The sequence below is a fragment of the Marinobacter sp. LM1 genome (assembly GCF_042763285.1).
Classification (GTDB): Bacteria; Pseudomonadota; Gammaproteobacteria; order Pseudomonadales; family Oleiphilaceae; genus Marinobacter; species Marinobacter nauticus.
The window spans coordinates 3,325,848-3,555,586 of the sequence record NZ_CP114373.1 but is presented as its reverse complement, the minus strand read 5'-3'; the positions used below and the strand labels follow the sequence as shown (position 1 = coordinate 3,555,586).

Sequence of the window (229,739 nt, the reverse complement as noted above, 5' to 3'; positions counted from 1 at the left end):
GAAGACATCGGCACTGGCGGTCAGTGCGTAGCGGCTGATGAAATCGACCAGGAACAGGGACTCGGTCTCGTCCAGTTTCGTGGCGGTGTTGTTGCATCCCGCGCTGACACACATCTCATCGACGTAGGTGGCCACAAGGTAGTTGTCCCAGCCACTCGGGTGTTCCATGCCTGTCCGGAAGCTCATCTGGTTTTCAGGTACGTCCTTGAGCTGCTCGCCTTTTTTCAGGCCCGAAGCGGCATTGTCCTTGCTGATTTCCGCCTGGGTAAAGGTGTAGGTAAGGCTGACCGGAAGGTAGAACTCGCCTGCCCGGGTGCCGGTCTGGAGCTGGAACTCAACACCGGAAATTTCAGCCTCGCCGGTTACAAAGCTGCCAGAGGTGGCGCCATTGCTGCACGGCGAGCCCACGGAACAGTTTTCGGCCTTGTTGGAGAAGTCGCTGTAGAAGCCGATCATTTCCGCGAAGAACGCATTGCCAAAGTACCGGAGGCCGGCCTCCCAGTTCTTGCTGGTTTCCGGATCTTCGTTTGCCCTGGCACCACCTCCGAGAGGGGAGAAACCCCGGTGCACACCGCCCAGAACCTGCCAGCTTTGGGTCAGGTCGTAGGTAAAGGAAGCGCCGGGCAGGAGTTCAGCGCTGTCATTGGCGCGGGTGCTGTCGATGGTTGTGCGGCCGGGATCCGCGTATTGGGTGCGACTGGTCTGCACATCTTCGTAGCGCAGGGCCAGATTAATGCTGAGCTTGTCCGTCGCCTGCCATTTGTCGAGTGCCCAGAAGCTCAGGGCTTCGCCGGTCTCGAAGCGGTTGTTGCTGCCCGTTGGGGCCACGCTGTTCTGGAACACCAGGGAGCCATTGACCTGGTCGTACACATCCACCGGCTGGAAGCGATCCATTTCATCTTCGTGGGCGCGGGCGCCGAAGTCGAATTCGTGGTTGCCAATGTTTACATCGAAGTTTGTCTGCACGCCCTGGGAGACGTACTCTCTGGCGTTGTTCTTGTAATTCAGGCCGCTGGTGTCAACGGTACCGTCGAGAATACCCTGGGCATTGGCGTCACCGGCGTTTGCCTGGTCGATGATGTTTCCGGCGCCACTGAGCTTGTACCAATTGCGTTTGAAGTCGTTGCGATAGAGGGTTGTGGTGCTGCTTACATTGTCGCTCCACTCGAACTGATGAGTCAGGCTGACACCGGAGTGAGTATTATCCATCTGGTCGGGACTGGAAAGCCCGTAGCGCCGGTTGGGGTCCTGGTTGAAGTCCGCATCCGTCAGTCCGACATAGGTCGAGTTGGAGGTTTCCTCGGAATACTGCAGCTTGGCGGTCACGCTCTGGCGATCACCCTGCCAGCGTAGCTTGCCGACATAATCACTGATGTCGAAGCCACTGTTGCGGTTACTTCGGTCAATGTCCTTGAAGCCTTGCGCTGAGCGCTGGACCGTTTCAAACAGGTAACCCCAGTCACCGTTCGTGTCGCCATAGGTTGCATGAACGTCGGTGGAGCCGCGCTCGTTGGTGACGGCTTCGACGTAGCCCTTCTGCTCGTCGGGAATGGGTGTGGAAATCAGGTTGATCACGCCGCCGGTGGTTTGCGGACCATAGCGCAGCAGCGGGGCACCCTTGAGTACTTCCAGCGAGGACATGCGCTTGAACGTCGGGAAATAATAGGCGGCCGGATTGGAGTAGGGCGCCGGGGCGATCAGAACGCCATCTTCCATCAGTGTGACGTTGCTGCTGCGCTCGGCGGTGGCACCGCGAATGCCAATGTTAGGGCGCAGGCCCTGACCTTCCTCTTCCCGTACATACACGCCCGGGACGGTTTTCAATACCTGGTTGATGTCGGCCTCAACCTCGGTTTTCAACTGCTGATCGCCAACTACATAGCCTGACCCCGGCAGGGTCTGGGCTGCGGACGCATCGCCAATGATTTCCAGGGCTTCAAGGGTCTGGGGCTGGTCATCGCCAGCGGCAGAGCCCATGGCTGGGGCCAGGCTGATCGCCACAGCCAGTGATAGTTGGGAAGGTCTAAACATACGGTTGTTCTCCGTTATCATTGAATTTGCCGGATGCAGGTGATAATGATTAGCATTACATTTCGAAACTTTATGGTTTTGTAACTATTAAGTCAATAGCCAATTCTTATGGGGCGAAACGTGTCAACAGGCTGAAAACCGTCAACTCCCGCTTTTCCTTTATCGACCGAGAGGATTGTTCAGATAGCTTGCGGGTATGCCGATGCTAATGACGTCAACACCCTGCGCCATGGCCCGGTGTTCAAGCCGGACGCCGAGTGAAACCGCTTGAGGCAGAGTAGGGTCTGGCCAGCGCGCCGGCCTTCTCAGCCCTGGAGAATGCTGTGAGTGCCTAGGGTGTGCGGGTAATTCTATAAACTAGAGGCTGCCGGGGAGGGTCACGAGATTTACTCTAGGAGTCTGCGCGGCAGGAGCCACCTTCTGGCATAATACGTAAAAATTCTTCAGCACCGGAGAATCCGATGGGAACCACCTTCCGCCCCTATTCACCTGATCAGGAACTGCTTCTTCCCCCGAGCCTGAACGAGTGGCTGCCCGAAGGGCATCTGGCCTATTTCATCAGTGACGTGGTCGAGGAACTGGATCTGAGTGCCTTCTACGCCCGGTATGAAGGGAGCGGTCGGCGCAACTCGCCTTTCGATCCGCGGATGATGTTGAAGGTGTTGATCTATGCGTACGCGACCGGCGTGTTTTCATCACGAAAGATCGCCCGGAAGTTGGAAGAAGATGTCGCCCTTCGGGTCCTGGCGGCTGGCAATTTCCCCAGACACCGCACTATCTGCGATTTTCGCAAGCAACACCTGGCTGCGTTCAAGGCCGTATTTATTCAGGTGGTCCGGATCGCCCAGGAAGCGGAATTGGTTACTCTCGGTACGCTGGCGATTGATGGCACCAAGGTCCGGGCCAACGCCAGTAAGCACAAGGCCATGAGCTATGACCGCATGCGGGAGGAAGAAGCCCGTCTGTCAAAAGAGGTTGATGAGCTTTGTGGCCAGGCTCGCCGTGTGGATGAATCGGAAGACCAACAGTTTGGCCCGGATCAGCGGGGCGACGAGTTACCCGAAGAGCTTCAGCACCGTCAGGGGCGGCTGGACAAGATCCGGGCAGCGAAGGAGAAACTGGAAGCGGATCAAAAAACGCAAGATGAGGCCAAAGGCCGGCATCCAGACGATGATCGCCGCTCACCCAAGGGTGGCCGGAACTTCAAGAGAGATTATGGAGTTCCGGAGGACAAGGCTCAGAGTAACTTTACCGACCCCCAAAGCCGGATCATGAAAACGAATGATGGGTTCCAGCAATGCTATAACGGCCAACTGGCCGTGGATGGCGAGTTCCAGATCATCGTGGGCAACCGCCAGGGTAACAACCCCAGTGATAACGGCTGTCTGGTGCCGCTGCTGGGCGAGGTAAAAGAAACTCTGGGAAGTTACCCGGGCCAATGTCTGGCTGATGCGGGTTATCGCAAAGAGGAAGACTTGCAGGCATTGGAGACAAAAGGCATAGATGGCTACGTCTCGCTGCGCCGGGAAGGCAAAAAAACCGGAGATATAAACGCGAGCCGGTACCCGGCGACGGCCCGCATGGAGGAGAAGCTTACCACGGCGGAGGGGCGAGCAGTCTACGCTCAGCGCAAGCACATGGTTGAGGCGGTGAATGGCTGGATCAAGAATGTCCTGGGCTTCCGGCAGTTCGGCTTGCGGGGCCTTCAGGCGGTGCAGGGTGAATGGGATCTTGTCTGTCTGTCGCTCAATCTCAGGCGCATGAGTTCACTGATGAGGCTGGCATAAGTCGCTGAGGCAGCCTTTGGCTCACGGTAGGTACAGCTGGGGCCCTGCGATGCCCCTTTTAACCGGTTAACTGGCTGGATCGAAAGCGATGATGGAGCCGATCCGATATCGCGAACACTCCTTCCGGCCAGACAATGATCCGGTCTGGCGGAAACGAGGGCTCAAAACGTTTCTGCCGCGCAGACTCCTAGCCCGGATTTCTCATAGTGCTCCAACAACCTTCGCAGACCAAGCCTGGTAGTGCCAGATCCGAGTGGTCATGGTCGAAGTTGGCGATTATTTAGCCAGTTTCCGGCATTCAGGCACAACTCCCCCTTTCCCCCATTGGTATCGGGCCGGGGGAGCCCGATTATCTACTGGGGCACCAAGCGCTGAACCAGTGCTGAGAGATCGTTCTTGTGTGGATAGCTATCACTCATCAACACCCGTATTCGGCGGGTGTTGCGGATGATGACTGCGCCAACCTTGATCAGCTTCAAGCGCAAGGTGCCGGCACTCATACGTTCGAAGGGCGTGTTTTTCAGATGCACCCGCAAACGCTCGAACAGGGTGTAGGCGAAGCCGGATAAGATCAGCCGCCACTGGTTGGTCCACCAGTGTGTGCTGGAGGTGCGACCGGCAAACAGATCCAGTTGTTGATCCTTGATCCGGTTCTCCATATCACCCCGTGCGCAATACTGTTCGTAGTAGAGCTTGAATCCGTCATCGTAGCGGGAGCTGATAACGAACCGGGGGTTCGGGCCTTGAGGGCCATATTCCAGGCGCGCAACCACCCAGCGTGGCTTATGCCAGCTTCGGGCTTTGTAGCGGAAGCGGAAGGTGCTGGCGAGCTTATGGCCATGAGCCTCGTAGTAGGTCCGGACTTTGTCCATGGCTGGGGCGGCAAGCGCCTCCAGCCGCTGGTTGCGGGCCATGCCTACGATGTAATCCACCTGGTTGCGATCGCACCAGGCCAGCAGTCGGGGCTTGCTGAAGTGGGAGTCGCCCCGGAACACGATCCGGGTCTGTGGCCAATACTCGCGAATAAATCGCACCAGCAGCGCCAGAATGGCCCAGCTGTGCCGGGCATCACCTCGATTGCTGGTGCGCAGATAGCTCACCAGCAAGTGCCTACCGCAGAAGACGTAAAGCGGGAAGTAGCAGTGATGGTCGTAATACCGGTTAAAGAACTTACCCGGCTGGTCGCCGTGCACCGGAATATCGGTGCCGTCAAAATCCAGCACGATTTCCTTGGGCGGCTTCTCATGCTGCTCGATAAAGTGGTGCCAGAGCAACTCATGCGCTTTGACAATGGTTTGCCGATCCATCGCCTGCTCCATTCGACAAAGCGTGGACTTGCCGGCCAGAGTCGAGGCATTCCCCGTGGCGGTTTGTAGTGCCTGATCAAAGCGAAGCGCTTCATGATCATTCAGATCTTCGTAGCCACCGGCCACGCCGTAGACCCGTTGCCGGACCAGGGACTTGAGCTCATGACGAATCATCCGGGGATCCCGCTGGTCGGTCAGAGTCTCGGCCAGCCGTTGGGTTAACCGGTGTTGTTTGTCGACTTCGCGCAGTAACAGCAAGCCGGCATCGGAGGTGATATGGCCTCCGGAGAAGTCGGTTTCAATCTGGCGGCGGGAAAGTGGCGAGAAGGTCAGTTTTTGAGGTACCATTTTGGATAGCGGTTGTTGGTGTTGATTGATGGTGTAAGGTCCTGAAATTTTAACACTTTCAGCCGCTTTCTTTTATCCCCTCATGAGAAATTCGGGCGATGCGCCAGGTTAATCTGGCATGTTGGTGGCGCTGGAAATGCGCTACGAGGTAAGGCTGGCCAGCCGCCTTGGCCCCGAGTCATGGCCGCGACGGGTAACCGGAGTGGGCAAGCGTTGACAGGGGTTGTTGTGGGCCAGGTATTGAGCCCCGAAAATTCTCGCCCTTGGGGTGCCGACGGTATGCCCGTTCACGGAAGGCAACACTGGCCGAGGCGCAAATGGCAAGTCCCGGCCGGGCCCCACGGAGTCATAGACCCTGAGCACGCAGCTCTATACAGCATGCACGGAACCTGGGAGAGCCCAGCGCGTATCTGGTGGTGTGGGTAGTGCATCATCAGATCGGCAGGTGAAGGTGAAAGACCCGAACGACCTGCATGAACGCGGTTGGGCAGTCGGACGAGCCCATAGTAGTGGAGAAGCGGATGAACGAAGGCAATCAACGAGAGCAAGACCAAACTCGCCAAAAGCCGGAGGAATTCGTGGAGCGAAGGGGCTCGGCCAAGGGGAACACCGCTCAGGCGCCCACGACTGGGACACAGAGCCCAGGGGCCGTGGCGCGCGGTCTGATCGGTGTACGGGAAGCCGCAAGAAGGGACAAGACGTTGCAGTTTACTGCCTTGCTGCACCACCTAACGCCGGAGTGCCTGAGAGGAAGCTTTGCGCGCCTCAAGCGCAATGCGAGTCCAGGCGTGGACGGGGTGCGGTGGGAAGATTACGCACCGATTGCAGAGAAGCGGGTCGTGGACCTGCACCGGAGTGTACAAGAGGGCAGTTATCGGGCTCAGCCGGTCAAACGAGCACGCATCCTCAAAGAGGACGGCAGTGAGAGACTGCTGGGCGTCTCTGCCCTGGAGGACAAGGTTGTCCAGGGCGCACTGGTGGAGGTGCTCAATGCCATTTACGAGGTCGACTTTAAAGGCTTCAGCTACGGCTTCCGGCCGGGGCGAAGCCAACACGATGCGCTGGACGCGCTCTGGGTCGGCCTGACCAGTCAACCGGTCAACTGGGTTCTGGATATGGACATCCAGGGGTTTTTCGACCACATCCAGCACGACTGGCTCATGCGCTTTCTTGGCCACCGGATTGGCGACAAGCGCATTCTGCGACTGATCAAGAAATGGTTGCGAGTAGGCGCCTTCGATGAGGGGCAATGGCTCGATCTCGCCGAGGGCTCACCTCAAGGCGCAGCCATCTCGCCGTTGCTGGCCAACATTTACCTTCACTACGCGTTTGACCTATGGGCCGATTGGTGGCGCAGACACCACGCACGTGGACGGGTGGTCATTGTACGTTATGCCGACGATACCGTTATGGGGTTCCAAGGCCGCGACGATGCGGAGGCTTTCCGCACCGCCGTGGCGCAACGCCTCAATCGGTTCGGTCTGACGCTGCACCCGAAGAAGACGCGGCTACTGGAGTTTGGCCGCTATGCCAACATCAACCGTAAGCAGCGCGGCGCAGGCAAGCCGGAGACCTTTGACTTCCTGGGTATGACACATATTTGTTCGTGCACACGCCGAGGCAAGTACACCATCCGGCGCCAGACTGCCGCGAAGCGCTTACGGGCTAAACTGCAACAAGTGAAAAGGCAATTGCGTCGGCGCCTGCATCGACCGGTTCCAGAGACCGCTCGTTGGCTGTGCGCCGTGCTCCAGGGGTACTACAATTATCACGCGGTGCCATACAATCTGGCCTCGCTTCGAGCTTTCTGGCACCATCTCAGCCGCGCCTGGTTCAAGGCGTTGAGGCGCAGAAGCCAGAAAGCACGGGGCTTGACGTGGGAACGCTTCAAACGCTTTCGCGATGCCTGGCTCCCGCTACCGCGTATCCTCCACCCCTGGCCCAGCGAGCGGTTTCGCCGTCGTCACCCGAGGCAGGAGCCGTATGCGGTAATACCGCACGTACGGATCTGTGCGGGGGGTGCCTCGTGAGAGGCATTCCTACCGCAACTAGACTGCCCCTTGATTCACAACAGATAATAGATCACCTGCTCAATGGGGGCAGGGGGCTTCTGGGCACACCAATTAATCATGGTTGGTGCCGATAACATGCTGGAGAATATTTTGATTAGTTGCCCCAAGTGTGAAGGGGTGTGAGTATGGTGCTACTATGATTTCCCTGATGATTGACCTAAAGGAGAAGCTCATGAAATGTCCAGTATGCGAGAGTGTTGATCTGACGATGGCCGATCGACAAGGTGTGGAAATTGATTATTGCCCCAAATGCCGGGGCGTGTGGCTGGACCGGGGGGAGCTGGACAAGATCATCGAGCGTAGTGCCGTAGAACTGGCGCCGCCACCACGTCGCGAGCCAGAACCCCGAGGCTATGACAAGCACGGCGGTTACGGCAAGCATGGAGGCCATGGCAAACATGGGTATCGCCGCAAGTCCTGGTTGTCGGAAATTTTTGATTAGACAGGTTTGTTCAGGCGGCGCAACTCGGGTGGACATGGGCCTGCCTGGTGTCACCGCGGCGCAGGATCCTTACGTCTGGACTTTGACCTGGGGCCTTGACGCGCACCGCGGTCATCTGGTGGTCAAGGATGCGATACGTTGTGTTGGCGGAGGTGAACGTCACCCTTAGAGGAAGCAAATCATGGGACATCATCTTTTCCGGCGACCCAAACACAGACGGTATCGCGACATGGGTGGGTATTATGAGGGCGATGACCATTCCGGCTATCGCGAACGCAGAGCCCTGCCGGTGCTGAATATTCCGACCTCGGTCATCGTGGCCGGGCTGGTCATATGGTCTGCGCTTTCGCTCGGCGCTTGGTGGCTGGTCGATCCGGTCCTCTCCTGGATCTCCGGTGCAGCCGGGCCACTGGCCGATACCGGAGCGGGGCTTGCGAAGTGGTTTGGCCTTGGGGAGGAAGCCACGGCTTTACGTGATGCGGCCAATATTGAGGGGCTGCTCGGCTGGGCGGGTGGATCGATTCATTTTCTTGTCAAGACGGTCGTTCTGCTGGTTTGGGTTGCAGGGCTGATCGCGCTGATTGCAATACCCGCTGTCCTGCGACGAGGACAACGGCGACAGTAGTGCCCGAAGACTGATCGGAACCACCTTGCGCATGACATCCGAACCTCCGGTCATGACCGGACCGCTTCTCTTTCTCGACCATGTCGAGAAATATGTGTTACGGCTCTCTGTCCTTTTCATTGCGGACAATGGCGAGTGCCCGGAGCCAATCGAAACGGTCCACGGCGTACATACAGCGGAAATCCTCGCGGAATACGATCATATGACCGTTTGGCGAGCACGCTTCGACCTGCCCGCAAACCGCTCGTCCTGTTATGCCTGGAACGGCCAAAGTTACTCCTTGGCAAGTGATTTTCGAGGCGATATACGGATCGCCTATGTGTCCTGCAACGGCGAGCAAATCGGCGATCTGGAGCGCGAAGGGTCCGAGCGCAATGCGATGTGGGCACGCCTGACAGAAGATCACCGGAACGCGCCGTTTTCCCTGCTGCTGCACGGTGGCGATCAGGTCTATGCTGACCAAGTCACCGAGGGTCACCCCCTGAGCGAGGACTGGCCCGAACATATCCCCAAGGATCCTTCGCGCGCCGATCTTGCCGATTTGCGCCATTATTTGCGCGAACGCTTCCTGGAGCGCTACGTGGCGCTTTATCGTGCGCCGGAATTTGTCTGGATCGCCGCGCGCGTGCCGTCTCTCATGCAGTGGGACGACCACGATATTTGCGATGGCTGGGGATCGCTACCGGGGTCGAAGACCGACACACCGGTCGGCCAAATCCTGTTTGATGTTGCCCGCGAGAGTTTTTTGACCTTTCAGCATGCCGCAGTAGATGGTGATCTGCCTGAACGGTTCCACGATCCTGCCGGGCTGCATCTGGGCTGGAGTGTTCGCACAGCCGGTCTGCGCCTCCTTGCACCTGATATGAGGTCGGAGCGTACGCGCCACGAGGTAATGGGGGACGGCGGCTGGAAGATGATTCGAGCTGAGGCCTCGACCCCGGTGCAGGGTCACACGTTCCTGATGTCCAGCGTGCCGTTGCTGGGTCCACGCCTGTCGGTGCTTGAGGCTCTGATGGTCGCCATCCCCAAAATGCAGAAATACGAGGACGATCTGCGCGATCAGTGGCAAAGCCGCGCTCACCGTGACGAATGGTGCGATATGCTTCGGGTGATCCGGGACATGGCGCTTGCCAACGGCCATGATGTCACGGTGCTTTCGGGGGAAATCCACCTGGCGACGCGTGCCACGATGAAGCTCGGCGCCGGTCGCTGGTTACACCAGCTGGTTGCCTCGGGCATTGCGCATCGCGCCCCGCCAAGGGTGTGGGCACGAATTCTGGGGGCCCTTGCACAATTTGGTGAATCGCCGCTCAAGGCGTGTCCGATCCGAATCCCATGTATCCCCGGTCAGAAGTCGCGCTATATTGCGGAACGCAACTATCTGGTGCTTGAGCGGCGTTCAGATATATGGCGCGCCCGTTGGGCTCTGGAAGAGAGCGGGATAACACCGCCCCTTATTCTGTGATAATAATCTTCACACATGTATGTAAGGCCGCTAGCGCGGTCGTCGGAGTTTGCGCAGCCGATGATCCAGCACCAATGACCTGTAAATTGTGTGTTATTACCTGCCTTTTTCAATCCGTCATTCACGTCAAGCAGAAGCTCGAACAAATGAACACGCCTTGTATCCCCATCCAGGAAGAGTGGTCCGAGAGTTTGTTCGATCCACTTCATTGGGAGCTTCCTGCAACGGCTTCCTGTTGTCTGGTTGATTACACCGACATTTCCGCATTGGATACCCTACCCACGGGTGTAACAGGTGGAGCAAAACGAAATGCGAGCAAGCGCAGTGCGTTGAACACGACGACAATAGTCGACCCTTCGTGAACCGCCACCGCAGGTCCAATCCCAAGACCGAGAATCGTCGCGGGAACCAGCAAGGCAACAACGCCCAGGCTGAACCACAGGTTCTGTCGAATGATTGAGCTCGTCGACCGGCTCAACGCCACGGCGAAGGGCAAATGGTTCAGGTTATCCGCCATCAGAGCCACATCGGCGGTTTCCAGCGCGACATCCGAGCCCGCCGCGCCCATGGCAATGCCGACTGTGGCGTTCGCCATCGCGGGAGCGTCGTTGACGCCGTCGCCAACCATCGCTACTTTAGCCTCTGCGCGCAGTTTTTTGATCGTCTCCACCTTATCATCGGGCATCAGATCACCGCGTGCCTCGTCAAGGCCGACAGCCCGCGCGACAGCGTCCGCGACCTGCTGATTGTCGCCAGAGATCATGATCATCCGGCGAATGCCGATCGTGCGCAGCGTCTCTATCACCGCCGGTGCCGCTTCGCGCGGCGTATCCATCAGCCCAATCACGCCAAGATATCGGTCGCCTTGGCGAACAACCATCGTGGTGCGGCCGTTCGCTTCCAATGCTTCTATTTGGATCTTCAGAGAAGGAGGAATGGCAGGGCCGCCAATCTCCGCGAACAGGTCATCCTTACCGATGTAGGTTGTCTCGCCCTCGACGTCTGCCACGACCCCGCGGCCCGTAATGCTGCGCAGGTTCAATGACTCGGCGGCAGGCGTATCGCCCAGGCGTTCGCGTCCACCCCTGACAACGGCAGCGGCGAGGGGATGGTCGCTCAACATCTCGACCCCAACCGCCACCCGCAGAAGCTCCTCTTCCGCTACGTCATCGGCCGTCACCACATCGACGAGCTTCGGCTTGCCTTCTGTCAGTGTGCCGGTCTTGTCGAAGGCGATGGCCGTCAGCCGCCCCAGATTTTCGAGCGGGGCACCGCCTTTGATCAGAACACCGCCACGGGCGGCGCGTGCGACCCCGCTGAGAACCGCGCTTGGCGTCGCGATCGCAAGCGCACAGGGGCTTGCCGCTACCAGTACAGCCATGGCGCGATAGAAGGTGTCGCTGAAAGGTTCGTCGACGACGAAGCCCGCAAACAAAAGCGCAACGGCAAGAACCAGAACCGCCGGTACAAAGATGCGTTCGAACCGGTCGGTCAGGCGCTGGGTGGGCGATTGGTTGGTTTCGGCCTCGTTCACCATCTTGACGACGCGGGCGAGGGTCGAATCCGCCGATGTGCGCGTGACTTGAATTTCCAACGCACTGCCGCCGTTGATCGTACCGGCAAAGACACGGTTTTCGGCATCCACGAGGTCGGGTTTTTCCGCGGCAACGGTCGCATCCCCGACGGGTGATTTGTCCACCGGCACGCTCTCGCCTGTGATCGGTGCTTGATTGACGCTGCTTTCACCCTTGATGACGAACCCGTCCGCGGCCAGACGCTCGTTCGGCTTCACCAGCACGATGTCACCGACCCGCAAAGCATCGACGGCGATCTCTTCGACCTTGGCATCCCGGCGCACGGTGGCGGTTTTGGGCGCCAGGGCGCCAAGCGCTTCGATGGCCCGCTTGGCGCGACCCATGGCATAGCCTTCCAGCGCATGGCCAAGACTGAAGAGGAGCAGCAACAATGCGCCCTCGGCCCATTCACCAAGCGCTGCCGCGCCCGCCGCCGCCACCAGCATCAGAAAATCAATCTCGAACCGGCCAGTGCGCACACTGTCAATAGCCTCGCGCAGGGCGTAGTAGCCGCCGAAGAAATAGGCGGGCACGAGGACGAACAGGGGTGCCCATGGCGGCGTCGCCACGAACTTCGGCAAAAGCCAGCCAATCAGCAACAGCGCACCGCACAAGGCCACAAAAATAAGTTCCGTTTGCGCACCAAATATGCCGCCATGCTCATGATCGTGTGCTTCTCCAGTCGGCTCATGCGGTCTGGATTCGTCTTGTACCAGCGACAGTCTCATGTTCTGAAGGGCATTGCGCAGAGTGTTTTCATCAGTTTGCCTTCGATCAAATTCAATCCGCAGCGGCCCCTTGGCATTGGCCTCGGCCTCTACAACCCCCGGGAGACTGCGCAGCTGTGCGCTGACCGCTCTTGCCCGACGTTGATCCGGAATACCTTCAACCTGCCACACGAGGTGCCCGAACTGAGAGGTAATCTCTGCCCCGAACGCCTTGGCGACTTCGCGGACTCGTTCAAGCGAAAGCAATGCGGGGTCGTAATGAATACATAGCTCCATGCCCCCACCGCTTTCTGTATTGCGAACGTGGGCGATAGAGACACCTTCACGAGTTTCCAGGCTCTCGGCTAGCCGCTGTGCACAAGCCCCATGCGCATCCGGCGTGTCGGGAAGGAGGAGCGGGAGGTCAAGGCGAAGTGTTTTTTCCATGGTTGCACATCCTATCTTTTGTTGAAACCAAAACGCGACTGGGATCGGTACCTGGAATATGCTGCGAGACAAACGCAAAGCCGCAGGCACACAACGCTGCTGCCGCGTAGGCTATCATGCTGGCTTCGCGGCGGTGCCATAACCGATCCATTCCGGTCAGCCCGCCCAACACCGTGCTGGCGATTGTTTTGCTCGCAAGCTGCAACTGAAATTTCCAAGCCAACTTCTTTCTCCAGTGTTTTTGTCTTTATCCGTTCAAGTAGGCGTAGATGATATATTCTGCACCGAATTCACTGCTTGTCGCTTCTGCCCGGTGTGTGCGTCAGGTTGACAACACGCGACACCAATCGACATGGAGTACATGGGGCTTATTGCAAGCGCAATGCGAGCTGACGCGTTATTGCCTCCTCTACTGATTTTCTACATGATATCCCTGTGTGATGTGTTCTTGGGCCTCACGGGCATCCAGTTCCCTAGCCCGGATTTCTCATGAAGAAGGTAGCATGAGGAAGGAAGAAGCGGCTTAAAGTGTTAGAATTCAAGTTCCTACACAAAAACCCACACTAAAAGCCGCTATCCAAAATGGTACCTCAAAAACTGACCTTCTCGCCACTCTCCCGCCGCCAGATTGAAGCCGATTTCTCCGGAGGCCATATCACCTCGGATGCCGGTGTGTTGTTACTGCGCGAAGTCGATAAACAACACCGGCTAACCCAGCGACTGGCCGAGACGCTGACCGACCAGCGGGATGCCCGCATGATTCGTCATGGGCTCAACACCATGATCCGGCAGCGCGTCTACGGCGTGGCCAGCGGCTACGAAGATCTGAATGATCATGAAGCGCTTCGCTTTGATCAGGCACTACAAACCGCCACGGGGAATGCCTCGACTCTGGCCGGCAAGTCCACGCTTTGTCGAATGGAGCAGGCGATGGATCGGCAAACCATTGTCAAAGCGCATGAGTTGCTCTGGCACCACTTTATCGAGCAGCATGAGAAGCCGCCCAAGGAAATCGTGCTGGATTTTGACGGCACCGATATTCCGGTGCACGGCGACCAGCCGGGTAAGTTCTTTAACCGGTATTACGACCATCACTGCTACTTCCCGCTTTACGTCTTCTGCGGTAGGCACTTGCTGGTGAGCTATCTGCGCACCAGCAATCGAGGTGATGCCCGGCACAGCTGGGCCATTCTGGCGCTGCTGGTGCGATTTATTCGCGAGTATTGGCCACAGACCCGGATCGTGTTCCGGGGCGACTCCCACTTCAGCAAGCCCCGACTGCTGGCCTGGTGCGATCGCAACCAGGTGGATTACATCGTAGGCATGGCCCGCAACCAGCGGCTGGAGGCGCTTGCCGCCCCAGCCATGGACAAAGTCCGGACCTACTACGAGGCTCATGGCCATAAGCTCGCCAGCACCTTCCGCTTCCGCTACAAAGCCCGAAGCTGGCATAAGCCACGCTGGGTGGTTGCGCGCCTGGAATATGGCCCTCAAGGCCCGAACCCCCGGTTCGTTATCAGCTCCCGCTACGATGACGGATTCAAGCTCTACTACGAACAGTATTGCGCACGGGGTGATATGGAGAACCGGATCAAGGATCAACAACTGGATCTGTTTGCCGGTCGCACCTCCAGCACACACTGGTGGACCAACCAGTGGCGGCTGATCTTATCCGGCTTCGCCTACACCCTGTTCGAGCGTTTGCGGGTGCATCTGAAAAACACGCCCTTCGAACGTATGAGTGCCGGCACCTTGCGCTTGAAGCTGATCAAGGTTGGCGCAGTCATCATCCGCAACACCCGCCGAATACGGGTGTTGATGAGTGATAGCTATCCACACAAGAACGATCTCTCAGCACTGGTTCAGCGCTTGGTGCCCCAGTAGATAATCGGGCTCCCCCGGCCCGATACCAATGGGGGAAAGGGGGAGTTGTGCCTGAATGCCGGAAACTGGCTAAATAATCGCCAACTTCGACCATGACCACTCGGATCTGGCACTACCAGGCTTGGTCTGCGAAGGTTGTTGGAGCACTATGAGAAATCCGGGCTAGGCTGTGTATAGGGTCAGAGCTACGGCATCCTTCAGCGTCAAATCAAGTTGATTCTGAGAGGCGTCAAATTGTTTGTCGCATTATGCTGGTTTACTAAGCAGCCTCGCCGAACTGGAGCCGAGTCTGGGTTGTTCCTGCTGGTCTACTGGAGTTCTCGTTTTTCTGTCGAGTTTTCCGCCTCTCCGATCCGCATTTGGGGTTCATTGCCTTTGGCAGGCTGACTATGGGGCAGCTGTTAAATCTGCAAATGATCATTGGTGGCTTTTTCTAGGATTTGAGGAAATAAGCGCCGCACAGTCCTTCAAGCCCAGAGGTATCTCAATGGAATGAGCCGCAAACGAGGCCCGTAGGGACGGCTCTGTGAGACGGATGAGGTGATGGCACCTTGTCCTGCTCGTTTTGTCTGTGAGCTTTTGGAGGTACCCCTTGCGAGTCAGGCTCAAGCTGACCGATATCAAGGTTGCCGCGGACATAGGCGCCCTAAACTGAATTATCGACTCATGAATGAAACATTGACTCCACTCACCCCTTATACGGCCACAGAAGGTACCACTAGGATGAAAACGATGCTAACGCCGCTCCCTGCCAGGAAAGGCCAAAGAAACCAGAAGTCGTTGCTGGCCTTGGCCATTGGTTCACTTCTGGCCTCTTCCGCGACGCCTGTCCTGTCCCAGACCCTTACCGACGCCTTGACCGGGGGAGCGGTTTCGCTTGAAGTTCGCTACCGTTACGAATTTGTGGATCAGGACAACCCTCTCGATCAAGCCCATGCTTCCACCGTTCGAACCCGACTGGGGTACCGGACTGGTGATTTCCAGGGGTTTGAGGTGTTTGCCGAGGCGGAAGATGTGACCGCTGTGGGGAATGAGAACTACAATAGCACCATTAATGATACAACCGATCACTCAGTGGTCGCTGATCCGACGGAAACCGAAGTCAACCAAATTTACGTACGTTACAAAGGCCTTCCGGATACCACACTGACCTATGGTCGTCAGCGCTTTGCTCTGGACAATCACCGGTTTATAGGCACAGTTGGCTGGCGCCAGAATGAGCAGACCTTCGATGCCTTTATCGGCGCCAACGAGTCGCTTCCAGACACGACGATTACAGCGGGCTATCTTTACAATGCTAACCGGATATTCTCGGACGCCAGCCCGAATGGCAATTTCCCCATGCAGTCGCCGATTCTTAATGTTCAGTATCAGGGGTTGGCCGCCGGAACCCTTACCGCCTACGGATATCTGTTCGACTTTACCACCGCAGACGTCAACTCAACCCAGAATTTTGGTTTGCGGTTCGCAGGTGGCACCGATGTATCGGAAGACGCCAGGGTCCTGTACACCCTGGAGTACGCAATCCAGAAAGACTATGCAGACAACCCGCAAAGCTTTGAGGCCGCCTATTGGCTGGCGGAAGCGGGCCTCGCCGCGTATGGCGTTACGGTCAAGGTGGGCATGGAAACCCTGGAGTCGGACGACGGCCGATCATTTCAGACTCCTCTGGCTACGCTTCACGCAATGAACGGTTGGGCCGACCAGTTCTTGGTCACCCCGGACGATGGCCTGCAGGATCTTTACGTATCGGCGGGTGCCGCAGTAAAGGGAGTCAAGTTGCTGGCCATATTTCATGACTACAGCAGTGACATCAATAGCTTGAGCTATGGCTCTGAGCTGGGGCTGCTGGCTGCCTACCCAGTCAACAAACATTACACGGTGGGTGCCAAGTTCGCCAGCTATGCCGAGGATGGTCGCGGCGTGGATACGGACAAGGCCTGGTTGTGGGGGCAGGTCAAGTTCTGACTTTCTCACTGTTGCGTTAATCAGACATCCGCCTGAAAGAAAGCGGAGTCACCCCGACCGAGGGGAAGATAATCCGAATGGCAAGGGTCACTGGCTAACGGTGCGGTTGAGGAGGCCTCAGGAAGTTTTCTGCACACAATACGAACCGCGGTCAGCTCTGTTACGCAGGCGTGTGGCTGGCCGGCGATCATCCGCGACTTACGGGTCTTTAAGCCCTCCGCGAATGGTTTCAAGGACGGCGCTCGGTCCTTGGCAATGTCATAAATTTACAGAAATTGATGTGTTATCTATGCTTTATGCAGAAGCTAAACAACAAGGAGAAACAAGATGGGTAAAGCTATTAATGGTAAGTTCGAGAACATGGATCAGGCACACAATACGCGAGACGACCTTATTGGCAGCGAAATTCCACAGGATCTGATCTATATTGATAAGGATGAGCAGACGATCCGGGTGATGTTGCCGGCGGAGGAAGCAAGAGAAGTCTATGAAATATTTGACCGACACGGTGTCACTTATAAGTGAACGCTCGTTAACATAGATCCCTGATCTTCAAGCCGCCTTCTTTCGCCTTAGCTCCACTCGCATGACGTTAATACCGCCTGTGCGACCCAGCCGATCAACGTGGCGAGAGGCCCATAGGAGATGACGCCTTTATAATCCACGTCATAGGGAGCAAGCTCTTCCGCCAGATCGATATAGACCCTCGGGGTGACAAAATTGTTTTTGCTTTCAAAAGGTTCCTTTAAGCTGTCGCGAGTGGTTTACCCACCAACCATCAGATCTTTTAACCAACCCTGCTTCAGGCAGCGTTTGAACTCGCTGTGGCTCAGTTCCCTGTAGATGACGGTTATGCCCAGAAGCTCTGAAACAGCAACGCCCCCCCACACCGCGCCGCAAAAAGGTAGACTAAGTGTAGTTGATGCCTTTTCCCATGCTTTCTTGCTCAATGACAGTCACTGTTTTTGGTCAGGTGTGCGAGATTGTCGAGCTCACACTCCTCGCTGTAATGAATCAGCCCGCGTTTTACCTGTTCCGCCATACCTTTTGACAGCCGGGCTGCCGCCTGTTCGATGGTTTTTTCGATATCTTCCAGGGAAGCCTGCAGCAGATCGTAAGTCACATACAGCTCCTGATCCGTGAAGTCCACTGCATCAATACCCATCAGCGACTGCAGTGATGTTTTCAAATCAGCCTTGAGGTCATCGCTGATTATTTCGCGGAGTCGCATGCGGCGTTTTTTTAGAATCACTTGATTTTTCTGCTTGGGCGACAATCCGTGTTGAGGATCGCCCACAAACAGATGCGGGCGGGATTTAAATCGCTCTAGGCACTGACGCGAACAGAAATAGTGGTTGATACCCTGGTAATTCCATAGTAGCGAGCGATTGATTTTTTTCATATCACACACGGGGCAACGAATCGTGGACGCCAGCTTGTTCATCAAGCCCTCCTCAGGGGTTTTGGCCTATACCATTCAACAGTTGGTGTAGCTCGCTTTCAGTGGTTAATGCCAGCGTGGTGGAAGAGTCGATCACCCGGTTATAGGTCTCCAGGGTTTTGACAAAGTCATACAGATCACGGGATATTTCCGACTGGTTATACGCCGCTGCGTAAATTTCCGTGGCTTTCGCGTCCGCCACCCCCTGAATGGTTTGAGCTTCCCGATAGGCTTCAGACTCAATGCGCTGCAAATCCTTTTCCTTGTCGCCGATAATTAGCGGCTTCGCCGGCACCCTCGGAACGGAATCGCTCGGCAATCTGCTGGCGTTTGCTGATCATTCTGGCGAACGCTTTCATTGTAGTTGATCCGCTTAAAACGAATGTCGGGCAATTCAATGCCAAATTTAGCCATCTTTGCCGAAGCCGCGGCAGAGATGTCCGCTTCTATTAGCTGCCGCCCCCGTCGGACGGACCGCGGTTGGCCAATCACCGCTTTTGTGAGCGGCTGGTCGAAGGCGGGCTCCCTGCCTTTCTTGGTGTGTGCAAGTTCTATCAATTCGTGTTTGGCAACAGCTTTGCGGGTTTCACTACCGAGAATATCTTCCAGTCGCGACCGAACACTGTAATCGTCCCGCAACCGCAATGCCTATATACAGAGTGATCTGACGTGGTGAAACCGGTATATCCGACAAGGAGGGGCGGAATCGATCGTTCATGTGTCAATGGCCATTTATTTTGACCCACCTTTGGCCAATAAAATTGACCCACCTTTCATAGTCTAGCTTGTTGTCTTCTGCTTTAGCCGATAGCTTTCTCCTCCCAACATAAAGATGTGTGAATGGTGGATAACCCGGTCAATGATCGGCACCGCCACGTTGTCGTCGTGGAAGAACTCGCCCCAGCTGGTGAAGTCCTTATTGGTGGTCAGGATGATTGAACGGTATTCGTATAGGCTGTTGATCAACTGGAACAGGTTGTATCGGGCCTGCCGGGTCATCGGTAGATAGCCCAGTTCATCAATGATCAGCAGGTCGTACTTGGCCAGTTGGCTGACCCGCTTTTTCAACTCACCCTTCATCTCGGCCAGCTCTAGTTCTTCCACCAGATCGAGAGCGTTGCGGAACAGTACCCGGTAGCCGGCCTCCACAGCTTTGTGGCCAATGCCGATGGCCAGGTGGGTCTTGCCTACACCGGGCGGGCCGATGAACACCAGGTTGTTTCGCTCGTCGATGAACTGGAAGTCCAGCAAGGCATTGACCTGGCGTTTGGTAATGGTGGTCTGGTGCCGGTAGTCGAAGCCCTCCAGGCGCTTCTCCGCTGGGAACGCAGCCATTTTCCGGTTCCGGCGGATGCGTTTGTCCTGGCGCTGGGTCAGTTCGTGCTCGGCAAGCCGGTCCGCGAAGCTGAGATAGGACATCTCGTTGGCTTCAGCCTCGGCCAGCAGGTTGGTCAGTTCGTCGGCGGCCGCGCTCAGGCGCAGGCTGCGGTAACGGGCCTCGGTCTGTTCAAGCTGGCTCATGGGTCACCCCCTGGCCACTGGAGCGGCCAATATGGCGGTAAGCGCTCAGATCCAGTGTTTCTTTTGGTTCCGATAGCGGTTCCGGCTGTCGCTCCCGGAGAACGGCGGCCTGGGCTGCTTCCAGATAACTTTGCAGCCGTGTCGCGGTCATGCCGGGACGCTCTGCCAGCGTCGTAATTAATGCCGGATCCACGGGCGCATGGCGCTTGAGCAGGTCACGGGCAGCCACCAGCTGGTCCTTGTAGATCTTGGGCTCGGAACGCTTGAGCTGTTGGCACAACCGTGGCCCGATGTCACTGCCGATCAGGTCGTTGATCTTACCCTCAAGGGCGGCCACCCGCTGGGCATGATCCCGGTAGTGGTGGGTGTTCTTGATCACCTTGCCTTTATCGGCACACAGAGCATGGCTGGCAATGACTTCCCCTGTGTTCAGGTCGCTGATGTGGAGTTGGCCGCCGGACTCCAGAACGCCCACCCGGGCCTGTTGCCAGGCCATGGGCACAGAGTACTTGTTGGCCTTCCAGGCGATCAGGCCGGTCTTGTCGGCTCGACGTGTCTCGTGGGCCACAGATTGCACGCAAGCTGGTGACAGGTAAGCCTCCAGGTGTTCTCGCTCATCCCGTTCGAAGCGTTCCCGGGGTGGCTCTCCGGTGGTGCCGTGGATGCGGACATTGGCTACGCTCTCAAGCCAGTCCTGCACGTGCTGGCGCACGTGCTCCTGGTCCCGGAAGACCTCACCGTAAAGGCAATCCTGCTTGACGTACTTCACGCCAGCTTCCACCTTGCCCTTGCTCTCCGGGTCATAACCTTCGCAGGCATGGATCCGGAACCCGGCCGTGGTGGCATACTCGTGGAACCGTTGGTTGAGGGTCAGCTCCCGGTACTGTTCGTTGATGACCACCAGCTTGGTCTGATCGTAGACGCATTCCTCCGGCAGGCCACCGAAGTAACGCAGGGCTTCGTTATGGAGTTGGATAAAGGTCTGGGTATCCAGTGGGCGGAAGGCCAGACCCACGTACATCAACCGCGAGTAGGACAGCACGAACACCACGAAGTGCAGCGTGCGCTCTTCGCCACCAATCAGCACGCCGCGCAACTCACCCGGGTCCACCTGACACTGAACACCCGGCACATCGTCCAGAATGGGTTCGTAATAGCGCATCTGGGCTGAGGCCACTTCCCCCTTGAGCGTTCGCACATAGCGGCGAATGGAACGATCCGAAGCTGGCAATTCACCAACCTTCGCTTGCAGCTTGCGGGCAATTTTGACGGCGCTGAGCTTGGGGAATTCTTTGAGAAGATGAATCAGATAATCCCGGTGATCATCGAGGCGCTTGGTGCGTGAGGGATCTTCTATCTGTTCCGAAATCGCGTTCTCATCCATCCGCAGATACTTGCGAACGGTATTGCGGGACAACCCCAGTTCCTGACTGATGGCGCGGATCGACAACCCTTTGCCGTTATCGTGCAGTGCCTTGATCTTGTGTATCACAACCCACTCCTTCACTGACATGCCCCCGGCCATCGATAAAAGCTGGGGACAGTAGCTGGTTCTGTGGCCTGACGGCCACTCGGAGGTGGGTCAAAATTAATGGCCAGTAGTGGGTCATTTTAATTGGCCATTAACATCATGGTTGTTTCCTTTTATCGATTAATGATTCCTGCAATCGACGGACACGCGTTAACCGGTTGTGGCATCGGTGCCTATCTCCAACACATTGTTATCAAGATATTGATGTGGTGGAATAATCAGGTTGGTGGGTGCCCGCAAAAAGTCGTTGCCGGAGCGATACCGCTCAAATCGCTCCTCGGCAATGGTAATGGTTTGTATCAGTGCCTTGCCGCCGGGTCTCAGATAATCGTGTACATCCTTCATGTAAGTGGGCCAATAGGTCTCGCCCACGTGTTCAAACATCCCGATTGATACCACGAAATCAAACGGACCCGACAGTTCCCGGTAGTCCTGTAAACGCACCTCGGTATTTCCCTCCAGTCCGGCGGACCGGAGTCGTTGGCGGGCACAATCCGCCTGTTCGCTGGACAAGGTTGCCCCGGTTACATGGCACCCGTGTGCAGTTGCCACTTCCATAAAACCGCCCCAGCCACAGCCTATTTCCAGGATGCGGCTTCCCCGTTCCGGTGCCAGTCGCTGAAGGATCCGCTCATATTTCGCTTGCTGTGCCTCGTAAAGCGAGAGGGACTCGTTGCCACCAAACAGGGCGCAGGAGTAGGTCATGCTCTTATCCAGCCAGAGCTGATAAAAATCGTTGCCTAAGTCGTAGTGCTCATGGACGTTTTCGCGGCTGCGCTTAACCGTATTGGAAAACAACCGATGTTTGCACCAATGCCATAACCGGAGCCCCGCGCTGGAGCGTAAAGCGCGGTCAAAAACGACTATGTTCACCGTGACAAGGCGCATTAGGGCAAGCAAATTGGGCGTGGACCATTTGCCTGCCATGTAGTCTTCTCCCAGTCCCACATCACCGTGGGTGATCAGACGATCAATGACATGCCACTGCAGGATTGTCATTTCTGCATGTACACCGTCTTGCTTCCCTTCATGGCACGTCTTTTCTCCATCTGGCCATGTAAGTGATAACGAGCCGAACTGAAGAGATCTCAGCGCCTTTCGAAAAAGATTGAGCTGAATGATGCTGCTTTTCCCCGCAGGCCTTTTTTGAGGCTCAAGGTGCATGCTTGCCGAGAAAGATTCGTTGCTCATGCCTTTCTCTCCTCAGAGTGTTCCTAGAAAACATGTGTCCAGTAAATTCAGTAACCGGCAAGTGCATGCGTCATCAATTTTAGGACATTGTTTCTAATTTGATCGAGATCAAGGTGTGCTCTGTTTCGGTCCGGTAATTCAGTTTGAATTCAGGCAGATGTGGTTGACTTGCGTCAGGAAATGCCATGCCCGGGCCTGAAGTAATGCAAAGGCAGCTGGTACAGCAGCAGACTGGAGAGGTCTTTATGGAATGGTTGGCGGAAAACTGGTTCTCGGTGCTTATTGGCATCGTTTTCGTGGGCATGCATATGTTCGGTCACGGAGGACATGGTGGTCACGGCGGGGGCGGGCATGGTGGACATAGTGCGCGGGACAAGTCGGGAAACGACCCGGATAGGCGTTCTGGCCATCGGCATTAACGGAGGACGGAACATGCTTGACACAAGACTGGTTACCTGGGCGTTGGGCCTCTTTGCGGCGGTCACCTTCATCGTTTGCGTGATCTATGGACTGGTGACGCCGCAAAGCCTGCACATGCACACGTTTCTCGAGCAGGTGCTGCCGGCGTTCAAGTGGCTGACCTGGTGGGGATTTCTGCTCGGATTGATTGAGAGTTTTCTATATGGCGCTTATGTCGGGCTGGTGTTCTGCCCGATCTTCAATTGGCTTCATCGCCATCTCGGTGTCGGGCGCGCGTCGGGCTGACGAAAGCTCCGGTCTGCAAATAAGGAAAGGGAAACAAGGAATGAAAAATACCGTTGTGGAGATCCGCGGCTTGCTATCGGCACTGAGTGCCCGGGGCGTAGAGAAACAGCTATTGAGATTGCCCGGCGTCAAGAAGGCCGAGGTCAACTATGTGGCCGGCAGCGCGACCGTCACCTATGATGAGGCGACGGTGGACCTTGAGGCTATCAAGGCCCGGATACACGAGTGCGGCTATCACTGTTCCGGAGAACAGTTGCCCAGGCACGTTTGCGACCCGGGGGACCCGCCGACCGAAGCCGGGGCTGTGTCCACGCCCGTCCACGATGGCCATGCCTCCCACACCGGCCACGACGATACCGCGCATCCTGCTGAACACGGCGAACATACTGGCGCAAAGGACGAGATGGCTCACGAGATGGGCCACGGCGGCAGCATGGACATGCAGGCAATGGTGCGCGACATGCGCAACCGTTTCTGGGTCTGCCTGATCTTCAGCCTCCCGATTTTCATTTATTCGCCCATGGGTGGGCTGTTCGAACCGCCAGCACCGCCCTTCGGGCTGCGGCTAGACCTGTGGTTGCTATTACTGGCAAGCATCGCGGTGCTCTGGCCAAGCTGGCCGTTCTTTGTTGCCGCCTGGCGCGCGCTGAAAAACGGCGTGCTCAACATGGCTGTGCTGGTCGTTCTCTCGGTGGGTACTGGCTACCTGTTCAGCGTCGGTTCCACGCTCTTTTTCCCGGGGGTGCAGTTTTTCGAGGCGGTGGCGGTGCTGCTGGTGTTCATCCTGCTCGGCCATTGGCTGGAGATGCGCGCCCGTGCCGGTGCCTCGGACGCCATCCGCTCGCTGATGGATCTCGCGCCGCCCAAGGCCACTGTGTTGCGTGATGGCCAGGAACGGGAGGTACCCACCGCTGAGGTTCTGAAGGACGACATCGTCGTGATCCGCCCCGGCAATAAGATTCCGGTGGACGGTGAGGTCTTGGAGGGCGAGTCCCTGGTGGATGAGTCCATGCTCACTGGCGAGTCCATGCCGGTGGAAAAAAAGCCCGGCGATAAGGTGATCGGGGCCACCATTAACAAGAGCGGCAGCTTCAGGTATCGCGCCACCAAGGTAGGTTCCGACACCGCGTTAGCGCAGATCGTCAAGCTGGTGCAGGAGGCGCAGAACTCCAAGGCCCCGGCGCAGCTGCTGGCGGACAAAGCGTCACAGTGGCTGGTGGTGATTGCCATCGTAATCGGCCTGCTCACCTTCGCCGTCTGGTTCTGGTGGATTGGCCAAAGCCTGCTGCTTGCCGTGACCCTGACTATCACCGTGTTCGTGATCGCCTGTCCGGATGCCCTCGGCCTTGCAACGCCCATGGCGGTGATGGTGGGCACCGGCCTCGGTGCCAGGAACGGCATCTTGTTCAAGAATGCCTCTGCACTTGAGGATGCCACCCGGCTGGATATTGTGGTCTTCGACAAGACCGGCACCCTGACCATGGGCGAGCCGCAGGTGGTCGAGGTGGTCGTGGTGGCGGGCAGCACCGAGGAGGCGGTCCTCGCACTGGCGGGGACGGTGGAGCAGGGCTCGGACCATCCTCTGGCCCAGGCGATACAAAGTAAGGCCGAAGGCTTGCAGCTTGATCCGCTGACCGGCTTCACCAACATCGAGGGCAAGGGCGCGCGGGCGGAGATTGGCAGCAAGACCGTGCTGCTCGGCAACCGCCGGCTGATGGACGAAGAGAAGGTCGACATGGCGAGCCTGAAGGACGAGGCCGCGCGTCTGCAGAGTGCGGGCCAGACCGTGGTGCACGTCGCCCAGGACGGGAAGCTGGTCGGCCTTATCGCCATTGCCGATGCGCCGCGCCCCACCGCTACTGCCATGGTCAAAAAGATGCGTGAACGCGGGGTGGAGGTGGCGATGCTCACCGGCGACAACCAGGCCACCGCCGAGCGCATCGCCCGGGAACTCGGCATTGAGATGGTGATCGCCGATGTCCTTCCGGGGCAGAAAGCAGACAAGATCAAGGAGCTCCAGGCTCAGGGCAAGAAGGTTGGCATGGTGGGCGACGGTGTCAATGACGCCCCGGCACTGACCCAGGCGGAGGTGGGTTTCGCCATCGGTGCCGGCACTGATGTGGCCATTGAGAGCGCTGACGTGGTGCTGATGAAGAGCGACCCCTACGATGTGCTGGGAGCCATCGAGCTGTCGCGCGCTACCCTGCGCAAGATGCACCAGAACCTGTTCTGGGCGGTGGGCTATAACGTCATCGCCTTTCCCGCGGCGGCAGGCGTGTTCTATCCGTTGGTGATAAGCCCAGAAGTAGCGGCGCTCGCAATGTCTGGAAGCTCCGCTCTTGTTGCGGTAAATGCACTCCTGCTAAAGCGAACCCGACTGGACGGCTTAGGGTAGACGAACACTTCCAATTGGAAAAATTGATGTTCATCAAGCCCACGCTATTGAGCGACTCTTTTTGCATCTTTTGTTGGGGTTTTTCAGTGTGAATTCAGGCTTATGAGTTTAAGTGGTAGGTAATTGCTGTTTGCTGACATGATTAATGACAACAAGGGGGAACGGGTAAATGGACATCAAAACCTTTGGAGAACTTATTAGCTGGACACGGGATTTGCATGCTCACCTTGCAAGGTGTATGTCACATTGCGCTACGAAGAATGAAGAGGAGCGAGCACGGGCGCTGCTGGACTATCTGGCGACCCATGAATCGGAAATGGAACGTATTGTGAACGAGTTCAAGTCGCAGGGCGATTCCAAAGCGTTGGAGACAACGGTCTACGACTACCTGTCTCACCATCCCATTAAGACCCACAGAACCTGCGATGAGTCATACGCACAGCTGGATTTTGAGGGCATATGCAGAGAAGTATTCGATTTCCATGATCAGATAGAGGACCTTTATCGTACCATGGCCGACAAAGCCGAAATTCCCGAGGCGAAAGAATTACTGCAGTCGTTGCTAACCATGGAAGAGAACGAAGCTATGCGATTGGCCAGGCAGATAGGGCGTATGAACGACCTCTGATCAGAACACTGAAATTATTCTTCAACGCAGAAAAGGATGTTGATACATGGTGGCGTCTTCCAGTCAGTTACGGGTTTTCAAGATGGGTATCAATACTCATCAGGAGCCTGTCGTCTACATGCGTGATGATTGTGATGTGTGCCTTTCAGAAGGATTCGCCGCCAGTTCCAGGGTGGGAATTTCCTCGCAGGGACGTTCCATCATCGCAACTCTCAATATTTCGTCTGATGAAACGGTTCCCAAAGGGTATGCGGGGCTTTCAGATATCGCCATAGAGCGGCTCGGGGTGGCTCAGTCTGACCTGGTTTCAGTACATCATGCGCCCTATATCGAATCCTTGAGTCTGGTTCGTCGGAAAGTATTCGGACACAGCTTGCTTCCGGCTGAGATGGCCCGCATTGTCTCCGATATCTCCGCACACAAATACAGCGATGTCGAAATAGCCTGTTTCCTGAGCGCTTGTGCGGGTGGCAGATTAGGTTTCGATGAGATTGTTGCTTTGACCCAGGCGATGGTGAATTGCGGACAACAGCTCGATTGGCCAGGCGTGGATCGTGTGTTCGACAAACACTGTGTTGGAGGCCTGCCGGGCAACCGGACCACGCCGCTGGTTGTGTCGATCGTCAGCGCAGCAGGCTTAGTAATGCCTAAAACCTCCTCCCGTGCCATCACCTCACCGGCGGGAACAGCGGACACCATGGAAGCGCTGACCAATGTGAGGCTTGGGCTGAACGAGATTCGCCGTGTGGTCAGAGAAACCGGTGCCTGTCTCGCCTGGGGTGGGGCGATGAACCTCAGCCCGGCTGATGACCTGTTGATTCGCATCGAGAGAGCGCTGGACCTTGATGGTGAGGGCCAGCTCGTGGCCTCGGTGCTGTCCAAGAAGATTGCTGCCGGTTCCACCCATGCGGTGATTGACATTCCGGTGGGGGAGACGGCCAAGGTTCGAACGCCCGGCGATGCCGACCGGCTGGCCTCTCTTTTCACAAGCGTTGGGGCGGCCTGTGGGCTGAAGGTACGCTGCATCGCGACAGACGGCAGCAAGCCGGTTGGTGCAGGGATCGGGCCGACAGAGGAAGCCCGGGATGTTTTGGCCGTGCTGCAGGGAAAGCAAGGCGCGCCGAGGGATCTACGGGGCCGCGCCATCTTGCTGGCTGGCCATTTATTCGATCTGGCCGATGGTCTTGGCGTGAAAGAGGGGATGATCAAAGCAGAGCGATTACTTCAAAACGGCTCTGCCTGGGAGCAGTTCAAGCGCATAACAAAGGCTCAGGGGGGACTGAAGAGCTTAGGTGAAGCCCGTTTTCGGCGTCCAGTTCTGTCCTCGGAATCCGGAACAATCGTGTCTATCGACAACCGTCGGCTTGCCCGTGTCGCCAAGCTGGCAGGAGCGCCTGCCAGTTCTACCGCAGGACTACGGCTGCTGGTGAACGTCGGCGATATCGTCATTAAGGGAGAGCCTCTCTATGAGTTACTCAGTGACAGTCCGGGACAGCAGGATTATGCGCTGGCGTTTAACGATATGGGGCCGGCAATCTTCACTGTATCGCAAGAGGAATGACTGTGGGCATTATTGAAAAAAATGTGCTGTTTAGCCTCACCCCGCACCCATTACGGGAAAAACTTTGTGATCGGCTCAATCTGGAGCCGGGAAGTTTGGAGGTGCGGAGGTTCCCTGATGGTGAGTCCTACTTACGTGTGCTCACATCAGTCAAAGGTGCGAACTGCGTAATATTGGCCGACCTAACGCATCCAGACACCAAATACCTTGCTCTCCTGTTTCTCTTTGAAACTCTCCGGGAACTCGGTGCCAGGTCGATTGGGTTGGTGGCGCCCTATCTTTGCTATATGCGCCAGGATCGACGCTTCGAAGAAGGGGAGGCGGTCACTTCCAGGGTGTTTGCCCAGTCTTTGTCTTTACATATCGACTGGCTGATCACCGTTGATCCACATTTGCACAGGTACCAGTCTCTTGACGAAATCTACAGCATACCCACGCAAGTTGTTCAGGGAGCACCGGCGCTGGCGGATTGGCTACGGGGGCAAAACGGTCTGTTGCTGGTAGGTCCGGACGCGGAAAGTGAGCAATGGGTATCAAGTATCGCGCAGGCCAGTAACCATCCTTATGTCATTGGCACCAAGCAGCGTCTGGGTGACCGGCGCGTTGAAGTCACCTTGCCGGATATCTCGGCGTATAACGGCCGGAAAGCCGTCATCATTGATGACGTTATTTCCAGCGGACGCACCATTGGCGAGTGTGTCAGGGCACTTAAGGCGCAAGGCACGGAGGCCATCCTGTGTGCGGCGGTGCATGGCATTTTTGCGGAGGCCTCGGACACCTACCTTCTGGGTACCGGCCTGCAGACGCTGGTGACCACCAACACGGTTCCACACAGCAGCAATGAGATCGATGTCAGCGAGTTGCTGGTGCCGCCGGTCAGGCATTTTCTCAATCAGGTGGAGGGTGAGCGCCGATGAACATTACATTTCTGGGTGGCACGGAAACCGTGACCGGCTCCAAGTTCCTGGTTGAAACCGGCCAGACACGTGTATTGGTCGATTGCGGCCTGTTTCAGGGGTACAAGTGGCTGAGAAAGCGCAACCGGCAACCGTTGCCGCTCGATATTGCCTCGCTGGATGCCGTGCTTCTGACCCATGCCCATCTGGATCATTCAGGCTACATCCCCGTGTTGTACAAGCAGGGCTTCCGGGGGGCGGTTTATACCCATCATGCCACCCGAGAGCTATGCAGCATATTGCTGGCCGATAGCGGCCACCTTCAGGAAGAGGAGGCACATTACCTCGGCCGCCATAAGCTGAGCAGGCATGAGAATCCGGAGCCCCTGTATGATCAGGAGGATGCAGAAGCCTGCATGGAGCTGTTTCAGTCGGTGGACTTTCACCAAGTGATCCAGCTCGGTGATATACGCTTTCATCTGCGACCGGTCGGGCACATTCTCGGGGCGGCCTGTGTCATCATCGAGGCGGAAGGTAAATGCGTCGGTTTTTCCGGCGATGTGGGCCGCCTCAATGATATTTTCATGAGGCCACCTGCGCCTCTGCCAGCTCTGGACATGCTGATGCTGGAGTCAACGTATGGCAATCGTCGCCACGACGATGCGGACCCGTTGTCGCAGTTGGCGGACATCGTCAACGAAACGGTCGACAAAGGGGGCAATATACTGATTCCGGCCTTTGCCGTGGGCAGAGCGCAGGTCTTGCAGCATATGCTCACCGACCTGATGAAGGCGGGACGAATTCCAAGGTTGCCAGTTTATCTGGATAGCCCCATGGCGATTGATGTTTCTGAGATTTACTGCCGCTACGAAGATCAGCATCGGTTGAGCAGTTCAGAATGCCACGAAATGTGCAGCACCGTTCATTATAGCCGCAGCGTCCAGGACTCCAAGGCGCTGGCTGACCAGGCCTACCCGCACGTAATTATTGCAGGCAGCGGTATGGCAACGGGCGGTCGCATTCTTCATCACTTCAAACGTCTCCTCGGCCAGCACCGCACAACCGTTATCTTTGCCGGTTATCAGGCAGGGGGGACACGAGGCGCCAAAATGGTTGATGGAGCGGAAAGGATCAAGATCCACGGCGACTGGATTCCGGTCAAGGCCCGGCTGGAGGTGTTGAGTGGGCTTTCCGGGCACGGGGATTTCGCAGAGATTGAACAGTGGCTTGCTCAGAGTGACCTGGCCCCCGAAACGCCGATCAACCTGATCCACGGTGATCCGGAGGCGCTGGAGGCGCTGAGGGATCACTTGCGTCAGAACACCCGGTTTGAGGTGGATGTGGCAGGCTACCAATCCATTTTGCGTCTTTGACGATGCCCTGACGGCCATCTTCGAGGGCGACCTGAATGAGCCGCTTAAGATCCGGCAACGACCTTGGTCGCGGCGGCTGCCGAGTGCTAGAGTGGGCGATCTCATTGGCTGGAGTGAGAGGCAGTGGCCCTGATCCCGGCTCCAACCTGAACAGTAATGTCATAAGGAGTGTTTGGTGAAATCCCAATCCTGGCTCTGGTCTCTGATAGCGGTGTTGGTGCTCGCCGGCGGTTCTTATGGGGTTTTTGTTCTGTTTGGGGAAGAGCCCTTGCCGCAGGGAATCGTCTATGGCAATGGCCATATCGAGGGGCGGGAAGTGCGGATCGCGGCCGAAGTGGCCGGTCGGGTCATCGAGCACCATCTCGCGGAAGGCAGCAAGGTTTCGGCTGGCGACACGGTAGCCGTGATCGACCCCGCCGATGCCAGAGACCGCCTGCGCTCGGCACAGGCCGAGCTGGCCTCGGCGCGGGAAGTCCGTGACGGCTTCGACAGCCAAATCACCACCTGGCGTCATCATCTCAAGAATGCCGAGAAACAACGGCAGCGGATCCGGGACTTGCGGTCCCGCAATCTGGCCAGCTCGAGTGATCTGGATCAGGCGGAAAATGCCGTCAGTGAGGCCCGGGGCCGACTTGAGTCTCTCCAGCGGCAGAAGGATGCCGCCGAAGAACAGGTGGCTGCAAGGGCGGCGCAGGTGGCACTGGCTGAATCGCAACTGGACAAAGCGGAGGTTGCCGCGCCGCTCTCCGGAACCATCCTGATCCGGGCGGTGGAGACGGGAGAGGTTGTCGATACCGGCCAGCCGCTGGCCACGATGGTGAATCTGCAGCAGCTCGAACTCAAGGTCTATGTCCCCGGTGATATCCTCAACCGGATCAGCTTGGGGGATCCCGCCAGAATCCGCGTGGACGGTTTGCCCGGGGACTTTTCCGCCAAAGTCGGCAGGATTGACGATTTCGCCCAGTTCACCCCCCGCGATGTCCACATGCCCGACGAGAGAGTTCGGATGGTCTATGGCGTTACCCTGGTGCTGGATAATCCGGCCGATGCTCTGAAACCGGGTATGCCGGCAGATGCCTGGATTCGCTGGGATCCGGACGCCGAGTGGCCAGCGACCCTCTCGGTTCCGGCGCGCTGAGCCGTCATGTCTTCCCCGGAACCCATCGTCGCCAAAGGCCTTGGCCGCCAATTCGGAGACAATGTTGTCATCGAGCCACTGGATGTTTCCGTTGATCGCGGCCAACGAGTGGGCATTGTCGGTGCTGATGGCGCTGGCAAGACGACGCTGTTACAGATGTTGGCTGGCATCCTGGACCCCACTGTGGGGGAATGCCGGGTCCTGGGCTTCGATACCCGTCGTGAGGCCAAGCAGGTTGCTGCCCGGATTGGCTATATGTCCCAGGGATTTACGCTTTACGATCGACTCAGCGTCAAGGAAAACCTGAGCTTTGCCGCTCGCATCCGGGATGTGCCCGACGAACTCTATCGGGAGCGTTCAGAAAGGTTGCTATCCATGTCGGGGCTTGGCCGCTTTACTGACAGGCCCGCCGCCAAACTGTCCGGTGGCATGCAGAAAAAGTTGTCGCTATGTACCAATCTGGTCCATGAACCGGAGCTGCTGATCCTTGACGAACCGGGGCTCGGCGTCGACCCCCTGTCCCGGCGCCATCTCTGGACCATGCTCGACCGCTTCCGGTCGCAGGGCCTGACCATGGTTGTGGCTACCTCCTACATGGACGAGGCGGAGCGCTGCGACAGGATACTGCTGCTGGAACAGGGCCGCGTTCTTGCGGATGGGTCGCTGGAAGAGCTGCTGAGGCCCGCCGCCGGAAGGGTGTTCACTGTAAATGCTGGAGATACCGGACGAGGCTTGCGGGAGTTGTCCGGCATCCTGGCTCAAATTGACAGCGTCCATTCAGTGCAGTGGTTGCCGGATCACCTGCGACTGGTGATGAACGCGGACATCGCTGAAAACCAGCTCGCCGAGTTATTGCCCGAGGGAACCCACCTGGCGGCGGCCGAGCCCCGGCTCGAGGATCTGTTTGTGCTGCGGACGGACAGGAGGGCCGGCGAGCAGCAGTTTCCGGAATTGGCCCGGCAAGACAGGGGAAAAGAGGAAGGGCTGGTGGCCACCGGCCTGAGCGTCCGCTTCGGACATTTCAAGGCCGTTGACCGGGTGAGTTTCGAGGCGCCATCTGGCGAACTGCTTGCGTTGCTGGGGCCCAACGGGGCGGGCAAGACAACCCTGATCAGGGCCTTGTGCGGGCTGGTGGCCATCGATGAGGGCAACGCCCGGGTGGCCGGGGTGAGCTCCGGCGGGGGTAGCACCGCATTGCGCCGGCAAATTGGTTATATGTCACAACGGTTTTCACTCTATCTGGAACTGACCCCCTGGGAGAATCTCCGCTTCTTTGCCAATGCCTACGGCCTGGCCGGAGGCGCGGCGCGGGCTGCGATCGACTGGGCCAGGGAAGTAACGGGGCTGACAGATATTCCCGACAAGCTCACCGGTGATCTTTCAAGTGCCTTGCGCCAGCGTCTGGCGCTGGCCTGCAGCCTGCTTCACCGGCCCCGGGTCTTGTTCCTTGATGAGCCCACCTCGGGTGTCGATCCCGTCGCCCGGTACCGTTTCTGGCGGGTTATCCGTGAGCTGGCCGCCAGCGGTATGACCGTGCTGGTCACTACCCACTACCTGGAGGAAGCGGCCTATTGTGATCGTTTGGCGTTAATGCTGGACGGGCGGCTGCTTGCACACGGTAGCCGATCATCGCTGAATCATTCGCTCGGCCTCGAAGCCGACGCCACGGTGGAGATGCTCTTCACGGCGGCCATAGAACAGGCGGGAACGGCCAATTCCCGGGCGTTGGGACCATGAAGGCTCATCGGCTTGGAGCCCTCATCGTCAAGGAAAGTCGCGAGCTGATTCGCGACCCGGTTACCATTGCGTTGGCCGTGATCATGCCGCTGATCATGCTTTTTCTGTTCGGCTATGCGGTCAATCTGGATGTGGAACAGGTTGCCGTGGGCATTTACGATCTGGACAACACGCCGACAAGCCGCGACCTGTCAGCCCGTTTCGACAGCTCGCGGTATTTTCAATTAGAGCAGAAAACGACCGATCTCCGCGATCTGGAGTCGGCACTGCAAAGCTCGACCATCAGCATGGGCGTGGTGATTCCAGCCGGCTTGGCCCGGCAACTGCTCAGAGGCGACGAGGCGCCTGTCCAGGTGATCGTGGACGGCGGCTATCCTGTTCTGGGTCGATTGGCATCGGCCTATGCCGAGGCGGTAATCGCAAATTTCCCCGCCCCGCGTCAGAGCGCCGTCCGGGTCCAGGCCAGGGTCTGGTTCAATCCCTCCCTGCGCAGCGTCAATTTCGTCATCCCCGGGTTATTTGCCGTGATCCTGATGGCGTTCCCACCCCTGCTGACCGCCCTGGCGATCGTGCGTGAGAAAGAGACCGGTACGATTGAGCAGATCTATGCATCGCCGGTCACCTCAACCGAGTTTGTTGTCGGCAAGCTGGTGCCCTACGGTCTGGTGGCTTTCCTGGAGATTCTTATGGTCATGGTGGTGGGGTTTGCCTGGTTTCAGGTCCCCATTGCCGGCAGCCCGATACTGCTGCTGACGTCCGCTTTCGTTTATGTGCTGACCACGGTGGGTATCGGCCTGTTGGTCTCATCCCTGGTCCGTACCCAGTTGGCGGCCATGTTGATAACGCTGATTGTCACCTTGATGCCGTCGTTTTTGTTTTCCGGTTTTCTGTTCCCTCTGTTCACCATGCCTCTTGCCCTGCAACTGTATAGCTGGCTTTTCCCTGCCGGTTATTTTATGGAAATCTCCCGGGGCATCGTACTGAAATCAGCCGGCCTTGAAGCCGTTCTGCCAAATCTGATGATGTTGATCGTCTATACGGTCCTGGTATTTGTCTTCGCGGCCTGGCGAATGAAGCAGAAGGTGGCCTGATGGGAATTGCCTTATTTGGTTTGTTGCGCAAGGAGCTCGTGCAGTTCTTTCGTGACCGGTTGATACTGACCCTGATACTTTGGCTTTACACCATTGAAGTCGTCATTTGTGCCGTTGCGCTCAGTTTTGATGTAAGCCACCTGCCCCTGGCGGTGGTGGACGAGGATCGCAGCGCCTTGAGTCGCTCGTTGATCCAGAAATTTGCGGTGAGCGAAACCTTCGACCTGAAATTTCAGGAAACCCGTGTGGCAACCGCCACTGACCTCCTGGAGAAAGGCGATGCCACCATGGTGTTGGTCGTTCCCGCCGGGTTCGAAGGTGCTCTTCTCGCTGGCAAGAGTGCTCAGCTCCAGTTGCTCCAGGACGGCACCAATTCCAACATTGCCGCCAATGCCGTCAATGATGCTCTGCAGATCGTCCAGCGCCAGGAGCGCGAAGCGCTCCCTGCTGCCGGGAAGAAGGGGGTCGCGGTACCCCTGATCCGTATCTGGTATAACCCCGATCTGACAACATCGGGTTTTATCGTGTTATCGATGATTGCTCTGGCCGGTATGATGGTGGGCGTTATTCACCCGGCCGCCTCTATTGTCCGGGAAAAGGAGCGAGGCACTATCGAGCAGCTGCTGGTGACGCCCATTTCCACCCTGGAACTGTTCCTGGCCAAGGTCACACCCACGCTGATCATGGGCGTACTGTCCATCTTTCCGAGTTTGGTGATTGTCAGAGTCTTTGATGTGCCCCTTCAGGGCAGTCTGCTTTTATTTCTGGTGCTGACCGCCATCTTTTTGCTCAGTGCGATTGCGCTGGGCGTACTGATTGCCGCCTACAGCCGGACCCTTCAGCAGGCGTTGCTGCTCTCCTTTTTCGGACTTTTCCCGCTGATGTTCCTGTCGGGCAGTTTGACGCCGGTAGAAGCCATGCCGCCTTTCCTGCAAAGCCTCTCCCTGCTGAGTCCACTGCGTTATTACATGGATATCATCGTCGGTATTTTCCTCAAAGGCGCCGGCCTGGCGGTTCTCTGGGATGAGGCTCTCGCCTTGCTGGTAATCGGTGTCACGCTGTTTATTTTCTCCCTTTGGGTCTTTCGACGCCGGGTACAATGAGATCGGTTGGGTGAGTGCCTGACGTTTGTCGCTACCGAAACGCCGATCAACTTGATTCATGGAGACCCTGATGCGCTGGAGGCCATGAAGGATCACTTGCGTCAGAACACCCGGTTTGAGGTGGATGTGGCAGGCTACCAATCCATTTTGCGTCTTTGATGTGAGACCGGGCAAATACCCGGGGTAATCCGGATATTTACGGCGAGGATTTCTAGTAGGCCACCATTAACGTCAGTAGAGTTATCAGGGAGAGATCATGAACGGCTATTCCATTGAGGATTCACATCGAATCCAGCAGCGTGCTGCCCAATACCGGCAGCGTTACCCCCAGTTTGCCAACTGGGCAAAAGGGCGCGGGGTGATCGAACATACCGATTTGACCCAGGTGCGCGTGTTCGACCTGTGCCAGGAACTCGTTTGTGCCGGGCGTTATGACTCGCTCGACGATGCCCTGATTATTTTCGAGGCTGCAGACACCCTCACCAACGCGGCCATGTGGCTGGTAGCCCACATGACTTATGCCAGCAGAGTGGACCTGTCCGGACAGCCGCTGGCGGCGGATGACTTCAAGGAAAATCCTCAGGGGCATACCGGTGGTTCGCTGAACATGGTGCCTGCCTATCTTGGCTACACGGCCGCCAACGCGTTGGCGGGGCTGACCCGTAGCTGGCTGATGGGGCAGGGGCACTGTGTGGCGGCTATCGAAAGCGTCAACATACTGCTCGGCAATCTGCATCCAGAACAGCAGGCTCGGTACACGCTCGACGAGGTGGGGCTGTCCCGGCTGGTGAGTGACTTTTACAGCTACGCCGTCACTCCGGATGGCACACCGGGGGTTCCCCTGGGCAGTCACGTCAACCCCCACACTGCCGGCGGGCTGATCGAGGGCGGATATCTGGGCTTCGCTGAACTGCAATACACCCACATGCCGCTGCCGGGGGAGCGTCTGGTCGCGTTTCTCAGTGATGGGGCATTTGAGGAGCAGCGGGGCAGCGACTGGGCAAGCCGCTGGTGGCGAGCTGAGGACTGTGGCCTGGTGACCCCGGTGATGATTGCCAACGGCCGCCGCATCGATCAACGTTCAACGATTTTTCTGCAAGGGGGGGCGGACTGGTTCCGGCAACACCTGGAACTCAATGGCTTTTACCCCATACTCATTGATGGCCGCGATCCTGCGGCCTTTATCTGGGGCATCTTCGAGGCCGAATCGAGGCTTCAGGCGTGCAGCGAACAGGTCAGCGCCGGCCACATGAGGTACCCTGTAAAGCTCCCCTATCTGATTGCCGAGACGGTCAAAGGCTATGGTTTCTATGGTGCTGGCTCAAACGCGGCGCATGGTACCCCGCTTCCGGCAATACCGAGATTTGATGAGGTCTCGCGCAGGCACTTTAACGAATCCATTGCCCGTTTGTTTGTGCCCGAGATCGAGATTCACGGCGCCCGCGACGTGCTGGCAACTCACCGGGCAGACGATCGGCCTGCGGAAAAGGATCATCCGCTGAGCTGTCGTGACGTCAAGCTGCAAACTGTGCCCGAACCGGTCTGGTTGCAAACGGCGGTATCAGAGTCGCCCATGGTGGCGATTGATCGGCAGTTTGTTGCCCTTGTAAAGGCCAACCCGGCGCTTCGTATTCGCCTGGGGAACCCGGATGAATTGCGTAGTAATCAGATGAACCAGTCGCTTGACCTTCTGAAGCATCGCACCCTGACGCCCGAGCCCGGCCTTGCGGAATCCCTTCACGGCTCGGTAATCACAGCCCTGAATGAGGAGGCCGTTGTCAGCGCCGCTCTGGGTAATAAGGGAGGTATGAATCTGGTGGTGTCCTACGAAGCGTTTGCCATGAAAATGATTGGCGCTCTTCGGCAGGAAATTATTTTTGCGCGACACCAGAAAAGTCTCGGTCGGCCCGCCCGATGGTTATCCGTGCCGGTCATTGCGACGTCGCACCTCTGGGAAAACGGCAAGAACGAGCAGTCTCATCAGGACCCGGCCTTCGGCGAAGTCCTGATGGGAGAAATGAGTGACACTGCCCGCGTTGTCTATCCTCCCGACTGCAATAGTGCTGTGGCGTGCCTTAACGAGTGTTTTCGAACCCAGGGGCAGTTCTGGGCCATGACGGTTCCCAAGGCAAAACTGCCTGCCGTTTTTGACGGCCGTCAGGCTGTGCAATTGCTCCGGGATGGTGCCATCGCTCTTGGTGAAGCCGGTGATGTGCAGTTGATCGCTGTCGGCGCCTATCAACTCCGGGTTTGCCTTGAGGTTGCCGAAGCGCTGGCTCAGAGAGGGCTTTCGAGTGGTGTGGTCTGCCTTCTCGAGCCCGGTCGATTCCGGAGTCCCCGGGATCCAATCGAGTCAGGACATCAGTCTGGTACTTCTTACAGGGCCGAGCTGTTTCCCCACGATACAAAACTCAGAGTGTTCGTCTGCCATATGCGCCCAGAGGCCTTGCTGGGACTCTGCCGTCCTCTCGATCTCGGGCCCGACCGGACGCTGGCGTTTGGCTATGAAAACCATGGTGGCACCCTGGATACATCGGGGCTGCTGCAGGCCAACAAATGTGATGCCCATTCGATAGTGCAGGCGATCCTGTCAAAAAGTGGCTCCTCAGGCGCTGATAAGGCGACATTGTAGCGATGGAGCGCGAGGATCGACTTACAACAGTCTTTACGGGGAAAAGTAAAGCGTTGGTGATCACCGTACTGATTCTCACACTAAAACAATCCGGGCGGCAACCGATTCAGCTAGCCGCCCCACATACAGGTCAATCATGCTATGAATGAATCGTTCAATCACGCTGGGGCCTGGGGCATCACACTGATCGTTATCGTTCTGGTGTCCTGGTTCTTTTACCGTTATTTCGCGCCGAAAAACTGGCGGGAATGGGCCGGCGCCGGAGTGGTGCAGGCCTTCATCATTGCGCTTTATGCGGAAATGTACGGTTTTCCGCTCACTATTTATCTGTTGGTGCGTTTTTTTGGCCTCGACAGTGAGTATGTCAGCGCCAGCTTGTGGTCGACCCTGGTAGGGCTGGGCGAAACCGGGATGTTGGTCTCAATGTTGCTCGGCTATGCGCTCGCGTTCACCGGGATCGGCCTCTTTATTCAGGGGTGGCGTCAGGTCCACAAGGCGCGAGGTGAAAACCGTTTGGTGAAAGACGGCTTGTATGCGTATGTGCGGCATCCGCAGTATACGGGGCTATTCATCGCTCTGTTTGGAGAAGGTGTGGTGCACTGGCCGACGCTGTTCTCGGTCGGCCTTTTTCCGGTGATCGTGCTTGTCTACACATGGCTGGCTCGGCGTGAGGAACGGCAGGTGCTCAAGGAGTTCGGTGAGGAGTACCGTGCCTACCAGCGGCAGGTGCCGATGTTCATCCCCCGCTGGGGGCGGTGGCGGCAGCTCGCCGCTGCGTCACGAAATAGTAGTGAAAATGATACGGTGTGACGCAGGTATTGGTTTTGCCGGTCGACTGGTTCGCATCAGGCTCGATTCCGTTGAGACGGCGTACAGGAGCGATCATTCCCGGGTGTCTGACTATACTGCGTGGCGCCCCCACATACGGTGCTGGCTCAATCTCATGATATCCGGCCATTGTAAAAACTGACTTGCATCAAGATAAGGGCGGCACGACTGACAATTTCAGTTTCGTTTCAGGTCAAGGGTGTCTAATTGTTAATGTTTTGGATCGATGGCTTTATTCGAAAGCCTTTTCCGGAACAGCTATATACGTCTCTTCATCTAACCCAGAAGGGTGCACCTATGAAAAAACTCCATTTTATCAAGCTGTCGCTTGCGGCCTCCGTACTCGCCAGCGGGACTGCAATCGCAAACGAAGATACTTAGTCAAAAATTGCCAACCTTGAGTCGCAGATGGCGGCACTGCGGGAGGATGTAAAGAGCAACAACCTCGATACGCTGTCCAAGCTGCACATGGCCGGATACGCCAACGTTGATGCCATAGCGGGCTCTGATCGACAGGAAGACGGTTTTACGGCAGCACGATTTGCGCCGATCTTTCATTTTCAGTTTTCCGACAGGGTGCTGTTTGAAGGCGAACTTGAAATCGAGACGAATGCAGACGGTGAAACCGAAATCGCAACAGAATATGCGACCATCGATCTTATCCTGAACGATTACATGGCACTGGTGGCGGGCAAGTTCCTGAGCCCGATCGGCCAGTTCCGCCAGAATATCCACCCAAGCTGGATCAACAAGCTGCCGACCGCGCCCGTGGGCTTTGGTCACGGGGGCGCGGCCCCGCTCTCTGATCTGGGTGTTCAGTTGCGTGGCGGCATCCCGTTGAGCGGGTCGATGCGCGCCAACTATGCGCTTTTTACCTCTAACGGCCCGACGCTGCTTGTCGATGGGCATGGTGATGAGGTTGAGCTGGAAATGGAAACCGAAGCTGCTTCATCGAATGCCGATGGCAATTTTGTCTACGGTGGCCGCATAGGCTTCCTGCCAGTGCCCGCCCTGGAGCTGGGCCTGTCCGGCGCCCTGGGCAAGGTCGGCGTGGCCGAGGGGCACGCAGTGTCTGAGCTGGCGGCGGGAGAGCCGGACCGTGACTACACCGTTCTGGGTGCGGACGCCGTTTACAACCTTGACACCCTGCAGCTGCGCGGTGAATTCATCCAGCAGACCGTGGGAAGCGAAGCCGGCAGCACAATTGCTGATGGTGAGGTGACCGGGGAACTTGACTTTACAGCCTGGTATGCGCAGGCGGCCTACCGGCTGCCGGATACCAAGTGGGAAGGTGTTGCCCGCATAGGTGACCTGGACACCCCGAATGCCGATGGAAACCGCTCCCAGTGGTCCGTTGGGGTGAATTACCTGTTCGCAAACAACGTTATCATCAAGGCGGCCTACACCGTGGACGATTACGATGACAACGCTATCGACGATGACGAACGCTTCAACGTTCAGTTGGCTTACGGCTTTTAAGAGGGTATTAACATGAAACTAATGAACCGCAACCTCATCAGCAATGCTGCACTCATGGCCGCGCTTTTCATCGGTGGCGCAGGTTCAGCCGCTGCCCAGGACGCCGACGACCCCATGGCGTTCGTCCGGGGCGCCCAGTCATGGGCTGACAACTGCGCACGGTGCCATAACATGCGCGACTCGGCCGAGTTCCGTGACGATGTCTGGGAGCCAACCGTGCTTCACATGCGCATCCGAGCGGGCTTAACCGGGCAGGAAACAAGGGATATCCTGACCTTCCTCCAGAAAGCCAATGATCCGGCAGATAATAAGGGGGAGAATAAATGAAACGATCATCTTTTCTGGTCGCCAGCCTGGTCGCCGGGAGCTTTGCCTACTCAGGCGGAGCCGCGGCTCAGGCGGACAGCGTGGAAGCCGGCGAAAAGCTCTATAACTCCACCTGCGTTGCCTGCCATGGCGCAGACGGAAAGGGCAAGCTGCCCGGCGTTCCTGACTTCACAAAGAGCGATGGCCGGCTGACCAAGAGTGACGATGTATTGGTTACCAATATCATGGAGGGTTTCAAGAGCCCCGGCTCATCCATGGCGATGCCCGCCAAGGGTGGCATCAGCTCATTGACCAAGGAGCAGGCGGGAGCCATCGTTCAATACATGCGCCAGGCCTTTGCCAGCAATTAGTAGTTGAAGTAGGGCAACTCGAAACTCCTTGTTGCCCTACTTCTTAGCATGCGTCGTTATCGCAGAACAGCTCATACAGAACTTCTATGATCCGGCGCGCCTCCTCTCCCGCCAGGGAGTAGTGTATGGTCCGCGCTTCGCGGCGCGCAGATACCAGGCCGTCCTTGCGCAGCAGGGCGAGTTGCTGGGAGACGGCCGCCTGGCGCATCTCCAGTGCATCCGCAAGTTCGCTCACCGCCTGCTCGCCGTCGACCAGTTGGCAGAGGATCATCAGCCGGCTCCGCCCGGAGAGGGCCTTTAGCAGATTGGTGGCCTGATCCGCCGCTTCCGACATCTGATTTTTATTCATACATTCATAGCTCTGCAATCGTGAACATGTTAGGCTTGGTTCAGATGATCGGCTGCTCTTGGCCAGGTAGTCAAGTGTTGCCCGTCGTCGTCTGGCAGGCCCCGGCTCTCCATGGTCCGGCACGTGGCCATGCCAGGTATTGTGTACGGGTGCTTTCAGTGCAGCCAGCGCAGTGCGCAATCTGCTGAAAGTGCCGGAACGCGCTACTATAACAGGAGGGGCATATGTCTATCGACCGCCTTGTACTCGCCTTCGCAGGATCTTTCATTCTTGTAAGTCTGGCTCTCTCCCAGCTCCACTCACCTTACTGGTTGTGGTTCACCGCGTTTGTGGGCGCCAACATGCTGCAGGCTGCCTTCAGCGGATTCTGCCCTCTGGCGAAGATCCTCAAGGCCCTGGGCAAGAAGCCCGGCGCCGCCTTCGACTGACTTGCGGAGGCACTGTAAATGTCTGAAAACACCGAGAGTTCGTGGCTACAGTTCGCCACTGACCGTCCTCGACTGACCGTTTGGGCCATGGTGGTTGCCACGCTGGCGCTGGTGGCGCTGGCGGCGCTGCCAAGCGTCTGGCCCGAGCGGTTTGGTCTGCTTAATCCGCTGACCATCGATACCGACCCCGAGAACATGCTCTCTTCCGACGAACCCGTGCGCGTTTTCCACGACGACATGAAGGAGCAATTCTCGCTTTATGACATGGTCGTGGTGGGTGTGGTCAACGAAAGCAACCCTGACGGGGTATTCAATGTCGGTTCGCTGCGGCGCATCTATGAGCTGACGGAGTATGCCAGTACGCTCAGGTGGCCCGATCCGGACAACCCGGGCCGGCAGGAGGGCGTGGTTGAGGAGGATATGCTCGCGCTCTCGCGGGTCGACAACATTGAGCAAGAGGGGGTCGGCTCGGTTCGTTTCAGCTGGCTCATGCCAGAGCCGCCGGATACCCGCAACCAGGCGCTCGCTATTCTTGAGCGGGCGCAACGCATTCCGCTGTTCGACAATACCCTGGTCAGCGCCGATGGTAAGGCAGTCGCCCTTTACCTGCCGCTGACCAGCAAGGACATGAGTTACCGGGTCCGCGAAGCCCTGCTTGACAAAGTCGCTGGCTGGAAGGATACCGGCGATCAGGTCTACATCACCGGGCTGCCCGTGGCGGAGGACACGTTCGGTGTGCAGATGTTCTATCAGATGGCGATCTCGGCGCCACTGGCAATGCTGGTCATCTTCCTGGCGATGTGGTGGTTCTTCCGCCACATCCGGCTCATTACCTCGGCGATGATCGTGGCGATGGTGGCGGCCGCGAGCACCATGGCGCTGCTGGTGATCAGCGGCAGCACCGTCCACATCATGAGCTCGATGATCCCCGTATTCATCATGCCCATTGCGGTGCTGGACGCGGTGCATATCCTCTCGGAATTCTTCGACCGCTATCCCCTGCATCGTGACCGCCACCGGGCCATCCGGGAGGTTATGGGGATACTGTTCAAACCGATGCTGTTCACCACCCTGACGACGATGGCGGGGTTTGCCTCACTGGCACTCACCCCGATCCCGCCCGTTCAGGTGTTCGGCATCTTTATCGCGATTGGTGTGTTCCTGGCCTGGTTGTGCACGGTGACCTTCATTCCGGCTTACATCATGCTGATGCCGGAGCGGCGGCTCACCGGCTTCGGTCACGCCGCCGGGGACCCGGACCAGGATACGGTCATGGGGCGCTGGCTGCGTCGCCTCGGCGAGGGCGTGGTCAGCCACGCCAGGGCGGTGCTGGTGGTTACCATGGTCGTGGTGGTGGCCGCCGGTTATGGCATCAGCCTGATCCGCATCAACGATAACCCGGTCAAGTGGTTCGAGCCCGAGCACCCCATCCGGGTGGCAGACCGGGTGCTCAACGAACATTTCGGCGGCACCTACATGGCCTATCTGGCGCTGGTTCCGGAGGGGGATAACGCGGCCCAGGACAACCAGATCTTCAAACGCCCCGAAGTCCTGCGCTACATCGCCAGGTTGCAGCAGCGGCTGGGCGAGACCGGCGTGGTCGGCAAGTCCAACTCCGTCGCCGATCTGGTCAAAACCGTTCACCGCGAACTGCTGGGCGGCGATGACGGAGCCTTTCGCATTCCGGACAGTCCGGCGGCGGTTGCGCAGACCCTGCTCACCTACCAGAATGGCCACCGCCCCCAGGATCTCTGGCACTTCGTTACCCCCGACTACCGCCGTGCCAGCATCTGGGTTCAGCTTACCAGTGGCGACAACCGGGATATGAGCCGGGTGGTTCAGGCGCTCGACGACTTCATCGCGGCCAACCCTCCGCCTGCGTCGATCCGGGCACGCTGGTTTGGTCTTAACTACATCAATGTGGTCTGGCAGGACAAAATGGTCAGCGGCATGGCCATGGCCCTGTTCGGCAGTTTCGTGGTCGTGCTCCTGCTGATGGCCTTATTGTTCCGCTCTTTGCTCTGGGGACTGTTGTGCATGATTCCCCTGACTGTGACCATCGGGGCCATCTACGGTCTGATCGGTATCATCGGCAAGAACTACGATATGCCGGTCGCCGTGCTGAGCGCCCTGAGTCTGGGACTCGCCGTGGACTACGCCATCCACTTCCTGGCCCGCGCCCGCGCCACCCAGGCTGAGACAGGCTCCTGGCGTCGCTCGGTGGCGCCGATGTTCGGCGAGCCGGCACGGGCGATAACCCGCAACGCCATCGTGCTTGGCGTTGGTTTCCTGCCGCTGCTGGCCGCACCGCTCGTGCCCTACCAGACGGTGGGGGTATTTATCGCGGCCATTCTGTTGACCGCCGGCCTGAGCACACTGCTGATCCTGCCGGCACTGGTAACCCTGCTGCAACGATGGCTGTTTCCCGGTGCCCGCAGGGCCGCCCCGAATCCGCAAAACCAAGAGGAAGGCGTGCAATGAGTAGATACTGGCCTGTTACCCTGTTCCAAAAGCTGGCCCTGGTGGTGATCGCGCTGGGCATCACGCCCATTGCCCTGGCCCAGGATGCCGGCGCTGCGCCCTCGGTGGAGCGCATTGTCAACCGTGCCAATATGGTCTCCTACTTCCAGGGGCGTGATGGCCGCGCCAGGGTCGCCATGACCATCACCGACCGCCAGGGCCGTACCCGCAGTCGCGAGCTTACCATTTTGCGGCGGGACGGCCCGGAGACAGATGCCATTGAGGGGAGCGCCTATCGTGGCGAGCAGAAGTACTATGTCTATTTCCGGCGGCCGGCGGATGTGAGCCAGATGACGCTGCTGGTGTGGAAACACCAGGACCGGGACGACGACCGCTGGCTGTACCTGCCGGCGCTGGATCTGGTTAAGCGAATTGCCGCTTCCGACAAACGCACCAGCTTCGTTGGCTCGGATTTCTTTTACGAGGATATCTCCGGGCGCAGTATTGATGCCGACAGCCATGAGCTGATTGAAACCACGGACAACTACTACGTAGTGCGCAACAAACCCAAGAGGCCCGGGGAGGTTGAGTTCGCCTACTACGATGTCTATATTCACAAGCAGTCGTTCCTGCCGGTTCGCACCGAGTATGTCGACGACAGTGGCAACCTCTACCGGCGTTACACCGCGCTGGCGGTGGAGAAGGTGCAGGGTTACCCCACGGTCGTCAAGGCGAGGATGGAGAACCTGCGCAGCGGCGGCACCACGGAGCTGACCTACACTGGCATTGACTATGACCTGGGCCTGCCGGAAGACGTCTTCTCGGAGCGCTACCTGCGCCGGGCGCCAAAGGAGTACTTGCAGTGACCACCGGTGCACTGAGGGCAGGAGGGCGTGGATGAACACCAGAAGCCTGCTCTGGGGCATGTTGCTGGCGGGTATCGTTCTCGGTGCAGCGCCCGGGGCGCTATGGGCGGCCGCGCCCGAGCTGCCGGAGGGGCTGGGCGCGCCAGCCAGTGATACCGCAGAACCGGCCCTGCCAGCGGGCCTCGGGGGTGAGACCGGAGCAGAACAGACCACCGACCGACCGGCTGCGGCGGCGCTGCCATTTCGTCTGCGCGGCTTCTGGGAGGCCCGCGGCGGAACCCGGCTGGGCGATGATCCCCGCCAGCGCGATCTGTCCATCGCCGAAACCCGGTTGCAGCTCGAGGCGGAGAAGTATTTCCGGGGAGCAACGTTGCGCCTTACCGGCGATTTTCTCTATGACGACCTGGACGATGATCGGTCGGTGGACCTGGAATCGGGTGAGGGCGCCTTCGACCTGCGCGAGGCCAGCCTGGTGTTTTCGCCGAGCGCGGATACCGATGTCAAGCTGGGGCGCCAGATACTCACCTGGGGAACCGGCGACCTGGTGTTCATCAACGATCTGTTTCCCAAGGACTGGGTCTCGTTTTTTATCGGCCGCGATGTGGAGTACCTCAAGGCGCCCTCGGACGCGCTGAAGGTCTCGGCTTTTTCCAGCTGGGCCAATCTTGACCTTGTCTACACCCCCCGGTTTGACGCTGATCGCTTCATCGACGGCCGCCGTCTCTCTTTCTTCAACACAGGGCAAGGGCGGCTGACCGGGCGCAATGCGGTTGTACTGGCGGACCGCCCGGCGGACGCGTTCGAAGACGACGAATGGGCCGCCCGGCTGTACCGTAACCTTGGCGCCTACGAGGTCGCGCTCTACGGCTACGACGGCTTCTGGAAGAGCCCGGCCGGGGCCGAGCCGGCCAGCGGCAAGGCCACGTTTCCTCCGCTGTCGGTGCTCGGCGCCAGCCTGCGCGGGCCGGTGGGGCCGGGCATCGGCAACGTCGAGCTGGGCTATTACGATTCCCGCGCCGACCGCGATGGCGACGATCCCACGGTGCGCAACAGCGAGCTGCGCCTGCTGCTCGGCTATGAGCAGGAAATTGCCCGTAACCTGACCCTGGGCCTGCAATACTACCTTGAGCGCATGGGCGAGTTTGAGGCCTACCGGTGGGCCTTGCCCCCTGGTGCCCCGGTGCGGGACGAGAATCGCCACGTCCTCACCCAGCGGCTGACATGGCTGACACACAGCCAGAATCTGGCGTGGTCGTTGTTCCTGTTCTACTCGCCCTCGGACCGGGACGCGTACCTGCGCCCCCGGGTGGGCTATCAGGTTGATGATCATCTCTCTGTTGAAGCCGGCGGAAACCTGTTTTTCGGCGCCCGGGAGGAAACCTTCTTCGGTCAGTTTCAGGACAACAATAACCTGTATCTGGGGGTGCGCTATGGGTTCTGAAAAGGTTAGATGTTGATATCGAAGGGCTGGCTACTGTAGGCCTTACTCGGTTTACCCAAAGAAAAGGAGATGTATATGTCTTACACAATGAATCGCGTAATTCAGAATGTGGATTTCGAGACCGTGGATGAGCGAACCCGTAAGGCCCTGGCCGATCAGGGATTCGGGGTTTTGACGGAGATAGACGTCAAGGCCACCATGAAAAAGAAACTGGACAAGGACATGCCCGCCTACCGAATTCTCGGTGCCTGCAATCCGGCCATGGCCTGGGAAGCGATTGGCGTGGAACCCCGGGTAGGCGCTATGTTGCCGTGCAATGTCATCCTGCGCGAGACCCCGGAGGGCGTTGAAGTCAGTGCGGTTGATCCCGTGTTATCCATGACAGCGATCGATAATGAGCAACTCAAGCATATTGCGGGTGAGGTGAGAGATAGGCTGTCGGAGATTATCAAGGCGGTATGACTCGACTCGCACCAAAGCACTCGCTGCGTCCTTAATCATTGCCGCACCGGGTGGCTGGGCCCCTGGTTCGGCATACCAGGCAAGTTGAGCCCCGATCTAAGTCGGCCCACGTCAAAGCCACTTGCGTAGCAACAGGCCAAGCGTGTCATACACGGCTTTTATGAAGCCGCGGTGTTTCCAGGCGATGCCAGTGATTTCACTGGCATCCTGCAGGTCAGTTACGAACTCGTTTCTTAACTGGCCATTCAAGGCTTCGTTTGTGGAAATCAGCGTCAGTTCATAGTTAATAAACAAACTTCTGTAGTCGAAGTTCGCGGTCCCTATGCTGCCCCAGGCATCGTCAACGAGCAGTACTTTGGAATGCAACAGCCGGGGTGTGTACTCGAATATGCGAACGCCGTGTTCCAGCAGTTCCCCGTAAATGGCGCGGGCAGCCCATTGTGCGGGGGTCGAGTCGGTCTTTTCGGTGGTCAGGATCCGCACATCGACTCCCCGGCGGGCCGCGAGAGCAAGTTGTTTGCGTAATCCCCGGTCCGGTACGAAATAGGGCGTCGCCAGCCAGATTTTGTCGGATGCTCCGGCCAGTTGGTCTTTGATGGAGCACCGCAGCTGGATGCGGCAGGCGCGTGTGGTATTGGGAGTGATCCGGCTGTCACCGATGGTATGACTCTGTGGGCTCCAGTCAGGGTGACCGCACCAGAAGGCGTCAAACAGAGCGTCAGCCTCCGCCGCCAGAGGCCCCTCGAAGCACACATGCACGTCGCGCCAACGCTTTGGGCCGTAATAGCGCCTCGAGCCTTCGCGATGAATGTTGAAGCCGCCGAGATACGCTGTTTTGCCGTCAATGACCAGCAGCTTGCGATGGTCGCGACGGTTGTAACGCATCGGTTGCCGCCAACTCCAGCGGTGAAAGCGCTGTAGACGGACGCCGGCGGCCCTGAGCTGGCGCCGGTGCAGCCGCGTAAGGACGCCACTTGAGCCCAGCGCATCAACGTGAATGCGCACGTCGAGGCCGTGGCGGGACTGCTTCATCAGTTCATCAAGCAGTTCAGTCCCCACCTCGTCCGCCGCCAGGATATACGAAGCAAGAAAGATACGCTGGGTGGCAGCACGGACCGAGCGAATCATCTCCGCATAGAGTTCGTCTCCCTCACCGAACAGCCTGAACACACCCTTCACGGCCCCGCCCTCGGGTTCACAGGCGGCGTCGCCGGGGTTGCCGTCCATATCTATAACCCCAAAGAGCCGATACCCAGGCTGTCGTTGGTGTCTCTGATCGACGTTTCCGCATCGGGTTCGGCCCCGGTCAGTGCGCGTATGGCATCGATGGTTTCCGGAACAACAATCGCCTGGTTGTCGACCATATAGGCATAAAACAGCTCATTGCCCTGCACTTTGAGCATGTCTTCCCAAAGCGCGACTTCATACAGGCTGTCGTGAGGCCGGCCAAGGTCGGCCATCAACTCCTTGACGCTGTTGATCGCGCTGAGCCCGTCACTGATCCGGATAAGGGCGATGCGGGAGGAAGTGCGAAACGCGTCGAGCACTTCGTCCTTGCTCGCCTCACGTGTCAGTTGAACGGACCAGTAGTGTAGGTGGGCCAGTGTCTCCGGAACCTTGACCGCCATGGTTACCACATCCAGGTCCGGGTCGACACTTTGGGCATCCGGGCCCTGGTGACTGGGAATCTCCGGCTCTGGCACGAGGGTATTCATGATCCCGCCCTGATGGCTCTCCCAGGGATCGGTGGCCCGGCGCAGAAGGGTTCCCCGTGCCCGGTCCAGCAAGCCGTGGCGTTTGAGTGCTGACAGGGTACGAATGATCGACGTTGTGTTGCACGATACGACACGGCTGCAGTCACGGCCGACAGCGCTGGCGTAGTTGGCCTCGGCAACGAATGAATGGCCCGTGCTTTGATGTTTCTCGCCGCCATGAACGATGAACCTGATACCGAGCCGCCGGTAGGTTTCGATGTTCTTGCTGGCCAGGTGTTTCGGTGTACAGTCCACCACGATGTCCGCGGCTTCAAGTAAGTCATCCAGTGTGCCGGAAACATCAAGCCCGGCTGCGCCCATGGCAACGGCGTGCTCTTCAGTCGCGCCGTACAGGGCATACCCTCTACTCAGCGCGGCCCTCACTCGCCAGTCCTGCGCGACATCAGCTACGCCAGCCACAGCCATGTCTTTTTGTACCGCAACGGCTTGCGCTACCCGTTTGCCGATAACGCCATAACCGTTGACCGCGACGCGAATAATTCTCTGACCGACCATCTTTTGTATCTCCAGCTTCTGAAAAGGGGCGAGCGAACTGTTATGTTGCTTAAGTGACCAGATTATAGACAAAGACTGAATTTCAGCTGAAAGTCCGGTTTGACGTGTACCTCAGGGCAATGGCTTTACCGAAAAGTTGATGGTGATCAAAAAAATGCAAAGCGCAGAAGTGCTTTTCAGGTTCAGTTCAGCCGGGTGTAGTGGAATGGGGTGCAGTAGAGGGCAACTACATTGCTTATGACCAGGTCGAACCTTGAGAGGCTCGAATGGTATGAAACCATCGAAAGGATGATCGGAAGATGTCTGCCAAAGAAAATAGTTCTGCTATCAATGATAGTGCTGGGAAGGAGTCGGAGGGCCAGTATACCTGCCCGATGCATCCGGAGGTCATATCTGATGAGCCTGGGAATTGCCCGAAATGCGGGATGCACCTTGTGCCTCTGGAAAACAATAAAGTGAGTTCTCATTCAGATCACTCTCACCATTGTTCTGGAGATCATGAAAAACCGTCAGGCGACGATCGAACATATGACCGTGTACCACCCGGGTATTCGGGGGTGGTTTACACTTGTCCCATGCACCCTCAAGTCCGACAGACAAAGCCCGGGGCATGTCCTCTGTGCGGTATGGGACTGGAGCAGGAATCGGCCACCGCGGAAGATGAGGGGCCCAACCCGGAGTTGGTGGACTTTTCTCATCGGCTCTGGGTTGCCCTGGCATTTTCAGTGCCCTTGCTGATTTTGACCATGACTCCCTATATCGGTGTCATGGCGGTTCGCGACTTCTTCGGTGAGCGTTTGTCACTCTGGATTGAACTGGTGCTTGCTACTCCTGTAATCCTATGGTCCGGCTGGCCCTTCTTTGCTCGCGGTTACATCTCGTTTCGGACAATGAACCTGAATATGTTCAGCCTGATCGGCATGGGAGTTGGGGCGGCCTATATCTTCAGCATCGTAGCGGTCCTTGTGCCAGGGATCTTCCCGGAAGGCTTCCGGGATTCTGAAGGAAACGTCGGCGTTTATTTTGAGGCGGCAGCCGTTATCGTCACGCTGGTTCTGCTGGGCCAGGTGATGGAGCTGAGGGCCCGTGAGGGCACAGGTAAAGCCATACGTGCGTTGCTGGACATGGCCGCGAAATCGGCGCGCCTGATCCGGCCCGATGGAACCGAGGAAGAAGTCGCTCTGGAGGATGTGAAGGTCGGTGATCACCTGCGTGTTCGGCCCGGTGATAAGGTGCCCGTTGACGGCGTGGTTGTTGAAGGTCGCTCTTCCATTGATGAGTCGATGATTTCCGGGGAGCCAGTTCCGGTAGAGAAGGTGGAAGGAGACAAGGTCACCGGGGCCACCATCAACGGTACCGGAAGCCTGGTTATGGAGGCGACCCGGGTTGGTGCGGATACTACGCTCAGTCAGATTGTCGAAATGGTTGCCAACGCCCAGCGTAGCCGCGCGCCTATCCAGAAGTTTGCCGATATGGTGGCCGGCAAGTTCGTACCGGCGGTTATTGCCATAGCCGCCCTGTCCTTTGTGGCGTGGGCCATCTGGGGACCGGCGCCAGCTTTGTCGTATGCGCTCGTGTCTGCGGTAGCGGTGCTTATCATCGCTTGCCCTTGCGCATTGGGGTTGGCTACGCCCATGTCAATCATGACGGCGACAGGGCGAGGCGCCCAGTTGGGTGTGCTGATCAAGAACGCCGAAGCCCTGGAGCGTTTCGCCAAGGTGGACACCTTGATTGTGGATAAAACTGGTACCTTGACCGAAGGTAAGCCCAGACTAGTGGCGGTGCTGCCGGAATCGGATCATGACGAGACCGAGGTCCTCAGGCTTGCGGCCACACTGGAGAAAGGGTCAGAGCATCCGCTCGCTGAAGCCATCGTTTCAGGCGCCGAGGCACGTAACGTGATGCTTGGAAAGGCCGATGACTTTGAAGCCGTTACAGGCAAGGGGGTCAAGGGTGTTGTGGATGGCAAGTCAGTGGCTTTGGGCAATGCCAAACTACTGGAAGAGCTGGGCTTGGACGGTGGCCATCTGATGGAGGTTGCCAATAGCAGACGCGATGAAGGCGAAACGGTCATGTTTGTGGTGCTTAACGGCGCCGTTGCAGGCCTTGTCAGCGTAGCCGACCCGGTCAAGGAAACGACACCCGCTGCGCTCAAGGCCCTCCACGCCGCTGGCTTCCGCATAATTATGGCAACTGGCGACAATGAGCGCACGGCAAAGGCGGTGGCGGGTAAACTCGGTATCGATGAGATTCGTGCCGATGTGCTGCCAGAGGACAAGGCCAGCATCATTCGCGAACTTCAGAGCCAGGGGCGCAAGGTAGCGATGGCGGGGGACGGCGTGAATGACGCACCCGCCCTGGCCCAGGCCGATGTTGGTATTGCAATGGGAACCGGCGCGGATGTCGCCATTGAGAGCGCGGGCTTTACCTTGGTTAAGGGTAACCTCGATGGCATTGTCCGCGCCAGACGGTTGTCCCAGGCGACGATGCGAAATATCAAGCAGAACCTGTTTTTTGCCTTGGTCTACAACGGTGCGGGTGTGCCGGTGGCTGCTGGTGTGCTCTACCCATTCTTTGGCATCCTGATAGGACCTATCTTTGCCGCTTTTGCAATGAGCGCGTCCTCATTGTCGGTGGTAATGAACTCCCTGCGTTTGCGTCGAGAGAAAGTCTAGGCGCGAAACGACCATATCGATGACCTCTCACTGGTAGCCCTATCCTGTGGCTCTCAGTGCTGAGGTCGGAGTAAAAATGAGTTTGGCCAGGGAAAGCTAATGAAAATTGTGTTCTTTGAGGCAGAGAAGTGGGAGTGCGATATTTTGCAGCATGCCTGCTGCAATCATGAGGTTGTCTTCACGGACGAGGAACTCGGAATAGACAACGTTGGGTTATACAGGGACGCCGATATCATCTCACCCTTCGTTCATTCAGCCCTGGATCGTTCGGTACTTGAGTGCTTTGAGCATCTGAAATTTGTCGCTACCCGGTCGACGGGATACGACCATATCGATTTGGAGTATTGCACCAGAAATGCGATTCCAGTCAGCAATGTGCCCGTCTACGGTGACCAGACTGTTGCGGAGCATGTTTTTGCGCTGCTCCTTGCCATTAGCCACAAGATTCCAGAGGCGATCAATCGCACTCGCAAGGGGGATTTTTCGCAGAAAGGCCTGCAGGGATTCGATCTGCAAGGCAAAACCCTTGGAGTGATCGGTACCGGTGCTATCGGTAAGCGTGTTGTGGAAATCGCGCAAGGGTTTCGTCTGAACGTTCTTGCCTGCGATCCCAAGCCGGATTACGTATTCGCGGACCGATATAACGTGTCTTACGTCGATTTGGATGGTCTTCTTGAGCAGTCCGATGTTGTGACGCTGCACGTTCCTGGCAGCAAATCGGCCAAGCATCTTCTGTCGGACAGGGAGTTCGCCCGGATGAAGCGCGGGGTTGTCCTGATTAATACCGCTCGCGGCTCCATTGTTGATACCCAGGCTTTGCTGCACGCGCTGGCGGATGGGAAGGTGTCGGCTGCCGGTCTTGATGTACTGCCGGATGAGCCCTCCATCAGGGAAGAGGTGGAATTGATCCGCTCTTTTTTTGACAAGGAACATGATCTGGAAACGCTGTTTGCCAACCATGTTCTTCAGCACATGAGAAACGTCATCGTCACCCCCCACAGTGCGTTCAATACGAAAGAGGCTGTCGAAAGAATCCTCAAGACCACTGGCGAAAACATTGTTGGCTTCATCGAGGGTGCCCCCCGCAATCTTGTGAACAAACACTGAGCCAGGATGATTTTTTATGCCGATGCTCTATACCTATTTGATCTGGGGTGTGTTGTTGGTGCTGCTGTCGGGATTGGTTCTCGTTGTTACCTGCAATAAGGAGATGCTGAGGATGAGACTTGGTACCGCTCTCCTGGGGTCGTGAATTCAGATAATAACTGCAGCATTTTTCGTAATTTATACGAGCATCGCTATTGGCAGACCAGGGCATAATAAAAGGCTAATCATCATGTGGAACGAAAAAGGCAATAGCCATCTCCAACAACCCATCTTGCCGTCACTATTCAGCATTGGCGCCATTGGTTTGACCCTTGCTGGCGCGCTGATCTGGCAGTCTGAGTTTGCGTATGCGCTTGATTATGTTTCCTCGTACGTGGATGGTCTGCTGCGCTGGTGGTATGTGGCACTGGTTGCGTTTCTGACGGCATTTGTTATTTGGCTAGGGCTGGGGCGTTACAAGAACGTGCGCCTTGGTAAAGACTACGAACAACCGGAATACCGGCTTTTTCCCTGGTTGGCGATGCTGTTTGCGGCCGGCACGGGTGTGGGGCTGCTGTTCTGGAGCATCGCCGAGCCAATCATGCACTTTCAGGGTAACCCTTTTACTTCGGAGGGCTTTACTCCCTCCGCTGCGTCTACTGCAATTCAATTGTCGTTTTTCCACTGGGGGCTGAACGGATGGGCTATTTTTGCGTTGGTCGCGATTGCATTCGGATACTTCAGCTATCGCCATGATCTCCCGCTCGCGCCTCGATCAGCGCTGTACCCGTTTATTGGTGAAAGAATCTTTGGCTTTTGGGGGCACGTCGTTGACGCGCTCGCTGTTTTTGCGACTGTATTTGGTCTGGCGACGACGCTGGGGCTGGGAGCCCGTCAGACTGGCACGGGGCTCAAGTGGCTTTTCTCCGTGGAGGCGTCTCTTTGGGTGGAGCTGTCGGTGGTCGCCGTGGTTACTGTAATCGCGACGATTTCGGTGGTTTCTGGGGTCAGGCGGGGCGTGAAAATATTGAGTGAGGTAAATCTTTGGCTAACGCTGATTTTACTCGCCGCCTTTATGATTATTGGCCCCTTTGATTACATGGCAGGGTTGTTGGTGCAGGAAATTGGCGGTTACCTGGATAGTCTATTGATCATGACATTCTATGTTGGCGCCAATGAACCGGGAAATTGGCAATCGACCTGGACGGTGTTTTTCTGGGGCTGGTGGCTGGCCTGGTCACCTTTTGTCGGGTTGTTTATCGCCCGGATATCCCGCGGCCGCACCCTGAGAGAGTTTGTTTTCGGGGTTCTTCTCTTACCAACGCTGGTGACTTTTGTATGGATCTCGGTGATGGGGGGCGCTGCACTCCACAGCGAGCTATTCGGGGGTGGCGGAATTGTTGAGGCGGTCAATAAAGACATCGCCTATGCACTTTTCGCGACCATTGAGCACCTGCAGACGACTGACTCAATTAAATTTTTGATGGGTCTGGTGGCAACGCTCCTTATCAGCATCTACTTTATAACGTCTGCTGACTCGGGCGCATTGGTCGTCAATATCATTTTGTCGGGAGGGCAGCTTGAGCCTCCCAAGGCGTCGAGAGCAGGCTGGGCCATTGGCAACGGAGTATTGACCGCGGTATTGCTAGTGGCGGGAGGTATTGCCGTCCTCCAGGATGCGGTCATCCTCGCGGCCCTGCCATTCTCGCTGGTTATCGTTGCTATGACAGCTGGCCTGTTGAAGGCGCTGCATCATGAGCCCCTGGTAGCACCCAGAGAAGGTTGTAAGCAACTTCGGGCTGCTGAGCCATGGACAGGAGCAGATCAAGCATGAACATCACCTGGCAGTATCTGCCCGTAGTGTGAATAGTCACACTTGGAAGACCGGTGCAAACCCGCCTCCTGGCGTGCGAAAGTTGGTTGTCTGGCCCTGATATATCCTCGCGGCAACCAGCAGACTTTTGCCGGCGTAGGTATACAGGCGAATGTCGACCTTTCTGGTGGTCACCGCATCGTCAATTCGTAGAGTTCGTTCTCCAGCGGGGACGAGATCTTGTGCGATATAGCCGCCATCCAGAATGTTTTCGAAAACACGCCGGGTCATCTTGTCGCCCCGGTAGACACCCTTGCTGCCGTGACCTGCAACCGGCTTAAAAAACAATTGGCGCCGAGCGCTCCACAACGCCGCAGCATCTTCACTCGAAACCAGCCGGGTCTTCGGCACGGCGTCTTCCAGGCAGCCCGCATCCGCTAAGCTCAGTCCCCAGTCGAGTAGAGTCTGCGGGGCTGACAACAAGGTCAGGTTTCGCTTATCGGCCAGAATGGCATGAGCTCGGGGGTTGGGAGTTACAACCACGGCGCCGTCCAGATACGCACGTCTTAATGCCGCATGAGCCGTGGCGTCCAGTGAAAAGTCCACCAGCCTGTTGTAAACCATACAAATGGGCTTACCACGGGCTGTCAGTCGCCCATCGGCATACACAAGCTCTGAGGGATCGAGTATCAACGCCTCAATTCCTTTGGTCTGGAAAAGTTGTTGGGCCAACTGGAATTCGGGAAACATAAACTGGGTCTTCGGGGCATCATCAACTATCGCCAGGCAGTTGGGTACCGAAGTGGCATGCTGTCTTTGCCACTCCTGTTTGAACATCGTCAACACTGCATCCTCGAATCCGTCGAGCTCGCTACGGGTTACTGCGGTCTGTTGAGATGGGTTACAGCAGCGATGCTGGGCTCTCGCCAGCACAACGTTCAGGAAGGCACCTCCGGCATTGGTGTTGATCTCTATCAGCCGGGGGCCGTCGGGACCCAGGTGAAAGTCGTAACCCATGAATGCCCCAATGGGGCCCGGATTGAACTGTGCGATTTTTGGTGCCCAGGACAGAACTCGTTCACGAAACGACGGAAGTTCGGTGGCCGATTCGATCGCTTGGACGATCCTTTCCATCGCAGCTATGTCGGATCTGGGAACAAAAATCGGTGTGTTTGAAAAAAGCTGGTCGAACTCGGCGAACTCTGACGGTCCACTTCCAGCATCGATAAGAATGCTTCTGAGGCTCTTGTTGAGCGCTTTACGGTCGAGAGTGATGCAGTAGCAATGGCGATTGAGCTTGTAGGCTCGACTGTCGGCTAATCGTTGGTTTTTGTGGATAGGTTCGGGCATCAGGAGTCCGTTGGTCGAGAGTTTCACTGATTGTAATCGCATACTTGAAATTCAAAAAAACCTATCTCCCATGTGTGATCTACGTCAAATAGATTCATACTTCAGATCTGTTTTCAGGTCTGTTTCAGTTCCGCGTGTTGAACTATCGCTAGGTAAGTTGGCTCTCTCTACCCATCTTAGACTCTCCCGATAGGTAGCAGACTGGTACTGCACGATGATTCAGGCGGCGGAACTATGAAAAATAGATCGAAAAAAGGGTGGTTTACCGGATTCGCGATCATCGCTTTGATAGGTTTATCGACGATTGCAACTGCAGATAGCCGTCGAGCGTTTGTCCCGATGGGAGCTACCGATTCGGTGGGCATTATTGATCTGAACAGCCACCAGGCTTTGCCACCGATTACCGGGACAGTCAACACCCATGGCTCGGCCCTGACTCCGGATGGTCACTATCTGGTTGCCGGTAGTCTGACCGATCACGACAGCGAGGATCCAGTCAGTCGCCCGGAGGGCGTCACTGAAGAGGACCACGCAGCCCACCATGGGGGGGGCGCTGCTGCGGCGTCGGAAGGCGCCACTACCGGTAGGATTTACGTTGTGGATACCGCCAAGGGCGAGATTGCCCGCACTGTGAAGGTGCCAGGGCCGGTGCACCACGTAGTGGTGACACCGGATGGCCGATTCGCTGTCTCCACCCATCCCATGGGTGGTGGTATCAGCGTGGTTGATCTGGAATCGGGGGAGCTTGTAAAGACTGTGGCCACTGGCCCGGCGCCGAACTATGTGGTGGCGACTGACAACGGACAGTCCATTCTAGTCAGCAACACTGACAACGGTACCGTCAGCGAGGTGGATAACCGCCATTGGTTCGTCAAGCGTAATCATCGGGTTGGCGGTGGTCCGGAGCATATGGTGCTTTCTCCTGACAACGAAACCTTGTATGTGAATGATGGGAAGTCGGGGGACGTTGTTGTCCTGGGGCTTTCCAGAGGTGAGGTGCTGGAAAGATACGAAGTTGGACCGCAACCCCATGGCGTGGGTCTGAGTGCCGATGGCCAGATACTTTACGCCACCAGTAAGGGCGGCAACCAAGTTGTCCGTATCGAGCTGGCCAGCGGAACCCGCGACAGCATGCCTCTGGCGCCGGCCCCTTACCATCTGGCGATCTCTCCCGTCGATGGCAGCCTTTTGATCACCAGTCGGGCCGAAGCCAAGCTCTGGGTGCTTGATCCGGGCTCTCTGGAGATTATCGATGACGTTTCTTTGGACGGGATAGGTCACCAAATATCGCTAGAGGCATACTAGCCAGTAAGCCCCACTGACAAGCTTTTCCCAAAGGGAATCTATATGGATAAGCGTTTCAAGATTACGTTGGCAATTTTTGCGGTCATCGCTTTGGTTTTGCTCTGGGGCGAACATAAGGTTCACCTTCTGGGTGCTTTGCCGTGGTTAATCCTTCTGGCATGCCCGTTTATTCATATGTTTATGCATGGAGGGCATGGGAATCACGGTGGCCATAATCACCACGATCAACCGGAAGGCAAGAGTGGAGGCCAACGCGATGACTGATGCTTCGTCCGATTACGGTCTTTGGGGACTGGTGGTTCTAAACTCGGTGATCTTTATTTTCTTCGCTTTCAGTTTTTTTAAGCCACAGACCCAACGAGACTGGCGATCCTTCGGCGCGTTCAGCGCGTTTCTCGTGGCATTATTCACTGAGATGTATGGGTTCCCGTTGACACTCTATTTTCTATCCGGTTGGCTTCAGACTCAATACCCCGATGTAAATTGGCTTGCCCACGATAGCGGGCACCTGCTTGAAATGCTTTTTGGTTGGCAGGGTTCTCCCCATTTCGGCCCCTTCCACTTGTTGAGTACGGTGTTTATTGGTGGAGGTTTTTACTTGATTGCCGCCGGGTGGCGAACCTTGTACGCGGCGCAAAAAGAGCGAAAGCTGGCTACGACAGGTCTCTATTCGTATGTTCGGCATCCACAGTATGTCGGCTTTGTCTTGATAATGTTTGGCTTCCTGCTGCAGTGGCCGACTCTGTTAACCCTGGCGATGTTCCCGGTTTTGCTCTGGATGTATTCACGGTTATCGATCAGTGAGGAACGGGAAGCCGAAGAAACGTTCGGGGAAGCCTGGAGACACTATGCAGACAACACTCCCAGGTTTTTGCCGCGATTGCGCGGATTGGGGCGGCAAGCTTGAACAAAAGCTCTACTCATTTGATGGGTAGATAAAGGAGCCGTTGGTGAACCAATCACTTTCGATACGTGCAGTCGCTGGGATGGTTCTTGTCGCCTTTCTTTGGGCGATCTGCTTTCCTTTTATTGTGGTGGGGTTGCCGGACGCGCCACCTTTGCTTTTTGCCGCTTTACGCGCATTGTTGGCAGGGTTGTGTCTGATTCTGATCGCTTTTACAAAAGATGGTCGGCCCAGTTATTCGCTTCGCCAGCTTCTAATGCTGGCCGTAATTGGCCTCAGTTACACGGGTATGGGGCTTGGAGGGATGTTTCTCGGTGCTGGCAAGCTGGGACCGGGGCTTGCAACGGTTCTGGCCAATGCGCAACCACTGTTTGCGGCGGTTCTTTCGTTTTTTATCGTTCGAGAGGTGGTGACCGGGCGTGTGTTTGTGGGCCTTTTGATTGGTTTTATTGGTGTTGTGGTGCTAGCGATGCCAGAGATGGAGTTTGGTAACGCCAGATTTTCAGGGGCCGTCTATGTTCTTGGTGGAGCCATCGGAACCGCCATTGGAAATGTGCTGCTTAAATACCAGGCCGGCAGCGATGATATCTATTGGTCGATGGGCATTCAGCTTGTCATAGGTTCAGTGTTTCTGGGAATAGCATCCGTGAGCTTGGGCGAGGGCTTCGAGATTGATTGGACTTGGTCATTTACGACGGCCATGTTCGTTCTGGCCATTCCGGCAACGGCAATGATGGTTGTGCTCTGGTATGCCTTGCTCGCCAGCGCGCCCTTGAACAGCCTCAATTCGTTTACTTTTTTAACGCCTGTTTTCGGTCTCGCTATCGGAATGCTTTTGTTCGGCGAAACTTTCACATCACTGGAGATGATCGGGATAGGAATCACAATTGTCGGCTTGGTGATCGTTGTCAAAGCGCCTCGGAAAACAACAAGCGGTTCCGCTGTCGGGGAACAGGCAAAGGTGATCCGTAGCTCATAGTAGAAAAGGGAGTAGTCAATGAGAGTCTGGATTAGCGTTCTCCTTTTGTTTGCCGCATCAGGTCGGCTTATCGCGGGCCCTCCCTCGGCAGTTTCCTTGATTGAAGGCATGGAACAGACTCTGTGGTCCGACAGCAATCACGGGCGTTTCACTATGCGGATCGAGTCTGAGTATTGGACTCGCACACTGGAACTGGAAGCCTGGATGAATCGTCCGGAGCATACGTTGATTCGCATTCACGCGCCCAAAAAAGAGGCCGGCATCGGCTCGCTGCGCATCGGCGATGCCATGTGGAATTACTTGCCCAAAGTTGATCGCACCATCAAGATCCCACCGTCGATGATGCTCCAGCCATGGATGGGCTCCAACTTCAGCAACGACGACCTGGTCAAGGAAAGCTCGTTCGTCGAGGACTACACCCACGAATTGGTCGAAACCGACGATTCCGGTGAGGTGCCTGTGTATCGTGTTGTCTCGACGCCCCGACCTGATGCCCCGGTAGTGTGGAGCCGTCTTGAATTCAATGTTCGGGAGGACTCGATCCCGGTTTCGCTTGCCTACTACGACGAGCGCGATCAGATCGTCAAACGCATGACCTATGAGCAGATCGAAACCATGGATGGGCGGAGGATACCCGCCCGCTGGACGATGGTGGACGCCGATAACCCCGAGTCCCGCACGGTGATCACGATTGACTCTATTGAATTCGACCTGCCGATCGATGAAGAGGTGTTTTCATTGCGCCGGCTGCGCAACCCACAGTGAGGGCCCGGCATGAGCATCGTCAATGTGGAGAAAGTCTCGCGAATTTACCGTCAGGATTCCATCGCCGTCAAGGCCCTGGATGAGGTGTCGGTCGCGATCGAGGCCGGGGAGTTCACAACCTTGGTGGGCCCGTCTGGATCGGGTAAAACCACGCTATTGAATCAGATTGGAGCCCTGGACGAGCCGGATAGCGGGCGCATTCAGGTGGCGGGTGAGGAAATCACCGGGCTTAGCCGAAAGAAGCGGACCCTTCTGCGGCTGTGGAAGGTTGGCTTTGTATTTCAGGAATACAACCTGATTGGCGTGCTGTCGGCTCAGGAGAACGTCGAGTATGTGCTGATGCTGCGCGGAGTGCCGTTTCGGGAGCGCCGTGCCGAGGCCCGGCGTATTCTGGTGGAGGTCGGCCTGCAAGGGCTGGAGCGGCGCCTGCCCCATGAACTGTCTGGCGGCCAGCAACAGCGTGTTGCGGTGGCCCGGGCGATTGTCAGCAAGCCCGCGATTGTCCTGGCCGACGAGCCCACGGCCAATCTCGATTCCACGACCGGCGCGGCGCTACTGGACTTGATGCGTAAGCTCAATGCCGAGCATGGCATTACCTTTGTCTTCTCCACCCATGACCCGATGGTGATGGAACGCGCGCGGCGGGTAATCCATCTCCGCGATGGCCGCGTCGAGCGTGAGGAAATACGGTCGTGATGGCGTGGCTACGTCTGGCTTTTGGCAACCTTCGGGTCAATCGTCGGCGTACGGCCATCACACTGTTGTCGGTGGCCGTCGGTGTCGGTGGGCTAGTGTTTCTCTGGGCATTCATTGATGGCATCAACGCCCAGATGATCAACAACATGACGGGCTATGTGACCGGCGACCTGAAGGTACATCAGCGGGGCTTTCACGATGACAGGGAGATGAACATTGCCCTGGCCGAGCGCTGGAATCTCACAGAGGAGGTATCGGCCGTAGCCGGTGTGGCGGCAACCACCCCCCGGGTGACGGGCCATGCCCTGGCCAGCCGTGAAGACCAGTCACGGGCATTACAGGTGATGGGCGTCGACAGCGCGACGGAATCACGGGTCACCCGGCTTGACCGGTCGATTGTCCGTGGTCGCTACCTGGAACGCGGCAATGAAATTCTTGTTGGCGTCGATGCCGCCGGTGCCCTGGATGTCTCCCCGGGCGACGAGCTGGTACTGGTGGTGCAGGCGTCGGACGGCTCTATTGGCGCCGACCGGTTCGAAGTGGTGGGCGTATTCGAGACCGGTATCAAGCGTATTGATGGCTTCGTGGCCCAGATGCCCCTGGCGGCCGCTCAGTCGCTGTATGCCTTTCAGGGGCGGTTTACCGAGATCGCGGCCCGCGTGCAGGATGCTGACCGGCTCGACGAGGTGGTCGGTACTGTCGGGAATCAGTTGCGCGATCGAAACGTGGAAGTGCTGGGCTGGCCGGCGCTGATGCCATCGCTGGTGCAGATGGTTGCCTTTCACGACGCCGTCGCCTACATCGTGATCTTCGTGGTGTTTGTGGTGGTGGCGGCCGGTATCGTTAACACCATTCTGATGTCGGTACTGGAGCGTGGCCGCGAATTCGGTGTAATGATGGCGTTGGGCACACCCAGCAGTCGCATCGTCTGGCTGGTGCTTCTCGAAACAACGGTTCTGGCCGGTCTCGGCTACCTGTTGGGGTTGGTACTTGGGTTGTCGGTGACCGGCTATTTCAGTAGCAATGGGCTGGATTTCAGCGCCTACATCAAGGCCATGGATACCATGCCGGGGCTCAGTGGCATCGTTTATCCCACCATCGAAGCTCAGCGCCTGGTTGTGATTGGCATTGTGGTGGTGTCGGTAGCCCTGCTGGCGGCCGCCCTCCCGGCCTGGAACGCGGGTCGCAACAGCCCGCTGGAGGCGATGGGCGCACGGCGAACTATGATCAACCGTATCCGCCGGATCCACTGGCAGGTGACGTCTGATCATCGGCTGCTGATTTTTGCACAAATGGCACTCCGTTCGGTATTCCGAAACCCGCGACGGTCGATGATTACCGCCTCGGCCACTGCATTCGGGCTGGCGGCCTATCTATTCCTGTACGCCTTCGCCGATGGTTTCTTCGAGCAGATGATCCAGAACTCGACCCAGCAGCTCAGCGGGCATGTGCAGGTGATGGCAAAGGGTCACGACGTGGATCTGTCGCCAGATTTACGTATTGCCGACAATCGAACCTTGCAACAGCGATTGCAGGAGCATCCTGAGGTTGAGGCGGCCGCGCCCAGGGTATTGCTGCGTGCCATGGTGGCCAACCCCGGGAAGAGTCTGCCGGTAGAACTGGTGGGTATCGCTCCTGAACAGGAGCGGGCGGTTACCAAACTCGCCGGCTACATGGAGCAGGGCACCTACGTTCAATCCGGGGAGACGGGAATCGTGATTGGCCAGAAACTGGCCGAGGAGCTGGGTGCCCGATTGGGGGACAAGCTGGTCATTACGGTCCAGCAGGCTGGGGGAGATCTTGCCTCCAGTGCCCAGGCCATTCGCGGTATCTATCGCACTGGCAGTGACCTGTTCGACACCGAGTATGTCTTCACCGATATCAACGCCGCCCGCCGCCTGGGTGGCCTGCTGGAAGATGAAGTCTCGCGGATCGTGCTTAGGCTGTCAGACCGCGCAGAGAGTACCGGCCTGGCGCGAACCCTGAACCAGTCGCCGCAATTGACCAACGATGGACTGGTGGCCCAGGACTGGGAGACCTTGCTCCCGGTGGTGGTGCAGATGGTGGAAATGAGCCAGGTGGATTTCTATCTCATTCTGGCGGTGGTCTTCGTCGTGGTGGCCATCGGTGTCATGAACACCATGGTGATGTCAGTGATGGAGCGCACCCCGGAACTGGGCGTTATGCTGGCGCTGGGCACCCGGGGTGGTCAGCTGCTGCTGACGATTCTGTTCGAGGCGTTCTTTCTCGCAATACTGGGAATGGTGGCTGGAACGGTGGTTGGCGGACTGCTTGTCGTCTGGCTTGGCAATGCCGGCATCGATCTGTCCTCGATCAGTGGTGCACTGGAAGCCATCCCCGGTATTACCGATCGCATCCATCCGGTGATGATCTTCGATCACGTCTGGCTACCCAGCCTGTTGTTGTTCCTGTGCTCGGTGCTGGTGGCACTGTATCCGGCCTGGCGGGCCTCGCGACTGGATCCGGTGGAGGCCATCCGCCATGGTTAGGCGATCTCCATTGATGCTGGTCGCGATGGCCTGGCTGGTGCTGGCTTCAGGCGCTGAGGCGGAGTACAGCTATTCGGGATCGCTCAAGAACCTGAGCGTTGGCTCGCGCTCGTTGATTGACGACAATCCCTACTTCTCGAACCTGACCCGCCTGCGTATTGAGCCCCGTTACCGATATGAGGACTGGGTTGTGGATGCGGCCTACGATCTGGAACTGGTGGCTGGCAGTTTCCTGGACAGCCCGGAGTTTGCCCTGCTCAGGGATGCTCCTGATCCGCGCTACTGGGATCTTCAGGGGGACGTCCATGAATCGGGAGATATGTTGGCGCGCCATCAGCTCTATCGTGGCACGATACAGTGGCGCTCACCGGTCGGTGATTTCCGATTTGGTCGCCAGCAGGTGAATTGGTCAACCGCCCTGATCTGGAACCCCATGGACATTCTCAATCCTGTCAGCCCACTCCAACTGGAGCCGGACGAGCGCATTGGCGTGGACGCGCTGTTATGGGACAGATCCTGGGGTGCAACGGGCCGGGTAAGCGCCGTGCATGCGCCGCAACACGGGGGCCAGAATGCCAGCACGGCGGCACGGGCCAAGCGCTTCGTTGCCGGGGTCGATGCCGGCGTGATGATGGGCGAGTTCGCCGACGTCACCAAAGCGGGTGTCAGCGGCAGTGGCTCCGTGGCTGGCACCGGTTGGCGCACAGAACTCGTCTGGAGCAAGCCAGGCGCGGGAGACAGTTACTGGCAGGGAGTCGCGGATCTGAACTGGGCGTTTCGCAACGGGCTCAATCTGGCCGTTGAATATTTCTATAACGGTCAGCCGGTACCGCCGGGAACGACAGGCCTGGCCAATCTTGTGTCCGCACGGCCCCTGTATGCCGGTCGTCATTATGCCGGACTACTGGTATGGCAGGATATCAACCCGTTCTGGCAGTACCGGGTGGTGACCATCCGTAATGCCGATGATGCCAGTTGGGTGCTTTACCCGAGATCCACATGGATACTGCCGATGAGCCAGGAGATCTATTTCACTGCCGGAGCCCAATGGTTCGGAGGTGACCAGGACAGCGAGTACGGGAGGCTGGAGCGGCTTGGGCTGATGGAGATTCATTGGTTTTTCTAAAAAACTTGTCGAGAGTGTCATGAATTTACGATTAATCGCGTTGGCGTCCACTTAGTCTGAAAGGTGCAGTTCTTTCGATGGACGAGCTTTTGATTAATTAGGGAGGCTCTGAATAAGTCTCAAAATCAGCGATAATACGGTCATCGTCAACTGCACAGGATTCGTTGCCACCATGGATCAGATCACCTTCTCCGAAGCCGAGTACCAGACCAAGAAGCGTAAAACCCGCCGCGAGATTTTTCTGGAACGGATGGACAAGCTGATTCCGTGGAAGCAGTTGGAGAAGAAGGTAGCCCTATATTACCCCAAGGGCCAGACTGGCCGGCCACCGTATCCGCTGCCGACCATGCTGCGAGTCCACTGCATGCAATTGTTCTATAACCTCAGTGATCCTGCCATGGAAGACGCATTGTATGAGATCGAATCCATGCGCCAGTTCGCCGGCCTGAAGCTGGACCGATTGCCGGACGAAACCACCATTCTCAAGTTTCGTCATTTCCTGGAGCGCCATGGCCTTGGCAAGGTGTTGTTCAAAGAGGTGAACAAGCACCTGGAGAAAAATGGTTTGATGCTGCGTGAAGGCAGCATTGTGGATGCTTCCATCATTTCTGCACCAAGCTCCACGAAGAATGAAAGCGGCCAGCGCGACCCTGAGATGCGACAAACCAGAAAAGGCAACCAGTGGTACTTTGGCATGAAGATGCATATCGGCGTGGACGATACGCTCGGCTTGATCCACAGCATCGATACCACCGCTGCCAATGTCCACGACATCGTGTCCGCCGGCAACCTTCTTCACGGTGACGAGCTGCGCGTGTTCGGTGATGCCGGTTATCTTGGCATTCAAAAGCGGGATGAGCATAAAGATCGCCAAAATGTATCCTGGTTCATTGCCAAGCGCCCCGGTTCTCGTAAAAAACTGGACGACCGAAAGCTAAAGGCCGAGAAGCTCAAAGCCAGCGCCCGGGCCAAAGTGGAACACCCATTCCGGTACATCAAGCAGGTCTTTGGCTATAGCAACGTTCGCTATCGCGGCTTGGCCAAAAACAGTAACCGATTGCACTTGCTGGCTGCGTTCAGCAACCTGCTGATGGGTGAAAAATACCTGCTGTCGTAGGGTCAGTTCGCCTGTTTTCCGCCAAAACGGCGGGAAATAGGCAAAAATCGAACAAAACAGAGGGTGATAACGCCAAAATCGCGCTTGAATGGCTTTTTTTCGAGTTGAAAAGCGATTCAGCGATAAATCAGGCGTTAATCAGACCCTCCTAAGGTTTGCGGTACGGTAATAAATTTAGCGCCGAGATTCCAGTAAATCAATACTATATCCAGTCATGCTATTTTCATGACTGGCAACGTTCTTTGTATGAGAAGCAAGCTTCGCTTGTTAGCTCTGCCTAAGCGGAACGTACTAGTCGTCACTTGAATCTGCTATTCCCGCCTCCTTCATCTGCTTGTGTAATTTTTGATGTTTCAGGCAGAGTTCTTGCCTGTCAACGGTTTCCACGGTCTTGTTCGGATAGCTCCTTGCCTCGTTAATCCTGTCGGCTAAGCCAGAATCGGCGTAGGCAAAGGAACTAAACAGTGCTGTCATTGCTATGGCTGTAATGATGCTCTTCATGACGAACTCCTTGATTTGTTGCTCCAGGCCCATGCAACTGGGCCTCTAGTAGATACCGCTGATGCCCACCAGCGGTATTTCTGTTATCATTTGCTGTACGTTACCTTCTGCTCCATTTGTTTCTTCTCTAAAGCACGATGGTAGGCTCGTCCTTCTTCACTTATCATCTGTCTTCGCGCCTCCATTCCAACTTCTGACAATCCATAGCGTGTCATTTCTTTGTGGAGTCGCTGCTGCGGCGAATACTATTAATGATTTCATAATTTCACCTCCTGTTTGGTTGATGGTTTCATTAGATCATTAGTTCCTGAAACCTGACTGAAAAAACAAAAAAAGTTTATTAACGATTTGATAACTTTTGTTAGTGATAAAAATAGTTGAGCCAGATCAATATAAAATTTGTGCGCACTTAATTTCAGCTTCGTTTCAGCTTTGAGATCTAATATAAGCGCTCTTATATGCTTTCCACGGAGATCTCAAGTTGTCCATCCGCACCTTTTTTACTAAGCAGACTATTTTGGGTGTGTTGCTGTTTAGCAGCATTTCTGCGTGGGCCCAGCCCAGACTGGAGCTCATGAGTGTCATCGAAGCAGCAACTGAAAACGATCCCTGGCTGGGCCAGAGCTCTTACAAACAAGATGCGCTGATGGAAGAGTCTGTTGCTGAGGGCGCGCTTCCCGATCCCCGGGTAATGATCGGCGCGGCAAATCTGCCTCTGGATACTTTTGATACCGGGCAAGAGCCCATGACCCAGGGCACGATTGGCATTACACAGCGAATTCCTCGTGGAGACAGCCGCCGCTTGGCTAGCGCAAAGAAAGAAGAACTGGCCGGTGTACAGCCTTACCTCCGACAGAATCGTCGTGCGCAGGTCACCGAAACGGCGACCCACCTATGGCTCGATCTTTGGAAAGCCCAGGAAAGCATCCGCCTCATTGAACAGAACCGGGGGCTGTTCGAGCAATTGGCGGATGTTGCGGAAGCTGGATATACCTCCGCGACAATGGGCTCCAGACAACAAGATGTTATTCGTGCTTCGCTGGAATTGACTCGGCTTGAAGATCGGCTGACCGCTTTGCATACTCAGTTGGCTTCCAGCAGAGAAGCTCTAGGGGAATGGATCGGTTCCAGGCGGGCCCAGCTCTCGGTCGCCGAAAACATTCCTCCTCTGTTATTGGCAGATGTTTCCAGCAGCTGGCCGGAGACCAGTGTGGAGTCTGTCATCCGTCACCCGTCGGTTCGCGCCACAGATCAACTGATTGATGTACAGGACATTGACGTAGACCTTGCCAGGGAAGCCTACAAACCAGAGTGGTCGGTCTTCGCACAATATGGTTACCGTGACCGAGCTCCGAACGGCCAGGACAGGGCAGACCTGTTTTCTATTGGTATCGGTTTTGACCTGCCGATATTCACAGGAAACCGGCAAGATCGACGGCTCAGTGCTTCCTCAGCCAGGCTGGAAGCCGAAAGGACGGATCGGGTTCTGAGAATCCGGTCGCTCCAGGCAAAGGCGCGCGCGGCGCTAGCCCGCATCGAGCGGTTGGATGATCGAATTGACCTGTATCAGCAAACGCTCCTACCTCAGATGGAAGAGCAGGCCAGCGCCGCGCTGACCGCCTATAACAATGACGACGGTGATTTTGCTGAGGCGGTACGTGCACGGATTTCGGAACTCAATGCCCAGGTCGAATTGATCCAGATGATGGCCGAGCGAGCCAAAACGCTGGCAAGTTTCCGTTATCTGACCACGGACGCCTCCAATATTTCTTCCTCTTCAATGACTCATTACCAGGATTGATCATCATGGCTAATTTCGTTCGCCCATTGGGCTTTGTATTGCTCGGCGGGATTGCTGGCGTGGGTGCCGCCTATTGGCTGGCACCGGAAATTTTGTCCGATCCGACAGTGGAGGCGGCCGGTGGCGAGACAAAGGAGCCGCTTTACTGGGTCGCACCCATGGACCCTAACTTTAAAAGCGACAAACCCGGAAAATCACCTATGGGGATGGATCTGATTCCAGTGTTTGAGGATGCCGGGTCCGTTGACGACCCAGCCGGTACCGTTCGTATTTCGCCTGCCGTGGTAAACAACTTAGGAGTTCGCACCGAGTCCGTTATCCAGGGGCGCCTGCCAAATACCATAACTACCGTGGGCTACGTCCAATATAACGAAGACGAGATGGCGCACGTACACCCCAGAGTAGAGGGCTGGATCGAAGCGCTCTACGTGAAAGCTGAGGGGGAACCAGTCGAAAAAGGCAAGCCTCTGTATACTCTCTATTCACCCACATTGGTCAATGCTCAGGAGGAGTTGCTCGTGGCACTGAACCGGGGGAATCAGCGACTGATCAATGCCGCTGAGGAACGGTTGGTTGCGCTGAACGTGCCGGCCAGCCTGATACGGCAACTGCGCCAGACGAGAAACGTACAGAGAACGATGACCGTATACGCCCCAAGCTCCGGCGTTATCGACAACCTGAACGTTCGCGAGGGCATGTTCATAAAGCCCGGAGACCGGGTTTTGTCGATTGCTGCACTGGATGAAGTCTGGGTGATTGGCGAGATATTTGAAAGCCAGCTCTCGGCAGTGGAAGGCGATAGCCGGGTGGTGATGACTCTGGATTACATGCCCGGGCGCCAGTGGCGCGGAAAAGTGGATTATGTGTATCCCGAGGTTAATCCGAAGACGCGGACGGCCCGGGTCCGGATGCGGTTTGACAATTCCGACGGAGCTTTGCTGCCCGGCATGTTTGCTCGCCTGGAGGTCCAGGGGGATCGTGGGCAAAGACGCCTGTTGGTGCCACGTGAATCGATCATCCGCACTGGACAAAGCGACCGTCTGGTGATGGCGCTGGAACAGGGTGCCTTCAAGTCCGTCAACGTCACGGTAGGGCGGATTGGCGACAAGTACGCAGAAATACTGGAAGGCATTAAGCCTGGCGATACCGTGGTGACCTCTGCGCAGTTCCTGATCGATTCCGAGTCCAGCAAGACTTCGGATTTCCAGCGAATGTCGGCATCAGGCAGCAACGCCATGGATTTACAGATGGATCATTCGGGGCACGTCATGGATCCGGAGAAAGCGGAGCCCAAGATCGAACCTGAGGCGATGGACCATAGTTCCATGAATCATGGCGGAGGCGAATCATGATCGCTGCCATCATTCACTGGTCTGTTCGTAATCGATTTCTGGTATTGCTGGCCACCTTGCTTATTACAGGGCTTGGCCTTTACTCACTGAACAAGACGCCGGTAGATGCGCTGCCGGATCTTTCGGATGTGCAGGTCATCATCAAAACCAGCTTCCCGGGGCAGGCTCCGCAGGTGGTAGAAGACCAGGTGACCTATCCACTGACCACCGCCATGCTGTCGGTCCCGGGGGCCAAAACCGTCCGTGGCTACTCGTTCTTCGGGGACTCCTACGTGTATGTGATCTTCGATGAAGATACCGACATGTACTGGGCTCGCTCCCGGGTGCTGGAGTACCTCTCCCAGGTGGCCCCCAGCCTTCCGGACTCGGCCCGCCCGCAACTGGGGCCGGACGCAACCGGGGTTGGCTGGGTTTACCTTTATGCCCTGGTGGATCGCACCGGGAACAATGATCTGAGCCAACTGCGCAGCCTGCAGGACTGGTTTCTGAAATACGAACTGCAAACAGTTCCCGGTGTGTCCGAAGTGGCCGCGCTTGGTGGCATGGTGAAGCAGTATCAGGTCAAGGTCAGCCCGGAAAAGCTCAGGGCGTTTGGCATTCCTCTGGCTCACATCCAGAACGCTATCAAAAGAGGCAACCAGGAAGTAGGGGCCTCCGTCATCGAGATGGCCGAGGCGGAATACATGGTGCGCACGTCTGGCTACACCCAGTCCCGTGAGGATCTGTTGTCAATTCCACTGGGTCTCGATGACAACGGCACCCCTGTGCTCCTGAAAGACGTGGCCAGTGTTGAGGTCGGGCCGCAGATGCGGCGCGGGGTGGCCGAGCTGAACGGCGAAGGCGAAACCGTGGGTGGCATTGTAGTGATGCGCTTCGGTGAAAACGCCCAGGCAACGATTAACGGCGTAAAAGCCAAATTAGAGGAACTGAAATCAAGCCTGCCTGAAGGCGTGGAAGTGGTGACGGTTTACGATCGCTCCGGACTGATCGAGAGGGCGGTTAATAACCTTGGCTTCAAGCTGCTTGAAGAATTCCTGGTGGTGGGCCTGGTGTGCATGATCTTTCTGTTCCACGTGCGCTCGTCGCTGGTGGCGATTCTCAGCCTTCCCGTGGGTATTCTGGCGGCCTTTATCGTCATGCACTGGCAGGGTATCAACGCCAATATCATGTCCCTCGGAGGGATTGCCATCGCCATCGGCGCCATGATCGACGGCGCCATCGTGATGATCGAGAACATGCACAAGCACATGGAGCGGACACCGCTCACGCCCGAGAACCGTTGGGAGGTTGTTGCCAGGTCAGCCTCGGAGGTTGGTCCAGCATTGTTTTTCTCGCTTCTGATTATTACGGTCAGTTTTGTGCCGGTGTTTGCCCTGGAAGCGCAGGAAGGACGGATGTTTGCCCCGCTGGCTTTCACGAAGACCTATGCCATGGCAGCCAGTGCGGCTCTGGCGGTGACGCTGGTTCCGGTGCTCATGGGCTATTTTATCCGTGGCAAGGTGCTGCCGGAACACAAGAATCCCGTGAACCGTCTGCTGGTCGGTGCGTATATGCCGGTCCTGAAGTTGGTCCTTCGATTCCCGAAAACCACTGTTATGGCTGCACTGCTGGCACTGGCTGTGGGGCTTTGGCCGGCGACCAAGATCGGGAGTGAGTTCATTCCACCGCTGGATGAAGGCGATCTGATGTACATGCCGACCACTTATCCCGGGATCTCAATCGGTAAAGCCCGCCAACTATTGCAGCAGACCGACAAGTTAATTGCGACCGTCCCGGAAGTTAAAACCGTATTCGGTAAAGTAGGACGAGCAGACACCGCAACTGATCCGGCGCCGTTAACCATGATCGAGACGTTCATCCAGCTCAAGCCGAGGGATCAATGGCGGGAAGGCATGACCACCGAAAAGCTGAAGCAGGAGCTCAATACTCTGATTCGGTTCCCGGGGGTAACCAATGCCTGGGTTATGCCGATCATCACGCGCATCGATATGCTGGCAACGGGTATTAAAACGCCGGTGGGCATCAAGATTGCCGGTCCGGACCTTACCGTCATCCAGAACATCGGTAAACGCCTTGAGGAAGTCATGGTCGACATCCCCGGTACAGCCTCCGTTTACTCTGAGCGAGTCGCTGGGGGCCGCTACATCAAGGTGGATATTGATCGTGAGCGTGCCGCTCGTTATGGGCTGAATATCGCTGATGTTCAGCAGGTAGTGGCCTCCGCTATTGGTGGAATCAACGTTTCCAGAACCATCGAGGGACTTGAGCGGTATCCCATTAATCTTCGTTATCCGGAAGACTACCGGGATTCTCCAGAGAAGCTGGAGCAGTTGCCCATCGTTACGTCAACGGGGCAAAGGATTGCGCTTGCCGATGTCGCCGATATCCGGGTAGAAGATGGTCCTCCCGCCATCAAAAGTGAAAACGCCCGCCTCAATGGCTGGACCTTCGTGGATATTGAAGGGGTTGATGTCGGCACCTATGTGGAGCAGGCCATGGCCACCGTTAACGAGGAGCTCGATCTGCCTGCGGGCTATTCGGTTACCTGGTCTGGCCAGTATGAGTACATGCTGCGTGCCAAGGAAAAGCTCACCTACGTGGTGCCGCTGACGCTGGCGATTATCGTCATTCTGCTGTTCCTGAACTTCCGCCGTTTTGCGGAAGTGGGCATCATCATGGGTACGCTGCCGTTTGCCATGATTGGCGCAATCTGGCTGATGTATCTGCTGGGCTATAACTTTTCGGTTGCGGTCGGTGTAGGCTTCATTGCGCTGGCCGGCGTTGCCGTGGAGATTGGTGTGATCATGCTGGTGTATCTGAACCAGTCTTACGAGGAAATGTTGCAAACCTGTAAGGAGAAGGGGGCGACTCCAAGACGCGAGACGTTGCGCCTTGCCGTGCTTCATGGTGCCGGATTGCGCGTGCGGCCTATAATGATGACTGCTGCTGCTATTATCGGAGGTTTGGTGCCTATCATGGTTAGCACTGGTACCGGCTCCGAAGTCATGGGGCGCATAGCTGCACCAATGGTCGGTGGGATGATATCTGCTGTGATTTTGGCGCTGTTGGTGATACCGGTAGGTTACTATCTCTGGAAATGCAGGAGTATTTCCGAAGGGTAAAGAAAACTAGACCTCGCCATATTGCTTTCGAGATTCTGGCGAGGTCTGATGATGCAGCGGTGTCTGGGTAATGTTGTTATAAAGCAAGAGCCTGGGTATGGAGTCCCGGGCAGATACTCTGGCAACATATTTCCCGGGGGAGGTTTCCTGCCCTCTAAAAGGCCGAGAACAGCAGCGATGGGGTAGGCCCAAATTTGATGGGGTTCAATCATGTCTCGCATGGAGTCCTCGTGCCTTTGTGGTTCGCCATTCGTTTGGAATCTGCATGATGAGGTATGTCACATAGCGCGCCGGTTAACTATGTTTATAGGTATTTGCCCCCTCGTGCTTGTAGTCAGGGTGTTCAAATTCCAGTGTTGAATGAGTTACGCTGAACTCTTTCTCCAAAGCCTGTTTTATCCCGTCCTTGATTTTCTCAAGTTCATTCCACGCACTCATCTCGACAACCACACGGGCGTCGAGCGAGGCATCATGCTCACCCACCTGCCAAAAATGTACGGGGTGAAGTCGATAACTCCTTCTAAGTCTGATACTGCCCCAATGACGGAATCTGTGCCGATATCCTAGGGACTCCCCAGCATGAGTGTTCTGATGGTCCCGCCAATTTCTGTCAGGTCCAGGTAGAGAATATAGCTGGCCATGCCAATGGTGATTGCGGAATCAACCCAGCGCATGTCGTAGAGCAAGATAAGAGCTCCGCCTATAACACTGCTATTGACGCAAACGCATCAGACAAGTTGTGTAAAACAACGCATGAATATTAACGCTGCCCTTCTGCATTGAGTAGGTCAGCAGCGCGCTCAACGCGTCCATTATCAGTGCAACAATGTAAGTCAGACTACCCAACACCCCTTGAGTTCCAGCGGATCTGGGAACCGCATGACACCCTCGTATATCAGGTAGGGCCCTATCATGATCAAGGTGGTGTATTTAACAGCGCAACACCTACCTTTATTCGCCCGTAGCCGAAGGTCAGCTTTTATTCAGCCGGGCGACGCGCAATCTTACGGGCCGCGAACGCGATAATCAGCGATGCCATGTCCCAGAAGTTATGTATAGCATCGGCAATCAGCGCCAAGCTGCCGGCAAAGTCCTTTCCGCGATCTGGACGAGAGTCAGGATGCCGTTTGCCCAGATGGCTACTGCAACCCGTTTATGCTTGGTTTCAGGGGGAATGTGAAATAGCTGTATACTGAAAAAGTGTGCTTTCCCTCATATAGGTTTCGAAGTAATGCGGGAAGAAGCGTTAATTGGTTGCTTCCAATGTTCGCATTGCGACCGTCCCGCATCTCAGGCAATTCCTAAAAAAAGCGGAAATTCTAGCCATAAACCGTTTAGGCGTGGTTCACAAGATACTTCGTCACTGCCAGTTTCCCGCGTTTTCACTATGAACCGGTCCGATCCCGGATGAGAGATGAATGAAAGGGTCGTTCTGTGAGGATTTTCAAATGTTCCTGATTATACTGGTCGCATGAAGCATTCTGAGATCGGCTTGCATATACGAACCTACGAGGATGAGGGAAAAAGCCACTCCCACGACCATCATCAACTGGTATTGCCGTTGGTGGGAACGTTATCTCTGTCGGTAGATGCCATCGAAGGGGAAGTGGCTCAGCATCGAGCGGCAATTATTCCCGCGGGAATTGGCCATGGGTATGCCGCGGCGCTGGACAAGCTACCTTGTTTCGTAGACTTGGATCCAGCATTGCTCCACTACATCCAGTTCCTTCACGCACAGCTCCATAATGGGACAGAGTCGGATTTTACCCAACATCAAATGCTACTCCTGCTGATTCAGTTGCTTCAGGAGCGCCATGGAAGTCAGCTGAAGCTGGACCGCAGAGTCCACGCCGCGAAACAATTTCTGGACGAACACTTCAACCGACCGCTGTCCTTGGCCGAGGCGGCTGCCGTGGCACATCTGAGCATTCGGCAGTTGAACGATCTGTTTCGGCGCCAGGTCGGCATGACGCCGCATCAATACCTCACAGAGTTACGAATGAAAGAAGCTTGGCGGCTTCTGGAGCAGTCGGGGCTCAGCGTCCAGCGAGTTGCCGACGCTGTCGGCTATTCATCGTTATCGGCCTTTAGCGACCGGTTCAGAGCCCACTTTGGCAAAGCACCCAGCCACTTCCGCCGTATTTCGAAATAGTTCCGCCAGGATTTGAAAGTTCCTACCCTTCGCACTGGATACCCTTCTGCAATCATTCACACATGAGAGTTTCGGGAGGGTTTCATGGCATCTGTTAACGCCGCAACCTGGATCGGGTCGATTTCCGTTCTGTTATGGGGCACTTTGGCATTGCTGACCAAGCTTTCCGGTGGTGAGATTCCGGAGTTCCAGCTCATGGCCATGACCTTCGGTATCGCTTTTCTGTTGATGTGCGGCCGTTGGGTCTTCTCGGGGCATTCCGGTGTGCGTTATTTACGGCAATCGCCACTTGCATGGTGCATCGGCGTCGTTGGCTTGTTCGGTTATCACTTTGCCTACTTCAAGGCTATGACACTGGCCCCCGCCGTCGAAGTCAGCCTTCTTGCTTACCTCTGGCCGCTGCTGATCGTCCTATTGTCGACCTTCCTGCCGGGCGAGAAACTACGAGCTCAGTACATCGTTGGGGCCCTGGTTGCCCTGGCAGGTTGCTGGTTGTTGATCAGCCGCAATGCCGATGGATTTGCCTGGGAGAACCTGCCGGGTTACCTGGTGGCTCTGTCCTGTGCTCTGATCTGGTCATCTTATTCCGTTCTTAGCAGACTGGTTCGCTCGGTACCAACCGATGCCGTGGGCTGGTTCTGCGGTGTTACGGCCATTCTGGCGTTGATTTGCCACCTTTTGTGGGAGGAAACGGTATGGCCAGAAGGCGCACTTCAATGGATTGGCGTGGTGGGGCTCGGCCTCGGACCGGTGGGCATAGCATTCTTCACTTGGGACCATGGTGTAAAGCACGGAAATATCCAGTTACTGGGAACCCTGGCATACAGTGCGCCACTGATTTCAGTGATCCTGTTGATTCTTGCCGGATACGGCGAGGCTACGGTTGCCGTGTTGAGTGCCAGCATCCTGATTGTCATTGGTTCTTTGATCGCGGGTCGTGCGAAGAGCCGGACGGTCGCCGAGCTAGAATTGTTAACAGACTAACTACGTCGAAGGAGCAATAAGATGATTACTTGGGACGATTTCGAGAAGGTTGAACTGCGGATCGGGACCATCATTGAAGTGACGGATTTTCCCGAGGCACGCAAGCCTGCTTATAAATTGCGAGTGGATTTCGGGTCGGACATTGGTATTCGTAAATCGAGCGCACAGCTTACGGGCCTCTATGGCAAGGAGGAGCTCGTTGGCAAACAGGTTCTTGCCGTTACCAATTTCCCCCCCAAACAGATCGGACCATTTTTGTCGGAGTGCCTGGTCACCGGCGTGCAGACGGAGAAGGGCGCAGTTACCCTGGTAAGACCGGACGCGCAGGTGGATAACGGAGAACGCCTGTTCTGAGTTTCGGCGGCTTCCACATCGCGGGCCAATCGGTATGCGAGTCCAAGTGAGGGTGATGCATGGTACAGAGTCTCTTGTGCTGGCAATGGTGAGCGGAAAGCTCACCGTTGCAGCGCTCCAATGCACTTCCCTCCGATTCGCGGATCCAAAATAGCCGCAAAGCTCCGTGTAATCGTCAAATCCAAATGTCCGCTTTGCGACCATTCAGGCCTAATGACGGGATTTTCTGAGCCATTGTCGTGAATCCGCTAAAGGCGGGGTGGAGCATTTGAGCGCAATGGTGATTGAGGGAGATCACCATTGCGCCTTGAGCTACCAGAAATCGTTTCATGGCCATCGAGGTGAAGTAGTCAAAGGGTATCGTTGTCGTCCCTCTTTTTTTCGTCATCTGCCATGTCTTTCTCCACTAACCCAAAGATTTTATAAAGTATCAGGAAACCGGTGGAAAGAATCAGAATAACGGCCAGAAGGGCAATCATGGGATGTATCATCTGGCATTCTCCTGGAAGTTCATCAAATCCATGCGCTATTGAGTATGTCTGCTAACTCTTCACCTGATGAGCAAGCGTTGGTTTCTGGCTGTTCACTAATCATTTTCGCATTCAGACCTTCATTTGGAGCGGTGTCGTAAAATGTCGATTGGTTTGGGGATTCATTATCAAACCGGTCGCTGGTTCCTGCGTTTCGGGCATCGCTCTCTGATCTATCGTCAGGTACAGCTATTTCGGCTAGCTCTGAACTTATTTCATCTGCGTCAAGGACACCAGGGCTATCACCGGTTGCCGAAGTTGTAGCTGAACCAGTCGCAAGCGCGTTTTGGCTTCTGCTCAGAGAATTATCTTTGGACGAGAGTCTGTTCACAATCCACGTCAGGCCTATGGCAATGGCTGCGATCTCAACGGCGACATTGAGAAACTCCTGAGACCGCTCCTGCAGAACGGTGAAGGTTCCACTTAGGCCGTTGATGAGCGACATTAGCAATAACTCAAGTATGAAAAACGTTGCGCGTACGGCAGACAGGATTACTACTGACTTCCAGATTGTTTTGACCATCAGATCTGCTCCATCGGGATATGATTGAGCTAGACTTACGGACGTGGCGGTATTTGGAAAAGCAAGTTTTAGATGTTCGGGTGACCATAGAGTTAGGGAAGCTCTGAATAAGTCTCAAAATCAGCGATAATACGGTCATCGTCAACTGCACAGGATTCGTTGCCACCATGGATCAGATCACCTTCTCCGAAGCCGAGTACCAGACCAAGAAGCGTAAAACCCGCCGCGAGATTTTTCTGGAACGGATGGACAAGCTGATTCCGTGGAAGCAGTTGGAGAAGAAGGTAGCCCTATATTACCCCAAGGGCCAGACTGGCCGGCCACCGTATCCGCTGCCGACCATGCTGCGAGTCCACTGCATGCAATTGTTCTATAACCTCAGTGATCCTGCCATGGAAGACGCATTGTATGAGATCGAATCCATGCGCCAGTTCGCCGGCCTGAAGCTGGACCGATTGCCGGACGAAACCACCATTCTCAAGTTTCGTCATTTCCTGGAGCGCCATGGCCTTGGCAAGGTGTTGTTCAAAGAGGTGAACAAGCACCTGGAGAAAAATGGTTTGATGCTGCGTGAAGGCAGCATTGTGGATGCTTCCATCATTTCTGCACCAAGCTCCACGAAGAATGAAAGCGGCCAGCGCGACCCTGAGATGCGACAAACCAGAAAAGGCAACCAGTGGTACTTTGGCATGAAGATGCATATCGGCGTGGACGATACGCTCGGCTTGATCCACAGCATCGATACCACCGCTGCCAATGTCCACGACATCGTGTCCGCCGGCAACCTTCTTCACGGTGACGAGCTGCGCGTGTTCGGTGATGCCGGTTATCTTGGCATTCAAAAGCGGGATGAGCATAAAGATCGCCAAAATGTATCCTGGTTCATTGCCAAGCGCCCCGGTTCTCGTAAAAAACTGGACGACCGAAAGCTAAAGGCCGAGAAGCTCAAAGCCAGCGCCCGGGCCAAAGTGGAACACCCATTCCGGTACATCAAGCAGGTCTTTGGCTATAGCAAAGTTCGCTATCGCGGCTTGGCCAAAAACAGTAACCGATTGCACTTGCTGGCTGCGTTCAGCAACCTGCTGATGGGTGAAAAATACCTGCTGTCGTAGGGTCAGTTCGCCTGTTTTCCGCCAAAACGGCGGGAAATAGGCAAAAATCGAACAAAACAGAGGGTGATAACGCCAAAATCGCGCTTGAATGGCTTTTTTTCGAGTTGAAAAGCGATTCAGCGATAAATCAGGCGTTAATCAGACCCTCCATAACAATTCTCTCTTGCTCACTTACATAAAATCCGTTGGTATCAAACTGCTTCCGCAAATATTCATGAGATATTGATCCGAAGAAATCTGAAAAATCGAACTCTGCGACAAACGCTCTTGCGTCAAGCGAAAGGTCTACGGAGATGTCCTGGATCGCAAAGTGAACGTTCCGGTCATTTCGATACGCATAAGAAAAGGAGCTGAAACGATGTTGATTCTTCTCCAGTAGCCTTTCATAAAAAATACGCGAGACTGCGACATCAGGAAGTTGATAGATCGACAGAGTTCGGGTTCCACCTCCGGGCTTATCAATTTTTTTCTCGAAGGGACGCCGAGGGTGGTATGTCCCATCTGTCAATTTCTTCGCAATTGACCTGGCGATGCTTTTGCGGCGCTTCCGAACGTAAAAAGGGTTAAATTTAGGATCGATTCGCCAATAGTCGGGAGTTTTTACCTCCTTATCTGGCGCGTCGAGAACCCTCTCCTTGTTACGTTTGTGCTCTAGATGAAGAAAGTTGTGGTACGCGTGGTAGCGGTCGATTAGCTTTTGGGCTTCCTCTTCTATGACCAGCGCAAGATAGTCTTCGAAACGATTACTCATAAAAACAAAAAGCCCGTCCAATGAACGGGCTTCCCACGGGTACAACCATGCAAAAGTAAGTTTCCATTTGGTCGAAGCCTTGGAGCATCTTCCCCATTGAAGTACTGGGCACCCGTTAGTTCCCTAAGAACCTGATTTCCACTCCCGTCGGAGTGTTGTCGCCCCACACTTCTATGGGGGTCAGGAGAGCGTAGCATATAACCTCTGATCTTGGACACGATTCTGCCAAGCACCGAATGCACCCTAGCAATAACGTCTACAGTGTCCAGAATGGCTCATCAATCCAGAAGCTTTGCCGCTGACTCCAGATGCTCTTCTGTCGAATGCACGTAAATCATCGTTGTGGCGATGCTCGCGTGTCCTAACCATCGTTGAATCGTTTTGAGGTCGATATTTTTCTCTGAGGCTCGCGTTGCAAAGGTGTGTCGTAGTGCATGATGACCTTTTGTTAATGGCCAATTAAAATGACCCACTACTGGCCATTAATTTTGACCCACCTCCGAGTGGCCGTCAGGCCACAGAACCAGCTACTGTCCCCAGCTTTTATCGATGGCCGGGGGCATGTCAGTGAAGGAGTGGGTTGTGATACACAAGATCAAGGCACTGCACGATAACGGCAAAGGGTTGTCGATCCGCGCCATCAGTCAGGAACTGGGGTTGTCCCGCAATACCGTTCGCAAGTATCTGCGGATGGATGAGAACGCGATTTCGGAACAGATAGAAGATCCCTCACGCACCAAGCGCCTCGATGATCACCGGGATTATCTGATTCATCTTCTCAAAGAATTCCCCAAGCTCAGCGCCGTCAAAATTGCCCGCAAGCTGCAAGCGAAGGTTGGTGAATTGCCAGCTTCGGATCGTTCCATTCGCCGCTATGTGCGAACGCTCAAGGGGGAAGTGGCCTCAGCCCAGATGCGCTATTACGAACCCATTCTGGACGATGTGCCGGGTGTTCAGTGTCAGGTGGACCCGGGTGAGTTGCGCGGCGTGCTGATTGGTGGCGAAGAGCGCACGCTGCACTTCGTGGTGTTCGTGCTGTCCTACTCGCGGTTGATGTACGTGGGTCTGGCCTTCCGCCCACTGGATACCCAGACCTTTATCCAACTCCATAACGAAGCCCTGCGTTACTTCGGTGGCCTGCCGGAGGAATGCGTCTACGATCAGACCAAGCTGGTGGTCATCAACGAACAGTACCGGGAGCTGACCCTCAACCAACGGTTCCACGAGTATGCCACCACGGCCGGGTTCCGGATCCATGCCTGCGAAGGTTATGACCCGGAGAGCAAGGGCAAGGTGGAAGCTGGCGTGAAGTACGTCAAGCAGGATTGCCTTTACGGTGAGGTCTTCCGGGACCAGGAGCACGTGCGCCAGCACGTGCAGGACTGGCTTGAGAGCGTAGCCAATGTCCGCATCCACGGCACCACCGGAGAGCCACCCCGGGAACGCTTCGAACGGGATGAGCGAGAACACCTGGAGGCTTACCTGTCACCAGCTTGCGTGCAATCTGTGGCCCACGAGACACGTCGAGCCGACAAGACCGGCCTGATCGCCTGGAAGGCCAACAAGTACTCTGTGCCCATGGCCTGGCAACAGGCCCGGGTGGGCGTTCTGGAGTCCGGCGGCCAACTCCACATCAGCGACCTGAACACAGGGGAAGTCATTGCCAGCCATGCTCTGTGTGCCGATAAAGGCAAGGTGATCAAGAACACCCACCACTACCGGGATCATGCCCAGCGGGTGGCCGCCCTTGAGGGTAAGATCAACGACCTGATCGGCAGTGACATCGGGCCACGGTTGTGCCAACAGCTCAAGCGTTCCGAGCCCAAGATCTACAAGGACCAGCTGGTGGCTGCCCGTGACCTGCTCAAGCGCCATGCGCCCGTGGATCCGGCATTAATTACGACGCTGGCAGAGCGTCCCGGCATGACCGCGACACGGCTGCAAAGTTATCTGGAAGCAGCCCAGGCCGCCGTTCTCCGGGAGCGACAGCCGGAACCGCTATCGGAACCAAAAGAAACACTGGATCTGAGCGCTTACCGCCATATTGGCCGCTCCAGTGGCCAGGGGGTGACCCATGAGCCAGCTTGAACAGACCGAGGCCCGTTACCGCAGCCTGCGCCTGAGCGCGGCCGCCGACGAACTGACCAACCTGCTGGCCGAGGCTGAAGCCAACGAGATGTCCTATCTCAGCTTCGCGGACCGGCTTGCCGAGCACGAACTGACCCAGCGCCAGGACAAACGCATCCGCCGGAACCGGAAAATGGCTGCGTTCCCAGCGGAGAAGCGCCTGGAGGGCTTCGACTACCGGCACCAGACCACCATTACCAAACGCCAGGTCAATGCCTTGCTGGACTTCCAGTTCATCGACGAGCGAAACAACCTGGTGTTCATCGGCCCGCCCGGTGTAGGCAAGACCCACCTGGCCATCGGCATTGGCCACAAAGCTGTGGAGGCCGGCTACCGGGTACTGTTCCGCAACGCTCTCGATCTGGTGGAAGAACTAGAGCTGGCCGAGATGAAGGGTGAGTTGAAAAAGCGGGTCAGCCAACTGGCCAAGTACGACCTGCTGATCATTGATGAACTGGGCTATCTACCGATGACCCGGCAGGCCCGATACAACCTGTTCCAGTTGATCAACAGCCTATACGAATACCGTTCAATCATCCTGACCACCAATAAGGACTTCACCAGCTGGGGCGAGTTCTTCCACGACGACAACGTGGCGGTGCCGATCATTGACCGGGTTATCCACCATTCACACATCTTTATGTTGGGAGGAGAAAGCTATCGGCTAAAGCAGAAGACAACAAGCTAGACTATGAAAGGTGGGTCAATTTTATTGGCCAAAGGTGGGTCAAAATAAATGGCCATTGACACCTTTTTCGGATGTGACGCCCGCTTGTTTTCTCACGCGACCAAACATCACTGGAATTTGGTTGTAGGGGTCAACTCCGTTTCTCGATAGCAGCAGTCCAGTCTCTCTTTGGGCTTGAATGTGGTGCTGTCTGAGGTCTTCAAGCAGTGGCTTCAATGAGCCTGTTATAGGCACCACGCGAGGCTTATAGGTTTTCGTGGAGTTCCGGATGGTGCCCTCCATCGCAACCTGATTTACTCGAATTAGCCCCCGTTCCAGATCGACGTTTTCCCACGTCAGTCCCAAGGCTTCTGACGCCCTGAGTCCGGCGAAGAGAGAAAGCCCAATCATTGCCCGGAACTCAGCCGTTTTGGCTTTGTTCTCAGTTTTCTTACCCTTGTTGGGACCACGCGTGACTGTGTTGTACTGAATTGCGCCAATATTGAGGAGGGCGTCTGTTTCTTCGCGTGTAAACGGTACAACCTCCTTTTTTTGATGCTTTACGCGGCTGAGTCGTGTCGTTGGGTTATCGAGATTCGGGTCTGACTTTTGTGCGAAATCGAACGTGCAGGAAAGCAAGCTTACAATTCGTTGGATTGTTTGGGCACTTACCTCGGCGCGTCGCAGCTCGGTACGCATGGTCTCGATCATCGCTGTGGTCATGTCACCCAGGCGGCGTTCGCCAAACCGGGGAAGCAGGTGGTTGTTCATCCGGCTGACGTTGTGCCTGTGGTCTTGGTGATGGGTTTCACTCCAATCCAGGTACTCTTTGGCGACCTCTCTAAATAGGCGGGTGGATTGTGTAGAGCGACCCGTGCGACCACTCATGCGCTCGGTGATTGCCTTGGCTCGAATTTCTGAGACGACATCCCGAGCCTGGCTAAGAGTCACGCCATCGCGGTCAGACCCAATAACGCCTTTATGTCTGATGCCGGATTGGGTGAAGTCGTAGCGCCAGGTGCCGCATCCATCCTTGCGCTTGCGATAAATAATACCGTTCTCGCTGATCTCCTGACCCGGAGCCAATTCTTTCTTCGCTTTCTCGCTGAATGTGCTTGTGCGTTTCTTGACTGCTGTAGTCACTGATACCTCCAATTGTTTGAAGGTATTTAGAAGGGGGAATGGAGGGGAAGGGCGCCAACGTAATCCAGCGTAAACCAACGTATCAGAGCGTATTGGCGTCGCCAGAAACTAAAAAGCCGAATCAACTCTTACTCATGGTAAGTTCTTGATTCGGCTTGATATTAGTGGTGCCCGGAGGCGGAATCGAACCACCGACACGGGGATTTTCAATCCCCTGCTCTACCAACTGAGCTATCCGGGCGTGTTGAGCTGTGTGCTGCAACGGGGCGCTATTAAACCGGTTTAGGGGTTGGGAGTCAAGGCCGGCCGGCAAAAATTTTCGGAAGTTTTTGCCGGTTGTTCAGGCCTTGATCAATCGTCCTATTTTTCAGGCGGTACATAGCCTTCGGCCTGGTCGAACGGCTCGTTGTTGAAGAACCGGTCCATCTGCGCCTGCAGGTATTTCCGGTTGTTCACGTCCATCAGGCTCAGGTGTTTTTCGTTGATCAGCATGGTCTGCTGATTCTGCCATTCTTCCCAGGCCAGTTTGGATACATTCTCGTAGATATCCTGGCCTTTGGGGCCGGGCATCGGGGGCATGGCCAAGCCTTCCAGTTCTTTCTGGTACTTGCGGCAGAATACAGTGCGGCTCATGTCGGCTCCTGTGCTGAGGTCAGTATGCCGGCATGATAACAGACCATCCGGCACCTTGGCTTGGTTACAGCAGGGTGGCTTGCTCGGGTTCCGTCAGCAGGGTTCGGATCGGGGCAGGCAGTCCCAGGCTGAGGGCTTCATCCCGGTGCAGCCAGCGCAAGCGGTCGGAATCGCGAACCTGGGTGTTGCCGGCCACGGGCAGGCGCACCGGTTGGATGTGCAGATGATAATGGCTGAAGGTGTGGCGAAAACCGCTGATGGGTTCCGGGTTGTGGCAGTTCAGCCCCAGCTCCCTGGCACAGGCGTCCTGCAGTTCATCTGCGCCATAGGCCGGGTCCAGTTCGGGCAGGCTCCACAGGCCGCCCCAGATGCCGCTGGGTGGCCTGCGTTCCAGCAGAATACGGCCTTCGGCATCCTCCAGGATCAGCATCCAGGTGGTTTTTTCCGGTTTTTCCTTCTTGGGCTTTGAGCCGGGGTACAGGCGGATCTCGTCACGGGCGTAGGCCAGGCAGCCATCCTTCACGGGGCAGGCCTCACATCCGGGCTTGCTGCGGGTACACACCATGGCGCCCAGGTCCATGATCGCCTGAGTGTAGTCTTTGATTCGGGCTTCTGGCGTGTGGCTCTCCGCGTGCACCCAGAGCTGGTTCAGCACGGCAGTCTGTCCCGGCCATCCGGGCACGGCGTGGTAGCGCGCCAGCACACGTTTCACGTTGCCATCTAGTATGGTTGCGCGTTTTTCAAAGGCCTGGGCGACAATGGCGGCGGCGGTAGAGCGGCCAATCCCTGTGAGGCTTTCGAGTTGTTGCTGGTCGGACGGGAATTCGCCGCCGAACTCATCCACTACCTGTTTTGCGGCCTTGTGCAGGTTGCGTGCCCGAGCGTAATAGCCCAGGCCGGACCAATGGCCGAGCACATCATCGACCGGCGCCGAGGCGAGGGCGTGGACATCGGGAAATCGGGCCATGAAGGCTTCAAAGTAGGGAATCACCGTGGTTACCTGGGTCTGTTGGAGCATGATCTCTGAAACCCACACCCGGTAAGCGTTGCGGTTGTGATGCCACGGCAGGTCGTGCCTGCCGTGTTGGTCGTACCAGCGAAGCAGTTTGTCGGCAAAACGGTCCGGCATCAGTTGAACAGTCCCTTCAGGGCGTCCTTCACCTTCTCGCCGGCATCCTCGCCCAGCTTTTCTTTCAGTTTTTCCTGCACCTTCTCTTCTGCTTTTTCTTTGGCGCGGTCCACTTCTTCGCGGGCTTTTGCCTTGGCAGCGTTGGCCGCAATGTCTTTCAGGGTGTCCCGGAAGCGGGAGCCATCAAATGAACACAAGCCGGCCGGGTCTTCGGCGAAGTTGCCCCGGCATTCCACGGGAATGACCACGTTTTCCACATACTCGGTCACGCGGCAGGCTTCGTCGCGGTGAATTTCACCAACAATGCGCAGGCTGAGTTCGTAGTCCAGGTCGGTTTGCTCAAGATCAACGGTGCCGTTGCCCTCCAGGCGCATGCCCGCAAGCGCCGCGACCAGGTCGGTGTTGTTCAGGGTGTTACCGTCGATTTTCAGTGTGCCCCGCATGTCATTGAACGGGGTAGTAGTGCCCCAGTCGGTGGTCGTCAGGGATTCCTGGTTGGCAAGGGCGATACCCTGGCAGGCCATACGGGTCAGGTTCATCTGGCGGAACTCGCCTTCGGCCAGGTTAAAGCTGATCTCGCCGTTGGCGTTTTCACGCAGGGCAGAAATCCGGTTGCCAGTGGTATCGACGGCCACTTTCAGATTGGCACCGCCGGAGAGCATGTCTACCTCGGCCAGATCGGTTAACAACGGTAGCGTCTGTACGTTGGTAACGTCCGAGCGGATGCGCCATTTCGGGTTGTCGGTACGGGCGTCGATGGTGGCGTTGGCGCCAAAGCTGCCGTAATAGAGCTTGCCGCTGAATTCGTCCACTTGCAGCAGTCCATCTTTGGCGGTAGTGCTGGCGGCGATGTCGTTGATGGTGAGGTTGCTGACAATCAGCTCGCCCAGGCCGAAATCAATGTCCAGCAGCAGGGTGCGCAGGGTCTCCAGTGGCAGCAGGTCGGTTTCAGGCTGTGATGCCCCAGCTGTTTGAGTGTTGCTGTCGGTCTGTGTGTCCCCGTTGCCTACTCCTTGCGAATCGCCTTCGGCCGAGGGCGGCAGGTAACGATCAGCATTCAGCTTGTCACCCTCTAGGTCGAACACCAGCCCACCTGTGGCGAGGTTATAGCTGCCGCCACCGTTGAAGCGGGTATCATCCAGGGTAATGACAAGGTCAGACAGCGCGACAACGCCGGGCTCGCCACCGAGATTGGTCGATAGCGCGATCGCTTTCAGTACTTCAGGATCCGTGGTTTCAATGGCGGGTTGTCCCAGATTGTTGAGAAGCTCCTTCAGGGAAAACTCGGAAATCTCAATGCGACCTTCCAGAGCCGGTTTGTCGCCAAAGCCTTTTACATTCAGATTGGTGTTGAGGCTAAGATTGGCCAGGCTGGCGGAGAAGTCGCTCAGGGAAGCGGTTTCGTTTTCCAGATTGGCGGCCAGGGAACCGGCCAGCTCTGCGGTCACCGATTCGCCACCAAACGGCTCGCCCGACATATCAAATACCGCGTTTAGGCCAGATACCGCAAATTCGTTGAGCTCTTGGTTTGCCTGGATGCGGGCCTTGATGCTGCCGTCTACCGCAAACTGTGGCTGGCTGGTTTCAACGCGGAAGCGGATATCCAGCGGGAATTCGGAACCGAGGGTGATATCACTGGCGGTTACCGTGAAGTCTTCCAGCGTAACGGACTGGCCGGTGCTCAGATCGTTGTAGTGAACGCTGGCGTTACTGATTTCAACGTTCTCGACATTAAAGTTGAGGGCTTCACCGCTGGTGGATTGTGGCTCAGGCTCGGCCGTTTCCTGGGCGGGTTGTTGTTCGGCAGCATCGGTGTCAGCCTCTGCGGTGGCGCTCTTCTCCCGCATTATCCGGGTCCAGTTGCCTTCGCCCTGTTCGTTAACTTCCAGGCGTGCATCCAGGCCATTCAGCAGAAAGGTGTTTACCTGCGGAGACATGGCAATCAGAGACCAGAAATCAATCTGGGCAATCAGTTGCTCCAGCGCGACAAACCGTTCGCCGTCCAGGTTGGCCTCAACCTGATTCAGCTCCAGGCCCAGGGGGATGAAAGACCAGCCAATGTCGCCCTCCAGCATCAGGTCCAGATTGGTCTGCTTCTCAACAGCCGCTTCAATCTGGGGTTTGTAATCGTTGGGGTTGATCACCGCAACCGCAATGGCGACGGCGGCCACTGCCAGTAACAGCAGCGCAATAACGGCGTAGATCGCATAGCGGATAACTTTCATGGCTGGGTTCCTTTTCCTGTCGGCAGGCTGGTGGCCGGCGTTTTATTGCGTGAATAAAGCAAAGGATAACGCAGGGTTAGCAAATTAACAGTGCAGGAATATGACAATGCGGTAGTCTTGGTTCAAAATACACCCCCAATTTATCCGCCGGGGCAGCCAGCCCCGAGGCACAAATAAACATAAGAAGGAGTCGGCTGTGGCCATTACCGTATCGATTGAGCTGAACCGGGATCTGGAAATTCCGGCAAGCTATGATGAAGTCTTCGATCTGTTGGCAGACGTTCCCAAATCTGCCAGCCACTTTCCGAAAGTCGATAAACTGGTGGACCTGGGCGATAACGCCTACCGCTGGGAAATGGAAAAAGTAGGCGTCGACAAACACGCTATCCAGTCGGTTTACGCCTGCACCTACCACGCCGACAAAGACGCCGGCAAAATCACCTGGTCTCCCATCAAGGGCGAGGGCAACGGGGTTGTCAGCGGTTCCTGGACCCTGACTGCCAAAGGCGACAACGCCACCGCAGTGAAATTCCAGACCAGCGCAGAGCTGACCGTTCCCCTGCCGAGCCTGCTCAAGCTGGCCATCAGCCCGGTGATCAAACACGAGTTCAACAGCCTTGTGGACACCTACATGGCCAACCTGAAAAAAGCGTTCTGAGCTATCAGGGTCATTGATCCGGTTGCGGGACTCCGGTTGAGTTAACAGGTATAATCCGCAAACAAAGTTTACGGTAACAAGCCAGTTTTCAACGGAGTCTCCATGGCCGAACGCAAGGCTCGGGTAGAACGCAATACCCTCGAAACCCAGATTACCGTCGAGATCAACCTCGACGGCACCGGCAAAGCCAATTTCGACACCGGTGTGCCGTTCCTTGAACACATGATGGACCAGATTGCCCGCCACGGCCTGGTGGATCTGGACATTACCTGCAAGGGTGACCTGCACATCGACGATCACCACACCGTGGAAGACATCGGCATCACTTTGGGCCAGGCCTTCAAACAGGCCGTGGGCGACAAAAAAGGCATTCGCCGCTATGGCCACGCCTATGTGCCCCTGGATGAAGCCCTGTCACGCGTGGTCATCGACCTGTCCGGCCGCCCCGGTTTGCTCATGGACGTACCCTACACCCGCGCCAGCGTGGGCGGGTTTGACGTCGACCTGTTCGCAGAGTTCTTCCAGGGCTTTGTGAATCACTCCATGGTGACCCTGCACATCGACAACCTGAAGGGCAAGAACACCCATCACCAGATCGAAACCGTGTTCAAAGCCTTCGGCCGCGCACTGCGCATGGCGATTGAAATGGACGAGCGCATGGCGGGTATCACCCCGTCCACCAAAGGCGCCCTGTAACCGGTCACCGAAAGGAACAGACACACCATGAAGACCGTCGCCATCATCGACTACGGCATGGGCAACCTGCATTCCGCCCGCAAAGCCGTAGAGCACGTGGCCCCGGACTGCACCGTACTGGTTACAGACGATGCCGCCAAAATCCGTGAAGCTGACCGGGTGATTCTGCCCGGTGTAGGCGCCATCCGCGACTGCATGGCCGAAATGCACCGTTTGGGCGTGGTTGAGCTCGTTAAAGACGTCTCCCAGGACCGGCCGTTCCTCGGCATCTGCGTTGGCATGCAGGCTCTGATGGCCCGCAGCGAAGAAAACGGCGGTGTGGAAGGTATTGGCCTGTTCCCGTCCGAAGTCCGCTACTTCGGTGACAACCTCACCGAAAACGGCGAACGCCTGAAAGTGCCCCACATGGGCTGGAACCAGGTGTACCAAACCCAGGACCACCCGCTCTGGCACAACATCCCGGACGGCGACCGCTTCTACTTTGTACACAGCTACTACGCCGAAGCCGAAGGCAACGTCGACATGGCCGGCCGCACTCATTATGGTGTCGACCTGGCGGCAGCGGTAGCGAGAGACAACATCTTTGCAGTGCAGTTCCACCCGGAGAAAAGTGCCCGGGCGGGGCTGCAGTTGCTGGAAAACTTTACGAACTGGACCGGAAAATGCTGATTATCCCCGCTATCGATCTGAAAGACGGCAAATGCGTAAGACTGCGTCAGGGCCGCATGGAAGACTCTACCGTATTCGGTGACGACCCCGTCGACATGGCCACCAAGTGGGTCGACGCCGGCGCCCGCCGCCTGCACCTGGTTGACCTTAATGGCGCCTTCGCCGGCGAACCGGTAAACGGTGAAATCGTAAAGGCGATGGCAGTGAAATACCCGAATCTGCCCATACAGATCGGCGGCGGCATCCGCTCGGCGGAAACTATTGAAGCCTATCTGAAGGCCGGTGTGCAGTGGGTCATCATCGGCACCAAGGCGGTTAAAGAGCCTGAATTCGTCACCGAAATGTGCAAGGAATTCCCCGGCCACATCATCGTCGGCCTGGACGCCAAAGACGGCCGCGTCGCCACCGACGGCTGGGCCGAAGTCTCCGAAGTCATGGCAGTAGACCTTGCCAAGCGCTTCGCCAACGACGGCGTGTCCTCCATTGTGTACACCGACATCGCCCGTGACGGCATGATGCAGGGCGTGAACGTCGAAGCCACCGCCAAGCTGGCAGAGGAAGGTGGCATCCCGGTGATTGCGTCTGGCGGCGTTACCAACATGGACGACCTCAAGCGCCTGGCCACCGTTGCCGACACAGGTGTCATCGGTGCTATCACCGGCCGCGCCATCTACGAAGGCACTCTGGATGTGGCGGAAGCGCAAGCCTATTGCGACAGCCTGAAAAACTGAGGACTGACAATGGCATTGGCAAAACGCATCATCCCCTGTCTGGACGTCGACAAAGGCCGTGTGGTTAAAGGCGTGAATTTTGTCGATATCCGCGACGCCGGCGACCCGGTGGAAGTGGCCCGTCGCTACAATGAGCAGGGCGCGGACGAGATCACTTTCCTGGACATCACGGCCAGCAGCGAAAGCCGCGACACCACCTACGAAACGGTAGAGCGCATGGCGGCGGAAGTGTTCATCCCGCTGACCGTGGGCGGTGGCGTGCGCACCGTCGATGATATCCGCAAACTGCTCAATGCCGGAGCCGACAAGGTCTCCATCAATACGGCCGCAGTCTTTAATCCCGAGTTTGTGCGGGAGGCAGCGGAGCGTTTTGGCCGGCAATGCATTGTCGTCGCCATTGATGCCAAGCGCGTGAGCGCAGAGGGCGAGGAGCCGCGCTGGGAGATTTTTACCCACGGTGGTCGCAAGCCAACCGGGCTGGATGCCGTAGAGTGGGCGAAGAAAATGGTTGAGCTGGGGGCAGGGGAGTTGCTGCTGACCAGTATGGATCGTGATGGCACCAAGATCGGCTTTGATCTGGGCCTGACCCGTGCCATCAGCGATGCGGTGGCCGTGCCGGTGATTGCCTCAGGTGGCGTAGGTGAGCTTCAGCATCTGGCCGATGGCGTTACCCAGGGTGGCGCAGACGCGGTTCTGGCGGCATCCATCTTCCACTTCGGTCAGCACACCATTCCTGAAGCCAAAGCCTTTATGAAGGCTCAGGGCATCGAAGTCCGCGATTAATTGCTGCGTGCATAGGCAGGCCGGATGGCCTGCTTTTCCCCTTCCGCAAACATCTCCCGATTACCGTTGCGCATGGCCCAGATGCCACTGACCGTGGCGATGGCAATGCCCTGTTCATCCAGCATCGGCAGGTGCTTCTCCAGATAATCCACGGTGACCTTGTGCGGGTGTCCGATACCGATTGCCGTGCCTTTCTCCCTGGCGGTCTGAATCAGCAGTTTGAACTGTTTGTCGACAAACTCTTCCGTCTGTTCGTGATCGAGAAACACATCGCGCGTCAGGCTCGGGATGTTGTAGGCATCGGCCACACTGCCGGCGATGGAATTGGCAATGGTGCGGCTGTCGACGAAATACACCGGGTAGCGGTCCAGCTCTTTCATTACCCAATCCATCGGTTCCAGTTGCTGAGTAAGCAGGCTGCCCATGTGATTGTTCACACCGCTGACAAAGGGAATGGACTGCAGTGCCCGGCGCAGGGTGGTGGTGATGGTCGGCTCGTCCATATCCGGTGTCAGTCCGCCCGGGCCGAGACCGAAGTTGCGGGTGTTGGCCATCGGGGCGTGCAACATGATTTCCTTGGATTGGGCGTGGGCCAGCTTCGCCAAGGGAACTGTGTGGCGCCGGTAAGGCAGGAAGGCCAGTGTCAGGGGCTGGTCAAGCTTTGCCAGTCGCTCGCCCTCGTACCGATTGTGGCCCATGTCATCAATAATGATGGCAATGGTGGGCTGCTGGGGTTCACCCGGCCCTGACGCAAACGCAGCGACAGGGCTGATGGCCAGAAGCGCCAGCAGCGCGAGGGTAGAACGTAAAGTCACTGGGCGTTTTCCTGCGGCTTGCTGTTGTTCTTCCGGTTAAGGATGTGCAAGCCTTTCAGCAGGTTCAGGGCCGACCGCAGCTGATAGTCCCGGTCGGCCGCAGAAGCCTGTGCTTCCGCAGCCTGTTCTCTGGCCTTGCGGGCCTCCTCCTCATTCTCCCCTTCAAGATGACCGCTCAGGTCGGCTTCGGTGAAGAATGGTCTGCTGTCGAGTTCTTTCAATTCCGCCGGGCGCACCTCGATGTCCGGCTTGATGCCGGTAGCCTGGATGGAGCGACCATCCGGCGTGAAATAACGGGCTGTGGTCATTTTGATGGCGTGGGTCTCGTCCAGCGGTATGACCGTCTGGACACTGCCCTTGCCGAAGGACTGGGTGCCCATCACCACGGCACGTTCATGGTCCTGGAGCGCGCCGGCAAGGATTTCCGACGCGGAAGCAGAGCCACCGTTGATTAGCACGACAATAGGTGTGCCAGCCATGACGTCGCCGGGCTTGGCACTGAAGCGCAGGCGTGAACTCTGGATACGGCCTTCGGTGTAAACAATCAGGCCTTCGTCCAACAGGGCATCCGCGGTCTCTACGGCAGCTTGCAACACACCGCCGGGGTTGTTGCGAAGGTCAATGATCAGGCCGTCCAGATCGTTGCCGTGTTCGTCTTCCAGATCGCTGAGGGCTTTCAGGAACTGCCGGCCAGTCTCGGCCTGGAATTGCGTGACACGGACATAGCCGTAGCCGTTATCGATCATCCGGGATTTAACGCTGGTGACTTTGATCACATCCCGGGTGACATCAATCTCGATAGGCGCACTTTCGCCCTCGCGCATGATGGTCAGAGTAAGCACCGTGCCGGGCTTGCCGCGCATCAGGTTAACGGCTTCTTCCAGCGACATTCCCTTCACCGGCTTTTCGTCCAGCTTGATGATCAGGTCGCCAGCTTGAACGCCCGCTTTCTGGGCCGGGGTGTCGTCGATGGGGGAGATGACTTTGACAAAGCCGTTCTCCATCCCGACTTCAATGCCAAGACCACCGAATTCTCCGGAGGTGCTTTCCTCCAGTTCCTCGTAATCCTTGGGGGCCAGGTAGGTAGAGTGTGGGTCCAGGTCGGACAACATGCCTTTGATGGCGCTCTCGAGCAGTTGAGTGTCGGAGACATCTTCCACGTAGGCGTCTTTGATGCGGCTGAACACTTCGGTGAACTTGCGCAGGTCTTCCAGCGGCAGTTGTTCTTCCGGGTCTGGCAGTTTCAGTTCAACCCGCTCGCCGCTCTGAATGGAATCCAGAATCTGCTGGGTCTGAGCGTCCTGATCCTGTGCCAGGGCCAGTCCGGGGGCTGTGAAACAACAGGTGGCAAGAATCATGGTGCGCAATGGCGAGGTCTTGAGTGTACTTCTGGCCCGTTTCATTCACATATCCTGTTTTGTTTCCAATAGTTGGACTGGTTCCTGACCCGGACAGTATGGCGCCCGCAACGCCGTTTGTCAGCCCTGTTATGGCTTGCCCAGCCAGCTCCTTGGGTTCACGGGTTTGCCGTTGCTACGTACCTCGAAATACACGGCCGGGTCTTCGGTGCCGCCGGTGCGTCCGGCCAGGGCAATGGTCTCGCCCGGGCGCACCCAGTCACCGGGGGTTGTGAACAAGCTGCTGCTGTGGCCGTAGAGGGTCATGTAGCCATCGCCGTGATCAATGATGGTGATCAGCCCGAATCCACGCAGCCAGTTGGCAAATACCACCCGGCCATAGTGCACGGCCTTGATCTCTGCCTCTTCGGCGGTATTCATCAGAATGCCGTTACGGCGCAGTTTGCCATCTGCGTACATGGCGCCGTAATTGCTGACTACCCGCCCTTTTGCGGGCCAGGGCAGCTTGTCGCGGCGGGATTTGAACGGACTGGATTCGTTCGGGGCCGGAATGCTGGCAATGGCCTGCTGCACCTCTTTCAGCAATTGCTCCAGGCGCTGGCGATCGGCTTCCAGGGATTGGCGCTCGCTACGGCGGTTCTGGATGTCGTCATTCAGGGCGGCCAGTGTTCTGGCCCGATCCTGCCGGCTCTGGGTCAGTTGCTGCTGGCGCTGTTCCAGATCGGCTTCGGTCTTGGCCAGTTCGGTGCGGGTGGCCTGAACGGCGGCGCGGGCGGCTTTCAGTTCCTGAAGGCTGCGCTGGAACGCTTCCAGGCGGGAGACGGTATTCTTGCTCAGGTATTCGTAGTAGGTGAGGGTGCGGGCAACTTCGCCGGGCTCAATCTCGTTCAACAATACTTTCAGAGCCGGCGCGTCGCCTTCCATCCAGGCTGCCCGGATCTGTAGTTTCAGGTTTTCCCGTTGCTGTTCGAGGGTATTGGCCAGCTCGCTTTCCTGGGCGCGAAGCTCGGCAAGGCGCTCCTGCTGTTCCCGGGCCTGCTGCCGAAGGGTACGGCGTTCCCGGGTCAGGGTGCTGATTTTGCGCTCGGTGGCCGCCAGTTGCTGTTCAAGGGTTGACCGGTCTTCTTCGGCATCGGCCAGCCAGCGGTCGATGTCAGCGATACGCTCCTTCAGCGCCTCGACCTGTTCGGGGGTCACATCCTGCTGGGCGCCCAAAGGTGCAGCCCCCAATGTGAGGGCCAGCACCAGGACGGTCAGTTTACGCAACACCTTTACCGGCGGAGCGATCAGTCGAACTCGACCAGGCTGTGCCCGGTCATTTCCGCAGGCTTTTCGGTATCCATCAGGGCCAGCAGCGTCGGTGCGATATCGCACAGGCTGCCGTCGTCCCGGAGGTTCACCTTGCGGTGGCCGGTGTAAACCAGAGGCACAGGGCCAATGGTGTGGGAGGTGTGTACCTGGCCGGAGTTGGGGTCGGTCATCTGCTCACAGTTGCCGTGGTCGGCGGTAATCAAGGCTTCGCCACCCACTTCATCCAGGGCCTCCACCACACGCTGCACACACTGGTCCAGGCACTCGGCGGCCTTGATGGCGGCGTCCAGCTTGCCGGTGTGGCCAACCATATCGCCGTTGGCGTAGTTGCAGACGATCAGGTCGTACTTGCCGCTCTTGATGGCTTCAACCAGTTTGTCGGTAACCTCAGGTGCGCTCATTTCCGGCTGCAGGTCGTAGGTGGCCACCTTGGGAGACGGCACCAGAATGCGATCTTCACCTTCAAAGGGAGTTTCCAGGCCGCCATTGAAGAAGAAGGTCACGTGGGCGTATTTCTCGGTCTCTGCAATGCGCAGCTGGGTTTTACCTTGCTTCGCCATGTACTCGCCCAGGCCGTTGGCCAGTTGCTCGGGCGGGTAGGCGCAGGAGGTTTTGATGTCAGCGGCATATTCGGTGAGCATCACGAAATCTGCCAGTTCCGGGTGCTTGCGTCGGTCGAAACCGTCGAAGTCTTGCTCTACGAAGGTGCGGGTCATTTCCCGGGCGCGGTCGGCACGGAAGTTCATGAACAGCACGGCGTCGCCGTCATTGATGATGCCCTCGGGCTCGCCATCGGCCCGGATGTGGGTCGGCTTCACGAATTCGTCGTTCTCGCCACGCTCATAGGCCTGTTCCAGTGCCGCCACCGGGTCGTCGCTGATGAACTCGGCTTCGCCCAGGGTCATGGCGTTATAGGCCGCTTCCACGCGATCCCAGCGGTTGTCCCGGTCCATGGCAAAATACCGGCCAACGATGGTGGCTACCCGGCCAACGCCCAGGCTTTTCATTTTCGCGGCGGCTTTTTCCAGAGAAGGGCGGGCACTGCGTGGTGGCATGTCACGGCCATCCAGGAAGGCATGGATGTAAACTTCTTTGGCGCCACGGGCTGCAGCCAGCTCAGCGGCCGCCAGAATATGATCTTCATGGCTGTGGACGCCGCCCGGAGACAGCAGGCCCATCAGGTGTACGGCCTTGTCATTGGCAACAGCCTTGTCGATGGCGTTGCAAAGGGCCTCATTCTTCTGGAAATCGCCATCTTCGAGATCTTTGTCGATGCGCGTCAGGCTCTGATACACCACGCGGCCGGCGCCGAGATTCATATGGCCCACTTCGGAGTTACCCATCTGGCCCTGGGGCAGGCCAACAAACATCCCTGAGGTGTTGATCAGGGTTTTCGGCTGGTTATGCCAGATCCTGTCCCAGAACGGGGTGTTGGCGTTGGAAATGGCATTGTCTTCCGCCGGGTCACGGTGGCCCCAGCCGTCGAGAATTATCAGTGCAGTGGGCTTGCGCGTCTCGGTCATCGTGTCGTCCGCTTGGTTGCAAAAAGAACAGAATTTGAGTGGGGCAGATTGTAACCGTTTTCATTTACTCAGACCACGCGCGTTCGCTGAAGCATTGCTCATGATCACGATGTGCTGGCGCTATCATGGCGGGGCGACTGCCTTCTGTGAGCCGGTGTGGGTGTGTATAATCCGGCCAAACCAATTGTCAGGGTAGTTTCATGGACCGCTTGTTTGAATTTGTTGTTAATCACTACATTCTGGTGTCGCTGTTTGTGGCGTTCCTGCTGGCCATCATCGTGCTGGAATCGCGCCGGGGTGGTGCCAAGATCTCGGCCCAGGGCGCGGTTACGCTGATCAACAAGGATGAAGCGGTGGTGTTGGACATCCGCGATCGCAAAGACTTCAACGAAGGCCGCATTACCGGCTCGGTGAATATTCCGCTTAATAGTCTCAAAAGCCGCGTTAATGAGCTGAGCAAGCACAAAGACAAGCAGATTATCGTTGTTGACAAGATGGGGCAGCATGCCGCCATGGCGGTCAAGCAGCTCAATGCCGAGGGGTTCAGCAATGTGGTGCGTCTGAATGGTGGCATTACCGACTGGAAGGCCAGCAACCTGCCACTTGTGAAAAAGTAACAGGGCTTGATCTGAGTGGCGATCTGACGCACTGTTTCACATTACCATTCGGAACCTGGCAGTAGACTGTTCCGGCAGACGACGACATAACAACGGGCCTGGCCCCATAATACGAGAACGAAAGGACTGATCATGGCTGAGAATCAGCAAGCCGCAGGCAACGACAACCAGAACCAACCACAGTTTGCCCTTCAGCGCATCTATGTGAAGGACCTGTCTTTTGAATCGCCCAACTCTCCGCTGGTTTTTCAGGAGCAGTGGAAGCCCCAGGTAAACCTGGATCTGAACACCTCCCATAACAAGATCAGCGACAACCAGTATGAAGTGGTTCTGTCCCTGACCGTAACGGCCAAGGTCGGTGAGAAGGTGGCGTACATCGTCGAAATCCAGCAGGGCGGCGTATTCATGATCTCCGGCATTGAAGGCCCGCAGCTTGGCCAGATGCTCGGCGCCTACTGCCCGACGATTCTGTTCCCCTACGCCCGCGAAGCGATTGACGGCATTGTGAACAAGGGCAGCTTCCCGGCCCTGATGCTGGCTCCGGTTAACTTCGACGCGATCTATGCCCAGGCGCTCAAGCGCAAGCAGGAAGAGGCGGCGGGTGAAGCCAAGGAAGAGCAGACTCACTAAGCGCTGCTGCTCAACGAAAAAAACCGGCTTCGGCCGGTTTTTTTTGTGGGTGATTACCCGGGATTGGTCAGATCGAGCCCTCAAACCCAAGTTGCCGCCAGGCCTCATAAACCACCAGGGCGGCGGTATTGGAAAGGTTGAGGCTGCGACTTTCCGGACGCATGGGTACCCGAAGACGGTGTTCGGCGGGTAGCCCGTTGCGCACGTCTTCCGGCAGGCCCCGGGTCTCCGGCCCGAACATCAGGTAGTCACCGTCCCGGAACGCCACCTCGTGGTAATGGCGACTTCCCTTGGTGGTGAGACCGAACAGCCGCGAAGGCTGCTCGGTGGCCAGAAAGCTGGCGTAATCCGCATGGATCTTTACCGGAGCGTATTCGCTGTAATCCAGACCGGCCCGTCGCATCTGCTTGTCCTCCAGAGAGAATCCCAGAGGTTCAATCAGGTGCAGCTGACAGCCGGTGTTGGCGCAGAGCCGGATGATATTGCCGGTGTTCGGCGGTATCTCCGGCTCATACAGAACCACGTGCAGCATCAGCGCTCAACGGCCAGGGCCACACCCATGCCACCGCCAATACACAGCGTGGCCAGACCTTTCTTGGCATCGCGGCGGGTCATTTCGTGCAGCAGGCTGACCAGAATACGGCAACCGGAAGCGCCAATCGGGTGCCCCAGGGCAATGGCACCGCCGTTCACGTTTACCTTGGCGGTGTCCCAGCCCAGGTCCCGATTAACGGAAATTGCCTGGGCGGCGAAGGCCTCGTTGGCTTCGATCAGATCCAGGTCGTCAACAGTCCAGCCCGCCCGCTCCAGGCAGCGCTGGCTGGCCGGAATCGGGCCGGTGCCCATGATGGCAGGGTCCACGCCGGCGTTGGCGTGGGCTTTGATGGTTGCCAGCGGGGTCAGGCCCAGCTCTTTCGCCTTGTCTGCGCTGCACACCATCACCACGGCAGCGCCGTCGTTCAGGGAGGAAGCGTTGCCGGCGGTTACCGAGCCGTCTTTCTTGAAGGCCGGGCGCAGTTTGCCCAGGCTGTCGCCGGTGACGCCGTCGCGGGGGCACTCATCCTTGTCCACCACCAGTGGGTCGCCTTTGCGCTGGGGAATGGTGACAGGAACAATCTGGCCGTCAAAGTAGCCGGCCTTTTGCGCAGCGACGGCTTTCTGCTGGGATGCGGCGGCAAAGGCATCCTGCTCGTCCCGGGTGATGCCGTATTTCTCGACGATGTTTTCAGCGGTGATACCCATGTGGTAATCGTTGAAGGCATCCCACAGGCCGTCGGTGATCATGGTGTCGATCATGCTCCAGTTGCCCATGCGTTGACCGTTGCGGCTGTTGGGCAGTACGTGGGGCGCCTGGCTCATGCTTTCCTGACCGCCGGCCAGGATCATCTCGGCATCGCCGCACTGGATGGCCTGAACCGCCATGTGCACGGCTTTCAGGCCGGAGCCGCAGACCTTGTTGATGGTGATGGCGGGCACGGAAGCTGGCAGGCCAGCATTGATGGCAGACTGTCGGGCCGGGTTCTGGCCGCAGCCAGCGGTGAGTACCTGGCCGAGGATAACCTCATTGATCTGGTCGCCGGCGACACCGGTTTCTTCCATCACGGCCTTGATCACGGCCGTACCCAGCTGGTCTGCACGCAGGCTGGACAGACCACCACCGAAGCTGCCGATGGCGGTACGTTTGGCGGCAACAATAACAACATCACGCATGAGAACTCTCCGTTAATCTGGGCACCTGGTTGGGTGGCGCCCGTTTATAAGAATGGCAGGCATTGTAGCGGCAAAGCGCTTGCCGGCCAAAACAACGAAGGTCGGGGTTGTTCTGGTGCGGGTGATCACATATTCAGGCTGCGGCCGCCATCCACCGACAGTATCTGGCCGGTGATAAACGGCGCGTCGCATACCAGGTAGGCAATGGCACCGGCAATGTCGGCGGGGTTGCCGGTGCGGGCCTGGGGCGTTTTATCGAGAATGGCCTGCTGGTGGGCTGCGTCCACGGCTGATTCGCCTTCCGGCCAGAGGATGGCGCCTGGCGACACGCCATTTACCCGAACATCCGGCGCCAGATCTTTGGCCCAGGAGCGGGTTAGTGCTGCCAGCCCCGCCTTGCTGGCGCAGTAAAGGGGGTGGTCCTTCAGTGGTTTCTCACTGTAGATGTCGATCATGTTGACCACACTACCGGAGGCCGCTTTTAGCGCAGGCAAACATTGCTGAAGGAGGAAGAAGGGGGCTTTCAGGTTGGCGCCCAGTATCGTGTCCCAGTCCTGTTCGGAGGCATCTTCGGTGGGGTTGGGGTAAAACACGGAAGCGTTATTGACCAGCGCATTCAACTGCCCCCAATGCGCGCAGGCCTGTTCCGCCAGTTGCCGGAGCTGGTTCATGTCGGTGAGATCGGCGTGGTAACACACGGCGGATTCCGGGCGCTGCTGGTTCAGCTTGTCGGCCAGTGCGCGGGCCTGTTGTTGACGGCCACGGTAATGAATCACAACATTCCAGCCGCGAGCATGCAGGGTTTCTGCTGTGTGGGCGCCCAGGCGATGGGCTGCACCGGTGATCAGGGCGACGGGGTGGGGCATGGGATATTTTTCCTTATTCCGGTAAATGCAGTGCCTCAGTAATACGGGCTACGCGCTCTTTCCGGATTGCTTCGCCCAGAGCTTTGCCCTGAATGCCTTTTTGCAGGAACGGGTGAGGGGTTACGCTCTGGGCTCGATGTGCGGCCAGTTCCAGTTGCTGAACTAAATGGGCGGGTTCGCTCTGAAGGGTGCAGGCGAGGGTACCCAGCAAAACGCCGAAACGATCGGGCCGGCGCCAGAAATCGGCTGTGTCCAGAAGCTCCATTGCGAGTTCCGGTGTCAGCCGGGTTTCAGGCGATGCGCCGTTCAACTGAGCCATGAACAGGCAGGCCAGGTGGGTCAGTTCCCGACAGTCGTTGGGGCTTTTCATGGCTTTAGCCCTGGCAACGGCGTCTGGCTCGGGCACGCCACTGAGCAGGGCCGCGTAATGCTGGGCGGTAGACCCCTGTTTGCGGTGGATGCACTGCAGGGCGCTGAGACCCTGGCGGAAAGCCTGATCATCGGTCAATTCAGGAATCAGCACCTTCAGGGCGCCGAGCTCCCGGAGCACATCGAAGAACACGCCTGGAGCCTGTTCATGCAATGCCCTCTGAACTTCCTGCCACACCCGCTCTGGTACCAGGTCTCCGAGTTCGCCACTGGTGACCATCTGCCGCATCAGCGCCATGGTCTCCCGGCAGATGCTGAACCCGAGTGGCTGCAGGCGCGCGGCGAAGCGGGCGGTGCGAAGGATGCGCAGGGGATCTTCGGCGAAGGCTTCAGACACATGCCGAAGCTTTTTCTGTTCCAGGTCGGCATGGCCGTTGAACGGGTCCACCAGGTCGCCGTTCTCGGTTTCTGCCATGGCGTTGATGGTCAGGTCACGGCGGCGAAGATCGTCTTCCAGGGAGACATCCGGTGCACTGTAAACGCTGAACCCGTGGTACCCGCGCCCCTGCTTGCGCTCGGTCCGGGCCAGGGCGTATTCCTCGCCGGTGTCCGGATGCAGGAAAACCGGAAAATCCGCCCCTACCTGTTTGAAGCCTCGCTGGAGCATGTCTTCCGGGGTGGCACCAACCACTACCCAGTCCCGGTCTTTAACGCCCAGGCCGAGCAGCTTGTCGCGGACAGCGCCGCCCACCAGATAGGTTTGCATAATGCGGTTTGTTCCTGATTGCCATGAATGGGTAACGGGGATTATCCGGCCACGACCGGCCAGAGGCAAACAGGCAGCGTGAAATAAGAAAGCCCGGGCTGCGCAGGGCAGACCGGGCTTTTGCGGCCGGGGGCGTCGGCTTAGAAGGAGGTGCCGAGTTCCAGGGCTGCGCCGACATCGGCGCTGCTGTACAGGGCGCCGATATCCACGCGAACACCAATGATGTTCAGGCCGAGACCTGCGGTGAACTGAGTGTCTTCCTCGATGCCGTCGTTGTCGTCGTTACTGGCCAGGTTGTGGCGAACACCTGCGCGCAGCTGGGCGTAACGCCAGGCGTCGAATTCCGCGCCCAGGGCCAGCCACTGGGTATCGTCTTCATACCCGAAGGCTTCTTTCTTGGTCAGGTCCACTTCTGCCGTGATTACGTGGTAGTCGCTCTTGTGGGCGATACCTGCGGTGACCATCGGGTTGAGTTCGAGGGTGTATTTTTCTTCGCTCGGATGATTCTGGGCCGAATCCAGTTCCATCGGGATCAGGTTTTTGACGACGACGCCGGCGTTCCACTGGTTTTCAGCACCGAAGGCATAAGCAGCACCGATGTCCAGGTTGAAGCCGCTTTTGTCAGTTTCGTATTCGTCACTGTCGAAATCATCATCCTCGAAGTCTGAGATTTCTTCGGTGTACTGGAAGGTTTGTAGTTGCACGTATTTGGGGGAGACACCAAGCTGCAATGCGTTGCCATTAGAAAGCATAAACGAGTGAGCGATGCTGATGCCGGCTTCTGCTACTGCAGAGGCCAGGATTCTGCCGCGTGAGTTCAGCTCTGTATCAAGATCTGTAGTGGCGGGCGGGCGAACGCCATTAGCGATGTCATTTAGAAGGTCAAGGTCGTTTTCGTCCAGTTCACCGCGCACAGTCGCTGTCAGATTGGCGTTGGCGAAGAAGCCAAAGGACAAGGAGTTTGAGGGGATAGCAAGGCCAAGTCCCAAGCCTGCATTGGCACGCATGGTGTCGCGGTCAAAGGCTTCCAGGTTGTCTACGAGTTGCCGTGCTTTGGCCTGGGCATCGGCTTGATTGGAAAACTTCAGGTCCTCAAACTGCTCGATTTGGTCCTGGATATCATCAACCTGATCAATCACCTCTTCCTCATCGGCCGCACGCGCATTCACAGACGGCAGCATCAGGCCGAAATCGTCTGCCCAGCCGTGCTGTTCAGCAGCCATCATGGCCGGGTTGGCACTCGGTGCAGCAGAGGGATGGGCAACGGCGACGCCGGTTCCGCCCATGGCGAAGGAGCGGGCAGACATAAAGGCTTGCGGGCTTGCCAGTGCAGACGTGGTGGCAACAGACAGGCCGATGGCCAGGGACAGTTTGCTGAGGCGGTTTGCTTTCATGGGCGGTCCTGAGTTGGTTTTATTGCATGAACAAATCATTAAGTGTTTGAAAGGTTAGACCAGTTTATTTCGTGACACAGCGCACAACCGGTAACGGTTTGTTCTGTATGTGTAAATAAAGGCAGCTTTTTGCCGCTGGCATGGGCATGGAGTTGCGATGAACAATCGAAACCTTCGAAAGATCATTTGGTTGTGGAATCTGGCGTGATTCTTTCATGGTTCTGGTGAAAGTGTTTTCCGGAGACAAGATAATGACGTTGCGCTGGATCCTTGTTCCTGTTCTGGCTTTTGCCGTGGCCGCCTGCGCGCCGGTGGGCAGTTACCGGAGCGATCAGGCCAGGACTGAAACCTTTGAGCCCATTACGGTCCGGGTCAGTGGTTTTGGTACCTATGAGAATGTTCAGGCCGACCGGGTAAATACCCGTAAGCGCTTACTGGCTCGACGGGCTTCACAGCTGGACGCCTACCGGAACCTGGCCGAGCGGGTCTACGGTACCGTGATCTACGGCAGTTCCACGGTGAATGACTTCGTGTTGCAGAACGACAGTTTCCGCACCTATGTGGACAGCTACATTCGCGGCGCCCGGATGGTGGCGGTGAATGAGCATAGCGATGGCGTGGTGGAAACCGTGATGGAGCTGCGCCTGGAGCCGAGGTTCCGGGAGTGTGTGGCGAAGGTGGCGGACGATCAGGTGCAGGATGTCTGTGCCATTCCCATGCCCAGGCGGAATGATCGTGTAGGGGATGTTGAGGCCCGTCGCACAGATTCACTGTACTACCTGGATTAGGTCTGTTGATGAACGCCGTGATTGAACCGGTATCGATCCGGTGGGTTAGATTGCCATGATGAGATCAATGCTTTTGTTCTGGATGCTGAGTCTGTTCGCCGGGTTTGCCCATGGCGCGGTCCTTGAAGGCGTGGGGCATGCCAATATCCGGGAGAATAATCTGGATCAGGCCCGCACTGAGGCGCGTCAGGCCGCGATGCGCGACCTTGCGCTGCAATATCAGGCCAGGGTCAGTACCCGGGACACCATGGAGAACGGTCAGCTTGTGGGTTCTCATACCGAGCTGTCGGCCATGGCCCAGGTTCGGAATGCCACGATCGTGGATGAGTACCGAAGTGGCAATCTGCTGAGGGTGATTGTCCGGGCAGAGCTGTCGGATGCCGAAGGTAGCGCTGGCAGCTGCAAGGCCGGGCAGGCTTCCGGTTTGCGTAAACGGGTGGCGGTAACCGCGTTCCCGATCACCCGTCCGGAGCAGGGTGGCGGTGCGGCCCTGGATGACGCCGGCGAACAATTGCCGCGGGAGCTGGTGGCTCGCTTGCAACAACAGGGGCAATTGCAGGTGCTGGGGGCGACATCGTTACAGCTGTTCAGCAACCTGCCGGATGCGCCCACGTCTCAGAAAAACCCGGCCAGCAATCAGCTGACGAATGTGGTTCAGCTGGCCCGGGAACTGGGGGCGCAGTTTGTGGTGGCAGGTGTGATTCGGGATATTGGCCTGGCCGACCCCGGCGCCTGGGGCAGCTCAATTCTGGATCGCATGCAGCGAGGTATCGGGATGGCCGACACTTCGCGCCGGTTTGAGGCCGAAGTGATGGTGTTTGATGGCTTCAGCGGTTCCCCGGTCTTCCGGCAGCGGTTTGAAACCTCGGCACGGTGGCAGCCGGATGGCAGTGGTACCGGAGGTTTTGCCTCGGCGGGCTTTGAAGGTTCCGAGTGGGGGCAGGCGGTTGAAGGTGTCATTGCCGAGATGACCGCCGCCGTCAACAATGCTCTGGCCTGTCAGCCATTCATGGCCCGGATAACCCGTGTGGATGGCAACCGGGTGACCCTCGCCTCCGGCGCAACGGCGGGGCTGCGACCGGGGGATGAACTCGATCTGTACCGCAGCCAGCGATACTTTGATTCACTGGATGGTACGCCTGAGCTGTCCGATACCGGGGTGACGCTGACACTGGACAACGTGCATCCGGATTTCAGTAACGGGCGAATCCCCACGGAAGGTGGCCTGATCAACGTTCAGCGCGATGACCTGGCCATTATCTGGTAAGTCTCAGGCGGCCTCGGCCGCCGCAATATCCCGGATCTTGCCGACCATGGCTCGCAGGCCGTTGCCCCGGGTGGGGGAAATATGGCGGAACAGATCCAGCTGCTCGAACAGCTCGTCGATATCGGTGGCCAGCAGTTCTCGAGGCGTCTTGCCGTTCAGGGCCACCAGAATGATGGCGGCCAGGCCGCGCACAATCATGGCATCGGAATCGATCAGCAGGAACAGTTTGCCGCTGTCCTCATCGTAACGATGAATCAGCCATACCTGGCTCTGACAGCCGTGGACGTAGTTTTCTTCAACTCGCTCATCATCGGGAAAACCTGGCAGTTGCTTGCCCAGGTCGATGATGTAGGCGTAGCGTTCTTCCCAGTCGTCCAGAAACTCAAACGCATCCAGAACGTCTTCAAGGGTGGTGTCTTTGCCCAGGGGATTGTTCAGAAATTGTTCCTTGCTGGCGGTCATAGCATTCCCAGTTCAAGTTTGGCTTCGTCGGTGAGCATATCGTTGTTCCAGGGCGGATCAAAGGTCAGCTCAACGGTAACCTTGTCCACATTGGGTACATGCTCCACCTTGCGCTTCACATCGTCGGTGATTACCGGCCCCATGCCGCAGCCAGCCGCGGTCAGGGTCATTTTGATGTAAACGTGATTGCCGTCTTCTGTGCCGTTCTCAATCCGGCATTCGTAAATCAGGCCCAGGTTGACTACGTCCACCGGGATTTCCGGGTCGTAGCAGTTACGCAGCGCTTCCCATACCTGGTTTTCGTTGATGGTGCCGTCTTCCGGGGTCTCGAAGCTGCTTTCCAGCGGCTGCTTGCCCAGGGCATCGGCGTCGTGGCCTTCAATGCGGGCAAGATTGCCGTTGACCGCCACGGTGAAGCTGCCGCCGAGGGACTGGGTAATGGTCACAAAGGTGTCTGACGGAATCATGATTTCCGTTCCGGCAGGTACCAGGCGGGCTTCCACTTCGCGTTTGGTCAGGACGACTTCGCGTTCTTGCATGTTTGATCAGTCCTATCTTTGTGCTTTACGCCACCGTGAAGCTTTCACCACAGCCGCACTCAGCGGTGGCGTTGGGGTTGCGGAAGCGGAACAGGGAGTTCACACCCTCGGTGACAAAGTCGATTTCGATGCCGTTCACCAGTGGCAGGTGTTCCTGCTTTACGAACACATCCACGCCGTCGATGGTAAAAATACGGTCATCGGATTCCGGTGTTTCTACCCACTGGGTTTCGTACTTGAAACCGGAACAGCCACTTTTTTTGATGGCCAGGCGAATGCCTTTGGCTTCCGGTTTCTTGTCCAGTTGTTTGCGAACGTGTTTGACCGCCGTCGGGGTCATGGTCACGTTCACATCGCTTGGGGTGAAGACTTCGGCTGTCATGTTTCCACCTCCTCAGGCAAACAGGCGCTGGATCTTTTGCAGGCCGGTAAACAGTTTCTCGACCTCTTCCAGCGTATTGTAGAACGCAAACGAAGCCCGGGCTGTACCGGGTACTCCGTAGAAATCCATCAATGGCATGGCGCAATGGTGGCCGGTGCGGATGGCGATGCCTTGCTGGTCCAGCAGGGTGCCGATGTCGCTGGGGTGCAGGCCGGCAATCTTGAACGACATCACCGGTACCTTATTGGCGGCGGTACCGATGATCTCCATGCCTGGCACGGTTTCGACCAGTTCATTGGCCCGGCGTAGCAAGGCATCCTCTGCTGCTTCCATGGCCTTTCGGTTCAGCGAGTTCAGATAGTCGATGGCGGCGCCCAGGCCCACTGCTTCGGCAATAGCCGGGGTTCCGGCCTCGAATTTGTAGGGCAACACATTCCAGGTGGTTCGCTCGAACGATACCCGCTCAATCATTTCGCCACCGCCCTGATAAGGCGGCATTTCTTCCAGCAGTTCGGCGCGGCCATAAAGCACGCCAATGCCCGTGGGCCCGAACAGCTTGTGGGAAGAGAATGCATAGAAGTCACAGCCCAGGGACTGAACGTCCGGCTGGAAGTGGGGCACCGCCTGGGCGCCATCCACCAGGGTCAGTACCCCCTGTTTTTTCGCCTGTTCAATCAGGGGCGCAATTGGGTTGACGGTGCCCAGCGCGTTGGACACGTGGGTGATCGCCAGCACCCGGGTGCGCTCGTTCAGCAGGCTGTTGAACGAATCCAGATCCAGCTCGCCTTGCGGTGTCACCTGGATGGGCACAACCCTGGCACCGGTGCGCTCGGCCACCATCTGCCAGGGCACAATGTTGGCGTGGTGTTCCATGTGGCTGACCAGAATCTCATCGCCGGCTTTCAGGCGCGGGGCCAGGCCATTGGCCACCAGGTTGATGGCTTCGGTGGTGCCTCGGGTCCAGATGATTTCTCGGGTGCTGGACGCGTTCAGAAACTGGCGCACGGTTTCCCGGGCACCTTCAAACGCAGCCGTCGCACGATCACCCAGGGTATGGGCGCCACGGTGCACATTGGAGTGCATCTCGCGGTAATAGCGATCCATGGCATCCAGCACGGACTGTGGCTTTTGCGCCGACGCGCCGTTGTCCAGATACACCAGCGGCTTCCCGTTGATCTCCTGATTGAGAATCGGGAAGTCACGGCGAATGGCTTGCACATCAAACACCATTGACTGGGTGTTGTTTGCCATGGACAGATCAGTCATGCCCCTCAGGCCTCCTGAAAGGTTTGCTCAAAGAAATCACTTAACCGCGCCTGGGCGGTTTCACGCACGGCTTCCACCGGAATCTGTTGCACCAGTTCGTTAATGAACGCCATGGTGAGCAGAACATTGGCCTGCCGGCGGCCGATCCCGCGCGATACCAGGTAGAACACGGAGGTCTCGTCCAGCTGACCGATGGTGGCGCCGTGCGCACACTTCACATCGTCGGCGTAGATTTCCAGTTCCGGTTTGGTGTCAATCTCTGCCCCGTTGGACAGCAGCAGGTTCTTGTTGTTCATATCCGCATTGGACTTCTGGGCGTCCTGGTGGATATGAATCCGGCCGTTGAACACGGCATGGGACTGGTCGGCTGCAATATTGCGATAGGTCTCTTCGCTGTTGCAGTGGGCCGCGACATGGTCAATAGACGTGTGGTTGTCGTAGTGCTGTTTGCCCTGGGTAACCACCACGCCATTGAGCTTGGTTTCCGCGCCTTCGCCTTCAAGCCGCACCTGCAGATCGTGCCGGCGCAGGGGGCCGCCAAAACCAACGCAATGGCTCTCGAAGCGCGAGCTGCGTTGTTGCAGTACCCCGGTAGCGCCAATGTGCTGAACATTCTCGCCTTCCATGTTCAGGCGGATGCTGGTGACGTTGGCGCCATCGGCCAGACTGAATTCGGTTACTGTGCTGACCAAGGCGGATGCTTCACCACTGGAGGTGTATTCCTCTACCAGAGTCAGCTGGCTGTTGGCGCCGGCTTCCACGTAGATACGTGGATAGGCGGAGCCGCTGGCGTCAGCGCTGGTTTCATGGATGATGAACAACGGCTGATCCAGCACCGCGCCGGGTTTCAGGCGAATGAACAGGCCATCTTCGAAGCGCGCCCCGTTCAGGCGGGCGAATTGAACCTGGTCGTGATTCAGGGTGCTGCCCAGTTTTGCAGACAGGGCTTCAGCTTCGTCGTTAGCCAGATCGTTGAAGCTCAGGATCTCGATACCGTCGAGATCCGGATACTCGCTGGCTTCAGGAATCATCACGCCGTTGATGAAAACCACTTTGTAGCCGGGCACAGCGAGACTGTTGCCGGTCTTGCCTTCGGCCGGCAGGGAAATGGCCATATCGTCGGCCAGCTTCAGGTACTTGCTGGAGTACTTCCAGTTCTCGGTCTTGCGAGTAGGCAGCGGCATATCCACCAGCGCGCTGGCCCGCTCCTTGCGCAGCGCCAGCAACGGCTCCGGCAGGGATTCCCCGGCCGGGTGCAGGAAGGCACTGGAAAGCATGGGTACAGATTTCATTCCACGGCCTCCTGATCAGTTGCTGGTGTCGTCGTCTTTAATGCCCAGCCAGCCGTAACCTTTTTCTTCCAGTTCCAGGGCCAGTTCACGACCGCCCGACTTGATGATCTTGCCACCAGCCAGTACGTGCACATAATCCGGAACAATGTGGTTCAGCAGGCGCTGGTAGTGAGTGACCATCAGAATGGCGCGGTCTTCCGAGCGCAGGGCATTCACGCCATCGGAAACCACTTTCAGGGCGTCGATGTCCAGGCCGGAATCGGTTTCGTCCAGAATCGCCAGTTTGGGCTGCAGCAGCAGGGCCTGCATGATCTCGTTACGTTTCTTCTCGCCACCGGAGAAGCCTTCGTTCACGCCGCGTTTCAGGAAGGCGGGGTCCAGATCTACCTGTTTGGAAACTTCCTTGGCCAGTTTCATAAACTCGGCCGCGTTCATCTCGTCCTGGCCCTTGTGCTTGCGCATGGCGTTCACGGCGGTGCGCAGGAACTGCAGGTTGCTCACGCCCGGGATTTCAACCGGGTACTGGAAGGCCAGAAAGATGCCTTCGCGGGCGCGTTCTTCGGTTTCCAGATCCAGGAGGTTGTCTCCGTTCAGGGTGACTTCGCCCTTGGTGACTTCAAATGCGTCGTTGCCTGCCAGAACCTGTGACAGGGTACTCTTACCGGAACCGTTCGGGCCCATGATGGCGTGAACTTCCCCGGCCTTGATCTCCAGGTTAATGCCCTTGAGGATTTCTTTGCCCTCAACGGAGGCGTGCAGGTTTTTGATACTCAGCATTTGTAGATGTCTCTCTATATCCTGAATTTCGATCTATAAATTCGTACCCTTCGATGCCCCAATAACGTTCGGGACAGCGAGCGGGGGAGCTTTCCGGGATCGTCAAAATCAGGGATGATTTTGTCGAGCGTACAGGGATGTATTTACAGCGTATCCCGGAAAGCTCCCCCGCTCGCTGGCCTCCTCCGAGGCCAGCGGGGCATAGCGTTTAACCAACGGACCCTTCAAGGCTCACTTCCAGTAGCTTGCCAGCCTCAACCGCAAACTCCATCGGCAGCTCCTTGAACACCTCTTTACAGAAGCCGTTGACAATCATGGACACCGCCTGCTCAGGGTCGATGCCGCGTTGACGGCACAGGAACATCTGCTCGTCGCTGACCTTGGAAGTGGTCGCCTCGTGTTCCACGATGGCCGACTTGTTCTTGCTCTCGATGTACGGGAAAGTGTGCGCGCCGCAGCGGTCGCCGATCAGCAGCGAATCACACTGGGTAAAGTTACGCGCGCCCTCTGCGCCCGGGCCGAATTTCACCAGGCCGCGGTAGGCGTTGGAGCTCTTGCCGGCGGAAATACCCTTGGAGATGATGGTGCTGCGGGTATTCTTGCCCAGGTGGATCATCTTGGTGCCGGTATCGGCCTGCTGGTAATTATGCGTCAGCGCGACAGAGTAGAACTCGCCAACGCTGTTCTCACCGCGCAGTACACAGCTCGGGTACTTCCAGGTGACGGCGGAGCCGGTTTCCACCTGGGTCCAGGAAATCTTGGAGTTCTTGCCGATACAGGCGCCGCGCTTGGTCACGAAGTTATAGATACCACCCTTGCCGTTTTCATCACCCGGGTACCAGTTCTGTACGGTGGAGTATTTGATCTGGGCGTCGTCCAGAGCCACGAGTTCAACCACGGCCGCGTGCAGCTGGTTCTCGTCGCGCATGGGTGCGGTACAGCCTTCCAGGTAGCTTACGTAGCTGCCTTCGTCGGCGATAATCAGGGTGCGTTCGAACTGGCCGGTGTTGGCGGCGTTGATGCGGAAGTAGGTAGACAGCTCCATGGGACAACGCACGCCCTTGGGTACGTACACGAAGGTGCCGTCAGAAAAGACCGCCGAGTTCAGGCCTGCAAAGAAGTTGTCGCCGTGGGGTACCACGGTGCCCAGGTATTTCTGGACCAGTTCCGGATAGTCGCGGACGGCTTCGGAAATAGAGCAGAAGATCACGCCGGCCTTGGCCAGCGGCTCTTTGAAGGTGGTGGCTACGGAAACCGAGTCAAATACTGCGTCCACGGCAACGCCGGCCAGTTTTTCGCGCTCGTGCAGGGGAATGCCCAGCTTTTCGTAGGTTTTCAGCAGCTCCGGATCCACTTCATCCAGGCTTTGTGGCATATCCTCTTTGCGCTTGGGCGCGGAATAATAGGAAATCGAGTTGTAGTCGACTTTCGGGTAGCCGACATGAGCCCAGTTCGGCTCTTCCATTTCCAGCCAGCGACGATAGGCTTTGAGGCGCCATTCCAGCATCCATTCCGGCTCTTTCTTTATGGCGGAAAGGCGGGCAATGACGTCTTCGTTCAGGCCGGGTTCGAACGTGTCGGCTTCGATTTCAGTCACGAAACCGTGTTCGTATTCCCGTTTGATCAGCTCTTTCACCTCGTTGTCGGTGGTCGCCATGATCGTCGCTCCGTAATTCTCTCATCCAGGGCTTGCGCCCTTTGTGTCATCGGCAGCCCCTATTGGGCTGGCGGATGGGTGTATTCGATTTGCTGTTGTCGCAGTGGTCGCTCTCTCCGTGAGTACGCCCTGCAATCGGTTTTTGGATGACGGGAGGGGCTGCTGGCCGGTTTCCCGTTGCTTCTGGCGAGCGATTATACAATACCAGAGTAAAATAGTCAGGTATTAAATCGGTTGTGTAGGGATTATACCTTAATCGGCCTTTGGGGCACTAAGGGGGGCGTACAGATCGCCCACTCGAGTTTAACGGCCGGCGTTTTCGGGAAAAATCTTGGTCAGATAGGTGAAGTCCAGTTTTTCCGGCACGTTCGCGGGTTTAGGAATTTTGACGATGTGGCCGCTGCCTGGTGCGCACTCCATGGCCTCGCCGTGGCGGTTTTCCATCGTGTTGGCAGAGAATCGCAGGTTGCCGGCCGGGGTGATGAGCTCCAGCTGGTCGCCGGGGGCAAATTTATTTTTTACGTCGATGGTGAGCCACCGGTCATCCGCGTCGGCAATGGTGCCTACCACCTGCTGGGTGCCGAGATACGAGGAGCCCTGTTCGTAGGTCTGGTATTCCTGGGGCACGTGCCGGCGCAGGAAGCCTTCGGTGTAGCCGCGGTTCGAGAGGGCTTCGAGTTCGTCCATCATGTGCATGTCGAAGGGTTTGCCGGCGAGAGCGTCGTCGATGGCTTTCCGGTATACCTGGGTGGTGCGGGCTACATAGTAGGTGCTTTTGGTGCGACCTTCGATTTTCAGAGAGTGAACGCCCATCTTGACCAGTTCCGCTACGTGCTGGACGGCGCGCAGGTCTTTGGAGTTCATGATGTAGGTGCCGTGTTCGTCTTCGTAGGCCGGGATGAAGCCGCCGGGGCGATTGGGTTCTTCCAGCAGGATTTCTTTGGGCTCGCAGGTTTCCACCGCATCTGCAGAGGTGGCGATCAGATCGCCGGTCTGGTCATGGCTGTGCTGGACTTCTTTATAGTTCCAGCGGCAGGCGTTGGTGCAGGCGCCCTGGTTGGCGTCTCGATGGTTCATGTAGCCAGACAGCAAGCAGCGGCCGGAGTAGGCCATGCACAGGGCGCCGTGTACAAACACTTCCAGTTCCATCGCGGGGACTTTTTCGCGGATTTCGCGGATTTCCTCCAGGCCCAGTTCCCGGGACAGGATCACTCGGCTGATGCCCTGGCGGCGCCAGAATTCCACGGTGGCCCAGTTGACCGCGTTGGCCTGAACCGACAGGTGGATGGGCTGATCCGGCCATTTCTCCCTTACCAGCATGATGAGGCCGGGGTCAGACATGATCAGGGCGTCGGGTTTCTGTTCAATGACCGGCTCCAGGTCTCTCAGGTAGCTGCGCACTTTATTGTTATGGGGTGCAATGTTGGAGACCAGATAGAACTGTTTTCCCAGTTCGTGTGCTCGTTCAATGCCGGCGCCCAGGGCTGCAACGTCTTTGAAACTGTTGTTCCTTACTCTCAGCGAATATCTCGGCTGGCCGGCATAGACGGCATCTGCGCCATAGGCGAAGGCGGTTTCTAGATGTTCGGGGGTGCCGGCGGGAGCAAGCAGTTCCGGGGTGGTCATGGTGTCTCCGGGTATCAACTGAAAAGCGGATGGATGCAGGTAGGGCATTCTGAAAGCGGGCATTGTGCCGCAAATAATCCGGTGCGCCATTGATCTTGCTCAAAGGTCGTATTGATTGATTTCGGCTAACATGTGTACGCTGATGGAGTTGGCAGTTTGGGCCAGGACGATAGGCAGGAGGAACCAGCATGGCATCAGAGCCATTAAGGCCTGAAAATTCAAAGCGTTCGCTGAGTATGAGGGTCAGCAAGCTGATCCGGATTCAGTTGGAGCGAGGGAAAGTAGGTGTCGAGACGGTGGCCGGGCAGTTGAATATGAGCCGGTATACGTTGCACAAGAAGTTGCGCCAGGAGGGGCTGACGTTTGCGGCTCTGCTGGAGCAGGTTCGTCGGGAGCAGGCGATCACCTATATGAAAGATAAATCCAAGCCGCTGGTGGAAATTGCCGAGCAGCTCGGATTTTCGGAATTGAGCGCCTTCAGCCGGGCGTTCAAGCGCTGGATGGGAACGCCGCCGGCTGAATACCGCTCGCTTCGCTTGTCCTGATCAGACTTTCTTGAAGATCAGGGTGGCGTTGGTGCCGCCAAAGCCGAAGCTGTTGCTCATTACCAGGTTCAGATTCTGGTTGTCCATGCGTTCACGCACGATCGGGTAGCCTTCGGCGCCTTCGTCCAGGGTCTGGATGTTGGCGGACGGGGCAATAAAGCTCTCCCGCTGCATGATCAGGCTGTAAATGGCCTCATGTACGCCCGCGGCACCCAGTGCGTGGCCACACAGGGGTTTGGTGGAGCTCAGTGGCGGGATCTTGTCGCCAAAGGTTTCCTTGAGCGCTTTCAGTTCGGTTACATCACCGGCCGGCGTGCTGGTGCCGTGGGTGTTGATGTAATTGATCTCGCCGTCGATGTTGGCCATAGCCTGCTTCATGCATCGAATGGCGCCTTCACCGCTGGGTGCAACCATGTCAGCGCCGTCGGAGGTGGCGCCAAATCCGACCAGTTCCGCCAGGATGGTGGCACCGCGGGCTTCCGCGTGTTCCAGGGATTCCAGTATCAGCGTACCGCCGCCACCGGAAATCACGAAACCGTCACGGTCGGCGTCATAGGTGCGCGAGGCCTGTTCCGGCGTGTCGTTGTACTTGGTTGACAATGCGCCCATGGCGTCGAACATCAGGCTCAGGGTCCAGTGGATGTCTTCCCCGCCGCCGGCCAGCATGACGTCCTGGCGGCCGAGGGCGATCTGATCGGCAGCGTGGCCGATGCAGTGGGCGCTGGTGGCGCAGGCAGAAGTGATGCCGTAGTTGATGCCGGTAATGCCAAAGGCGGTGGTGATGGATGCGTTGATGGCGCTACCCATGGTGCGGGGTACCCGGTACGGGCCCACCCGGCGAAGGCCTTTGTCGCGGTGAGTGTCGATGGCGTCCAGCAGTTCGACGGTGGATGCGCCACCTGTACCAAATACGGCGCCGGTGGTATTTGCACGCAGCTGCTCGTCGGTCAGGCCGGCCTGCTCAATGGCCTCTTTGGCGGCCAGGTAGCAATAGCCGGCGGCAGGGCTCATAAAGCGCCAGATCTTGCGGTCGATCAGTTCTGACAGGTTCAGGTCGATCTTGCCGGCGACGTGGCTGCGCAGGCCTTTGTCCCGGGCTTCTTCGCTGAAAGCAATGCCAGAGCGGGATTCGCGAAGTGACTGGGCCACTTCTTTCTGGTTGGTTCCAAGGCTGGAGACGATCCCCATGCCGGTAACTACAACGCGACGCATTGTGCTAACTCCTAAAAGTCATCAGTCGATGTGAACAGGCCGACCCGAAGGTCTTTGGCGGTGTAGATTTCCCGCCCGTCCACTTCCATACGGGCATCCGCGATGGCCATGGTCAGTTTGCGGCGAATCAACCGCTTGATATCCAGATAGTAGGTGACCTTTTTGTTCTCCGGCAAAACCTGTCCGAAAAACTTCACCTCTCCGGCCCCCAGAGCACGCCCCTTGCCTTCACCGCCACTCCAGGCCAGGAAGAAGCCGACCAGCTGCCACATGGCATCCAGGCCGAGGCAGCCGGGCATTACCGGGTCGCCCTCAAAATGCACTTTGAAAAACCAGAGATCCGGGTTGATATCCAGTTCGGCCACCAGGCTGCCTTTGCCATATTCGCCGTCATCGGCTCCGATGTGGGTAATACGGTCGACCATCAGCATTTCGTCGATGGGCAGGCGCATGGCGCCCGGGAACAGCTGGCCGTGGCCGCAGCGGATCAGGTCTTCTTTGTCAAAGTGATCAGGATACATGTTGCCTGTGTCTCTGTTGCAAAATGATTTCTTCTACTTTAGCGCCTGTTCTGGGAACGGCTATTGACCTTTAGTGGATGATTGCCGCCCAGAAGTTCCCCGGACCCGCAGCCAGAGCCGGTTGATGGTCATCAAGGCCAAGTTTTGTCCGGTTTGATACTTTCGTCGAATCTGTGAAGTTCGCCATATTTGGGAGGGCCTATGTCTGCAGATGAGGAATTCATCGATGGACAAATCCGGTTCGAGGCGGGCCGGGTATTGGTACACCTGGAACGGTTGCTGGAACATCCTCCGGAGGCTGTCTGGAATATGCTGACCGATTCGGTGCATTTGGCCAACTGGTTGGCTGCCGGGTCTCTGGAGGCTCGTGAAGGTGGCCGGGTTCAGCTGGATTTTGGCAACAGTGGCATGCCCATCGACTGTACCATTACCGCCTGCCGGCCTCACCGGCTGTTGTCCTACTCCTGGAGTTCCGGAGATGCCCCTGAGCGGCCGCTGACCTGGGAATTACTGCGGGAAGGAGTCTGTACCCGGCTTTGCCTGACGCTGTCGTTGCCGGACGATGAGGTGGTGCCTATTGCCTGCGCCGGTTGGGATGCCCATCTGGAAATGCTGATGGCAGCACTGGAGGGCATCAGCATTCACTTTCCGGCAGCCCGGTTCCGTGCGGCCCGATCCCATTTTGAAAAGCTGCTGAAAGAGAAAATGGCGGCCTGAAGTCCTGCCGCCGAAAACAGAAAGGCCGGCTCGGTTACGCCCCGAGCCGGCCTTTTCGTATCTGGCACTGGATCAGCCTTCGCGCCCGTCTGGCCGGGGGCTGGCCAGAATGCCGGTGTAACGCACCAGGAACAGGCCATAGGCCAGCATCCACAGCAGGGTGCTGGTGCCAATGCCGGGGTGCCAGGGAATCAGGTTGAAGGCGGTCAATACCCGAATAACCGCAGCGAGCTGGATGGCCACGAACGCCAGGACCATGCCCTTTGGCAGCACCAGCGGGCGGCCGGTGTGGCCCAGTGACACGCGAGCAATCACGCCCAGAATCAGGCAGGCGATGGCGCCGGTACCGGCGGCATGGCTCCAGGCATTGGTTGGCCATCCGGCCACCAAAGAGCCTGCCAGCAGAATCAGTGCAACCGGCACCCAGAGAATGGACAGGTGCAGAATCCAGAGCAAGGGATCTTTGCGCACCAGCCAGCCTTTCCAGTTATACAGGCGCACCAGCATCAACGATGCAGCAACCACCGCAATGACGGCGGTGACGGTTTGCCAGCCCGTCACCAGGGATGCCATCAGCAGGATCATGGAGAACAGTGCCGCCATATCCAGTGCCGGAATCATCCTGACTGCCTCGGCATTGCCGCCACGCTGGCGAAGCCATCCGGCTGAGAACGCAGGGGTAATCCGGCCTCCGATGATGCTGATCAGCGCCATGGCCATGATCAGTGCTCCGTAGCTGAACGCCATATTCAGGCGGGTAACAAAGCCGATCTGCATCAGCCAGAGCAGCCCGAGGACAAGCAGAATCATCAGCTGCCGCTTCTGGCGGGCTTTCCACACTCGCCAGCCGGCATCGATCATCACCAGGGGCAGGAACGCCAGATTTACGCCCTGTACCAGCCAGTCCGGCAGGTTGCCACCAAAGGCCAGCAACAGGCGACCGGCCAGCCAAACGCTCCAGAGACCTGCAAGCAGTGCACCGTGGGTTCGGTTGGTCTGGGTCCAGACGCACACGGCGGTGAGCAGAAAGCCTGCGATGGCGGCAGACAAAAATCCGAACAGCATTTCATGCTGGTGCCAGAACAGGGCGGGCAGGGCCAGTGGCAGTTGAACCACGCCGGTGACTTCCAGGACCCATACCGGGATGGCAACAATGGCCAGTACCGTCATGGAAAGGAAAAAAATCCGGAAAGGATAGGAAAAGAGTTGGCTGAGGCTGGCAGACGCCCGTTCAGGGGAAGTCGGTATGGCCTGCATAGATGTCTCCCATATACATGTATTCTGGGTATATGTTAAACCTTCGCGCCTGTATTAACCATACCTGCTTGGGGGTAGTTTGCGTACAATGGCCGCAACCCGTTTGTTAACAAAGGAACTTCCATGACGTCGTACATTATCCTGAAGCACCTGCACATGACCACCGCCTACCTAACCATCACGCTGTTTGCCCTGCGGCTACTGCTTGATGCGGTCGGGCGACCAGGCTGGCGCCAGACGCCGCTACGGTTCATTCCCCACATCAATGACACCATCCTTCTGGTCGCGGCCATTGCGCTGGTGTTTGTGGCCGGTTATGCCTCTGCCATGCCCGGTTGGCTGATCACCAAGATCGTGTTGTTGTTCGGTTACATCATTGCCGGGGTGTTTGCGCTGAAAACCACTGTGGGCAAGCCCGCACGCATTGTGGCGGCGGTACTTGCCCTGGTGCAGGTGACGGCTATTTTCCATCTGGCCATGGCCAAGCCATTCTGAATCAGCGTTTCTCGCTGACCTGCTTCGTCAGTTCCTGCAGCTGTTCCTGTACAGCCCGGAGCTGACGGGCAATCTCATCCCGCTCATCGTGGGCCTTCTGGGCCTGTTTGGCGTTCTGCTCCTCGCTCATTACCTCCAGTATCGCCCCGATCATCATGTTCAGGAACACAAAGGCCGTCAGGAAGATAAAGGTCAGGTAGTACAACCAGCTCATGGGATAGTCTTCCATGGTGGCATACATCACGTCGGTCCAGTCCTCAAAGGTGGCAACCCGGAACAGTGTGAGCATGGCGATGGCGACATCGCCCCAGAGTGTTTCGTCAACGCTGGCGAAGAACATGGAGCCCATGGCAGCGTAGATGTAGAAGATGATGAACATCAGCAGGGCAATGTAGCCCATGCGCGGAATAGCTTTCAGTAACGAGTTGATCAGAAAGCGCAGCTCGGGCACCACTGATACCAGTCGAAGCACCCGGAATACGCGCAGTAACCGGCCCAGCAATACCGCCTCGGAATTGTCCAGAGGGATCAGGCTGCCGATCACCACGATGGTGTCGAACAGGTTCCAGCCATCCATGAGAAAGCGGCGTTTGAGTGGGCAGGCGGCGAACCGGAACAGGATTTCCACCAGAAAGAACAGGGTGATGGCGTTGTCCATCACCGACAGGCTCTGTTCCACCAATGGTGGCAGATCATAGGTTTTGGCGCCGATGGTCAGGGCAGACAGAATGATGATGGCGATAACAACAGTCTGGAACACCTTGCTCGATTCAATGCGCTTGAGCTGGGCAAAGCTGCTGGCGGGATTCATGTCCATGGACATCTCGACGGCTCCGGGAGAATTGAAACGCGGCAATTCTAAAGCTACGGAGCCGGTGGTGGTAGGCCTGTGATCTGAGTTTAATCGACCAGGTGGAGGATTTGCTGCCACTCGGCATCGCTGACCGGCATGACCGAGAGTCGGCTGCCTCTGCGTACCAGAGCCAGTTCACTGAGCTCTGGCATGGCTTTGAGTGAGTCCAGGGGGATCAACGCCGGCAATTTCCGTTCAAACTGCAGGTCGACCGCTTGCCAGCGAGGTTTTTCTGCGGTGCTTTTCGGGTCGTAGTAGGGAGACTCCGGGTTGAACTGGCTTGGGTCCGGGTAGGCGGATTTCACTACGCGAACAATACCGGCAATGCCTATGCGCTTGCAGCTGGAGTGATAGATAAAGACGAGATCTCCCTCCTGCATCTGCGCCAGGAAGTTGCGGGCCTGGTAATTGCGCACACCATCCCAGGGAATAACACCCTCAGGCTGACGGGCAAAATCATCAATGCCGCATTCAGAGGGTTCGGTTTTAACCAGCCATTTTGCCACCAGCGGGACTCCACTCGATCATTGTCGGGCCAGTATACAAAAAAGCCCCGCAGGCGGGGCATAAAGCACGAAACGGTGGCCGGGGCATTTACCCGTGTTGGTCGGAGTTCCGCATGGCGGCATCTGCTACCGGATGACGGTTCATGGGATAGAACAGCTGCGGGGAGGCCAGTTCCGGCAGATCGGTCTGCTCGGTCTGGGCCGCCCATTCCACCCGTTCCGCTTTGCGGATGGCGTAGTGCATCCAGGCCAGGGCTGCTGCCACAATGGCGAACATCAGCATGAAGCAGCTTTGCCAGATGCCGGTTATGTCGTTCAGCACACCAAAGGTGAGTGGCAGGATGAAACCACCGATGCCCCCGATCATTCCTACCACGCCGCCGACGGCCCCCACATGCATCGGGTAGTACACCGGAATGTGTTTGTAGACGGCCGCCTTACCGAGCGACATGAAAAAACCGAGGATAAAGGTGAGCACCACGAACATGGGCAGGCTCATGGCCAGCGTGAAATTGATATCTCCCTCGATGCCATGCACCACATAGCGGGTGGGCGGATAACTGAGTAGGAAGGTACAGACTACCGAGGCAATGAATGTCCAGTACATCACTCGTCGGGCGCCGAAGCGGTCCGACAGCCAGCCCCCGAGGACGCGGAACAGGGATGCCGGGATGGTATAGAGCGCGGCGATCATGCCGGCGGTTTTGATGTCCAGGCCATAAACGCCGATCAGGTAATGGGGAAGCCAGAGCGCCAGGGCAACAAAGGCGCCGAACACAAAAAAATAGTACAGGGCAAAGCGCCACACCCGAAGTTCCCGGAGCGGTGCCATCTGTTCGGCAAACGATTTCTGTTCGGCGCTGCGGCGTTGTTCGGCCAGCGGGTCGGTTTTTGCCAGTAACAGGAAGGCAATGCCCATGATGGCCAGCACCGTGGCGTATATCTGCGCGGTTTTCTCCCAGCCGAAGGCCACCAACAGAAACGGGGCGCCGAAGTTGGTCACGGCAGAACCGACGTTGCCGGCGCCGAAAATCCCCAGTGCGGTGCCCTGTTTAGCCGGTTCAAACCAGGCTGCGGTATAGGCCACCCCGACTATGAAAGCGCCGCCCGCCAGGCCCACTCCGAGGGCCCCGACCAGCATCATGGCGTAGGTCGTAGCAAAGGTCAGCAGGTAAACACAGGCCGCGGTGGTCAGCATCAGGATGCCGAACACCCAGCGCCCGCCATAACGGTCGGTCCAGATGCCCAGGAATAAACGGCTGATGGAGCCGGTAAGAATCGGCGTGGCCATCAGCAATCCCAGCTGGGTGTCGGACAGCGCCAGCTCTTCACTGATGCGAATGCCGATGATGGAAAAGATGGTCCAGACGGCAAAACACAGGGTGAAGGCGAAGGTCGAAAGGCCCAGCGCCCGATATTGCTGAGCTTTGGCGGGCATGCTCGTCATGGTCTCTCCTGGCCGGAAAATACTCCTCTGAAACCATACCAAAAAGCCGAATTTTCGGGCCGGCGCATTGGAGGTACCTCCTGCTGGGTGCAAAGGGGGTAGGTCAATGGTCACTATCCCGGGAAAGGTGATATTCCGGGGCTTTCTCTGGTGGGGTACGTGGGTTCAGGCTTGATCAAGATCAATTATGGCGGCTGGGTGCTATGGGGTAATGCTGACCGATATCAACTCGAATGCCTCCGTCTTGGGGGTGTGATACCGGGAGAGCCACATGAACATCATGATTGCCTACGACGGTTCCCGAAACGCGAAACTGGCGCTGGCCCAGACCATCACCATGTTTCGGCGGCTGGAGCCAAAAATCACGCTGGTTGCGGTGGCAGAAAACCCACGCGACATCACCTCCGGCAATGAAGACCTGTTTCAGGAAGAAGTTGGCGAGCTGAAACAGCATCTGAAAGAAGCTCTGGAACTGTGCGAAAGCGAGCAGGTGAGTGCCGAGAGCCTGATGCTGGAAGGCGACGCCCGCAAGAGCCTGCTGTTCGCCGCCGAGAAAAAGGTACGGCCAGACATGCTGGTCATCGCCCGCCACAGTCATGAGCCTGACGGCGGCTTCATTGCCCGATCATTGACCTATTTCGTGGACGAACTGGATTACATGACGTTTGGCAGCGTCAGCTCCTTCCTGGCTCGCCGGATCCAGTGCCCACTTCTGATTCTGCCCAGCCTTTGATGGCCGGGATTACCTGTTTCCATTGTCTTAGCCCCGGGAGGCTGAAATGAAAGTCGCTGACGTATTCCGCGTCCGCAATCCTGAAATCAGGGCACTACACCTGACCTGGATTGCCTTCTTTATTACATTCTATGTCTGGTTCAACATGGCGCCACTGGCGTCCAGCATGCTCAAAAGCGTGGACTGGCTGACCAAGGACGACCTGCGCCTGTTTGCCATCTGTAACGTGGCGCTGACGATTCCCGCCCGCATTATCGTGGGTATGGCGCTGGACCGCTTCGGTCCACGTAGGGTGTTTTCGGTGTTGATGGTGGTGATGGCCATACCGGCGCTGGTGTTTGCTTTTGGTAACACCATGGCTCAGTTGCTGGTCAGCCGCCTGGTACTGAGCTCCATTGGTGCCAGCTTTGTGGTTGGTATTCATATGACGGCCATGTGGTTCAAACCCAAGGACATTGGCTTTGCAGAAGGCTTTTATGCGGGCTGGGGCAACTTTGGTTCTGCGGCGGCTGCCATGTCACTGCCGACCATTGCCATTACCATGTACGGCGGTGAAGACGGCTGGCGCTGGGCCATCGCCCAGAGTGCCATCGTGATGGCGGCCTACGGCGTCTACTACTGGTTCGCGATTACCGACGGCCCTGCTGGTACCGTGCATCGTAAACCCCGTAAGGCCGTGGCACTGGAAGTCAGCACCTGGGGTGATATGGTCAAGCTGATCCTGTGGACCATTCCTTTGGTCGGGGTATTGGCTATTCTGGTGTGGCGTATCCAGAACATGGGGTACCTGTCTGCCACCGGGGCTGCTATCTGTTACGCGGTGATCTTCGCCATTGTCTGCTATCAGATTGTTCAGATACTGCGGGTAAACGTCCCCATCCTGAAGAAAGGCGTGCCTGAGGACGACAAATACCCGTTCAACAGTGTGGCTGCCCTGAACAGCACCTACTTCGCTAACTTTGGCGCGGAACTCGCTGTGGTCTCCATGCTGCCAATGTTCTTCGAAGAGACCTGGAGTCTGAGCGCAACGGCAGCCGGGCTGATTGCGGCATCTTTCGCCTTCGTGAACCTGATGGCCCGTCCGATGGGCGGCCTGGTATCTGACCGCATGGGGAACCGCCGTTTCGTGATGCTCAGCTACATGTTCGGTATTGCGGTAGGATTCGGTCTTATGGGGCTACTGAATTCCAACTGGCCGTTGATTGTGGCAGTGGCGATCACTGTGTTCACGTCCTTCTTCGTACAGGGTGCAGAAGGCGCCACCTTTGGCATCATCCCCTCTATCAAGCGTCGCCTGACCGGCCAGATATCTGGTATGGCTGGTGCCTATGGCAACGTCGGTGCGGTGGTCTACCTGACCATCTTCACTTTTGTCACCCCGACCCAGTTCTTCTTCATCATCGCCGCTGGAGCCTTTGTTAGCTGGATACTGTGCATTATGTGGCTGAAGGAACCCGAGAGCGGCTTCTCTGAGGAATACCACGTGTCTTCTGTCGATCTGCAGATCGAAGAAGAGGAGCGCCACCGGTTGGCGGGCCAGACAGCACGGTAAAAACGTTCCCTTTACAACGGGAGCTGTGACAACCCGCCGCGGAGCAATCCCGGCGGGTTTTTTGTATGCTCGGAGGAAAGTGGTCGCAACAGGAGAGAGGTCATGGGGTTCTGGGAACGCTGGTCCGGGCTGATGGGGGCGATGTTGGCGCTGGCCCTGTTACTCGGATTCTGGCAGCTCCTGGGCGAAGGCGAGGATCTGGAAGCCCGTGATAGCAGGGGTAGAACTCCCCTGATTGTGGCGGCGGAAGAGGGCGAGACTGACCGGGTTGCCGAGCTGGTCGAGCGTGGGGCCCGGGTTGACGCAGGGGACGACTGCAAGTGGACGGCCATGATGAGGGCTGCCTCCCGTGGTCATACGGATATTCTTGCCTTCTTGCTGGATCATGGCGCGGATATAAACCATACGGAAAAAACCGGCTATACGGCTCTGATGGGGGCGGTGATTGCCAGCCGTCCGGAGGCTGTACGCCTGCTACTGACCAGAGGTGCCGATCCTGACATCCGGGAATACGAAAACGGGCAGACTGCGCTGATGATGGCTGTGCGCAACCGCAATCCGGAACTGGTTCGGTTGCTGCTCTCTGCCGGGGCAGATCCGGAGCTGGTTAATAAATCGGGCAAGAGCGCCAGGGATCTGGCGCTGGAGGCAAGTGCCGGGGAGGGGGAGCCCATGCAGCAGGTGCTCACTGCTCTGGGTTGTGAGCCCGAAGCCGCGGAGAAACGCTGATCATTGGTCGTTCCCTGCCGCCATAAAAAAGCCGGCCCTTGTGGGGCCGGCGAGCAGAGGTCTAACGCTTGGATTCTTGCTGTTACGGATTCTTGATGTAGGCGTTCTTGCGCAGGTAGAACCACCAGTTAACCACCAGACACACCGCATAGAACACTGCGAACCCGTACATGGCCACTTCTGGCGTGCCGGCCTGGATCTCCTGGCCCATCACGCGAGGGGCGATGAAGGCGCCGTAAGCGGCGATTGCTGAGGTCCAGCCCAGTACCGGGCCCTTCTGCTGCTGGTTGAAGATAAAACCAATGCTGCGGAAGGTGGAGCCATTGCCAATACCGCTGGCGGCGAACATCACAATGAACAGGATCAGGAACAGGGCAAAATAGCTGTTCGGATCAGTTGAGTTGTAGGCCAGCATCATCACGTAGCCGGTGGCGACCGAAGCGACAACCATCACCACCGAGATGATCTGGGTAACGATGGAACCGCCCATCTTGTCGGAAATCCAGCCGCCGACCGGACGAATCAGGGCGCCAACGAACGGCCCCATCCAGGCCCAGGTCAGAGCGCTGGGCGCCTCCGGATTGACTACACGAGTCATGGTACCGTCGGCGCCTACTTCCATCATGTTGCCGAAGATGACGCTGATGGACAGCGGCAGGGCGGCAGAAAAGCCGATGAAAGAACCGAAAGTCAGAATGTAAAGCACGGTCATGGACCAGGTGTGCTTGTTGCTGAAAATGGCAAACTGGTTCTTGATGTTGGGCTTGATGTCACCGGGGATCAGTCTGAGCAGCACCACGGTCAGCACAATGGTGATGGGCAGGGCCAGCCACATATTCATGACTGACAGGGCCCAGACGCCGGCAATAGAGGTCAGCAGGCCAACGCCATAGAGACCAAGAATCTTACCGAAGGCAGATATCGGGCTGCCGGGATTTGGAGTCACCACCTTGAGGTTGTTCATGCCGAACCAGCCCGCGAAGGCCAGCGGAATCAGAAAGACCAGCCAGATGAAGCCGGCGTTCTGGATCCAGGTGTCGGTGCCGGCCTCAATACGGCCGATCAGGGTGCCGCTGGGGCTTTGCAGTTGCATGGGGTCACCGGCAAGAGCGCCGAACACGCCGACGGTCATTACCAGTGGAATCAGAATTTGCATGGTGGTCACGCCGAAGTTACCCAGGCCGGCGTTCATGCCCAGACCGTAACCCTGTTTGCTCTTCGGATAGAATGCACTGATGTTGCTCATGGAGCAGGCAAAGTTACCGCCGCCAATACCGGACAGCAGTGCCAGCGCCTGGAACACGATGAACGGTGTATCCGGGTTCATCAGGGCGACACCGGTGCCTAAGGCCGGGATCATCAGCAAGGCCGTGGTCAGAAAAACGGTGTTGCGACCGCCGGCAATCTTGATCATGAACGAGGCCGGAATTCGCAGGGTGGCGCCAGACAAACCGGCAATGGCAGTCAGCGTGAACAGCTGTTCAACGGTGAAAGAAAAACCCAGGTTTTTCATCTGGGTGGTGATCATTCCCCACATCAGCCAGATGGCGAATCCCATCAGCAGGCTGGGGATGGAAATCCACAGGTTGCGGGAGGCGACTTTCTTGCCCTCCCGCTCCCAGAACTCCTCACTTTCGACATCCCAGTGTTCAATGTCAGCGTTGGTTTTTGCCATGGTTAAGCTCCTCGTTTCTTTGACCCGGAGCCACCGGAATCAGTGGCTGTCACGGCGTTGGAGTCATTTTGCAAACGAGGTGGGTATTTCATTCCTGATAAATATCAAGGAAGGTTGTCAGCAAGGTGATCTCGCAATCCGGCTTTCTTTTCGAAAGGCGCGGCCTGCTTTAAAGTCCTTTTAAAACATAAGTTTATGTTGGTGGTATGCCGTAGGTAGTAGTTGCTTTTCGAGTTGGCGCAGTAGAGGTAGCCAATCATTTCCGGTGGCTATGGCGGGCCGTGCCGGGTTTTTGCGCAAGCGGATATAGGGCCATGACCTGACCGGCGACGCCTGCAAAGGTCAGAGCCCAGCAGCCGGAAGAGAACCATAGAAGTTCAGGTTGGGAGTAGGGCGTGGCCCCCGCCAGGTAGCGGCTTATGGTGGCGGCTGCCACCAGTATCGCGATGGCGGTAACCTGCCATGCTGGCGGAAATGTCCGGCGTGCCCGCTGCCAGGCCAGTCGAAGCATCACGCTCCCCGAGAGTGTCCCCAGCGCTCCGACAACAATCAGGTGCAGCGCGGGAAGAACCGGCCGTTCGGTCAGCAGGTGAGTGCCTGCGAACGCCGAGCCGATGGCCAGCCACAGATAGCCAAGGGCCAGCACCAGCAGGTCGGGCCGGTTACTGCAGTGCCAGAGCTTCCAGCGGACAATCCGGGTAACGACAAGTGCGCTGGCGGCGAGAAGAAGAGCGCCGGCCAGTTGTTCGGTGGCACTGAACAGCATCAATGCCATGGCGATCGGCAGGACGACCAGCAGCGCTCCTTCTATGTGGGGTTGTACCCGAGCTTCCAGGGGGACGCCCCGTTTCTCCAGAGACCCGGCCACGGCCGGTACAATAATCCTTCCGCCCATAAACGTCATCAGTAGTAGCAGGCCCAGGATGGTGGTTTGTAGCAGTCGGCGGGTGTCCGGCAACGGCAGGCCGGTTTCTGTCAGAAAGTAGATCAAAGCCATCAGGCATAGTACGAGAATCAGCGGGCCGGCAATTTTGTTGCGCCATTTCTTGGCCGCCTGAAACCGCGGCACTACGTGCCATGCCAGCAGCAATGCAAAAGCCGGGCTGAGTAACTGTGCGAAGAGCGTTTCGGGTGCCAGCAGCCAGGCAAGCCGGGCCGCTAACCAGAGCCCAAAGAGCAGAACGAGGGCGCGTCGGGGTTGCGGCCCCAGTGTGTAACCGGCGATCAATGCCAGTGCGAAACCAAAAATCAGCTCATGGCCATGGCCAGCACCAATCAGCCCCGGGGGCCACCCATAGCCGGATAGCGCTGCGTAGATGGACAATGGAACCACAGTAGCGGCCCAGAGTGAGGCCGCCGGGAAAAACAGCCAAAAGCTGTGCATATTGGGTTGTGTTGAGCGTGCCACAATGTCATCCGGAGTAATGAGTCGACTGAGGCGGAGTGTCAACGTTGGACGGGTTGTGGTCAATGCTTTGCTAACGGCGCGTGACGGCCGCGCCCTCAGACGGAGTGAGGAAGAACCCCGTAATAGATAGCGCTGAAATGGCAGGCACTACCGCCAATGACGAACAGGTGCCACACCGCGTGCATGTAAGGGATGCGATCGGCGAGGTAAAAGGCCACACCGGCGGTATAGACAATGCCGCCAGCGATGGTCAGTTGCAGAGCCGTCTCACTGAGGTTGGCCACCAGGTCGGATGACGCGAAGGTGATCAGCCAGCCCATCGCGATGTAGATGCCTACCCGTGCCAGCTTGAAGCGGTTTTTGAAGATCACCTTCAGTACCACGCCGGTCAGCGCCAGGGACCAGATGACGGCAAACAGGGTCCAGCCGGTGGTGCCACGCATGTTGATCAGCAGAAAGGGTGTGTAGGTACCGGCAATCAGCAGGAAAATGGCGCAGTGATCCAGGGTCTTGAAGGCCGTTTTCAGGCGCGGATGGCGGGCGCCGTGGTAGAGCGCGGACGCCATGTACAACAGAATCAGTGAGGCACCGAATACGCTGAAACTGACAATCTTCCAGACATCCCCCAGTTGGCTGGCGCCTGCGATCAGGGCGACCGTCCCTACCACACTCAGCAGGGCTCCAATACCGTGGGTGGCGCTGTTAATCCACTCTTCTATCCTGTGATGAACGGAATCTGGCTGGCTGTGCGTCATGGTTTGGATAATTGCCTTATGGGGAAATTGCGATTCAACGAAAGTATAGGGTATTTCAGCGTACAAGTGTACGCAAATCGTGGCCCATGAACATTCTGTGACTTCGTTCAGAAAAACTGAAAGACCTGCCGGAAAACTTCCGTTTTTGTCTTGCCGACAGAGCAGTTAGGCTTTGAATCATTGAACGCACACACAGGAGATTGTTGCGATGGCGAAAATTCTTGTTCTTTATTACTCCATGTACGGTCACATCGAGACCATGGCCAATACCGTGGCCGAAGGCGCTCGCGGTGTGAATGGGGCCGATGTTGTTGTCAAGCGTGTTCCGGAGACCATGGCCGATGAAGCCTTTTTGAATGCCGGTGGCAAGGCCGATCAGGGTGCCCCGGTGGCGGACCCGAAAGAACTGGCAGACTACGACGCCATTATCTTCGGTACCCCGACACGCTTCGGCAACATGGCCGGCCAGATGCGTACGTTCCTGGACCAGACCGGTGGCCTCTGGGCTGAGGGCAAGCTCCATGGCAAGGTCGGCAGCGTCTTCACCTCCACCGGCACCGGCGGTGGTCAGGAACAGACTATTACCTCCTTCTGGACCACTCTTGCTCATCACGGCATGGTGCTGGTGCCGCTGGGTTACGGCATACCGGAATTCTTCGATATTTCAGAAGTGAACGGCGGCACGCCCTATGGCGCCTCGACCATTGCCGGCGGTGATGGCAGTCGGCAGCCCAGTGAGAAAGAACTGGCCATTGCCCGTTTCCAGGGCAAGCACGTGGCGGAACTGGCGATCAAGCTGCACGGTTAATCGAAGCAGGACCTTAACTCAGGTATTGGCGGCGGACGAAGTTCCGCCGCTTTTTTATGGGTTCTTGCTCTGGTTGGCAAAGGCGGTCTTGAGGCGGGAGAAGGTGGCGGGCACCACACCCAGCCAGGAAGCGAGCTGGTTGTCCGGCACCCGCTTGACCAACTCCGGATATTCCTCCAGCAGCAGCTGGTAGCGTTCCCGGGCCGACATGGTGTGTTTTCGGTATTCCCGCATGCTGGTCAGTTCTGCGATTTCCTCTGTCAGTACCAGGGCAAACTTGTGCCATTGGCCATCGCCGTAGCTTTGAATGGCCGAACGGAACGCCGCAAAATCAGCTACCCACAGGGTGGCAGGCAGAACACTGGTCAGGCATAAGGTATTGCGAACCGTGCGGCTGCGACCAAAGACCGGCCAGATCAGGTCACCCTCTGAAAAGAAATGATGGACGGCGACCTTGCCGGCCGGGGATTCCCGGAACAATCGGAGGATGCCGTACTGAACCAGATAGACATTGCCCCAGGGACGGTCGTGTTTTTCCAGCGGGGTTTCCGGATCAACCCGTTGTTGCTGAAACAGGCTGGCGAGATGACTGAGAAACCGGGCCTCCGGATTGTCCTGGTTTTCGTTCAGGCAGATTCCGAAGGCGTGGCTCAGGCCATTCAGGAGTGCCACTTCGGCGGGTGCGACACTGTAGTGCATCAGATCATCACTGTCGCTACCCAGCAGGCATGGTGCGGAGGCCACGGGCGGCCTGAAACTGCTGTTCATATCTTGACCCCGGCTGCATTAGCTTAGGTCAATTATCCTACCATGAAAGCTACATTCGAAATGACTTAAACCATTAAGCCTATGTTACTCAGTCGATAAGGGTCAGTGGCTGGTGCCTTCCTCGTAGTTGATCTTGTTCCAGACGTTGTACTTGCCGGACGGCTTGTTCATCGGAATGCGTTTTTCCTCTTCCAGGGTGTCTGCGTCATAGACAATGATGGCGCCATCATCATCCCAGATGCTCAGCAGCAGCTTCTCGCCATGGCGGTCGAATTCCACGTGCGCGGCCACTTTTCCCGGCTCCGGCTGAAGCGTTTTGACGATCTCCAGGGTCTGCTTGTCGATAATGTGCACCTTGTCAGCGTTGGGGCCGAAGAACACATCTGCCCAGGCGTAACGGGAATTTTCGTGACTGCGCATGAAAAAACCGGGACCTTCGGTTTTCAGAGTCTTGATCACTTCCCAGGTGTCCATGTCGATAATGGAGATGGCGCCGGCCCGGAAGTGGGGAGTGGCCATGACCCGGCGGCCCTCATACTCCCAGGTAATGCCGGATCCGAGGTGAGGCATGCCAGGCAGCGGTAGTTCGGCGGTGGTTTTACCGGTATCCAGGTCGATTACCACGCCGTGCGTGCCGTCGCGGGCGGCGCCGATCAGGTGCTGGTAGCCCGGGTCGAAGAAGAAGTCGTCCAGCAGGGTGTCGGTGGCCATTCGGCGCACCTTTGCCTCGCGGTTTTCGACGGTGATTTCCCAGGCTTCGGGAATGTCTTTCAGGGCAGCAATAAAGCTGCTTCTGGGTGGTGCGGCGTAGACGGCGCTTACCCGGGAGCTCTCTCCGGTATCGTTTTCAACGGGGATAAAATTCAGCATCTCCAGATTGGCGGCGTCGAACAGCACCATGGAGTGGGGCAGGTAGTTTGCTGCCAGCACATAGTCGCCGTCAGCGGAAACTGCGATGTTGCGCATGTTGATGCCGGCGCGAACTTCGGCCACCACTTTCAGATTGTAGATATCGTATTTGGTAATCCAGCCATCCCGGGAGCCAAAGTACACATAACGGCCGTCAGGGCTGTATTTGGGGCCGCCGTGCAGGGCGAAGCGGCTGGGGAAGCGGTGGATGGGCTCCATTTTGTCGCCATCGAGCAGGGTGACATGGTGGTCGCCGATTTCCACGACCAGGAACAGGTTCATCAGGTCCGCCTCAAACACCGGCTCATCCGGCAGTGAGCCCTGGGGGTGGCTGACTTCCCGGCTGCTGCGGATTTCCGCCTCGCCCCATTTCAGTTCGTGGCTCGGGGGCTGATAGATGAAATCGGTCAGTTCCGCAATCTGCTGATCGTTAAGGATGGTTTTATAGCCCGCCATCTGCGTGGCTGGCCGCCCCTCCCGGATGACCCGTTCGGCCTCGGCTTTTTTCAGCCGGCCCAGGTTCTCCGGCAGCAGCGCAGGGCCCATACCACCGAGTCTGTCCGGGCCGTGGCAGGCCGCGCATTGCTGCAGGTAGAGGGTCTCTGTGTTCTGGCTGCTGGCCTGTTCGGCCAGGGCCGGGCCTGTGATCAGGGCGCCAGCGATCAGCAGGATGGTGTTCAGGCTTGCTCGGGCTTGGTTCAGGTTCACCAGCTACAGCTCCCGGTTGGTCAGATAACGTTTTGCGTTCAGGCGGGCCGTTGGCCGGCGGTGACGGCAGGCTCGGTCAGGGCGCTGTTCCATCCTGCCTGGGCCGGGCGGGCCAGCTTGTCCGCCAGTTGCACCACCTCGCCCACAATAATCAAGGTGGGTGGCTGGAAGTCTTCCCGATCAATGGTGTCTACCAGGTCTTTCAGGGTGGTGACCGTCATGTGTTGCAGTGGTGTGGTGCCGCGTTCCACCAGAGCCACCGGGCAGTTGTCTGAAAGGCCGTGGGCCGTCAGTTCGCGAACAATGGTCGGTGCATTGTGCAGGCCCATGTAGAACACCCGGGTTTGTCCCGGCGCGGCCAGTACCGGCCAGTTCAGTTCCAGAGTCTGGTCGGCCTTGCGGTGACCGGTGACGAAGGTCACGCTCTGGGAATAATCCCGGTGGGTCAGAGGAATGCCGCAGTAAGAGGCGCACCCCGCTGCAGAGGTAATGCCGGGCACCACCTGGAAATCGATGTCATTGTCCACCAGGAACTCAGCTTCTTCTCCGCCGCGGCCAAAAATATATGGATCGCCGCCTTTCAGGCGAACTACCCGCCGCTGTTTCATGGCCAGTTGCACCAGCAGTTCGTTGGTTTCTTCCTGGGGTACGTAGTGGCACCCGCTGGCCTTGCCCACATGAATGCGTTCAGCACGGGGGTTCACCAGTTCCATGATCTGCGGGGAAACCAGGCGATCATAAACAACGGCATCGGCCTGCTGAATCAGCATCAGCGCGCGCAGCGTGAGTAACCCTGGGTCACCCGGCCCGGCACCGACAATAGCAACTTCTCCCGGCCGCAGAGGTTGTTCCGCAAGCTGGAACTCCACCAGGCATTTTTTTCGCGGGTTTGTGGTCATGGCGCGTTCCTTAAAGATTGTGAACCGGGATTTCGATCACCGGAGCGGCGACCCGTCGCGGGGTGTTATCAACTACCCCGATTTCCTCGTTGGTGAGATAGCAGCCCGGATCTTCCTCCCAGAAGTCGCCAGACACGTTGTAAGCCCGTACCCGGGTATTGCCGTTGCAGATATTCAGGTATTTGCAGTCTGCGCAGCGCCCTTTTACCGGGCGCGGATGCTGGCGGAAGCCCTGCATCAGCGGATCGGTGGTTTCCGACCAGATCTTCGAAAACGGGGTTTCCCGCACGTTGCCCAGGTTGTGATCCCACCAGAAGGTGTCCGGATGCACCACGCCGAGGTTGTCTATATTGGAGATATTCACGCCGGAGGAGTTGCCGCCCCAGTTGGTCAGCCGCTGGGTGAGGGCGTCGACCTGGTCCGGGTAATGCTCTTTGGCCCACTCAATCAGAAAGGGACCATCAGCATCGTTGTTGCCGGTGACGTACTCCCGCTCGATACCGCGCTTGAGTTCGTCGTGGCAGTGGTTGAACAGAAGGTTCATGGCATCGCGGGTCATGTCGTACCAGGCATCCCGCTTCTTGTTGCGGCCGCCCCGGCCGGAGTAGTTCAGGTGAGACAGGTAGAACTTGTCGATCTGGTGCTCGTCCAGCATCTCCAGCATGGCCGGCAGTTCCGGGTAGTTATCCTGGGTCAGGGTGAAGCGCAGGCCCACTTTGATGCCGGCTTGCTTGCACAGGGCTACGGCGTGCATGGACTCTTTGAAGGCGCCTTTTTTCTGGCGGAATTCATCGTGGGTGGTTTCCAGGCCGTCGATACTGATGCCTACGTAGTCGTAGCCCACCTCGGCGATTTTGCTGATGTTGTCTTCGGTAATCAGGGTGCCATTGGTGGACAGGCCCACGTAGAAGCCCATAGCTTTAGCCCGGTGGGAAATATCAAAGATGTCGGGTCGCATCAGGGGTTCGCCGCCGGAGAGGATGAGTACCGGTACGCCGAAGGCTTTCAGGTCGTCCATCACCTTGTAGACTTCCTGGGTGGTGAGTTCGCCCTTGAAGTCGATGTCCGCTGAAATCGAATAGCAGTGCTTGCAGGTGAGGTTGCAACGGCGGATCAGGTTCCAGATTACCACCGGGCCGCTGGGCTTGGGGACCGGGCGCACCGGTACCGGGTTCATCAGGCTCTTGATGTAGCGGGTCATGCGAAACATAGTTTTTCTCTCTCATCGGGAGTGGCTTTCTTGCCTCTCCGGGCGGGCCTTTACCGGCTCTCTGCCCTTCTAACTATCCCCCTGCGGGCGCTGGGTATCCATACCTTTGATGGAGTACTTCAGGAGGTACGTGCTACTGCCTATCTGTTTGTTTTTTCAGTCGTAATCCTGTTTTTTTCAGGATGGCGGAACTGTACAGGATGGTGTGTCCGGTGCAGGCGTCGCCGAGTACCTCGCGGATTTGGGCTGCCTTGTGCTCGACTTCCTCGCGGCTGATCCCATGCACCATGGCAAAGAGGTTGAAGCTCCAGTAGGGCAGGTGTCTTGGTCGGCGGTAGCAGTGGCTGACAAAGGGCAGGCAGCCGACTTTCTCGCCGAGTTCGGCGATTGCATCATCCCGGACATCCCATACGGTCATGCCATTGAACCGGTACCCGAGTTTGTAGTGATCCGGTACCGCCGCGACTCTCCGGATGACCCCGGCTTCCTGCATTCGTTGAAAACGTGACAGCACCTCGTCTGCGGGCATGTCGAGCTGTTTTCCCAGTTCGGCCCAAGGGTCGGAAACCAGCGGTAATCCGGATTGGGTGGCAACGATGAGTTCACGATCCCGGTTACTCAGCACCGGGTCAGACTTCAAAGTGAAGGTGGACATGGAACTCCTGCTCCTTGGGCATGTTGTAGACCGGGTAGCCCGTAAGTAACTCAATCCGCTTGATGGTTTCGTCAATGCCTTCCGGTGTTTCCGTGGCCAGAACAAACCACATGTTCAACTCATGCTCGCGGCGGTAGTTGTGGGCTACCTCGGGGAAGCTGTTCACCTGCTCGGTCACATTGGCGAAATCTTCATCCGGAATGCGCATGGCCGCGAGCGTCAGGCCGCCGCCCATTTCGCCAGCATGAAACATGGGGCCAAAACGAGTCAGGGTCCCGTTGTCCAGCAATGCCTGGAGGTGCTTCAGCAGAGTTACTTCTGATACACCCAATTCATCGGCCACGTCTTTGTAGGGGGTTCGCGTAAGTGGCAGGCCGTATTGCAGGCGGTTGATGATGGCACGCTCCAGGGGCGTGAATTCGGGTAGTACAGGCATGTGGTCTGATGGCTTTGAACGCTCAGCAATTGCTGACATAACGGCCTCCGCGCTGCAGGTAGGCTTTGTTGCTGAACAGGATGGCGTGATCCACATTGCTCAACTCGTGTTGCTCAATCAGACCAGCGAGCTGATTCAGAACCCGTTCGCGACTGACGCCGTGAATCATGCAGAACAGGTTGTAGGGCCAGTCTGGCAAGCGTCTTGGGCGCTGGTAACAGAGGGTGACACAAGCGGCGGCTGCCATGGCATTGCCGAGCGTCGAAACCCGATCGTCCGGTACGTTCCAGACCACCATGGCGTTAGCCCGATAGCCCAGGGTGCGATGCTTGACTACCAGTCCCAGGCGTTTGATCAGGCCCTGCTGCTGCCACTGGCTGACAGCGTTCATAACCTGTTGTTCGGACAGCCCGGTGCGCTCGGCCAGGGTCTGATAGGGGCGAGGTGTCAGGGGGAGGCCGTTTTCCAGCTGCTCGCGTAACCTCAGCAGGCCCCAGGCACTCATGGATTCGGTATCAAACAGATAGCTGTAGTTCGGGCCGGTGGCTGGCAGGTTCATGGTAATGCCTCCCAGTCGATGTCAAAGCCCAGATCGATATGGTAACCCTCGACCATTGGCAGTCTCAGCATCGGCAGCTTCAACTGGTGTTCCAGCTCGTCCAGCCGTTCCTCCAGAGTGTCTTCATCCGGAGCGGTCATCACGAACCAGAGGTTGTAGGTGTGCTCCCGGGCGTAGTTATGATTCACGCCCGGGGCACGGTTGATCCGGGCCGCCACCAGATCCATCTGTTCTTCTGGCGCGGCCACGGCAGCCAGCAGGCTGGCGCCCGCCTGACTGTGTTCAAACACCGGGCCGACCCGGCTGAGCACCTGCTGTTCCTGCAGGGCAGACAGTCTCTGGATAACCTCTTCCTCGGTCAGGCCCAGTGTCCGGGCCATTTCCTCGTAGGGGCGTTCGCAGACCGGCAGGTTACGCTGGTAACTGTCGATCAGTTGTCTGTCTGCCGCATCCAGTCTCATCAGGTTGCTCCTCCGGGCCGGGGCCGGGATCAGTACACGTCGTGCTGGGTGTTGTAAGTGTTGAACTTACCGGTCGGGGTGACCATGTAGTCGCCCTTGATCACCTTCTTCAGCTTGCGTGTCTTGTCGTCGACTACAACAATGGCGGATTTCTTGTCCTGGGTGTTCCAGACAGAGAACCACACTTCATCGCCCGCCTTGTTGTATTCCGGCTGTACCACACGCTTGGGACCTTCGCCCAGCTCTGCCCAGTCGGCAATCGGCAGCACGTCATAGCCGGCATCAAAGTTGTTGATGTCGAAGACGGCTACGCTCTGGCTTACGGCTTCCGCCGGGTTCAGGGCGGTGTCTACCCACAGGTTCTTGGACTTCGGATGGGTCTTCACGAACAGTGAGCCACCACCCTGGCCATCCACCGTGCGAACCACCTTCCAGGCTTTGTCTGGATGGCCTTCCGGGTCGGTACCGATCATCTGGATGGTCTGATCACCCAGGTGAGAGGTCGCCCAGACCGGACCATGCTCGGGGTCAACAAAGTTGGCGCCACGTCCCGGATGCGGAATCTTGCCAACATCAACAATCGCCTCCAGGTTACGATCCTGAGCATCCACAACCGCAATCTTGTTGGAGTTGTTGGCCGCCGTCAGGAAGTAACGCATGCTGGCATCCCAGCCGCCATCGTGCAGGTATTCCGCTGCATCAATGGAGGTGATGTTCATGTTCTCCATGTCTTCGTAGTTCACCAGCATGATCTTGCCGGTTTCTTTCACGTTGACGATGAATTCCGGGTGGGCGTGGGAGGCGACAATGGCAGCTACCCGTGGCTCAGGATGGTATTCCTGGGTGCTCACGGTCATGCCCCGGGTGCTCACAATCTTCTTGGGCTCCAGAGTGTCGCCGTCCATGATCACGAACTGCGGTGGCCAGTAGGTGCCGGCAATGGCGAGCTTGTCTTCCCAGCCCTTGTACTTGGAGGTTTCGACAGAGCGTGCTTCCATGCCGACCTTGATCTTGGCGACGGTCTGCGGTTCTTCCATCCACAGATCGATCATGTTGATCAGGGCGTCACGACCGATAACCAACACGTAGCGGCCGGAGGCAGACATCCGGGAGATGTGCACTGCGTAGCCGGTATCGATGATCTTCACGACTTCCTTGGAATCACCGTCGATCAGGGCGATCTGGCCGGCATCACGCAGGGTGACGCTGAAGATGTTTTCCAGATCCAGGTCGTTCATTTGCTTGGTCGGCCGGTCTTCCGGCGGAACGATCACTTCCCAGGTTTCCTTCATGTCAGCCAGGCTGAATTCGGGAGGCATGGGAGGCTCGTGCATGATGTACTTGGCCATCAGTTCCACGGTTTCTTCATCGAAGTCACCGGACGTCAGCCAGTTCGGCATGCCGGCCGGGGAGCCGTAACTGATAAACGCCTTGAGGTAGTCGATACCGCGCTCCTGGGTGATGTCCGGAGTCAGCGGTTTACCAGTGGCGCCTTTACGCAGTACGCCGTGACAGCCGGCGCAGCGCTGGAAGTAGATCTGCTTCGCTTTCTCGAATTCTGCATCGGTCAGATCCGGCGCACCTGGGGAGCGAACAATTTTGGCAGATTCCGCATCTACTGCACTGGGGGTGCCTTCATAGGCCATGGTGGACTTGTCAGGATCTTTCGGGGCTGCCTGTGCGTTCATTACGCCCAACGACGTAATGGCCACGGCCAGTGCCAGCGGCTTGATCATCAGTTTGGTTACTCTCATCAGGTTCTCTCCTTGGGGTTCAAGAGTACTCCTAGGTTTCTCTTGTTATGGCTTATGAACCTTGATTAATGTCAGAAAGATGCTGGTTTTCAAGAGAGTACCTCGCAGGTGGTAGATGGCGTATGCCTAAAGATCACTGGATACCTGCCACAAATTTAATCAATATCAAGGCCATGAAATTGTTGGGATTGCAGCATGACTGTGATCCTTCAGGAGAGCGCTGATGAAACGGTCCGCACTGGGCGTTTGCTGGCAAGTGAGTGTATTGGCTACCGCCCTGATGCTGACGGCAGGCGCTGTTGCCGGGGCACCGGAAACCGAGGATGAGTTGGCCAATTTTGTCATTCAGGATTGTGGCTCTTGCCATGGCCTGAAACTGAAAGGCGGCCTTGGCCCGCCCTTACGGCCTGAGGATATCGAATCCCTGCCAGAGGCAGCTATTGCAGCCATCATTCGGGAGGGCGTTCCCGGTACGGCGATGCCACCCTGGAAAGCCCTGCTGACCGACCAGGAAATTGCCTGGATCAGCGAGCAGCTGAAATCCGGCGCCCTGATTGCCCCCGAAACCGATTCTTCCCGAAGCCGATAACCGAAGGACTCACGATGAAACGTCTGTTTGCACCGATTGCACTGACCATCGCCGCCACCGTGATCACCGGCTGCCAATCCCTGTCGGTGCCGGAGCCTGTTGAGCTTCGCGGCACAGGTGACCTGGGTTTGATCATAGAGCGGGCCACCGGCTCAGTATTGGTGGTGGACCACTCCGAACATGAAATCCTGGGCCGGGTAGAAGGCCTGGGCGATTTGTCTCACGCCTCAGTGGTGTACTCGCGGGATGCCCGCTACGGCTATGTGTTTGGTCGTGATGGCGGGCTCACCAAAGTCGACCTGCTCACCCGTACGGTGATCGATCGGATCATTCAGTCCGGCAACAGTATCGGTGGAGCCATTTCCCAGGATGGTCGTTACGTGGCGGTGTCCAACTACGAGCCCGGCGGCGTGAACATTTTCGACAGTGAGACCCTGGATACCGTGGTGGAAATTCCCGCGTACTATACCAACGCCCAGGGCGTGCAGGATCAGTCCAAGACCGTGGGCCTGGTGGATGCCCCGGGCAACCAGTTTGTGTTCAGCCTGTTCGAGGCCGGTGAAATCTGGACCGTGGATATGCACAGCAATCCGCCGGGCGTGACTCGCCATGAGGCTGGTAAAGAGCCCTACGACGCGCTGATCACCCCCGATGGCCGCTTCTATATTGCCGGCCTGTTCGGCGAAGACGGCTTGTCGATGATGGATCTGTGGGAGCCGAAACAGGGCGCGCAGACCATCCTGCCGGATTACGGCAAGGGCGAGCAGCGCCTGCCGGTCTACAAGATGCCGCACCTGGAAGGCTGGGCCATCGCCGACGGTTATGCCTTTGTGCCGGCGGTCGGTCGCCATGAGGTTCTGGTCGCCGATATGGAAGACTGGAGCATGGTGCAGCGCATTCCGGTGCAGGGCCAGCCGGTGTTTGTCATGGCCAGCCCGGACAACCGCCAGATCTGGGTCAGCTTTGCGCACCCGAAGAACGACGTGGTGCAGGTGATTGATTCCCGCACCCGGGAAATCATCCGTACCCTGGAGCCCGGCAAGTCCGTTCTGCACATGGAATTCACCCCGCGCGGTGAGGAAGTGTGGGTATCTTCCCGGGACAGTGATCGGGTGACCGTCTATAACACCCGAACCCTGGAAGAAGTGGCAACCCTGCCGGCACAAAAGCCGTCTGGCATCTTCTTCACCAACCGGGCGCACCAGCTGGGCTTGTGAGATGAGGGTGGCCGCTGGCGGCTGGCTGTTTATGCTCTGGGCCGGTACCGTCAGCGCCGGCCAGTTTTCCGGGCCGGTGCGACTTGAAGTACAAACGGAATCCAGGTCTGTCACCGTGGCCAGTTACCGGCTGCAGCGTTATCTCGACAAACAGAACTGCAAGGCAGAGCTGGTGTTCAATCAAGCCGTTGAGGGTGAGGCTCAGGTTGAGAGTGACCTGGTGTACCGGCAGGATGGCTGGGAGGGCAGGCTCAAGCTCCGGGCCGTCAACGCCGATGGCCAGGATCCGGTTCCGGTCTGGGTAACCCGGAGAACCGCCGGTGTGAGAACACTGGGGGAGCTGGAAGGGCGGGATGTCTCGCTGGTGGCAGGAACTGATCCGCTCTCCGGGCAGCTTGCACTCAAGGCCCTGGCTGCCGAGGGTATAACGCCGAAACCGGGGCAGCGATATGAAGCAGGTGATTTCAGCTCTGCCCTGGGTTTGTTGCTGCACAACAACACCCATGCGGCGGTCTCGGAACTTGGGTTGGTGACGCCGTTCCTGGAATCCCAGGGCCTGGCCATTACCTGGCAGGGAAAGCCCGTTTCAGGTGCTGGCTGGTATGCCGGTACCGACACCACGAACCCCGGATTACAGCAGTGCCTGAGGGCATTGCTGGAACTGAAGCGCAGCGACGATCGCCAGATATTCAATCTTTTCCCGGAATGGGTGCACGGCTTTGCCTCACCCGATTCCCAGCCTTAAAAGGAAGCTGTTTATGACCTTCTACCAACCCGCCGGCAACGAAGTCGAACTGTTCACCGCCGCTGCCGACAACGGCCTGCCGGTACTGATCAAAGGCCCCACCGGCTGTGGTAAAACCCGCTTTGTCCGCTACATGGCCGAAAAACTCGGTCGCCCGGTCTACACCGTGGCCTGCCACGATGACCTTACCGCCTCTGACCTGGTTGGCCGCCACCTGATCGGTCCGGACGGCACCTATTGGCAAGATGGTCCGCTGACCCGGGCGGTGCGGGAAGGCGGAATCTGCTACCTTGATGAAGTAGTGGAAGCACGAAAAGACACCACCGTGGTACTGCACCCGCTGGCGGACGACCGCCGGGAACTGCCCATCGAACGCACCGGCGAACTGCTCAAGGCAGCACCCGGTTTCATGCTGGTGGTGTCTTACAACCCGGGTTACCAGAGTTTGCTGAAAGGCATGAAACCCAGTACCCGGCAGCGTTTTGTCTCCATGAGCTTCGATTACCCGACGCCGGATGTGGAGCAGACCATCGTTCAGCAGGAGTCCGGCTGCGATGCCGACCTTGCGAAGCAGCTGGTAGGGCTGGCAACCTCGCTGCGCAAGCTCAAAGATCACGATCTGGAGGAAGCAGCCTCAACTCGGTTGCTGATCCACACCGCATACCTGATCGCATCCGGTATGCCCCACATCGAAGCCTGCCGGGCCGGAATGATTGAGCCGCTATCGGATGACGCGGTCACTGTTAACGCACTGATGGAGGTGGTGTATGCCGTATTCGGGCAGTCCGAAGACTGAACCGCCCGGGGCGATTGCCCCGGTTATCTGGTATTTGCTGAACCTGCTGGCGTTGCCGATTATCGGCTTCGTTGTGTTACTGACGATTGCCATGAAATCCGGTGATGCGCATGCGTTGCGGCGGGCCCATAGCAAGGCGGCGGTTTATATGTCGATACTGGGAGCTATGCTGATCAGTTCGGGGGTTGCTGTTTGCTGGCTCATCTACGGCAACACCGGGTTATTCTGGACCTATGCCATTGTCTGGGCTGTCGTTCTGCACACGTCGTTCGTACTCTGGGGGATGATTGCTCTGGCGCAGGCTATTGGCAACAAGCCGCCTATGTTTCCGCGGCGATTGTTGTAACTTGAGGTTTGGTGCAAGGCAGGGTCGGGTAGGTCCTTCCAAAAAACGCTCCTTGCGGCACATCCATGTGGCGCTTCTGTTCCGCCATCCATGGCTCCACAAATTTTTGGAAGGACCTACCCGACCCCGCCGTTCGATCCTTCTCACGGGATTCCGCGGCGCGTGCTATTAGCCTGCCAGGTGAATTCCTGCCAGAACCGAGACAACGACAACCGCCCAGCCCTGAGCTGCCATACGCCAGCCCCAGGGGGCATGTTTCATTTCCATAAAGTGATCAACGAGTAAAACCGCTTTTACGATCACCAGCCCAAACACCAGCCAGACCAAAACCGACATGTCCGCACCGGCCTGCAAGGCCAAAACTGGCGTCATCGTACAGATCATCAGCGCGATATAGACCACTAGCATCAGAAAGTCTCCTCAGGCCAGGACATAGAGCATCGGGAACAGCACCAGCCACACCAGGTCGACCATGTGCCAGTAGGAGGCGCCGGACTCCATGCCGTTCATGTCGTCGCCGTTGTAGTCGCCTTTTTTCACCTTTACCGCCAGCACCACGAGGATGATCTGGCCCAGCACCACGTGCATGAAGTGGAAGAACGTCAGGAAGAAATAGAACATGAAGAAGGTGTCGGTGCCCAGGTTGTAGCCGTTGGCGTAGAGGTCCGCGTATTCGTAGAGCTTGCCGAAGGTGTAAATGGACGACGCCGCGATGGCGGCCCAGAGCAGGGCGGTTGTGCCGGTTTTCCGGTTGCGCAGGCGATGAACGGACAGGGCGACCAGGTAGCTGGCGGTGATCAGGCCAACGGTGTTGATCAGTCCGGTCCAGGGATGTAGGGCCTCCTTGCCGGCGGAGAAGGTGGCCGGGTCCAGGCTTCGGGCCACGCCATAGCCGATAAACAGAATGCCGAACACGGCCAGTTCCGCAAAGATGAAAAACCATACCGCGATGTCGCCGGGCAGGTGCCGCCTGTGGGCGGCTTGTACGTCAGCCATGACAGTCTCCGTTAACGGGTCAGGTTCATGTACAGCTTGGGTAGCTGGCCGGGCAGTTGGGTCGGGTCTTTGATGACCACGAAGTTGCTGCTGCCGAACACGTAGGGCAGGTATTCGTTGGCTTCTTCGTCGATGGTCACGCAGAACGGGGTCAGCCCGGCCTTGTGGGCTTCCTGCACGGCCATGCGGGTGTCTTCCACGCCGTAGCGACCTTCGTACAGGTCCAGGTCGTTGGGTTTGCCGTCGGTCAGCAGAAGTAAGATTTTCTGGTGCTCTGGCCGGGTCTGTAGCAGTTTTATGGACTGACGGATGGCGGCGCCCATACGGGTGTAGTAGCCCGGTTCCAGGGCCTGGATACGGCCTCTTGTGGTGTCGTTGTATGGCTCGTCGAAACTCTTGATGTGGTGGAAGCGAATGTGGTCCCGCCGCCTGGAGGAGAAGGCAAACAGGGCGAACGGATCGCGGCTGGCGGTGAGAGCTTCGCTCAGCAGTTGCAGGCCGTCCCGGGCGATGTCGATCACCCGCTGGTGGTTATTGATGTAGGTATCGGTCGACAGCGAAATATCCGTAAGCACCAGGCAGGCGAGGTCCCGCTGGTTCTGCTTGCACTGGCGGAACAGCTTCTGATCCACTTCGCCAATGCCGCGTTTGTGCTGCACCATGCGTTCCAGGCATGCGTCCAGGTCCAGCTCTTCCCCTTCCAGCTGCCGGCGTTCCCACTGGCGCAGAGGTTTCAGCGCACTGAACTGGCGACGCAGGGTCCTGGCGGAGCGATTCAGGTGCTCTGGCAGCGGCGACGGCGTGGCGTCTTTGCTGAGCAGTGGCTGCAGGCAGCAGAATTTTGCCCGGTAATCCTGGCGGCGCCAGTCCCATTCCGGCAGATGAATGCCCGGGCCCAAATGCAGGTCGTCATTTTCTTCCGAGGGCAGGTCCAGGTCGAACTTGATTGCGGAGGAGGCTTCGCGCCGGTCCTGGGACACGGAGATCATGTCCATGTCGTCCGCCACGGCATCGGCGTCTTCCTCTTCGCTGTCGTCGCCGGCGCGGTCGATGGGAATGAATTCAGACCAGGAAAACAGGCTTTCCAGCCGGAACAGCATCAGCCCCTGGTCTTTATCGAAAGCATCCACCCGTTCGGCGCGGCGGCGTTTGCGTTTTTTGGCCAGGCCGCCGGATTTGGACATGGTGTTGTCGTCGCCAATGATCTGGCCTTTGAGTTTGCCCCGGCCCAGTACCGGATACAGCCAGAGCACCACCGGCCAGGGGTCGGTCAGGGCTTCTGGCAGGTCGTCTACGCTGCCCGGGTGAATCAGGGCCTGGCGAATGGCGGCCTCGCGCCTGGCTTCGTTGCCACGAAGGCTGTCTGGTTCCGGACGCCATTGCAGCGTGTGTTTTACCAGCCGCTGGTACATGGGCTCCAGGCCCGGCCAGCGGCTCAGCAGTTCCTGCACCATGGCCTGATTGCCTTGCAGCCAGCTGTGGTGGTGAATTTCGCCGAGCGACGCGAGGGCTGCCAGCCACAGGTACAGCTCCCGGTTCACCTTGCGGGACGGGAACAGGGCCAGTCTGTCTGGCAGGCGCAGGCTTTCTTCATCGCGCCAGGCCAGTTCAAATTTGCGGTGGGTGCCGGCCAGCTTTTGCAGGAATCGCCGGCGAATCTGGAAATGCCGGGGCTCAGCAGTCACCAGACTCAGAGCAGGGTCTCCGCCCATGGCCCGGAACATGACACCGAGTGTGCGGGCTTCGTCTTTCAGATGCACGGCATACTCGGGGAATTCGCCCATGGCCTGGCGGGTTACGTAGTCGTGCCATTTCAGTCCGACCCACTCTTCCATCTCGTGTCCTCGTCGTTCAGGCCCGTGATTGTCGCGGGGTGGATTCCACCTGGCGCACGGGAATCAGCACCGTCTGTTTGCCAGGTTCGCCGGGCTCCCAGGTCAGCAGGGAGCCTTCGGGGTTGTCTTTCTGTACTTCCCGGCAGGCGCTCACGCACTGCAGGCACTGGGTACAGCTGAATTTCGCCCGCTTATGGCTGCGGGTGGGCAGGCGCATGGGACAGGCTTCGTCGCAGGCTTTGGTACAGTCCCGGCACGCGGCAGCGCGTTTGGTATCGAAGGTAACCACCCGGCCCTTGCCGTTGGTCATCCAGGCGATGCTTTGTACCAGCCCCACGGCGCAGCCATATTTGCAGAACAGGTGCCGGGCAAACAGGAAATCGAAGGTAAAAACAGCGGTTGCTACCGCCAGGAAAATGCCGGGATACAGCCCAAGCTGGCCTGTCACCAGATCGGTATACAGGGCCATCGGTGGCAGCAGATATGAAAGTAATGCCAGGGCCCAGGAAAAACCGATCAGGGCGCACACCAGAGTAAGGCCGGCCCAGTGAATGGCCTTGCCTGTGCTGCCTTTTTTCAGGGCTTCCCAGAGGGTTGGGCGGCCGGTAATGCGGGTCATCAGGTCGTTGATGGTTTCTACCACGGAGAAGTGGGGGCACAGCCAGCCGCAATACAGGCGGCCCCACCTGAAGGCAATCCACAGAACCAGAGGCACCAGCACCAGAATGGGCAAGACAAACCAGAACAGGATCTGGCCAGCCACCTCGGCGGGAGTGCTCTGGGCGACCCAGTCCAGATTCAGGTTAAACGACAGGGGAAAGCCCAGCAGTATGAAGCGGGTTTCGGTCAGGTCGTAACGGAAAATATTGAGTACGGGCGCAAGCAAAAACAGCAGGAAGAAGGCGCTGCGGGTAATCAGGCGCTTCTGCTGGAGGGTGTCTTTCGGGTTGACGGCTTGCGCATGCACAGAGGTTGTCCAGGGTTTCGGGAATGTGCCGGGGCCCGAAGGCCCCGGCGATCAGACTTTATCAGGCGTCTGCCGTGGCAGGACCACGGACTTCCTCAGCCGGGCTGGCTTCGCCCTTGATGAAGAAGCTACCGAAGTACACCACCAGACCGGCCATGAAGAAGGCACCGGCGACAAATCGCATCCAGTAGAAAAGGGCGATCTGATCCTGGCCTGCCATGAAGGACAGCGCTTCACCGCTTTCCGGAAGACGCTGCAGCCAAACCTGCAGGACGCCGGCAGCGGTCAGGAACAGGGTGATGAACACCATGGAGATGGTCATCAGCCAGAAGCCCCACATTTCCACAATCTGGGCGGTATTGCTGTTGCCGTAGGGGCGACCGCGCATGATTGGCATGGCGTAGGAAATGATGGTCAGTACAATCATTACGTAGGCGCCATAGAAGGCCATGTGGCCGTGGGCTGCGGTAATCTGGCTACCATGGGTGTACCAGTTCACCGGAGCCAGAGTGTGCAGGAAGCCCCACACGCCAGCGCCCAGGAATGCCATGACGGTTGTACCCATGGCCCACAGCATGGCGGCCTTGTTCGGGTGGTTGCGTCGGCGACGGTTGATCATGTTGAAGGCGAAGACCACCATCATGAAGAACGGAAGCGGTTCCAGTGCAGAGAACACAGAACCCAGCCAGAGCCAGTACTCGGGCGGCCCGATCCAGAAGAAGTGGTGGCCGGTACCGATGATGCCGGTAATCAGCGCCATGGCGATGATCACGTACAGCCACTTCTCGATCACCTCGCGGTCTACACCGGTGAGCTTGATCAACACATAGGCCAGGATGGCACCCATGATCAGTTCCCACACGCCTTCTACCCACAGGTGTACCACAAACCACCAGAAGTACTTGTCGGTGGCCAGGTTACCGGGGTTGTAGAAGGAGAACAGCCACAATACGGCCAGGCCTACCAGACCGGTGATCAGTACGATGTTGACCACGGTCTTGCGACCTTTCAGGGCGGTCATGGAAATGTTGTACAGAAAGGCCACCACAACCACGGCGATGCCGATCTTGGTTATCGTAGGTTGCTCCAGGAACTCCCGGCCCATGGTGGGTAGCAACTTGTTCATGGTGACTTCTGCCAAGGTGGCGTAGTCCACAAACAGGTAGCCCAGGATGGTCAGCGTGCCAGCTGCCGCGAACACCCAGAACAGAATCCACGCCAGCAGGGGGCTGTGCAGTTCGGTCTGGGCTTCTTCCGGAACCATGTAGTAGGTGGCGCCCATGAAGCCGAAGAGCAGCCAGACAATCAGCAGGTTGGTATGCACCATCCGCGCAACGTTGAAAGGAATTTCCGGAAACAGGAAATCACCGACAACGTACTGGAGACCCAGAATCAGGCCGAACACAATCTGGCCGGCAAACAGAATCAGGGCAAAGATGAAGTAGGGCATGGCGACCCTTTGAGATTCGTATTTCATATCTGCTCCCTTACCCCTCGATGTTGGGTGGCCAACCGTTGTCGTCGATCTTGGATGTCCACTCCAGGAAAGCGGCCAGGTCTTCGATCTCGGAATCGCTCAGATTGAAGTTCGGCATCTGGCGCCGGCCCGGAATATTCGTGGGCATGGCGTTCATCCAGGCTTTCATGTATGCCTTGAAGACCTCAGTATCACCGCCGCCACGGCGGTCAAACACGTTGGCCAGTTCGGGAGCGAAGTAAGCGCCTTCGCCCATGATGGAATGACAACCGACACAGTTGTTCTCTTCCCACAGATGTTTGCCGCGCACCACCTGTTCGGTGAGCTCGTCGCGGTTATCCCGCTCGGGCATAGCACGCAGCTGAGTGTCAAAAGTCAGGGCCAGGAACAGCAGGACGAAGAAGGCACTTCCTCCCAGATATATGTTCCTGGCCATGCTTTTGGTAAAGCGCTCGGCCATTGGTCTCTCTCCTTGGTTGTTACGAATACCTGACTGCCCCACTAGGATATAAAGATGCATCCCTAATGCTATTGATGATTATCAAAGATGATCCCGGGTTTCTCTATTGCGCTGGGGAGTTACCTCTTGATGGGTAGGTGGTAGACTGCCCCGCTGGTTGTATTTTCAAGGTTTTACGCCCGGAGAGATCATGTCTGCCGCCCTGGCCCTGCTGCTCAAACTCCTTCCGCTTTACGTTACGGTGGCACTGGGCTGGATTGCCGGTCGTTTTCTGGAGGCCAGCGGTCGGCACATTGCCGGCATCATGCTGTATATCGTGACGCCGTCTGTGGTGTTTTCGGGCGTGATGGCGGCGCCGCTCAGCGCCGAGGTGATCCTGTTGCCCGCCCTGGTGTTCGGTTTCTGTAGCGTGATTGCCCTGAGTCATATGGCCATTGCCCGAAAGCTGCTTTCGGATGGCAGCGCGGCGGTGATTCCACTGTCAGTGGGAACTGGCAATACAGGATATTTCGGAATTCCGGTGGCGCTGTTGCTGTTTGGAGAGGAAGGCCTGGCGCTCTACATTGTCTGTATGCTGGGAACGACCCTGTTCGAGAATTCTGTCGGGTTTTATCTCGCCGCCCGGGGTAAATACAGCATTCAGGATGCGCTGCTCAGGGTGGCGCGCCTGCCTTCTGTCTATGCTTTCCTGGCTGCGGTTGTACTCAACCTTTCCGGAGCCTCCATTCCTGACGTCTTTATGCCCCTGTTCGATAATCTGCGCGGCGCCTACAGTATTCTCGGGATGATGATTATCGGCATGGGCATTACCAGCTTTCGGGGATTGGCCGGCAACCCCCGATTCACTGCCCTGGCATTTTTCGGAAAGTTCGTGATCTGGCCATTGGTGGCTATTGTGTTCTGGTGGGTTGATTCAGCGCTTCTGGGAATTTACGAGCCGGCAGTGCATCAGGCCATATTCCTGATTTCCATCACACCGATTGCCGCCAATACCGTGGTGATTGCGACTTTGCTGGAGGCCTCACCCAGGCAGGCAGCGGGTACTACGTTGCTCAGTACCTTGTTTGCCCTCGGTTTTATTCCAGTGATGATTGCTTTGGCGTTCGGCGCCGGATAAAGCCGGCTCCGGCAATCAGCAGTCCGGAAGCGAAACCCAGTGCATGGGCCTCCCAGATTACCGGTCCTCCAATCAGGGCCGTGGTCTGGGAACCGGCCAGTTCAAAACCTTCCAAAACAAGTTTCACGGACAGTGCTGCAAGCAGAGTGATGGAAAGCCAGCGATCCGTTTTCAGCTCTCTCATTGCCAGAATTGCGGCCAGGCCGTGGATACAGCCGGAGAATCCTCGATAGCTGGCCAGGTCTGGCCGGAGCGACAATAGTCCCAGGGAGATCGCTGCGGCCATCAGCAGTGTGATCCAGAGTAACCTGCCGACAGGCAGGAAGCGTGGGAACAGAAGAGCGAGAATAAGCACGCCTGCCAGATTCAACAGGAGATGGTTCACGTTCAGGTGAACCAGGTGACCCGTAAACAAGCGCCACCACTGGCCGGATGTGATTGTGTCCGGTTGCCACTGCAACAATTGAGGTGGAAGAAAAAATGAAAATACAAGCACCATGCATAACAAGAGTGCCGACCTGTTAACCACTCGAACCCTCATGCGGGACATGTCTCTCATAAATGCAGATTGTTACTGGTTCGGGCTGGTCTCGCCCTGCCAAGCCTATTAGTTTGCGCGAATTCCAATTGCCTTAACAGAAAAGGATTCGCCCGTGAGACGTTTGCTGTACCTTTTCCCGATACTGGTTCATGTCTGGCTGTTGTTGTTCTCAATTCATGCCAGCGCTTCGGAGTCGCTGGATTTGTGGATAGATGGCCAGGATTACGAAGTTGAGCTGCAAGCCAATAATCGGCTGGTCTCAGCCCTGGGGGCGCACCAGGCACTCGCCTTGGGCCGCCACTTTCAGGGTAAGGTGGCAGTCGACCCGGACAGCTGGGTAAGGGTGTCTCGCCTGCAGAATGGCTGGGAAGGTATGGCCTACCTGTTTGGGCGTATGCATGTGATTGGTGGCCGGCAGGACAGTCAGCAGTTGGTCACTAAGAGCTTTGGGTTTGATGTCGCTCCCAGCTGCGGTGTTGACCATGTACACAGCAGTGCCGTTATTGCTCCTGATCGTGTTCTTACGCCAATGATGGCGCAGGCGGTGTCTGCGAGCTACGACAGCCTCTGTGACAGCCGGGTAGAAGGAGCCTGTCTGTTGCTGGAGCTGGAGGTGGTTTTCGATCTCGAATTCCAGCAACGTTTCCCCGACGACTTCCAGGATCGGGCTGTCAGCATTCTGAATCTGGTGGAAGGGTTCTATTTCGAGCAGTTCGGTATTGCGCTGGATACCCTGAGTCTTACTTTCCTGAAGACGAATACCTTCACCACATCCACTTCAGCGGATGAACTATTGGATGATGTGCGCGCGCAGGTGGCCGGCGGCAGTCTGCCGTTTCAGCAGAATCGGCGCGCCCTGTTGCACCTGGTGAGCGGAAGGGATTTCGATGGAAGTACGGCCGGGCTGGCCTGGGTAGGTAGCCTCTGTAGTAACAGCGGGTATGGTACCGGTGTTACCAACGCGTTTGACTCCAACGTGTTGACCGCTGTCGTCGTTGCCCATGAGCTCGGTCATAATTTCGGTGCCAATCATGATGAGCAGCAGAACAGCTGTTCGACCGGATTCATCATGAGCCCCTGGGCAAACCCGGATGCGACCCGGTTTTCGTCGTGTTCTGAAACCAATCTGATCAATACCATTAACCAGCAACCGGCGCTGGAACAGTGTTTCAATTTTCCGGCCGATACCATGCTCACGGCGGTAACCACAAATCCTGAGAGGATACCGGGACAGAGCCAGTTCCAGGCCTTTTTTGATATTGGCTATCAGAGCGCTTCCGAAAATGCAGATCGATTGGAAGTCACGGGCGAACTGACGGGCACAGACACCCGGCTGGAGATGGTCACCGTTGACAGTGTGCCTTGCGAGATCTCATCCCGGTCCTATAGCTGTTCCGATCTTATCCCCGATGCTCAGGGACACCAGCTCGCGATTCAGGCATATTCAGGTACCGAAGCCAATCTGACCCTGAATCAACGGGTCTCCCTGATCAGCTTGAGTGGTGAAGTACTGGATTTGCAGCCGGCCAACAATACGCTGGAAAGCCGTTTTGAGGTCGCGCCCACCGCGGTTGCGGCTCCTGGTGACCTGGTGGTGACACCGGAGGCCCGGAGTGCGTTTCTGCGATGGCAACCAAGCGAGACCACAGAAGCTGGCTATGTTGTGCAACGTATGGCCCCTGGCGAGACCGCCTATTCCGACCTGCCTGTGACCTTGTCGGCGGGCACGAATCAGTACCGCGATGCGTCTTTGATCGCGACCGGTGAGTATGCGTATCGCGTGGTGGCCGTGCTGGAGGGCGTGCGTTCATTGCCCGGCAATTCAGCGAGCATAAGCTGGAACAACGCCCCTGTTGCTCCCGAGGGGCTGACCGCTGTGGCCGAGGCGGGCCGTGTGCTGCTGGCCTGGACCGAGAATGCTGGTCCTCAGACCGGATATCGGATTGAACGTCGCCGTACAGGAACTGAATATACCCCGTGGCAGTTGCTGGCAACGGCTCCTTACGGTACCGAGAGCTATGTCGATGAGACACCGGTGGCGGGATATACCTACGAATACCGACTGGTTGCTATCAACGGTGGTCAGTTTGCCAGCAGTGAGACGGTTCCGGCAATCATGCCGGAGCTCGAGGAAACCTCGACCGACGAAGACCAGGGTGGCGATTCATCCGGTGGCGGTGGCAGCCTGGGCGCGGGGTGGTTGCTGGTTGCTCTGACGGCCGTGATCGTCAGAAGGAGGCGGTGGTGGAACGTCAGATAACCTGCACAGGCCTGGTGCTGGTGGTGTCATTGCTGGCGGCGGGTTGCGCCGGCGCCGGCAAAGACAATACCCCGGTGCTGGATTTTCAACAGGCTCAGGCCGTTTGGCAAGCCCATGGTATCGACAGTTACGAGGTTACGGTGTGGCAAACCTGTTTCTGCCCTCCCGACCTGCTCCAGCCCATGCGAGTGACTGTGCGCGAGGGAACGGTGATCGATGTTGAAGGTTTGGAACAGCCGATCAACCATCCGGATATTCTGGACCCCAGGCGCCTGACCATTGATGGTTTGTTGGGTGTTATTGATAAAGCCCGGCACAGTGCAGAAACCCTGGTCGCTGAGTACGATCAACGCTATGGGTTCCCGGTACGGCTGGAAGTGGACGGTAGCCCATTCATCGCAGACGATGAATTCTCCTACCGTCTATCGGATTTCCAGCCTTTCTGAGGGACTCAGGTCTCGCTGGCCTGCAATTGTGCGTCACGCTTCGCGTCATTGATATCGGCGCGGGCATGGCGAACCACGCTAACTCCGGCGGTGACGGCCAGCGTACCCATGATGGCTGCGACGATCAGATCTGGCCAGGCACTGCCGGTGCCGAACACGCCCAGTGCGGCGGCCATAACGGCCATATTGCCGATAGCGTCGTTGCGGCTGCAAAGCCAGACCGAGCGCATGTCTGAGTCACCGTCCCGGAACCGGAACAGCATCACGGCAACAAAGACATTGGCGGCAAGCGCCAGCAGCCCCACCATGCCCATGGTCAGTGGCTCGGGCGTGATGCCGCTTTGCAGTACCCAGACGGCCCGGCCCCAGACCACCAGTCCGAACACGGCCATGGTCAGACCTTTTACCATAGCCGCCCGCCCGCGCCAGAGCATCCCCATTCCCAGAACGCTCAGAGAAAGCAGATAGTTGGCGCTGTCGCCAAAGAAATCGATGGCATCGGCCATCAGGGAAACGGACCCGGATTGCAGGCTGGCGAAGCCTTCCACCAGAAACATCACCAGATTCACCCACAGCGCCAGCCAAAGCGCTTTTCGGAACCCCGGAGCGGGAGTTTTGGGTTCAGGTGCAGAACAGGAACACGCCATAGAGACCTCCAATGTTTAAGTGTCTCCATTAAAAACCCTGTAGTTGCTACAGGGTCAACACCTGCTAATCATGATGGCCTGATCCATGAGTGCCTGGTACATGGTTATCCGATGCGGTGGGTTCCGGGAGGGTGGCCAATTCGTCGCTGAGCCCGCCCAGAATCCCACATTCCCGGATGGTCCGCGGGTCTGAACAGGCGTTCTGTAGGTTGACCAGCATCTGTTCCAGGCTTTTCAGTTCGTTGAGCCTGGCCCGCACATGTGACAGGTGTCGAGCCAGCAGAGCATTGACGTCTGAGCAATCGGCAGTGGGTTTTTCAGCCAGCCGGATGAGTTCACGAATCTCGTCCTGCGCCATGTCCAGATTGCGGCAGCGCCGGATGAACAGGAGGCGGTCGAGGTGTTCCTGACGATAATAGCGATATCCGTTTTCGCCGCGCTCTGGCTTGGCCATCAGCCCGATTTTTTCAAAATAACGGATAGTTTCTACCGGAACACCGGCCTGCCGGGACAACTCTCCAATTTTCATGATGTATTCCCTTGAATGCCTGACATCGGTCAACTCTCAGCCCGAAGACGATACTGTCACTATGGTACAGTGGCGCGGTGGTTTCATGGAATGAGGAGGCGACTGTGCTGGAGCGCCTGCAACACCGGCTGGGCTTGCAGACAATACCCGGAGTGTTCTTTAGTTCAGCTGCTATAGCCGCGCTGTTTGTGGCTTTGGCGATTCCTTTTGACCAGGCTGTGGCCAGCAGTTTCGGGCAGTTGACCGGATGGGTGGCCCGTAACCTGGGCTGGTTCTATATCCTGGCGGTGTCTTCGCTTCTGATTTTTCTTCTTGGTCTGGCGCTCAGTCGCTACGGCAGCATCCGCCTTGGGGCGGATGACAGTCGGCCGGACTACTCGAATCTCACCTGGTTCACCATGCTGTTTGCTGCCGGCATTGGCACTATCCTCATGTTCTGGGGGGTGGCTGAGCCGGTGTCCCACTTTGCCAATCCGCCATTTGATGGTGTGCAGGGCGGCACCGAGCAGGCCGCTACCGACGCCATGACCATTGCCCTCTATCATTTCGGCCTTCACACCTGGACCATCTTTGCCATGCCGGGGCTGGCCATTGGTTATTTCTCCTATCGCCACAGCCTTCCCATGCGTATCAGCAGCCTGTTCTACCCGATTCTTGGTGAGCGCACCTTTGGTCCATGGGGCTGGGCGGTGGACGTTATCGCGGTGTTGGGCACGCTGTTCGGGGTGGCGACGTCGCTCGGGCTGGGCACGTTGCAGCTGAACAGTGGACTGAATTACCTGTTCGGTGTTCCTTCCGCGGGCTGGGTTCAGGTTCTGCTGATCACGGTTATTGCCAGCATTGCAGCGACCTCGGTAGCGCTAGGCCTGGACAAAGGAGTTCGGCGGCTGTCCCAGGTGAATATTCTGCTGGCGATTGTCTTGCTGCTGTTTGTATTTGCGGTGGGCCCTACCATGTTTATTGCCGAAGGTATGGTTCAGAGCGTGGGTGATTATTTTGATGCCTTGCCCTGGCTGGCGTTCTGGACAGAAACCTTTCGCGAGTCGGACTGGCAACGCAACTGGACGTTGTTCTACTGGGCCTGGACGATTTCCTGGGCGCCCTATGTGGGTATTTTCATTGCCCGGATTTCCCGTGGGCGAACCATTCGGGAGTTCGTAGCCGGCGTACTGTTTGCGCCAACCGCGTTTACGCTGGTGTGGTTCGGCATCTTTGGTCTCTCTGCCATCAACGTTGAGATGAATGGCCTGGTGGCACTGGCGGATCAGGTGCAGAGGGATCCGTCGGTGGCCATCTTTGCGTTTCTTGATGTTTTTCCGCTGGCGGAGGCGGCTTCTGCTCTGAGTGTGGTCATTATTGTCATTTTCTTTACCACGTCATCGGACTCCGCCTCCCTGGTGATTGATATGCTGACACGCCGGGACGACCAGCCTTCGCTGATTCGCCAACGGATTTTCTGGGCGGCGGCCCAGGGGGTAATTGCGGCCACTCTGTTGCTTGCCGGCGGGCTGGATGCTCTGCAGAACGTGATCACTTCACTTGGTTTACCGTTCTGTATTCTGCTGGTGTTTATGGCGGTGTCCCTCTATCGCGCCCTGCACGCCGATTATCGCGGCTACAGTGTGGATGAGCTGGTGCGAGGCCGCGCCTTCCCGGAAGTGGAAGCCGATTCTGAACCTAAACAGGAGAAAGGTTATGTACCGGAAGCTGCTGATCGCGATTGATCCGAAAGACGACGGGGAGGGCAAGCGTGCACTGGAAGCGGCCCTGAATCTTCTGGAGGAGGGGGGCGAGTTGCACCTGGCCAGTGTCTTCAACCCGGGTGGCAGCGGTTTCTTTCCTCACGTCACCGAAGAAGCACCGGAAGACAAAGAAGAACAGGTGCGGCACCACCTGGATCTGCTGGCCCGGAAATACCTGCCCCTGAACCGGGAGGCGATCCTGCACGTGGTGGCCGGTTCGGCCGGTGAGAAACTGGTGGCACTGGCCGGCCAGCTGTGTGCAGACCTGATGATTCTGGTCTCCCGTGGCGGTGGCAGCCACTGGCCGTTGCGCAAGGCAACGGTGGAGTATGTGTCGGTCAATGCCCCTTGTGCGGTGCTGGTGCTTCCCAGTATGGAGAAAAACGAGAGCGACGGACCTGTCGAGAGCGAGTAAGGCCCTTGTCCATTGGGATCAGAAAAGAGGGAGCTGTGATGCCGGTTCAGAGTCCTGGCTGCCAGTCCTGGGCCGGTTCTGTGTCGGCCCCTTCCGACTGCCATGACGGTTAAGAACCCGGTCCGTCTCTGTCTGGCTCACTTGCCGCTTCCTGAACTCTCCGACCGCCTTGCGAGCCACCCGTGCTGCCTGCTCATGATCACAGACTGGTGAAATATAGGTATTGCCGCCAAAGCGCTGCTTCTGGGCCGGCGTCATCAGCCATGGGGTGTGGATCATCTCCGCCGGGACGCCGGCCAGCTCCGGTATCCAGCGGCGGATGAACTCACCTTCCGGATCCAGTTTCTGGCTTTGCAACACCGGGTTGTATATGCGCAGGGCGTTGATGCCGGTGAGCCCTGATTGCATCTGGGCCTGGGGATAGTGAATGCCGGGCTCGAAATCGGTAAACAGTCGAGCCAGGTGCAGTGCCGGGTCCCGCCAGTGCAGCCATAGCTGATAACTGGCCACCGCCATCAGCATGGCCCGCATGCGGAAGTTGATCCAACCGGTGTGCTCCAGGCTGCGCATGCAGGCATCCACCAGTGGCCAGCCGGTCTGGCCCTCCTGCCAGCGATGCAGTCGCTCGCTGTTGTTTGGTCCGGTTTTCAGGTGCTCCAGTTCCCGATGCATGGCACGGAATTCCAGTTCCGGTTCATCCTCCAGCTTCTGGATAAAGTGGCAATGCCAGTGCAGCCTTGAGCGAAAGCTGGTGAGGCTTTTCTTCTTGCGGGGCAGCGTGTTGCGGTGGTCTCCGGTCTCTTTTGACTGCTGATAGACATCGCGCAGGCTGATGGTGCCCCAGGCCAGGTGAGGGCTGAGCCGTGAGCAGGCGCGAGGTGCGGTAAGCGGTGAGGACATGTTGTACTGATAACCCACGCACCGCCGTTCCAGAAACGAATCCAGCAGGGCAATGGCCCGTTCGCTGCCGCCGGCCTGACGATCCGGGCACGGGCCACCGTTAAGCTGGGCGGGTGCGGGTAAGCTCTGCGGCCAGCCGGAGGTATCCGGCGAACGGATCGCCTCGGGCGCAGGCAGGCGTGTGTTTTTGATGATTTGGTTCCAGTGCTGGTCCCAGTGGTCCCGGTTGACCAGTCGCCGAACGACGCCAAAGCCCTGCCATTCGCGGAATTCAACCTGCTGGCTCTGGCACCAGGCAATCACCGCTCTATCCCGCTGGAAGGTCCAGTCCCCGCCGGTTTCCTGATGGCAGAACACCTGTGTGATGCCGTACTGCTGTTTCAGGTCATCCAGGGTTCTGATGACCTCCCCGTGAGCAATCAGCAGATCACTGCCCAGGCGTTTTAACTGCTTGCGCAAGGATTCGAGAGACTCCGCAACGAACTGCCACTGCCGGCGGGAGGTGTCCGGTTGCTGCCAGTATTCCGGCTCCACCACGTACAAGGGCACCACCGGCTGCCCGGATTGCACAGCGGCGTAAAGTGGGCCGTGATCCTCCACCCGTAAATCCCGTTTGAACCAGACCACGACTGCCATCAGTGCGGCCCCCGATTGCGCCGGCAACGCTCACTGCAGTATTTCACCTGGTCCCAGTCCTTTGCCCACTTCTTGCGCCAGGTGAAAGGGCGGTGGCAGGCCGGGCAGATTTTCTCAGGTAAGTGCGGTTTTTTGTGCATGGGCGGTTTATGGGTTTAACTGAAAGAGGTGTGTGGATATACGTGACTGAGCTTCCAGAGGTTTTGCCATGTCCCGATTCGACGACAACATCCTGCCACCCTCGGTCCTGATCTTCGACTGGCACGGTACCCTGGTGGACACCCATGATGCCATGTTCAGCGCCATGGAGGAGATGTTACCGCAACTGGAAGAGCTGGGCCTCGTGGAGCAGTTGCTGCCTGAAGACCAGTGCCGCACCGAAGACGATGCCCGGTTGGTGCGTTACATTCGCATCTATCGCCGATTGCACCCGCGGATTCTGGCTGAGCGCCGGGTCTCCCGAACGGATATTTTCAACGCCATCTTTGGTGAGAACAAGGCTGCCAAGCTGGTCGCCCATAAAGCCTACAACCAGGCCTACCGGAAGTACTTCGGCCAGGTGAAACCGTTTCAGCCGGGCGCTTATGAGTATCTGTCGGCACTGAAAGCCATGGGAATCAAGCTGGCGGTGTGCACCAACCGCAACCGGGAGTTCCTGGACAGGGAACTGCAGATTGTCGACGAGGGCCGCTGGCTGCATTTGTTCGATGCCACCGTGTGTGCTGACGACGTCACTGAATACAAGCCGGATCCGGAGGTGATTCTCAAAGCGCTGGAAAAGCTGTCGATCCAGGCGGATGACCACGTCTGGTATATCGGGGACAGCTATGTGGACATGCTTACCGCACACCATGCCGGTGTGGCTGGGGTGTTCTACAACGGTGCCTGCTGGGAGCCCGACCGGATCAGCAGCTGGTTCACCAAACGGGACGCCCCGACCGCTGTTCTCGACAGCTTTGAAGATCTGATGGACCTGCTCGCCCTGCTGGAGCGTGAGCATCCGGAAGCGTTTGCCGCCAGCCCGGCAGAGGTGCGCCCGAAACCCTTCCCGGCTCCGGAGCGGCCTGAGCCCCGCATTGAGCCGGACTGGCACCCGGCGGTGGTGAAACTGATTCGCCCGGCGGTGATCCTGTTCGACTGGCACGCTACTCTGGTGGATACCCTTGATGCCATGTACCACGCGGTGGATGACATGCTGCCGGATTTCCACAAGCTGGGGTTGATGGACCGGATGGTGGCGCCGGAAGACAGCAAAACCCCGGAAGATGCCCGCCTGGTGGCTTACGTGCGGGAGTTCGCCAAACTGCACCCCAAGGTAAAGGCTGATCGTAAAATCTCCCGCACCGATATTTTTGAAGTGCTGTTCGGTGAGGATCAGGACGCCAAGCAGGTTGCCCACAAAGCATTCAATCATCACTACCGGAATCACTATGGCACCGTGAAAGCCTTCGAGCCCAGGGTGCGGGAAATGCTGGAAGGGCTGCGCAAGCTGGGTATCCTGGTGGGCGTGATCACCAACCGCGACCGGGAGTTTTTCGAGCACGAACTGGCGGCGGTGGAAGATACCGGCTGGACACACCTGTTTGACGTTAACGTGTGTGGTGATGATACCCCGCTGCGCAAACCCCACCCGGATCAATTGCTGCTGGCAGTGCAGAAGCTGGATTACCCACCGGACCCCAGTGTGTGGTACGTGGGCGACTCTACCACTGACATCATTGCGGCCAAACGGGCCGGTATGAGCGCGGTGTTCTTCAACGGCGCCCAGTGGGATTTGCCGTGGCTGAACCGGATTTTTCCCGGTACTCACAAACACCCGGACAAACCGGATGTAGTGGTTAACGATTTCTCCGAGTTTTGGGCTCTGGTGCTGGCCTGCGAAGTCGGGCCTCCCTGACTCTGGAAGATGTTGGTTATTCTGCCGAGCCGGGGGCGGGGGGATTGTGAAGAGCGTGTTCGATGTCGAGCCCGAGTACCAGCACGCCTTCGAGTCCGTTGTTGAGTTTATTCAGCGGCACCGGAAAGCTGACCATCACCTGGAAACGGGCGGTGGAGGCATCGTAGCGAATCGGCGAAATCCACATGTCGCGCTTTCTCTCAACGCCTCGGTCGGTTTCAAGGGCGATTTCCTGAACCTTGGGCTCGTCGCCCTGCCAGTAGTCTGAGGACAGGCGGCTCATGGCGACCAGCGCCCCGGCTTTGTCGGTCAGCAGTACCTCGGTAACGAGTGGCGAGTGGCTGGCCTGCCAGGCTGTCATTGCCCGGGAAGCCGGCAGCTCAAGTATTTCGCCAGCCAGCGGTGTCGGATGGTGGGGTGCCAGCGCTTGCCAGAGCGTGTCCTTGGTCAGGATATCGGTCAGGTTGTCATAGGTCGGCCCCTGGTAGATGGCATTGGTCAGATTGATGTTGCCGGAGAGATCAGCCATCAGTGCTTGCGCCAGCCCCTGAACCTCAGACGCTTCCTGTTCGGACAATTGCATACTGGGCATTTCACAGCCGGCAAGGTGTGCGTTAAATCCGGACAGGAAGCGAGGGTGGTCCGCAGAAAAGCGAGAGCTCACATACAGGTGCAAAGGCGCATACCGAACAAAATCAGAATTCAGTGACCAATCTACCCCGGATTTCTGGTTCTGCAGGTATTTCATGGCACGCTGATCCATCAGGGCGAGATCAATCCGCTTTCGAACCAGCAGTGCCGGAAGCTGCTCAGCCCCGGTGACCGTGATAAAGGGTTTCAGGTCATTGTTTTCCAGCCAGAGGGCTTCATTGCTGCCACCGACCACGCCAATTCTTGCAGTGCCGGGGTCCGGTTTGGCTTCAGCGGTGAAAAACCAGTGCCATTTCTCCAGGGCGACCGGGTGCGAGCGAACGGCGGATTGGTCCAGTTCCTCGGACGGCCCGACGGCATAGTAGCCGTCCACCAGGTTGCGTTCCAACGAGTAACGGGCCCGGCTTTGCGGCATCAGACTGATCCTGGCCTGAAATCCGGACTTGTCCAGGGCGCAGCGGATGGTTTCCGTGGTTTCACCGGTAACCACTGGAATCTGGGGTTCCGCATACTGGTAAGGCGGCGCCAGAAAGGTATAAAGGCTGAAGCCATGGTGGTCTGCCCTCACGCTCAGTGAGGCCATAACAAGGCTCAATCCGATAATCAGGCTGCGGGTATCCATCTGCGCACTCAAGCGTCCAGATTGCTGACAATGGTAAGAGCATAGCAGTCATAATCCCGCTTTTCCGTACCTCATTCGGCGTAGTCGGATCACAGTGTTTCGATATTGGCCAGAACCCAGTCTGCCCTTGCCCGCAGGGCTTCCCGCCGTTCTGGCTTCTGCTTGTCCCAGTTCCGGTACATCATGGTCATTCGTGGATTGTTGGCAAAATCCTCCCGGTGCCGGTCAATGAAGTGCCAGTACAGGCTGTTGAACGGGCAGGCGCGGTCTCCGGTAGCGTCCTGCACCCGGTAGTGACAGTTCTGGCAATGGTCAGACATGCGCTGGATGTATTTGCCGCTGGCGGCGTAAGGCTTGGAGCCGAGGTAGCCGCCATCGGCGTGCATCACCATGCCCAGGGTGTTGGGCAGTTCCACCCAGTCGAAGGCGTCGATATACACTGCCAGGTACCAGTCACAGATGGCTTCCGGTTTCACCCCGGCCAGAAGGGCAAAGTTACCGGTGACCATCAGTCGCTGGATGTGGTGGGCATAGGCGTTGCGGGCCGTGGCATCGATGGCTTTATGCATGCAGCGCATCTTTGTATCGCCGGACCAGTAGAACCAGGGCAGCTCCCGAGTATTGCCCAGGCGGTTTTCCCGGGCGTAACCGGGCATCAGCAGCCAGTAGATGCCGCGCACGAATTCCCGCCAGCCGATGACCTGGCGGACAAAACCTTCCACCGCATTCAGCGGTGCCCGGCCGGCGTGCCAGGCCCGTACCGCTTCTTCGCAGACCTCCATGGGCTCCAGCAGCCCGGTATTCAGGTAGGGCGACAGAATGGAGTGGAACAGCCAGTCTTCGTTGTCTGACATGGCATCCTGGTAGTCGCCGAAGCAGGGCAGGGCAAAGTCGATAAAATGGGCAAGCGCCTGGCGGGCCTGTTCGGCGGTAACGGCATAATGGAAATCATCCGTGGTGCCGAAATGTTCCGAAAAGTGCTCGTTCACCAGTTCGATCACTTCGGTGGTGATGGTATCCGGCTCCTCCCGGAACGGAGTCGGAGCAGGCGGCTTGCCGGTCCATTTCTTGCGGTTATCGGCGTCAAAGTTCCAGTGGCCACCTTCCGGCTGGCCATCTGGCGTCATCAACAGGCCGGTTTTCTTGCGCATCTCCCGGTAGAAGAATTCCATGCGCAGCTGCTTTTTGCCGTAGGCCCAGCGGGCGAACTCGTTAATGGCGCACACGAAGCGGGTATCCGGCCGGATTTCCACGGGGATGCCCAGTGTTTTGTGCCAGCGGCTGATCTGTTCGTGTAAACGCCACTCACCACATTCTGTAGTAATGACTCGCTCCGGTTGGTATTTCCGCACCAGCTCCGCTATTACCTGTTCAATAGACTGTGCCGGATTGTCCGGGTGATAGCGCTGATAGTGAACCCGCCAGCCATCCTCCTCCAGTGCATCGGCAAAGTGCCGCATGGCGCTGAAAATGAACACCAGCTTCTTCTTGTGATGGTTGGTGTAGCTGGCTTCACTGTGGACCTCGGCCATCACGACCAGGTCGTTGTCCTTGTCTGCACCCTCAAGGGCAGAGAGACGGTGGCTGAGCTGATCACCCAGGATCAGGATGAGATTGGCCATGACGGGCTCCGGCTGAGTTTATCCTTTAGAGGTAGGCAGAATACGCCATGGGCGCAAGGGTGGTTCATTGGGTATGCTGGTACACTCAGCTGATTCGCATCAAATCGTGCCAGCCGCCGGTCAGGCATAATGCGCGCTTTCCGGCATGCCGATCCTATTCGACGTTAGAGTTTTACTATGGCTTCTGATACCGCTACAGCAAACAATCTGCCCGCTTTTATCTGGGATGAGGCGCTCATCCGCCGTTATGATCTGAGCGGACCTCGCTACACATCCTATCCAACAGCGGTGGAGTTCACCCCGAACTATTCCATTGAAGACATGGTCAAGGCGGCTGGCCGCAGCAAGGCCGCTGGCGGGCCCATCTCGCTGTATACTCACCTGCCGTTCTGTGCGCACCTTTGCTACTACTGCGCCTGCAACAAGGTGATCACCAAGAAGCGCGACAAGGCCATGCCCTATGTGGAGCGGGTACTGAAAGAAGCGGCCATCCAGTCGAAACTGTTCGGTGCCGACCGCCCGGTCAAGCAGCTGCACTGGGGTGGTGGTACACCTACCTTCCTGCCCAGGGATGTGATGCAGCACCTGATGGCCGGTTACGGTGAGCTGTTTAACCTGCAGTCCGGCGACGACCGGGACTACAGTGTCGAAATCGATCCCCGGGAAGTGGACGAAGATACCCTGTCCACCCTCTGGGAGCTGGGCTTCAACCGTATCAGCCTGGGCGTGCAGGATGTGAATCCGGAAGTGCAGAAAGCGGTGAACCGTATCCAGCCCCGGGACATGACTGAGTCGGTATTGAACGAAGCGCGCCACATCGGCTTCCGCTCCATCAACCTGGACCTGATCTACGGCCTGCCGTACCAGACTCCGGAAAGCTTTGCCGAAACCCTGGAATCGGTGATCGAGATGTCGCCGGACCGGCTTTCGGTGTTCAGTTACGCGCATCTGCCGGACCGTTTCTATCCGCAAACACGGATTCAGGCCGATACTCTGCCCAGTCCGCAGCAGAAACTGACCATCCTGCACAACACCATCAATCGTTTGCTGGAAGCTGGCTACGAATACATCGGCATGGACCACTTCGCCAAGCCGGACGACAGCCTGGCGGTGGCCCAGCGCGAAGGCCGCCTGCATCGGAACTTCCAGGGATACACCACTCACTCGGATTGTGACCTGGTGTCCCTGGGTGTCTCCGCCATCGGCCAGACCGACGACGCCTACTTCCAGAACAACCACGACCTGCCGTCCTGGGAGGCGTCCATTGATGCTGGCCAACTGGCGATTATTCGTGGCGTGGGCCTGACCCGCGACGACCGCATCCGCCGCTGGGTGATCGGGCAGCTGATCTGCCAGTTCCGACTGGACCGCAAGCAGTTTGCCGAACAGTGGAATGAAGATTTTGACCGCTATTTCGCGGATGAAATAAACCGCCTGAAGCCGATGATTCAGGACGAGTTGATTGCGGATTCCGGTTCTTTGCTGCAGGTTCAGCCAGCCGGTCGCCTACTGATCCGGGCCATTTGCCAGATCTTCGATCTGTACCGCAAGGAAGGGGCGAGCCAGCGGTTCTCCAGAATTATCTGACTGGAGAACAATGAGCACAAACGCAAGAGGGCTGCCACATGGCAGCCCTCTTGCGTTGTCGTGGAGGGTTTTCTGATCAGGCCACTTTGAACTCATTGGCCAGATCCTGTAGCTGTCGGGCCAGCCGCGCCTGCTCCTGGGTGACCTCGGTGATTTCCTGGGAGCCGGTCAGGGTCAGGAGGGCAGCTTCGCTGACAGATTCCATATTACCCGCCAGTTCGCGCGTGACGGCAACCTGCTGTTCCGACGCAGTGGCAATCTGGGTCGCCATATCGGAAATGCTGTTCACGTCCATCAGAATGTCAGCAAAGGTCTGTTCCATCTCCGAGGCTTGCGCGCTGGTCTGGTCGGCCAGTTTGTGGCTGGTGATAATTGAACGGCTGGCGTTGTCGGTGATGGTCTTGAAGCCGTTGATGATATCTTCAATCTGGGTAGTGGATTCATGGGTTTGCTGCGCCAGTGTGCGAACCTCATCCGCCACTACCGCAAAGCCTCGTCCGTGCTCGCCCGCCCGGGCGGCTTCGATCGCTGCATTCAACGCCAGCAGATTGGTCTGGTCGGCCACTTTCCGGATAACATCAACCACATCGCTGATGGTCGTGCTGCGTTGTTCCAGTTCTTCGATAACCTGGTTGACGTCCTGTACTGATTTCGCCAGTTCCCGGATCTGGGAGACACTGGTGTGCAGCACCTTCTCGCCGGTCTGGCTTTTCTCCATAGCCCGGCTGGAGGCGTCCGCCACCTGCTGGGTGTTGTGAGAAATCTCCTCTGAGGTTGCCGACATTTCTTCGGTGGCAGCGGCCACCTGCTCGATCTGTTGTTGCTGGTTCTTGATCTGTGAGGAATTCTGGCCCGCGGTTGAGCTGGTTTCCTCGGTGGCTGTGGCCAGCTGTACGCTTGCCTTGTCGATTTGCAGCAAAGCCTCGCTAAAACGGCCAAACAGTTCATTGATTGCTTCGGCTATGGTGCCCGTCTCGTCCTTGCTGGAGACCGGAATCGCCTGCGACAAGTCCTTGTTGTCCATGGCGTTTCGAACACCTTCCAGCAGCTGATTCACCTGCTGATGAATGGCGCGAATAATCACGGCCATTAACAGAACCACCAGAACGATTGACGCCGCGGCAATGGCCGATGCCCAGATCAGATTGCTTCTGGCGGCATTCACGCCAGCGGTGCCCAGTGCTTCAACCTGTGACAGCATATCAGTGCGGATGCCGTTAATGGCCTGGATGCGGTTGGTAGAGGCTGAAAACCAGTCACTGGCTTCCAGGCCGTACATACCGGAAGGGCTGCTCAGAAGCATATCTCGCTGATCCAGCATTTTTCGGTGCTCGGCGGTTTCGGGAAATGACTCAATCCGACCACGGATATCCGAATTTGCACTCAGCATGGCGATTGCGGTCTGGAAATACGCTTGCTGACGCCCTGACAGGGCCGCTATTTGCCCAACTGCAGGCAGGGCGAAGTTGCCGCTGCGCACCAGTGACGCCCCTGCAGCCCGTTCACGGCCTGCCATTTCGGCAGCTTCGGCAAGGGCAAGGTAGGCATTGATCTGCCGGGCAAGCTCGGGCTCAGATGCCCGGCGCACCAGCAACGGAATACGGTTAACGATTTCCATGATCAGGCTGGTGTAGCGGGCGCCGGATTCGGCACCAGCCAACACCCGGTTATCAATATCCCTGCGCAGACTGGTTAGATTGCCAATGTCCCGCTGGAATTTGTCGACGCTTGCCTGAATGCTGCTGTCAAAACGGGCTTCTTCAGCCAGTGCCTCGATTCCGTTCTGGTAGGCGCTCAGGTTCCTGTCGGTATTTTGTCTCTGGGATTGAAGATTGCGGGTTGCCTCGCGTTCGCCGTCAGAATCCGGGGCGCTGGAAATAAACACGGCCGAACGGCCCCGTTCTTTCTGCAACTCCTCTACCAGCGGATCCCCAAGCTCAGCCAGCCGAACCAAGGTATTGAGCTGTTGCATGTTGTCCAGGTCATCCATATTACGGGAGATGCTCTGGACCGCGAAAAATACAATGACCAGCAGCGCAGGCAGAACCAAAGTAATCAGCTTGCCTCGCATGGAGAGGTTGTTGATAAAAGTCATGGGAGGGCCTCGTCATTGAGAATGGCGTCCATTGTGGACAAGTGTAGCAGTTCAGACCATTGACGCCTTGGGGTAGCTGAGGGGGTAGATTTCCACATGTAAGTGCTTGTAATAAAAAGTTAAAGCAATGAGTTTCAGGAAGTTTTGGTTCAGGTAGGGGTTAATACGTAGAGTACTGCCAAAGGGGTATTTGACCGGTTTCGGTCAATCCGCTGACAAAGGTCAAGGTGGGCTAAGTCGCTGACCGGTAAGGTGCACGGCAACGTGCTCAGCGGAGAAAACCATGGAACTTGTATGCCCGGCTGGTAGCCTTCCCGCCCTTAAAACCGCCGTGGACAATGGAGCCGATGCGGTCTATTTCGGCTTCCGGGACAGTACCAACGCCCGCCAGTTTGCTGGCCTGAATTTTAACGACAAACGTGCAGCCGAGGGCATTGAGTACGCTCATTCAAAAGGCAGTCGTGTGTTCTGTGCCATCAATACCTATCCGCAACCGGATGGCTGGGAACACTGGAAAGCCGCGGTAGATCGTGCCGCCGGCCTTGGAGTGGATGCCATTATCCTGGCCGATATGGGACTGCTGGATTACGCTGCAAACAGGCACCCGGATATCCCCCGGCATTTGTCGGTTCAGGGTTCTGCCACCAGCCATGAGGCCCTGTCGTTCTACAAAGACAACTTTGATATCCGCCGGGCAGTGCTGCCGCGCGTGCTGTCTCTGGATCAGGTTCGGGGTGTGGCCAAGCATAGCCCAGTGGAGCTGGAAGTTTTTGCCTTCGGCAGTCTGTGCATTATGGCGGAGGGTCGCTGCTACCTGTCTTCTTACCTCACGGATGAATCCCCCAACACCCGGGGTGCCTGTTCACCGGCCAAGGCCGTGCGCTGGCAGGAAACCCCTCAGGGCCTGGAATCCCGCCTGAATGAAGTGCTCATTGATCGCTATGGCCCCGGTGAAGCTGCCGGTTACCCAACCCTGTGCAAGGGTCGGTTTGAAGTGGAGGGCAGCGTGTACCACGCCATCGAAGAGCCGGTAAGCCTGAATACCATGGATCTTCTGCCGGAGTTGAAGGCGCTGGGTATCAGCGCAGTGAAAATCGAGGGCCGCCAGCGCAGCCCGGCCTACATTGCAGAGGTTGCCCGAACCTGGCGCCAGGCCCTGGACCGGGTTCAGACCACCCCTGACAGCTTTGCTGTAGACAGTGCCTGGAACCGCACTCTCGCCGGCCTTTCCGAGGGTGGCCTGACCACCATCGGGGCCTACCATCGCAAGTGGAAATAAGGTTTTGCCCGCTATGATGAAACTCTCTCTTGGCCCGATTCTGTGGTTCTGGACCAAGCAGTCCGTATTCGATTTCTATGCTAACGCTGCGGAGTGGCCAGTAGATACCATCTATCTTGGCGAAGTGGTGTGCTCCCGCCGACGCGAACTGAAGCCCGATGACTGGCTGGACCTGGCCCGGGATCTGAAGGCTTGTGGCAAGAACGTGGTGCTTTCCACATTGACGCTGATCGAATCCGAAGCGGATTTGCGGCGACTTCGTCGGTTTTGCGAACAGGATGAGTTTCTGGTGGAGGCCAACGACCAGAGTGCCCTGCAGGTGGCGATCCGCAACAAGATTCCGTTTATTACCGGCCCGTCCATGAACATCTACAACGTGGCCACCCTGAAGATCCTCGCCAGGCAGGGCTTGCAGGGCTGGAACCTGCCGGTGGAACTGGGCAAGGAAACCCTGGAGCAGCTGATCCGGGAGCTGAAGGCCGACGGCCTGGATCTGCCCGCCGAGGTATTCTCCTGGGGCTTCCTGCCATTGGCCTGGTCGTCTCGCTGTTTCACTGCCCGTCATTACAACCTGCCTAAAGACAACTGCGAATTCCGTTGCCTGGAGCATCCAGATGGCATGGAACTGCGTTCCCGGGAAAGCCAGGAACTGTTCCGGATCAATGGCATTTCCACGCTCTCCGGCTCGCGCTACGACCTGATGAGGGAACTACCGGAGATGGAGCGTATGGGTGTCAGTACCGTGCGACTGAGCCCGGAACATCAAGGGATGGAACAAGTGGTCAAACGCTTTGATCAGGTGCGCCGGGGGGAAGTGCTGGTCGCCGACCCGCTGCAGCTGGTGGAGGCCCCGCCATGTAACGGGTACTGGTACGGCAAGCCGGGAATGGATCTGATCGTAAAGTCTGTGTAAAGCCCGTTGAGCGTTGATTGAGGTCAATAGATAGCCGATGTACCAGGAGTAGCTTGCTAGGGTACTCAAACTGCATTGGGGTTTATTGTTATGGCTCGCGTCCCGCTATTTTTCTGGGGTCTGACTGCTTTGGTCGGCGTCCTGTGGTTTGTTTCCGACAGCCTGTGGGTTTCCCCCTTCGCTTACTTTCCGTTCCGCTCTGTGTTTGTGCAGTTTTCCGGCATTCTGGCCGTAGTGATGATGGCGGTTGCGTTGGTACTGGCACTGCGTCTCCGGTCTCTGGAGCGTTGGGTTGGTGGCCTGGACAAGGTGTACCGGCTGCACAAATGGCTGGGCATTGGTTCACTGGTGCTGGCTACGTTGCATTGGTGGTGGGCCAAAGGCACCAAGTGGATGGTGGGCTGGGGCTGGTTGGAGAAGCCGGCCGGCAAAGCGGCCGGACAGCAACTTACCGGCCTGGAAGCCTGGTTCAGGGGGCAGCGGGGGCTGGCAGAAACCCTGGGAGAATGGGCTTTCTACGCCGCGGCCGTATTGATTGTGCTGGCATTGGTAAAAGCCCTTCCTTACCACCTGTTTCGTAAAACACACAAACTGCTGGCGGTGGCTTTTCTGCCTCTGGCCTGGCACAGCTTTATCCTGATGAAGTTTGATTATTGGGCGGCGCCGATTGGCTGGCTGACCCAGTTCGCTGTTGTCGCCGGCAGTATCGCAGCGGTTTTACTGCTGCTTGGCTGGCCGGGTAAGGTCCGGAAGGTGCCGGGGGAGGTGGTTTCGGTAACCCGATATCCGGAGCTGAGAGTTTTCGAGTTTCTGGTGAGGGTCGACCAGGGCTGGTCCGTCCATAACCCCGGGCAGTTTGCCTTTATTACGTCGGATGCTGCGGAGGGCCCTCACCCTTATACCATTGCTTCAGACTGGAACCCGGAAACCCGGTGTCTGAAATTCGTGGTCAAGGAACTGGGGGACCATACCCGCCGGGCCAGCCACCGGATCTGTGAGGGCATGTCGGTTACACTGGAGGGGCCCTATGGCAGTTTTGATTTTGAAGATGATTGCCGCACCCAGATCTGGGTAGGCGCGGGCATAGGGATCACGCCGTTTATTGCCCGGATGGGGCGCCTGGCCAGCAAACCGGATAATCGTACTATCTACCTGTTCCACCCCACTGCCGATGTCAGCGAGGAGGCTCTGGCAAAGCTGCGGGCGGATGCCGAAGCCGCGGGCGTTAACCTGGTTATACGATGCAGTTGTACCGAAGGCCGACTGACACCGGAGGAAATTCGCGATGCGGTGCCGGATTGGCAAGGTGCCAGCCTGTGGTTCTGCGGCCCGGTGGGCATGGCCCGGACCCTGTTTAATGAATTCCGCAGATGGGGCCTGCCTGCCCGGCGGATGCATCGGGAGTTTTTTGAGATGCGGTAAATGCGTTATGTCATGACGGGTTTTGAATTCATAAGGGGTGAAGGCTAGGCTCAAGGACACCATTAGCCGGTTGGGAGGTTTCTATGGACATCCGCCTGAAACGAGCTTACGACTACGCTGCCCGCTCAGATGGCCCGCGTATTCTGGTGGATCGCATCTGGCCCAGGGGCGTTGCCAAAGAAGACGCAGACATTGCCCATTGGCTGAAAGGGCTTGCGCCATCTTCAGAATTGCGGAAGTGGTTCGGCCATGACCCGGACAGATGGCCCGGGTTTCGAGACCGCTACTTCAAAGAGCTCAAGTCTGATGGGGCCGCAGAGGACCTGGATTTGTTCCGGCAGATCCTCAAAGAGCACAAACGCGTCACGCTGGTATTTGCCGCCAAAGATACCGACCATAATAATGCGGTGGCGTTGCGGGATTTTGCGTTGAGCGACCAGCTCTGAGGCAGCCCGCTCTCTGATTTAAAACAACTACATTTATTGGCAGTTGAACTATGCTCAAGACGGTGGTTGCCGTTTTGGGAGTCCTTCTGTGACCAATAATGTGCCGAATGCCTTCGAAATCTTCCCCTGGAACCGGAATTTCGAGACCGGCATTGATGATATTGATCAACAGCACAAGGTGCTGGTCAATATCCTGAATCGACTGGCGTGGCACTTTGCATCGGATACCTCCGAGTTAACGCCCGATCAGATTCTTGATGAGTTGCTCACCTACGCGGCGTTTCATTTTGAATACGAGGAAGCGATCTGGAACAAAACCCTCAGTGAAGCAGCGATGGCGAAAAGCCACCGCGAGTCACACCAGATGTTTTTTGCGCAGGTTGAGGAGCTGCGCAACAGCCGCGAACCTCAGGAAGAGGTGTTAACCAGACTGTTTGACTTCCTCACACGCTGGTTAGCCTTCCATATCCTCGAATCAGATCGCCGAATGGCTCTGACGGTTGAGTTGGTTCAGCAAGGCCTGGAAGTCAGTGAGGCAAAAAACCGGGTCGATGCAGAGCTGAGCGGTTCCGCCTCGGTGCTGGTCAACGCGCTGCTGGAAATTTACGGAAAGCTTTCATCAAGCACGATTCAGTTAATGCGGGAGAAAATGGCCCGCTTGAGGGCCGAAGACGAGCTGTCCCGAATACAGCATGAAAGGCTGAATCAGGCCCTGGAAGAACAAGCCCGAGAATATCAGCACCATCTGGAAACGCTCGCTTATACCGATGCCTTGACCGGCCTCTGGAACCGAAACGGCATCGTCCGACGAGTTCGTGAATACCTTGCAGATGAAGTGAGAGCTGAGAACTCGGCAGCCCTGGTGTCTATTGATCTTGATAATTTCAAGGATCTCAACGACTGTCTGGGAGAAGATGCGGCAGACCGAATGCTCGGCTTGCTGTCCCGGCGGTGGCTGGATGCGATCCCGGCGGATGCCTGCCTGGCGCGAACAGGTGGTGATGAGTTTGCATTGTTGCTGCCGGATGCCAGCCAAGCCGAGTCGCGGCTGGAAGCTCTGCGTTTGACGGCCAGTCAGCCTTTTGAACTCGACGGTGTTGAGGTTTCTGCGGGGTTTACGGCTGGTGTTGTCCTGTTTCCGGATGGCGCCGTTGAGGACGCAGACAGCTTGCTGAGGCAGGCGGATAATACCCTGTATCGGGCAAAACACGAGATGCGCAGTGGCTGGCTGTATCTTGATGCCGGCGAGCGGAGCCAGTATCGAGCCCGTCAGTTGTTACTGGAGGACATCCGCAGGGGGCTCAACCAGGATGAGTTCCGGCTTTATTTTCAACCCAAGGTTAATCTCCGGACTGGAGAGGTTTTGGGCGTTGAAGCGCTGATCCGGTGGCAACATCCCCGGGAAGGGCTGCTCCCTCCGAGTTACTTCCTGCCGGCGATTGAGCATCACACGCTGAATATTCAGGTTGGTGAATGGGTGTTGAGAAACTCGCTGCTGCAGATACAGCGCTGGGAGCAAGAGGGTGTCAGGGTCAATGTCAGCGTTAACATCGCCGCTAACCATCTTCAGTCTGATCACTTTGCCGGGCACCTGCAAAAAATCCTGTCTGGCTTTCCGGGGGTTGACCCTGTCAGGCTAGATCTGGAAATCCTGGAAACCGCTGCACTTGGGGATTTGGACAAAGCCGTACAGACCATTGCGGATTGCCGTGAGCTTGGGGTGACCTTCTCCCTGGATGACTTTGGTACTGGCTACTCATCGTTGTCTTATCTCAAGCGCCTTCCTGTCGATACTCTGAAAATCGATCGGGAGTTTGTATCCGGCATTGAGGATGACAGTGAAAACCTGTCAATTCTTCAGGGGGTGATCGGTCTGTCGCGGGTTTTCGGGAAGCAGGTGGTTGCGGAGGGCGTGGAAAGTGTCAGGCAAGGTGAGATTCTGCTGAGCCTCGGGTGCGAATGCGCTCAGGGATTTGCCATGTCTCCGCCCATTGAAGCGCCCCTGATCCCTGCCTGGATTAACCGTTGGAGAACGTTCCCGGAATGGGCGCTTACCAGGGTTTCAGAAAATCCCTGAGCCGCAGATGCCAGTCCAGGCTGTCGAGCAGGTTTTTCAGGGCCAGCCCCAGTTCAGTATCCCCCTCGATAACCAGCCGGCGCTGGAAGAACAACTGATCGGGGTCTTGCTTTCGTTCCGCCAATGTACGGAATGCACCAACGGACCCCCGGATAGTGGCTTCACCAGGACCGTTCAGCACCCGCAGGCGCCCGGCCCAATAACCGAGGGTAATGCCTGGCTGGCCGCCATTGATTTCGAGGCGGATTCGACGGCCCTCGAAATCGTCGAATTCACCTTCTGCAATGGCGTCCGAGAAAAGCCGGTTGAGGGGCGCTTCCGCTGCCAGTTGTTTCAGGGCGACGGGCATTCGCTGATCAATGCCGTTCAGGAGTGGCACCGGTGACGGGGCATACTCCCGGATCACGGCTAGGGTCTGGCCCGCAAGGGGATTGTGCTGGAGTTGATTGCTCAGGCGTTGCAGCTGCGCGAACCCGGGTGGTGTGGGCAATTTGCCGAAACTGGGCAGGGTAGGCAGCATGGCAGGCTCTCCTGAAATCATGAAACAGACAGGGAGAGCCTACCTCAAACCGCAATAAACGGATTTGATATAACTCAGGGGAATGAACAGTCAGCCCTTGTGCAAGCCTTCCTCGACCGCCCAGACGGCGACTTCCACCCGCGAGCGCAGGTTCAGCTTTTTCAGCAGGTGCTTGACGTGGACCTTGACAGTGCCGTCACTGATGTCGAGTTTACGCCCGATCATCTTGTTGGACAGGCCTTCGGCAATCAGCCGGAGAATATCTTTCTCCCGCGGCGTCAGGCTGTCGAAGTCGGGACGGCTGGTCTGCTGCGGTTTGTTGGAACGCAGGGCTTCAGCCAGCAGGGTCGTGAGGCGGTCACTGATCACCATCTTGCCCACCGCCGCCTGGTGCAACTGGGCGATCATGTCCTCGGGCTCCATGTCCTTGAGCAGGTAACCGTCGGCGCCCGCCCGCAATGCCGCGACCACATCGTCTTCCTGGTCTGAGACAGTAAACATAACGATGCGCGAGCTGACATTCTGTTCCCTGAGCTTTCTCAGGGCTTCGATGCCGTCCATTTCCGGCATGTTCAGGTCCATCAGGATCAGGTCCGGCTCCAGCTCGGTGGCCAGACGGATGCCATCGGCGGCATTGCTGGCTTCGCCGATCACTTCCATGTCGTCTTCCATGCCGATCAGCTGTTTGATGCCCTGGCGCAGCAGCGGGTGGTCGTCGATCAACAGAATGCTTGCGGGTGTCTCAGACATTGTTTCTCTCTTTTGTCCTGCGCTCGGCTCAGGCCGGCGTAGTTTCCGTTGGAATCAGGTTGCGGCTCTTGGGTACGAATGTTAGCGCGACTTCCACGCCGCCTTCATCCCTGTTTCGCACATTGACCTTGCCGCCGAGTGTGCGGGCACGGTCCTGCATGATAATCAGGCCATAGTGGTTCACGGGCTGGTCGCCACCCGGTAATCCCCTGCCATTGTCCTGTATGCTGGCCCGCACTTGTGGTGAATCGAACACTACTTTTACAGCTATGTCAGTGGCATCGGCGTGTTTGACGGCATTGGCCAGCCCTTCACGAATGATCTGCAGGGTGTGGATTTCCTCATTGGGCGACAGCGTCTGGGGCGGCAGGTTGTATTCAAACGCTACCGGTTTACCGAGGCGCTCTGAGAATTCGTCGATGGTTTTACGCAGGGCAGTCGCCAGATCAGGCGTATCCAGTTTCAGCCGGAAGGTGGCCAGTAGTTCCCGCAGCTGGCGGTAGGCGCTGTTCAGGCCAGTGCTCAGTTCATCCAGGATGTCATCGTGGATGGGCTTCTGCTCGCCATCAATGTTCAGCCGGCGCAGACGGGTCACCTGCATTTTCAGGTACGAGAGCGATTGTGCCAGGGAATCGTGTAGCTCCCGGGCAATCACCGTGCGTTCTTCTGCCAGCGTCAGCTGTTGTTCTTCGGTGATCTGTTTTTCCAGGAAAATGGCAGTTGCCAACTGGTCGGTCAGGGTCTCCAGCAGGCGGCGCGAGGTCTCCGGTAATCCTTTTTCAGCCGGATACCAGACCTCCAGTGTGCCCAGCAACTGCCCGGGAGTTCGGATTGGCAGCAACAGCCGCCGGCCATCATTATTTTCCAGCGGCATCTCATCATAGACCTCGGGGGTTACCAGACAGGCATTGCAATGGTGATCCCGGCAATAGAAGGGGCGTTTGGGTGTGGCAGTGGTAATGGCCTCCACCGGTTCTGCCGATTCCTTGTCATGCAGGAACAGGCGGATGGGACCGATGCCCAGCAACTGCTCCAGATCCTGCAGCATCGGGATGGCGCCACTGCACAGATCATGATTGGCGAACAGCCCTCGGCTGGCGGAGTGCATTACTTGCAGAGCCGCATGGCTGATTTCAAGTTCCTCGGTTTTCTGCCTGGCCCGGCTTTCAAGCTCGTAGTAGGTCAGCGCCAGTTCACTGGTCATCTGGTCAAAGGCCTGGCCCAGTTGTGCCAGCTCATCGGAGCCTTTGAGATCGGCTTTGTGGCTGAAATCCTGTTCGCCCACGGCGGTGGCAATGCCCACCAGTTTCCGCAGCGGCCGGAGAATGCGGTTTTTGAGGTCCAGAAACAGGGCGAGAACAATCAATACCGAGAACACCATGCTGATGATCTGGATAAGGTGCAGCAGGTCGATTCTGGCCTCGGTGCGTTGTTCCAGCATGGAGACCAAGCGATCCACTTCTACCGTGTAGCTCTCCACTGTCGTGATCATTTCGGCGGATAGAGGGGCGCCAGTCTGGTGGCTCTCCAGTGACGGCCTGAGCTGATTGGCCCAGCCGTATTCCACGGTTTTATATTGTTCGACGAGGGGATGATCATCGGTGCGGGGAATGGAACGGATGATGGCGGGATCCCTGAGCCTGTCCTCGTACTCCTCAATGCGTTGATCAAGGGTGTCAGTGTTTTCTACGGGATCTTCAGAGGCCGATCTTGCCGCCAGTTGGAATGCTCCCATACGCAGTGAACCGGCAAGGTTGATAGCAGTGGCATTGCCCTCAATGCTGTTGGACACAGCCAGAGTGGTGGCCATGCTGACAATGGCCGTCAGCACGATGGCGCCGATAACAACAGCCAGTCGATTTACTAGCGGGCTTCTGGAGGTCATGGATAGCTTCAAGGCTCGAGGGATGTGGATAGTGACAGGCAGCAAAATTATCGTGGAAAACGCGCCGTCGTGATACCTCCTTGAGGATAGTCAATTACCCCAATGGTTTATAACCCATCATAGCCTTTGACCCGTGTTCAGGCAAAAGTCGAGACTAAAGAATGGGATTCAGGGAGCGTGTAATGCAATCGGAACGGGATGAAGAGAGGTTAGCATCTCTGGCAGTAGTGTTGCCGTTGGCGCTGACCGGCTTTGTGGTGGCTGCCGGTTGCTGGACACTGTTTGCGGTTGCCGGCGTGCATCTCCGAGCCGACCTGGGTCTGAGCAGTTTGCAGTTTGGGGTTCTTCTGGCCATGCCCATGGCGGTCAGCGCCATACTTGCGATTCCGGCCGGGCTTGCGGCGCAGCGATATGGTGCCCGTGAAGTCATGCTGTTGTGTCTGTGCGGTCTTGCTGTGTGCATGGGGATACTGCTGCTGACAAACACCTACATTGGCTACCTTATTGCCGCCGCCGGACTGGGGCTGGCGGGCGGCTTCTACGGCGCCGGTCTGCAGTTTGTGGTCAGCCATTGCCAGCCCAGGCGGCTGGGTCTCGTGCTCGGGGTTTTTGGCTCCGGGGTAACCGGAGCGGGTTTCAACTATTATCTGGTGCCGCTGTTCCATGAGGCGTTCTCCTGGCAGGGCGTACCTCTGGCCTACCTCATTACCCTGCTTCTGGTGATCGCGCTGTTGATTATGCTGACCGACGCCACGGGTGAAGAAGACGAAAGCCGTGAACGATCAGCCAGAGAAATTCTCGGGGTGATCCGGCAGGGTCGGAATCTACCCCTGTGTTTGTATTTCGGTGTGGTTGCCGGCAGTTTCTTTGCGCTGGCGTTGTGGCTTCCGGATTTCCTCTCAGGCCAGTATGGTCTTACGCTGGATTCCGGGGCCCGCCTGGCGCAATGGTTTGTCATTCCCGGTGCGGTAGCTCAGGTGGCCGGCGGAGGCTTGTCCGATCATTTCGGTTCCGCCCGGGTTGCGACGCGGGCACTGGCGGGTTGTCTGATGGCACTCGTGGTGCTGTCTTATCCCCCCATGACTTTGTTCATTACCGGCGTGGAAGAGGAGCTGGTTGTGGAGTTCGCTCTGCCTGTTGTCCTTGAAAGCACGTTGGTCGTGATTCTGGGGGTGGCCATGGGTACCGCCATGGGATCCCTTCAGCGTATGGTGATTCTGGCCAACCGACAGGAAGCGTCCCTGTTTGCCGGTGTATTGCTGGTCAGCGCCTGTGCCGTTGCGTTTGTCCTGCCAGTTGCGTTTGGTGGCTTGAACCTGTGGCTGGGCGTGCGTACGGCCGTATTCATGATTCTCTTCCTGTTGCTGAGTGTCAGCCTGCTGCTTTTCTCCCGACATGCCCGCAGAGAGGAGCGAAAGATGCTTCTCCAACCCGGGTTATAGGTCGCCTACCCACAGGGTGGTACACCCGGGTTATGTGGTAGTAACCACGCAGATTTCAGGGGTTTGATCCCACACAATGGTCTCCATTCGGAACAACGATCCGGCAAACGGGTTGATGGAGAGAGAGACCATGAGTCATTTGATCGACAAGTTGAATTACTTCAGGAAGAACCGCGAATCGTTCTCCAACGGTCACGGTGAAATCCACGAAGTGAACCGCGACTGGGAGAACAGCTACCGCCAGCGCTGGCAGCATGACAAGATCGTGCGCTCCACCCATGGCGTGAACTGCACCGGCTCCTGCAGCTGGAAAATCTACGTGAAGAACGGGCTGGTTACCTGGGAAACCCAGCAAACCGATTATCCCCGCACCCGCCCGGATCTGCCCAACCACGAGCCCCGTGGTTGCCCTCGTGGCGCCAGCTACTCCTGGTACATGTACAGTGCCAATCGCCTGAAATACCCGCTGATGCGCAAGAGCCTGATGAAGCTCTGGCGTGCTGCCCGTATCCAGTTCAATGACCCGGTGGAAGCCTGGGCCTCTATTGTTGAAGATCCCGCCAAGACCGCCGAGTACAAGCCTCGCCGTGGTATGGGCGGTTTTGTCCGTTCCAGCTGGGACGAAGTCAACGAGCTGATTGCCGCCTCTAACGTCTACACTGCCAAGAAGTTCGGCCCGGACCGTATCATCGGTTTCTCTCCGATTCCTGCAATGTCCATGGTCTCCTACGCCGCGGGCAGCCGTTACCTGTCCATGATCGGTGGCGTCTGCATGAGCTTCTACGACTGGTATTGCGACCTGCCGCCCGCCTCTCCGCAAACCTGGGGTGAGCAGACCGACGTGCCGGAATCCGCCGACTGGTACAACTCCGGCTACATCATCGCCTGGGGCTCCAACGTACCCCAGACCCGTACCCCGGATGCCCACTTCTTCACCGAAGTACGCTACAAGGGCACCAAGACCGTTGCCATTACCCCGGACTATGCGGAAGTTTCCAAGCTGTCTGACGAGTGGCTGAACCCGAAGCAGGGTACAGACGCCGCTCTGGGCATGGCCATGGGCCATGTGATCCTCAAAGAGTTCCATGTTGACAAGCCCAGCGAGTACTTCACTGACTACGTTCGTCGCTACACCGACATGCCCTACCTGGTCATGCTGGAACAGAAAGACGACGGCAGCTACGTACCGGGCCGCTTCCTGCGTGCCAGTGACCTGGTGGATGGCCTCGGTGAAGAAAACAACCCGGAATGGAAAACCATCGCCATTGACGAAAGCACTGGCGAACTGACTGCGCCGAACGGCTCCATCGGCTACCGCTGGGGCGAGAAAGGCAAGTGGAACCTGAAGCAGACCGCCAAAGGCGCCGATGTAAACCTTCAGCTGTCGATGGTTGAAAAGCACGACGAAGTCGTCGATGTCGCCTTCCCGTATTTCGGTGGTATCGAACACGACCATTACAACCACGTGGAATTCAAGGACATCCTCAAGCACAAGCTGGGTACCCGCAAGGTTCAGCTGGCCGATGGTTCCGAAGGTCGCGTGGTGACTGTGTACGACCTGATGGTTGCCAACTACGGCATCAGCCGCGGCCTGGGTGACGACGATGGCGCCACTTCCTATGACGAAGTGAAGCCGTACACGCCTGCCTGGCAGGAGCAGATCACCGGCGTACCGGCCGAGAAAGTGATCCGAATCGCCCGTGAGTTCGCGGACAACGCTGACAAGACCAAGGGCCGCTCCATGGTCATCGTCGGTGCCGGTATGAACCACTGGTACCACATGGACATGAACTACCGCGGCCTGATCAACATGCTGATCATGTGTGGCTGTATCGGCCAGAGCGGCGGTGGCTGGGCCCACTACGTGGGTCAGGAGAAGTTGCGCCCGCAGACCGGCTGGCAGCCGCTGGCCTTTGGTCTCGACTGGCAGCGCCCGCCACGCCACATGAACTCCACCTCCTTCTTCTATGCTCACTCCGGCCAGTGGCGCTACGAGAAACTGGGCGTGGATGAAATCCTGTCGCCGCTGGCAGACAAGTCCAAATTCGGTGGCAGTCTGATCGACTACAACGTACGCGCCGAGCGCATGGGCTGGCTGCCGTCTGCGCCGCAGCTGAACCGAAACCCGCTGACCATTGCCGCGGAAGCCGAGAAGGCCGGTATGGAGGTGGCGGACTACGTGGCCAAGTCCATGAAGGACGGATCTCTGGCCTTCGCCAGTGAAGATCCGGAAGCGCCGGAAAACTGCCCGCGTAACCTGTTCATCTGGCGCTCCAACCTGCTGGGCTCCTCAGGTAAAGGTCACGAGTACATGCTCAAGTACCTGCTGGGCACCAAGAACGGATTGCAGGGCAAGGATCTGGGTGTCGAGGGTGGCGCCAAACCGGAAGAAGTGAAATGGCGCGACCAGGCGCCGGAAGGCAAGCTCGACCTGCTGGTGACTCTGGACTTCCGTATGTCCACCACCTGTCTGTATTCCGACATCGTTCTGCCGACCGCAACCTGGTATGAGAAGAACGACCTGAATACCTCCGACATGCACCCGTTCATCCACCCGCTGACCGCTGCCACCGATCCGGCCTGGGAAGCGCGTAGCGACTGGGAAATCTATAAGGGCATTGCCAAGTCTTTCTCCAAGGCAGCCGAGGGTCATCTGGGTGTCGAGAAAGACGTGGTCACCCTGCCGCTGCTGCACGACGCGCCGGCGGAACTCGGCCAGCCGTTTGATGTGAAGGACTGGAAGAAAGGCGAATGCGACCTGATTCCGGGCAAGACCGCGCCCAACTTCATCACCGTGGAGCGGGATTACCCGAACACCTACGCCCGCTTTACCTCCCTCGGTCCGCTGATGGACAAGCTGGGTAATGGTGGCAAGGGCATCAACTGGAATACCGAGAAGGAAGTCAACTTCCTGAAGGACCTGAACTACACCCACCTTGAGGGTGCCAACGCAGGTCGCCCGAAGATCGAGAGTGCCATTGATGCCGCTGAGGTCATCCTGACCCTGGCGCCGGAAACCAACGGCCAGGTGGCGGTGAAGGCGTGGGCTGCCCTGTCTGAAATGACCGGGCTGGACCACACCCACCTGGCGACCAACAAGGAAGAGGAAAAAATCCGCTTCCGGGACATCGTGGCGCAGCCGCGCAAGATCATTTCCAGCCCCACCTGGTCTGGCCTGGAAGACGAACACGTGTCCTACAACGCCGGTTACACCAACGTGCACGAGCTGATTCCCTGGCGCACCCTGACCGGTCGTCAGCAGTTCTATCAGGACCATGAGTGGATGCGCGCCTTCGGCGAGAGCCTGCTGGTGTACCGTCCGCCTATCAACACCAAGGCCGTGGGCAGCATGATCAACCAGCGCAGTAACGGCAACCCAGAGAAAGCGCTGAACTGGATCACCCCGCACCAGAAGTGGGGTATCCACAGCACCTACAGTGACAACCTGTTGATGCTGACCCTGTCCCGTGGCGGCCCGATTGTCTGGTTGAGTGAGGACGACGCCAAAGAGATAGGCGTGGAAGACAACGACTGGATCGAACTGTTTAACGCCAACGGTGCCATTGCCGCCCGTGCGGTGGTGAGTCAGCGGGTGATGCCCGGCATGGTGATGATGTACCACGCCCAGGAGCGGATTGTGAACATACCCGGCTCCGAGATCACCGGTACCCGTGGCGGTATTCACAACTCGGTTACCCGGGTGTGTCCGAAGCCGACTCACATGATTGGTGGCTATGCCCAGTATTCCTACGGCTTCAACTACTACGGCACCGTAGGTTCCAACCGGGACGAGTTCGTGGTGGTCCGCAAGATGAAGAACGTGGACTGGCTCGACGGTGAAGGCAATGACTATGCTCAGGAGGCTGTAAAATGAAAATCCGTTCCCAAGTCGGCATGGTGCTGAACCTGGACAAGTGCATTGGTTGCCACACCTGTTCCGTCACCTGCAAAAACGTATGGACAAGCCGTGAAGGCATGGAATACGCCTGGTTCAACAACGTTGAAACCAAGCCTGGTATCGGCTACCCGAAAGAGTGGGAGAACCAGGATAAGTGGAAGGGCGGCTGGATGCGCGACAGCTCCGGCAAGATCCGCCCCCGCATTGGTGGCAAGTTCCGGGTGCTGGCGAACATTTTCGCCAACCCGGACCTGCCGGAAATCGACGACTACTACGAGCCGTTCGACTTCGATTATCAGCACCTGCACACTGCCGGTGACACCAAACACCAGCCGGTTGCACGGCCACGTTCGCTGATCTCCGGCCAGCGCATGAAGAAGATCGAATGGGGTCCGAACTGGGAAGAAATCCTGGGCACCGAGTTTGCCAAACGTCGCAAGGACAAGAACTTTGACCAGGTGCAGGCGGATATCTACGGCCAGTTCGAAAACACCTTCATGATGTACCTGCCGCGCCTGTGCGAGCACTGCCTGAACCCGGCGTGTGTTGCCAGCTGCCCGAGCGGTGCCATCTACAAGCGGGAAGAAGACGGCATTGTTCTGATCGACCAGGACAAGTGCCGCGGCTGGCGGATGTGTGTCTCCGGCTGCCCGTACAAGAAGATCTACTTCAACTGGAAAACCGGCAAATCCGAGAAGTGCATCTTCTGCTATCCGCGTATCGAAGCCGGCATGCCCACCGTGTGCTCCGAGACCTGCGTAGGCCGGATCCGCTACCTGGGTGTGCTGCTGTATGACGCAGACCGCATCGAAGAAGTAGCCAGCACCCCGGGCGAGCACGAGCTGTACGAGAAGCAGCTGGAAATCTTCCTGGACCCGTTCGACCCGAAAGTGATCGAACAGGCGAAGAAAGACGGCATCCCGATGAACGTCATCGAAGCTGCCCAGCAGAGTCCGGTCTACAAGATGGCGGTGGACTGGAAGCTGGCCCTGCCGCTGCACCCGGAATACCGCACCCTGCCGATGGTCTGGTACGTGCCGCCCCTGAGCCCGATCCAGTCTGCGGCAGAAGCCGGCAAGGTTGAGTTCGACGGCGTACTGCCGAAGATCGAGAGCCTGCGGATCCCGGTCAAGTACCTGGCGAACCTGCTGACCGCCGGTGATGAGAAGCCCATCGTACTGGCCCTGAAGCGGATCATGGCCATGCGTTTATACAAGCGCGCCGAAACCGTGGAAGGCAAGGAAGACCTGCGAGCCCTGGAAGCGTGTGGTCTGACCAAGGCCCAGGCCGATGAGATGTACCGCTACCTGGCCATCGCCAACTACGAAGACCGTTTCGTGATTCCCACCAGTCATCGTGAGCTGGCCAAGGAAGCCTTCCCGGATGCGACCGCTTATGGCGAGCGCGGCGGTTGTGGCTTCAGCTTCGGCGATGGCTGCAACGGTGGTGACAGCGATTTCAGCCTGTTCGGCGGCAAGAAGCAGACCACCAGCATGGTCAGCAAGCTGGCGACCGTGAAGCAGGTTGACCCGAAGCAGCTGCAGGACTGAGGAGGCCGCGATGCAACTTTTGAAAGTACTGGCGCGGGTACTGGAGTACCCCACCGAAGAACTGCAGCAATCCAAAGACGCCCTGGTCGCCGCTGTCCTGGAGGACAGCCGGCTGCCGCGGCAAAACAAGGAACAACTGCTGACCTGTATTGATCGCCTTTGCGATGGTGACCTGATGGATCTTCAGGAAGCCTACGTGGGCACCTTCGACCGGGGCAGGGCCACCTCCCTGCTGCTGTTCGAGCACGTGCATGGCGAATCCCGCGACCGCGGCCAGGCCATGGTCGACCTGATGGAGCAATACCGGGCCAACGGCCTGGAAATTGATGCCAAAGAACTGCCGGATTACCTGCCGCTGTTCCTGGAATACCTCTCCACCCGCCCCTGGGAGGAAATCCTGAACTGGCTGGAGGATATTCACCACATTCTGGGGTTGCTTGGAGAGCGCCTGTACCAGCGTGAAAGCCTCTACCACGTTGCGATGGATTCCCTGCTGGTGCTGTCCGGCCGCAAGGCCGACCGCCAGGAACTGGCGCAGCTCGTTGCCTCGGAAGAGCGCGACGACACCCCCGAAGCACTGGACAAGGTCTGGGAAGAGGAAATGGTGAAATTTGTGGATGACCAGGGCAGCTCCTGTGGCACCGGTGGCGTGGTTGGACAGCGCCGCCGCGAACTGGAACAGACCCAGACCATTCACCTGAGTGATCAGCTGATGACGGACGCAACGCCCCGTCCGGCAGGGCGCGCCTGAGGCGCAGGAGGAAAAGACAATGTCCTATATCAACACACTCTTGTTCGGAATCTATCCCTACATCGCCCTGCTGGTACTGTTTGTCGGTACCTGGGCGCGTTATGACCATGGCCAGTTCACCTGGAAAGCCCATTCCAGCCAGATGCTGCGCAAGAAAAACATGGTGATGGCCAGCGTGCTGTTCCACGTCGGCGTACTGGTGATCTTCTTCGGCCACCTGGTGGGCCTGCTTACTCCGCACTGGGCCTACGAGTGGATCATCACTCCGGGCCAGAAACAGGTGATGGCGATCCTGGTGGGCGGTATCGCCGGCGTCATGGCCATCATCGGTGGCGGCATGCTCGCCTGGCGTCGTATGACCGACCCGCGGGTTCAGGCCAGCAGCACCTTCGCTGACAACATGATCATCATCATTCTGGTGGTTCAGCTGGTCCTCGGTATGCTCACCATCCTGCCCACCATGGGCCACCTCGACGGCAGCACCATGCTCAAGTTCTCCGCCTGGGCCCAGGGCGTCTTCACCCTGGAAGGATCTGGCATCGCCGCCTACATTGCCGACGTGCACTGGATCTACAAGACCCACATCTTCCTGGGCCTGACCATCTTCGTACTCTTCCCGTTCACCCGACTGGTGCACATGCTCAGCGTGCCGGTGGAGTATTTCGGACGGAAGTACCAGGTGGTTCGCAAGCGCGCCTGAACGGATACAGCCACCCTCTCGTCCCGGGAGGGAGGCTGGCAAACTGATTGACGGAGAGTCGCACCATGCAACTGATCCCCACCGGCGAAGCCGGCAAACCCAGAAACCAGTTCCCGCCGGTCTATGTGGGTGAGACTCTCATCCATGAAGACGACATCGCCCGGGAAATGCAGCACCATCCCGCGGAAGAGCTGGCGGAAGCCTGGCACGAAGCAGCCAGAAGCCTTGCCATCCGTGAATTGTTACTGCAACAGGCCAGCCGCCTGAACCTGGACAGCATCGAAGACGAAGAAGACCGGATAGCCCGGGTGCTGGAACTCGAGCTCAAAGTGCCAGACCCGAGCGAACAGGACTGCGAACGCTTCTACGCCGCCAATCCCGCCCGCTTCTGCAGCCCTACCATCATGGCCGTCAGCCACATACTGCTGGCTGCCGCTCCGGATGATATTGAAGAGCGCATGCGTCAGGAAGAAGCTGGCCGACAGCTGCTGTCTGCCCTCCTGGACGGCCGCTCGCAGTTTAACGAATTGGCTAAACAGTATTCCGCCTGCGAATCCCGCCACCAGGGCGGCAGCCTCGGCCAGATCAGCAAAGGCCAGACCGTCGAAGAATTCGAACGCCCGGTCCTGAGCCTGAACGAAGGCCTCCACCCCGAGCTGATCGAAAGCCGCTATGGCTGGCACATCGTTCGAGTAGACCAGCGAATCAACGGCGAACTGCTGCCTTATGAACATGTAAAACCTCAGATTCGCCAGTACCTGAGCGAAAGCGTGACCCGCCGGGCATTCCGGCAATATCTCCAGGTATTGGCTGCGGAAACCGGTGTGGAGGGCGTTGATCTGGAGCTGCCGGATTCGCCTTTGATGCAATGACTGCTTGGTTAGCAAAGCGAATAATTGAGCTAAGTCAATTACCCAGGAATAACACCAAGGATACCCCCATCGGGGGAGCGATTTTTCATCAGTATCCTTCTAGTATTTAAAATAAGATTTTGAATGCATGAATATGCAGAGAGGGTACAACCATGGCCATGACACAAACTGCTGAACAGCGATATACCAAGCCGGTGCTTGTCGCCATCAACAAACCACTTGATGAAGAAGACAGCCTGGAAGCGCTTCGCAGCCATGCCCTGTTCTGCAATCTGCGCCCGAAAGACCTCGATAGTCTGATCCAGCAATCGCGCCGGCTGAGACTCGGTCACCACCAGCTGCTCTACCGTCAGGATATGCCGGCTCATCACTTCTTCTTTGTGATTTCAGGCCGTCTGCGTCTGTATCGCCTGGATTCCTCCGGCGTAGACCGAACCCTTGACAGTATTGCACCCGGGGACTGTTTTGCCGAAGTCATGATTTATGCCAATCCGCCCAGGTATGCATGCTACGCAGAGGCCCTGAAGTCCAGCGAAGTGCTCATGATCCCGGTTAAAGCTTATCGGGAATTGCTGGATCGGAATCCCGAGTATGCCCAGGCGGCCCTGAGCCACTACGCCATGCGTGCGGTGTCCAGATTCCACGATCTTGAGATCATGACTGTCCAGAATGCCCGGGATCGTTTGATTCGTTACCTCATTGATTTGCTGCCGAACGGCGCGGAGGAAGGTGGCGAAGTCGAGTTGCCGTTGCCCAAATGCCTGGTGGCTTCACGCCTGGCCATGCAGCCCGAGACTTTCTCCAGAATACTGGCAGATCTCAAATCCAATGGTTTGATCAGAGTGAATCGCAGCAAGCTCTTTATTTCCGACCCTCAGCGGCTGATCGCTATCAGCCAATAGCCTCTCCGGGCCTCCGGGCCCGGCTTTTTGACCGCCTTGAACATCAGGGGATAGTGATGATCAGCAGTTACCAGCATCTTGTTCAGGCCAGCCGGAAAGAACCGGAGCCCCAGCGCTTTCTGTTCGTTTTTTGCAAAGCCGAATTACCAGACGACGCCAGTGCCGCAGAACGGGCTGCTTTTGAACGCGGCGAGGGTGGCGCACTGATGCCGGTTATCTGTGTCGACAAAACCCCCGATGAGGTTCCTTATTTCGATGTGTTAGCGGAGGAATCCCGCGCGACAGGCCAGGACTGGGACATGGTCTTTGTCGCGGCCATGTCGGGCCGTGGCGGCCATGCTCCTTCCAGTGATGAGGCCCAGCAACCCCTGACCATGATGGTGGAAAGCATCCGCATGGGGCATCTGGGCAATTACCTTCCCCTCAATAAAGCCGGCCACGCCATTAGCCTTGACTGAACTCAAGGCGCCTCTGGTTGGCCGAGGACTATCCTCAAAGAGGTATTTGATTTTCCTCAAAATTGAACGACCCTTGATGTAATCCATGGGGTATTGGGAGTTGTAGTGAGAAACGTCCTCCGTTGTGCGCTATCCATCTTGATGATACTTGCTGCTTCGCTGAGCTGGGCCCAGCCGTTATCGGAATACAGCCCTCCGGCCGGACGCCAGCTCATCGAAAAAGCCTTCCCGGAAGCGACAGAACTCCAGCCGATGGAAGGCAACCGAGCCATCCAACAGGTGTATTCCGGTGAGGAGCTTATAGGCTACGCCTACCAGTCCCTGGACTTTGTCCAGACTCCCGCCTATTCCGGCAAACCCCTGAATGCCATGGTGGTGCTCGATACCGCCGGAGAAATTCGTGCCGCCAAAGTCATACATCACGATGAACCCATCCTGCTGGTGGGTATCCCCGAAAGCAAGATGCATGAGTTCACTGACCAGTACACCGGTCTGAAAGCCGACCAGCGGGTGACCGTTGGAGGCACGTCTACCGAACGCAAGGTGGCGGTGGATGGCTTGTCCGGCGCTACGGTCACCGTGATGGTTATTAACGAAGTCATTATGCGCACTGCCCACCGGGTGGGTGTCGAGATTGGGTTGATTGAAGGTGGCAAAAGCAACCGGCCGCCCATGGCCAATGTGAACGCGGAACAGTTTCAGGAAAAGTCCTGGCAGGAGTTGACCGGTGACGGTTCCATTCGCCGCCTGGTGTTGACCAAAGGGCAGGTCGACGACTCTTTTGTAGGAACCCCTGCCGAGGGCATCGAAACTGCAGACGCGGGCGAACGCGATGACATCCTGATCGAGCTCTACGCTGCCTATCTGGATGCGCCGACCATTGGTCGCAACCTTCTGGGTGAAAATCAATACCAGTGGCTGATGTCTGAACTCCAGGACGGGGAACATGCCATCGCGGTGATGGCCAACGGTGAATACTCCTTTAAAGGTTCCGGCTACGTGCGGGGCGGCATTTTTGACCGGGTGCAGATCCGCCAGTTTGGCGACACCTTCAACTTCCGGGATCTCGATTTCCATCGGCTCAGCGACGTTTACGGTCAGGGTATGCCCGAGTTTTCGGAAATGGCGATCTTTATCGTGCGCCAGCAGTACAACTTCGATCCTGGCACGCCCTGGACGCTGGAGCTGACTGTCAAGCGCCAGACCGGCCCGCTGGACAGTGAATTCCAGGTGTTCCCTCTGGAGTACCAGTTGCCAGACCAGTACTACACGCGTCCGGAACCGGTTCTGAGCGACGAAGAGTGGCTTGAAAACCAGCCGCTGTGGATTCAGGTGTGGTACCAGAAACAGTTCCAGATCACCGTGTTGGGTCTTGGTATCGCCGTGCTGCTGTTCATCCTGTTCTTCCAGGACTGGCTGGTACAGAAGCCGAAAATGATGCGCTGGATTCGCCACGGCTTCCTGGTTTACACCCTGTTCTTCATCGGCTGGTATGCCCTGGGTCAGCTTTCCATCGTCAACGTGCTGACGTTTGTGAACAGCCTGATCAGCGGCTTCAAATGGGAAACCTTCCTGATCGATCCGATCATGTTCGTGCTCTGGGCCGTGGTGGCCGGCATCGTCCTGCTCTGGGGGCGGGCGGTGTATTGCGGCTGGCTGTGCCCGTTCGGCGCCCTGCAGGAGCTGATCAATGAAATCGCCCGCAAGCTCAAGGTACCGCAGTACACCGTGCCTTTTGCCTGGCACGAGCGCCTGTGGGCCATCAAGTACATCATCCTGCTGGTGCTGTTTGGTATTTCTCTGGAGTCCATGGCCACCGCCGAGCGCATGGCTGAAGTGGAGCCGTTCAAGACCGCTATTACCCTGCATTTTGACCGCACCTGGCCGTTTGTGACCTACGCCGTGCTGTTGCTGGTGGTCAATATCTTCACCCGCAAGGTGTACTGCCGCTACCTGTGCCCGCTGGGTGCCGCCCTGGCGTTGCCCACCAAACTGCGGGTGTTTGACTGGCTCAAACGTCGCAAGGAATGCGGTAACCCCTGCCGTCTCTGCGACAAGGAATGTGAAGTCCAGGCGATCCATCCGGATGGACACATCAATTACATGGAGTGCCACTACTGCCTGGATTGTCAGATGACCTATTTCGACGACCACAAGTGCCCGCCGCTGATTGTGAAGCGCCGTGGCAAGCGCCGTGGTCACAACGCACCCGGCCACCCAGAGGAAATTCCGGTGGTGCAGGTGAACTGAGTAGTCCCGAGGAGCCAGCCATAAGGCCCCGGTAAAGTCATGAGAAGCAATAACCGCCATAACCAATAACGGAGTTGGATGCTATGAAAAAAAGAGATGATCTGACCAAGGACACGCCGGAGGTTTCCGAAGGTGGTCTGAGCCGTCGTCGCTTTATGGGTGCGGCTGCGCTGGCCGGTGTCGCTGGTGCAACCGGTCTGGGCACCTCGGTCATGTCCCGTGAGACCTGGGCTTCGGCTGCGGAAGAAGCCCGCAATAAGGCTCACGTCGCCCCGGGCGAGCTGGATGAGTACTACGGTTTCTGGAGTGGTGGCCACCAGGGCGAGGTGCGTGTGCTTGGCGTGCCCTCCATGCGTGAACTGATGCGTATTCCGGTATTCAACGTGGATTCCGCAACGGGTTGGGGGATTACCAACGAAAGTAAGGAAATCCTGGGCGGTGATCAGCAGTACCTGAACGGCGACTGCCACCACCCGCACATTTCCATGACCGACGGTCGTTACGATGGCAAGTACCTGTTTATCAACGACAAGGCCAACACCCGGGTTGCCCGTATCCGTCTGGACATCATGAAGACGGACAAGATTACCCACATCCCGAACGTTCAGGCCATCCACGGTCTGCGCCTGCAGAAAGTACCCAAGACCAACTACGTGTTCTGTAACGCCGAGTTCGTCATCCCGCAGCCCAACGACGGCACGGATTTCAGCCTGGACAACAGCTACACCATGTTCACCGCCATCGACGCAGAAACCATGGATGTGGCCTGGCAGGTCATCGTTGACGGTAACCTGGATAACACCGATGCCGACTACACCGGCAAGTACGCTGCTTCTACCTGCTACAACTCAGAGCGTGCAGTAGACCTTGCAGGCACCATGCGTAACGACCGCGACTGGGTGGTTGTATTCAACGTGGAACGCATTGCTGCAGCGGTAAAAGCTGGCAACTTCAAGACCATCGGCGATTCCAAGGTGCCGGTTGTAGACGGCCGCGGCAAATCCGAGTTCACCCGCTATATTCCGGTGCCGAAGAACCCGCACGGTCTGAACACCTCTCCGGATGGCAAGTACTTCATTGCCAACGGCAAGCTGTCACCAACGGTATCCGTGATTGCCATTGATAAACTGGACGACCTGTTCGAAGACAAGATCGAACTGCGGGACACCATCGTGGCCGAGCCGGAGCTGGGTCTCGGACCCCTGCACACTACCTTCGACGGCCGTGGCAATGCCTACACCACGCTGTTTATCGACAGCCAGGTGTGCAAGTGGAATATTGCCGATGCCATCAAGCACTACAACGGTGACAAGGTTAATTATATCCGTCAGAAGCTGGACGTGCAGTATCAGCCGGGCCACAACCACGCATCGCTGACGGAATCCCGTGATGCTGATGGCAAATGGCTGGTTGTTCTGTCCAAGTTCTCGAAAGACCGCTTCCTGCCGGTTGGCCCGCTCCATCCGGAGAACGATCAGCTGATCGATATTTCCGGTGAGGAAATGAAACTGGTCCACGATGGCCCGACCTATGCCGAGCCGCATGACTGTATCCTGGTACGTCGTGATCAGATCAAGACCAAGAAGATCTACGAGCGCAACGACCCCTACTTCGCCAGCTGTCGTGCCCAGGCGGAGAAGGACGGTGTGACTCTGGAATCCGACAACAAGGTCATCCGTGATGGCAACAAGGTACGTGTTTACATGACCTCCGTTGCGCCTCAGTACGGTATGACCGAGTTCAAGGTGAAGGAAGGTGATGAAGTCACGGTGTATATCACCAACCTCGATATGGTTGAGGACGTGACCCACGGCTTCTGTATGGTGAACCATGGCGTGAGTATGGAGATCAGCCCGCAGCAGACCGCTTCCGTGACCTTTACGGCAGGTAAGCCAGGGGTTTACTGGTACTACTGCAACTGGTTCTGTCATGCTCTCCACATGGAGATGGGCGGGCGGATGCTCGTCGAAAAGGCCTGATAGAGAGTTGCCTGACTTGGGGTCCCGTTTTCGGGGCCCCTGGTTGCTTATCACTATCCTGAGATCTATTGATGTATCAACTATTGCGTTATGGAGTGGCCCTGTCAGTCGCTCTGTTTGCGCTCTCCGCCAACGCGGACCTGCAGCAAGAGCTGGATAACCTGGCCCCGGGCTCGTCGTTTCAACTTCCTCCGGAAACTTTGTCTCCACTGGTTATCAGGGTGCCCGGGGTATCTATGTCCTGCGCTCCGGAAACGGTGATTGACGGTGGCGGGCAGGGCAATGCGGTTGAGATTCTGGCAGAGGCGATCACCTTTTCCGATTGCCAGGTTCGCAATTGGGGCAAAGACCTGAATGAACTGGATGCGGGAATCTTCGTGGCCCGCGAAGCGCAGGGTTCGGTGGTGGAAAACAACCGTCTTCAGGGCCCGGCGTTCGGCGTGTGGCTGGATGCAACACCGGATGTGACCGTGCGGGAGAATCACATTCGCGGTGATACCAGCTTGCGGTCCCAGGATCGTGGCAATGGCATTCACCTGTTCAACACCACGGGTGCGCTGATTGAAGGTAACGATATCAGTGAGACCCGGGATGCCATTTACATCGAGACCGCGAACCGAAATACCATTCGCGACAATGTGATGAGTGACCTCCGGTACGGCATTCATTACATGTATTCGATGCATAACCTGCTGGAAAACAACGTCACCCGAGGTACGCGTACCGGGTATGCGTTGATGCAGAGCAAGTACCTGAAGGTATTCAATAACCGCTCCGAGAATGACGAGAACTACGGCATTCTGATGAACTTCATCACCAACTCCGAGTTGCGCAATAACGTTGTTACCGGAGTGTCCCAGGGTCAGAGTGCCGGAGTGGTGATTTCCGGTGCCGAGGGTAAAGCGGTGTTTATCTACAACTCGCTGTATAACACCTTCGAAGGCAATTATTTCGGCCACAGCAACATCGGTATTCATCTCACTGCGGGTTCCGAGGAAAACCAGGTGTTCAACAATGCCTTTGTGGAAAACCAGCGCCAGGTGAAGTACGTGGCCACTCGCACCCAGTTCTGGGCCGAGGATGGCAAAGGCAACTACTGGAGTGACTACCTGGGCTGGGATCGAAACCAGGACGGCCTCGGCGATGTGCCTTATGAACCGAATGACAACGTGGATCGGCTGCTGTGGAAGTATCCGGAGGCCAAGGTACTGATGTTCAGCCCGGCGGTGGATACCCTGCGTTGGGTCCAGGATGCCTTCCCGGTAGTGAAGTCTGCCGGGGTGAGTGATCCCCATCCTTTGATGCGAATTCCCGACCACCTGCAATCGGAGATCCGATGAACTGTTTTCGACTGGAGAACGTCAGTCACCGTTACGACAAGGCCACGGTGCTGCACGGGGTAGATCTTCGGCTGGAGCCGGGGGAAATTCTGGGCCTGTTCGGCCACAACGGCGCGGGTAAAACCACCTCGATCAAGCTTATCCTCGGCCTGATGCAGCCCACCGAGGGCAAGGTTTCCGTGCTGGAAGGCGCGGCTGGCGATCCCCAGGTAACCCAGCATATCGGCTACCTGCCGGAGAACGTGATGTTCTACCCGCAGCTGACCGGCCGTGAAATCCTCAGCCACTTTGCCCGCCTCAAAGGCGCGCCGCTTAAGCAGGTGCCCGAACTGTTGGAGCAAGTTGGCCTGGGAGACGCCATGGACGCCCGCACCAAAACCTATTCCAAAGGCATGCGCCAGCGTCTGGGCCTGGCTCAGGCCCTGCTCGGCAAGCCCAGGCTGTTGATGCTGGATGAACCCACCGTCGGCCTGGACCCGGTTGCCACGGCGGACCTATACCGCCTGTTGCGCCAGCTTAGGGATGAGGGAGCGGGCATTGTGCTCTGTTCCCATGTACTGCCAGGTGTTGAGCCGTACATTGATCGGGCCGCGATTCTGACCGAAGGCGCCCTGAAAGCATCTGGAGACCTGCCATCGCTGCGGCGACAGGCGAACATGCCGGTCACCCTGACCCTGCAGCCTGCCACTAGCCTGTCGGCGTTGGAAAAAGCCATTGACCAGGCCGAGCAGCGTGCCGGCTTGATGATGAAAAGTGAAAACGGACGATTGCAGGTAGACGTGAGATCCCAGGAAAAAATGGAACTGATCAAGACCCTGATGGCCTCCGGCGAAGTGGCAGACCTGGGCATCCATCAGCCCAGCCTCGAAGACATCTACGTGCACTTTATCGGCTCGGGTGGCCTGGCTCACCGGGGAGGAAACCAATGAACGCCATCTGGACCATCGCCCGTAAGGAACTGAGCGACAGCTTCCGCAACCGCTGGCTGGTTGCCATCTCCCTGGTGTTTGCCACCCTGGCACTGGGCATCGCCTGGTTCGGTGCCGCCGCCTCCGGGCAGGTGGGTTACGCCTCCACACCTGCGACCATTGCCAGCCTGGCCAGCCTGGGGATCTTCCTGATCCCGCTGATTGCACTGTTGTTGGCCTACGACGCCATCGTGGGGGAAGAGGAGGGAGGCACTCTGTTACTGCTGATGACCTACCCGCTCAGTAAAAGCCAGTTGCTGTTGGGCAAATTTCTCGGCCATGGCCTGACCCTGGCGCTGGCCACCATCATAGGCTTCGGTGTGGCTGGTATTGCCATCGCCGTGTTGGTGGAAGATGTCGCCATTGCCGCCCTGGCGGTGGCCATGGGGCGTTTTGTGGGCTCTACCGTTTTGCTGGGCTGGGGCTTTATCGCACTGGCCTACCTGGTGAGCGTGCGGGTTAGCGAGAAACCGGTTGCTGCCGGGCTGGCCCTGGCGATCTGGTTTTTCTTCGTACTGATCTTCGACCTGATGCTGCTGGGTACCCTGGTGGCCAGTGAAGGCAAACTGAATCCCGAACTGCTGCCCTGGCTGCTGATGCTCAACCCCACTGACATCTACCGCTTGCTCAACATCGTTGCCTTCGGCGACAGCGGTCAACTCAGCGGCGTACTCAGCCTGGGTACAGACCTGCCCATCGGCGCGGCAGGCCTCTGGCTGGGCCTGATCCTGTGGTGCGCCATACCCCTGACCGGCGCACTGTTACTGTTCACAAACCGACGAATCTGATCCTGACCGGAGACACACAAACATGGCAAACCCAGCAACCAAATGGCTCATCGCCGCCTTCGCCGTCGCCCTTCTAACGGGCTGCTCTGGCAGTGAACCCGAGATCGTTGAAAAACCCGACCCGGTCCACTTCGAATCCGGCGACGAATGCCACGTTTGCGGCATGGCTATCACTGGCTTCCCCGGGCCTAAAGGCCAGGCCTTCACCGAGCGAGAGCAGAACATCCGGAAATTCTGCTCCACCAAAGACATGTTCGCCTGGTTCCTGCAGCCTGAAAACGAAAACCGGGATCACACCCTCTACGTCCACAACATGGCCGAAAGCCACTGGGACAGCCCGGATGACACCCACCTGATCGACGCCCGCGAGGCCTTCTACGTGGTCGGCTCAAACCTCAACGGCGCCATGGGCCCAACCCTGGCCTCGTTCGCCAGCGAAGCCGACGCTACAGACTTCGCGGCCGAGCATGGCGGGAACGTACTGGCGTTTGCCGAGGTCACGCTGGAGCATCTGAATAATGGTATGACGATGCACGATATGAGCGGGATGGATGATATGGCTGGTATGCATGAAGACCATGACGTAAACGGAGAGTCTGAAATGGCCCATTAAAACATGGGCTCCTTGGCGATTACTCCAGTGCTCTAAAGATCAGGTGCGGGTAGCCTTTCCAAAAATTTGCGGAGCCAAGGATGGCGGAGCAGAAGCGCCACAGGGGCTCAGCCGCCAGTCATATTCATAAACCGAAGAATCTGCACATCCCCATTGCTGGAAAAATGATGCCGCTCCGGCTTCAGATCCATGGCCTTGATGATCGCCTCCTGCAGCTTGTCATCCGTCACCGGATGCCCCCGCAACACCCGGCGAAGATCCACTGAATGCTCATTGCCCAGGCACAGCAGCAGACGCCCCTCCACTGTCACCCGAACCCGATTGCAGGTCGAACAGAAATTGTGGGAATGCGGCGAAATGAACCCGACGCGAACCTCGCTGTCCGGCATCCGGAAATAACGCGCTGGGCCGCCGGAATCCTCAGTTGCCGGAATCAGCTCATGGTGCCTGCGGATAATGTCGCGCACCTCCTCACTGGTGCACAGCGCCAAACCACGGTCATGCTCTGAAATTTCCCCGAGCGGCATCTCCTCGATAAAGCTGATGTCCACCTGCTTTTGACGGGCAAACTCAATCAGCTCCGGAATCTCCTCGTCGTTGCGGCCTTTCATCACCACCGTATTCAACTTGATACCACGGAAACCTGCGTCCCGGGCAGCATCAATGCCATCCAGAACCTGGCTGAGATTACCGGTGCGGGTAATGGCGCGGAATTTGTCAGCGTCCAGAGAATCCAGACTGATATTGAGACGCTGCAAACCGGCCTTGCGCAATGATTCCGCCATGGTGGGCAACTGACTGCCGTTGGTGGTCATGGCGAAGTCACGGAGGCCATAAGTGCCGACTTCGCGTACCAGCTCCAGGATATCGCGGCGCACCAGAGGCTCTCCGCCTGTCAGCCGGATCTTCTCCGTGCCCAGAGCAACAAAGTTCCGTGCCAGCCGGGCGATCTCTTCAAGCGTCAATACCTGTTGGCGCGGGAGAAAGGTCATGTCTTCCGCCATGCAATACACGCAGCGGAAGTCACAGCGGTCGGTCACCGACAGGCGAACATAGTTTACTGTGCGGCCAAAGCGGTCTGTCAGTCGGGTCTGGGGCATTGAAGCCAGGTCCTGTTGCAATATCACCATGAGTTTAGGCCAAGTATGGCAAAGCGCGCGGCGGATTCCGATACCCCTCGGGGAGTATCTCCCGCGACCTTGCAAAGTCATCGGTCTTCCTCTATAACATTTAAATAAAATATATGTTAAAAAGTGGAGCGACACTAATCGCAATGGTGTTGCCAGTTTAAAACCCATCGAAAGCCTGGGAGATCGCTATGTGGTTCTACGAGAAATGGCTCGCTCGTGCTAATGCGGGTGTTCTGGTCAGTGTGCTCGGATTACTGTTAACCGTTGCTTTGGCATATCCTCTAGCGGCCAGATTGCCAATCGCGGTTCAGATACTCGCCCACATGGGAACGTTAATCTTCGCAGTCGGGGTGAAAATCGCGTATGTCGCCCGCTTGGCGTTCCTCAGTAAACTGGGAAGACCTGTGCACTGAATCACGGTAGAATAGATGCAGTTATGAACGGTCAAGAGGCCCACGCCATGGGCGCACAGCCAGGTAAAACCGGTTTCCGGATTCTTGCGTATATGAGTGTGGGGTTGGCGGCAGCGGGTGTGGTTTTGCCGCTTTTGCCAACAACTCCTTTTGTTATTCTCGCGGCCTTTTTCGCCAGCAAGAGCTCCCCGGCCTTTGCCCGGTGGTTGGAAGAGCACCCGACGTTCGGCCCGGCGATTGAAGAATGGCGCGCCCGGCGTGCCATTCCACGCAAAGCCAAGTTGCTGGCCTTTGCCATGATGGGGCTGAGCTGGAGCATGCTGGTCTGGCTTGGATCGCCGGTTCTGGTACTGGCTGTCTCGGGGCTGTTTTTATTGGGTGTTGCCGGCTATATGCTGAGCCGGCCATCCTACTGATGTTTTTCTGTCATTTTGGAGTCATGAATGCACATCACCCGTTATACCGATTACTCACTCAGAGTGCTGATCTATCTGGCTGCAGAGGGTGATCGTCTGGCGACCATTCAGGAAATTGCCGACAGCTACGACATCTCCAAGAATCATCTGATGAAAGTGGTTCACCAACTGAACAAGAAAGGGTACATCGAGACTATCCGTGGCAAGAAGGGCGGGATGAGGCTGCATATGGCGCCGCAGGATATCAATATCGGAATCCTGGTGCGCGAAACCGAGCAGGACCTCAGCATCGTGGAATGTTTTTCCTCCAAAAATGCCTGCAAGATCACTCCGGTATGCGGACTTAAATCCATGTTTGGTGAAGCCCTGAAAGCCTTCCTTGAGGTGCTTGATCGATACACGCTCGCCGACGTGATTCAGGACCACCACCGACCACAGCTGTTGCGACTGCTCCAGATTGCTTGATTGCTGAACTGACGCACTGCTGTATTTGCAGTGCGTCAGACCTCCCAGGCTTCAAACGAGTATCCAGAGTTATACGTTTACGGGGTTGGCGGATCTCCGTTCCGGCAGTGAATATCGCAGGACTCTCTGCAACACAGTTTTATACTGGCTCATAAATGAGCCCGTGTTGTAGTGAATGCCGTGTTTGCGACAGATTTCCTGCACCCGCTCGGAAATCTCAGGATAGCGGTGCGCTGGGAGATCCGGAAACACGTGATGCTCGATCTGATAGCTCAGGTGTCCACTCAGAATGTGCAGCCAGCGGCCACCCGTGAAGTTGGAAGAGCCGGTAAGCTGGCGCAGATACCAGTGGCCCTTGCTCTCACCTTCGCATTCCCGCTCTGTAAAGGTTTCTGCGTCCTGAGTGAAGTGACCGCAGAAAATCACCGTTGAGGCCCAGAGGTTCCGGATCAGGTTAGCCCCGACGTTGCCGGCCAGCACGATAGGGGCCACTGGTAGAGTCAGCAATGGAAAGAAGACATAATCCTTGAATGCCTGGCGGCCGCCTTTACGGAAAAAGTCTTTCAGGAACGGCACTTTCTCGCGCCAGGAAATCTCCCGGCGACGTAGCTTCTCGGTTTCCAGTTCATGTAAACCTACACCCCACTGAAAGAACACGCTCAGCAAGATGTAGTTGATGAACTGCAACGTGTGCCAGGGTTTCCAGGGCTCTTCGTCGCTCAGGCGTAGCACCGCATAACCGTAGTCCCGGTCTTTGCCGATGATGTTGGTGTAGGTGTGGTGCTCGTAATTGTGAGTCCGGCGCCAGGATTCACTGGTGCACACCGTATCCCACTCGTAGGTCTGTGAGTTGAGGGTGGGATCGTTCATCCAGTCGTACTGGCCATGCATCACGTTGTGGCCAATTTCCATATTCTCCAGAATCTTGGCCACGCCGAGGGTGGCCGTTGCCGCCACAAACACCGGCGGAATAAAGCCGAAGGGCATCATCACCCGGCCGCCGACTTCAAGGGCGCGGTGCAGGCGAACGATCTTGCGAATGTAGCGGGCATCCCGCTCGCCAAGATCGGCCAATACTTCGTCGCGTACTGTATCCAGATCTTTCTGAAGCTCGTTGAGCTGTTGTTCATCAAGTTTGATCATAAGGTCTCCTTGCGGCTGTATGAGGCCGCGCTCGAATTCTGTGTGTCAGGCTTCCAGATTCACCGGGCCACGGGGTACGGAAATGCAGAGTTGAACGCTTTCCTCTCCGGGACCGGAAGCTTTACCCGTCAGCCGGTTAATCACGGTGCCGCTGGTTTTTCGGCAACTGCATTGGTGGCAAATGCCCATGCGGCAGCCGTATTGAGGTTTGAGGCCCGCGGCTTCTGCGATCTCCAGCAGTGTGGCATCGCCGGAAGAGTCCACATTGAGGTCCGCGCGGGCAAAACTCACTTCGCCGCCGAGTGTTTCATCACCCAGAGGGGAGGAGATCGGAGGGGCGAAAAACGTACAGTGAATCTGCTCTTCGCCGAGACCGCGCTGGTAAAGCAGGTCATTGGCGAGATCCATCAGCCCGCCCGGTCCGCACAGATAGACCTCGCGGGCCTTCAGACCGGGCACGGAATCCAGGTCGGCGTCGTTGAGGTAGCGCGGCTCGTCGGTTTCGTGGGTGCATATAATACGTACCGAGAGTGCCGAGTATCTTGCCGCCAGTGCTTCCAGTTTTTCACTGGCGATCACGTCCTCCTGAGTGCGAACAAAGTAGAGCAGCGTGACCGGTGCCCGGAAGTGCTCTGCCGCCATGGTCTCCAGCAGGCTTAGAATCGGCGTAATGCCGCTGCCCCCGGCAATAAACAGCACCGGTTTGGGCATGGCTGGCATCAGAAAGTCGCCAAAGGCTTCGGTCAGGCCCAGCACCGCGCCTTCTTCCAACTGATCATGCAGCCAGTTGGTCACCAGCCCTCCTGGCAGGCGTTTGATGGTCAGTGTGACCACGCCGTCGTTCTGCCAGAGCAGGGGGGAGCTGGACAGACTGAAGGTGCGCTGGCGTCGCACACCATCAATATCTACACAGATGTTCACGTGCTGGCCGGCACGAAAGCCACTCCATCGGCTGGCAGGCCGGAGCACAAAGGTCTTGGTGTCGTGAGTCTCGACCAGAATACGCTCTACCCGTGCAGGTGTGTACGCTTGTATCCACATGGGATTGATGGCCTCCGCCAGTGGATCAAAATAACTGGCAGGGTTGCTTCGGTTCAGTAGCTGTCGGCCAAGCCAGTGCATGGCGCGGGTCTGGTTCATTTTTGCCAACATAGGTTTTCTCCAAGGTTTGTACCTGATCGTTGATAACGATGTGTACACTTGTTCACTTATGTGTACGACTGTACACAGTGAGGGTTGTCGTAACAATCAGGGGCGCTTCGTTGGCTCGAAATGACAAATTTTGCGGACTTTTCTGCCGTCAGATGTGTACACTTGTTACCGCAACTATCGTGATAGGAAGACCATGGCAGACAGAACGAAACGCAGGCCCGGCGAAACCCGAGAGAAGCTGATGAACGCAGCGCTGACTCTGGTGGGCAAGGGGCGACACTTTGCCAGCCTCGGTATTCGGGAAGTGACCCGGCAGGCCGGCGTGGTGCCAACGTCGTTCTATCGCCACTTTCGCAGCATGGACGACCTGGGTTTGCAGCTGGTGGACGAGCTCGGGCTGGTCCTCAGGCGGATGATGAGGGAGGCCCGGGCCAACGTTTTGCAGGCCGACAAGCTGATTGAGGAATCGGTGGGTATCTTTGTGGCCCATGCCCAGGCCAACCGCAGTTTTTTTCTGTTTATGGCGCAGGGGCTGGCAGGCGAGAGCCGGGCCGTTCAGGAAGGGATTCGCAGCGAAATGCGATTTTTCGCCAGTGAGCTGGCCAATGACTTGCGCCGGCTCCGGCTGATGGAACACCTGAGCGATGCCGATCTGGAGTTGACCTGCGATCTGGTGGTGCGCACCGTCGCCTTCAGTCTGACCGATCTGCTCAGCATTTCGGAAGACGACGATTATCAGATCGGCCAGGTGCGAAAACGCACCACCCGATTCCTGCAGATGATTTTTGTCGGGGCTGGTCACTGGCAAAGCGACTGACCCCGTCCTGGGTTACTTGCGGGTTCGGGCGCGCTTCTTCGGCGGCAGTATCAGCGATTCCAGCTCATCCAGAGCCTCACCGGTATAAACCGCCAGTTTCTGCATGCTTGGCAGCGTATCCCGACAGCCGGTAAAACCGAAATTCAGCGATCCGGCATAGCTCAGGCAGGTGATATTCAGGGCGCCGCCGTGAGCGATCAGCGATACCGGATACATGGCCTCAAGCCGGGCACCTTCATAATACAGCGTGTCTTCCGGGCCGGGCACGTTGGAAATAGTCACGTTGAAGACTGGTCGCATCCGCCCCCCGAGACCCGACATCAACTGCAGAATGTAGGGTGACATCAGCAGCATGGTGTACTGGGTCAGTGCGCTTTTGGGAAGTTTCTGCAGGTGTTCCTTGGCCCGTCGGGTCGAGGTTTTGATCTGTTGCAGGCGGTTCAACGGATCAGCTTCGTCGGTGGCCAGCGAGGCAATCATGAAACTGATCTGGGTGCCCGTACCCTCGTCGTCTGCCGGCCGGATATTCACCGGTATACCGGCCGTCAGTGGGGTGTCGGGCAGATTGTTCTGCTCCGCCAGAAAGCGTCGCAGCGCCGTGCCACACAGGTAAAGCACGATATCGTTCAGGGAGCCGCCGGAAGCATGAGCCAGGTTCTTCAGCCGATCCAGTTGATAGTGCTGGGTGGCGAATCGCCGCTGCGCCGTAACCCGGTGGTTGAGCACGGAAACCGGGCCGGTGAAGGGGGCGGTCAGTCCGTCTTCCGGGTGTCGAACCGAATGCACCAGGCGATTGCCGGCCTGCCACAGCCTGGGTGCCATGTCTGCCTGCAGTTTCAGGGCGTCCATGGCCTGGGAAACCGCGGCGGGGACACTGGCCTCTTTGTCGGTTTTTGCGCCACGGCGTTGGTGCGGGCGTACCGTCCAGGGCGGCGGCATATTGCAGCGTTCCGGATCGGTGGTGAGTACCCTTTGCATCAGCCGCACGCCACTGATGCCGTCAATCATCGAGTGGTGCATTTTGGTGTAAAGGGCAAAACGGTTATTCTCCAGGCCTTCAATAACGTGGCATTCCCAAAGAGGGCGGGAAAAATCCAGGGGGTTAGAGTGCAGCCGGGATACCAGAATGCCCAGTTCGCGCTCACCGCCGGGGCGGGGCAGGGCTGAGTGCCGGACGTGATAATCCAGATCGATATCCTTATCGACTTTCCAGGCCGGGGCGATCACACGCCCGAGGAAACCGGACCAGGCCAGTTTGTATCCCCAGGGTGGTGCCACATCGCCGGCTTCTTTCATTCGAGTGACCATGTCACGCAGGAAGGTTTCTGGTGCGCCTTCAGGCAGTGAGAAAATCTGAAGCGTACCCACATGCATCGGGGTGTCTTCAGATTCAACCGCCAGCCAGGAGGCATCCAGGGTTCCGAGACGTTTCATTCCTTGTCATTCTCCGCCAGTCATTTGTGTTTTGGTTGTTTCCTGCAAGTATACTGATATCCGCAGGTGCACACGATCAAAACCGGGATTGGGCTCCCATCTTTTTGCAGGGTTTAACGGTTACATAATGTCGCGAACCCATGCTCCCGGTGACAAGGTTCGTGTGCTAATTTCTACGGCCATAGAAACTGATAACAAAAATATTCGGAGGCTTTGTGGAATCCAGCCCGCTGATCTCGGCAGGTTTGCCGATCGCGTTGTTCATTATCATGATCGGTATCGGTATGACCCTTACCCTGAGGGATTTCCGCCAGGTGGCGGTGTATCCGAAGGGCATGATTGTGGGCACCTTCGCCCAGATTCTCCTGATGCCGGTGGTGGCGTTCGGGCTGGCCTGGCTGTTCGGCGTGTCGCCGGCCATTGCCGTTGGGCTGGTGATCATTGCGGCCTGCCCCGGGGGTACCACATCTAACCTGTTTGTGCTTCTGGCCCGGGGTAATATTGCGCTTTCCATCGTGCTGACGGTCTCCGCCAGCCTGATCACCATTCTTACCCTGCCACTGTTTACCAACATGGCGCTGCAGCATTTCATGGGCACGGAAGAGAACATCTCGCTGCCGGTGGGCAAGACCATTGCCATGCTGGTGGTTATTGTTCTGCTGCCGGTGGCCATTGGCATGCTGGTGCGAACCCGCAAGCCGGAGCTTGCGCGCAAGGCCGAGAGCCTGGTCAGCATCTTTGGTGGCATCGTGCTGGCGGTGCTGATTGTGGCGTTGCTCTATGGCGTTCGGGACCAGATGTGGGATCTGCTCAAACAGGCAGGCCCCTCCACTATTGCCCTCAATGTCGCCGGTATCGCCCTGGGCCTGCTGGCGGGCAGGGTGGCCGGACTGACCCAGCGGGAATCCCTGGCGGTGGCAGTGGAGCTCGGTGTGAAGAACGGCACCATTGGTTTGATGGTCACCCTCACGTTGCTGGAGTCCAGCACCATGTCGATTCCCGCTGCCGTTTACGGTGTGCTTATGTTCCCCATTGGCTTCCTGCTGGCAATGTATGGCCGGAAGGTGATTCCCAAAAGCTACGTGGCACATGCAGCTGGGGAAGCCTGATTGATGAAGTTTCTGAACGGTGTGACGTTACTGCTGGTTTATCAACTGACAGGCGAGATTCTGGTACGACTTCTCGGGCTGCCGATCCCGGGGCCGGTGCTTGGCATGGTCATGCTGTTCGTTACCTTGATGATCCGAGGTAGTGCCCCGGATTCCCTGAGCGAAGCCTCCAGCGCGTTACTGAGCCATCTGTCTCTGCTATTCGTGCCTGCGGGCGTGGGGATGATGACGCATTTCGGGCGTATAGCGGATGAGTGGCTGCCGATCACCCTGGCTCTGTTTCTGAGCACGGTGATCACCATGGTTGCCACGGCGTTGATTATGCAACTGACGACGCGCTGGTTTGTCCGTTCCGTTTCAGAACAAGGTGGGCAGCATGAATGAACCGGGTTTGCGCGACATCTGGGTCTACCTGTCGGCGTCGCCACTGCTAGGGCTGACCATTACTCTGGTGGCCTACGGGCTGGCCTACCGACTCTATCTGAAAACACATTCCAACCCGCTGGCCAATCCCGTCGTTACTTCGGTGGCGATGCTGATTCTCCTGTTGTTGGCAACGGGCACCTCATACAGCGATTACTTTGAGGGCGGTCAGTTCGTGCATTTTCTGCTGGGGCCGGCAACGGTGGCACTGGCGGTTCCTCTGTATCAGCAGTTTCGACGGCTCCGTCAACTCTGGTTGCCGGTCGCGATATCGTTGATCAGCGGGGTGGTTATTGCTGCTGGCAGTTCGGTGGGCCTGGCAAGGTTGTTGGGGGGTTCCCTGGAAATCCAGATGTCGCTGGCGCCTAAATCGGCAACGGCACCGGTGGCCATGGGTATTTCCGAGAAGATTGGTGGTTTGCCGTCGCTCACGGCGGTGCTGGTGGTGTTGACCGGAATTACCGGTGCGGTGCTGGGCACCAAACTGTTTGAATGGTTGCGCGTGAAAGATGACACCGCAAAAGGGATTGCCATGGGCGTGGCGGCCCATGGTATTGGTACCGCCCGGGCATTCCAGGTCAGTTCCCAGATGGGCGCGTTTTCAGGCCTGGCCATGGCGCTTTCGGCATTCGCCACGGCGCTGCTCGTGCCCTGGCTGGTGGACATGCTGGAAAACTGGTTGCCCATGTAAACGCGCAGTTCTTTCCGGGGTGCCGCATTACACTCTTTTTATGTCTGTCTGGAATGGCTATGCTCAGCCAATCATTGGCACAACATCAGGGTCTTAACATCATGCAAACCAAGTTCTTGCTCGACGAAGAACAGATGCCCAGGTATTGGTACAACCTGCAGGCGGATTTCCCCGAACCCCTGCCGGCCGTCCTCCACCCGGGAACAAAGCAGCCGGTCGGTCCAACGGATCTGGAGCCATTGTTTCCTGCGTCGCTGATTGAACAGGAAATGACTACGGAACGGGAAGTGGAGATTCCGGAGCCCGTTCGCGATGTTTATCGGATGTGGCGGCCGGCGCCCATGTTTCGGGCGCATCGGCTGGAAAAAGCCCTGGGCACCCCGGCCAAGATCTTCTACAAGTACGAGGGTGGTAGTCCTGCGGGCAGTCATAAACCCAATTCCGCGATTCCTCAGGCCTTTTTTAACCGGGAGGCCGGTATTCGGCGTCTGACGACAGAAACTGGTGCTGGTCAGTGGGGGACCTCGCTGTCGTTTGCAGGCTCCCTGTTCGACATTGATGTGACCGTGTTCCAGGTTCGCGTGTCCTACAACCAGAAGCCCTATCGCCGTGCGGTGATGGAGACCTACGGGGCTAACTGCGTGGCTTCACCATCAGAAATGACGGAGTTTGGTCGTCGGGTGCTGGGGGAAAACCCCGACCACACCGGCAGTCTCGGTATTGCGATTTCCGAGGCGGTGGAGCTGGCCGTTCAGGATCCGCACACCAAATATGCTCTGGGTTCCGTGCTGAACCATGTCCTGTTGCATCAGACCGTAATCGGCCTGGAGTCCATGAAACAGATGGAGATGGCCGATTGCTGGCCAGACGTGATCGTTGGGTGCACCGGTGGCGGCTCTAATTTCGCGGGTATTGCGTTCCCGTTCATGGGCCATGCGTTGAGAGGCGGGGAGAAGTCCCGGATTCTCGCGGTTGAACCTTCAGCGTGTCCGACGTTGACCCGGGGTAAATACGCCTATGACTACGGCGATACGGCACAAATGACACCACTCACCAAGATGCATACCCTGGGTTCAGGTTTTACACCGCCGGGGTTCCATGCTGGCGGCCTGCGCTATCACGGCATGGCTCCGATGGTGTCGCACGCCAAGGAGCTGGGACTGTTCGATGCTGTTTCCTACACTCAGCGCGAGTGCTTTGAGGCGGGTGTCCTGTTTGCGCGCAACGAAGGGATCGTACCGGCCCCTGAAGCCAATCATGCCGTGAAGGGTGCGATTGACGAGGCGTTGCGGTGCAAGCGCGAGGGCAAGGAGGAGGTGATCCTGTTCAACCTTTGTGGTCACGGGCATTTCGATATGGCGGCCTATACCTCGTATTTTGCCGGTGAACTGAGCGACCATGAGTACGGCGAGCAGGAGCTGGCTATGGCGTTGTCGGGGCTGCCCTCGGTCAGCGTCTGATTGAACTTGCCCCCGGTCAGGCACTGTGCCTGACCGGGTTGCGGCTTCCTGCTCACTTGTCCCTTTCGATCTTCAATGGCTCCAGGCTTCCGATCCGGAACTTCAATTCCAGTTCCGCACCGTTTTCATCATCGCCTTCCACTTCAATATCGCCATTGCGGTTGACCTTTAGTTCCTCAATAGTGGCCATTCCCTGCTGCTGAGCGGCTTTCAGATAAGAGCGCACATCGTCCGCGCTCACACCGTAGATCTCGCCTTTGGCTTTGCGGCGCTGCTCCCGGTCGATGTCGCCGTTGCCGTTCAGGTCCAGTTCCACGAACCAGTCCTGGCCCATCCAGCCTTCGAGCTCGATTTCATTATCATGGTCGTCGTCAAATTCGATGCTCTGGAAATGGCTGATACCGTAGTTGTTACCAACCTGAAGCATGCGGTCCGCATCGTCAAAGCTGCCTTTGGCGAAGGCTGCGGGGGCTGCGACAAGGCCGCTGATCAGCGCGATGGTCAGAGTCTTTTTCATGGTGTTCTCCTAGCTTGTCTGTGTTTGAAAAACTGCCGGTTCTGCCCGGTTGGCTACCAGCTTGAGCCCAGATTAACGGGGCAGGGCTTTCAGCATCGTGATAGGCTCATTCATGATTCGTTCATCTGGCTTTTGTCACCATAAACACCATGACCAGACCTCGTTTACATTCATCGCTGCTACCCGAAGACCGGTTTTCACGCCGGGTGTTCCGGGTGTTGTTGCTGACTCTGTTTGCGGTGGGCGCGCTGCCGTTTGCCCAGGTGGCCTGTGCCGATGATGACGACGACTGGCGGCGCCTGCACCACGAGGTTGAGGCCGGCCGTATCAAACCCCTGAGCGAAATCCTGGACAGCCTTGCCCGCGACTGGCGCGGAGACGTGATCGATGTGGATATCGAGAAAGACGATGGTGAGATCCTCTACGAGATCGAGTTGTTGGGCCCGGAAGGCCAGGTGGTGGAGTTTGAGATCAATGCCCGGACCGGAGAGGTTCTGGAGATAGAGGGCAGGAATATCCAGGGCATGAAACGCTGATGAAAATTCTTCTGGTGGAGGACGATGCCGCGCTGGCACAAGGGCTGGCCGGTAGCTTGCGGGATGCCGGACTGCTGGTGGAAGTTGCCGGGGAAGGCCGCACGGCCGACTTTCTGGTGAGCACCGAACGTTACGATGCGGTGGTACTGGACCTGGGCTTGCCGGATGGCAATGGCACCCAGTGGCTGGCCGGTTGGCGGGAGCGGGGTATTGATCTGCCGGTGCTGATTCTGACCGCCCGGGAGCGCTGGTCCGATAAAGCCGCGGGGTTCTCTGCCGGTGCCGATGACTATGTCACCAAGCCCTTTGAAACGGCTGAAATCCTGTTCCGCCTGCGGGCCCTGGTGCGCCGGTCCCACGGCCACGCCCACCCGGTGATTACCGTGGGTGACATTGCGCTGGATACCCACGCCGGGCAGGTGACCCGGGCAGGTATGCCGGTTTCACTCACGGCTCAGGAGTTCCGGCTGTTATCGCATCTGATCCACGCAGCGCCCAGAATCGTGTCCCGCACCGAGTTGTCCGAACATGTCTATGACGGCGACCAGGAGCCGGATTCCAATGTTATCGATGTCCAGGTCAGCCGGTTGCGGCGCAAACTCGGCGCCCAGGCTATCGAGACCATCCGTGGCCAGGGCTACCGTATGAACGGTCACGGAGAACCATCCTGATGCTGACACGTCTGCGCCGCTGGCCGGTGGCGCTGCGGATGCTGGTGTCTGCCCTGGTATTGGTCCTGGTGGTGTTGCCGCTGGCCGGTACCGTATTGGCCTGGAACTTTCGCCAGACGCTGAGCCAGTCCTTTGATGAGCGCCTGTTATCGTTCCTGAATGTGGTCATTGCCGGCATTGAGTCTGACCCTCAGACCGGTGAATTGACCCCCGGCCCGCAACTGGGTGAACCGCGCTTCGAGCGGGTGTATTCCGGCTGGTACTGGCAGGTCAACGACAACAGCGGGCGGGTGATCACCTCCCGGTCATTGTGGGACCAGCGACTGCCACAGATCAGTGGCCGGGGGCCGGACTGGGCCCAGGCCCCGGGGCCGCGCGGCCAGACACTTCGGATAGTGGAGCGGGATGTCCAGTTACCGGCTTTCGAAGGCTGGTTATCGGTGTCTGTCGCGGCCGACCAGGCGGAGCTGGATGCCCAGGTTGCGCGCTTCAACCGATTGCTGGTGGTTTCGCTGACCACGCTCGGTACGCTGTTACTGGTGATGATCGGGTTGCAGATCCGCTGGGGCCTGGCACCGCTTCGGCGTCTGGAGCGGGATCTCCGGGCCATGGAGTCCGGCCAGACCCGTTCACTGACCAGTGATCTGCCCGAAGAACTTGCGCGGCTCTCCGAGGCCATGAATCAGGTGCTTGAACGGGATCAGATACTGATTGAGCGTGGGCGCACGGCTGCGGGCAATCTGGCCCATGCCCTGAAAACGCCGGTATCTGTGCTTACCACCCTGAGTGATCGTTTGCCGTCGGTGCAGAGAACCGCTTTCCGTACCGAACTGAGCCGCATCGATGACGCCGTGCGCCATCATCTGGCCAGGGCTTCAGCGGCCGGACCGGCCGCCCTGGGGCGTGTGGATCTTGGTGAAACCCTGGCGCCGGTGCTGTCGGCACTCAATACTCTCGCGCAACGCCGTGGCGTTACCCTCGAAAGCGACCTGGGCGATACGGGCGCGGTTCGGCTTGAACAACAGGATTTACAGGAAATTGCGGGCAACCTGCTGGAAAATGCCATCAACTGGGCGGAGAGTCAGGTAAAGTTTCGGGTAGAAGGCTTGCCGGATGGTCTGGCGCTGATGGTGGAGGATGACGGCCCTGGCCTGTCTGACACCGATATCGAGCAGGCTCTGACACGGGGCACCCGGCTGGATGAAACCCGGTCCGGTTCCGGTCTGGGCCTGGCGATCGTCAAAGAGCTGGCTGAACTGTATGGCGGCACGCTGACCCTGGCCCGATCTCCCCTCGGAGGGTTACAGGCCAGCGTGCGCTTTCCATCTCACTCATCGTCCAAGGCCCGCGGCGGGCAGTGATGCTCTTCCACCAGGGTGCCTTCATCCACGCTCTCCAGATGCACATCAAAGCCCCATAGCCGGTGTACGTGCCGCAGCACTTCGTCGGTTTCCTGGCCCAGTGGCACTCGGTCTACCGGGATGTGGCGCAGGGTTAGCGAACGATCACCGCGAATATCCACACTCCATACCTGAATGTTCGGCTCCCGGTAACTGAGGTTGTATTGGCGGGCCAGCTTTTCCCGCAGCGCGCGATAACCGGGCTCATCGTGAATGGCGGTGACGGTGTAGTGGTCTTCCCGATCGTCGCTTTCGATGGCGAACAGCTTCAGGTCACGCATCACCTTCGGTGACAGGAACTGCTGGATAAAGCTCTCGTCCTTGAAGTTGTGCATGGCGAAATGCAGGGTTTCCAGCCAGTCTGTACCGGCGATGTCCGGGAACCATTCCCGGTCCTCATTGGTAGGGTTTTCACAGATGCGTCGAAGATCGGTGAAGATGGAGAAACCCAGGGTGTAGGGGTTCAGGCCGGAATACCATGGGCTGTTGAAGGGTGGCTGGTATACCACGGCGGAGTGGCTTTGCAGAAATTCCAGCATGAAGCCATCGTTCACCAGCCCCTTGTCGTACAACCGGTGCAACAGCGTGTAGTGCCAGAACGTGGCCCAGCCTTCGTTCATTACCTGGGTCTGGCGTTGTGGATAGAAATACTGGGCCAGCTTGCGCACGATGCGCACCAGTTCCCGCTGCCAGGTTTCCAGCAAAGGCGCGTTTTTCTCGATGAAGTACAACAGGTTTTCCTGAGGCTCCTCCGGATATCGGGGCCTGCGGCGAATCGGGTCCCCGTCGTCCTCTGCTTTGGGGATGGTTCGCCACAGATCGTTGATGCGGCGTTGTTCGTATTCTTCCCGCTCCTTCTGCCGGCGGGCCTCCTCGGCGGCTGAAATCGGGGCAGGGCGCTTGTAGCGGTCAACGCCGTAGTTCATCAGTGCGTGGCAGGAGTCGAGAATTTCTTCCACGGCATCCACGCCGTGTCGCTCCTCGCACTCCGACACATAATGCCGGGCAAACACCAGGTAATCGATGATGGCACTGGCGTCTGTCCAGGTGCGGAACAGATAATTGCCCTTGAAGAACGAGTTGTGGCCATAGCTGGCGTGGGCAATCACCAGGGCCTGCATGGGCAGGGTGTTCTCTTCCATCAGGTAGGCGATACAGGGATTGGAATTGATCACAATCTCATAGGCCAGCCCCATCTGGCCCCGCTGATAGCCCTTGGAGGTTTGCAGGAACTGCTTGCCGAAGGACCAGTGATGATAGCCCACTGGCATGCCGACGGAGCTGTAGGCATCCATCATCTGCTCGGCGGTAATCACTTCAATCTGGTTCGGGTAAGTGTCCAGTCCAAACTCGGCGGCGCATTTGGCAATTTCCTCATCGTATTTCTGGATCAGTTCGAAGGTCCATTCCGAACTGGTGGAAATGGGCTTACCTGCCTTGGGTTGTTCGCTCTCCGGTGCGTTCGGGCGATCAATCAGGCTGCTCATGCCGCTTTCCTCTCGAACAACTGTCGGAAGACCGGGTAAATGTCGCCAGGATCGGCAATCTGCTGCATGGCGAAGCTCTGGGGAAACTGCTCCATGATTTTCTCGTATTCGTACCAGAGCATCTGGTGATCCTGGGGCGTGATTTCGATGTAGGAGTAGTACTGCACCAGCGGCAGAATCCGCTCAGACAGCAGCTTGCCGCAGATGGGGGAGTCATCGTTCCAGTTGTCGCCGTCGGACGCCTGGGCGGCATAGATATTCCATTCCGCCGGCGAGTATCGGGCTTCGACAATCCGGTGCATCAGTTTCAGAGCACTGGAGACAATGGTGCCCCCGGTTTCCCGGCTGTAGAAGAACTCTTCTTCGTCCACTTCCTTGGCGCTGGTGTGGTGGCGGATAAACACCACTTCGATTTTCTTGTAGTTCTTCTTCAGGAACAGATACAGCAGGATAAAGAAGCGTTTGGCGATGTCCTTGTGCATCTGGGTCATGGAACCGGATACATCCATCAGGCAGAACATCACCGCACTGGTGGCGGGTTTGGGCTGCTTCAGGTGTTGCCTGTAGCGCAGGTCGATCTCGTCAATGAAAGGAATGCGTTTGACGTTGGCTTTCAGCCGCGCGATTTCCTCTTCCAGCACCTTGATCTGGTCTTCATGGCTGAAGGCCGGATCGAGATCATTCGGTGCGCTTTTCAGCGCCTCGAGCTGTTTTTCCAGGTCCCGGATCTTTTTCTTGCGCGCGCCGCCCAGGCCCAGACGCCGGGCGTGGGCGCCCCGAAGGGAACGCACTACATCCAGCTTGGCGGGCACGCCCTGGGTGGTGAAGCCCGAGCGTACATAACTGAAGGCTTCGGTGTCCTTGAGTTTTTTCCGGGCCAGATTGGGCAGCTCCAGATCGTCGAACAGGAAGTCGAGAAACTCTTCCTGGGTAATCTGGAAGGCGAACTCATCCATGCCTTCTCCGTCCGGGCTGGCCTGGCCTTGCCCCTGGCCCTGGCCACCGCCGCTCTCGGGTTTGGGGATGGTGTCCCCGGCCACCCATTCCTGATTGCCGGGGTGCACCACCTCGCGCCGGCCACCGTGGCCGTGGTGGAATATGGGCTCGTCAATATCCCGGGCGGGGATGCTTACTTTCTCGCCCCGTTCGATATCGGTGATGGAGCGCTTCTGCACGGCATCCGACACCGCCTTCTTGATGTGGTGGCGGTAACGGCGCAGGAACCGTTCCCGGTTCACTGCGCTCTTGTTCTTGCCGTTCAGGCGCCGGTCAACAATGTGGGTCATACCCATGGTACTGCTCCCGCTGGCCGTTAATGGGATTTCCGGACGCGCAGGTACCACTCGGCGAGCAAGCGAACCTGTTTCTCGGTGTACCCACGGTCAACCATGCGTTCCACAAACTGCTTGTGCTTCTTCTGGTCTTCCTGGCTGGCCTTCGGATTGAAGGAAATCACCGGCAACAGGTCTTCGGTGTTCGAGAACATCTTCTTCTCGATCACGCTGCGCAGCTTCTCGTAGCTGAGCCAGGACGGATTCTTGCCGCCGTTGTTGGCCCGGGCCCGCAGCACAAAGTTGACCACTTCGTTGCGGAAGTCCTTCGGGTTGGATATGCCCGCCGGTTTTTCGATTTTCTCCAGCTCATCGTTGATGGAGGAACGGTCCAGAATCTCGCCGGTTTCCGGGTCCCGGAACTCTTGATCCTGAATCCAGAAATCGGCATAGGTGACATAGCGGTCGAACAGGTTCTGGCCGTACTCGCTGTAGCTTTCCAGATAAGCCGTCTGGATTTCCTTGCCAATAAACTGGACGTAGTGGGGCGCCAGGTATTCCTTTATGAAGCGCAGGTATTTTTCCTGCAACTCCGGCTGGAACTGTTCCTGTTCGATCTGCTTTTCCAGCACATAGAGCAGGTGCACAGGGTTGGCGGCAATCTCGGTGGTGTCGAAATTGAATACCTTTGACAGGATCTTGAAGGCAAAGCGGGTAGACAGACCGTCCATGCCTTCCATCACCCCGGCAGCATCCCGGTACTCCTGGATGGACTTGGCCTTGGGGTCGGTGTCCTTGATGCTCTGGCCGTCGTATACCTTCATTTTGGAGAAGATGCTGGAATTTTCCGGCTCCTTGATCCGCGACAGCACCGAGAACTGGGCCAGCATATCAAGAGTGTCGGGTGCGCAGGGCGCTCCGGACAGTGAGCTGTGCTTCAGCAGCTTGCGATAGATTTCAATCTCCTCAGTGACCCGCACACAGTAGGGCACCTTGACGATGTACACCCGGTCCAGGAAGGCTTCGTTGTGCTTGTTGTTGCGGAACGTCTGCCACTCGGATTCATTGGAGTGGGCCAGGATCACGCCGTCGAAGGGCACCGAGCCCATGCCCTCGGTGGTGTTGTAGTTGCCTTCCTGGGTGGCCGTCAGTAGCGGATGCAGCACCTTGATCGGTGCCTTGAACATTTCCACAAACTCCATCAGCCCCTGGTTGGCTTTGCACAGGCCGCCGCTGAAGCTGTAGGCATCCGGATCATCCTGGGAATAGTCTTCCAGCATGCGGATGTTGACCTTGCCCACCAGGGCCGAGATGTCCTGGTTGTTGTCGTCGCCCGGCTCGGTCTTGGATACACCGATCTGGTCCAGCACCGAGGGGTAACGTTTAACCACCCGGAACTGGCTGATGTCGCCGCCAAACTCATGCAGGCGTTTGACTGCCCAGGGTGACATGATGTTTTTCAGGTAGCGGCCGGGAATGCCGTATTCCTCTTCCAGAATCGGGCCATCCTCGGCCGGGTCGAACAGGCCTAGCGGGCTTTCGTTTACCGGAGAGCCTTTGATGGCGTAGAAGGGGACCTTCTGCATCAGGGCCTTGAGTTTCTCGGCCAGGGAAGACTTACCGCCGCCAACGGGGCCGAGCAGGTAGAGAATCTGCTTCTTCTCCTCCAGACCCTGGGCTGCGTGGCGGAAGAACGAAACGATGTTTTCGACGGCATCTTCCATGCCGTAAAACTCGTCAAATTCGGGGTAACGCTTGATGACTTTGTTCGAGAAGATGCGTGACAGGCGGGGGTCACGGGAGGTATCGATCAGTTCTGGTTCGCCGATGGCAATCAACATCCGCTCCGCGGCGGTGGCGTATGCCGTTGGGTCCTTTTTGCAGATCTCCAGGTATTCCTCAAGGGAGTATTCCTCCTCCTGAGTCTGTTCATACCGGTCTTTGAAGTGCTGCAGAATGCTCATAGATGGCCCCTCGCTTACTCTTGCCTGTTATAAGTTCACGCAATGTCCCCGTCGCTGTTTCGCCGCCTGTCCCGGCGGTGTCTCTGGTAATGGAATGAATGGGATGGTGTTAAGCAGGTATACGTTATCCGGAGGTTTCCGGCCTGCTTATTCTGAGCTTAGTTCAGAGTTCGAGGGTTGGACAGTGGGCAGTCAAATTAGGTTCATTAAATTATGTTATGGGCGGCAAGCCAGGGGCTTGCCGCCCATGATTGCAGGTTATTTCTTGACGAGGGTAAACACGCTTTCCGTGGCGCCGTTTCTCAGGCCGCGACGTTTGGCAAACGGGTTGTCACGGGCCATGTCCCGTTTCAGCACGTGGTTGATTTCGTAGTCCTCGCCGTAGAGCCTGAACACTTCGTCGTCGGTAACATTGAACGGCGGGCCCTGCATTTCCGAGCTGTCGTAATCCAGCGTGATCAGCAGGATTCTGGTGTCGTCCGGAATAATAGCGGTGAGATGATTGACATAGCTCTTGCGCATTTCCGGGGGCAGGGCGATCAGGGCAGCCCGGTCGTACACCAGGCGAATGTGTTTGAGGTCGTCCGGCACCAGCTGGAAATAATCCCCACACCAGATCTGCAGGTCGTCATGGCGGAAGGTGGTAAAGGGTTCACCCGGGTGAACGCTGGCTTTCTCCTGCGCTTCCTCGAAAAAATCCTTGCAGGCAACCTCACTTAACTCCACGCCGATAATCGGATGTCCGCGATCGTGCAGCCACCACATGTCATGGGCCTTGCCGCACAGGGGAACGAACACGGCGTCGGTGCCGTTGCCTGCCAGTTCGGGCCAGTGGTCATGCAGGTACTGATTAACCGTGCCTTCGTGGAAGCCGATTTGGTCTTTTGCCCAGCGTTCGTGCCAGAATTCGTGTTCCATGGGTAGCCTCCCGGAGATTGATCGTTTTCCTCAGTCTACCTTAATCTGTGGGGTCGATGAGTCAGGAGAAAAGTATGAAAGCCGTTTTTCTGGATGCCGCAACATTGGGCGAGGATGTGGATCTGAGCCCCATTGAAAACATTGCCGGTGGACTGACCTACCACCCGCGTACCAACCCGGAGCAGGTGATTCAAAGAATCCAGGGCTTTGATACGGTGCTGGTGAACAAGGTGGTGCTGAACGGCGAACATTTTGAAGCCTGCCCGGAACTGAAAACCATCGCGGTGGTGGCAACCGGTCTCAATAACATCGATCTGGAGGCGGCCAAGGCCCACGACATCAAGGTAATGAACGTTACCAATTATGGCCGTTCCACCGTGGCCCAGCACACCATGGCTCTCATCCTGGCACTGGCCACCCGGCTGCTGGATTACAACCGGGGTGCCCGCAACGGCCAGTGGGCCAAAAGCGATATGTTCTGCCTGATGGACTACCCGATTATGGAGCTGGAAGGCAAAACGCTGGGCATTGTCGGCTACGGCGATCTGGGCCAGGGTGTGGCGGAACGGGCAAAGGCGTTTGGCATGAACATCGTCCTCGGCTGCCGGCCCGGCCAAGAGCCTGGCGAGGTGGATGGCTACCCTCGAATTCCGTTGGATGAACTGTTGGTGCAGGCTGATGTGCTATCACTCCACTGCCTGCTGACAGAAGAAACCCGCAACATGATTGGCGCCCGGGAACTGGGTTTGATGAAGTCGTCGGCACTGCTGATCAACACCAGTAGGGGCGGCTTGGTTGATGAATCGGCTTTGGCTGACGCCTTGCGGAATGGCGATGTGGCCGGTGCGGGCTTTGATGTGCTGACCGAAGAACCTCCCCGCAATGGCAACCCGCTGCTGGCAGACAATGTTCCCAATCTGATTCTGACCCCACACTCGGCCTGGGCGAGCCAGGAGGCGCGGCAGCGAATTGTGGAGATTACGGCGCGTAATCTGGCGTCGGTTACCTGAAGTCGGGTGAAGGAAGCCCACCATCAGGAGGATTTGTCCGGGTGTACAACAAATACCCGGTTTCCGGGTTGTTTACTGACAGCTGCCTGATAAGCTTGAAGAAACACTGACAAGCAGGATGTTACGTGGCTTCCACCCAGATGAAAGAGCGGCTGCAGGCTGCTGAAGACTGGATACTGTCCAATTCCAACCCACCGCAGACCTGGCCCTGGACCTGGCTGTATAAATCCGGGCGCTCGGCTTATGCCCTGATCCGCGATGTGATCAGTGGTCAGTTGACACTGCACGCCATGAGCCTGGTTTACACCACGTTGCTCAGCATTGTGCCGTTGCTCGCCCTGAGCTTTTCCGTGCTGAAGGCGCTGGGTGTGCACCAGCGCATGGAGCCATTCCTGTACCAGTTCTTCCAGCCGATGGGCCCACAGGGTGTGGAGGTGGCTGAGCGAATCCTGGGTTTTGTCGATAATATGAAAGTCGGTGTGCTGGGCTCGGTGGGTTTGGCCCTGTTGGTGTACACCGTCATTTCCCTGGTTCAGAAAATCGAGCGCTCGTTCAACATGATCTGGCGGGTGCCGGAAATGCGCTCCATGGCGCAGCGTTTCAGTAACTATCTGAGCGTCATCATGGTAGGCCCCTTGTTGATGGTTTCGGCTATCGGGGTAACCGCTACCATCTTTTCTTCAGAAATCGCGCAGGACCTTATGGCCATCGAGCCCTTTGGTTCGCTGATTGTCCTTGCCAGTCGTTTCACACCGTTTTTCCTGGTGGTGGGCGCGTTCACCTTTGTTTACATCTTTATTCCTAACACCCGGGTGAAGCTGCGCTATGCGTTTATCGCCGGGCTGGTGGCGGGGGTGTCCTGGCAGGCTGGCGGTATGCTGTTTGCCTCGTTCGTGGCCGGTTCTGCCAAGTATGCGGCCATTTACTCCGGTTTTGCGGTAGGCATCATTCTGCTGATCTGGACCTATCTGAACTGGATGATCCTGCTGCTCGGCGCCAGCCTGGCGTTCTATCTGCAGAACCCGGGGGCCGTGGCCAAACGCCGCAATGTTCAGCTTGCACCGGAATTGCAGGAGCGGGTAGGGCTTGCCCTGATGTGGATGGTGGCCAAGCCATTCAGCCGTGGTGAACCGGCGCCTCAGCAGGAGTCTCTGGAGCAGCAGTTGAGGATTCCCGGCGAAGTCACCCGCAAGATCAGCGACAAGCTGATCCGCGCCGGGTTGCTGAATCTGGCGGGGCGCGATGGCGATCAGCTGGTTCCAGGGCGAACACTGGACCTGATTACGGTCGGCAGTGTACTGCGGGCTGTGCGCAAGGACGAAGACCGGGTGGTGGATCGTCTTCCAGCCGGGGCCATGCCGCGGGAGTTGATCGATCTGGCGCCCACCAGCGATGACGTCAGTTTTGCCAGTCTGCTGAATGCCGGTACACCGCCCGGTGCGGACATTGTCAAAGCACCGGAGTCAGGTCCGAACCTGTGAACTTTTGCCTTCCTGGAGCATTCTGAGCAATACCGTACGTACCCTGCCCAGTTGCTCCGGGGAAAGGTGCACAATACGAATCAGATTTTCTTCCGACAGGTTCCTCTGGCGGGCATGGCGCAGCACTTCCCGGGTGCCCAGAAGCAGGCCGTCGGTCAGTGCGGAGTGGGCCTGCCGCGGCGCCGGCCGTTCCGCCGACAGCAGCCAGGCATGGTATTTGGGCGGCAGATTCCAGACATTCGCCAGTAGCTGACAAGTGGCCCACTGATAGCGGGCCAGGGCCAATCTCAGCAACGCCGGCTCCGGTTCACTGCCAGAGCCCCTGGTGCGGTAGATACGCCCCAGTTCCCTGCGAATGGTGATGTACGCCAATGCTGGCAGCAGGCCAACCATGAAGTGGGCGCTGGTGTCGTCCCGGTGAATCTTGGCAATCATTTCCGCCGCTCGGGCGCAGGTCAGGCCCCAGCGCCAGGATCGTTGTGCGAATAGCGCTTCCCGACTGTTCCTGGCCGCCATCATTGGCCGCATCACCGCTGCCGCAATTACGTTCCGGATGCCATCCACGCCTAGCACAAACACCGCCTGATCCACGGACTCAATCACATGGTCACCGGGGCGGAAATAGGGGCTGTTGGCCACCTGAAGCAGTTGGTCGGTCAGTGACGGGTCGCTCAGAATGATTCGGGTAAGCTCTTTGCGTTCGGTCGTTTCATTGGACAGTGCCCGCATCAACATGGGTAAGCTGCCAGGCTTCCTGGGCAGTTCTTCCATTTCGTTCATTTGCAGGCGCCGCTCGAGCTCGGCCAGTTCCTTTTCGCCACTATCTGTGCCGGACCGAAGTCGCGCGGGTTCCACATCCAGCAGCCAGGTGAACAGGTGCTCTTCCAGCTGGCCGACAATGTCGCCTTCATCGTTGCTCTGGCCGGACTGGCTGGTACTGGAAGGATTAAAGAGCCGGGTTTCGGACGCAGCCTGCGGAACGGGTTGAGTGCTGTTGAACAGGCCTGATATCCAGGAAAAAAAGCCCGGCATCCTTTGCCTCCGGATAGCGTGTATAAAGAATGGACTGGTTATCTGGCCAGTATAGTAGCCTAATGCAACCCTGCACAGCCCTGACAACGATCAGAAAAAGGACTCGCCAAAGACAAAGACCAGTTGGCACACACCGGCCACCAGACCCAGGAAGGCGCCCACCAGAATCAGTTTGATCTCGTCTTCCTGGAAGCACGGGCGCAGCAGATCCTGGAATTCTTCCGAGGACAGGGCATTCATCCGCTCCACCATGATGGACTCCACCGCCCGGGCACGGTCTCGCTCGAACACGGGGTTGTTGAAGGAACTCTGGGATATCGCGATGGCTTTTTCGCCCACCTGGTTTTTCAGGGTGGCAAAACCCGTTGGGCCGAATGCCATCTGGGTCAGGGCCTTGCCCATGCCTGCGGTTTCATCCACCAGTGGTTTGATGTGCTTTTTCACCATGTTGCGGGCGCGGTCACCTTTGGGTCCTTCGAGGATGGCGTTGATGATGTTGCCCACGGTCAGTATCTCGTGGGTCACGATGTGACAGAAGGATTCTGCCACTTCTGGCTGGCGCTTGAGGAACAGGCCCTGGATTCGCAGAGGGCCGACCTTGTGTTCATGCAGGGGCCGGAAGATTACATTCAGCGCAATCCAGTTGGTGGCCCAGCCCACAAGGAGCCCGAACAGAGGCAACACCCAGATGGCCGGGTACAGGTACCAGACTCCCATCTGGATAATGCCGAACAGGAAGCCGAAGTAGAGGCCGGAATTGATGATGAAGCGGAACTCCACGTCGCCACACTCCAGAAATATCCGGTTGAGCAGCTTTTTATCCCGGGCCAGGCGTTCGATGACCATGCCTTTGATGTCGAGCAGGTCTTCAATGTTGTCTGAGATGTCTTCAACCAGGTTGTCGACCAGTTGTGGGGTGGATTTGCGTACCCGGTCGTAGACCATTTTGCGGGCCGAGGCGGGCAGGTTTTCCCAGAAGGTGGGGTATTCCCGCAGCATGAGTTCGTCGACATATTCCTCGATGCGGGGGTCGACGGTGTAGATGATGTGGGCGGCCAGGACTTTTGGGTCGATCTGTTCGAAGATCTCCTGAACGGTACCGATTTTGGAAATGGTGGCATCCACGCTTTTGGCCGCCATTTTGCGGGCTTTGGAGGGAATAATGCCCTGCCAGCCCAGAAGCGGTGGCTTGCCGATGAACTCCAGAGGGTAGAAGGTCATTTTGATGGCGAGCCAGTTGGTGCTCCAGCCGATGAGGGCGGCGATCACGGGGATGCTGAGGTATTGCCAAAATTCCGGATTGGTAAGTAGGTCTGTCATCCTGGACTCGCATGTTTATTTGTTTTACCGAAGCCTCGGTGATTTGCAGCCGGTTGCGGTAGGGCTTTCCAAAACACGCTGTTAATACGTCCATGTACGCTCCGCTCCGCCATCCATGGCTCCGCAGGGTTTTGGAAAGCCCTACCGCAACCAGCTGCTCAAGTGCCGGTGGTAGCTTCAGGCTTTTTTGTCAGACAAGAATAATGTTGATCGCCCCCTTGTCTGTCAATGACTGGGATGCCAGGACGTGACGCCATGAATAGTCACCCGGCTGTCTCAGGCGCCGATATCTCCCCAGAGCCACTGGCACAGGGCGATGGCGGCAACCGGTGCGGTTTCGGTGCGCAGTACCCGGGGGCCCAGGGCAACAGGCAGAAAGCCGTGACTTTCGGCCAGGGCGATTTCTTCGGCGGTCAGGCCGCCTTCGGGGCCGATCATCAGGGCGATGCTGGAGGGCTTTTCGAGGGTGTTCAGGGACCGTTCGGTGCGATGGTGTAGCACCAGGCGCAAGTCACAGGCCCGGGCGTGTTCCAGCCACTGTTGCACGGTCATAACCGGCTGTATTTCAGGAACCCGGGCCCGGCCGCACTGTTCGGCGGCGCTGATGGCAACCTGTTGCCAGTGCCGAAGGCGTTTGTCTTCCCGGTCGCCTTTGAGTTTGACGTCGCAGCGTTCGGTGGTCAGCGGCACGATTTCGCTCACGCCCATTTCCACTGCTTTTTGTACGGCGTAGTCCATGCGGTCGCCCTTGGACAGGGTCTGTGCCAGTACTACTCTGAGGGGCGATTCTGTTTCGTTTCCAGCGGCTTCCGTGACTGCCACCAGCACGTGTTTCTTTCCGGCTTCGGTAATGGTGGCGTGATAGTCATGACCATCACCGTTGAAGAGCAGAAGTGCCTGGCCTGCCTGCATGCGCAGGACCCGGCCCACATGGTTGGCGGCGTTGTCGTCCAGCTGGCACTGGCTGCCGACAGCCAGGGGGCTGTCGGTGAAGATGCGAGGGATTCTCATGGCGGCGGTTCTCAGTCCTTGACCGCGATTTCGATGCCTTCGGTGGCCACCTGAGCCAGATGGCGAATCTGTTCTTCGGTGATCACGTAGGGCGGCATGAAGTACAGCACGTTACCCAGGGGGCGCAGCAAGGCCTGGCGGGTGAGTGAATGCTTATACACTCTGATGCCACGGCGCTCCTGCCAGGGGAACGGGGTTTTGCTGGCTTTGTCTTTAACCATTTCAATGGCCATGGTCATGCCGTGCTGGCGGATGTCGCCCACGTTCGGGTGGTCGGCCAGATGGGCAACGGACTCGGCCATACAGCGGGACAGCTGGCGGTTGTTTTCGATGACGTTCTCATCCCGGAAGATGTCGAGCGTGGCCAGGGCGACGGCGCAGCCGATGGGGTTGCCGGTGTAGCTGTGGCTGTGCAGGAAGGCGCGCATGGTTTCGTAGTCGTCGTAAAAGGCGTTGTAGACGTTGTCGGTGGTGAGCACCACGGACAACGGCAGGTAGCCGGCGGTCAGGCCTTTGGACAGGCACATGAAATCGGGGGTGATACCAGACTGTTCACAGGCGAACAGCGTACCGGTGCGGCCAAAGCCGACGGCAATTTCATCCGCGATCAGGTGCACCCCGTAACGGTCGCAGGCTTCCCGCAGTTTGGTGTGGTAAACCGGGTGGTGCATGCGCATGCCACCGGCGCACTGGATCAACGGCTCCACCACCACAGCGCAGATTTCGTCGTGTTTCTCGGCCAGCAGTTTGTCCATGGCCTCGAACTGGCGCAGGGCGTAGTCTTCATCGGTTTCGCCCGGCTCTTTGTTATACGCGTCTGGTGAGGGGGCGGTCAGCACTTCCATCAGCAGCGGCTGGTAGGTGTCCTTGTACAGGGCCACGTCGCCCAGGGCCAGCGCGCCCAGGGTTTCGCCATGGTAGCTGTTGCTGAGGTTTACGAAGTTCTTCTTGCCCGGTTTGCCGTGGTTTTTCCAGTAGTGATAACTCATCTTAAGGGCAGCTTCGATGGCCGAGGAACCATTGTCGGCATAGAAACACTTGTTCAGGCCTTCCGGTGTTACCTCGATCAGCCGTTCTGACAGATTAACCACTGGCTCATGGCTGAAACCGGCCAGAATGACATGTTCGAGCTGGCCGATCTGTTCCTGAATGGCGGAATTGATGCGCGGATTGGCGTGGCCGAACAGGTTAACCCACCAGGAGCTGACGGCGTCGATGTAGCGGTTGCCCTCAAAGTCCTCCAGCCAGACACCTTCGCCCCGTTTGATGGGGATCAGGGGCAGGGTCTCGTGGTCTTTCATCTGGGTGCACGGGTGCCACACGGATTTGAGATCCCGTGCGACCAGATCGGCATTGCGCATTGTTGTCTCCTGTCAGCTCCCGGACGGTTTTGTTCGGTTCGTTAAAATCCTCACATGATACTTGCCCGGGCCATCGCTTAACAGCGCCAGAATGTGAACCAATCGGTCTGGCTTGCTTGCCCGGTTTGCTTGCCCGCCCGGCCAATGTTGCCACGCCGGGCGACCGCAACAATAGGGGTAAGACAGGTTCGGAGGTAATCATGGAACTCAATCTGGAGCACCCCTACGAGCGGGGGCTTGATCAGGTGATCGAGCGTTTCTTCGATGAGGCGCATATTCGCAACAAAAACGAGCAACTGGGTGCCCGCAATCTCAAGGTGACCGAGCTGAAAAAGGACGAAATGTCGGCCAAACTGGTGATCGAGCGGGAAATGACCGCCTCGGCACCGGTGCCGGGTGTGCTTTCCGGTTTCCACCGGGAATGGAACCGGGTGCGGCAGGAAGAGCACTGGTTCCGCAAAGACGATTACGAGTGGCACTGCGAGTTTCGGGTGCGCATTGACGGCGTGCCGGCGAAGATCAAGGGCGCGATGCGGCTGTTGGGCAACGGCGACCGTTGTATCAACTACGTGAGCCTGTCGGTGCTGTGCGAGGTGCCGTTTCTGGGCCGGAAGATTGCGAAGTTTCTGGCGGATGACTCCCACGCCAAGATTGAACGTGAGTATGACGTCATCCGCCAGTTGCTTTAAACGCGAGGGTCAGTGAGCCAGTACCCGGGACAGGAATGCCTGGGTGCGCTCATTCTGAGGGTTATCGAACACCTCGTCGGGTTTGCCTTCCTCGACAATCTGGCCTTCGTGAATGTAAATCACCCGGTCGGCCACCTCGCGGGCGAAGCCCATTTCATGGGTGACGACCATCATGGTCATACCTTCTCTGGCCAGCTCCCTCATGACATCCAGTACTTCCCCGATCATTTCCGGATCCAGCGCTGACGTGGGTTCGTCGAACAGCATCAGCCTGGGTTCCATGGCCAGAGCCCGGGCGATGGCCACCCGCTGTTGCTGGCCGCCGGATAGCTGGCTGGGGTATTTGTCGGCCTGATTGCCGATGCCGACACGCTCCAGCAGGCGTTCGGCGGTGGCGTTGGCAACCACTTCGGCCGTTCTTTTCACCTTCATGGGCGCCAGCATGATGTTCTTTCTTACCGTCAGGTGTGGGAACAGGTTGAACTGCTGGAATACCATGCCGACTTCCTTGCGGATTTCGGCGAGGGCCTGCTGGTTGCCGCCTTTCGGCGCCAGTTTCTGGCTGTCTACTTCCAGTGTGCCGGATTCAAATTCTTCCAGGCCGTTAACGCAGCGGATCAGGGTAGATTTGCCGGAGCCACTGGCCCCGATGATCACCACGACTTCGCCCTGTTCTACGGTCAGGTCTATATCTTTCAGGACATGCAGCTTGCCGAAGTACTTGTTCATGCCCTTCATCTTTACGATCTGAGTCATTACCCGGGCTCCTTCAGACAGACGCAACGCCGCGGCGTTCAAGCAGCCGCAGAATCAGGGACAGGGACAAGGTTATGGCCAGGTACATAAGGGCCACTACGAAGTAAACCTCGAAGGCGGTAAAGGTGTTGGCGATATACACCTGGCCCTGGCGGACCAGTTCGCCCACGCCGATCACCGAGAACAGCGAGGTGTCCTTGATGCTTACGATAGCCTGGTTTCCGAGCGGCGGGATCATGCGCCGGAAGGCCTGGGGCCAGATAATCGACCAGAAGGTCTGGGTGCGGGACAGCCCCAGAGACAAGCCGGCTTCGCTCTGGCCTTTGTCGATAGACTGCACGCCACCGCGCACCACTTCGGATATATAGGCGCCGGAGTTCAGGGCGATCGCGGCAATACCGGCTGTCAGCGGGTCGATGGGGCCGCCGACCAGGTCCGGCAGGCCGTAGAAGATAAACAGCACCTGCACCAGGATGGGGGTGCCGCGAAAAATTTCGATATAGGCGGTTGCCGGCCAGCGCAGGAACCATTTTTTGTTGATGCTGAGCAGGCCAAAAACGATGCCGAGTACAAAACCGATGGCCAGGCCACCGAAGGAAATCATCAGGGTGTAGGGAATGCCCTTGGCCAGGTAGGGAATGGAATCAATGGCCGCTTGCCAGTCAAATTGAAACTGGAATTCCACGGTGTGTTTCTCCGTTGGGTTGGGAGGAGGCGCCCGGGGCATTGTGTGCCCCGGGCGGGTCAAGTGGAGGTTTACTTATCTTCAGGCATCGGGCCGAACCATTTTTCGTAAATGGTTTTGTAGGTGCCGTCTTCCTTGATTTCTGCCAGGGCCTCGTTAACCGGGCCAACCCATTCGCTACCTTTTTTCAGGGCGATACCGTACTGCTGGCCTTCATACAGCGGGCCTACGGTTTTCACCTTGCCTGCGCCGCGGGTGCTGGCGAAGTAGCCTACGTTCGGGGCGTCGTAGAACACCGCATCTACCGCGCCGGACATCAGCGCCATATACATGTCGGAGCTGCCGGGGTAGGGGGTTACGCCGTCGTTATCGTCCAGGTTCTTGGTGAGGAAGTCGTAGCTGGTGCTACCAATCTTGGTGCCGACTTTCTTGCCTTCCAGGTCAGACATTTCCTGGGTGCCATCGTCTTTGCGAACCAGGATGCGCAGGCCGGAATCGTAGTAAGGGTCGGAGAAATCGACGATTTGCTTACGCTCATCGGTAATGGTGATGCCGGCAATGGCAATGTCGACGTTGCCGGTTTGCAGGGCCGGGATAATACCGTTGAAATCCATGGTGTTCAGGTCGTAATCAAAGCCCGCACGCTCGGCGACTTCGGCGATGATTTCCATGTCGAAACCGATCATTTCGCCGGTTTCCTGATCCATCATTTCAAACGGGACGAAGCTGGGGTCGGTGACTACGCGCAGGGTCTCTGCGCTTACCGACGTGGCGGCGACAGACAGTGCCAGGCCAGCGCCCAGGGTTTTAAGCCATGTTGTACTCATGCTTGCTCCTTTCTCTTATTGTGGTTCCGTCTGCCCGGTAAGGCAGGCTGCGCTATGACCGGTTTGTTCGGTATTGCACAGGGAACATTGATGGGGATGCATCAGATACAGGTTAGCCCATCTTGAAAGGATTTGCAGGAAATCAGGTGGTTAGAAAACGAAAGAGGGGCCGAAGCCCCTCTTTGTACTGCTTTGAAGAATGCCTTAGAAAGCAATCTTTTCGCGGTCGCTGATGCCCAGATTCTTCCAGATGGAAAGGCTGGGTTCAGCCTGGTTCAGGGTATAGAAGTGCAACCCCGGAGCCCCGGCTTTCAGAAGCTTTTCGCTCATTTCGGTGACCACTTCTTCACCAAACTTGCGGATGCTGTCGGTGTCGTCGCCGTAGGCTTCGAGCTGCTTGCGGATCCAGCGAGGGATTTCCGCGCCGCACATGTCAGAGAAACGCACCAGGCTGGAGAAGTTGACGATGGGCATGATGCCCGGCACCACCGGAATGGTGACGCCCATCTTCTCCAGACGGTCGATGAAATAGAAGTAGCTGTCGGCATTGAAGAAGTACTGGGTGATGGCGCTGTTGGCACCGGCCTGTACTTTGCGCGCGAAGTTCTTCAGGTCTTCCTCGGCATTGCGGGCCTGGGGGTGAAATTCCGGATAGGCGGCCACTTCCAGGTTGAAGTGATCACCGCTGTGGTTCCGGATGAATTCCACCAGCTCGTTGGCATACCGCAGCTCACCAGACGCCCCCATGCCCGAGGGCAGATCGCCGCGCAGAGCAACGATCCGGTTGATGCCGTTCTCTTTATACAGATCCAGCAGCTCGCCGATCTCTGCGCGGGTGCCACCCACGCAGGACAGGTGCGGTGCCGTGGAAATGCCCTGCTTGTGCAGGCTGAGCACGGTTTCAATGGTGCGGTCCCGGGTGGAGCCGCCAGCACCGAAGGTGACCGAGAAAAAATCCGGGTTCACCTCGGCCAGTTGGTCGCGCACAACTTGAAGTTTCTCCTTGCCCTGATCGGTCTTGGGCGGGAAAAACTCGAAGCTGAAGCGGCGTTTGAATTGCTTCTGGGATTCCATGATCGTTTCCGCTTAGTACCTGTAGCTTTCCGGCTTGTACGGGCCTTCGACCGGTACGCCGATGTATTTTGCCTGCTCCGGAGTCATCTTGGTGATCACGCCACCAAAGCCTTCCACCATGGCGCGGGCCACTTCCTCGTCCAACTGCTTGGGCAGAACCTGAACGTAAACGCCCTTGGCCTTGGAATCTTCCGGCAGATCGGCAAACTTGCGCTCGAACAGATACATCTGCGCCAGCACCTGGTTGGCAAAGGAGCCATCCATGATGCGGGACGGGTGACCGGTGGCGTTGCCAAGGTTCACCAGACGGCCTTCGGACAGCAGGATCAGGTGGTCGTTGCTGGCCTTGTCGCGGTAGATCACGTGCACCTGCGGCTTGACCTCGTCCCACTCCCAGTTCTTGCGCATGTAGGCGGTATCGATTTCGTTATCGAAGTGCCCGATATTGCATACCACGGCGCCGCTCTTCAGCGCTTTCAGCATGTTGGCATCGCACACGTTGACGTTACCGGTGGTGGTTACCAGCAGGTCGGTGTTGGCCAGCAGATCCTTGTTGATGCCCTGCTCGGTACCGGTGTTCACGCCGTCAATGTATGGGGATACCACTTCAAAACCATCCATGCAGGCCTGCATGGCGCAGATCGGATCCGCCTCGGTGACTTTAACGATCATGCCTTCCTGACGCAGAGACAGGGCAGAACCCTTGCCCACGTCGCCGTAGCCGATCACCAGGGCTTTCTTGCCGGACAGCAGATGGTCGGTAGCACGCTTGATGGCGTCGTTGAGGCTGTGACGACAACCGTACTTGTTGTCGTTTTTGGATTTGGTCACCGAGTCGTTGACGTTAATCGCCGGGATCTTCAGGGTGCCGTCACGCAGCATTTCCTGCAGGCGGTGTACGCCGGTGGTGGTCTCTTCGGTTACGCCGTGGCAGTTGGCGATCACCTGCGGGTATTCCTTGTGCAGCAGCTCGGTCAGGTCGCCGCCGTCGTCCAGGATCATGTTCGGCTCCCAGCCGTCTACGTCCGCACCGACGGTCTTGTGCAGGCACCACTCGTATTCTTCGTCAGTCTCACCTTTCCAGGCAAACACGGGGATCCCTTGCGCTGCGATGGCGGCAGCGGCCTGATCCTGGGTGGAAAAGATGTTGCACGATGACCAGCGAACGTTGGCGCCCAGCTCCACCAGGGTTTCGATCAACACGGCGGTCTGGATGGTCATGTGGATGCAGCCCATGATGTTGGCGCCTTTCAGCGGCTGCTCCGCTTTGTACTTCTCGCGCAGTTTCATCAGGGCGGGCATTTCGCCTTCGGCGATCTTGATTTCCTTGCGGCCCCAGTCGGCGAGGGTGATGTCGCGGACTTTGTAGTCCTGGAAGTCATTCAGTTTTTCGGCCGGAGTGCTCATGGTGTTCTCCTGTCAGTTTGGTTTGGGCGTATTCGGTGAAATGGAATACGCCCAGTTATCCGGAATGGTCTGTTCAGATGCCCGCAGCGTCTTTCAGGGCTGCCGCACGGTCAGTCTTCTCCCACGGGAACGCGGTGAAGGTCTTGCCGCCAACGGTCATCTCGTACGGATCACGGCCGAAGTGGCCGTAAGCTGCGGTGGCCCGGTACATCGGGTGCAGCAGGTCCAGCATGTTGGTGATCGCGTACGGGCGCAGGTCGAAGTGCGCGCGAACCAGGTCGATGATCTTGTCGTCGCTGATCTTGCCAGTACCGAAGGTGTTCAAAGAAATGGAGGTCGGTTGCGCTACACCGATGGCGTAGGACACCTGGATCTCGCACTTCTCGGCCAGGCCGGCGGCGACGATGTTCTTGGCGACGTAACGGCCGGCGTAGGCAGCAGAACGGTCAACCTTCGAGGGATCTTTGCCGGAGAAGGCGCCACCACCGTGACGGGCCATGCCGCCGTAGGTATCTACGATGATTTTGCGGCCAGTCAGGCCGCAGTCGCCCACCGGGCCACCGATTACGAACTTGCCGGTCGGGTTGATGTGGAACTGGGTGTCTTTGTGCAGCAGTTCAGCCGGCAGGGTGTGCTTGACGATCAGTTCCATCACCGCTTCTTTCAGGTCGGCCTGGGTGACGTCGGGGTCGTGCTGGGTAGACAGAACCACAGCATCGATACCCACAACCTTGCCGTTCTCGTAGCGGCAGGTGACCTGGCTCTTGGCGTCCGGACGCAGCCACGGCAGCAGGCCGCTCTTGCGGGCTTCGGCCTGGCGCTGAACCAGGCGGTGGGAGAAGGTGATCGGCGCCGGCATCAGCACGTCGGTTTCGTTGCTGGCGTAGCCGAACATCAGTCCCTGGTCGCCTGCGCCCTGGTCTTCCGGCTTCTGGCGGTCAACGCCCTGGGCGATGTCGACGGACTGTTTGCCGATGATGTTGATCACACCACAGGTGTCGCCGTCGTAGCCTACTTCCGAGGAGGTGTAGCCGATGTCTTTGATCACACCGCGTACCAGGTCTTCCAGATCGACCCAGGCGCTGGTGGTGATTTCACCGCCGACGATGGCCACGCCGGTCTTGACCATGGTTTCGCAGGCCACGCGCGCGTGCGGATCGTCGGTCAGGATGGCGTCCAGTACCGCATCGGAAATCTGGTCGGCCAGTTTGTCCGGATGGCCTTCGGAGACCGATTCGGAGGTGAAGATGTTGTAGTCAGACATAGGTGTGCTCCTCTTGAGCGATTGCAAATTCGTACCGGCTCCGTCCTGTTTGACCTACCGGCTGCCTTGGTTGTTGTCAGGGCATACGTAAAACTACCTACACCCATATCAAAAGTTTTTGATATTCCTGTGACGGCGATTGGTTACGCCGCTTCCGTACTCTTCCAGAATTCTCTTACCTGTACCTGGAACCCGTTGCGCAGGCCTATAAACAGCTGTTCGCCAGCGGTCAGCCCGGCGTCTGCCGCCCAGGAAGTCAGTTCTTCCGGCTCGAAGCCCAGCCACAGGTCGCCGCAGTTTTCTTTGGCCCAGTCCTGGTCGTGACTGCACAGATCACTGACGACCAGACAACCGCCACTGTTCATCAGGGCTGCGGCGTCCAGAAAAATGTCCGCGGGGCTGGGCACATGATGCAGCACCATGTTGGCTACAATCAGGTCAAAGGCGTCGCCCCGCGCCAGCAGGGTGTCGGTCACGCCTTCGATCAGGTCGACGTTGTTCAGGTGTTCCTCTATGCAGGTGCGTGTTGCCTTGGCCAGCATGTCTTTGCTGTTGTCCAGGCCCACTACATGCTGGAACAGCTCCGACAGTACCGGCAGGAACCCGCCTTCACCCGGTCCGATTTCCAGAACGCTCTGCCATGACTGCCTCGCTGCACGCTTGCGAATCAGTTCCGCGGTAGGCTCGGCGTACAGGTCAAAGGCTGCAATCAGTTCCTGCTGTTCCCGGAATTGTTCGGAGTGTCGGGAGAAAAAGGCCTGGGACTGTCCCGCTCGCTGCTCTCGTATGGCTTCAATCTTTTCATTCAGGTGCCGGGGCAGGGCAACCCTGTCGACGGTTTCGAAAATCTGGCGGATCGCCTGGTCGGCCAGTTTGTCACTGTCCAGATTCAGCGGGCGACGATAGAAAATGGCATTGCCTTCCCGCTGGGGCTCCAGCAAGCCGGCCTTGTGCATCACTTTCAGGTGATGGCTCATGCCGGACTGGCGCATGTCGAACATCTGGCTCAGCTCCAGCACACCGAAGGTGTCCCGCCGCAGCACCCGCAGGATTTCCAGGCGCAGGGGGTCGCCGCTCGCCTTGAAGATCGGGGCCAGTACGTCCACAGAGGACAATTCGTTCGCATGTGCATTGAGTGAGGTCATGGTTGGCAAGTGTAGGGGCGTTCGGTTGGTCGATCAATAGCCATATCAAAATTTTTTGATATAGATTTATGAGTTCTGTGAAATCAGTCGGTTTGGTGATTTTGTGCCGGCTTCATCGGAAAACCACTACATATGGATTTGCCCCGGCATACCCTAATCGGCGAAAATACGCGCCTTCTTTTTGAGCAGTATTTGCAGCTTGAAGTCTTTTCCTGAAAAACACTGGAGAATTGTCAATGCCGTCCCGTAAAGATCTCGCCAACGCCATTCGCGCGCTGAGCATGGATGCGGTTCAGAAAGCCAAGTCCGGCCACCCGGGTGCGCCCATGGGTATGGCGGATATCGCCGAGGTGCTGTGGAACGATTACCTCAGCCACAACCCGGCTAACCCGCACTGGGCCAACCGTGACCGCTTCGTGCTGTCTAACGGCCATGGCTCCATGCTGCAGTATTCCCTGCTGCACCTGAGCGGGTACGACGTCAGCATTGATGACCTGAAGAACTTCCGTCAGCTGCACTCAAAAACACCGGGCCATCCGGAATACGGTTATACCCCGGGCATCGAGACCACCACCGGCCCGCTGGGGCAGGGCATCGCCAATGCTGTTGGCTTCGCGCTCGCCGAGAAGGCACTGGCTGCCCAGTTCAACCGTCCGGGCCACGACATTGTTGACCACTACACCTATGCGTTCCTGGGCGACGGCTGCCTGATGGAAGGGATCTCCCACGAAGTCGCCTCTCTGGCCGGCACCCTGGGCCTGGGTAAACTGGTGTTCTTCTATGATGACAACGGCATCTCCATTGATGGTGAAGTCGAAGGCTGGTTCACCGACGATACGCCCAAGCGTTTCGAGTCCTACGGCTGGCAGGTTATTCCCAACGTTGATGGCCACGATTCCGATGCCATCCGCGCGGCCATCGAAGCCGCCCGTGCCAACACCGCACAGCCCACTATTATTTGCTGCAAGACCATTATCGGCTTCGGCTCGCCCAACAAGCAGGGCAAGGAAGAGTGCCACGGCGCCCCGCTGGGTGACGATGAAATCACTCTGACCCGCGAAGCCCTTGGCTGGCAGCACGGCCCGTTCGAGGTGCCGTCCGAGATTTACGCAGCGTGGGATGCCAAAGAAAAAGGCCAGGCTGCCCAGAGTGCCTGGGAAGAGAAATTTGCGGCCTACGAGAAGGCTGAGCCGGAGCTGGCCGCCGAGTTCAAACGCCGCATGGCGGGCGACCTGCCGGCAGACTTCGCCGAAAAAGCCCAGGCCTATATCCAGGAATGCCAGGACAAGGGCGAGACCGTTGCCTCCCGTAAGGCGTCCCAGAATTCCCTGAACGCCTACGGCCCGCTGCTGCCGGAACTGATGGGCGGCTCTGCCGACCTGGCCGGTTCCAACCTGACTATCTGGTCGGGCTGTAAAGGCGTGACCAAGGAAGATGCCTCCGGCAACTACATCTATTACGGTGTGCGTGAATTCGGCATGGCGGCCATCATGAACGGTATCGCTCTGCACGGTGGCTTCGTGCCCTACGGCGCCACCTTCCTGATCTTCATGGAATACTGCCGTAATGCCGTGCGCATGGCCGCACTGATGAAGCAGCGCTCCATCTTTGTCTTCACTCACGACTCCATTGGCTTGGGCGAAGACGGCCCGACCCACCAGCCCATCGAACAGCTGGCCAGCCTGCGCACCACCCCGAACATGAGCACCTGGCGCCCGGCCGACACCGTGGAGTCTGCGGTGGCCTGGAAAGCGGCCCTGGAGCGCAAGGATGGCCCGACGGCCATGGTCTTCTCCCGTCAGGGACTGCCGCACCAACAGCGCGATGCCGAGCAGCTGGCGAATGTGGCGAAAGGTGGTTACATCCTGTCTGACAGCGAAGGCACGCCGGAGCTGATTCTCATCGCCACCGGCGGCGAAGTGGGCCTGGCCCAGGACGCTGCAGCCAAGCTGCGTGAGCAGGGCAAAGCGGTGCGTGTTGTATCCATGCCCTCCACTGACGTATTCGATGCCCAGAGTGCCGAGTACAAACAGCAGGTGTTGCCGCTGGAAGTCACCAACCGCATCGCCATTGAAGCGAGCATTGCGGACTATTGGTACAAGTACGTGGGCCTGGACGGTCGCATCGTTGGCATGACCACCTTTGGTGAATCTGCGCCGGCCGGTGAGTTGTTCAAGGAGTTCGGCTTTACTGTCGACAACATCCTGGAAGTGGCTGACGAACTGCTGGACGCCTGATGACCAACGCAACGCCGTTTCGAATTGCCATCAACGGGTACGGCCGCATCGGCCAGTGCGTGTTGCGGGCCCTTTATGAAAACGGCTATCGCGACCATCTGCAGGTGGTCGCGATCAACGAGTTGTCGGATATCGACACCATTGCCCACCTCACCAAATACGACTCCACCCACGGGCGGTTTCACGGTGAGGTGGCCGTGGATGGCGATAACCTGGTTGTGAACGGCGACCGCATCCGCGTATTGCGTCATCCTGAACCCGAGGAACTGCCCTGGCGACTGCTGGATGTGGATCTGGTGCTGGAATGCTCCGGCGCCTATTCTGACCGGGCCACGGCGGAAAAGCATATTGAAGCCGGTGCCCGGCGCCTGCTGTTTTCCCAGCCGGGCGATCCGGATGTTGACCGCACGGTGGTCTTCGGCATTAACGACGGGGACCTGAACGGTCAGGACGTGATCGTAGCTGCCGGCTCCTGCACCACCAACTGCCTGGTACCGGTCATCAAGGTCCTGGACGATGCCTTTGGCGTAGAGCAGGGCAGCACCACGACGATTCACGCCGCCATGAACGACCAGCCGGTCATCGATGCCTACCACCATCAGGACCTGCGCCGTACCCGAAGTGCCCTGCACAATATTGTGCCCGTGGACACTGGCCTGGCCCGCGGTATCGAGCGCTTGTTGCCTCATATGGAAGGCCGTTTCAGCTCGGTTGCCATGCGCGTGCCAACGCTGAATGTCTCTGCTATAGACATGGTGGTTAACGTGGGTGAGCCGACCGACATAGCCACAGTGAATCAGTTGCTGTGCAGTGCATCCGCAGGCTCATTGAAGGGTATCCTCGGCTATACCGATGAACTGCTGGCCAGTTCTGACTTCAACCATGATTCCCATTCCGGCGTGGTCGACGGCGGGCAGACCCGAGTCACCGGCGGCACCATGGTGAAAGTGTTGTGCTGGTTTGACAATGAGTGGGGCTTTGCCAATCGCATGCTGGATGTCAGCAGAACCTGGTTGAGCAAAACCTGAAGAATAATGTGGGGCTGATCCCGAAGGGAGTCAGGCTCCAGCCTTAGGCTTAAAATTTGCACCTTTGAACCCATAACTACGGAACCTGATTATGGCCATCAAGAAAATGACTGACCTGAACCTCGCCGGCAAGCGGGTTCTGATTCGTGAAGACCTGAACGTCCCGGTCAAAGACGGCAAAGTATCCAGTGACGCCCGCATCCGTGCCTCGCTGCCCACCATCAAGGCCGCCAAAGACGCCGGTGCCAAAGTCATGCTGATGTCCCACCTGGGCCGCCCGGAAGAAGGCGTGTACGACGAAGCCTCCTCCATGAAACCGGTCGCCGAACACCTGGGCACCCTGCTGGGCCAGGAAGTCCGCCTGATCAAGGATTATCTGGACGGCGTTGAAGTGGCCGACGGCGAAGTAGTGCTGTTCGAAAACGTTCGCTTCAACAAAGGCGAAAAGAAAGACAATGAAGAGCTGGCCAGGCAATACGCCGCCCTGTGTGACATCTATGTGATGGACGCCTTCGGCACCGCTCACCGCGCCCAGGCCTCCACCCACGGTGTGGCCCGATTTGCCCCCGAAGCCTGCGCCGGCCCGCTGCTGGCAGCAGAGCTGGAAGCACTCGGCAAAGCCCTGGATAACCCGGCCAAGCCGGTGGTTGCCATCGTTGGCGGCTCCAAAGTCTCCACCAAGCTGGACGTACTCAACGCCTTGGAAAAAGTGTGTGACCAGATCATCGTTGGTGGCGGCATCGCCAACACCTTCCTGGCCGCAGCCGGCCACCCGGTGGGCAAATCCCTGTGCGAACACGACCTGATCGACACCGCCAAGGACATCGCCAGCCGCGTGGAAATCCCGCTGCCGGTTGACGTGGTGGTCGCCAGCGAATTCGCTGAAACCGCCACGGCGACGACCAAAAACATCTCCGACGTCAGCGACGAAGACATGATCCTCGACGTGGGCCCGGAAACCGCCGGCCAGTTCGCTGACCTGCTGAAAAACGCCAAAACCATCCTGTGGAACGGCCCGGTTGGCGTGTTCGAATTCGACCAGTTCGGCAACGGCACCAAGGCACTCGCCCAGGCCATCGCCGAAAGCGACGCCTTCTCCCTGGCCGGCGGCGGCGACACCGTCGCTGCCGTTGACAAATACGGCGTAGCTGACAAGATTTCCTACATCTCCACCGGCGGCGGCGCATTCCTCGAATTCGTGGAAGGTAAAACCCTGCCGGCGGTAGCCGTACTGGAAGAGCGCGGAGCGTAATCAACAAAGCGATTCTGAGAGAAACCCGCACAGGGCCAGAATCGCAAGGAGGGTGGGGTAGGTCTTTCGGGACTGTGCGCAGCAGGGAAGCTGCGCTCAAGCGTACACGGACGTATTCACAGCGTGTCCCGGAAGGCCTACCCCACACTCCGCAGCAGACTCCAAAGTCTGAAAACGAACAGAATTCAAACCTCAAAAAGTCAACGAAGGAGACAACCCATGGCCCTGATTTCGCTGCGGCAACTTCTGGACCACGCCGCCGAGCATGGTTACGGTGTGCCAGCCTTTAACGTAAACAACCTCGAACAAATGCGCGCCATCATGGAAGCGGCCGACAAAACCGACTCCCCGGTCATTGTCCAGGCCTCCGCCGGTGCCCGGAAATACGCCGGTGCGCCTTTCCTGCGCCACCTCATCCTGGCCGCCATCGAAGAATGGCCACACATCCCGGTGGTCATGCACCAGGACCACGGCACCAGCCCGGCCGTGTGCCAGCGCTCCATCCAGCTCGGCTTCAGCTCCGTGATGATGGACGGCTCCCTGGGTGAAGACGGAAAAACCCCGACCAGCTACGAATACAACGTCGACGTGACCCGTCGCACCGTTGAAATGGCCCACGCCTGTGGTGTCTCCGTAGAAGGTGAACTGGGCTGCCTGGGCTCCCTCGAAACCGGCCAGGCCGGTGAAGAAGACGGCATTGGCGCCGAAGGCACCCTGGACCACAGCCAGATGCTGACCGATCCGGAAGAAGCCGCTGACTTCGTGCAGAAAACCCAGGTTGACGCTCTGGCTATCGCCATCGGCACCAGCCACGGCGCCTACAAGTTCACTCGTCCGCCTACAGGTGACATCCTGGCCATCGACCAGATCAAAGCCATCCACGCCCGCATCCCGGACACCCACCTGGTCATGCACGGCTCCAGCTCCGTACCTCAGGAGTGGCTGAAAGTGATCAACGAATTCGGTGGCGAGATCCCGGAAACCTACGG

The 229,739-nt window shown here is 57.6% G+C and carries 212 protein-coding genes and 1 tRNA gene (2 of these 213 cut by a window edge); 115 read left to right on the top strand and 98 right to left on the bottom strand.

Annotated features, from left to right (window positions below; translation table 11 throughout):
- A protein-coding gene (locus OZ656_RS16690; protein WP_199451734.1) for a TonB-dependent receptor domain-containing protein crosses the window boundary here: on the bottom strand, positions 1–2,031 show its 5' portion. The gene continues 111 nt to the left of window position 1, outside the view; the window shows 2,031 of its 2,142 coding nt (coding positions 1–2,031); it begins with the start codon at positions 2,029–2,031; its stop codon lies off the left edge, out of view.
- Between the two features lie 461 nt (positions 2,032–2,492).
- On the opposite strand from OZ656_RS16690, the gene OZ656_RS16685 reads away from it, so the two are divergent.
- Entirely contained in the window at positions 2,493–3,818 is a 1,326-nt protein-coding gene (locus OZ656_RS16685) for an IS1182 family transposase (RefSeq protein ID WP_053113971.1), read from the top strand.
- 353 nt (positions 3,819–4,171) lie between these two features.
- Here the strand turns inward: OZ656_RS16685 and OZ656_RS16680 are convergent, their stop codons facing one another.
- Positions 4,172–5,473: an IS1380-like element ISMaq3 family transposase gene (locus tag OZ656_RS16680; RefSeq protein WP_011784498.1), complete on the bottom strand. Its 1,302-nt coding sequence runs from the start codon at positions 5,471–5,473 to the stop codon at positions 4,172–4,174.
- Between the two features lie 650 nt (positions 5,474–6,123).
- Here OZ656_RS16680 and ltrA point away from each other — a divergent pair.
- The 4 genes from ltrA to OZ656_RS16660 all read left to right on the top strand — a co-directional run bounded on the left by ltrA (position 6,124) and on the right by OZ656_RS16660 (position 10,077).
- Entirely contained in the window at positions 6,124–7,503 is a 1,380-nt protein-coding gene (gene ltrA / locus OZ656_RS16675) for a group II intron reverse transcriptase/maturase (RefSeq protein ID WP_379944733.1), read from the top strand.
- A gap of 214 nt (positions 7,504–7,717) precedes the next feature.
- Positions 7,718–7,987, top strand: coding sequence for a zf-TFIIB domain-containing protein (locus OZ656_RS16670; RefSeq protein WP_172515652.1), 270 nt, complete (start codon positions 7,718–7,720; stop codon positions 7,985–7,987).
- Positions 7,988–8,168: 181 nt separating this feature from the next.
- Positions 8,169–8,612, top strand: coding sequence for a hypothetical protein (locus OZ656_RS16665; protein WP_039882014.1), 444 nt, complete (start codon positions 8,169–8,171; stop codon positions 8,610–8,612).
- 31 nt (positions 8,613–8,643) lie between these two features.
- Positions 8,644–10,077, top strand: a complete 1,434-nt coding sequence (locus OZ656_RS16660; protein WP_074211047.1) for an alkaline phosphatase D family protein — start codon at positions 8,644–8,646, stop codon at positions 10,075–10,077.
- 247 nt (positions 10,078–10,324) lie between these two features.
- Here OZ656_RS16660 and OZ656_RS16655 read toward each other — a convergent pair whose 3' ends face one another.
- Complete coding sequence (locus OZ656_RS16655) at positions 10,325–12,805, bottom strand: heavy metal translocating P-type ATPase (protein WP_008173696.1); 2,481 nt, start codon at positions 12,803–12,805, stop codon at positions 10,325–10,327.
- Positions 12,783–13,028 carry a hypothetical protein gene (locus OZ656_RS16650; RefSeq protein WP_136632012.1) on the bottom strand — a complete coding sequence of 82 codons (246 nt, stop codon included), beginning with the start codon at positions 13,026–13,028 and terminating at the stop codon, positions 12,783–12,785. The genes OZ656_RS16655 and OZ656_RS16650 overlap by 23 nt, the downstream gene beginning before the upstream one ends.
- A 359-nt stretch (positions 13,029–13,387) precedes the next feature.
- Between OZ656_RS16650 and OZ656_RS16645 the strand changes: the two genes are divergently transcribed.
- From OZ656_RS16645 to OZ656_RS16635, 3 genes are all read left to right on the top strand, one after another.
- Positions 13,388–14,689 (top strand): IS1380 family transposase, encoded by a 1,302-nt coding sequence (locus OZ656_RS16645; RefSeq protein ID WP_041336316.1) that lies wholly within the window; start codon positions 13,388–13,390, stop codon positions 14,687–14,689.
- Between the two features lie 732 nt (positions 14,690–15,421).
- Positions 15,422–16,657 carry an alginate export family protein gene (locus OZ656_RS16640; protein WP_379944732.1) on the top strand — a complete coding sequence of 412 codons (1,236 nt, stop codon included), beginning with the start codon at positions 15,422–15,424 and terminating at the stop codon, positions 16,655–16,657.
- Positions 16,658–16,984: 327 nt separating this feature from the next.
- The gene (locus OZ656_RS16635) at positions 16,985–17,182 is read left to right on the top strand and encodes a hypothetical protein (RefSeq protein WP_091855216.1); all 198 of its coding nucleotides are present in this window, start codon (positions 16,985–16,987) and stop codon (positions 17,180–17,182) included.
- Positions 17,183–17,603: 421 nt separating this feature from the next.
- Here the strand turns inward: OZ656_RS16635 and OZ656_RS16630 are convergent, their stop codons facing one another.
- From OZ656_RS16630 to OZ656_RS16605, 6 genes are all read right to left on the bottom strand, one after another.
- Positions 17,604–18,101 (bottom strand): hypothetical protein, encoded by a 498-nt coding sequence (locus OZ656_RS16630; RefSeq protein ID WP_092034298.1) that lies wholly within the window; start codon positions 18,099–18,101, stop codon positions 17,604–17,606.
- Between the two features lie 10 nt (positions 18,102–18,111).
- Positions 18,112–18,351 carry a hypothetical protein gene (locus OZ656_RS16625; RefSeq protein WP_091855218.1) on the bottom strand — a complete coding sequence of 80 codons (240 nt, stop codon included), beginning with the start codon at positions 18,349–18,351 and terminating at the stop codon, positions 18,112–18,114.
- Between the two features lie 23 nt (positions 18,352–18,374).
- The gene (locus OZ656_RS16620; RefSeq protein ID WP_091855219.1) at positions 18,375–18,737 is read right to left on the bottom strand and encodes an SPFH domain-containing protein; all 363 of its coding nucleotides are present in this window, start codon (positions 18,735–18,737) and stop codon (positions 18,375–18,377) included.
- A gap of 141 nt (positions 18,738–18,878) precedes the next feature.
- Positions 18,879–19,619: an IS21-like element helper ATPase IstB gene (gene istB, locus OZ656_RS16615; protein WP_011783606.1), complete on the bottom strand. Its 741-nt coding sequence runs from the start codon at positions 19,617–19,619 to the stop codon at positions 18,879–18,881.
- Positions 19,606–21,111, bottom strand: a complete 1,506-nt coding sequence (gene istA / locus OZ656_RS16610; protein WP_023011525.1) for an IS21 family transposase — start codon at positions 21,109–21,111, stop codon at positions 19,606–19,608. The genes istB (OZ656_RS16615) and istA (OZ656_RS16610) overlap by 14 nt, the downstream gene beginning before the upstream one ends.
- Before the next feature lie 189 nt (positions 21,112–21,300).
- Positions 21,301–22,341: a cyclopropane-fatty-acyl-phospholipid synthase family protein gene (locus tag OZ656_RS16605; RefSeq protein ID WP_264995193.1), complete on the bottom strand. Its 1,041-nt coding sequence runs from the start codon at positions 22,339–22,341 to the stop codon at positions 21,301–21,303.
- A gap of 432 nt (positions 22,342–22,773) precedes the next feature.
- Here OZ656_RS16605 and OZ656_RS16600 point away from each other — a divergent pair, with 432 nt between their 5' ends.
- The 16 genes from OZ656_RS16600 to OZ656_RS16525 all read left to right on the top strand — a co-directional run bounded on the left by OZ656_RS16600 (position 22,774) and on the right by OZ656_RS16525 (position 40,584).
- Positions 22,774–23,046: a DUF5676 family membrane protein gene (locus tag OZ656_RS16600; RefSeq protein WP_091854502.1), complete on the top strand. Its 273-nt coding sequence runs from the start codon at positions 22,774–22,776 to the stop codon at positions 23,044–23,046.
- Between the two features lie 40 nt (positions 23,047–23,086).
- Positions 23,087–25,441 carry a cation-translocating P-type ATPase gene (locus OZ656_RS16595; protein ID WP_092034303.1) on the top strand — a complete coding sequence of 785 codons (2,355 nt, stop codon included), beginning with the start codon at positions 23,087–23,089 and terminating at the stop codon, positions 25,439–25,441.
- 169 nt (positions 25,442–25,610) lie between these two features.
- Complete coding sequence (locus OZ656_RS16590; protein ID WP_273095868.1) at positions 25,611–26,069, top strand: ATPase; 459 nt, start codon at positions 25,611–25,613, stop codon at positions 26,067–26,069.
- Between the two features lie 46 nt (positions 26,070–26,115).
- Positions 26,116–27,630 carry a thymidine phosphorylase family protein gene (locus OZ656_RS16585; protein ID WP_379944731.1) on the top strand — a complete coding sequence of 505 codons (1,515 nt, stop codon included), beginning with the start codon at positions 26,116–26,118 and terminating at the stop codon, positions 27,628–27,630.
- Positions 27,627–28,547: a ribose-phosphate diphosphokinase gene (locus OZ656_RS16580; RefSeq protein ID WP_153741195.1), complete on the top strand. Its 921-nt coding sequence runs from the start codon at positions 27,627–27,629 to the stop codon at positions 28,545–28,547. The genes OZ656_RS16585 and OZ656_RS16580 overlap by 4 nt, the downstream gene beginning before the upstream one ends.
- The gene (locus OZ656_RS16575; RefSeq protein WP_379944730.1) at positions 28,544–29,899 is read left to right on the top strand and encodes an MBL fold metallo-hydrolase RNA specificity domain-containing protein; all 1,356 of its coding nucleotides are present in this window, start codon (positions 28,544–28,546) and stop codon (positions 29,897–29,899) included. The genes OZ656_RS16580 and OZ656_RS16575 overlap by 4 nt, the downstream gene beginning before the upstream one ends.
- A 175-nt stretch (positions 29,900–30,074) precedes the next feature.
- Complete coding sequence (locus OZ656_RS16570; RefSeq protein WP_008172531.1) at positions 30,075–31,037, top strand: HlyD family secretion protein; 963 nt, start codon at positions 30,075–30,077, stop codon at positions 31,035–31,037.
- A gap of 6 nt (positions 31,038–31,043) precedes the next feature.
- The gene (locus OZ656_RS16565) at positions 31,044–32,774 is read left to right on the top strand and encodes an ATP-binding cassette domain-containing protein (RefSeq protein ID WP_136631410.1); all 1,731 of its coding nucleotides are present in this window, start codon (positions 31,044–31,046) and stop codon (positions 32,772–32,774) included.
- A complete protein-coding gene (locus OZ656_RS16560; RefSeq protein ID WP_278350099.1) occupies positions 32,771–33,865 on the top strand; it encodes an ABC transporter permease in 1,095 nt (364 codons plus the stop codon). The genes OZ656_RS16565 and OZ656_RS16560 overlap by 4 nt, the downstream gene beginning before the upstream one ends.
- On the top strand, positions 33,865–34,968 hold the full coding sequence (locus tag OZ656_RS16555) for an ABC transporter permease (RefSeq protein ID WP_008172526.1): 1,104 nt from the start codon (positions 33,865–33,867) through the stop codon (positions 34,966–34,968). Before OZ656_RS16560 ends, OZ656_RS16555 begins: the two co-directional genes overlap by 1 nt.
- A gap of 6 nt (positions 34,969–34,974) precedes the next feature.
- On the top strand, positions 34,975–35,127 hold the full coding sequence (locus tag OZ656_RS16550; RefSeq protein ID WP_175497454.1) for an MBL fold metallo-hydrolase RNA specificity domain-containing protein: 153 nt from the start codon (positions 34,975–34,977) through the stop codon (positions 35,125–35,127).
- 97 nt (positions 35,128–35,224) lie between these two features.
- Positions 35,225–37,600: a xylulose 5-phosphate 3-epimerase gene (locus OZ656_RS16545; protein WP_278350098.1), complete on the top strand. Its 2,376-nt coding sequence runs from the start codon at positions 35,225–35,227 to the stop codon at positions 37,598–37,600.
- Between the two features lie 141 nt (positions 37,601–37,741).
- A complete protein-coding gene (locus tag OZ656_RS16540; RefSeq protein WP_053113994.1) occupies positions 37,742–38,410 on the top strand; it encodes an isoprenylcysteine carboxylmethyltransferase family protein in 669 nt (222 codons plus the stop codon).
- Between the two features lie 426 nt (positions 38,411–38,836).
- On the top strand, positions 38,837–39,907 hold the full coding sequence (locus tag OZ656_RS16535; protein ID WP_273085720.1) for a porin: 1,071 nt from the start codon (positions 38,837–38,839) through the stop codon (positions 39,905–39,907).
- 12 nt (positions 39,908–39,919) lie between these two features.
- Positions 39,920–40,234, top strand: a complete 315-nt coding sequence (locus tag OZ656_RS16530) for a cytochrome c (protein WP_273085719.1) — start codon at positions 39,920–39,922, stop codon at positions 40,232–40,234.
- Positions 40,231–40,584 (top strand): cytochrome c5 family protein, encoded by a 354-nt coding sequence (locus OZ656_RS16525; protein ID WP_053113997.1) that lies wholly within the window; start codon positions 40,231–40,233, stop codon positions 40,582–40,584. Before OZ656_RS16530 ends, OZ656_RS16525 begins: the two co-directional genes overlap by 4 nt.
- Before the next feature lie 43 nt (positions 40,585–40,627).
- Here the strand turns inward: OZ656_RS16525 and OZ656_RS16520 are convergent, their stop codons facing one another.
- Entirely contained in the window at positions 40,628–40,933 is a 306-nt protein-coding gene (locus OZ656_RS16520; RefSeq protein ID WP_008170014.1) for a helix-turn-helix transcriptional regulator, read from the bottom strand.
- A gap of 224 nt (positions 40,934–41,157) precedes the next feature.
- On the opposite strand from OZ656_RS16520, the gene OZ656_RS16515 reads away from it, so the two are divergent.
- The 5 genes from OZ656_RS16515 (at position 41,158) to OZ656_RS16495 (ending at position 46,590) form a co-directional block, all read left to right on the top strand.
- On the top strand, positions 41,158–41,361 hold the full coding sequence (locus OZ656_RS16515) for a DUF2892 domain-containing protein (RefSeq protein ID WP_053113999.1): 204 nt from the start codon (positions 41,158–41,160) through the stop codon (positions 41,359–41,361).
- Between the two features lie 18 nt (positions 41,362–41,379).
- A complete protein-coding gene (locus tag OZ656_RS16510; RefSeq protein WP_278350097.1) occupies positions 41,380–43,842 on the top strand; it encodes an RND family transporter in 2,463 nt (820 codons plus the stop codon).
- Positions 43,839–44,687 carry an outer membrane lipoprotein-sorting protein gene (locus tag OZ656_RS16505; RefSeq protein ID WP_278350096.1) on the top strand — a complete coding sequence of 283 codons (849 nt, stop codon included), beginning with the start codon at positions 43,839–43,841 and terminating at the stop codon, positions 44,685–44,687. The genes OZ656_RS16510 and OZ656_RS16505 overlap by 4 nt, the downstream gene beginning before the upstream one ends.
- Positions 44,688–44,718: 31 nt before the next feature.
- On the top strand, positions 44,719–46,128 hold the full coding sequence (locus OZ656_RS16500) for a hypothetical protein (RefSeq protein ID WP_278350095.1): 1,410 nt from the start codon (positions 44,719–44,721) through the stop codon (positions 46,126–46,128).
- 75 nt (positions 46,129–46,203) lie between these two features.
- On the top strand, positions 46,204–46,590 hold the full coding sequence (locus OZ656_RS16495) for a DUF302 domain-containing protein (protein ID WP_092033463.1): 387 nt from the start codon (positions 46,204–46,206) through the stop codon (positions 46,588–46,590).
- Between the two features lie 111 nt (positions 46,591–46,701).
- On the opposite strand, the gene OZ656_RS16490 is transcribed toward OZ656_RS16495, so the two are convergent.
- Positions 46,702–47,817 (bottom strand): phosphatidylserine/phosphatidylglycerophosphate/cardiolipin synthase family protein, encoded by a 1,116-nt coding sequence (locus OZ656_RS16490; protein WP_379944728.1) that lies wholly within the window; start codon positions 47,815–47,817, stop codon positions 46,702–46,704.
- Between the two features lie 2 nt (positions 47,818–47,819).
- Complete coding sequence (locus OZ656_RS16485) at positions 47,820–48,860, bottom strand: type II glyceraldehyde-3-phosphate dehydrogenase (protein ID WP_379944726.1); 1,041 nt, start codon at positions 48,858–48,860, stop codon at positions 47,820–47,822.
- A 374-nt stretch (positions 48,861–49,234) separates the two neighbouring features.
- Between OZ656_RS16485 and OZ656_RS16480 the strand changes: the two genes are divergently transcribed.
- The 3 genes from OZ656_RS16480 (at position 49,235) to OZ656_RS16470 (ending at position 54,455) form a co-directional block, all read left to right on the top strand.
- Positions 49,235–51,535 (top strand): copper-transporting P-type ATPase, encoded by a 2,301-nt coding sequence (locus OZ656_RS16480; protein ID WP_379945220.1) that lies wholly within the window; start codon positions 49,235–49,237, stop codon positions 51,533–51,535.
- 99 nt (positions 51,536–51,634) lie between these two features.
- Positions 51,635–52,642, top strand: coding sequence for a hydroxyacid dehydrogenase (locus tag OZ656_RS16475; protein ID WP_091854530.1), 1,008 nt, complete (start codon positions 51,635–51,637; stop codon positions 52,640–52,642).
- 229 nt (positions 52,643–52,871) lie between these two features.
- Positions 52,872–54,455, top strand: coding sequence for a BCCT family transporter (locus OZ656_RS16470; RefSeq protein WP_153741203.1), 1,584 nt, complete (start codon positions 52,872–52,874; stop codon positions 54,453–54,455).
- Between the two features lie 36 nt (positions 54,456–54,491).
- On the opposite strand, the gene OZ656_RS16465 is transcribed toward OZ656_RS16470, so the two are convergent.
- A complete protein-coding gene (locus OZ656_RS16465) occupies positions 54,492–55,784 on the bottom strand; it encodes a hypothetical protein (RefSeq protein ID WP_099616092.1) in 1,293 nt (430 codons plus the stop codon).
- Positions 55,785–56,141: 357 nt separating this feature from the next.
- Here OZ656_RS16465 and OZ656_RS16460 point away from each other — a divergent pair, with 357 nt between their 5' ends.
- From OZ656_RS16460 to OZ656_RS16420, 9 genes are all read left to right on the top strand, one after another.
- The gene (locus OZ656_RS16460; protein WP_379944725.1) at positions 56,142–57,089 is read left to right on the top strand and encodes a YncE family protein; all 948 of its coding nucleotides are present in this window, start codon (positions 56,142–56,144) and stop codon (positions 57,087–57,089) included.
- A 42-nt stretch (positions 57,090–57,131) separates the two neighbouring features.
- Positions 57,132–57,353, top strand: coding sequence for a DUF2933 domain-containing protein (locus OZ656_RS16455; RefSeq protein WP_081467492.1), 222 nt, complete (start codon positions 57,132–57,134; stop codon positions 57,351–57,353).
- Positions 57,346–57,996, top strand: a complete 651-nt coding sequence (locus tag OZ656_RS16450; protein ID WP_058091979.1) for an isoprenylcysteine carboxylmethyltransferase family protein — start codon at positions 57,346–57,348, stop codon at positions 57,994–57,996. Before OZ656_RS16455 ends, OZ656_RS16450 begins: the two co-directional genes overlap by 8 nt.
- 43 nt (positions 57,997–58,039) lie before the next feature.
- The gene (locus tag OZ656_RS16445; protein ID WP_153741205.1) at positions 58,040–58,972 is read left to right on the top strand and encodes a DMT family transporter; all 933 of its coding nucleotides are present in this window, start codon (positions 58,040–58,042) and stop codon (positions 58,970–58,972) included.
- A 108-nt stretch (positions 58,973–59,080) separates the two neighbouring features.
- Entirely contained in the window at positions 59,081–59,737 is a 657-nt protein-coding gene (locus tag OZ656_RS16440) for an outer membrane lipoprotein-sorting protein (RefSeq protein WP_379944724.1), read from the top strand.
- A 9-nt stretch (positions 59,738–59,746) separates the two neighbouring features.
- The gene (locus tag OZ656_RS16435; protein WP_092033491.1) at positions 59,747–60,433 is read left to right on the top strand and encodes an ABC transporter ATP-binding protein; all 687 of its coding nucleotides are present in this window, start codon (positions 59,747–59,749) and stop codon (positions 60,431–60,433) included.
- On the top strand, positions 60,433–62,943 hold the full coding sequence (locus OZ656_RS16430; RefSeq protein WP_153741207.1) for an FtsX-like permease family protein: 2,511 nt from the start codon (positions 60,433–60,435) through the stop codon (positions 62,941–62,943). Before OZ656_RS16435 ends, OZ656_RS16430 begins: the two co-directional genes overlap by 1 nt.
- The gene (locus OZ656_RS16425) at positions 62,936–64,069 is read left to right on the top strand and encodes a hypothetical protein (protein ID WP_153741208.1); all 1,134 of its coding nucleotides are present in this window, start codon (positions 62,936–62,938) and stop codon (positions 64,067–64,069) included. The genes OZ656_RS16430 and OZ656_RS16425 overlap by 8 nt, the downstream gene beginning before the upstream one ends.
- Positions 64,070–64,241: 172 nt before the next feature.
- The gene (locus OZ656_RS16420) at positions 64,242–65,186 is read left to right on the top strand and encodes an IS5 family transposase (protein ID WP_303293872.1); all 945 of its coding nucleotides are present in this window, start codon (positions 64,242–64,244) and stop codon (positions 65,184–65,186) included.
- A 291-nt stretch (positions 65,187–65,477) separates the two neighbouring features.
- On the opposite strand, the gene OZ656_RS16415 is transcribed toward OZ656_RS16420, so the two are convergent.
- Positions 65,478–65,687 carry a hypothetical protein gene (locus OZ656_RS16415; RefSeq protein ID WP_153741751.1) on the bottom strand — a complete coding sequence of 70 codons (210 nt, stop codon included), beginning with the start codon at positions 65,685–65,687 and terminating at the stop codon, positions 65,478–65,480.
- A 481-nt stretch (positions 65,688–66,168) separates the two neighbouring features.
- Between OZ656_RS16415 and OZ656_RS16410 the strand changes: the two genes are divergently transcribed.
- Genes OZ656_RS16410 through OZ656_RS16400 form a run of 3 tightly spaced genes read left to right on the top strand, consistent with a single transcriptional unit; the run spans position 66,169 to position 71,962 of the window.
- Positions 66,169–67,488, top strand: a complete 1,320-nt coding sequence (locus OZ656_RS16410; RefSeq protein WP_379944720.1) for a TolC family protein — start codon at positions 66,169–66,171, stop codon at positions 67,486–67,488.
- A 5-nt stretch (positions 67,489–67,493) separates the two neighbouring features.
- Positions 67,494–68,840 (top strand): efflux RND transporter periplasmic adaptor subunit, encoded by a 1,347-nt coding sequence (locus OZ656_RS16405; protein ID WP_379944719.1) that lies wholly within the window; start codon positions 67,494–67,496, stop codon positions 68,838–68,840.
- Positions 68,837–71,962 carry an efflux RND transporter permease subunit gene (locus tag OZ656_RS16400; RefSeq protein WP_278351244.1) on the top strand — a complete coding sequence of 1,042 codons (3,126 nt, stop codon included), beginning with the start codon at positions 68,837–68,839 and terminating at the stop codon, positions 71,960–71,962. The genes OZ656_RS16405 and OZ656_RS16400 overlap by 4 nt, the downstream gene beginning before the upstream one ends.
- Positions 71,963–72,525: 563 nt before the next feature.
- Here OZ656_RS16400 and OZ656_RS16395 read toward each other — a convergent pair.
- Both OZ656_RS16395 and OZ656_RS16390 read right to left on the bottom strand, forming a co-directional pair.
- Positions 72,526–72,648: a hypothetical protein gene (locus OZ656_RS16395; RefSeq protein ID WP_264766311.1), complete on the bottom strand. Its 123-nt coding sequence runs from the start codon at positions 72,646–72,648 to the stop codon at positions 72,526–72,528.
- A gap of 293 nt (positions 72,649–72,941) precedes the next feature.
- Positions 72,942–73,001, bottom strand: a complete 60-nt coding sequence (locus OZ656_RS16390) for a hypothetical protein (RefSeq protein WP_248185651.1) — start codon at positions 72,999–73,001, stop codon at positions 72,942–72,944.
- A gap of 432 nt (positions 73,002–73,433) precedes the next feature.
- Here OZ656_RS16390 and OZ656_RS16385 point away from each other — a divergent pair, with 432 nt between their 5' ends.
- The 3 genes from OZ656_RS16385 to OZ656_RS16375 all read left to right on the top strand — a co-directional run bounded on the left by OZ656_RS16385 (position 73,434) and on the right by OZ656_RS16375 (position 75,452).
- Complete coding sequence (locus tag OZ656_RS16385) at positions 73,434–74,114, top strand: AraC family transcriptional regulator (protein ID WP_153741755.1); 681 nt, start codon at positions 73,434–73,436, stop codon at positions 74,112–74,114.
- A gap of 84 nt (positions 74,115–74,198) precedes the next feature.
- Positions 74,199–75,098, top strand: coding sequence for a DMT family transporter (locus OZ656_RS16380; protein WP_153741756.1), 900 nt, complete (start codon positions 74,199–74,201; stop codon positions 75,096–75,098).
- Positions 75,099–75,119: 21 nt separating this feature from the next.
- The gene (locus OZ656_RS16375) at positions 75,120–75,452 is read left to right on the top strand and encodes a tRNA-binding protein (protein WP_153741757.1); all 333 of its coding nucleotides are present in this window, start codon (positions 75,120–75,122) and stop codon (positions 75,450–75,452) included.
- 350 nt (positions 75,453–75,802) lie between these two features.
- On the opposite strand, the gene OZ656_RS16370 is transcribed toward OZ656_RS16375, so the two are convergent.
- The gene (locus OZ656_RS16370) at positions 75,803–75,943 is read right to left on the bottom strand and encodes a hypothetical protein (protein ID WP_153741758.1); all 141 of its coding nucleotides are present in this window, start codon (positions 75,941–75,943) and stop codon (positions 75,803–75,805) included.
- Between the two features lie 22 nt (positions 75,944–75,965).
- Positions 75,966–76,505 (bottom strand): hypothetical protein, encoded by a 540-nt coding sequence (locus OZ656_RS16365; protein ID WP_153741759.1) that lies wholly within the window; start codon positions 76,503–76,505, stop codon positions 75,966–75,968.
- Positions 76,506–76,672: 167 nt separating this feature from the next.
- Here OZ656_RS16365 and OZ656_RS16360 point away from each other — a divergent pair, with 167 nt between their 5' ends.
- Positions 76,673–77,617, top strand: a complete 945-nt coding sequence (locus tag OZ656_RS16360) for an IS5 family transposase (protein WP_153741791.1) — start codon at positions 76,673–76,675, stop codon at positions 77,615–77,617.
- A 127-nt stretch (positions 77,618–77,744) separates the two neighbouring features.
- Here OZ656_RS16360 and OZ656_RS16355 read toward each other — a convergent pair whose 3' ends face one another.
- Both OZ656_RS16355 and OZ656_RS16350 read right to left on the bottom strand, forming a co-directional pair.
- The gene (locus tag OZ656_RS16355; protein WP_286897095.1) at positions 77,745–78,368 is read right to left on the bottom strand and encodes a hypothetical protein; all 624 of its coding nucleotides are present in this window, start codon (positions 78,366–78,368) and stop codon (positions 77,745–77,747) included.
- A 278-nt stretch (positions 78,369–78,646) separates the two neighbouring features.
- The gene (locus OZ656_RS16350) at positions 78,647–78,841 is read right to left on the bottom strand and encodes a tyrosine-type recombinase/integrase (protein WP_379944718.1); all 195 of its coding nucleotides are present in this window, start codon (positions 78,839–78,841) and stop codon (positions 78,647–78,649) included.
- Between the two features lie 109 nt (positions 78,842–78,950).
- On the opposite strand from OZ656_RS16350, the gene istA (OZ656_RS16345) reads away from it, so the two are divergent.
- Both istA (OZ656_RS16345) and istB (OZ656_RS16340) read left to right on the top strand, forming a co-directional pair.
- Positions 78,951–80,456 carry an IS21 family transposase gene (gene istA, locus OZ656_RS16345; RefSeq protein ID WP_023011525.1) on the top strand — a complete coding sequence of 502 codons (1,506 nt, stop codon included), beginning with the start codon at positions 78,951–78,953 and terminating at the stop codon, positions 80,454–80,456.
- Complete coding sequence (gene istB / locus OZ656_RS16340) at positions 80,443–81,183, top strand: IS21-like element helper ATPase IstB (RefSeq protein ID WP_011783606.1); 741 nt, start codon at positions 80,443–80,445, stop codon at positions 81,181–81,183. Before istA (OZ656_RS16345) ends, istB (OZ656_RS16340) begins: the two co-directional genes overlap by 14 nt.
- A gap of 39 nt (positions 81,184–81,222) precedes the next feature.
- Here the strand turns inward: istB (OZ656_RS16340) and OZ656_RS16335 are convergent, their stop codons facing one another.
- The 5 genes from OZ656_RS16335 to OZ656_RS16315 all read right to left on the bottom strand — a co-directional run bounded on the left by OZ656_RS16335 (position 81,223) and on the right by OZ656_RS16315 (position 86,292).
- Positions 81,223–82,305: a tyrosine-type recombinase/integrase gene (locus OZ656_RS16335; protein ID WP_379944716.1), complete on the bottom strand. Its 1,083-nt coding sequence runs from the start codon at positions 82,303–82,305 to the stop codon at positions 81,223–81,225.
- Between the two features lie 165 nt (positions 82,306–82,470).
- A tRNA-Phe gene (locus tag OZ656_RS16330) sits at positions 82,471–82,546 on the bottom strand.
- Positions 82,547–82,665: 119 nt separating this feature from the next.
- Complete coding sequence (locus tag OZ656_RS16325) at positions 82,666–82,938, bottom strand: oxidative damage protection protein (protein WP_153741719.1); 273 nt, start codon at positions 82,936–82,938, stop codon at positions 82,666–82,668.
- Between the two features lie 64 nt (positions 82,939–83,002).
- Positions 83,003–84,067: an A/G-specific adenine glycosylase gene (mutY, locus tag OZ656_RS16320; protein ID WP_199452504.1), complete on the bottom strand. Its 1,065-nt coding sequence runs from the start codon at positions 84,065–84,067 to the stop codon at positions 83,003–83,005.
- Positions 84,067–86,292: an AsmA family protein gene (locus tag OZ656_RS16315; protein ID WP_153741717.1), complete on the bottom strand. Its 2,226-nt coding sequence runs from the start codon at positions 86,290–86,292 to the stop codon at positions 84,067–84,069. The genes mutY and OZ656_RS16315 overlap by 1 nt, the downstream gene beginning before the upstream one ends.
- Positions 86,293–86,488: 196 nt before the next feature.
- On the opposite strand from OZ656_RS16315, the gene OZ656_RS16310 reads away from it, so the two are divergent.
- From OZ656_RS16310 to hisF, 5 genes are all read left to right on the top strand, one after another.
- A complete protein-coding gene (locus OZ656_RS16310) occupies positions 86,489–86,950 on the top strand; it encodes an SRPBCC family protein (protein ID WP_153741716.1) in 462 nt (153 codons plus the stop codon).
- A gap of 102 nt (positions 86,951–87,052) precedes the next feature.
- Positions 87,053–87,646, top strand: coding sequence for an imidazoleglycerol-phosphate dehydratase HisB (gene hisB, locus OZ656_RS16305; protein WP_011786615.1), 594 nt, complete (start codon positions 87,053–87,055; stop codon positions 87,644–87,646).
- A gap of 27 nt (positions 87,647–87,673) precedes the next feature.
- A complete protein-coding gene (gene hisH, locus OZ656_RS16300) occupies positions 87,674–88,315 on the top strand; it encodes an imidazole glycerol phosphate synthase subunit HisH (RefSeq protein WP_153741715.1) in 642 nt (213 codons plus the stop codon).
- Entirely contained in the window at positions 88,309–89,046 is a 738-nt protein-coding gene (gene hisA / locus OZ656_RS16295; protein WP_153741714.1) for a 1-(5-phosphoribosyl)-5-[(5-phosphoribosylamino)methylideneamino]imidazole-4-carboxamide isomerase, read from the top strand. Before hisH ends, hisA begins: the two co-directional genes overlap by 7 nt.
- A 9-nt stretch (positions 89,047–89,055) precedes the next feature.
- Positions 89,056–89,829 carry an imidazole glycerol phosphate synthase subunit HisF gene (gene hisF / locus OZ656_RS16290; RefSeq protein WP_153741713.1) on the top strand — a complete coding sequence of 258 codons (774 nt, stop codon included), beginning with the start codon at positions 89,056–89,058 and terminating at the stop codon, positions 89,827–89,829.
- Here the strand turns inward: hisF and OZ656_RS16285 are convergent.
- From OZ656_RS16285 to gpmM, 4 genes are all read right to left on the bottom strand, one after another.
- Positions 89,826–90,644, bottom strand: a complete 819-nt coding sequence (locus tag OZ656_RS16285) for a divergent polysaccharide deacetylase family protein (RefSeq protein WP_153741712.1) — start codon at positions 90,642–90,644, stop codon at positions 89,826–89,828. The two genes, hisF and OZ656_RS16285, sit on opposite strands and share 4 nt — an antisense overlap.
- Positions 90,641–92,047, bottom strand: coding sequence for a S41 family peptidase (locus OZ656_RS16280; protein WP_153741711.1), 1,407 nt, complete (start codon positions 92,045–92,047; stop codon positions 90,641–90,643). The genes OZ656_RS16285 and OZ656_RS16280 overlap by 4 nt, the downstream gene beginning before the upstream one ends.
- An 84-nt stretch (positions 92,048–92,131) precedes the next feature.
- Positions 92,132–93,232, bottom strand: coding sequence for a peptidoglycan DD-metalloendopeptidase family protein (locus OZ656_RS16275; RefSeq protein ID WP_153741722.1), 1,101 nt, complete (start codon positions 93,230–93,232; stop codon positions 92,132–92,134).
- Between the two features lie 56 nt (positions 93,233–93,288).
- On the bottom strand, positions 93,289–94,836 hold the full coding sequence (gene gpmM, locus OZ656_RS16270) for a 2,3-bisphosphoglycerate-independent phosphoglycerate mutase (protein WP_022990801.1): 1,548 nt from the start codon (positions 94,834–94,836) through the stop codon (positions 93,289–93,291).
- 200 nt (positions 94,837–95,036) lie between these two features.
- Between gpmM and OZ656_RS16265 the strand changes: the two genes are divergently transcribed.
- Together OZ656_RS16265 and secB are read left to right on the top strand one after the other, a co-directional pair.
- Positions 95,037–95,453 carry a rhodanese-like domain-containing protein gene (locus OZ656_RS16265; protein WP_014422524.1) on the top strand — a complete coding sequence of 139 codons (417 nt, stop codon included), beginning with the start codon at positions 95,037–95,039 and terminating at the stop codon, positions 95,451–95,453.
- 132 nt (positions 95,454–95,585) lie between these two features.
- Positions 95,586–96,083: a protein-export chaperone SecB gene (gene secB, locus OZ656_RS16260; RefSeq protein ID WP_014422523.1), complete on the top strand. Its 498-nt coding sequence runs from the start codon at positions 95,586–95,588 to the stop codon at positions 96,081–96,083.
- A 67-nt stretch (positions 96,084–96,150) separates the two neighbouring features.
- On the opposite strand, the gene trmL is transcribed toward secB, so the two are convergent.
- The 5 genes from trmL to traF form a co-directional block, all read right to left on the bottom strand.
- Entirely contained in the window at positions 96,151–96,615 is a 465-nt protein-coding gene (gene trmL / locus OZ656_RS16255; protein WP_278350945.1) for a tRNA (uridine(34)/cytosine(34)/5-carboxymethylaminomethyluridine(34)-2'-O)-methyltransferase TrmL, read from the bottom strand.
- The gene (locus OZ656_RS16250; protein WP_141067001.1) at positions 96,615–97,793 is read right to left on the bottom strand and encodes an acetyl-CoA C-acetyltransferase; all 1,179 of its coding nucleotides are present in this window, start codon (positions 97,791–97,793) and stop codon (positions 96,615–96,617) included. Before OZ656_RS16250 ends, trmL begins: the two co-directional genes overlap by 1 nt.
- A gap of 125 nt (positions 97,794–97,918) precedes the next feature.
- Positions 97,919–98,659, bottom strand: coding sequence for a pteridine reductase (locus OZ656_RS16245; RefSeq protein ID WP_278350946.1), 741 nt, complete (start codon positions 98,657–98,659; stop codon positions 97,919–97,921).
- A gap of 13 nt (positions 98,660–98,672) precedes the next feature.
- Positions 98,673–99,794: a multifunctional CCA tRNA nucleotidyl transferase/2'3'-cyclic phosphodiesterase/2'nucleotidase/phosphatase gene (locus OZ656_RS16240; protein ID WP_278350947.1), complete on the bottom strand. Its 1,122-nt coding sequence runs from the start codon at positions 99,792–99,794 to the stop codon at positions 98,673–98,675.
- Positions 99,795–99,934: 140 nt separating this feature from the next.
- A complete protein-coding gene (traF, locus tag OZ656_RS16235) occupies positions 99,935–101,188 on the bottom strand; it encodes a conjugal transfer protein TraF (RefSeq protein ID WP_236040816.1) in 1,254 nt (417 codons plus the stop codon).
- A gap of 251 nt (positions 101,189–101,439) precedes the next feature.
- Here traF and OZ656_RS16230 point away from each other — a divergent pair, with 251 nt between their 5' ends.
- Together OZ656_RS16230 and OZ656_RS16225 are read left to right on the top strand one after the other, a co-directional pair.
- Positions 101,440–101,976, top strand: a complete 537-nt coding sequence (locus OZ656_RS16230) for an LPP20 family lipoprotein (protein ID WP_222533923.1) — start codon at positions 101,440–101,442, stop codon at positions 101,974–101,976.
- A 55-nt stretch (positions 101,977–102,031) separates the two neighbouring features.
- Positions 102,032–103,243: a flagellar assembly protein T N-terminal domain-containing protein gene (locus tag OZ656_RS16225; RefSeq protein WP_272999169.1), complete on the top strand. Its 1,212-nt coding sequence runs from the start codon at positions 102,032–102,034 to the stop codon at positions 103,241–103,243.
- 3 nt (positions 103,244–103,246) lie between these two features.
- Here the strand turns inward: OZ656_RS16225 and OZ656_RS16220 are convergent, their stop codons facing one another.
- From OZ656_RS16220 to yegQ, 8 genes are all read right to left on the bottom strand, one after another.
- On the bottom strand, positions 103,247–103,705 hold the full coding sequence (locus OZ656_RS16220; protein WP_023008624.1) for a SufE family protein: 459 nt from the start codon (positions 103,703–103,705) through the stop codon (positions 103,247–103,249).
- Complete coding sequence (gene sufT, locus OZ656_RS16215; protein ID WP_022990808.1) at positions 103,702–104,244, bottom strand: putative Fe-S cluster assembly protein SufT; 543 nt, start codon at positions 104,242–104,244, stop codon at positions 103,702–103,704. The genes OZ656_RS16220 and sufT overlap by 4 nt, the downstream gene beginning before the upstream one ends.
- A 25-nt stretch (positions 104,245–104,269) precedes the next feature.
- Positions 104,270–104,626 carry an iron-sulfur cluster assembly accessory protein gene (locus tag OZ656_RS16210; RefSeq protein ID WP_011786597.1) on the bottom strand — a complete coding sequence of 119 codons (357 nt, stop codon included), beginning with the start codon at positions 104,624–104,626 and terminating at the stop codon, positions 104,270–104,272.
- 12 nt (positions 104,627–104,638) lie between these two features.
- Positions 104,639–105,892, bottom strand: coding sequence for an aminotransferase class V-fold PLP-dependent enzyme (locus tag OZ656_RS16205; protein WP_183576978.1), 1,254 nt, complete (start codon positions 105,890–105,892; stop codon positions 104,639–104,641).
- Positions 105,893–105,897: 5 nt separating this feature from the next.
- A complete protein-coding gene (gene sufD, locus OZ656_RS16200; protein WP_272999172.1) occupies positions 105,898–107,184 on the bottom strand; it encodes a Fe-S cluster assembly protein SufD in 1,287 nt (428 codons plus the stop codon).
- Between the two features lie 15 nt (positions 107,185–107,199).
- Entirely contained in the window at positions 107,200–107,961 is a 762-nt protein-coding gene (sufC, locus tag OZ656_RS16195; protein WP_153741703.1) for a Fe-S cluster assembly ATPase SufC, read from the bottom strand.
- 208 nt (positions 107,962–108,169) lie between these two features.
- The gene (gene sufB / locus OZ656_RS16190; RefSeq protein WP_011786593.1) at positions 108,170–109,618 is read right to left on the bottom strand and encodes a Fe-S cluster assembly protein SufB; all 1,449 of its coding nucleotides are present in this window, start codon (positions 109,616–109,618) and stop codon (positions 108,170–108,172) included.
- 303 nt (positions 109,619–109,921) lie between these two features.
- Complete coding sequence (yegQ, locus tag OZ656_RS16185; protein ID WP_199452503.1) at positions 109,922–111,244, bottom strand: tRNA 5-hydroxyuridine modification protein YegQ; 1,323 nt, start codon at positions 111,242–111,244, stop codon at positions 109,922–109,924.
- A 188-nt stretch (positions 111,245–111,432) separates the two neighbouring features.
- Between yegQ and OZ656_RS16180 the strand changes: the two genes are divergently transcribed.
- Positions 111,433–111,789 carry an AraC family transcriptional regulator gene (locus OZ656_RS16180; RefSeq protein WP_023008621.1) on the top strand — a complete coding sequence of 119 codons (357 nt, stop codon included), beginning with the start codon at positions 111,433–111,435 and terminating at the stop codon, positions 111,787–111,789.
- Here the strand turns inward: OZ656_RS16180 and fabB are convergent, their stop codons facing one another.
- Positions 111,790–113,001, bottom strand: a complete 1,212-nt coding sequence (gene fabB, locus OZ656_RS16175; RefSeq protein WP_272999078.1) for a beta-ketoacyl-ACP synthase I — start codon at positions 112,999–113,001, stop codon at positions 111,790–111,792.
- An 11-nt stretch (positions 113,002–113,012) separates the two neighbouring features.
- The gene (fabA, locus tag OZ656_RS16170; RefSeq protein WP_011786589.1) at positions 113,013–113,522 is read right to left on the bottom strand and encodes a bifunctional 3-hydroxydecanoyl-ACP dehydratase/trans-2-decenoyl-ACP isomerase; all 510 of its coding nucleotides are present in this window, start codon (positions 113,520–113,522) and stop codon (positions 113,013–113,015) included.
- Positions 113,523–113,723: 201 nt separating this feature from the next.
- Between fabA and OZ656_RS16165 the strand changes: the two genes are divergently transcribed.
- Positions 113,724–114,239, top strand: coding sequence for an SRPBCC family protein (locus tag OZ656_RS16165; RefSeq protein WP_199452502.1), 516 nt, complete (start codon positions 113,724–113,726; stop codon positions 114,237–114,239).
- A 72-nt stretch (positions 114,240–114,311) separates the two neighbouring features.
- Here OZ656_RS16165 and OZ656_RS16160 read toward each other — a convergent pair whose 3' ends face one another.
- Entirely contained in the window at positions 114,312–115,496 is a 1,185-nt protein-coding gene (locus OZ656_RS16160; RefSeq protein ID WP_011786587.1) for an NnrS family protein, read from the bottom strand.
- 123 nt (positions 115,497–115,619) lie between these two features.
- Between OZ656_RS16160 and OZ656_RS16155 the strand changes: the two genes are divergently transcribed.
- Positions 115,620–115,991, top strand: coding sequence for a SirB2 family protein (locus tag OZ656_RS16155; RefSeq protein WP_199452501.1), 372 nt, complete (start codon positions 115,620–115,622; stop codon positions 115,989–115,991).
- A gap of 1 nt (position 115,992) precedes the next feature.
- Here the strand turns inward: OZ656_RS16155 and OZ656_RS16150 are convergent, their stop codons facing one another.
- The 3 genes from OZ656_RS16150 to OZ656_RS16140 form a co-directional block, all read right to left on the bottom strand.
- Complete coding sequence (locus tag OZ656_RS16150) at positions 115,993–116,814, bottom strand: ion transporter (protein ID WP_014422504.1); 822 nt, start codon at positions 116,812–116,814, stop codon at positions 115,993–115,995.
- 77 nt (positions 116,815–116,891) lie between these two features.
- Positions 116,892–117,350: an EVE domain-containing protein gene (locus tag OZ656_RS16145; protein ID WP_011786584.1), complete on the bottom strand. Its 459-nt coding sequence runs from the start codon at positions 117,348–117,350 to the stop codon at positions 116,892–116,894.
- 88 nt (positions 117,351–117,438) lie between these two features.
- Positions 117,439–118,797 carry a nitrate/nitrite transporter gene (locus OZ656_RS16140; protein ID WP_199452500.1) on the bottom strand — a complete coding sequence of 453 codons (1,359 nt, stop codon included), beginning with the start codon at positions 118,795–118,797 and terminating at the stop codon, positions 117,439–117,441.
- A gap of 271 nt (positions 118,798–119,068) precedes the next feature.
- Between OZ656_RS16140 and OZ656_RS16135 the strand changes: the two genes are divergently transcribed.
- The 3 genes from OZ656_RS16135 to OZ656_RS16125 all read left to right on the top strand — a co-directional run bounded on the left by OZ656_RS16135 (position 119,069) and on the right by OZ656_RS16125 (position 121,811).
- Positions 119,069–119,530, top strand: a complete 462-nt coding sequence (locus OZ656_RS16135; protein WP_199452499.1) for a universal stress protein — start codon at positions 119,069–119,071, stop codon at positions 119,528–119,530.
- 46 nt (positions 119,531–119,576) lie between these two features.
- A complete protein-coding gene (locus OZ656_RS16130; RefSeq protein WP_153741695.1) occupies positions 119,577–121,082 on the top strand; it encodes an MFS transporter in 1,506 nt (501 codons plus the stop codon).
- 102 nt (positions 121,083–121,184) lie between these two features.
- Positions 121,185–121,811, top strand: coding sequence for an ankyrin repeat domain-containing protein (locus OZ656_RS16125; RefSeq protein WP_278350469.1), 627 nt, complete (start codon positions 121,185–121,187; stop codon positions 121,809–121,811).
- 82 nt (positions 121,812–121,893) lie between these two features.
- Here OZ656_RS16125 and OZ656_RS16120 read toward each other — a convergent pair whose 3' ends face one another.
- From OZ656_RS16120 to OZ656_RS16110, 3 genes are all read right to left on the bottom strand, one after another.
- Positions 121,894–123,486, bottom strand: coding sequence for an antiporter (locus OZ656_RS16120; protein ID WP_023008612.1), 1,593 nt, complete (start codon positions 123,484–123,486; stop codon positions 121,894–121,896).
- A 256-nt stretch (positions 123,487–123,742) separates the two neighbouring features.
- Positions 123,743–124,894: an NnrS family protein gene (locus tag OZ656_RS16115; RefSeq protein ID WP_227548879.1), complete on the bottom strand. Its 1,152-nt coding sequence runs from the start codon at positions 124,892–124,894 to the stop codon at positions 123,743–123,745.
- A gap of 95 nt (positions 124,895–124,989) precedes the next feature.
- Complete coding sequence (locus tag OZ656_RS16110) at positions 124,990–125,649, bottom strand: hemolysin III family protein (protein ID WP_041655039.1); 660 nt, start codon at positions 125,647–125,649, stop codon at positions 124,990–124,992.
- A 208-nt stretch (positions 125,650–125,857) separates the two neighbouring features.
- On the opposite strand from OZ656_RS16110, the gene wrbA reads away from it, so the two are divergent.
- Positions 125,858–126,457: an NAD(P)H:quinone oxidoreductase gene (gene wrbA, locus OZ656_RS16105; protein WP_014422496.1), complete on the top strand. Its 600-nt coding sequence runs from the start codon at positions 125,858–125,860 to the stop codon at positions 126,455–126,457.
- 54 nt (positions 126,458–126,511) lie between these two features.
- Here the strand turns inward: wrbA and OZ656_RS16100 are convergent, their stop codons facing one another.
- The 9 genes from OZ656_RS16100 to OZ656_RS16060 form a co-directional block, all read right to left on the bottom strand.
- Positions 126,512–127,225, bottom strand: coding sequence for a Crp/Fnr family transcriptional regulator (locus OZ656_RS16100; RefSeq protein WP_278350468.1), 714 nt, complete (start codon positions 127,223–127,225; stop codon positions 126,512–126,514).
- 102 nt (positions 127,226–127,327) lie between these two features.
- Positions 127,328–128,842, bottom strand: coding sequence for a cytochrome D1 domain-containing protein (locus OZ656_RS16095; RefSeq protein WP_278350467.1), 1,515 nt, complete (start codon positions 128,840–128,842; stop codon positions 127,328–127,330).
- Positions 128,843–128,880: 38 nt separating this feature from the next.
- The gene (cobA, locus tag OZ656_RS16090; RefSeq protein WP_226609515.1) at positions 128,881–129,741 is read right to left on the bottom strand and encodes a uroporphyrinogen-III C-methyltransferase; all 861 of its coding nucleotides are present in this window, start codon (positions 129,739–129,741) and stop codon (positions 128,881–128,883) included.
- A gap of 10 nt (positions 129,742–129,751) precedes the next feature.
- Complete coding sequence (nirJ, locus tag OZ656_RS16085) at positions 129,752–130,951, bottom strand: heme d1 biosynthesis radical SAM protein NirJ (protein WP_278350466.1); 1,200 nt, start codon at positions 130,949–130,951, stop codon at positions 129,752–129,754.
- Positions 130,952–131,084: 133 nt separating this feature from the next.
- On the bottom strand, positions 131,085–131,606 hold the full coding sequence (locus OZ656_RS16080; protein WP_199452493.1) for an Lrp/AsnC family transcriptional regulator: 522 nt from the start codon (positions 131,604–131,606) through the stop codon (positions 131,085–131,087).
- On the bottom strand, positions 131,581–132,042 hold the full coding sequence (locus OZ656_RS16075) for an Lrp/AsnC family transcriptional regulator (RefSeq protein WP_014422490.1): 462 nt from the start codon (positions 132,040–132,042) through the stop codon (positions 131,581–131,583). Before OZ656_RS16075 ends, OZ656_RS16080 begins: the two co-directional genes overlap by 26 nt.
- A 22-nt stretch (positions 132,043–132,064) precedes the next feature.
- Positions 132,065–132,601 (bottom strand): Lrp/AsnC family transcriptional regulator, encoded by a 537-nt coding sequence (locus OZ656_RS16070; RefSeq protein WP_023008603.1) that lies wholly within the window; start codon positions 132,599–132,601, stop codon positions 132,065–132,067.
- Complete coding sequence (locus OZ656_RS16065; protein WP_011786568.1) at positions 132,598–133,062, bottom strand: AsnC family transcriptional regulator; 465 nt, start codon at positions 133,060–133,062, stop codon at positions 132,598–132,600. The genes OZ656_RS16070 and OZ656_RS16065 overlap by 4 nt, the downstream gene beginning before the upstream one ends.
- 29 nt (positions 133,063–133,091) lie before the next feature.
- Positions 133,092–134,816 carry a nitrite reductase gene (locus tag OZ656_RS16060; RefSeq protein WP_278350465.1) on the bottom strand — a complete coding sequence of 575 codons (1,725 nt, stop codon included), beginning with the start codon at positions 134,814–134,816 and terminating at the stop codon, positions 133,092–133,094.
- A 223-nt stretch (positions 134,817–135,039) separates the two neighbouring features.
- Here OZ656_RS16060 and OZ656_RS16055 point away from each other — a divergent pair, with 223 nt between their 5' ends.
- From OZ656_RS16055 to OZ656_RS16035, 5 genes are read left to right on the top strand one after another with little or no spacing between them, the layout of a single operon-like run.
- Positions 135,040–135,405 (top strand): cytochrome c, encoded by a 366-nt coding sequence (locus OZ656_RS16055; RefSeq protein ID WP_278350464.1) that lies wholly within the window; start codon positions 135,040–135,042, stop codon positions 135,403–135,405.
- 14 nt (positions 135,406–135,419) lie between these two features.
- The gene (locus OZ656_RS16050) at positions 135,420–136,622 is read left to right on the top strand and encodes a cytochrome D1 domain-containing protein (protein WP_278350463.1); all 1,203 of its coding nucleotides are present in this window, start codon (positions 135,420–135,422) and stop codon (positions 136,620–136,622) included.
- Position 136,623: 1 nt separating this feature from the next.
- On the top strand, positions 136,624–137,367 hold the full coding sequence (locus OZ656_RS16045; protein WP_278350462.1) for a PhnD/SsuA/transferrin family substrate-binding protein: 744 nt from the start codon (positions 136,624–136,626) through the stop codon (positions 137,365–137,367).
- Between the two features lie 13 nt (positions 137,368–137,380).
- Positions 137,381–138,163 (top strand): CbbQ/NirQ/NorQ/GpvN family protein, encoded by a 783-nt coding sequence (locus tag OZ656_RS16040; RefSeq protein WP_278350461.1) that lies wholly within the window; start codon positions 137,381–137,383, stop codon positions 138,161–138,163.
- The gene (locus OZ656_RS16035) at positions 138,135–138,509 is read left to right on the top strand and encodes a hypothetical protein (protein ID WP_278350460.1); all 375 of its coding nucleotides are present in this window, start codon (positions 138,135–138,137) and stop codon (positions 138,507–138,509) included. The genes OZ656_RS16040 and OZ656_RS16035 overlap by 29 nt, the downstream gene beginning before the upstream one ends.
- Before the next feature lie 168 nt (positions 138,510–138,677).
- Here OZ656_RS16035 and OZ656_RS16030 read toward each other — a convergent pair whose 3' ends face one another.
- From OZ656_RS16030 to OZ656_RS16005, 6 genes are all read right to left on the bottom strand, one after another.
- Positions 138,678–138,917: a cytochrome C oxidase subunit IV family protein gene (locus OZ656_RS16030; protein ID WP_011786561.1), complete on the bottom strand. Its 240-nt coding sequence runs from the start codon at positions 138,915–138,917 to the stop codon at positions 138,678–138,680.
- A 12-nt stretch (positions 138,918–138,929) separates the two neighbouring features.
- Positions 138,930–139,505: a cytochrome c oxidase subunit 3 gene (locus OZ656_RS16025; RefSeq protein WP_153740639.1), complete on the bottom strand. Its 576-nt coding sequence runs from the start codon at positions 139,503–139,505 to the stop codon at positions 138,930–138,932.
- An 11-nt stretch (positions 139,506–139,516) separates the two neighbouring features.
- Positions 139,517–141,340, bottom strand: coding sequence for a nitric oxide reductase activation protein NorD (locus OZ656_RS16020; protein WP_153740640.1), 1,824 nt, complete (start codon positions 141,338–141,340; stop codon positions 139,517–139,519).
- A gap of 16 nt (positions 141,341–141,356) precedes the next feature.
- Positions 141,357–142,307, bottom strand: a complete 951-nt coding sequence (locus OZ656_RS16015) for a 4Fe-4S binding protein (protein ID WP_153740641.1) — start codon at positions 142,305–142,307, stop codon at positions 141,357–141,359.
- Between the two features lie 61 nt (positions 142,308–142,368).
- Entirely contained in the window at positions 142,369–143,784 is a 1,416-nt protein-coding gene (locus OZ656_RS16010; protein WP_153740642.1) for a cbb3-type cytochrome c oxidase subunit I, read from the bottom strand.
- Positions 143,785–143,794: 10 nt separating this feature from the next.
- Entirely contained in the window at positions 143,795–144,244 is a 450-nt protein-coding gene (locus OZ656_RS16005) for a cytochrome c (RefSeq protein WP_011786556.1), read from the bottom strand.
- A 190-nt stretch (positions 144,245–144,434) separates the two neighbouring features.
- Here OZ656_RS16005 and OZ656_RS16000 point away from each other — a divergent pair, with 190 nt between their 5' ends.
- On the top strand, positions 144,435–145,361 hold the full coding sequence (locus OZ656_RS16000) for an AEC family transporter (protein ID WP_153740643.1): 927 nt from the start codon (positions 144,435–144,437) through the stop codon (positions 145,359–145,361).
- On the opposite strand, the gene rrtA is transcribed toward OZ656_RS16000, so the two are convergent.
- On the bottom strand, positions 145,321–145,860 hold the full coding sequence (gene rrtA, locus OZ656_RS15995; protein ID WP_194841899.1) for a rhombosortase: 540 nt from the start codon (positions 145,858–145,860) through the stop codon (positions 145,321–145,323). The two genes, OZ656_RS16000 and rrtA, sit on opposite strands and share 41 nt — an antisense overlap.
- 154 nt (positions 145,861–146,014) lie before the next feature.
- Between rrtA and OZ656_RS15990 the strand changes: the two genes are divergently transcribed.
- On the top strand, positions 146,015–148,162 hold the full coding sequence (locus tag OZ656_RS15990) for a M12 family metallo-peptidase (protein WP_153740645.1): 2,148 nt from the start codon (positions 146,015–146,017) through the stop codon (positions 148,160–148,162).
- Entirely contained in the window at positions 148,147–148,608 is a 462-nt protein-coding gene (locus OZ656_RS15985; RefSeq protein ID WP_011786552.1) for a DUF6174 domain-containing protein, read from the top strand. The genes OZ656_RS15990 and OZ656_RS15985 overlap by 16 nt, the downstream gene beginning before the upstream one ends.
- Before the next feature lie 5 nt (positions 148,609–148,613).
- On the opposite strand, the gene OZ656_RS15980 is transcribed toward OZ656_RS15985, so the two are convergent.
- Both OZ656_RS15980 and cadR read right to left on the bottom strand, forming a co-directional pair.
- Positions 148,614–149,255 carry a cation transporter gene (locus tag OZ656_RS15980; protein ID WP_022990837.1) on the bottom strand — a complete coding sequence of 214 codons (642 nt, stop codon included), beginning with the start codon at positions 149,253–149,255 and terminating at the stop codon, positions 148,614–148,616.
- Between the two features lie 64 nt (positions 149,256–149,319).
- Complete coding sequence (gene cadR, locus OZ656_RS15975) at positions 149,320–149,784, bottom strand: Cd(II)/Pb(II)-responsive transcriptional regulator (protein WP_041655025.1); 465 nt, start codon at positions 149,782–149,784, stop codon at positions 149,320–149,322.
- A gap of 104 nt (positions 149,785–149,888) precedes the next feature.
- On the opposite strand from cadR, the gene OZ656_RS15970 reads away from it, so the two are divergent.
- Both OZ656_RS15970 and OZ656_RS15965 read left to right on the top strand, forming a co-directional pair.
- Positions 149,889–151,508 carry a BCCT family transporter gene (locus OZ656_RS15970; protein ID WP_278350459.1) on the top strand — a complete coding sequence of 540 codons (1,620 nt, stop codon included), beginning with the start codon at positions 149,889–149,891 and terminating at the stop codon, positions 151,506–151,508.
- Entirely contained in the window at positions 151,480–151,941 is a 462-nt protein-coding gene (locus OZ656_RS15965; protein ID WP_023008590.1) for a universal stress protein, read from the top strand. The genes OZ656_RS15970 and OZ656_RS15965 overlap by 29 nt, the downstream gene beginning before the upstream one ends.
- An 18-nt stretch (positions 151,942–151,959) precedes the next feature.
- On the opposite strand, the gene OZ656_RS15960 is transcribed toward OZ656_RS15965, so the two are convergent.
- The gene (locus tag OZ656_RS15960) at positions 151,960–153,477 is read right to left on the bottom strand and encodes a deoxyribodipyrimidine photo-lyase (RefSeq protein WP_278350458.1); all 1,518 of its coding nucleotides are present in this window, start codon (positions 153,475–153,477) and stop codon (positions 151,960–151,962) included.
- Entirely contained in the window at positions 153,477–153,617 is a 141-nt protein-coding gene (locus OZ656_RS15955; protein ID WP_011786546.1) for a DUF2256 domain-containing protein, read from the bottom strand. The genes OZ656_RS15960 and OZ656_RS15955 overlap by 1 nt, the downstream gene beginning before the upstream one ends.
- 68 nt (positions 153,618–153,685) lie before the next feature.
- On the opposite strand from OZ656_RS15955, the gene OZ656_RS15950 reads away from it, so the two are divergent.
- Positions 153,686–155,374 carry an HAD-IA family hydrolase gene (locus OZ656_RS15950; protein WP_278350457.1) on the top strand — a complete coding sequence of 563 codons (1,689 nt, stop codon included), beginning with the start codon at positions 153,686–153,688 and terminating at the stop codon, positions 155,372–155,374.
- A gap of 16 nt (positions 155,375–155,390) precedes the next feature.
- Here the strand turns inward: OZ656_RS15950 and OZ656_RS15945 are convergent, their stop codons facing one another.
- Positions 155,391–156,647: a hypothetical protein gene (locus tag OZ656_RS15945; RefSeq protein WP_153740653.1), complete on the bottom strand. Its 1,257-nt coding sequence runs from the start codon at positions 156,645–156,647 to the stop codon at positions 155,391–155,393.
- Between the two features lie 89 nt (positions 156,648–156,736).
- On the bottom strand, positions 156,737–158,269 hold the full coding sequence (locus OZ656_RS15940) for a cryptochrome/photolyase family protein (RefSeq protein ID WP_153740654.1): 1,533 nt from the start codon (positions 158,267–158,269) through the stop codon (positions 156,737–156,739).
- A 177-nt stretch (positions 158,270–158,446) separates the two neighbouring features.
- On the opposite strand from OZ656_RS15940, the gene hemN reads away from it, so the two are divergent.
- A complete protein-coding gene (hemN, locus tag OZ656_RS15935; protein WP_153740655.1) occupies positions 158,447–159,856 on the top strand; it encodes an oxygen-independent coproporphyrinogen III oxidase in 1,410 nt (469 codons plus the stop codon).
- Positions 159,857–159,932: 76 nt separating this feature from the next.
- On the opposite strand, the gene OZ656_RS15930 is transcribed toward hemN, so the two are convergent.
- On the bottom strand, positions 159,933–161,951 hold the full coding sequence (locus tag OZ656_RS15930; protein ID WP_278350456.1) for a methyl-accepting chemotaxis protein: 2,019 nt from the start codon (positions 161,949–161,951) through the stop codon (positions 159,933–159,935).
- A 283-nt stretch (positions 161,952–162,234) separates the two neighbouring features.
- Here OZ656_RS15930 and OZ656_RS15925 point away from each other — a divergent pair, with 283 nt between their 5' ends.
- The 5 genes from OZ656_RS15925 to OZ656_RS15905 all read left to right on the top strand — a co-directional run bounded on the left by OZ656_RS15925 (position 162,235) and on the right by OZ656_RS15905 (position 168,088).
- Positions 162,235–163,230 carry a peptidase U32 family protein gene (locus tag OZ656_RS15925; RefSeq protein ID WP_011786540.1) on the top strand — a complete coding sequence of 332 codons (996 nt, stop codon included), beginning with the start codon at positions 162,235–162,237 and terminating at the stop codon, positions 163,228–163,230.
- Between the two features lie 13 nt (positions 163,231–163,243).
- Positions 163,244–164,143, top strand: coding sequence for a U32 family peptidase (locus OZ656_RS15920; RefSeq protein WP_023012250.1), 900 nt, complete (start codon positions 163,244–163,246; stop codon positions 164,141–164,143).
- A gap of 90 nt (positions 164,144–164,233) precedes the next feature.
- On the top strand, positions 164,234–165,565 hold the full coding sequence (locus OZ656_RS15915; protein ID WP_278350454.1) for a ferric reductase-like transmembrane domain-containing protein: 1,332 nt from the start codon (positions 164,234–164,236) through the stop codon (positions 165,563–165,565).
- An 83-nt stretch (positions 165,566–165,648) separates the two neighbouring features.
- Positions 165,649–166,011 carry a DUF488 domain-containing protein gene (locus OZ656_RS15910; protein WP_278350453.1) on the top strand — a complete coding sequence of 121 codons (363 nt, stop codon included), beginning with the start codon at positions 165,649–165,651 and terminating at the stop codon, positions 166,009–166,011.
- An 88-nt stretch (positions 166,012–166,099) separates the two neighbouring features.
- Positions 166,100–168,088, top strand: a complete 1,989-nt coding sequence (locus OZ656_RS15905) for a bifunctional diguanylate cyclase/phosphodiesterase (RefSeq protein WP_199452482.1) — start codon at positions 166,100–166,102, stop codon at positions 168,086–168,088.
- Here OZ656_RS15905 and OZ656_RS15900 read toward each other — a convergent pair.
- From OZ656_RS15900 to OZ656_RS15890, 3 genes are all read right to left on the bottom strand, one after another.
- Positions 168,063–168,608 carry an SCP2 domain-containing protein gene (locus OZ656_RS15900; protein WP_194841901.1) on the bottom strand — a complete coding sequence of 182 codons (546 nt, stop codon included), beginning with the start codon at positions 168,606–168,608 and terminating at the stop codon, positions 168,063–168,065. The two genes, OZ656_RS15905 and OZ656_RS15900, sit on opposite strands and share 26 nt — an antisense overlap.
- A 90-nt stretch (positions 168,609–168,698) precedes the next feature.
- The gene (gene narL / locus OZ656_RS15895; RefSeq protein ID WP_011786531.1) at positions 168,699–169,358 is read right to left on the bottom strand and encodes a two-component system response regulator NarL; all 660 of its coding nucleotides are present in this window, start codon (positions 169,356–169,358) and stop codon (positions 168,699–168,701) included.
- Between the two features lie 28 nt (positions 169,359–169,386).
- Positions 169,387–171,243, bottom strand: a complete 1,857-nt coding sequence (locus OZ656_RS15890) for a histidine kinase (RefSeq protein ID WP_153740662.1) — start codon at positions 171,241–171,243, stop codon at positions 169,387–169,389.
- Positions 171,244–171,425: 182 nt separating this feature from the next.
- Between OZ656_RS15890 and OZ656_RS15885 the strand changes: the two genes are divergently transcribed.
- The 14 genes from OZ656_RS15885 to OZ656_RS15820 all read left to right on the top strand — a co-directional run bounded on the left by OZ656_RS15885 (position 171,426) and on the right by OZ656_RS15820 (position 189,754).
- Positions 171,426–172,685, top strand: coding sequence for a nitrate/nitrite transporter (locus OZ656_RS15885; RefSeq protein WP_022990853.1), 1,260 nt, complete (start codon positions 171,426–171,428; stop codon positions 172,683–172,685).
- A 130-nt stretch (positions 172,686–172,815) separates the two neighbouring features.
- On the top strand, positions 172,816–176,559 hold the full coding sequence (locus tag OZ656_RS15880) for a nitrate reductase subunit alpha (RefSeq protein ID WP_153740663.1): 3,744 nt from the start codon (positions 172,816–172,818) through the stop codon (positions 176,557–176,559).
- A complete protein-coding gene (gene narH / locus OZ656_RS15875) occupies positions 176,556–178,133 on the top strand; it encodes a nitrate reductase subunit beta (protein WP_183576819.1) in 1,578 nt (525 codons plus the stop codon). Before OZ656_RS15880 ends, narH begins: the two co-directional genes overlap by 4 nt.
- 10 nt (positions 178,134–178,143) lie before the next feature.
- On the top strand, positions 178,144–178,884 hold the full coding sequence (gene narJ / locus OZ656_RS15870) for a nitrate reductase molybdenum cofactor assembly chaperone (RefSeq protein WP_183576818.1): 741 nt from the start codon (positions 178,144–178,146) through the stop codon (positions 178,882–178,884).
- A 19-nt stretch (positions 178,885–178,903) separates the two neighbouring features.
- Positions 178,904–179,584, top strand: a complete 681-nt coding sequence (gene narI, locus OZ656_RS15865; RefSeq protein WP_014422452.1) for a respiratory nitrate reductase subunit gamma — start codon at positions 178,904–178,906, stop codon at positions 179,582–179,584.
- A gap of 65 nt (positions 179,585–179,649) precedes the next feature.
- Complete coding sequence (locus tag OZ656_RS15860) at positions 179,650–180,456, top strand: peptidylprolyl isomerase (RefSeq protein WP_273031093.1); 807 nt, start codon at positions 179,650–179,652, stop codon at positions 180,454–180,456.
- 152 nt (positions 180,457–180,608) lie between these two features.
- Entirely contained in the window at positions 180,609–181,358 is a 750-nt protein-coding gene (locus OZ656_RS15855; RefSeq protein WP_014422450.1) for a Crp/Fnr family transcriptional regulator, read from the top strand.
- A 56-nt stretch (positions 181,359–181,414) separates the two neighbouring features.
- The gene (locus OZ656_RS15850) at positions 181,415–181,816 is read left to right on the top strand and encodes a ribonucleotide reductase subunit alpha (RefSeq protein WP_153740668.1); all 402 of its coding nucleotides are present in this window, start codon (positions 181,415–181,417) and stop codon (positions 181,814–181,816) included.
- 141 nt (positions 181,817–181,957) lie between these two features.
- Positions 181,958–184,066, top strand: coding sequence for a transcriptional regulator NosR (gene nosR, locus OZ656_RS15845; protein ID WP_278350473.1), 2,109 nt, complete (start codon positions 181,958–181,960; stop codon positions 184,064–184,066).
- 83 nt (positions 184,067–184,149) lie between these two features.
- Positions 184,150–186,045: a TAT-dependent nitrous-oxide reductase gene (nosZ, locus tag OZ656_RS15840; RefSeq protein WP_278350452.1), complete on the top strand. Its 1,896-nt coding sequence runs from the start codon at positions 184,150–184,152 to the stop codon at positions 186,043–186,045.
- A 71-nt stretch (positions 186,046–186,116) separates the two neighbouring features.
- A complete protein-coding gene (locus OZ656_RS15835; RefSeq protein WP_278350451.1) occupies positions 186,117–187,385 on the top strand; it encodes a nitrous oxide reductase family maturation protein NosD in 1,269 nt (422 codons plus the stop codon).
- On the top strand, positions 187,382–188,314 hold the full coding sequence (locus OZ656_RS15830; protein WP_278350450.1) for an ABC transporter ATP-binding protein: 933 nt from the start codon (positions 187,382–187,384) through the stop codon (positions 188,312–188,314). The genes OZ656_RS15835 and OZ656_RS15830 overlap by 4 nt, the downstream gene beginning before the upstream one ends.
- Complete coding sequence (locus tag OZ656_RS15825; RefSeq protein WP_278350449.1) at positions 188,311–189,141, top strand: ABC transporter permease; 831 nt, start codon at positions 188,311–188,313, stop codon at positions 189,139–189,141. The genes OZ656_RS15830 and OZ656_RS15825 overlap by 4 nt, the downstream gene beginning before the upstream one ends.
- A 22-nt stretch (positions 189,142–189,163) precedes the next feature.
- Positions 189,164–189,754 (top strand): nitrous oxide reductase accessory protein NosL, encoded by a 591-nt coding sequence (locus tag OZ656_RS15820; protein WP_272998607.1) that lies wholly within the window; start codon positions 189,164–189,166, stop codon positions 189,752–189,754.
- 107 nt (positions 189,755–189,861) lie between these two features.
- Here the strand turns inward: OZ656_RS15820 and moaA are convergent, their stop codons facing one another.
- Positions 189,862–190,854, bottom strand: a complete 993-nt coding sequence (gene moaA / locus OZ656_RS15815; protein WP_023008571.1) for a GTP 3',8-cyclase MoaA — start codon at positions 190,852–190,854, stop codon at positions 189,862–189,864.
- 218 nt (positions 190,855–191,072) lie between these two features.
- On the opposite strand from moaA, the gene OZ656_RS15810 reads away from it, so the two are divergent.
- From OZ656_RS15810 to OZ656_RS15800, 3 genes are read left to right on the top strand one after another with little or no spacing between them, the layout of a single operon-like run.
- Positions 191,073–191,297: a hypothetical protein gene (locus OZ656_RS15810; protein WP_023008570.1), complete on the top strand. Its 225-nt coding sequence runs from the start codon at positions 191,073–191,075 to the stop codon at positions 191,295–191,297.
- 23 nt (positions 191,298–191,320) lie between these two features.
- On the top strand, positions 191,321–191,713 hold the full coding sequence (locus OZ656_RS15805; protein ID WP_023012234.1) for a YbaN family protein: 393 nt from the start codon (positions 191,321–191,323) through the stop codon (positions 191,711–191,713).
- Between the two features lie 27 nt (positions 191,714–191,740).
- Complete coding sequence (locus OZ656_RS15800; RefSeq protein WP_011786513.1) at positions 191,741–192,178, top strand: Rrf2 family transcriptional regulator; 438 nt, start codon at positions 191,741–191,743, stop codon at positions 192,176–192,178.
- Between the two features lie 69 nt (positions 192,179–192,247).
- Here OZ656_RS15800 and OZ656_RS15795 read toward each other — a convergent pair whose 3' ends face one another.
- Positions 192,248–193,321, bottom strand: coding sequence for an acyl-CoA desaturase (locus OZ656_RS15795; RefSeq protein WP_014422438.1), 1,074 nt, complete (start codon positions 193,319–193,321; stop codon positions 192,248–192,250).
- Between the two features lie 45 nt (positions 193,322–193,366).
- The gene (locus tag OZ656_RS15790) at positions 193,367–194,473 is read right to left on the bottom strand and encodes a ferredoxin reductase (protein WP_278350448.1); all 1,107 of its coding nucleotides are present in this window, start codon (positions 194,471–194,473) and stop codon (positions 193,367–193,369) included.
- Between the two features lie 193 nt (positions 194,474–194,666).
- On the opposite strand from OZ656_RS15790, the gene OZ656_RS15785 reads away from it, so the two are divergent.
- Positions 194,667–195,290 (top strand): TetR family transcriptional regulator, encoded by a 624-nt coding sequence (locus OZ656_RS15785; protein WP_153740675.1) that lies wholly within the window; start codon positions 194,667–194,669, stop codon positions 195,288–195,290.
- Between the two features lie 12 nt (positions 195,291–195,302).
- On the opposite strand, the gene OZ656_RS15780 is transcribed toward OZ656_RS15785, so the two are convergent.
- Positions 195,303–196,724 (bottom strand): wax ester/triacylglycerol synthase family O-acyltransferase, encoded by a 1,422-nt coding sequence (locus tag OZ656_RS15780; RefSeq protein ID WP_011786509.1) that lies wholly within the window; start codon positions 196,722–196,724, stop codon positions 195,303–195,305.
- Between the two features lie 215 nt (positions 196,725–196,939).
- On the opposite strand from OZ656_RS15780, the gene OZ656_RS15775 reads away from it, so the two are divergent.
- The 4 genes from OZ656_RS15775 to OZ656_RS15760 all read left to right on the top strand — a co-directional run bounded on the left by OZ656_RS15775 (position 196,940) and on the right by OZ656_RS15760 (position 200,407).
- The gene (locus OZ656_RS15775; protein WP_153740677.1) at positions 196,940–197,833 is read left to right on the top strand and encodes a bile acid:sodium symporter family protein; all 894 of its coding nucleotides are present in this window, start codon (positions 196,940–196,942) and stop codon (positions 197,831–197,833) included.
- 3 nt (positions 197,834–197,836) lie between these two features.
- Positions 197,837–198,217, top strand: a complete 381-nt coding sequence (locus OZ656_RS15770) for a CidA/LrgA family protein (protein WP_011786507.1) — start codon at positions 197,837–197,839, stop codon at positions 198,215–198,217.
- Positions 198,210–198,947 (top strand): LrgB family protein, encoded by a 738-nt coding sequence (locus OZ656_RS15765; protein ID WP_022990872.1) that lies wholly within the window; start codon positions 198,210–198,212, stop codon positions 198,945–198,947. The genes OZ656_RS15770 and OZ656_RS15765 overlap by 8 nt, the downstream gene beginning before the upstream one ends.
- A 101-nt stretch (positions 198,948–199,048) precedes the next feature.
- Positions 199,049–200,407, top strand: a complete 1,359-nt coding sequence (locus OZ656_RS15760) for a TrpB-like pyridoxal phosphate-dependent enzyme (protein ID WP_153740678.1) — start codon at positions 199,049–199,051, stop codon at positions 200,405–200,407.
- 52 nt (positions 200,408–200,459) lie between these two features.
- Here OZ656_RS15760 and OZ656_RS15755 read toward each other — a convergent pair whose 3' ends face one another.
- On the bottom strand, positions 200,460–200,924 hold the full coding sequence (locus OZ656_RS15755; RefSeq protein ID WP_014422430.1) for a hypothetical protein: 465 nt from the start codon (positions 200,922–200,924) through the stop codon (positions 200,460–200,462).
- 149 nt (positions 200,925–201,073) lie between these two features.
- Here OZ656_RS15755 and OZ656_RS15750 point away from each other — a divergent pair, with 149 nt between their 5' ends.
- The 3 genes from OZ656_RS15750 to OZ656_RS15740 are packed head-to-tail and all read left to right on the top strand — an operon-like array spanning position 201,074 to position 203,492.
- Entirely contained in the window at positions 201,074–201,460 is a 387-nt protein-coding gene (locus OZ656_RS15750; RefSeq protein WP_051995655.1) for a PepSY domain-containing protein, read from the top strand.
- Positions 201,460–202,131 carry a response regulator transcription factor gene (locus OZ656_RS15745; RefSeq protein WP_023012227.1) on the top strand — a complete coding sequence of 224 codons (672 nt, stop codon included), beginning with the start codon at positions 201,460–201,462 and terminating at the stop codon, positions 202,129–202,131. The genes OZ656_RS15750 and OZ656_RS15745 overlap by 1 nt, the downstream gene beginning before the upstream one ends.
- Positions 202,131–203,492, top strand: coding sequence for a sensor histidine kinase (locus OZ656_RS15740; RefSeq protein WP_199452473.1), 1,362 nt, complete (start codon positions 202,131–202,133; stop codon positions 203,490–203,492). The genes OZ656_RS15745 and OZ656_RS15740 overlap by 1 nt, the downstream gene beginning before the upstream one ends.
- Here OZ656_RS15740 and OZ656_RS15735 read toward each other — a convergent pair.
- The 4 genes from OZ656_RS15735 to tmpT form a co-directional block, all read right to left on the bottom strand.
- Entirely contained in the window at positions 203,459–205,018 is a 1,560-nt protein-coding gene (locus OZ656_RS15735) for a SpoVR family protein (protein WP_023012225.1), read from the bottom strand. The two genes, OZ656_RS15740 and OZ656_RS15735, sit on opposite strands and share 34 nt — an antisense overlap.
- Entirely contained in the window at positions 205,015–206,310 is a 1,296-nt protein-coding gene (locus OZ656_RS15730) for a YeaH/YhbH family protein (protein WP_023008560.1), read from the bottom strand. The genes OZ656_RS15735 and OZ656_RS15730 overlap by 4 nt, the downstream gene beginning before the upstream one ends.
- Positions 206,311–206,330: 20 nt before the next feature.
- On the bottom strand, positions 206,331–208,253 hold the full coding sequence (locus OZ656_RS15725) for a PrkA family serine protein kinase (protein WP_011786498.1): 1,923 nt from the start codon (positions 208,251–208,253) through the stop codon (positions 206,331–206,333).
- 258 nt (positions 208,254–208,511) lie between these two features.
- A complete protein-coding gene (gene tmpT / locus OZ656_RS15720) occupies positions 208,512–209,171 on the bottom strand; it encodes a thiopurine S-methyltransferase (protein WP_278350445.1) in 660 nt (219 codons plus the stop codon).
- Between the two features lie 74 nt (positions 209,172–209,245).
- On the opposite strand from tmpT, the gene OZ656_RS15715 reads away from it, so the two are divergent.
- Positions 209,246–210,181 (top strand): D-2-hydroxyacid dehydrogenase, encoded by a 936-nt coding sequence (locus tag OZ656_RS15715; RefSeq protein ID WP_278350444.1) that lies wholly within the window; start codon positions 209,246–209,248, stop codon positions 210,179–210,181.
- 125 nt (positions 210,182–210,306) lie between these two features.
- Complete coding sequence (locus tag OZ656_RS15710) at positions 210,307–211,662, top strand: YihY/virulence factor BrkB family protein (RefSeq protein WP_023012223.1); 1,356 nt, start codon at positions 210,307–210,309, stop codon at positions 211,660–211,662.
- On the opposite strand, the gene OZ656_RS15705 is transcribed toward OZ656_RS15710, so the two are convergent.
- The 4 genes from OZ656_RS15705 to OZ656_RS15690 all read right to left on the bottom strand — a co-directional run bounded on the left by OZ656_RS15705 (position 211,645) and on the right by OZ656_RS15690 (position 216,386).
- Complete coding sequence (locus tag OZ656_RS15705) at positions 211,645–212,694, bottom strand: HDOD domain-containing protein (protein ID WP_278350443.1); 1,050 nt, start codon at positions 212,692–212,694, stop codon at positions 211,645–211,647. The two genes, OZ656_RS15710 and OZ656_RS15705, sit on opposite strands and share 18 nt — an antisense overlap.
- A 90-nt stretch (positions 212,695–212,784) precedes the next feature.
- Positions 212,785–214,014 carry a hypothetical protein gene (locus OZ656_RS15700; RefSeq protein WP_228223726.1) on the bottom strand — a complete coding sequence of 410 codons (1,230 nt, stop codon included), beginning with the start codon at positions 214,012–214,014 and terminating at the stop codon, positions 212,785–212,787.
- 276 nt (positions 214,015–214,290) lie between these two features.
- A complete protein-coding gene (locus OZ656_RS15695; RefSeq protein ID WP_278350442.1) occupies positions 214,291–215,025 on the bottom strand; it encodes a 16S rRNA (uracil(1498)-N(3))-methyltransferase in 735 nt (244 codons plus the stop codon).
- Positions 215,026–215,036: 11 nt separating this feature from the next.
- Entirely contained in the window at positions 215,037–216,386 is a 1,350-nt protein-coding gene (locus OZ656_RS15690; RefSeq protein WP_226609403.1) for an adenosylmethionine--8-amino-7-oxononanoate transaminase, read from the bottom strand.
- Positions 216,387–216,586: 200 nt separating this feature from the next.
- Between OZ656_RS15690 and OZ656_RS15685 the strand changes: the two genes are divergently transcribed.
- Positions 216,587–217,075 carry a DUF2505 domain-containing protein gene (locus OZ656_RS15685; RefSeq protein ID WP_228223728.1) on the top strand — a complete coding sequence of 163 codons (489 nt, stop codon included), beginning with the start codon at positions 216,587–216,589 and terminating at the stop codon, positions 217,073–217,075.
- Positions 217,076–217,084: 9 nt separating this feature from the next.
- Here the strand turns inward: OZ656_RS15685 and OZ656_RS15680 are convergent, their stop codons facing one another.
- From OZ656_RS15680 to OZ656_RS15650, 7 genes are all read right to left on the bottom strand, one after another.
- Entirely contained in the window at positions 217,085–217,831 is a 747-nt protein-coding gene (locus OZ656_RS15680) for an amino acid ABC transporter ATP-binding protein (protein WP_278350440.1), read from the bottom strand.
- Positions 217,832–217,844: 13 nt separating this feature from the next.
- Positions 217,845–218,516, bottom strand: a complete 672-nt coding sequence (locus tag OZ656_RS15675) for an amino acid ABC transporter permease (protein WP_022989728.1) — start codon at positions 218,514–218,516, stop codon at positions 217,845–217,847.
- A 71-nt stretch (positions 218,517–218,587) separates the two neighbouring features.
- Positions 218,588–219,343: a transporter substrate-binding domain-containing protein gene (locus OZ656_RS15670; protein ID WP_278350439.1), complete on the bottom strand. Its 756-nt coding sequence runs from the start codon at positions 219,341–219,343 to the stop codon at positions 218,588–218,590.
- A gap of 204 nt (positions 219,344–219,547) precedes the next feature.
- Positions 219,548–220,417: a methylenetetrahydrofolate reductase [NAD(P)H] gene (gene metF / locus OZ656_RS15665; RefSeq protein WP_278350438.1), complete on the bottom strand. Its 870-nt coding sequence runs from the start codon at positions 220,415–220,417 to the stop codon at positions 219,548–219,550.
- A 12-nt stretch (positions 220,418–220,429) separates the two neighbouring features.
- Complete coding sequence (ahcY, locus tag OZ656_RS15660; RefSeq protein ID WP_278350437.1) at positions 220,430–221,824, bottom strand: adenosylhomocysteinase; 1,395 nt, start codon at positions 221,822–221,824, stop codon at positions 220,430–220,432.
- A gap of 73 nt (positions 221,825–221,897) precedes the next feature.
- Positions 221,898–223,088 carry a methionine adenosyltransferase gene (gene metK, locus OZ656_RS15655; protein ID WP_023008553.1) on the bottom strand — a complete coding sequence of 397 codons (1,191 nt, stop codon included), beginning with the start codon at positions 223,086–223,088 and terminating at the stop codon, positions 221,898–221,900.
- A 143-nt stretch (positions 223,089–223,231) separates the two neighbouring features.
- Positions 223,232–224,233 (bottom strand): metalloregulator ArsR/SmtB family transcription factor, encoded by a 1,002-nt coding sequence (locus OZ656_RS15650; protein WP_022992441.1) that lies wholly within the window; start codon positions 224,231–224,233, stop codon positions 223,232–223,234.
- Between the two features lie 236 nt (positions 224,234–224,469).
- Between OZ656_RS15650 and tkt the strand changes: the two genes are divergently transcribed.
- The 4 genes from tkt to fba all read left to right on the top strand — a co-directional run.
- Positions 224,470–226,470 (top strand): transketolase, encoded by a 2,001-nt coding sequence (tkt, locus tag OZ656_RS15645; RefSeq protein ID WP_278350436.1) that lies wholly within the window; start codon positions 224,470–224,472, stop codon positions 226,468–226,470.
- Positions 226,470–227,498 (top strand): type I glyceraldehyde-3-phosphate dehydrogenase, encoded by a 1,029-nt coding sequence (locus OZ656_RS15640; RefSeq protein WP_278350435.1) that lies wholly within the window; start codon positions 226,470–226,472, stop codon positions 227,496–227,498. Before tkt ends, OZ656_RS15640 begins: the two co-directional genes overlap by 1 nt.
- Before the next feature lie 91 nt (positions 227,499–227,589).
- A complete protein-coding gene (locus OZ656_RS15635) occupies positions 227,590–228,750 on the top strand; it encodes a phosphoglycerate kinase (protein ID WP_278350434.1) in 1,161 nt (386 codons plus the stop codon).
- 219 nt (positions 228,751–228,969) lie between these two features.
- Positions 228,970–229,739, top strand: the 5' portion of a protein-coding gene (gene fba / locus OZ656_RS15630; RefSeq protein WP_023008548.1) for a class II fructose-bisphosphate aldolase. 295 nt of this gene lie beyond the right edge of the window; only the first 770 of its 1,065 coding nucleotides appear in the window; the start codon lies at positions 228,970–228,972; its stop codon lies off the right edge, out of view.

Excerpts from the sequence above, each read along its gene's own strand:
- OZ656_RS16685 (WP_053113971.1), top strand. The coding sequence starts at position 2,493 with ATGGGAACCACCTTCCGCCCCTATTCACCTGATCAGGAACTGCTTCTT.
- OZ656_RS16680 (WP_011784498.1), bottom strand. The coding sequence starts at position 5,473 with ATGGTACCTCAAAAACTGACCTTCTCGCCACTTTCCCGCCGCCAGATT.
- OZ656_RS16670 (WP_172515652.1), top strand. The coding sequence starts at position 7,718 with ATGAAATGTCCAGTATGCGAGAGTGTTGATCTGACGATGGCCGATCGA.
- OZ656_RS16665 (WP_039882014.1), top strand. The coding sequence starts at position 8,169 with ATGGGACATCATCTTTTCCGGCGACCCAAACACAGACGGTATCGCGAC.
- OZ656_RS16660 (WP_074211047.1), top strand. The coding sequence starts at position 8,644 with ATGACATCCGAACCTCCGGTCATGACCGGACCGCTTCTCTTTCTCGAC.
- OZ656_RS16655 (WP_008173696.1), bottom strand. The coding sequence starts at position 12,805 with ATGGAAAAAACACTTCGCCTTGACCTCCCGCTCCTCCTTCCCGACACG.
- OZ656_RS16645 (WP_041336316.1), top strand. The coding sequence starts at position 13,388 with ATGGTACCTCAAAAACTGACCTTCTCGCCACTCTCCCGCCGCCAGATT.
- OZ656_RS16640 (WP_379944732.1), top strand. The coding sequence starts at position 15,422 with ATGCTAACGCCGCTCCCTGCCAGGAAAGGCCAAAGAAACCAGAAGTCG.
- OZ656_RS16635 (WP_091855216.1), top strand. The coding sequence starts at position 16,985 with ATGGGTAAAGCTATTAATGGTAAGTTCGAGAACATGGATCAGGCACAC.
- OZ656_RS16630 (WP_092034298.1), bottom strand. The coding sequence starts at position 18,101 with ATGAACAAGCTGGCGTCCACGATTCGTTGCCCCGTGTGTGATATGAAA.
- istB (WP_011783606.1), bottom strand. The coding sequence starts at position 19,619 with ATGAGCCAGCTTGAACAGACCGAGGCCCGTTACCGCAGCCTGCGCCTG.
- OZ656_RS16605 (WP_264995193.1), bottom strand. The coding sequence starts at position 22,341 with ATGAGCAACGAATCTTTCTCGGCAAGCATGCACCTTGAGCCTCAAAAA.
- OZ656_RS16600 (WP_091854502.1), top strand. The coding sequence starts at position 22,774 with ATGCTTGACACAAGACTGGTTACCTGGGCGTTGGGCCTCTTTGCGGCG.
- OZ656_RS16595 (WP_092034303.1), top strand. The coding sequence starts at position 23,087 with ATGAAAAATACCGTTGTGGAGATCCGCGGCTTGCTATCGGCACTGAGT.
- OZ656_RS16590 (WP_273095868.1), top strand. The coding sequence starts at position 25,611 with ATGGACATCAAAACCTTTGGAGAACTTATTAGCTGGACACGGGATTTG.
- OZ656_RS16585 (WP_379944731.1), top strand. The coding sequence starts at position 26,116 with ATGGTGGCGTCTTCCAGTCAGTTACGGGTTTTCAAGATGGGTATCAAT.
- OZ656_RS16580 (WP_153741195.1), top strand. The coding sequence starts at position 27,627 with ATGACTGTGGGCATTATTGAAAAAAATGTGCTGTTTAGCCTCACCCCG.
- OZ656_RS16575 (WP_379944730.1), top strand. The coding sequence starts at position 28,544 with ATGAACATTACATTTCTGGGTGGCACGGAAACCGTGACCGGCTCCAAG.
- OZ656_RS16565 (WP_136631410.1), top strand. The coding sequence starts at position 31,044 with ATGTCTTCCCCGGAACCCATCGTCGCCAAAGGCCTTGGCCGCCAATTC.
- OZ656_RS16560 (WP_278350099.1), top strand. The coding sequence starts at position 32,771 with ATGAAGGCTCATCGGCTTGGAGCCCTCATCGTCAAGGAAAGTCGCGAG.
- OZ656_RS16555 (WP_008172526.1), top strand. The coding sequence starts at position 33,865 with ATGGGAATTGCCTTATTTGGTTTGTTGCGCAAGGAGCTCGTGCAGTTC.
- OZ656_RS16545 (WP_278350098.1), top strand. The coding sequence starts at position 35,225 with ATGAACGGCTATTCCATTGAGGATTCACATCGAATCCAGCAGCGTGCT.
- OZ656_RS16540 (WP_053113994.1), top strand. The coding sequence starts at position 37,742 with ATGAATGAATCGTTCAATCACGCTGGGGCCTGGGGCATCACACTGATC.
- OZ656_RS16535 (WP_273085720.1), top strand. The coding sequence starts at position 38,837 with ATGGCGGCACTGCGGGAGGATGTAAAGAGCAACAACCTCGATACGCTG.
- OZ656_RS16530 (WP_273085719.1), top strand. The coding sequence starts at position 39,920 with ATGAAACTAATGAACCGCAACCTCATCAGCAATGCTGCACTCATGGCC.
- OZ656_RS16525 (WP_053113997.1), top strand. The coding sequence starts at position 40,231 with ATGAAACGATCATCTTTTCTGGTCGCCAGCCTGGTCGCCGGGAGCTTT.
- OZ656_RS16520 (WP_008170014.1), bottom strand. The coding sequence starts at position 40,933 with ATGAATAAAAATCAGATGTCGGAAGCGGCGGATCAGGCCACCAATCTG.
- OZ656_RS16515 (WP_053113999.1), top strand. The coding sequence starts at position 41,158 with ATGTCTATCGACCGCCTTGTACTCGCCTTCGCAGGATCTTTCATTCTT.
- OZ656_RS16510 (WP_278350097.1), top strand. The coding sequence starts at position 41,380 with ATGTCTGAAAACACCGAGAGTTCGTGGCTACAGTTCGCCACTGACCGT.
- OZ656_RS16505 (WP_278350096.1), top strand. The coding sequence starts at position 43,839 with ATGAGTAGATACTGGCCTGTTACCCTGTTCCAAAAGCTGGCCCTGGTG.
- OZ656_RS16500 (WP_278350095.1), top strand. The coding sequence starts at position 44,719 with ATGAACACCAGAAGCCTGCTCTGGGGCATGTTGCTGGCGGGTATCGTT.
- OZ656_RS16495 (WP_092033463.1), top strand. The coding sequence starts at position 46,204 with ATGTCTTACACAATGAATCGCGTAATTCAGAATGTGGATTTCGAGACC.
- OZ656_RS16490 (WP_379944728.1), bottom strand. The coding sequence starts at position 47,817 with ATGGACGGCAACCCCGGCGACGCCGCCTGTGAACCCGAGGGCGGGGCC.
- OZ656_RS16485 (WP_379944726.1), bottom strand. The coding sequence starts at position 48,860 with ATGGTCGGTCAGAGAATTATTCGCGTCGCGGTCAACGGTTATGGCGTT.
- OZ656_RS16480 (WP_379945220.1), top strand. The coding sequence starts at position 49,235 with ATGCATCCGGAGGTCATATCTGATGAGCCTGGGAATTGCCCGAAATGC.
- OZ656_RS16475 (WP_091854530.1), top strand. The coding sequence starts at position 51,635 with ATGAAAATTGTGTTCTTTGAGGCAGAGAAGTGGGAGTGCGATATTTTG.
- OZ656_RS16470 (WP_153741203.1), top strand. The coding sequence starts at position 52,872 with ATGTGGAACGAAAAAGGCAATAGCCATCTCCAACAACCCATCTTGCCG.
- OZ656_RS16465 (WP_099616092.1), bottom strand. The coding sequence starts at position 55,784 with ATGCCCGAACCTATCCACAAAAACCAACGATTAGCCGACAGTCGAGCC.
- OZ656_RS16455 (WP_081467492.1), top strand. The coding sequence starts at position 57,132 with ATGGATAAGCGTTTCAAGATTACGTTGGCAATTTTTGCGGTCATCGCT.
- OZ656_RS16450 (WP_058091979.1), top strand. The coding sequence starts at position 57,346 with ATGACTGATGCTTCGTCCGATTACGGTCTTTGGGGACTGGTGGTTCTA.
- OZ656_RS16440 (WP_379944724.1), top strand. The coding sequence starts at position 59,081 with ATGGAACAGACTCTGTGGTCCGACAGCAATCACGGGCGTTTCACTATG.
- OZ656_RS16435 (WP_092033491.1), top strand. The coding sequence starts at position 59,747 with ATGAGCATCGTCAATGTGGAGAAAGTCTCGCGAATTTACCGTCAGGAT.
- OZ656_RS16430 (WP_153741207.1), top strand. The coding sequence starts at position 60,433 with ATGGCGTGGCTACGTCTGGCTTTTGGCAACCTTCGGGTCAATCGTCGG.
- OZ656_RS16425 (WP_153741208.1), top strand. The coding sequence starts at position 62,936 with ATGGTTAGGCGATCTCCATTGATGCTGGTCGCGATGGCCTGGCTGGTG.
- OZ656_RS16420 (WP_303293872.1), top strand. The coding sequence starts at position 64,242 with ATGGATCAGATCACCTTCTCCGAAGCCGAGTACCAGACCAAGAAGCGT.
- OZ656_RS16415 (WP_153741751.1), bottom strand. The coding sequence starts at position 65,687 with ATGAAGAGCATCATTACAGCCATAGCAATGACAGCACTGTTTAGTTCC.
- OZ656_RS16405 (WP_379944719.1), top strand. The coding sequence starts at position 67,494 with ATGGCTAATTTCGTTCGCCCATTGGGCTTTGTATTGCTCGGCGGGATT.
- OZ656_RS16400 (WP_278351244.1), top strand. The coding sequence starts at position 68,837 with ATGATCGCTGCCATCATTCACTGGTCTGTTCGTAATCGATTTCTGGTA.
- OZ656_RS16385 (WP_153741755.1), top strand. The coding sequence starts at position 73,434 with ATGAAGCATTCTGAGATCGGCTTGCATATACGAACCTACGAGGATGAG.
- OZ656_RS16380 (WP_153741756.1), top strand. The coding sequence starts at position 74,199 with ATGGCATCTGTTAACGCCGCAACCTGGATCGGGTCGATTTCCGTTCTG.
- OZ656_RS16375 (WP_153741757.1), top strand. The coding sequence starts at position 75,120 with ATGATTACTTGGGACGATTTCGAGAAGGTTGAACTGCGGATCGGGACC.
- OZ656_RS16370 (WP_153741758.1), bottom strand. The coding sequence starts at position 75,943 with ATGATACATCCCATGATTGCCCTTCTGGCCGTTATTCTGATTCTTTCC.
- OZ656_RS16365 (WP_153741759.1), bottom strand. The coding sequence starts at position 76,505 with ATGGTCAAAACAATCTGGAAGTCAGTAGTAATCCTGTCTGCCGTACGC.
- OZ656_RS16360 (WP_153741791.1), top strand. The coding sequence starts at position 76,673 with ATGGATCAGATCACCTTCTCCGAAGCCGAGTACCAGACCAAGAAGCGT.
- OZ656_RS16355 (WP_286897095.1), bottom strand. The coding sequence starts at position 78,368 with ATGAGTAATCGTTTCGAAGACTATCTTGCGCTGGTCATAGAAGAGGAA.
- istB (WP_011783606.1), top strand. The coding sequence starts at position 80,443 with ATGAGCCAGCTTGAACAGACCGAGGCCCGTTACCGCAGCCTGCGCCTG.
- OZ656_RS16325 (WP_153741719.1), bottom strand. The coding sequence starts at position 82,938 with ATGAGCCGCACTGTATTCTGCCGCAAGTACCAGAAAGAACTGGAAGGC.
- mutY (WP_199452504.1), bottom strand. The coding sequence starts at position 84,067 with ATGCCGGACCGTTTTGCCGACAAACTGCTTCGCTGGTACGACCAACAC.
- OZ656_RS16315 (WP_153741717.1), bottom strand. The coding sequence starts at position 86,292 with ATGAAAGTTATCCGCTATGCGATCTACGCCGTTATTGCGCTGCTGTTA.
- hisB (WP_011786615.1), top strand. The coding sequence starts at position 87,053 with ATGGCCGAACGCAAGGCTCGGGTAGAACGCAATACCCTCGAAACCCAG.
- hisH (WP_153741715.1), top strand. The coding sequence starts at position 87,674 with ATGAAGACCGTCGCCATCATCGACTACGGCATGGGCAACCTGCATTCC.
- hisA (WP_153741714.1), top strand. The coding sequence starts at position 88,309 with ATGCTGATTATCCCCGCTATCGATCTGAAAGACGGCAAATGCGTAAGA.
- hisF (WP_153741713.1), top strand. The coding sequence starts at position 89,056 with ATGGCATTGGCAAAACGCATCATCCCCTGTCTGGACGTCGACAAAGGC.
- OZ656_RS16280 (WP_153741711.1), bottom strand. The coding sequence starts at position 92,047 with ATGAAACGGGCCAGAAGTACACTCAAGACCTCGCCATTGCGCACCATG.
- gpmM (WP_022990801.1), bottom strand. The coding sequence starts at position 94,836 with ATGACCGAGACGCGCAAGCCCACTGCACTGATAATTCTCGACGGCTGG.
- OZ656_RS16265 (WP_014422524.1), top strand. The coding sequence starts at position 95,037 with ATGGACCGCTTGTTTGAATTTGTTGTTAATCACTACATTCTGGTGTCG.
- secB (WP_014422523.1), top strand. The coding sequence starts at position 95,586 with ATGGCTGAGAATCAGCAAGCCGCAGGCAACGACAACCAGAACCAACCA.
- trmL (WP_278350945.1), bottom strand. The coding sequence starts at position 96,615 with ATGCTGCACGTGGTTCTGTATGAGCCGGAGATACCGCCGAACACCGGC.
- OZ656_RS16250 (WP_141067001.1), bottom strand. The coding sequence starts at position 97,793 with ATGCGTGATGTTGTTATTGTTGCCGCCAAACGTACCGCCATCGGCAGC.
- OZ656_RS16245 (WP_278350946.1), bottom strand. The coding sequence starts at position 98,659 with ATGCCCCACCCCGTCGCCCTGATCACCGGTGCAGCCCATCGCCTGGGC.
- OZ656_RS16240 (WP_278350947.1), bottom strand. The coding sequence starts at position 99,794 with ATGCAAACCTATCTGGTGGGCGGCGCTGTCCGCGACAAGCTGCTCGGC.
- traF (WP_236040816.1), bottom strand. The coding sequence starts at position 101,188 with ATGAAAGCAAACCGCCTCAGCAAACTGTCCCTGGCCATCGGCCTGTCT.
- OZ656_RS16230 (WP_222533923.1), top strand. The coding sequence starts at position 101,440 with ATGACGTTGCGCTGGATCCTTGTTCCTGTTCTGGCTTTTGCCGTGGCC.
- OZ656_RS16225 (WP_272999169.1), top strand. The coding sequence starts at position 102,032 with ATGATGAGATCAATGCTTTTGTTCTGGATGCTGAGTCTGTTCGCCGGG.
- OZ656_RS16220 (WP_023008624.1), bottom strand. The coding sequence starts at position 103,705 with ATGACCGCCAGCAAGGAACAATTTCTGAACAATCCCCTGGGCAAAGAC.
- sufT (WP_022990808.1), bottom strand. The coding sequence starts at position 104,244 with ATGCAAGAACGCGAAGTCGTCCTGACCAAACGCGAAGTGGAAGCCCGC.
- OZ656_RS16210 (WP_011786597.1), bottom strand. The coding sequence starts at position 104,626 with ATGACAGCCGAAGTCTTCACCCCAAGCGATGTGAACGTGACCATGACC.
- OZ656_RS16205 (WP_183576978.1), bottom strand. The coding sequence starts at position 105,892 with ATGACTGATCTGTCCATGGCAAACAACACCCAGTCAATGGTGTTTGAT.
- sufD (WP_272999172.1), bottom strand. The coding sequence starts at position 107,184 with ATGAAATCTGTACCCATGCTTTCCAGTGCCTTCCTGCACCCGGCCGGG.
- sufC (WP_153741703.1), bottom strand. The coding sequence starts at position 107,961 with ATGCTGAGTATCAAAAACCTGCACGCCTCCGTTGAGGGCAAAGAAATC.
- sufB (WP_011786593.1), bottom strand. The coding sequence starts at position 109,618 with ATGGCGACCACCGACAACGAGGTGAAAGAGCTGATCAAACGGGAATAC.
- yegQ (WP_199452503.1), bottom strand. The coding sequence starts at position 111,244 with ATGACCACCCCGGAACTGCTTGCTCCCGCCGGCACCCCCGAACATCTA.
- OZ656_RS16180 (WP_023008621.1), top strand. The coding sequence starts at position 111,433 with ATGGCATCAGAGCCATTAAGGCCTGAAAATTCAAAGCGTTCGCTGAGT.
- fabB (WP_272999078.1), bottom strand. The coding sequence starts at position 113,001 with ATGCGTCGCGTTGTAGTTACCGGCATGGGGATCGTCTCCAGCCTTGGA.
- fabA (WP_011786589.1), bottom strand. The coding sequence starts at position 113,522 with ATGTATCCTGATCACTTTGACAAAGAAGACCTGATCCGCTGCGGCCAC.
- OZ656_RS16165 (WP_199452502.1), top strand. The coding sequence starts at position 113,724 with ATGTCTGCAGATGAGGAATTCATCGATGGACAAATCCGGTTCGAGGCG.
- OZ656_RS16160 (WP_011786587.1), bottom strand. The coding sequence starts at position 115,496 with ATGCAGGCCATACCGACTTCCCCTGAACGGGCGTCTGCCAGCCTCAGC.
- OZ656_RS16155 (WP_199452501.1), top strand. The coding sequence starts at position 115,620 with ATGACGTCGTACATTATCCTGAAGCACCTGCACATGACCACCGCCTAC.
- OZ656_RS16150 (WP_014422504.1), bottom strand. The coding sequence starts at position 116,814 with ATGTCCATGGACATGAATCCCGCCAGCAGCTTTGCCCAGCTCAAGCGC.
- OZ656_RS16140 (WP_199452500.1), bottom strand. The coding sequence starts at position 118,797 with ATGACGAGCATGCCCGCCAAAGCTCAGCAATATCGGGCGCTGGGCCTT.
- OZ656_RS16135 (WP_199452499.1), top strand. The coding sequence starts at position 119,069 with ATGAACATCATGATTGCCTACGACGGTTCCCGAAACGCGAAACTGGCG.
- OZ656_RS16130 (WP_153741695.1), top strand. The coding sequence starts at position 119,577 with ATGAAAGTCGCTGACGTATTCCGCGTCCGCAATCCTGAAATCAGGGCA.
- OZ656_RS16125 (WP_278350469.1), top strand. The coding sequence starts at position 121,185 with ATGGGGTTCTGGGAACGCTGGTCCGGGCTGATGGGGGCGATGTTGGCG.
- OZ656_RS16120 (WP_023008612.1), bottom strand. The coding sequence starts at position 123,486 with ATGGCAAAAACCAACGCTGACATTGAACACTGGGATGTCGAAAGTGAG.
- OZ656_RS16110 (WP_041655039.1), bottom strand. The coding sequence starts at position 125,649 with ATGACGCACAGCCAGCCAGATTCCGTTCATCACAGGATAGAAGAGTGG.
- wrbA (WP_014422496.1), top strand. The coding sequence starts at position 125,858 with ATGGCGAAAATTCTTGTTCTTTATTACTCCATGTACGGTCACATCGAG.
- OZ656_RS16100 (WP_278350468.1), bottom strand. The coding sequence starts at position 127,225 with ATGAACAGCAGTTTCAGGCCGCCCGTGGCCTCCGCACCATGCCTGCTG.
- cobA (WP_226609515.1), bottom strand. The coding sequence starts at position 129,741 with ATGACCACAAACCCGCGAAAAAAATGCCTGGTGGAGTTCCAGCTTGCG.
- nirJ (WP_278350466.1), bottom strand. The coding sequence starts at position 130,951 with ATGTTTCGCATGACCCGCTACATCAAGAGCCTGATGAACCCGGTACCG.
- OZ656_RS16080 (WP_199452493.1), bottom strand. The coding sequence starts at position 131,606 with ATGTCCACCTTCACTTTGAAGTCTGACCCGGTGCTGAGTAACCGGGAT.
- OZ656_RS16075 (WP_014422490.1), bottom strand. The coding sequence starts at position 132,042 with ATGCCTGTACTACCCGAATTCACGCCCCTGGAGCGTGCCATCATCAAC.
- OZ656_RS16070 (WP_023008603.1), bottom strand. The coding sequence starts at position 132,601 with ATGAACCTGCCAGCCACCGGCCCGAACTACAGCTATCTGTTTGATACC.
- OZ656_RS16065 (WP_011786568.1), bottom strand. The coding sequence starts at position 133,062 with ATGAGACTGGATGCGGCAGACAGACAACTGATCGACAGTTACCAGCGT.
- OZ656_RS16060 (WP_278350465.1), bottom strand. The coding sequence starts at position 134,816 with ATGAGAGTAACCAAACTGATGATCAAGCCGCTGGCACTGGCCGTGGCC.
- OZ656_RS16055 (WP_278350464.1), top strand. The coding sequence starts at position 135,040 with ATGAAACGGTCCGCACTGGGCGTTTGCTGGCAAGTGAGTGTATTGGCT.
- OZ656_RS16050 (WP_278350463.1), top strand. The coding sequence starts at position 135,420 with ATGAAACGTCTGTTTGCACCGATTGCACTGACCATCGCCGCCACCGTG.
- OZ656_RS16045 (WP_278350462.1), top strand. The coding sequence starts at position 136,624 with ATGAGGGTGGCCGCTGGCGGCTGGCTGTTTATGCTCTGGGCCGGTACC.
- OZ656_RS16040 (WP_278350461.1), top strand. The coding sequence starts at position 137,381 with ATGACCTTCTACCAACCCGCCGGCAACGAAGTCGAACTGTTCACCGCC.
- OZ656_RS16035 (WP_278350460.1), top strand. The coding sequence starts at position 138,135 with ATGCCGTATTCGGGCAGTCCGAAGACTGAACCGCCCGGGGCGATTGCC.
- OZ656_RS16030 (WP_011786561.1), bottom strand. The coding sequence starts at position 138,917 with ATGCTAGTGGTCTATATCGCGCTGATGATCTGTACGATGACGCCAGTT.
- OZ656_RS16025 (WP_153740639.1), bottom strand. The coding sequence starts at position 139,505 with ATGGCTGACGTACAAGCCGCCCACAGGCGGCACCTGCCCGGCGACATC.
- OZ656_RS16020 (WP_153740640.1), bottom strand. The coding sequence starts at position 141,340 with ATGGAAGAGTGGGTCGGACTGAAATGGCACGACTACGTAACCCGCCAG.
- OZ656_RS16010 (WP_153740642.1), bottom strand. The coding sequence starts at position 143,784 with ATGAAATACGAATCTCAAAGGGTCGCCATGCCCTACTTCATCTTTGCC.
- OZ656_RS16005 (WP_011786556.1), bottom strand. The coding sequence starts at position 144,244 with ATGGCCGAGCGCTTTACCAAAAGCATGGCCAGGAACATATATCTGGGA.
- OZ656_RS16000 (WP_153740643.1), top strand. The coding sequence starts at position 144,435 with ATGTCTGCCGCCCTGGCCCTGCTGCTCAAACTCCTTCCGCTTTACGTT.
- rrtA (WP_194841899.1), bottom strand. The coding sequence starts at position 145,860 with ATGGTGCTTGTATTTTCATTTTTTCTTCCACCTCAATTGTTGCAGTGG.
- OZ656_RS15980 (WP_022990837.1), bottom strand. The coding sequence starts at position 149,255 with ATGGCGTGTTCCTGTTCTGCACCTGAACCCAAAACTCCCGCTCCGGGG.
- cadR (WP_041655025.1), bottom strand. The coding sequence starts at position 149,784 with ATGAAAATTGGAGAGTTGTCCCGGCAGGCCGGTGTTCCGGTAGAAACT.
- OZ656_RS15965 (WP_023008590.1), top strand. The coding sequence starts at position 151,480 with ATGTACCGGAAGCTGCTGATCGCGATTGATCCGAAAGACGACGGGGAG.
- OZ656_RS15960 (WP_278350458.1), bottom strand. The coding sequence starts at position 153,477 with ATGGCAGTCGTGGTCTGGTTCAAACGGGATTTACGGGTGGAGGATCAC.
- OZ656_RS15955 (WP_011786546.1), bottom strand. The coding sequence starts at position 153,617 with ATGCACAAAAAACCGCACTTACCTGAGAAAATCTGCCCGGCCTGCCAC.
- OZ656_RS15950 (WP_278350457.1), top strand. The coding sequence starts at position 153,686 with ATGTCCCGATTCGACGACAACATCCTGCCACCCTCGGTCCTGATCTTC.
- OZ656_RS15945 (WP_153740653.1), bottom strand. The coding sequence starts at position 156,647 with ATGGATACCCGCAGCCTGATTATCGGATTGAGCCTTGTTATGGCCTCA.
- OZ656_RS15940 (WP_153740654.1), bottom strand. The coding sequence starts at position 158,269 with ATGGCCAATCTCATCCTGATCCTGGGTGATCAGCTCAGCCACCGTCTC.
- hemN (WP_153740655.1), top strand. The coding sequence starts at position 158,447 with ATGGCTTCTGATACCGCTACAGCAAACAATCTGCCCGCTTTTATCTGG.
- OZ656_RS15930 (WP_278350456.1), bottom strand. The coding sequence starts at position 161,951 with ATGACTTTTATCAACAACCTCTCCATGCGAGGCAAGCTGATTACTTTG.
- OZ656_RS15925 (WP_011786540.1), top strand. The coding sequence starts at position 162,235 with ATGGAACTTGTATGCCCGGCTGGTAGCCTTCCCGCCCTTAAAACCGCC.
- OZ656_RS15920 (WP_023012250.1), top strand. The coding sequence starts at position 163,244 with ATGATGAAACTCTCTCTTGGCCCGATTCTGTGGTTCTGGACCAAGCAG.
- OZ656_RS15915 (WP_278350454.1), top strand. The coding sequence starts at position 164,234 with ATGGCTCGCGTCCCGCTATTTTTCTGGGGTCTGACTGCTTTGGTCGGC.
- OZ656_RS15910 (WP_278350453.1), top strand. The coding sequence starts at position 165,649 with ATGGACATCCGCCTGAAACGAGCTTACGACTACGCTGCCCGCTCAGAT.
- OZ656_RS15900 (WP_194841901.1), bottom strand. The coding sequence starts at position 168,608 with ATGCTGCCTACCCTGCCCAGTTTCGGCAAATTGCCCACACCACCCGGG.
- narL (WP_011786531.1), bottom strand. The coding sequence starts at position 169,358 with ATGTCTGAGACACCCGCAAGCATTCTGTTGATCGACGACCACCCGCTG.
- OZ656_RS15890 (WP_153740662.1), bottom strand. The coding sequence starts at position 171,243 with ATGACCTCCAGAAGCCCGCTAGTAAATCGACTGGCTGTTGTTATCGGC.
- OZ656_RS15885 (WP_022990853.1), top strand. The coding sequence starts at position 171,426 with ATGCAATCGGAACGGGATGAAGAGAGGTTAGCATCTCTGGCAGTAGTG.
- OZ656_RS15880 (WP_153740663.1), top strand. The coding sequence starts at position 172,816 with ATGAGTCATTTGATCGACAAGTTGAATTACTTCAGGAAGAACCGCGAA.
- narH (WP_183576819.1), top strand. The coding sequence starts at position 176,556 with ATGAAAATCCGTTCCCAAGTCGGCATGGTGCTGAACCTGGACAAGTGC.
- narJ (WP_183576818.1), top strand. The coding sequence starts at position 178,144 with ATGCAACTTTTGAAAGTACTGGCGCGGGTACTGGAGTACCCCACCGAA.
- narI (WP_014422452.1), top strand. The coding sequence starts at position 178,904 with ATGTCCTATATCAACACACTCTTGTTCGGAATCTATCCCTACATCGCC.
- OZ656_RS15860 (WP_273031093.1), top strand. The coding sequence starts at position 179,650 with ATGCAACTGATCCCCACCGGCGAAGCCGGCAAACCCAGAAACCAGTTC.
- OZ656_RS15855 (WP_014422450.1), top strand. The coding sequence starts at position 180,609 with ATGGCCATGACACAAACTGCTGAACAGCGATATACCAAGCCGGTGCTT.
- OZ656_RS15850 (WP_153740668.1), top strand. The coding sequence starts at position 181,415 with ATGATCAGCAGTTACCAGCATCTTGTTCAGGCCAGCCGGAAAGAACCG.
- nosR (WP_278350473.1), top strand. The coding sequence starts at position 181,958 with ATGATACTTGCTGCTTCGCTGAGCTGGGCCCAGCCGTTATCGGAATAC.
- nosZ (WP_278350452.1), top strand. The coding sequence starts at position 184,150 with ATGAAAAAAAGAGATGATCTGACCAAGGACACGCCGGAGGTTTCCGAA.
- OZ656_RS15835 (WP_278350451.1), top strand. The coding sequence starts at position 186,117 with ATGTATCAACTATTGCGTTATGGAGTGGCCCTGTCAGTCGCTCTGTTT.
- OZ656_RS15830 (WP_278350450.1), top strand. The coding sequence starts at position 187,382 with ATGAACTGTTTTCGACTGGAGAACGTCAGTCACCGTTACGACAAGGCC.
- OZ656_RS15825 (WP_278350449.1), top strand. The coding sequence starts at position 188,311 with ATGAACGCCATCTGGACCATCGCCCGTAAGGAACTGAGCGACAGCTTC.
- OZ656_RS15820 (WP_272998607.1), top strand. The coding sequence starts at position 189,164 with ATGGCAAACCCAGCAACCAAATGGCTCATCGCCGCCTTCGCCGTCGCC.
- moaA (WP_023008571.1), bottom strand. The coding sequence starts at position 190,854 with ATGCCCCAGACCCGACTGACAGACCGCTTTGGCCGCACAGTAAACTAT.
- OZ656_RS15810 (WP_023008570.1), top strand. The coding sequence starts at position 191,073 with ATGTGGTTCTACGAGAAATGGCTCGCTCGTGCTAATGCGGGTGTTCTG.
- OZ656_RS15805 (WP_023012234.1), top strand. The coding sequence starts at position 191,321 with ATGAACGGTCAAGAGGCCCACGCCATGGGCGCACAGCCAGGTAAAACC.
- OZ656_RS15800 (WP_011786513.1), top strand. The coding sequence starts at position 191,741 with ATGCACATCACCCGTTATACCGATTACTCACTCAGAGTGCTGATCTAT.
- OZ656_RS15795 (WP_014422438.1), bottom strand. The coding sequence starts at position 193,321 with ATGATCAAACTTGATGAACAACAGCTCAACGAGCTTCAGAAAGATCTG.
- OZ656_RS15790 (WP_278350448.1), bottom strand. The coding sequence starts at position 194,473 with ATGTTGGCAAAAATGAACCAGACCCGCGCCATGCACTGGCTTGGCCGA.
- OZ656_RS15785 (WP_153740675.1), top strand. The coding sequence starts at position 194,667 with ATGGCAGACAGAACGAAACGCAGGCCCGGCGAAACCCGAGAGAAGCTG.
- OZ656_RS15780 (WP_011786509.1), bottom strand. The coding sequence starts at position 196,724 with ATGAAACGTCTCGGAACCCTGGATGCCTCCTGGCTGGCGGTTGAATCT.
- OZ656_RS15770 (WP_011786507.1), top strand. The coding sequence starts at position 197,837 with ATGAAGTTTCTGAACGGTGTGACGTTACTGCTGGTTTATCAACTGACA.
- OZ656_RS15765 (WP_022990872.1), top strand. The coding sequence starts at position 198,210 with ATGAATGAACCGGGTTTGCGCGACATCTGGGTCTACCTGTCGGCGTCG.
- OZ656_RS15760 (WP_153740678.1), top strand. The coding sequence starts at position 199,049 with ATGCAAACCAAGTTCTTGCTCGACGAAGAACAGATGCCCAGGTATTGG.
- OZ656_RS15755 (WP_014422430.1), bottom strand. The coding sequence starts at position 200,924 with ATGAAAAAGACTCTGACCATCGCGCTGATCAGCGGCCTTGTCGCAGCC.
- OZ656_RS15750 (WP_051995655.1), top strand. The coding sequence starts at position 201,074 with ATGACCAGACCTCGTTTACATTCATCGCTGCTACCCGAAGACCGGTTT.
- OZ656_RS15745 (WP_023012227.1), top strand. The coding sequence starts at position 201,460 with ATGAAAATTCTTCTGGTGGAGGACGATGCCGCGCTGGCACAAGGGCTG.
- OZ656_RS15740 (WP_199452473.1), top strand. The coding sequence starts at position 202,131 with ATGCTGACACGTCTGCGCCGCTGGCCGGTGGCGCTGCGGATGCTGGTG.
- OZ656_RS15735 (WP_023012225.1), bottom strand. The coding sequence starts at position 205,018 with ATGAGCAGCCTGATTGATCGCCCGAACGCACCGGAGAGCGAACAACCC.
- OZ656_RS15730 (WP_023008560.1), bottom strand. The coding sequence starts at position 206,310 with ATGGGTATGACCCACATTGTTGACCGGCGCCTGAACGGCAAGAACAAG.
- OZ656_RS15725 (WP_011786498.1), bottom strand. The coding sequence starts at position 208,253 with ATGAGCATTCTGCAGCACTTCAAAGACCGGTATGAACAGACTCAGGAG.
- tmpT (WP_278350445.1), bottom strand. The coding sequence starts at position 209,171 with ATGGAACACGAATTCTGGCACGAACGCTGGGCAAAAGACCAAATCGGC.
- OZ656_RS15715 (WP_278350444.1), top strand. The coding sequence starts at position 209,246 with ATGAAAGCCGTTTTTCTGGATGCCGCAACATTGGGCGAGGATGTGGAT.
- OZ656_RS15705 (WP_278350443.1), bottom strand. The coding sequence starts at position 212,694 with ATGCCGGGCTTTTTTTCCTGGATATCAGGCCTGTTCAACAGCACTCAA.
- OZ656_RS15700 (WP_228223726.1), bottom strand. The coding sequence starts at position 214,014 with ATGACAGACCTACTTACCAATCCGGAATTTTGGCAATACCTCAGCATC.
- OZ656_RS15695 (WP_278350442.1), bottom strand. The coding sequence starts at position 215,025 with ATGAGAATCCCTCGCATCTTCACCGACAGCCCCCTGGCTGTCGGCAGC.
- OZ656_RS15690 (WP_226609403.1), bottom strand. The coding sequence starts at position 216,386 with ATGCGCAATGCCGATCTGGTCGCACGGGATCTCAAATCCGTGTGGCAC.
- OZ656_RS15685 (WP_228223728.1), top strand. The coding sequence starts at position 216,587 with ATGGAACTCAATCTGGAGCACCCCTACGAGCGGGGGCTTGATCAGGTG.
- OZ656_RS15680 (WP_278350440.1), bottom strand. The coding sequence starts at position 217,831 with ATGACTCAGATCGTAAAGATGAAGGGCATGAACAAGTACTTCGGCAAG.
- OZ656_RS15670 (WP_278350439.1), bottom strand. The coding sequence starts at position 219,343 with ATGAGTACAACATGGCTTAAAACCCTGGGCGCTGGCCTGGCACTGTCT.
- metF (WP_278350438.1), bottom strand. The coding sequence starts at position 220,417 with ATGGAATCCCAGAAGCAATTCAAACGCCGCTTCAGCTTCGAGTTTTTC.
- ahcY (WP_278350437.1), bottom strand. The coding sequence starts at position 221,824 with ATGAGCACTCCGGCCGAAAAACTGAATGACTTCCAGGACTACAAAGTC.
- metK (WP_023008553.1), bottom strand. The coding sequence starts at position 223,088 with ATGTCTGACTACAACATCTTCACCTCCGAATCGGTCTCCGAAGGCCAT.
- OZ656_RS15650 (WP_022992441.1), bottom strand. The coding sequence starts at position 224,233 with ATGACCTCACTCAATGCACATGCGAACGAATTGTCCTCTGTGGACGTA.
- tkt (WP_278350436.1), top strand. The coding sequence starts at position 224,470 with ATGCCGTCCCGTAAAGATCTCGCCAACGCCATTCGCGCGCTGAGCATG.
- OZ656_RS15640 (WP_278350435.1), top strand. The coding sequence starts at position 226,470 with ATGACCAACGCAACGCCGTTTCGAATTGCCATCAACGGGTACGGCCGC.
- OZ656_RS15635 (WP_278350434.1), top strand. The coding sequence starts at position 227,590 with ATGGCCATCAAGAAAATGACTGACCTGAACCTCGCCGGCAAGCGGGTT.